Here is a 227719-nt window from a genome sequence, read left to right as displayed (position 1 = left end):
GGCGCCAGGCCCGCCTGTCGCAGGCCCAGGTGTTTGGTAAGCCTGTATTACGGTAACGCTTCGCGCCAGAATCGCCGTTGACTGCGCGCAACAACCGGTGCTCTAAAACTGCCCAGTTGCACACGCACGGCACCTTGCTCGGCGCTGTCGTAGACCCGGCTGCCCAGCGCCTGGTAACGCGCCATCACCTGCGGATGGGGATGCCCGAATGCGTTGCCACGGCCGCGGGAAATCAGCACCGACTTGGGCGCAAGCCGCTGTAAAAACGCCCAGGACGAGGAACTGCGACTGCCATGGTGCGGCGCTTGCAGCCAATCGGTCGGCACCGCCAAGGGCGAAGCGAGAAAGGCTGTTTCAGCCGCCTCATCAATATCACCCGTCAGTAGCAACCGCTCGCCACGGGCCTGTACCTGCAAGACGCAGGATTTCGGATTGCTGCTAGTGGCGCCAGGCCATTGCCACACCTCGAATGACACGCCATCCCACTCCCAGCGCTCGCCATTGTTACAGGGCTGGGCGGCGAGAAAAGCCGGCAGCCCTTCGGTCTCTCCGCCGATAACCCTCCCGACGGGCAGCACACGGGCAACCGCTGCGGCACCGCCGGCATGGTCAGCGTGAGCGTGGCTGATCACCATCGCGTCCAACGCCGCCACCCCAACCTTTTGCAGGGATGGCAGCACCACGCGCGCGCCCAGGTCAACCACCCCCGAGCGCGGGCCTGCGTCGTAGAGCATGGCGTGATGGCGCGTGCGCAGGATCACCGCCTGCCCCTGGCCGACATCCAATTGCACCACCTCCACCTGCCCGTGCGGCACCAATGGTTTAGGGGCAAAGACGGCCAACAGCAGCATCGGCCAGCCCAGCAGCCGCAATGGCACGCCTTTGGGCAAGAGTAATAGCACCGCGCCCGCGACGCTGATCAACCAATAACCCAACGGCACGTCGGCGGGCACCCACGCTGCGCGCAGCCCGGCCAGCAGCGCCAAGCCTGTGAACAGGCCATCCAACGCGCCACCGGCCAGCCACAACAAGCCCTCTCCCACCCACGGTACCGCCAACAGTACAGTGCCCAGCAGTGCCAACGGCAGCACCACCAGGCTGATCCACGGCACGGCAAACAGATTGGCCACCGGCGCACTGAGGCTGATGGGCAACCCCAGCACCAGCAACACCGGAAACAAACCGATGGCGATCAACCATTGGGGGTGGGTCCAGGCCTGCCAGATACTCCACGCGCCCAAACGCCCGCTGAACGCCAGCACCAGCACGGCCACGGCGGCAAACGACAACCAGAACCCCGGCTGCAAACTGGCCAGCGGCTCCAGCACCAGCACGGCATTGAACGCCAGTAATAACGGCCACCACACACCCAGGTGGCGAAACCGCAAACGCCACAGCAGCACTAACCCGACCATCACGCAGGCCCGTTGCACCGGCACACCGAACCCCGCCAGCAGGCCATACCCCAGCGCAGCAGTAAATGCCAGGCCGCAGGCCCACGGCAGCCAGGGCAAGGCGCGGGGCCAGCAACCGTAGCGCGCCAGCCCGGCCACCAGCGCGTAGATCAAACCGGCCAGCAAGCCAATGTGCTGGCCGGAAATCACCAGCAGGTGCACCGTGCCGGTGTCCTGCAACACCCGCCAATCCTCGGTTGCCAACCCCGAGCCGTCGCCCAGCACCAAGGCCGCCAGCCCCGCCTCGCGGCCCTGAGCATCCACCGCCAGCAGGCGCTGGCGGACGCTGTCACGCCAGGCATGGCGAGCCGGCGCCAGGCGTTGGCCATCTTTCACCGAGCCGGTGGCGCCGATGCGCTGGGCCAGCAGCCAGGCCTCGTAGTCAAACCCCTGAAAATTGAGCAGGCCCGCCGGCCGCTTGAGCGTGACCGCCAGCCGCCAGCGCTCGCCGCTGTTAACCTGCGGGCCGTTATGCCAGGACAGGCGGATACGCTTGGGCAGCCGGCCCTTGCGTGACCGGCTGTCGGTCAGTTCGAAGCGCACGCCGGTGCTGGTGTTTTGCGGCAACCCGATGACGCGCCCCTCAACCCAGCGAGTCTGACCGTCCAGAGCCGGCCTTAATCGGTCGTCCAACGCCCATTGTGCGCTCATGCACGCCCAGCTCACGCCCAACAGCAAAAACGCCAGCGGATAGGTACGAAACGGCAGCAACATCAAGGCCACTACCAACATGGCCAGCAGCCAAGCGGTGGGCGGCAATGCGGGTAAAAATCGCAGCGACAATAAGCCCATTCCGAACGTGAACATCCCTGTTCTCATGAAGCATCCTTTTCCAGTGATCCACTAGTCTTAGTCGGATACCCCGCGCGGCCTCTGATGTTTTGTCACAAAGTCTGAATTTTCTGTTTATAGAATGCGGGCATACTTGCCCCTCGAACTGACCTGGACCCCTTATGCCCCGGCGCTTATTCAAACGGTACATGCCCGACCCCACGAGTATCCGGGAACACAAGTCCTTACGATTTCTCGGCACGTTGTTGCATGACCCCAACCTCTGGCACCTGAACCGCCATTCCGTCGCCCGCGCCATGGCAGTGGGCCTGTTCGCGGCGTTTATCCCGATTCCGTTGCAGATGTTATTGGCGGCGGTGCTAGCGATCGCTGTGCGCGGGAATATGCCGATTGCCGTGAGCCTGGTGTGGCTGACCAACCCGATCACCATGCCGGTGGTGTTCTTCTGCACCTACCTGACCGGCGCCTGGCTGATGAACACGCCGCCGCGCAGCCTGCCCGACAACCTGACCTGGGAGTGGATCAGCAGCCAACTGGGCACACTGTGGCAGCCGTTCCTGTTGGGTTCCGTGGTGTGCGGGCTGGTGCTGGCCGCGCTGGCCTACTGCCTGACGATGGGTTACTGGCGCTGGTGGGTCGCGCACCAGTGGAAGAAGCGCAAACAACGACGCACCTGACAGCTAGCGCGCTGGCAGCCGCAGGTGCACGCACAAACCTTGCGCGCTGTTCTGCGCCCACAACGTCCCACCCTGGCGCTGTACCGCATTGCGGGCGATGCTCAAGCCCAGACCAAAACCGCCATCACCCGGCCGTGAGCCTTCGAGGCGGGTGAACGGCGCAAAAATACGTTCCAAGTCCTGCTCATCAATACCGCCGCCCTGGTCTTGCAGCCAAATATGCCAATCATCGCCCTCGCGACAGCCGTCCAGCGTCACCTGCCCCTGAGCGGGGGAATGTCGGATGGCATTGCGCAGGATATTTTCCAGGGCCTGGGCCAGCGCATTCAGGTTGCCGCGCACCCAGCAGTCGACGGGCAACAGACACGGCAAACGCGCTGCTGGCCAGTCACTTTCATAACAAGCGTTTTCCCGCAGCATGTCCCACAAGGCCGGAAGCTGGATGGCTTCCTCGGGTAACCGCGTTCGCTCGCTGTCCAGCCAGGCCAGTTGCAGGCTGTCTTCCACCAGGCGCTGCATGGCGTCAATCTCCCGGCCCAGGCGCTCGCGCAACTGCGCCAGATCCTGCTCACTGTCACAGGCCACGCGCAAACGGCTCAACGGCGTGCGCAGCTCATGGGACATGTCCCGCAATAACTGTTGCTGCAACTCCACCGTGCCCTGCAAACGCTCGGACATGTGGTCAAAGGCGCGGCCCAACTCACCCAATTCATCCTGGCGGCTGGTGGCCTCGCGGGACATGCGCGTATTCAATTGATCGGCGCGCCAGGCGTTGGCCTGCTCGCGCAACTGGTTCAGAGGCATGATCAGCAGCCGATAAAGCCCCACACACAGCAGCAAGGTAAACAAGCCGGGAATCACGCCGTTGGTCACCACGCGCCAGAACACCTGATAGCGCCCCGGCATAAAGCGCTTGGGTAATTCGATCACCAGCGAGCCGGCGCCAGGGTTGACCGGGAATGGGATTTTCACCCAGGGCAGGCCTTTGACGTGTCGGCTGACCGGCCACTCCAGCCCGCGCAGAAAAGTCAGGCGCTGGCTTTCCTTGTCGCTCAGCGGCAGGCTGCTCAGCGACTGCAAGTCGTGGCCGATCACCCCGATCCAGGTCGATTCGCGCGTGGCCATCAGCTGCAACCAGGCGTCCACGCCAGCACTGCCCTGGGTACTCCAGGCCAATTCCGCGCCCGCGGCATAGCCGCGCAAAATCGCGCGGGACTCCTCGGCCACATAGGCGTTCTGCTCTTCCATATAGCGGCCCCAGGACCAACTGAGCCAGATCATCAGCAAACAGAAGGCGATCAGCAGGCAGGCGAGCTTCCAGAATAACGAGTGCCGGCCGGGCAGCCGCTCAAAGCCCTTCATCATGGCCGCTCAGTACATAACCCTTGCCCCACACCGTGCGCACTTCGCGCTCGCTGTAGCCGATGGCCTTGAGCTTGCGGCGAATCTGGCTGATATGCATGTCCAGGCTGCGATCGTGAGGCGCGTAACCGCGCTGCAACACATGCTGGTAAAGGAAGGCTTTGCTGAGCACTTCATCGGCGCTACGGTGCAAGGTCTCGAGCAAGCGATACTCGCTGCGCGTCAGCCCGGCCCAGTGTTCTTGAAAGAACACGTCGTACAGTTCATCGTCAAAACGCAGGCTGCGTGCATCGTCGCGTGCCGGTAAACGCAGCGGCAACGGCCGCCGGTCCAGGGCCACGCGGCGCAGGATGGCTTCGATGCGTACGCGCAGTTCAACCATGCTGAACGGCTTGGGCAGGTAGTCGTCCGCACCCAGGCGAAAACCGCTGATGCGATCGGCCTCGGCGCCCAGCGCAGACATGAGGATCACCGGCGTCGCATGGTGCTGGCGCAAACGGGTAAGAATCGACAAACCGTCCATGCCCGGCAGCAGGATGTCCATCAACACCACGTCGAACACCTGGTCACGTGCCATCTGCAGGCCCTGTTGGCCGTTCTGGCACCAGGTGACCTGGAAGCCACAGCGGCCCAGCTGCTCATGCACATAGGCGCCCAATACAGGGTCGTCTTCAATTGCCAGGATACTGGGTAGGCCAACTGCGGGATTCATTAGCGTCTGCAAGTCATTCTCAATCACTGATTATTCAAGATTAAACGGTGACAGGCAATCGCCACCCGGCTGCCGATGGCTCGAAGATTGCGCTCGGCGATTGACGTCGATCATTAATTTGCGAGGTTCCACACCGCGCAAATGGCTACACTGCGCAGGTGGCGTGGGCCGGATGCCCGCGCAGATAAACGAAAACAGTGTGGTAGCAGGAGAGTGGCGTGCTTAGAAGAATGGGGATAAAAGGCCGCGTACTGTTGCTGACCTTATTACCGACCAGCCTGATGGCCCTGTTGTTGGGGGGCTATTTCACCTGGATGCAGCTGTCGGAGTTGCAGACCCAATTGCTGCAACGCGGCGAAATGATCGCCGAGCAATTGGCGCCGCTGGTGGCCCCGGCGTTGAGCAGCAAGAACACCGACCTGCTTGAACGCATCGCCACCCAGTCGCTGGAGCAACCGGACGTGCGCGCGGTGTCGTTCCTGGCACCGGACCGCTCGTCCCTGGCCCACGCCGGCCCGACCATGCTCAACCTCGCGCCGGTCGGCAACAGTTCGCACCTGCTGCAGCGCAGTGGCAATGACGCCACGCGCTACCTGCTGCCGGTGTTCGGTCGCCATCGCAACCTCGCGGGCGAATTGATCCCCGATGAAGCCGATCGCCTGCTGGGTTGGGTCGAAGTGGAGCTGTCGCACAATGGCATGTTGCTGCGCGGTTATCGCAGCCTGTTTGCCAGCCTGCTGCTGATCGCCATCGGCCTGATCTGCACGGCCGCCCTGGCGTTGCGCATCAGCCGCACGATCAACTCGCCCATCGGCCAGATCAAGCAAGCTGTGGCCCAACTCAAGGACGGCAACCTCGAAACCCGCCTGCCACCGTTGGGCAGCCAGGAATTGGACCAATTGGCCTCGGGCATCAACCGCATGGCCGAAACCCTGCAAAATGCCCAGGAAGAACTGCAACACAGTATCGATCAGGCCACCGAAGATGTGCGTCAGAACCTGGAAACCATCGAGATCCAGAACATCGAGCTGGACCTGGCGCGCAAGGAGGCCCTGGAGGCCAGCCGGATCAAGTCGGAGTTCCTGGCCAACATGAGCCATGAAATCCGCACGCCGCTCAACGGCATCCTGGGTTTTACTCATCTGCTGCAAAAAAGCGAGCTGTCGCCGCGTCAGCTGGATTACCTGGGCACCATCGAAAAATCCGCCGACAACCTGCTGGGTATCATCAACGAGATCCTCGACTTCTCGAAAATCGAAGCCGGCAAGCTGGTGCTCGACAGTGTGCCCTTCAACCTGCGCGACTTGCTGCAAGACACCCTCACCATCCTCGCCCCCGCCGCCCATGCCAAACAGCTTGAGCTGGTCAGCCTGGTGTACCGCGACACGCCGCTGGCGCTGGTGGGCGACCCGTTGCGCCTCAAGCAGATCCTCACCAACCTGATCAGCAACGCGATCAAGTTCACCCGCGAAGGCACTATCGTTGCCCGCGCGATGGTCGAAGACGAACAGGAAGACAGCGTGCAACTGCGCATCAGTGTGCAAGACACCGGCATCGGCCTGTCGAACCAGGACGTGCGTGCGTTGTTCCAGGCCTTCAGCCAGGCCGACAACTCGCTGTCGCGCCAACCCGGCGGCACCGGCCTGGGCCTGGTGATTTCCAAGCGGCTGATCGAGCAAATGGGCGGTGAGATCGGCGTCGACAGCACACCGGGCGAAGGCTCGGAGTTCTGGATCAGCCTGAGCCTGCCCAAAACCCGCGACGACGCCGAAGACCTGCCCTCCCCGCCGCTGCTCGGCCGTCGTGTGGCCGTGCTGGAAAACCACGAGCTCGCGCGCCAGGCGTTGCAGCACCAACTGGAAGATTGCGGCCTGCAAGTCACACCGTTCAATACCCTGGAAAGCCTGACCAACGGCATCACCAGCGCACACCAGACTGAACAGGCAATCGACCTGGCAGTGCTCGGTGTCACCGCCAATGACATTCCGCCCGAACGCCTCAACCAGCATCTATGGGACCTGGAACACCTGGGCTGCAAGGTGCTGGTGCTGTGCCCGACCACCGAACAGATGTTGTTCAACCAGTCAGTGCCCAACCCCAACAGCCAGTTGCAGGCCAAACCTGCGTGTACGCGCAAACTGCGCCGTGCACTGGCCGATCTGATCAGCCCGCGGCCATTGCGCAGCGAACCCGGCGAACCGCTCTCCAGCCGAGCTCCGCGCGTACTCTGCGTGGACGACAACCCGGCCAACCTGTTGCTGGTGCAAACGTTGCTCGAAGACATGGGCGCCAAGGTGCACGCGGTCGAAAGCGGTTATGCGGCCATTGACGCGGTGAAGCAGGAAACCTTCGACCTGGTGCTGATGGACGTACAAATGCCCGGCATGGACGGGCGCCAAAGCACCGAGGCGATCCGCCAATGGGAGAGCGAACGCCACGGTACGCCGCTGCCGGTGGTCGCCCTCACCGCCCACGCCATGGCCAACGAAAAACGCGCGCTGCTGCAAAGCGGTATGGACGATTACCTGACCAAACCCATCAGCGAGCGGCAGTTGGCCCAAGTAGTGTTGAAGTGGACCGGCCTGGCCCTGCGCAATCAAGGGCCGGAGCGCGCGACTGACGGCTTGGCACCCGGCGTGCAACTGCTGGTGCTGGATCATGAGGAAGGCCTGCGCCTGGCGGCCAACAAGGCCGACCTGGCCGCCGACATGCTCGCCATGCTGCTGGCCTCGCTGGAAGCCGATCGCCTGGCGATCACCGCCGCCCGTGAAGCCAAAGACAACAATGCGCTGATTGAACGCGTGCATCGCCTGCATGGCGCCACCCGCTACTGCGGCGTGCCGCAATTGCGCGCCGCCTGCCAGCGCGCGGAAACCTTGCTCAAACAAGACGACGCCAAGGCCATCGACGCGCTGGATGAACTGGACATGGCGATTGCGCGGTTGGCCAGTGAGGCACGGGTCAGCGCCTGAGGCTTCTCCAGGCCTGTGTTGAGCGGGCTTGTGTGGGAGCCAGCTCCCACAAAAAAGCCCGGTGCCCACATCGGCCTTCCTAAAACTCAGTGACTGCAGGGAGCATTTTTAATGCGCGTCATTCTTTTCAGCAGCCAGACCTACGACCGCGACAGCTTTCTCGGCGAGCCGCTGCCGGCAGGTGTAGAGCTGCAATTCCAACCGGCCCGCCTGAACCTCGACACCGTGGCCCTGGCCGAACACCACGAAGTGGTCTGCGCCTTTATCAACGATGACCTCAGCGCACCAGTGCTGGAACACCTGGCCGCCGGCGGCACGCGCCTGATTGCCCTGCGCTCGGCCGGTTACAACCATGTCGACCTGGCCGCCGCCCAGCGCCTGGGCCTGAGTATCGTGCGCGTACCGGCCTACTCGCCCCACGCGGTGGCAGAGCATGCGGTTGCGCTGATCCTGGCCCTCAACCGCCGCTTGCACCGCGCCTATAACCGCACCCGCGATGGCGATTTCAGCCTGCACGGGCTCACCGGGTTCGATTTGGTCGGCAAAACCGTCGGCGTGGTCGGCACCGGGCAGATCGGCGCCACCTTTGCCAAGATCATGGCCGGGTTCGGCTGCCAGTTACTCGCCTACGACCCATTCCCCAATCCGCAGGTCCAGGCCCTTGGCGCCCGCTATGTAAACCTGCCAGAGCTATTGGCCCAGACACAGATCATCAGCCTGCACTGCCCGCTGACCGCCGACAGCAAACACCTGATCAACGCACGTTCCCTGGCACAGATGCAGCCTGGCGCCATGCTGATCAACACCGGACGCGGTGGCCTGGTGGACACGCCAGCCCTGATCGAGGCCCTCAAGAACGGCCAACTCGGCTACCTGGGCCTGGATGTGTATGAGGAAGAGGCCCAGTTGTTTTTCGAGGATCGCTCCGACCTGCCGCTGCAGGACGACGTACTCGCACGCCTGCTGACCTTTCCCAACGTGATCATCACTGCCCACCAGGCATTCCTGACCCGTGAAGCGCTGGCGGCAATCGCAGCCACCACGCTGGCCAACATTGCCGCGTGGGCCGATGGCCAGCCGCAGAACCTTGTGCAAGGTTGATCAGCGGTCATATACCAGGCTCATGATAGGCCGGCACCCGTGATAGGATGCCGCGCCTATTTGGAGGATCCATGGCCGAACACGATTTCCGCTTCAGCTTGCTGAGCCCGCAACACACCCTGATCGAATGCCGCGCCCTGGTGCCGGGCCGTTACCAGGTCACCGGCAACGGTGGTTCGATCAAGCATGGCGACGTCTTGATCGTCACCCTGCGCGGCAGTAAAACCCTGTCGATGCGCCTGACCGTCGAAGGTGACGCGCGCTATTCCATTCGCCCGGCGGGCCAGTGGGTCGCCATGGCCCAGGGGCCGAAATTCGGCGAGCTGGAAATTCACACCTGGAAGGTCAACTGCGACAGCTGCGACAGCCTGCTGGAGTTTGAATTCGCCGTGGAAACCAAGCTGGCCAAAGAGCCGCTGCAACCGGCCGCCAATGCGCGCATCAAGGAACTGGGCTGGGCCAGCGAAGGCGACAAGCACCGCTGCCCGAAATGCCAGCAGGCTGCGCAATGAAAGGCGTGCTGCTCGCCGCCCTCGGTGTGGCCCTGACGGGCTGTGCCGGTGACGCGGTAAAGCTGCAGCAAGACCACAGCTACGTGGTGGAGTGGATTGGCGAACGGCCGTTGATGGATTACGCGCACCTGACCGTCACCCTCGGCGCCGATGGCCGCGCCTACGGCAATGGCGGCTGCAACCACTGGTTTGCGCCGTACACCGTCGAAGGCCGGACGCTCAGTTTCGGCAAGATCGGCAGCACCCGCAAACTCTGCGCCGAAGCCTTGATGGAGCAGGAGCACCGCTTCTTCCAGGCCCTGCAAGGTGTGCAGCGCTGGGATATCTCACCGATCGAGCAAACCCGGTTCTGGCCGGCTGAAGGCAAGCCGATTCGACTGTGGCTGGAAGAAGGCTGATCCAAAGTCAGACTGGATCGGCTTTTCTGTGGGAGCTGGCTTGCCTGCGATAGCATCACCGCGGTGTAGCTGATACACCGCGCCAACCGCATCGCAGGCAAGCCAGCTTTCACAGATTTAACCACGCAGGGCTTTGAGCTTGGCCAACACGCCTTCTGCCGTCTGCTCACCCATCAGCTGTTCACGCACCTTGCCTTTGTCATCAATGATGTAAGTCACCGGCAGCGCCTCGCTGCGTGGAATATCGAAAATCTCTTCCGGGTTCTGCGCCAGCACCGTGAACTTGATCCCCAACTTCTCGCTGGCGGCCTTGAGTTCTTCACCCTGCACGTTGTCGAAATTGACCCCGAACACGCCCACGTTCTGGCCTTTCAACTGTTCGGCCAAGGTATTCAGTTCCGGAATTTCCGTGCGGCACGGGCCACACCATTCGGCCCAGTAATTGACCACCACCCATTGTTTGTCCAGGCGTTCGGCCGCCACTTTCTTGCCATATTGGTCAACGCCGTAATCGTTACCGCAGCCGCTGAGCAGCAGGGTTGTGATGATCGCCAATGCACCGATCAGTCGCCTAGTCATGGGGAAATCCTTCGCAAAAAATGAACGTTGGCTGCGACCTATCGCCTCTTACGGTTTAAGGACGGGTCGCCGCGCAGGTAGAATACCCGCCACCTTACGCAAGATGCGACCCGCACATGACCGATCTGACGCTTTATCACAACCCGCGCTGCTCGAAATCGCGCGGTGCGCTTGAACTGCTCGAAGCCCGCGGCCTGACCCCTACCGTTGTGCGCTACCTCGAAACGCCGCTGGACGCCGCGCAACTCAAGGCCTTGCTCAGCAAACTGGGGATCAGCGCACGCCAACTGCTGCGCACCGGCGAAGACGAATACAAAACCCTCAACCTGGCCGACGCCAGCCTCAGCGAGGCGCAGTTGATTGCCGCGATTGCCGAGCACCCGAAGCTGATGGAACGCCCGATCCTGGCAACCGCCGACAAAGCCATCATCGGCCGCCCACCGGAAAACGTGCTGGAGTTGCTGCCGTGACCGCGCCCTATGTGCTGGTGCTGTATTACAGCCGCAATGGCTCGGTCAGCGAAATGGCTCGGCAGATTGCCCGCGGCATCGAGCAAGGCGGCCTCGAAGCCCGCCTGCGCACCGTACCGGCGATTTCCACGGAGTGCGAAGCCGTGGCGCCGAGCATCCCGGACGAAGGCGCGTTGTATGCAAGCCTGGATGATCTGAAGAATTGCTCGGGCCTGGCCCTGGGCAGCCCGACGCGCTTTGGCAACATGGCCGCGCCGCTCAAGTACTTCCTCGATGGCACCAGCAACCTGTGGCTCACCGGCGCACTCGTCGGCAAGCCAGCCGGCGTGTTCACCTCCACCGCCAGCCTGCACGGCGGCCAGGAAACCACACTGATGTCGATGCTGCTGCCGCTGCTGCACCACGGCATGCTGATCACCGGCCTGCCCTACAGCGAACAAGCCTTGCTCGACACCCAGGGCGGCGGCACGCCATATGGCGCCAGCCACCATTCCGGGCCGGACGGCAAACGCATGCTCGATCAGCACGAAATCACCCTGTGCCGGGCACTCGGCCTGCGTCTTGCCACCACCGCCACGCTGCTGGAGAACGGCCGTGGCCAGAAAGCCTAAGGTCCTGCCGCCCCAGGCGTGGCTGGAACCACGGGTCAAGGTGGCACGCGTACTGAGCCTGGTGGCTTTTTTAGGGCTGGTGGGCTTGCTGTGCGTGAATTACCTGTTCATCGCCGACCTGCACGGTGCGCGCCCATGGGTGATCCTGCTGATCGAGCTGGTGCCACTGCTGGTGCTGGCGCCGGGCATGCTGCTGGGCAGCGCGCGCGGGCATTCGTGGATGTGTTTTGTGGTGAACCTGTATTTCATCAAGGGCGCACTGGCAGCGTATGACCCGAACCGCCAGTGGTTCGGGGTGCTGGAGATGCTGGCGAGTCTGGCGGTGTTTTGTTCCGCGCTGTTGTATGTGCGGTGGCGGCATCAGTTGAATCGGCGGTTGGCGGCAGATTTGCAGCCTGCCTGAAGACCGCTATCGCAGCGATGCGGCGACCCGACAAGCCAGCTCCCACACTTGGAATGCATTCCCCTGTGGGAGCTGGCTTGCCTGCGATCGGATCAACTCAGTCTCAATGATTCACCGTGTAAGCCAGCATCATCGACAACTGGCACATCGGCCGCCCACTCTCGGCATGCCATTGGTTAAACGCACCCTGCACCGTCGCCAAATCCCGCAGGCTGGTCGGCGCCTTGTCGACGATCTTCTGTGCATTCAAGGCCGCCACCACGTCATCACTCGGCACAAACGTGTCCTTGCCGACCATGCGCAAAAAGCGCGGCGCCGACAGCCCGCCCAACTGGTGGCCGTGCTTGCTCAGGTACTTCCACAAGCTGACGATATCAGTCACCGGCCAGTCGGCGATAAACGCGCCAAAGCTGCCTTTTTCCTGCTCGATGTCCAGCATCATTTGCGCATTGCGCGGCACACTCTTGAGCTTGCCCAGGTGGCGGATGATGCGCGTGTCCTGCATCAAGCGTTCCAGGTGCTCGGCGCCCATCAGCACGACTTTTTCCGGATCGAAGCCGAAGAACACCTGCTCGAACGCCGGCCATTTTGCATCCACCACGCTGTGCTTCAAGCCCGCGCGAAATACGCGCAGCGCCAGGGTCGACAGGTAGCGATCATCACTGATCTTGCGCAATTGCGCCGGGGTCTTGGGTACAGGCAGGTGGGCTTCCAGCTCGGCCGCTGAACCAAAGCGGTTCAGACAATATTCGTGCAGCCACTTGTAATCGCGCATGCCCTCTCCTGGCAGTTGAATTGAAAACGGCGCCCGTGAGCGCCGTCTTTCAGAGCGTTGAAACGTCTTAGAGGTTCACCACATTGACGAAGCGCGAAGCGGCGGTTTCGTCAATTTTAAGGCTGCTGAAATCGAACAGGTTGCGGTCGGCCAGTTGCGACGGCTGCACATTCTGCAAGCTGCGGAAGATGCTTTCGGTGCGGCCTGGGGTTTTGCGCTCCCATTCCACCAGCATCTCCTTGACCACCTGGCGCTGCAGGTTTTCCTGGGAGCCACACAGGTTGCACGGGATGATCGGGAATTGCTTGAAGTCGGAGTAAGCCTGGATGTCTTTCTCGTTGCAATACGCCAGCGGGCGGATCACTACGTTACGCCCGTCATCGGCGCGCAGCTTGGGCGGCATGGCCTTGAGCGAGCCGTTGAAGAACATATTGAGAAAGAAGGTCTCAACGATGTCGTCACGGTGGTGCCCCAAGGCCATCTTGGTCGCGCCGATCTCATCGGCAAAGGTGTAAAGCGTGCCACGGCGCAGGCGTGAGCACAGCGAGCAGGTGGTTTTGCCCTCGGGGATCAGCTCCTTGACCACCGAATAGGTGTCTTTTTCGACAATGTGGTACTCCACGCCCAGGTCTTTCAAGTAGGCCGGCAGCACGTGCTCCGGGAAGCCCGGTTGTTTCTGGTCCATGTTGACGGCAACGATCTGAAACTGGATCGGCGCGACCTTTTGCAGGTGCAGCAGCACGTCGAGCAGGGTGTAGCTGTCTTTGCCGCCGGAGAGGCAGACCATGACCTTGTCGCCGTCCTCGATCATGTTGAAATCGGCGACCGCTTCCCCGGCCAGGCGACGCAGGCGTTTTTGCAGTTTGTTCTGGTTGACCGTAAGAGTGCCCATGGCGCTTGGATCCGCTAGAGGTGTGTGACGAAAAGCGCAGCATTTTACGCAAAAATACTTCAATGGGCGACGCCGATCCAATGTGGGAGCTGGCTTGCCTGCGATGGCGGTGTGTCAGCAACTAATACATCACTGATCCACCGCTATCGCAGCGATGCGGCGACCCGACAAGCCAGCTCCCACAGTAGAACCCGTTATCCCTGACAGACCTCACCGCGATTAGCGCCCATGTTTACAGCGCAATTTGCTCTAAAGCCCTACAGTTTTTCCGGTCATCACTTCCTATACTGCGACGTAAGGTCGCACAACTATCCAGGACCTTATGTGGCCATTTGGCCCGTGGGCGCTCCGATGGGGGGCGATGGTAATAACGACAGGAGTGACTGGCATGATCCATCACGTCGTGGGGCTGTTTACCCATCCCGACCAGGAATGGCGGGAAATTCGTGGCGATAAGGAAGAAAGTATCGGCCACATGTACCTCACTCACACTTTGATTCTCGCGGCGATCCCCGCCGTATCGGCTTTTATCGGCACCACCCGGGTCGGCTGGGTGATCGGCAGCCGCGCCCCGGTCATGTTGACCCAGGAAAGTGCGTTGTGGATGACCCTCATGTCCTACGCGGCGATGCTCGGCGGCGTGGCGGTGATGGGCGCATTCATCCATTGGATGGCCCGCACCTACGACGCCAGCCCCAGCATGGCGCGCTGCGTAGCGTTTGCCACCTACACCGCGACCCCGCTGTTTATCGGCGGGCTCGCGGCGCTCTATCCGCATATGTGGCTGGGCATGGTCGTGGGCACGGCGGCTATCTGTTACACGGTGTACTTGCTGTATGTGGGGCTGCCGACGTTTATGAACATCGACCCGGACGAGGGCTTTCTGTTTTCCAGCTCGGTTTTGGCCGTGGGCCTGGTGGTACTGGTGGCAATCATGGCGTTTACCGTGATCGTCTGGGGGCTGGGCGTAGGCCCGATCTACACCAACTAAGCTGATCAACCGCAGGCAAAGCCACCGCAAGGTGGCTTTGTGCGTCATGCATGACCATTCGGCGCCTGACAGATTCGGAAACACCTGCTTTTGCGGCATACTGGACGTCTCTGGAGATATGGTCAGCATGCCCGAGCAACTCAATACCCGCGTCGAAGATTGTTTCCTACAAGCCGAATCCTTTTTTAAACGAAGCTTCAAACGCCCCCAGGTCAGCCTCAAGCTACGGGGCCAGAAGGCCGGTGTCGCGCATTTGCACGAGAACCTGCTGCGCTTCAACCCACAGTTGTACCGCGAAAACAGCCAGCACTTCCTCAAACAGACCGTGGCCCATGAGGTCGCGCATCTGATCGCCCACCAGTTGTTTGGCGAGCGCATCCAGCCCCATGGCGAGGAATGGCAGCTGATCATGCGCGGGGTTTACGAACTGCCGCCGGATCGTTGCCACACCTATGCGATCAAGCGCCGCCAGGTGACCCGGTATATCTACCGTTGCCCCTGTGCCGACAGCGATTTCCCGTTTTCGGCCCAGAGGCATGGGCTGGTGAATCAGGGGCGGCGGTATTTGTGTCGGCGGTGTCGGCATACCCTGGTGTACACAGGGGAAACTCGGGTGGAGTGAGGGCCTCATCGCGGGCAAGCCAGCTCCCACATTTGACCGCGCCGCCTATCTAATGTGGGAGCTGGCTTGCCTGCGATGGCGTCAGATCAGGCACTAACCAACAACCTTGGCCCGCCGCAACTCGTCTATCCGCTGAGCACTAAACCCCAACTCAGCCAGCACTTCATCACTGTGCACCCCCACCGCCACACCGATATGCCGAGGCTGCGGCAAACCCTCGGAAAACTTCAACGGGCAGGCCAGTTGCGCCTGGGTCGAGCCATCACCCCGTGGCACCTGGCTGACCAACTCCCGCGCCTGCAACTGGGGATGTGCCAGCGCTTCACTCAGGCTCAGCACCGGTTCGACACACGCATCCACCCCGGCGAACAACTCACACAGCTCGTCAAAGCTGCGCTTCTCAAACTCGACCTGTAACGCCAGCTTCAGGGCTTTTTGCTGCTCGGGTTTCAAGCTTTGCATGGCCAGCTCCGGCCTTCCCAACGTTTCGCACAATTGCCGCATAAACGCCGGTTCCAGGCTACCCACCGACATCCAGCGCCCATCACGCGTGCGATAGTAATCGTAGAAGCTGCCGCCGTTGAGCACATGGCTCTCCCAATCCGGCTCGACCCCACAGGCCAGGTAGCCCGCACCGGCCATGGCATTCAGGCTGAACGAGCAGTCGGTCATGCTCACATCCAGGTATTGGCCGACGCCACTGTGTTGGCGGGCTATCACGGCGGCGAGCAACCCCACCACAGCGTGCAACGAACCACCGCCGACATCCGCCAATTGCACGCCCAGCGGCAACGGCCCGCTGTCCTGGCGGCCGGTGTAACTGGCCACGCCAGCCAACGCGAGGTAGTTGATATCGTGCCCGGCGCGGTCTTTATAAGGCCCGGTTTGACCGTAGCCGGTGATCGACACATAAATCAGCCGGGGGTTGAGCGCCTTCAGCGCCTCATAACCCAGGCCCAGACGCTCCATTACCCCAGGCCGGAATTGCTCAAGGACAATGTCATAGTCCTTGACCAGCTCACGCACGATCTGCAGCGCTTCGGCCTGCTTGAGGTCCAGTGCCAGGCTGCGCTTGTTGCGATTGAGGTACGCGTGGCTCGCCGAGGTGCCCTGATCATGGGGCGGCAGCACGCGCAGCAGGTCCATGCGCGTGGCCGATTCGATACGCAGCACCTCGGCGCCCATGTCCGCCAGCATCAGGGACGCGAACGGGCCAGGCAGCAAGGTAGAAAAATCCAGCACTTTGAGGGACGCCAAGGGACCTGACATGAAGACTCCATTTCGTTTGCGTATGCCCATAGCCTAGGCAGCCTTGCGCCTGGCGGCAATCGTCAGAACAATCACCGAGAGTGACCGTTTTGATCACGGCGGGCTTTTTCGCGGCGGCGGCTTTATCATTGGCTCAGGTTTGCTTGCAGAGTGTTCCATGAAGTTTGCGATTGCAGTATTTTCCGCCGCCCATGCGCCCTCCTCGCGCCGCGCCTTGCTGTTCGCCCAGGCAGCGCTGGCCGGTGGGCATGAGATTGTGCGGCTGTTTTTTTATCAGGACGGCGTGTACAGCGCTGCCAATAACATCGTTGCGCCCCAGGATGAGCAGGACATTGCCCGCAAGTGGCGTGAGTTTGTCAGCCAGCATCAGCTCGACGGCGTGGTGTGCATCGCCGCCGCCTTGCGCCGTGGCGTACTCAATACTGAGGAAGCCACGCGTTATCAACGCAGCGCGGTGAACCTCGACGCGCCGTGGGCGTTGTCGGGCCTGGGGCAATTGCATGACGCCATCCAGGCTGCCGACCGCCTGATCTGTTTTGGAGGGCCGTGAGATGGCCAAGTCTTTATTGGTGATCAGCCGCCAGGCACCGTGGTCCGGGCCAAGTGCGCGCGAGGCGCTGGATATCGTATTGGCCGGTGGCGCTTTTGACCTGCCGATCGGCCTGCTGTTTATGGACGATGGCGTGTTCCAGCTGGCAACCCATCAGGATGCCAAGGCCGTGCAGCAAAAAGACCTCAGCGCCAACCTGCAGGCGTTGGGCCTGTTCGGCATTGATGAGGTGTTTGCTTGCAGCCACAGCCTTGCCGAGCGCAGCCTCGCGACACCTGCCAGCGCACAGGCACTGGACAGCGCCGCGATCGCCCACTTGATTGACCGTTATGACCAGGTGATGACCCTCTGATGTCGACTTTGCATGTGGTATCTCACTCCCCGTTTACCGATAGCCGCCTGGCCAGTTGCCTGCGCGTGTGCGGCGCCGAGGACGCTATCCTGCTGTGTGGCGATGGCGCCTACGGCCTGCACAACGCAGCCCTGCAAACCCGGGGCGTGAAGGTCTTTGTCCTGGCCGAAGACATGCAGGCACGCAACCTGCCCCTGCCGGACTGGGCCGACAGCGTCGACTACCCAGGTTTTGTGCAGCTGTCGATCGACTACGACAAGGTCAACACCTGGTTATGAACACCCTGACCGTAGGCGAACGCACGCTGGAACTGGACAAGGACGGCTACCTCGTCGACCTGGATGACTGGTCCATCGACGTGGCCAATGCCCTGGCCGCCGCTGAACCCCTGGAATTGACCGCCGAACATTGGGAAATCCTCGAACTGCTGCGCGGGTTTTACGCAGAATTTCAGCTGTCCCCGGCCACACGCCCGCTGATCAAGTACACCGCTTTAAAGCTCGGCACGGACAAGGGCAACAGCCTGCACCTCAACAAACTCTTCAATGGCACCCCCGCCAAACTTGCCGCCAAGCTGGCGGGCCTGCCCAGGCCGACGAATTGCTTATGACCGACTTTGCCCCGCTGACCCTTGAACCCCCCGCCGAGCACCCGTTTGCGCAGTTCGTGCGCATCCTGGGCAAAGGCAAGCGCGGCGCGCGCAACCTCACCCGTGAGGAAGCCCGCGAAGCCATGGGCATGTTGCTCGACGAAAAAGTCGAAGACACCCAGCTCGGCGCCTTCCTGATGCTGCTGCGCCATAAGGAAGAAAGCCCGGAAGAACTCGCCGGTTTCACCGAAGCCGTGCGCGAACGCCTGAAGGCGCCGGCGCTGAATGTGGACATCGATTGGCCGACCTACGCCGGTAAAAAACGCCACCTGCCGTGGTATCTATTGGCGGCCAAGTGCCTGGCGCAAAACGGTGTGCGCATCCTGATGCACGGCGGCGGCGCCCATACGGCGGGCCGCTTGTACACCGAGCAATTGTTGCAAGGCCTGCAAATCCCGCTGTGTCGCAACTGGCAACAGGTCGAGACGGCCTTCGAGCAAGGCAACCTGGCGTTTATCCCACTGGGTGACTGGGCGCCACAACTGCAACGCATGATCGACTTGCGCAACACCCTGGGCCTGCGCTCACCGATACACTCCCTGGCGCGCCTGCTCAACCCGCTGAATGCGCGTTGCGGCTTGCAAAGCATTTTCCACCCCGGTTACCAGGGCGTGCACCGCGATGCCAGCGGCCTGCTGGGCGATAACGTGATTGTGGTGAAAGGCGATGGCGGCGAAGTCGAGATCAACCCCGACACGATCAGCCACTTGTATGGCACCACCGGCGGTCAGAGTTGGGACGAAGAATGGCCCGCCCTCTCCGCCCAGCGCCACGTCAAACCGGCCAGCCTGGAACCCGAGCATTTAAAAGCCTTGTGGCGCGGTGATGTCGAGGACAGTTACCCACAACTCGCGCTGATCGCAACCATGGCCCTGGCCCTGCGCGGCCTCGGCCACGCTCGGGAACAGGCGTTCGAATTGGCCCGGCAATTCTGGGATGCGCGGGATAAATCGATTTAATCGATGATTACCGCCCGGTCTTTGCGCTTTTAGTTCGAACTCATCCCTTTAGACTGGGCTCCAACGCTTATTAGCCAAGGAGCCAGTCATGGGTTTGCTGATCGAAGGACACTGGAAAGACCAGTGGTACGAAAGTAGCGCAGACGGCGCGTTCCAGCGCGAGCAGGCGCAACGGCGCAATTGGGTGACCGCCGATGGCGAGCCCGGCCCCAGCGGCGACGGCGGTTTCAAAGCCGAGGCCGATCGCTATCACCTGTATGTTTCCCTGGCCTGCCCGTGGGCCCATCGCACGCTGATCCTGCGCAAACTCAAGGGTTTGGAAAGCTTGATCGACGTGTCTGTGGTCAGTTGGCTGATGTTGGAAAATGGCTGGACCTTCGACAAGGCTCACGGCTCGACGGGCGATAAGCTCGACGGCTTCGACTTCATGCACCAGCGCTACACCACAGACACCGCCGATTACACCGGGCGTGTCACCGTACCAGTGCTGTGGGACAAGAAGCTCAAGCGCATCGTCAGCAATGAGTCGGCGGAGATCATCCGCATGTTCAACAGCGCGTTTAACGGGCTGACCGGCAATACTCTGGATTTCTACCCCGAAGCCCTGCGCTCAACGATCGATACGTTGAACGAGCGCATCTACCCCGCCGTGAACAATGGCGTGTACCGCGCAGGTTTTGCGACCTCGCAGCAGGCATATGAAAGTGCATTTGATGATGTGTTTGCCGAGCTGGATCGCCTGGACCAGCACTTGGCTGAGCAGCGCTACCTGGCCGGTGAATACCTGACCGAAGCCGATGTGCGGCTGTTCACCACTCTGATTCGCTTTGATGCGGTGTATTACAGCCACTTCAAATGCAACCTGCGGCGGATTGCCGATTATCCGAACTTGTCGAACTGGCTAAGGGATCTGTATCAGTGGCCGGGCGTGGCCGAGACGGTGGATTTTGCGCATATCAAGGGGCATTACTATGCGAGCCATCGGACGATCAACCCGACCGGGATTGTGCCGAAGGGGCCGTTGCTGAGGTTTGATGCCGAGCATGATCGGGTGCGGTTGAGCGGTAAAGGTGTCTGGAACTGAAAACACCTTGTGGCGAGGGAGCTTGCTCCCGCTGGGCTGCGCAGCGGCCCCCAATAAAAACACCGCGATTTGCCAGGCAAAACGCGGTGTTTGGTTTTAGGGCTGCTTCGCAGCCCAGCGGGAGCAAGCTCCCTCGCCACAGGATCAGCGTTAAACCTGGGATTGCGCGCCTTCAAACCACTTGAGTTTCTCGCGCAACACCACCACCTCACCGACAATCACCAGTGTCGGCGCATGCACTTCATGCTCCGCCACCATGCGCGGCAAATCCGCCAATGTGCCGGTAAACACGCGCTGGTTGGACGTGGTGCCCTGCTGGATCAACGCCGCCGGTGTATCTGCCGCGCGCCCGTGCTTGATCAGTTGCTCACAGATGATCGGCAAGCCAATCAGGCCCATGTAGAACACCAACGTTTGCGACGGCCCTACCAGGTCATGCCAAGGCAGGTCCGACGTCCCGTTCTTCAAATGCCCGGTGATAAAACGCACCGACTGCGCATAGTCACGGTGCGTCAGCGGAATCCCGGCATACGCCGCGCAACCACTGGCCGCCGTAATCCCCGGCACTACCTGGAACGGGATGCCATGGGCCGCCAGTTCCTCGATTTCTTCGCCGCCACGACCGAAGATGAACGGATCGCCACCTTTGAGTCGCAGCACACGCTTGCCCTGCTTGGCCAGGTCCACCAGTTGCTGGTTGATCTGGTCCTGCGGCACGGCATGGTCGGCGCGACGCTTGCCGACGTAGATACGCTCGGCGTCACGTCGGCACAGCTCAAGAATCGCCGGGGCCACCAGGCGGTCATACAGCACCACATCGGCCTGCTGCATCAGGCGCAAGGCGCGGAACGTCAGCAGGTCCGGATCACCCGGGCCTGCACCCACCAGATAGACTTCGCCCGGCGCATACGGCGGCGCGCCATTGACCTTTTCGATCAACAGACGCTCAGCTTCATCGCCCTGCCCGGCCAATTGACGGTCGGCGATCGGGCCTTGGAACACTTCTTCCCAAAAGGCCCGACGCTGCTGCACATCCGGGTACAAACCTTTGACCTGGGCGCGAAAACGCGCCGCCAAACCGGCCAATTGGCCATAGGTCGACGGAATCCAGGTTTCCAGCTTGGCGCGGATCAAGCGCGCCAGCACCGGCGCATCGCCGCCGCTGGACACCGCAATCACCAACGGTGAACGGTCGACAATCGCCGGGAAGATCACGCTGCACAAGGCGGGCGCGTCCACCACATTGACCGGCACACAGCGGCGCTTGGCATCGCTGGACACTTGCGCATTCAGCGGTTCGTCGTCCGTGGCCGCGATGATCAGCACGCAGCCGTCAAGGTCGGCCTCCTGATAACCGCGCAAAATCAGGTCCCCGCCACTGCCCAGCACCAGTTCTCGCAACTGGTCTTCGATCTGGGGAGCAACCACCCGCAGCAACGCACCGGCGTCGGCCAGCAGCCGGGATTTGCGCAAGGCAATCTCCCCGCCACCGACGACCAACACACGACTGCCGCGCAGGTTATGAAACAGCGGCAGAAATTCCATTTAGCCGATGACCTCAACGCCGCCCATATACGGCTTGAGCACTTCCGGCACGCGGATGGAACCGTCGGCCTGCTGGTAGTTTTCCAGCACGGCCACCAGGGTACGGCCTACGGCCAGGCCCGAGCCGTTGAGGGTGTGCACCAGTTCCGGCTTGCCGGTTTCCGGGTTACGGAAACGCGCCTGCATGCGACGGGCCTGGAAATCACCGCAGTTGGAGCACGACGAAATCTCGCGGTACTTGTCCTGGCTCGGCACCCACACTTCGAGGTCGTAGGTTTTCACGGCACTGAAACCCATGTCGCCGGTGCACAGCGCCAGTACGCGGTACGGCAGCTCCAGCAGTTGCAGGACGCGCTCGGCGTTGGCGGTCAGGCCTTCCAGGGCTTCCATGGAGGTCGACGGTTCAACAACCTGCACCATTTCAACTTTGTCGAACTGGTGCTGGCGGATCATGCCGCGCGTGTCACGCCCCGAAGCGCCGGCTTCGCTACGGAAGCACGGGCTGTGGGCCACGAACTTGATCGGCAGCTGCTTGGCGTCGAGGATTTCGCCGGCGACGATGTTGGTCAGCGACACTTCGGCGGTCGGGATCAGGTACAGGTCGGCTTCGCCGTCGCGGCTGATCTTGAACAGATCCTCCTCGAACTTAGGCAATTGGCTGGTGCCCATCAGCGCCGGCGCCTGCACCAGATATGGCGTGTAGGCTTCTTCGTAGCCGTGTTCAGCGGTGTGCAGGTTGATCATGAACTGCGCCAGGGCACGGTGCATGCGCGCGATCGGGCCGCGCAGCAGAGCAAAGCGTGCGCCGGACATTTTGGCGGCCGTTTCGAAATCCAGGCCGCCGGTCAGTTCGCCCAACGCAACGTGATCCTTGATCTCGAAATCAAAGGCTTTTGGCGTGCCCCAACGGCGCACTTCGACGTTGCCGTCTTCGTCTTCACCAATGGGCACGGATTCGTGCGGAATATTCGGGATGCCCAGCAGGATCGAATCCAGCTCGGTCTGAATGCCTTCCAGCTCGACTTTGCCGTCGGACAGCTCGGTGCCCATGCGCTCGACGTCCGCCATCAACGGCGCGATGTCTTCGCCACGCTGCTTGGCCTGACCGATGGATTTGGAACGCGCATTCCGCTCAGCCTGCAGTGCTTCGGTGCGGGTCTGGACGGTCTTGCGCTGTTCTTCCAGCGCTTCGATGCGCGCAACATCCAAGGCAAAGCCACGGGATGCCAGGCGGTCCGCTACGTCCTGAAGGTTGCTACGTAACAGTTTGGAATCGAGCATGTCGGTCTCTCGTTTATCAAAGTTTGGTCAAGGACAGGCCAGCCCAGGTGGCGAGCAGCCCGCCGAACACGCTGATGCCCAGGTAACCGAAAGCTACCAAAGCTTGCCCGCTTTCCAGCAGGCGCACCGTATCCAGTGAAAAGGATGAAAAGGTCGTAAGACCGCCTACAAAACCGACAATCAAGCCGGCGCGAACCTCAATCGGCACTTCGGGGCGCAACAGGAACCAGCCGTACAACAGGCCGATAATCAGGCAACCCACCAGGTTGACCGCCAGAGTGGCCGCATAAAAATGCTTCGGCCAATTGGCGCTGACCCAAGTGCCAGTGGCGAAACGCAATAATGTACCAGCGATGCCCGCGGCGGACACGGCAAGAATGGTCTTGAGCACTACTTTCTCCGCTGTTTTGGGCTGAGACGGTCGAGTTGGGCCAGGTGATTGAGCTTTTCACCGATTTTCAGCTCCAGGCCACGCGGCACCGGCTGATACAGCGGCAAGGGCTCAAGCTCATCGGGGAAGTAGTCTTCGCCGGCCGCGTAGGCGTCCGGCTCATCGTGGGCATAGCGGTATTCGTCGCCATAACCCAACTGCTTCATAAGCTTGGTTGGCGCATTGCGCAGGTGCATCGGCACCTCAAGAGAGCCGTATTCGGCAGCGGCGCGCAGGGCGGATTTGAAGCCCATGTACACCGCGTTGCTTTTTGGCGCGCAGGCCAGATAGGTGATGGCCTGGGCCACGGCCAACTCGCCTTCCGGGCTACCCAGGCGCTCCTGCACATCCCAGGCGGCCAGGCACAGGCTCAAGGCGCGCGGGTCGGCGTTGCCGATGTCTTCGCTGGCCATGCGTACCACGCGGCGCGCCAGGTACAGCGGGTCGCAGCCGCCGTCGATCATGCGTGCAAACCAGTACAACGCGCCGTCGGGGTTGGAGCCGCGCACAGACTTGTGCAGTGCCGAGATCTGATCGTAAAAGGCTTCGCCGCCCTTGTCGAAACGGCGGCGCGTGTCGCCGAGCAGGCTTTGCAACAGGTCGACGCCAATCTCACTGCCGTCTTCGGCCAAATCCGAGGCATTCTCCAGCAGGTTCAGAAAGCGGCGACCATCGCCATCGGCGGCGGCCAGCAGAATTTTGAAGCCTTCTTCGCTGACACTCAGCTGGCGCTTGCCCAAGCCCTTGTCTTCGCTTAGGGCACGATGCAGCAGCTTTTGCATCGCCGCTTCGTCCAGGCTCTTGAGCACATAGACACGCGCTCGCGAGAGCAAGGCATTGTTGAGTTCAAACGAAGGGTTTTCGGTGGTAGCGCCAATAAAGATTAACGTACCGTCTTCGACATACGGCAAAAACGCGTCTTGCTGCGACTTGTTGAAACGATGCACTTCGTCGACAAACAGGATGGTGCGCTTGCCGTATTGCCCAGCCTGTTGCTTGGCAACTTCTACCGCCTGGCGAATCTCTTTGACCCCGGCCAGTACCGCCGAAACCGTTTCGAAGTGTGCATCCGAGACTTTCGCCAGCAGCCGCGCCAGGGTGGTTTTACCCACGCCCGGCGGCCCCCAGAAAATCATCGAGTGCAGCGCACCCTGCTCCAGGGCTTCACGCAAAGGCTTGCCGCGAGCGAGCAGGTGTTCCTGCCCGACGTACTCATCCAGGTTGGTCGAGCGCAAACGCGCCGCCAAAGGCTGAGCAATCGGGTCACTTCGAAACAAATCCATGGGCAGCGTTTGAAACCTCTAGACAGGTTATTCCTGGATCACGTCGGCACCCTTGGGGATGACGAACTTGAACTTGGATGCGTCCACTGGCTGGTTAGCCTTGACGCCGGAGAACAGGATGTCGGTCCGCTGGCCCACGCTGTCGATCAGGCGCATGTTGTTGATCACACCATTGCCGAACGACAGGTTCAGGCTGTCAAACAGCGTGTCCTTGGATTTGGGCTTGAGGGTGAACTCGATCACGTTGCTGGTTTGCTTGGAGGTGATATCGAAGCTGTCGTTGATCTTTGATACATCGCCCGACAGCAGCAGCGCCGGCGTCTGGTTCAAACGAGGGTCGAGCTTCTTGATGGTCGCCTGTTCCAGGTCCGGGTCCCACAGGGTGACCTTCTGGCCATCGGAAACAATCGTCTGCTCGGCCTTGCCTTCGGTGTGCCAGTAGAACAGACCAGGACGCTGTACGGCCATTTCGCCTTCGGTTTGCTGCAACTGGGTGCCGCCGGCATCCAGGGTCAACTGGGAGAAGCGTGCGGTCAGGGTCTTGGACTTGTCCAGCAGGTTAGTCAGGCTGGCCACCGAGGCCGGATCAGCGTGGGCCGAAACAGCAGTCAGGGCCAGTGCCGGCAACAACAGCATGCGGATAAAGCGCATGGGAATCCTCATTGAGTCGTCAGGGCGCGCTGCGTGTTGTCACGCAGCGCGGAATCAGTCGCGCATCTGCCCGGGAGCGATGACTTCACGCGAACCGTTGGTGTTCATGGCGGTTACGACGCCAGCGTTTTCCATGGATTCGATCATGCGGGCGGCGCGGTTGTAACCGATTTTGAGCTTGCGCTGCACCGCAGAGATCGAGGCGCGACGGCTTTCGAGTACGAATGCCACGGCTTCGTCGTAGAGCGCGTCGGTTTCGGCATCGTCATCACCGCTGCTACCGCCGTCGAAGCCGCTGCCGGCCTCTTCGACGCCTGCGAGGATGTCGTCGTTGTATTCCGGCGCGCCGCGCAGCTTCCAGGCTTCCACCACGCGGTGAACTTCATCATCGGAGACGAAGGCGCCGTGAACCCGGATTGGCAGGCTGGTGCCCGGCGGCATATAGAGCATGTCACCGTGACCCAGCAGTTGTTCGGCGCCGCCCTGGTCGATGATAGTGCGCGAGTCGATCTTGCTGGAAACCTGGAACGCCATCCGCGTTGGAATGTTGGCCTTGATCAAGCCGGTGATCACATCCACCGACGGCCGCTGGGTGGCGAGGATCAAGTGAATACCGGCCGCACGGGCCTTTTGGGCGATACGCGCGATCAGTTCTTCCACCTTCTTGCCGACGATCATCATCATGTCGGCAAATTCATCGACCACCACCACGATGGTCGGCAGCTTGGTCAGCAGCGGCGCTTCGTCGTGAATGCTTTCGCGCTTGTACAGTGGGTCGGTCAGCGGTGTACCGGCGTCCTGGGCTTCCTTGACCTTGGCATTGAAGCCCGACAGGTTACGCACGCCCATCTTCGCCATCAGCTTGTAGCGACGCTCCATCTCGGCGACGCTCCAGCGCAAGGCGTTGGCGGCGTCCTTCATATCGGTCACCACCGGGCACAGCAGGTGCGGGATGCCTTCGTAGATCGACAATTCGAGCATCTTCGGGTCGATCATGATCAGCTTGGCGTCATCCGGGCCGGACTTGAACAGGATCGACAGAATCATCGCGTTCACGCCCACCGACTTACCGGAACCGGTGGTACCGGCCACCAGCAAGTGCGGCATTTTCGCCAGGTCGGTGATCACCGGCTTGCCGCCGATGTCGTGGCCGAGGGCCAGGGTGACCGGTGACTTGAAGTTGTCGTATTCCGGCGTCGACAGCACCTCGGAGAACCGCACGATCTGACGGTCTTCGTTGGGAATCTCGATGCCGACGGTGGTCTTGCCGGGTATCACTTCCACCACACGCACACTGGTCACGGCCAGGGAGCGGGCCAAGTCTTTGGCCAGGTTGGAGATACGGCTGACCTTGACGCCCGCTGCCGGCTGGATTTCGTAACGGGTAATCACCGGGCCTGGGTGGATCGAATCCACCGAGACTTCGACGCCGAATTCCTTGAGCTTGATTTCCAGCAGGTGGCCGACGGCCGCCAGGGATTCCGGAGAATAATTGAGTTGTTTCTTTTCGGCCGGGTCGAGAATCGAGATCGGCGGCAAGGTGCCCTCTACGGCGCTGTCGACGAACAACGGCGCCTGCTTCTCTTTCTGCACACGATGGCTCGGCTCCGGCGCTTTGGGCGGTGCCGGGGCAATCACCGGCGGCACCTGCTTCTCGCGGTCCGACATGTGCTTGCTCAGGGCTTGCTCGCGCTCGATAAGGCGTTCCTTGACCTTGGCTTGCTCGCGGCGGTCCGGCGTACTCGGGGCCACCACTTCGTTAACGCGGGTGTCCACCTCACGCAGTTGCGCGACCATGCGTTTGCGATCGACCCGGGCCGACCACCAGCGGTTGGCTGCGCCCTGGAACAATTCGAGCAGGTCCAGGGTGATCTTGCCGGTCACGTCCATCACCTTGAACCACGACAGGTCGGTGAACACAGTGAGGCCGAACAGGAACAGCGCGATAAACATCAAGGTGCTGCCCTGGATATTCAGGGTCTTGCGCGCCAGGTCGCCGAGGCTTTCGCCCAACGCCCCGCCCGCGCCCGCCGGCAAGCCGGTAGGTGCATGAAAATGAATGTGCGCCAGCGCCGCGCCGGACAACACCAGGAACACCAGGCCGATCAGGCGCCAGGAGAACAGCCAGCCGCTCCACTGCCACGGTTCGTGACGCTGGCGGAAGATCTGCCAGGTCTTGATCGCCAGCAACAGTGGGAAGATATACGCAAAGTAGCCCAGCACCATAAACAGGATATCGGCGCTGTAGGAACCGGCGGGGCCGCCGAAGTTCTGCACGTCTTCGATCTTGCTGTTGTGGCTCCAGCCCGGATCGTCCTTGCCATAGGTAAGCAAGGCCATCATCAGGAACAGGCACAGGGCGCCGATAGCGATCAGCGCGCCTTCCTTGAGTCGGTAATGCAGGTGCTGGCGCCAGGCCGGCACGACTGCTGCTTTAGGTGTTGCGGCGGATTTCTTCAAAACGGGTCTATTCCTGCGCCTTTAGCGCGTCCATCTGTTGAATGACTGCACACTGCTCAATCCGAGCAGCTGAAAAATGAACGAATGTCGCTGAAACTACTTTTAACATTGGGTGATGAACAGGTGAAAGGGCGAAAACGCCACAATGCCCGCATTGTACGGGTTTGCGTCGACGATGCCACGTACTTGCCCTCACCCGGTGGCCTGCACAGATGATGTGTCATAGCCTGTTCAATTTGAGCACGCATTGTCTTTGCTGACAAAGGCTTATGCGCTGTTTTTATCAAAGCAGGCAAGCTTGGCAATTGGCCTGCATGGCCCAGACCCGATTACGACCGCGCCCAAAGGGTAGAGTTGCAGAAACACCTATTAACGCTATTGCGCGCGGATGCCCGATTCGGGCTGGCCCCACAGCGCCATGTCGACAATAATCATCCCACATGCGGCAGGCGTCATACCTGCCACTCCCCTCCCCTACCGTAAGCCTGGATACCATGCTGACCTGGTTGCAACGCGATTCCCTGACTTTCCCGCCGCTGGCCAAAGCCATGCGCGAACCCAATGGCTTGCTGGCCGCCGGTGGCGACCTGTCGGCCGAGCGACTGATCCAGGCCTACCGCCATGGCTGTTTCCCGTGGTTCTCCGACGGCCAGCCGATCCTCTGGTGGTCTCCAGACCCGCGCACGGTGATATTCCCCGACGAGCTGCACGTGTCACGCAGCCTCGGCAAACTGTTGCGTCAGCAGCGCTACAGCGTGACCTTTGATCAGGACTTCGCCGCCGTCATCCAGGCCTGCGCCGCGCCCCGCGCTTATGCAGACGGCACCTGGATCACCGAAGGTATCCAAAGCGCCTACCTGGAGCTGCACCGGCGCGGCTACGCGCATTCCGTCGAAGTATGGGATGAAGGCAAGCTGGTCGGCGGTCTGTATGGCCTGGCAATGGGCCAGTTATTTTTTGGCGAATCGATGTTCAGCCGCGCCGACAATGCCTCCAAGTTCGGCTTTGCCACGCTGACCCGCCAGTTGCAGGCCTGGGGTTTTGTACTGATCGACTGCCAGATGCCCAATGATCACCTGCACAGCCTCGGCGCCCGCGCCATACCGCGCAGTGAATTTGCCGGCTTCCTGCGTAACCATTTAGACCAGCCCAGCTCTGGCCCGTGGGTTTCCTAGGCGACTTCCTCGTACCTGGCTTACACTTATTTCAAAGCTTATCCCGAGGGTTGATCATGACCGAGCTGGCACGCTTGAAGTTCTATGCCACTCAAGCTCACTCTTGCAGCTATCTGCCTGACGAGCAGGCCACCACACTGTTCCTCGACCCCAGCCAGCCGATGGACGTGCATGTGTATGCCGACCTCTCAGAGATGGGTTTTCGGCGCAGCGGCGATCATCTGTACCGGCCCCATTGCCAGAACTGCAATGCGTGCGTGCCTGCACGCATCCCGGTTGCGCAGTTTTTGCCGGACCGCAACCAGAAACGCATCCTCAAACGTAACGCCGACCTGACGGTCACGGCCACCAAGCCGCAGTACAGCGAAGAATATTTCGATCTTTACCAACGCTACATCGAACAACGCCATGCGGACGGCGATATGTTCCCGCCCAGCCGCGATCAGTTTTCGACCTTCCTGGTGCGCGACCTGCCCTTCTCGCGCTTCTATGAGTTCCGCCTGGACGGCCGCTTGCTGGCGGTGGCGGTGACCGACCTGCTGCCCAACGGCCTGTCGGCGGTCTACACCTTCTATGAGCCGGCCGAAGAACGCCGCAGCCTTGGGCGCTTTGCGATTTTGTGGCAAATCGGTGAAGCCGCGCGCCTGGAACTGGAGGCGGTGTACCTCGGATACTGGATCAAGAACTGCAAAAAGATGAACTACAAGACCCAATATCGGCCCATTGAGCTACTGATTAATCAAAGATGGGTAACGCTTAACTAGAACCCCTTGGCTTAAACACCCTTTTTCGGGCACAATGCACGCCGCTTTTGCCTGGCGCAGTTGCACCGGGCCATTCACTGGATACCGAGGGCTTTACTGCATGTCGAAAGAAGACAGCTTCGAAATGGAAGGCACTGTCGTCGACACCCTGCCCAACACCATGTTTCGTGTGGAGTTGGAAAATGGGCACGTCGTAACCGCGCATATCTCCGGCAAGATGCGCAAGAACTACATTCGTATTCTTACCGGTGACAAAGTGCGCGTCGAGCTGACGCCCTATGACTTGAGCAAAGGGCGCATCACTTACCGCGCTCGTTAAGCAAGTCAATACAAAACGCCCGGTTATACCGGGCGTTTTTGTGTGTGCGCAATTTTGTTCAACACCACAAATCCCTGTGGGAGCTGGCTTGCCTGCGATGGCGGTCTATCAGGAAAATATTCTTCAGCTGACCCACCGCTATCGCAGGCAAGCCAGCTCCCACAGTAGATCTCCAACGTATTCAAGACAGCAAAAAGGCGCCCTTGGGCGCCTTTTTACTGTGTTGCGATCAGCTATCAGGCCATTTCGGCGGTGGTTTCGAACTCGAAGGTCAGCTCGCCATCCTTCAGGTCGATGTGCACCACGCCACCATGGTCGGAAAGCTCGCCAAACAGGATCTCTTCGGCCAGTGGCCGCTTGATCTTGTCCTGGATCAGACGCGCCATTGGACGAGCGCCCATTGCCGAGTCGTAGCCACCCTGGGCCAGCCAGTTGCGCGCCGCGTCCGTTACGTCAAGCTGCACGCGCTTGTCTTCCAACTGCGCTTGAAGCTCGGTAAGGAACTTGTCCACCACGCTTTTGATGACCTCATGGCTGAGGCGACCAAACTGGATAATGGTGTCCAGACGGTTGCGGAACTCCGGCGTGAAGCTCTTCTTGATCACTTCCATCGCATCGGACGAGTGATCCTGATGCGTAAAGCCAATAGAGGCTCGCGCAGCAGTCTCGGCACCGGCGTTGGTGGTCATGATCACGATGACGTTGCGGAAGTCCGCCTTGCGCCCGTTGTTGTCGGTCAGGGTACCGTGGTCCATGACCTGCAGCAGCAGGTTGAAGACTTCCGGGTGAGCCTTCTCGATTTCATCGAGCAACAGCACGCAGTGTGGCTGCTTGGTGATGGCTTCGGTCAGCAGGCCGCCCTGGTCGAACCCGACATAGCCCGGAGGCGCGCCGATCAGGCGCGACACGGTGTGGCGCTCCATGTATTCGGACATGTCGAAACGCACCAGTTCAATACCCATGGCCTTGGCCAATTGCCGCGCAGCTTCGGTCTTGCCGACGCCGGTCGGGCCTGCGAACAGGAACGAACCGACCGGCTTGTCCGGCGACTTGAGGCCCGCACGCGACAACTTGATCGCCGTGGACAGCGCGTCGATGGCCGCATCCTGACCGAACACGGTCAGCTTGAGGTCACGCTCCAGATTACGCAGCAGCTCCTTGTCGGAACTGTTGACGTGCTTGGGCGGAATCCGCGCGATCTTCGCCACGATGTCCTCGACTTGAGGCACGTCGATGCGCTTCACGCGTTTCTCGACCGGCTGCAGGCGCTGGTAGGCCCCCGCTTCATCGATCACGTCGATCGCCTTGTCCGGCATGTGGCGATCATTGATGTAGCGCGACGCCAGTTCAGCGGCCGCGCGCAACGCTTCATCGGTGTACTCGATGCCATGGTGCGCTTCAAAACGCCCCTTGAGCCCGCGCAGGATGCCGATGGTGTCTTCAACCGAAGGCTCGGAGACGTCGACTTTCTGGAAACGACGCGCCAGGGCACGGTCTTTTTCGAAGATGCCGCGAAATTCCTGGAACGTGGTCGAGCCAATGCAGCGGATATCACCCGACGACAACAACGGCTTGAGCAGGTTGGAGGCGTCCATCACCCCACCCGACGCCGCACCGGCGCCAATGATGGTGTGGATTTCATCGATAAACAGGATCGCCTGCGGGCGTTTTTTAAGCTCGCCGAGCAGCGCCTTGAAGCGCTTCTCGAAATCGCCACGGTACTTGGTCCCGGCGAGCAACGCGCCCAGGTCAAGGGAATAGACGACGCTGTTGGCCAGCAGGTCCGGCACCTGGTTATCCACGATGCGCTTGGCCAGGCCTTCGGCAATCGCGGTTTTACCCACGCCCGCCTCGCCCACCAGCAATGGGTTGTTCTTGCGACGACGCGCGAGGATCTGCGCTACACGCTCAACCTCAAGCTCACGCCCCACCAGCGGATCAATCCGCCCCTGGCGCGCCAGTTCGTTAAGGTTGCTGGCATAGGCATCCAGTGGATTGCCCGAAGAAGAAGACTCACCGCCCTCGTCGTCCTGCATATCCTGCTCACCCTCGGAATGATCGCCGTGCCCTGGCACTTTGGAGATACCGTGGGCGATGTAGTTGACGACATCAATACGGGCAACGCTCTGCTGCTTGAGCAGGAACACTGCCTGGCTTTCCTGTTCGCTGAAAATCGCCACAAGCACATTGGCGCCCGTGACCTCACGCTTACCGGAGCTCTGTACGTGGAAGACAGCACGCTGCAATACCCGCTGGAAGCCCAGGGTTGGCTGGGTCTCACGGTCCTCGTCATGCACGGGGATCAGTGGCGTGGTGGAGTCGATGAACTCCTGCAGGTCATGCTTGAGTTTGTCGAGGTTGGCGCCGCACGCACGCAGAACGGTGGCGGCAGCTTCGTTATCCAAAAGTGCCAGCAGCAGGTGCTCGACGGTCATGAATTCATGACGCTTCGAACGAGCCTCCTTGAAGGCAAGATTGAGGGTGACTTCGAGCTCGCGGTTTAACATAGCTTCACCTCATACCCAAGTGGTCGGCGTTAACCGTCCTTCTCGATTTCACAGAGTAGCGGATGCTGGCTTTCCCTGGCGTACTGGTTGACCTGCATGGCCTTTGTCTCGGCGATGTCACGGGTAAACACTCCACATACTGCCCGTCCTTCTGTGTGAACGGCCAGCATTACCTTGGTCGCCAGCTCGCGGTTCAGGTTAAAAAACACCTCGAGCACTTCGACGACGAAATCCATCGGTGTGTAGTCATCATTAAACAAAACCACCTTGTACATCGGCGGCGCCTGAAGAGCAGGCTTCGCCTCCTGGACAGCAATGCCTGCAGAACCGTCGTCATCGTGTTCCTGATCCGGGCGATCCTGATTGAATGTTAGTCGAATCTGGCTGTTTGCATGCATGGAAAGAAAGGTTCGTCAGTGGTTCAAATACAGTGGTGGGGGCGACCTGTCAGATTTTCAACTACTGACCGGTTGGTCGCCTTGACTATCGGCGAAACGGTGTTACAACCAATAGAACCCACAGTGGGTAAAAAAGGTCCGCGCAGTCAACCTTATTTATTCGGGTTAGGACGGATAAACTGGATGATACTCCAGTGATGGAGTCTGGTGCAGAGGGATATGGTATGTCTGGCGTCAAGATCAATGGCAAGGTCAAATGGTTCAATAATGCCAAAGGGTACGGGTTCATTAACGCGGAAGGGAAACCCGACGAAGATCTTTTTGCGCATTACTCGGCAATCAACATGGATGCATACAAGACGCTGAAAGCAGGCCAAGCAGTCAGTTTTGAAACGATTGAAGGACCGAAAGGACTGCACGCAGTGAACATCGATGCAGTGAACGCCGAAGTACACGAAAAACCCGCAACCCCAGCTGCTAAAAAAGAAAAGAAAGTCGTGGCCTGATCCGCCACTGAACCAGCAGGTTGCAATAAAAAACCGGCCATCTCAAACCATTAGAGACGGCCGGTTTTTTCTTGCCCGCTGTTTACATGTGCGAGATCAGCGCATCACCGAAGCCCGAAGACGACACCAGCTTGGCGCCCTCCATCAAGCGCTCGAAGTCATAGGTCACGGTCTTGGCCGAAATAGCGCCATTGGTGCCCTTGATAATCAAGTCAGCCGCCTCCGTCCACCCCATGTGCCGCAGCATCATTTCCGCCGACAGAATCAATGAGCCCGGGTTGACCTGGTCTTTGCCTGCGTATTTTGGCGCCGTGCCGTGGGTGGCTTCGAACATCGCCACGGTGTCCGAGAGGTTGGCCCCCGGGGCAATCCCGATGCCGCCCACTTCCGCCGCCAAGGCGTCGGAGAGGTAGTCGCCGTTCAGGTTGAGGGTCGCGATTACATCGTATTCGGCCGGACGCAACAGGATCTGCTGGAGCATTGCATCGGCAATGGCATCCTTGACCACCACATTCTTGCCGGTTTTCGGGTTTTTGAACTGCATCCACGGGCCGCCGTCGAGCAGGGTCGCCCCGAACTCTTCAGCCGCCACCTCGTAGGCCCACTCCTTGAAGGCACCTTCGGTGAACTTCATGATGTTGCCTTTGTGCACGATCGTCAGCGAGTCGCGGTCGTTATCCACGACATACTGCAGGGCTTTGCGCGCCAGACGCTTGGTACCTTCCAGGGACACTGGCTTGATGCCAATGCCGCAATCCTGATCGAAACGAATCTTGGTGACGCCCATCTCTTCCTTCAGGAATTTGATCACCTTGATCGCTTCCGGCGAACCGGCCTTCCACTCAATACCGGCGTAAATATCCTCGGAGTTCTCACGAAAGATGGTCATGTCGACATCGCCAGGCTTCTTGACCGGGCTGGGCACGCCTTCAAACCAGCGCACCGGGCGCAGGCACACATATAAATCGAGCTGCTGACGCAGGGCCACGTTCAACGAACGGATGCCGCCGCCAACCGGCGTGGTCAGCGGGCCTTTGATGGAAACCACGTAATCCTTGACCGCATCCAGGGTTTCCTGGGGCAGCCAGGTGTCCTGGTCGTAGACTTGAGTCGCCTTCTCGCCGGCATACACCTCCATCCAGGAGATTTTGCGTTTTCCGCCGTAGGCCTTTTCAACAGCCGCGTCGACCACCTTGATCATCACCGGGCTGATGTCGACGCCAATACCGTCGCCTTCTATATAAGGGATGATCGGTTGGTCAGGAACATTGAGAGAATGGTCTGCATTGACGGTGATTTTGTCGCCGACTGCCGGAACCTGAATCTTCTTGTATCCCATGCTGAACTCCATCTATGGATTGAACATCTGGCTGCGTTCGAGCCTACTCCAGATAAATGGCGACTGAAACCTCACGCCATGCTCATTTGCATCGAAAACAGCATAATTTGTCGCCTACAAGCCTGAAAGCAAAGACAAAATCGCCAATCTTGAGCACATCGTGCGACTTTGGTCGCAGTCTGGGCCCTGCGACCTTTAGACCAATGGACGACACACCTTTTGTATGAAGGCTCGGCGTAAGCATAGCGACCTATGTATAATGCCGCCGCTGACCAAAGAGTCACGACGGCGGACCGCTCTAGAACAAAGCCTTCCGCTACAAAGCAGGACTAATACAATAGTCCACCCGCTTGACGCTCGACTGATGCAACCCAACATCACCGCGAAGAAACCTCGACATTTCGCTCATGGATGACTTTGAACGAACGCGCTCCACCCGGCGCATCTCGAGTTTCTGCGCACGCTTTCAGCAAAGAAGAGAGTTAATCCGAATATGCCCACCCGCTCGAAGATCATCTACACCTTCACCGACGAAGCCCCAGCCCTCGCCACCTATTCACTGCTGCCTATCGTAGAGGCCTTCACCGCTTCCGCTGATATTGCCGTGGAAACCCGCGACATTTCCCTGGCCGCGCGCATCCTCGCAAGCTTCCCCGAGCAACTGGGCACCAAGGCTATCCCGGACCACCTCGCCGAACTGGGCGACCTGGCCGTTACGCCTGAAGCCAACATCATCAAGCTGCCTAACATCAGTGCTTCGACCCCGCAGCTGCAAGCGGCGATCAAGGAACTGCAGGCCCAGGGCTACGCCCTGCCGGACTACCCGGAAACCGTAACCACCGACGCGGAAAAAGAAACCCGCGCACGTTACGACAAGGTCAAGGGCAGCGCCGTGAACCCGGTACTGCGCGAAGGCAACTCCGACCGCCGCGCACCGCTGTCGGTCAAGAACTACGCGCGCAAGCACCCGCATAAAATGGGCGCCTGGGCTGCGGACTCCAAGTCCCACGTGGCCCACATGAGCAACGGCGACTTCTACGGCAGCGAGAAAGCCGTACAGATCGAAGCGGCTGACGCCGTCAAGATCGAACTGATCGCCAAGGACGGTACCGCTACCGTCCTGAAAGAAAAAACCAGCTTGCAGGCTGGCGAGATCATCGACACCGCCGTGCTGAGCAAGAATGCCCTGCGCAGCTTCATCGCCGCTGAAATCGAAGACGCCAAGAAACAAGGCGTACTGCTGTCGGTCCACTTGAAAGCCACCATGATGAAGGTCTCCGACCCGATCATGTTCGGCCAGATCGTTGCCGAGTTCTATAAAGACGCACTGGCCAAGCACGCTGTCGTGCTGGAGCAGATCGGCTTTAACCTGAACAACGGCATCGGCGACCTGTACGCCCGCATCAAGGCCCTGCCGGCCGATCAGCAAGCGCAGATCGAAGCCGACATCCAGGCGGTGTACGCCGCTCGTCCGTCCCTGGCCATGGTCAACTCGGACAAAGGCATTACCAACCTGCACGTGCCGAGCGACGTCATCGTCGACGCCTCGATGCCAGCCATGATCCGTGACTCCGGCAAAATGTGGGGCACCGACGGCCAATTGCACGACACCAAGGCGGTGATCCCGGATCGCTGCTACGCCACCATCTACCAAGCCGTCATCGAAGACTGCAAGGCCAATGGCGCTTTCGACCCAACCACCATGGGCAGCGTGCCAAACGTTGGCTTGATGGCCAAGAAAGCCGAAGAGTACGGCTCCCACGACAAGACCTTCCAGATCAAGGCTGACGGCGTAGTCCGCGTCACCGACAGCAAGGGCAACCTGCTGATGGAACAGGCTGTCGAAGCCGGCGACATCTTCCGCATGTGCCAGACCAAAGACGCGCCGATCCAGGACTGGGTCAAACTGGCCGTCAACCGTGCTCGCGCCAGCAACACCCCGGCCATTTTCTGGCTGGACCCTAAGCGTGCCCACGATGGCGTGGTGGTCGAGAAAGTTCAGGCTTACCTGAAAGACCACAACACCGAAGGCCTGGACATCCGCATCATGTCGCCGGTCGACGCGATGAAGTTCACCCTGGAGCGCACCCGCAAGGGCCTGGACACCATCTCGGTGACCGGTAACGTTCTGCGTGACTACCTGACCGACCTGTTCCCGATCATGGAACTGGGCACCAGTGCCAAGATGCTGTCGATCGTGCCGCTGATGAACGGCGGCGGCCTGTTCGAAACCGGCGCCGGCGGTTCGGCTCCAAAGCACGTGCAGCAACTGGTTGAAGAGAACTTCCTGCGCTGGGATTCCCTGGGCGAGTTCCTGGCCCTGGCCGCGTCCCTTGAGCATTTGGGTGTCACCTACAACAACCCGAAAGCCCTGGTGCTGTCCAAGACCCTGGACCAGGCCACTGGCCAGTTCCTGGACAACAACAAGTCGCCATCGCGCAAAGTCGGCAACATCGACAACCGCGGCAGCCACTTCTACCTGGCGCTGTACTGGGCTCAAGCCCTGGCCGCACAGACTGAAGATGCTGCACTGCAAGCGCAGTTTGGCGAACTGGCCAAAACCCTGGCCGACAACGAGGCAACCATCGTTGCCGAGCTGAACGCCGTACAGGGCAAGCCAGTGGACATCGGCGGCTACTACGCGCCGAACCCGGAGCTGACCAGCAAAGCCATGCGCCCAAGCAACACCCTCAACGCGGCCATTGCCAAGTTGAAGTAAGGTTGTAAGGATGCAAAGAAGCCCCGGCCCCGTGCCGGGGTTTCTGTTTGTGCCCCCGATTTCATTGAACAACCCCGATCAAATGTGGGAGCTGGCTTGCCTGCGATAGCGGTGGTTCAGCTGCATCTGGGTCAACTGACAGACTGCTATCGCAGGCAAGCCAGCTCCCACACTGAACGAGTTTCTTTAGTCACTACACATTGAGGCACCTATGACCTGGCAACCCCACATCACCGTCGCCACCCTCGTCGAAGACAACGGCCGCTTCCTGATGGTCGAGGAACTCAAGGGCGGCCGCGCCGTGCTCAACCAGCCGGCCGGCCATCTGGACCCGCATGAAACCCTCATCGAAGCTGCCGTGCGTGAAACCCTCGAAGAAACCGGCTGGGACGTCGAGGCCACCGGCATTGTCGGCATCTACCTGTACACCGCTCCCAGCAATGGCGTGACTTATCAGCGCGTGTGTTTTACCGCCAAGGCCTTGAAACATCACCCCGACTACCAGCTCGATGAAGGCATCGTCCGCGCCCGCTGGCTGACCCGTGAGGAGCTGATGGCCCTGCGCGACGACTGGCGCAGTGAGCTGATCATCCGCTGTATCGATGATTATCTGGCCGGCCAGCGCCATAGCCTCGAATTGATCCGCCCTTCTCTTTAGCCTTGCGGGCGTGAGCCTGTTAGAATCGCGTCCTTTTTCAAGACACCCGTTGAAACCCTATGCGTGATCCAGCCCCTTCTGACACACAAAAGAAGCGCGTCATCGTCGGCATGTCCGGCGGCGTGGATTCTTCCGTTTCCGCCGTTCTGCTCATGGAGCAGGGTTATGAGGTGGAAGGCCTGTTCATGAAGAACTGGGAAGAAGACGATGGAACGGAATATTGCACCGCCATGGACGACCTGGCCGACGCCCAGGCCGTGTGCGACAAGATCGGCATCAAGCTGCACACCGCCAACTTCGCCGCCGAGTACTGGGACAACGTGTTCGAGCACTTCCTGGCCGAATACAAGGCCGGCCGTACGCCGAACCCGGACATCCTGTGTAACCGCGAAATCAAGTTCAAGGCGTTCCTCGACTACGCCATGATCCTTGGCGCCGACCTGATTGCCACTGGCCATTACGTGCGCCGTCGCGATATCGATGGCCGTACCGAACTGCTCAAAGGCCTGGACCCGAACAAGGACCAGAGCTACTTCCTGCACGCCGTGGGCGGTGAACAGATCGCCAAGACCCTGTTCCCGGTCGGCGAGCTGGAAAAACCCGAAGTGCGCAAGATCGCCGAAAAACACGGCCTGGCTACCGCCAAGAAGAAGGATTCCACCGGGATCTGCTTTATCGGCGAGCGCCGCTTCAGCGACTTCCTCAAGCAATACCTGCCGGCACAACCTGGCGAGATCAAAACCACCGACGGTGAAGTGATCGGCCGTCACCATGGCTTGATGTACCACACCATTGGCCAGCGTCAGGGGCTGGGCATCGGCGGCCTTAAAGACGCCGGTGAAGAACCCTGGTACGTGCTGGTCAAGGACCTGGAAAACAACGTGCTGGTCGTCGGCCAGGGCAACGAGCACCCGCTGCTGTTCTCGGGCGCGCTGCTGGCCTCGGAAATCTATTGGGTCAACCCGATCGACCTGAGCACGCCACGCCGCCTGACCGCCAAAGTGCGCTATCGCCAAAGCGACCAGCCCTGCACCCTGGAAAAAACCGCCAGCGGCTACCGCGCCACGTTCGATGACCCGCAACGCGCGGTCACGCCCGGCCAATCGGTGGTGTTCTATGACGGTGAAATCTGCCTGGGTGGCGGCGTGATTGAAGTCGCCGAAGCCTGGAGCAACCCGGCATGAGCCCGACCCAGGAGCAATTGACGGCGCTCGGCGGAGTTTTCCTCGCCGCAGTGCTGGTCGACAAGATTGCCAAGACCGGCCAGGTGACCGAGGCAGGCCTGACCTGCATGCTCGGCAGCCTGCTGATTCGCGACCCCAAGGACACACTGGAAGTCTACGGCGGTGATGATCTGGCGCTACGCGAAGGCTACCGCGCGCTGATCGGCGCCCTGGAGCGCGACCCAAGCACCTTGCAACGTGAGCCGTTGCGCTATGCGCTGTCGATGCTCGGCCTTGAACGGCAACTGGCCAAGCGTGACGACCTGCTCGAAACCATCGGCAAACGCCTGCCGCAGATTCAGTCCCAGGTGGAGCACTTCGGCCCGGCCCACGAAAACGTGATTGCTGCCTGTGGCGCGCTGTACCAGGACACGTTGAGCACTTTGCGCCAACGCATCCAGGTGCACGGCGACATGCGCAACCTGCAACAACCGAACAACGCCTCGAAAATCCGCGCCCTGCTCCTGGCCGGCATTCGTTCGGCGCGGTTGTGGCGCCAGTTGGGCGGTCATCGCTGGCAGTTGGTGATCAGCCGACGCAAATTGCTCAAAGAGCTTTACCCGTTGATGCGCAACGAATAAGTCGCAGCGACCCGTTTTTTTTATAGCCTCACGCGTAATACGCCGGTCAGTTGGCGACGGACCGGCGGATTTTTTCATGTATGATACGCGCCCCATTTCGTTGCCCGACTGTCCGAGAACACCCCATGCAGCTCTCTTCGCTCACTGCGGTTTCCCCTGTTGACGGCCGCTACGCCGGCAAAACCCAGGCCCTGCGCCCTATTTTCAGCGAATACGGTCTGATCCGTGCTCGTGTTCTGGTTGAAGTGCGCTGGCTCCAGCGCCTGGCCGCTCACCCTGCCATCAGCGAAGTGCCGGCGTTTTCCGCCGAAGCCAACGCTGTATTGAACACCCTGGCGGAAAACTTCTCCCTGGAGCACGCCGAGCGTGTGAAAGAGATCGAGCGCACCACCAACCACGACGTTAAAGCCATCGAATACCTGCTCAAAGAGCAAGCGGCCAAGCTGCCGGAACTGGCCCAGGTCAGCGAGTTCATCCACTTTGCCTGCACCAGCGAGGACATCAACAACCTGTCCCACGCCCTGATGCTGCGCGAAGGCCGTGATGACGTGATGCTGCCGCTGATGCGCCAGACCGCTGACGCCATCCGCGAACTGGCCATCCGTTTCGCCGACGTGCCGATGCTGTCGCGCACCCACGGCCAACCAGCTTCGCCGACCACTTTGGGCAAAGAACTGGCCAACGTGGTGTATCGCCTGGAGCGCCAGATCGCTCAAGTCGCCGCCGTGCCGCTGCTGGGCAAGATCAACGGCGCCGTGGGCAACTACAACGCCCACCTGTCGGCCTACCCGGAAATCGACTGGGAAGAAAATGCCCGCGCCTTCATCGAAGACGAGCTGGGCCTGGGCTTCAACCCCTACACCACGCAGATCGAACCGCACGACTACATCGCCGAACTGTTCGACGCCATTGCGCGCTTCAACACCATCCTGATCGACTTCGATCGCGATATCTGGGGCTACATCTCCCTGGGCTACTTCAAGCAGCGCACCATCGCAGGCGAGATCGGTTCGTCGACCATGCCGCACAAGGTCAACCCGATCGACTTCGAAAACTCCGAAGGCAACCTCGGCATCGCCAACGCCCTGTTCCAGCACTTGGCCAGCAAGTTGCCGATCTCGCGCTGGCAGCGCGACCTGACCGACTCCACCGTACTGCGTAACCTCGGCGTGGGCTTTGCCCACAGCGTGATCGCCTACGAAGCCAGCCTCAAAGGCATCAGCAAGCTTGAGCTCAACGCGCAGAAGATCGCCGCTGACCTGGATGCGTGCTGGGAAGTATTGGCCGAGCCGATCCAGACCGTAATGCGCCGCTACAACATCGAAAACCCCTACGAGAAGCTGAAAGAGTTGACGCGCGGCAAGGGCATCAGCCCTGAGGCGCTGCAAACTTTCATCGACGGCCTGGACATGCCAGCCGCCGCCAAGGCCGAGCTGAAATTGCTCACCCCGGCCAACTACATCGGCAATGCGGTGGCCCAAGCCAAGCGCATCTGATTTAGCGCAAGCCCTCTTGAGACGCCCGGCCGCGCCGGGCGTTTTTATTCCTGTCTTAAAAGTGCTTTTTTTCAATAGGTTACACATGAATCCTGATATTCCTCTTCAACTTCTGGGCGGCATCACGGCACGCGAATTCCTGCGCGACTACTGGCAGAAAAAACCGCTGCTGATCCGTCAGGCCATCCCTGATTTCGAAAGCCCGATCGACGCCGACGAACTGGCCGGCCTGGCCCTGGAAGAAGAAGTTGAATCGCGCCTGGTAATCGAACACGGCGAGCGCCCATGGGAACTGCGCCGCGGCCCGTTCGCCGAAGATGCGTTCAGCACATTGCCAGAGCGTGAGTGGACCCTGCTGGTGCAGGCAGTCGACCAGTTCGTACCCGAAGTTGCCGAATTGCTCGGGCACTTCCGCTTTTTGCCCAGCTGGCGCATCGATGATGTGATGATCAGCTTCGCCGCACCCGGCGGCAGTGTTGGCCCGCACTTCGACAACTACGACGTGTTCCTGCTGCAGGCCCAAGGCAAGCGCAACTGGAAAATCGGCCAGATGTGCAATTCCGAAAGCCCGCTGCTGCAACACGCCGACCTGCGCATCCTCGCAGAATTCGAACAGAGCGAAGAATGGGTGCTGGAACCGGGCGACATGCTTTACCTGCCGCCGCGTCTGGCGCACTTCGGCATCGCCGAAGATGACTGCATGACCTATTCGGTGGGCTTCCGCGCACCGAGCGCCGCCGAAGTGCTGACCCACTTCACCGACTTCCTCAGCCAGTACCTGACCGATGAAGAGCGCTACACGGACGCCGACGCCCAACCAGTCAGCGACCCGCACCAGATTCAGGCGGATGCACTCGACCGCCTCAAAGGTCTGTTGGCCGAGCACATGAGCGACGAGCGCATGCTGCTGACCTGGTTCGGCCAGTTCATGACCGAGCCGCGCTACCCGGAACTGGTCGCCGGTGAAGAATTGGGCGAAGAAGACTTTATCAGCAGCCTGGAAAACGGCGCGATTCTGGTGCGCAACCCGAGCGCGCGCATGGCGTGGTCGGAAGTGGACGATGACGTACTGCTGTTTGCCAGCGGCCAGAGCCGTTATCTGCCAGGCAAACTGCGCGAACTGTTGAAACTGGTCTGCTCGGCCGACGCCCTGCACAGCGAAAACCTCGGCACCTGGCTGGCCGACGAAGACGGTCGTGACCTGCTGTGCGAACTGGTCAAGCAAGGAAGCCTGGGATTTGCCGATGAATAAGATTCACGTAAGTGTCGCGGACTGGCAAAAGGATATCGCTGAGATTCGGCGCATTCGTGAGGCGGTGTTTATCGCTGAACAATCGGTTCCACCAGAGTTGGAATGGGATGCGGATGACGCCGACGCAATGCATTTTCTTGCATTCGAAGGCGATTTTCCGATTGGCACCGCTCGCCTGCTGCCCAGCGGCGAGATTGGTCGCGTGTCGGTACTCAAGGACTGGCGCGGACTGAAGGTCGGCGACAAGCTGATGGAAACGGTGATCGGCGAGGCCGAAAAACGTGGCCAGACCAGGCAGTTCCTGAGTGCGCAGGTGTATGCGGCGCCGTTTTATGAGCGGCTGGGTTTCAAGATCGTCAGTGACGAATTCCTTGAAGTCGGGATTCCGCACGTTGATATGGTGCGCGAGGGCTGATTCGAGATCGAGTCGCCCTTATCGCAGGCAAGCCAGCTCCCACAGGGGAATGCATTCCAAATGTGGGAGCTGGCTTGCCTGCGATAGCGCCATCAGCAACACCCAAAATGCCCTGCCTGCCAGGGCATTTTGCCGTCTACGATTCAACTTGCGACCCGCCAGGCCGACAAACTGGCACTATCAAGCCTAATTGACTCGCAGAGATAACGGACATGTCCCTACGCACCCTGCTCACCGCCCTGCTCCTCACTGCCAGCGCCTGCGCCATGGCCGACACCGAAGTCGTTAATCTGAGCAACCGCACCAGCGCCGACCTGCTGCCCGTCGCGCAGAACTTTATCGGCAAGGACGGCACCGTCAGCGCCTATGGCAACCAGCTTATTGTTAAAGCGGACCCCGGCAAGATCCAGGACCTGCGCGCCCTGCTCACGCAACTGGACACACCCGCCAAGCGCCTGTTGATCACCGTCGACAGCAACGAAAACAACCAGCAGAACAGCGGTGACAGCCAAACCCGCATCATCAGCTACGGCACTGCCAGCCGCGACGGCGGCATCCAGCAGATCCAGGCCAGTGAAGGCGTGCCCGCACTGATTCAGGTCGGCCAGAGCGTGCCACTGACCACCACGCAGCCTGACGCCTACGGCCGCCCGCAGAACCAGACCCAGTACCGCAACGTCACCCAGGGCTTTTACGTGACTGCCAGTGTCACTGGCGAGACCGTACACCTGGCTATCAGTACCAACCGTGACCGCATGAGCCAGGAACGTCCCGATGTAGTGAATATTCAAAGTACCGACACAACGGTCAGTGGCCGCCTGGGCGAATGGATCCCGCTGGCGGGTATCAATCGCGAGACCCAGGCCGATAAATCCTCTACAACCCGCAGCTACTCTACCCAGGGCCGTGACGACCTGACTTTGCGGGTCAAGGTCGACACCCTGAACTAAAGCACCAAAAACTGACTGGCGAGTCGCATTAGACTAAAGATGTAGTGCCTGAAAAATAGCACTACAAAACATTTGACGAGCCAAAAAAGCCTGTGCATGATGGCCTCGCTCCCGCTAATCAGAGGCCCTGGCAAGGGCCTTCGAATCGCCGCTCTAAGCTACCCACCTGAGCCGATTCGTGTCTGTACCGCCCACAAGGTGTGTTTGACGTTGGTTGCGACTGGAACGAAGTTGTCCCGAGGGACGGAAGCTAACCAGGTAACCCGGCGACACACTGATGGATCGTACCAAGGCCCACGATGCCCGAAGACTGTTCGCAGTTTGCCCTTACCTGCTCAACTCGCCCTCTCGCACTGCGTTTACCCCGTCGCCTTCCCCCGCCAAACCCGACTTGACCGCCTAAGCTTCTGGTCAGCGAGCAGCCCTGCCCACGCATTGAATGCACGGCTGGCAAAACGGATGTTTTTCCAAACAAGACGCGACGAGGTTTTTCCCCATGGCACTGACACGCGAACAGCAAATTGCAGCCCTTGAAAAAGATTGGGCTGAAAACCCACGCTGGAAAGGCGTAACCCGCGCTTATTCCGCTGCTGACGTCGTCCGCCTGCGTGGCTCGGTTCAACCTGAGCACACCTTTGCAAAACTCGGCGCCGAGAAGCTGTGGAAGCTGGTCACCCAGGGTGCCAAGCCGTCCTTCCGCCCCGAAAAAGATTTCGTCAACTGCATGGGCGCCCTCACTGGCGGCCAGGCAGTTCAACAGGTAAAAGCCGGTATCCAGGCGATTTACCTGTCCGGCTGGCAAGTGGCAGCGGACAACAACTCCGCTGAATCCATGTACCCCGACCAATCGCTGTACCCGGTGGACTCCGTGCCGACCGTGGTCAAGCGCATCAACAACTCGTTCCGCCGCGCCGACCAGATCCAGTGGAAAGCCGGTAAAGGTCCGGGCGACGAAGGCTACATCGACTACTTCGCACCCATCGTGGCTGACGCCGAAGCGGGTTTCGGCGGCGTACTCAACGCCTACGAACTGATGAAGAGCATGATCGAGGCAGGCGCTGCCGGCGTGCACTTCGAAGACCAACTGGCGTCGGTGAAAAAATGCGGCCACATGGGCGGCAAGGTACTGGTTCCAACCCAGGAAGCGGTACAAAAGCTGACCGCAGCACGCTTGGCCGCTGACGTTGCCGGCACGCCGACCATCATCCTGGCGCGTACCGACGCTAACGCGGCAGACTTGCTGACCTCCGACTGCGACCCATACGACCAGCCGTTCGTGACCGGCGAACGCACCCAGGAAGGCTTCTATAAAGTGCGCGCCGGTCTCGACCAGGCGATCGCCCGTGGCCTGGCCTACGCGCCTTACGCCGACCTGATCTGGTGCGAAACCGCCAAGCCGGACCTGGACGAAGCGCGTCGCTTCGCCGAAGCGATCAAGAAGGAATACCCGGACCAACTGCTGTCCTACAACTGCTCGCCTTCTTTCAACTGGAAGAAGAACCTGGACGACGCGACCATCGCCAAGTTCCAGCGCGAACTGTCGGCCATGGGCTACAAGCACCAGTTCATCACCCTGGCTGGCATTCACAACATGTGGCACAGCATGTTCAACCTGGCGCACGACTATGCCCGTAACGACATGACCGCCTACGTGAAACTGCAGGAGCAAGAGTTCGCTGACGCCGCCAAGGGTTACACCTTTGTGGCGCACCAGCAGGAAGTGGGCACCGGCTACTTCGACGACATGACCACCGTGATCCAGGGCGGCACCTCGTCCGTGACCGCGCTGACCGGCTCGACCGAAGAAGAGCAGTTCCACTAAGTCGCGAGTAAACGGCCAGTGCGGCCCCACGGAAGACCTAACCGCACTGCCGCTTGATCTGACGCCCCGACTGGTTCGGGGCGTTTTTTTGCCCGCTTGAAAACACCACACCTCACCTGTGGGAGCTGGCTTGCCTGCGATGGCGGTGGGTCAGTGACAGATTTTCAACTGACCCACCGCCATCGCAGGCAAGCCAGCTCCCACATCGACCGTGTCGATCCTGAAGGTTTTGCGCAAAACATTGACCCAGGGCGCTATTTGCCTGAATCAAATCGGTTAAAAGATCCCCTCCAGCAACTAGCAGCAATCACGCAAGTAACAACAACTTCCCGCGCCACACGAGAAACATTCGCTTAAATCCTGCGCAAACAATATTCATTATCATTTAGCCGATGAAAACTTCTTTACCGCTTAAACAAAACACATTTGATTAAATGCCCGCTAATCCCCGCCCCACAAGGGCTACAGCCCCAAGAAGGTGCACTATGTGCTTATTCCATCGAATAATTTCGCTATAGGAATTTTACTTGCCCGGTGTTTAGCCATAAAATCACCGCGATTGATTGCAGTGCGACATATCGTCACTGCATCGTTACTTTTTCGAGCTCAGAGACCTTTGCTCTCTGTTAAGGATTTCCAGCATGACCGAAGCGACAGGACTCATGGCCCACAACTGGGGCTTTGCCATTTTCCTCCTCGGTGTTGTCGGCCTTTGTGCCTTCATGCTCGGCGTCTCCAGCCTCCTCGGGTCAAAAGCCTGGGGCCGCAGCAAAAATGAACCGTTCGAGTCCGGCATGCTGCCTACAGGTGGCGCCCGCTTGCGGCTCTCAGCCAAATTCTATCTGGTCGCGATGCTGTTCGTGATCTTCGATATCGAAGCCCTCTTTCTCTTTGCCTGGTCTGTGTCCGTCCGCGAAAGCGGCTGGACCGGATTCGTCGAAGCCCTCGTTTTCATAGCAATTCTGTTGGCAGGCCTTGTCTACCTATTCCGAGTGGGCGCCCTTGACTGGGCTCCGGAAGCTCGTCGTAAGCGGCAAGCGAAGCTGAAACAATGAGGCTTTGGCGATGCAATACAATCTCACCAGGATCGACCCGGATGCTCCTAACGATCAGTACCCTATCGGCGAACGGGAAACCGTCTCCGATCCGTTAGAAGATCAAGTCCACAAAAACATCTACATGGGCAAACTCGAAGACGTGCTGAGTGGCGCGGTCAACTGGGGGCGTAAAAACTCCCTGTGGCCGTACAACTTCGGCCTTTCGTGCTGCTACGTGGAAATGACCACCGCCTTCACGGCGCCCCACGACATCGCGCGCTTTGGCGCCGAAGTTATCCGGGCATCACCGCGCCAGGCGGATTTCATGGTTATCGCCGGCACCTGCTTTATCAAAATGGCGCCGATCATTCAGCGTCTCTACGAGCAAATGCTCGAACCGAAGTGGGTTATCTCCATGGGTTCGTGCGCCAACTCCGGTGGCATGTACGACATCTACTCCGTCGTTCAAGGGGTGGACAAGTTCCTGCCCGTGGACGTCTACGTGCCTGGCTGCCCGCCCCGCCCTGAAGCTTTTCTGCAAGGCTTGATGCTGTTGCAGGAGTCGATTGGCAAGGAGCGTCGTCCGCTTTCCTGGGTGGTCGGTGATCAAGGCGTTTATCGCGCCGAGATGCCGTCACAAAAGGAACAGCGCCGCGAACAGCGAATCGCAGTCACCAACCTGCGCAGCCCCGACGAAGTCTGATCCAGCCCCGCTTCTTTTATAGAACGAAAACCTGGCTTCATTCTTTACGTTGACCGAAAGCGATAAAAAACCATGACTACAGGCAGTGCTCTGTACATCCCGCCTTACAAGGCAGACGACCAGGATGTGGTTGTCGAACTCAATAACCGTTTTGGCCCTGACGCCTTCACCGCCCAGGCCACACGCACCGGTATGCCGGTGCTGTGGGTGGCGCGCGCCAAGCTCGTCGAAGTCCTGAGCTTCCTGCGCAACCTGCCCAAGCCGTACGTCATGCTTTATGACCTGCATGGCGTGGACGAGCGTCTGCGCACCAAGCGTCAAGGTTTGCCGAGCGGTGCCGATTTCACCGTGTTCTACCACTTGATGTCGCTGGAACGTAACAGCGACGTGATGATCAAGGTCGCGCTGTCCGAAAGCGACTTGAGCATCCCGACCGTCACCGGTATCTGGCCGAATGCCAGCTGGTACGAGCGCGAAGTTTGGGACATGTTCGGTATCGACTTCCCGGGCCACCCGCACCTGACGCGCATCATGATGCCGCCGACCTGGGAAGGTCACCCGCTGCGCAAGGACTTCCCTGCCCGCGCAACCGAATTCGACCCGTTCAGCCTCAACCTCGCCAAGCAGCAGCTTGAAGAAGAAGCTGCACGCTTCCGTCCGGAAGACTGGGGCATGAAACGCTCCGGCACCAACGAGGACTACATGTTCCTCAACCTGGGCCCGAACCACCCTTCAGCTCACGGTGCCTTCCGTATCATCCTGCAACTGGACGGCGAAGAAATCGTCGACTGTGTGCCGGACATCGGCTACCACCACCGTGGTGCCGAGAAGATGGCCGAGCGCCAGTCCTGGCACAGCTTCATCCCGTACACCGACCGTATCGACTACCTCGGCGGCGTGATGAACAACCTGCCGTACGTGCTGTCGGTCGAGAAGCTGGCCGGTATCAAGGTGCCGGACCGCGTCGACACCATCCGCATCATGATGGCCGAGTTCTTCCGCATCACCAGCCACCTGCTGTTCCTGGGTACCTATATCCAGGACGTTGGCGCCATGACCCCGGTGTTCTTCACCTTCACCGACCGTCAGCGCGCCTACAAGGTCATCGAAGCCATCACCGGTTTCCGCCTGCACCCGGCCTGGTATCGCATCGGCGGCGTGGCGCACGACCTGCCGAACGGCTGGGAGCGCCTGGTCAAGGAATTCATCGACTGGATGCCCAAGCGTCTGGACGAGTACCAAAAGGCTGCGCTGGACAACAGCATCCTCAAGGGTCGTACCATCGGCGTCGCGCAGTACAACACCAAAGAAGCCCTGGAATGGGGCGTCACTGGTGCCGGCCTGCGTTCGACCGGCTGCGACTTCGACCTGCGTAAAGCACGGCCGTACTCGGGCTACGAGAACTTCGAGTTCGAAGTGCCGCTGGCCGCCAATGGCGATGCCTACGACCGGTGCATCGTGCGCGTTGAAGAAATGCGCCAGAGCCTGAAGATCATCGAGCAGTGCATGCGCAACATGCCGGCTGGCCCGTACAAGGCGGATCATCCGCTGACCACACCGCCGCCGAAAGAGCGCACGCTGCAGCACATCGAAACCCTGATCACGCACTTCCTGCAAGTTTCGTGGGGCCCGGTGATGCCGGCCAACGAATCCTTCCAGATGATCGAAGCGACCAAGGGTATCAACAGTTATTACCTGACGAGCGATGGCGGCACCATGAGCTACCGCACCCGGATTCGTACCCCAAGCTTTGCCCACTTGCAGCAGATCCCTTCGGTGATCAAAGGCGAGATGGTCGCGGACTTGATTGCGTACCTGGGTAGTATCGATTTCGTTATGGCCGACGTGGACCGCTAAGCATGAACAGCACGCTTATCCAGACAGACCGTTTCACCTTGAGTGAAACCGAGCGCTCGGCCATCGAGCACGAGCTGCATCATTACGAAGACCCGCGCGCGGCGTCTATCGAAGCCTTGAAGATCGTCCAGAAGGAACGTGGCTGGGTGCCGGACGGCGCCCTCTACGCCATCGGCGAGATCCTCGGCATCCCCGCCAGCGACGTTGAAGGTGTGGCCACGTTCTACAGCCAGATCTTCCGCCAGCCGGTCGGCCGCCACATCATTCGCGTGTGCGACAGCATGGTCTGCTACATCGGTGGCCATGAATCAGTGGTCAGCGAAATCCAGAACAAGCTGGGCATTGGCCTCGGCCAAACCACTCCGGACGGCCGCTTCACGCTGCTGCCGGTGTGCTGCCTGGGCAACTGCGACAAGGCGCCGGCGTTGATGATCGACGACGACACATTCGGTGACGTGCAGCCTGCTGGCGTGACCCAATTGCTCGAGGGCTACCCATGACCCTTACATCTTTCGGCCCGGCCAACCTGATCAAGCGTTCGCCTGAAACCCACCCGCTGACCTGGCGCCTGCGTGACGACGGCGAGCCGGTATGGCTCGACGAGTACCAGGCCAAGAACGGTTACGCGGCGGCGCGCAAAGCCTTCGCCGACATGGCCCAGGACGATATCGTCCAGACCGTGAAAGACGCCGGCCTTAAAGGCCGCGGCGGTGCAGGCTTCCCCACCGGTGTTAAGTGGGGCCTGATGCCCAAAGACGAATCCATCAACATCCGTTACCTGCTGTGCAACGCGGACGAGATGGAGCCGAACACCTGGAAAGACCGCATGCTGATGGAGCAACTGCCCCATCTGCTGATCGAAGGCATGCTGATCAGCGCCCGCGCGCTGAAAACCTACCGGGGCTATATCTTCCTGCGTGGCGAATACACCACCGCCGCCAAGCACCTCAACCGTGCCGTGGAAGAAGCCAAGGCCGCAGGCCTGTTGGGCAAGAACATCCTCGGCTCGGGTTTTGACTTCGAGCTGTTTGTGCACACCGGCGCCGGGCGTTACATCTGCGGTGAAGAAACCGCACTGATCAACTCCCTCGAAGGTCGCCGCGCCAACCCGCGCTCCAAGCCGCCCTTCCCTGCCGCCGTGGGCGTGTGGGGCAAGCCTACCTGCGTGAACAACGTTGAAACCCTGTGCAACGTGCCGGCGATCATCGCCGACGGCGTCGACTGGTACAAATCGTTGGCCCGCGCAGGCAGCGAAGACATGGGCACCAAGCTCATGGGCTTCTCCGGCAAGGTCAAGAACCCTGGCCTGTGGGAGCTGCCGTTCGGCGTCACCGCACGCGAGCTGTTCGAGGACTACGCCGGCGGCATGCGCGACGGCTACACCTTGAAAGCCTGGCAGCCAGGCGGCGCCGGTACCGGCTTCCTGCTCCCCGAGCACCTCGACGCACAAATGTATGCCGGCGGCATCGGCAAGGTCGGCACCCGTATGGGCACTGGCCTGGCGATGGCGGTGGACAACACCGTGAACATGGTTTCGTTGCTGCGCAACATGGAGCAGTTCTTTGCCCGTGAATCGTGCGGCTTCTGCACCCCGTGCCGTGACGGCTTGCCATGGAGCGTCAAGCTCTTGATGGCGATCGAGAACGGTGAAGGCCAGCCAGGCGACATCGAGACCCTGCTGGGTCTGGTCGGGTTCCTCGGCCCAGGCAAGACCTTCTGTGCTCACGCACCGGGCGCCGTGGAGCCATTGGGCAGCGCAATCAAATACTTCCGCTCGGAGTTCGAAGCCGGCATCGCGCCTGTCAGCGCCGCCGTCCCGCCTCTGGCAAGGCCGATCGTAGTCGGCGCGTAACGCTTTAAAGGCGAAGGGTCCGTGCCCTTCGTCTTCTCATGGGCTGACGCCGTAAAGGCTGTGTTGATGCCCATGAATAACAAGATTCCATTAGCCACGCCCGCTGACAACGGGCCAACGAAGAACTTTGAACCATGGCCACTATCCACGTAGACGGCAAAGCGCTCGAAGTCGATGGGGCAGACAACCTGTTACAGGCATGTCTCTCACTAGGCCTCGACATCCCGTATTTCTGCTGGCACCCCGCGCTTGGTAGCGTTGGTGCCTGTCGCCAGTGCGCGGTCAAGCAGTACACCGACGAGAACGACACCCGTGGTCGTATCGTCATGTCCTGCATGACCCCAGCCACCGACAACACCTGGATCTCCATCGAAGATGAAGAATCCAAGGCGTTCCGCGCCAGTGTCGTCGAATGGCTGATGACCAACCACCCGCATGACTGCCCGGTCTGTGAGGAAGGCGGTCACTGCCACCTGCAAGACATGACGGTGATGACCGGCCACAACGAGCGCCGTTATCGCTTCACCAAGCGCACCCACCAGAACCAGGACCTCGGCCCGTTCATTTCCCACGAAATGAACCGCTGCATTGCCTGCTACCGTTGCGTGCGTTTCTATAAAGACTACGCCGGCGGCACCGACCTGGGCGTCTTCGGCGCCCACGACAACGTGTACTTCGGTCGCGTTGAAGACGGCGTGCTCGAAAGCGAGTTCTCCGGCAACCTCACCGAGGTCTGCCCGACCGGTGTGTTCACCGACAAGACTCACTCCGAGCGCTACAACCGTAAGTGGGACATGCAGTTCTCGCCGAGCATCTGCCATGGCTGCTCCAGCGGTTGCAACATCTCCCCGGGCGAGCGCTACGGCGAACTGCGTCGCATCGAAAACCGCTTTAACGGTTCGGTCAACCAGTACTTCCTGTGCGACCGTGGCCGTTTCGGCTATGGCTACGTCAACCGCGAAGACCGCCCACGCCAGCCGCTGTTGGCCGGTGGCGCCAAGCTGAGCCTGGACGACGCGCTGGATAAAGCCGCCGACCTGCTGCGCGGCCGCAACATCGTCGGTATCGGTTCCCCGCGTGCCAGCCTCGAAAGCAACTACGCGTTGCGCGAGCTGGTGGGTGCCGAGCACTTCTACTCCGGTATCGAAGCCGGTGAGTTGGAGCGCATCCGCCTGGTCCTGCAAGTGCTGAACGACAGCCCGCTGCCAGTCCCGAACATGCGCGACATCGAAGACCACGATGCGATCTTCGTCCTCGGCGAAGACCTGACCCAGACTGCCGCGCGTATTGCGCTGTCGCTGCGTCAGTCGGTCAAAGGCAAGGCCGAAGACATGGCCGACGCCATGCGCGTACAGCCTTGGCTCGACGCCGCGGTGAAAAACATCGGCCAGCACGCGCTGAACCCGCTGTTTATCGCAAGCCTGGCTGAAACCAAGCTCGACGACATCGCCGAAGAATGCGTTCACGCAGCGCCGGACGACCTGGCCCGCATCGGTTTCGCCGTAGCCCACGCCCTCGACGCCAGCGCGCCTGCCGTCGAAGGCCTGGACGCTGAAGCCGCTGAACTGGCCCAGCGCATCGCCGACGCCCTGCTCGCGGCCAAGCGCCCATTGATCATTGCCGGCACCTCGTTGGGTTCCAAGGCACTGATTGAGGCTGCTGCGAATATCGCGAAGGCCTTGAAGCTGCGCGACAAGAACGGTTCCATCAGCCTGGTCGTGCCGGAAGCCAACAGCCTCGGCCTGGCGATGCTCGGTGGCGAGTCCCTGGACGCGGCCCTGCAAGCGGTGACCGACGGCAACGCCGACGCCATCGTGGTACTGGAAAACGACCTGTACACCCGCACCGATGCCGCGAAGGTTGACGCTGCACTGGACGCCGCCAAAGTACTGATCGTGGCCGACCACCAGAAGACCGCCACCAGCGAGCGTGCCGACCTGGTACTGCCAGCTGCCACCTTCGCCGAAGGCGACGGTACCCTGGTCAGCCAGGAAGGCCGCGCCCAGCGCTTCTTCCAGGTGTTCGATCCGAAGTACATGGACGCCAGCATCCTGGTTCACGAAGGCTGGCGCTGGTTGCATGCCCTGCGTGCGACCTTGCTGAACCAGCCGATCGACTGGACCCAGCTCGACCACGTGACCGCTGCTGCCGCCGCAAGCGCCCCGCAGCTGGCCCGTATCGTCGACGCTGCTCCGTCCGCCTCGTTCCGCATCAAGGGCATGAAACTCGCCCGTGAACCGCTGCGTTACTCCGGCCGTACGGCCATGCGCGCCGACATCAGCGTGCACGAGCCGCGTACCCCGCAAGACCCGGATACCGCGTTTGCCTTCTCCATGGAAGGTTACTCGGGCTCGGTCGAGCCACGCCAGCAGGTGCCATTTGCCTGGTCGCCGGGCTGGAACTCGCCGCAAGCCTGGAACAAGTTCCAGGACGAAGTCGGTGGTCACATCCGCGCTGGCGACCCAGGCACCCGCCTGATCGAAAGCACCGGTGACTCGCTGAACTGGTTCGCTGCGGTACCGCGTCCATTCAACCCGGCCCAGGGCACCTGGCAGGTTGTGCCGTTCTTCCACCTGTTCGGCAGCGAAGAGACCTCTTCCAAAGCCGCGCCGGTGCAAAGTCGCATTCCTGAAGCCTACGTGTCCGTGGCCAAGTCCGAAGCCGACCGCCTGGGCGTCAACGACGGTGCCCTGCTCAGCCTGAACGTGGCCGGCAAGACCCTGCGTCTGCCGCTGCGTATCAACGATGAGTTGGGTGCTGGCCTGGTTGCACTGCCTAAAGGCCTTGCCGGTATTCCGCCTGCGATCTTTGGCAAAACCGTTGACGGTCTGCAGGAGGCAGCGCAATGACCTGGTTCACCCCTGAAGTGATCGACGTGATCATCTCGGTCGTAAAGGCCATCGTGATCCTGTTGGCCGTGGTCGTTGCGGGCGCCCTGCTCAGCTTCGTCGAACGTCGCCTGCTGGGCTGGTGGCAGGACCGTTACGGTCCGAACCGCGTTGGCCCGTTCGGTATGTTCCAGATCGCCGCCGACATGCTGAAAATGTTCTTCAAGGAAGATTGGACCCCGCCGTTTGCCGACAAGGTGATCTTCACCCTGGCACCGATCGTGGCCATGAGCGCCTTGCTGATCGCCTTCGCGATCATCCCGATCACCCCGACCTGGGGCGTGGCGGACTTGAACATCGGCTTGCTGTTCTTCTTCGCCATGGCCGGTTTGTCGGTCTACGCGGTGCTGTTCGCCGGTTGGTCGAGCAACAACAAGTTCGCCCTGTTGGGCAGCTTGCGGGCCTCGGCCCAGACCGTGTCCTACGAAGTGTTCATGGGCCTGGCGCTGATGGGCATCGTGGTGCAGGTCGGCTCGTTCAACATGCGCGACATCGTCGAGTACCAGGCGCAGAACCTGTGGTTCATCATTCCGCAGTTCTTTGGCTTCTGCACCTTCTTCATCGCTGGCGTCGCCGTGACTCACCGTCACCCGTTCGACCAGCCGGAAGCGGAACAGGAACTGGCTGACGGTTACCACATTGAATACGCCGGCATGAAATGGGGCATGTTCTTCGTTGGCGAATACATCGGCATCATCTTGATCTCGGCCCTGTTGGTCACGCTGTTCTTCGGCGGCTGGCACGGTCCGTTCGGCATCCTGCCGCAGTTGGCGTTCTTCTGGTTCTTCCTGAAGACCGCGTTCTTCATCATGTTGTTTATCCTGCTGCGCGCTTCCATTCCGCGTCCACGATACGACCAGGTGATGGATTTCAGCTGGCGCTTCTGCCTGCCGCTGACCCTGATCAATTTGCTGGTGACGGCTGCCGTTGTGTTGTTGAACACGCCAGCCGGCGCGGTTCAGTGAGGATTTGACCCATGTTCAAATATATTGGCGACATCGTTAAGGGTACCGGTACCCAGTTGCGAAGCCTGGTGATGGTGTTCGGTCACGGCTTTCGCAAACGCGACACCCTGCAATACCCGGAAGAAGCGGTGTACCTGCCGCCGCGCTATCGCGGCCGCATCGTACTGACCCGCGACCCCGATGGCGAAGAGCGTTGTGTAGCCTGCAACCTGTGCGCCGTGGCGTGCCCGGTGGGTTGCATCTCCCTGCAGAAAGCTGAAACCGAAGACGGTCGCTGGTACCCGGACTTCTTCCGCATCAACTTCTCGCGCTGCATTTTCTGTGGCCTCTGCGAGGAAGCTTGCCCGACCACCGCGATCCAGCTGACACCGGATTTCGAGATGGCCGAGTTCAAACGTCAGGACCTGGTGTACGAGAAAGAAGATCTGCTGATCTCTGGTCCCGGTAAAAACCCTGATTACAACTTCTATCGTGTTGCAGGTATGGCCGTTGCCGGTAAGCCGAAGGGCGCCGCACAAAACGAAGCCGAGCCGATCAACGTGAAGAGCTTGCTGCCTTAAGGAAGAAAGATGGAATTCGCTTTCTATTTCGCGTCCGGCATTGCAGTGGTGTCCACGCTTCGCGTGATCACCAACACCAATCCTGTGCACGCCCTGCTCTACCTGATCATTTCGTTGATCGCCGTGGCCATGACCTTTTTCAGCCTCGGCGCACCGTTCGCCGGTGTGCTGGAAGTGATCGCCTACGCCGGCGCCATCATGGTGCTGTTCGTGTTTGTGGTGATGATGCTCAACCTGGGGCCGGCCTCGGTCGCCCAGGAACGCGTCTGGCTCAAGCCCGGCATCTGGCTCGGCCCGGTCATCCTGGCAGCGCTGCTGCTGGGTGAACTGCTATATGTGCTGTTCGCTCACCAGAGCGGCCAGGCCATCGGCCACACCACCGTAGACGCGAAAGCCGTGGGCGTCAGCCTGTTCGGCCCGTACCTGCTAGTGGTCGAACTGGCTTCGATGCTGCTGCTCGCGGCAGCCATCACCGCCTTCCACTTGGGCCGCAACGAAGCCAAGGAGCAATGACGATGCCTGCTATCCCTTTGGAGCATGGTCTGGCGGTCGCCGGCATCCTGTTCTGCCTTGGCCTGGTCGGCCTGATGGTTCGCCGTAACATTCTGTTCGTGTTGATGAGCCTGGAAATCATGATGAACGCCGCCGCACTGGCGTTCGTTGTTGCAGGTAGCCGATGGGCGCAGCCGGATGGGCAAGTCATGTTCATCCTGGTGATCAGCCTGGCAGCCGCCGAGGCCAGTATTGGCCTGGCGATCCTGCTGCAACTGTATCGTCGCTTCCACACGCTTGATATCGACGCTGCCAGTGAGATGCGCGGATGAACATGATCTTTCTGACTTTCGTATTTCCCCTGATCGGTTTCCTGCTGCTGTCGTTCTCCCGTGGACGCTGGTCGGAAAACCTTTCTGCCTTGATCGGCGTGGGTTCCATTGGCTTGTCGGCGATCGTCGCCGCCTACGTCATCTGGCAATTCAACGTGGCGCCGCCGGAAGGCGGCCACTACACCCTGGTGCTGTGGCAATGGATGTCGGTGGACGGCTTCAAGCCCAACTTCGCCCTCTACGTCGACGGCCTGTCGATCACCATGCTCGGCGTGGTGGTGGGTGTAGGCTTCCTGATCCACCTGTTCGCGTCCTGGTACATGCGTGGTGAAGCCGGCTACTCGCGCTTCTTCTCGTACACCAACCTGTTTATCGCCAGCATGCTGTTCCTGGTACTCGGCGATAACCTGTTGTTCCTGTACTTCGGCTGGGAAGGCGTGGGCCTGTGCTCGTACCTGTTGATCGGTTTCTACTACAGCAACCGCAACAACGGTAACGCGGCACTCAAGGCCTTTATCGTCACCCGCATCGGCGACGTGTTCATGGCCATCGGCCTGTTCATCCTGTTCCAACAAGTGGGCACGCTGAACATCCAGGAACTGCTGGTGCTGGCACCGCAGAAATTCCAGGTTGGTGACTTCTGGATCACCCTGGCGACCCTGATGCTGCTGGGCGGCGCTGTGGGTAAATCCGCACAACTGCCGCTGCAAACCTGGCTGGCGGACGCGATGGCCGGTCCTACGCCGGTGTCGGCGCTGATCCACGCGGCAACCATGGTGACTGCGGGTGTCTACCTGATCGCGCGTACCCACGGCCTGTTCACCCTGGCGCCGGAAATCCTGCATCTTGTAGGACTGGTCGGTGGTGTGACCCTGGTTCTGGCGGGTTTTGCCGCGCTGGTACAGACCGACATCAAGCGTATCCTCGCCTACTCGACCATGAGCCAGATTGGCTACATGTTCCTGGCCCTGGGCGTTGGCGCCTGGGACGCGGCGATTTTCCACCTGATGACCCACGCCTTCTTCAAGGCCCTGCTGTTCCTTGCCTCCGGTGCAGTGATCGTTGCCTGCCACCACGAGCAGAACATCTTCAAGATGGGCGGCCTGTGGAAGAAACTGCCATTGGCCTACGCCAGCTTCATCGTCGGGGGTGCCGCCCTGGCCGCCCTGCCGTTGGTGACCGCAGGTTTCTACTCCAAGGACGAAATCCTCTGGGAAGCGTTCGCCAGCGGTAACCAGAACCTGCTGTATGCAGGCCTGGTCGGTGCGTTCATGACCTCGCTGTACACCTTCCGCCTGATCTTCATCACCTTCCACGGTGAAGCCAAGACCGAAGCGCACGCAGGCCACGGCATCTCCCACTGGTTGCCACTGTCGGTGCTGATCATCCTGTCGACCTTCATCGGCGCCATGATCACCCCGCCTCTGGCCGGTGTACTGCCGGAAAGCGCCGGGCATGCCGGTGGCGCCGCCAAGCACAGCCTGGAAATCGCCTCGGGCGCCATCGCCATCGCCGGTATCCTGCTGGCCGCGCTGCTGTTCCTGGGCAAGCGTCGCTTCGTCACCGCGGTGGCCAACAGTGGCATTGGCCGCTTCCTCTCGGCTTGGTGGTTCGCTGCATGGGGCTTCGACTGGATCTACGACAAACTGTTCGTCAAACCTTACCTGGCCATCAGCCACGTACTGCGCAAAGACCCGCTCGACCAGACCATCGGTTTGATCCCGCGAGCCGCCAAGGCCGGTCACACCGCCCTGAGCCGCAGCGAGACCGGTCAACTGCGTTGGTATGCAGCCTCCATGGCCATCGGTGCCGTGCTGGTGATCGGCGCCATCGTTGTGGTAGCGGTCTGACTATGAACCTTTTGAACTTTGCGAACCTGCGAAAGGAAACGAGCCTGTCATGATTCTGCCCTGGCTAATCCTGATCCCCTTTATCGGCGGCCTGCTCTGCTGGATGGGTGAACGCTTCGGCGCCACCCTGCCCCGCTGGATTGCGTTGCTGACCATGTCCCTGGAACTCGCGCTCGGCCTCTGGCTGTGGGCGCACGGTGACTATTCATTCGCTCCGGCACCGGGTGTCGATCCAACCTTCGCGCTTGAATTCAAGCACGTGTGGATCCAGCGCTTCGGCATCAACGTGCACCTGGCCCTCGACGGCCTGTCGCTGTTGATGATTTTGCTGACCGGCTTGCTGGGTATCCTCTCGGTACTCTGCTCCTGGAAAGAAATTCAGCGTCACGTGGGCTTCTTCCACCTGAACCTGATGTGGATTTTGGGCGGCGTTGTCGGCGTGTTCCTGGCGCTGGACCTGTTCATGTTCTTCTTCTTCTGGGAAATGATGCTGGTGCCGATGTACTTCCTCATCGCGCTCTGGGGTCACAGTTCTTCGGACGGCAAGAAAACCCGGATCTACGCGGCGACCAAGTTCTTCATCTTCACCCAGGCTTCCGGCCTGATCATGTTGGTGGCGATCCTGGGTCTGGTACTGGTCAACTTCAACAACACTGGCGTGATTACCTTCAACTACGCCGACCTGTTGAAGACCAAGATGTCGCTGACCACCGAGTACATCCTGATGCTGGGCTTCTTCATCGCCTTCGCGGTGAAGCTGCCGGTGGTGCCGTTCCACTCCTGGTTGCCTGACGCTCACGCCCAGGCACCGACCGCAGGTTCCGTCGACCTCGCCGGTATCCTGCTTAAGACTGCTGCTTATGGTCTGCTGCGTTTCGCCCTGCCGCTGTTCCCGAATGCCTCGGCCGAGTTCGCGCCGATCGCCATGACCCTGGGTCTGATCGGGATCTTCTACGGTGCGTTCCTGGCTTTTGCGCAAACCGACATCAAGCGTCTGATTGCCTTCTCGTCCGTTTCCCACATGGGTTTCGTACTGATCGGCATCTACTCCGGCAGCCAACTGGCGCTGCAAGGCGCGGTGATCCAGATGTTGGCCCACGGTGTTTCGGCCGCGGCACTGTTTATCCTCAGTGGTCAGCTGTACGAGCGCCTGCACACCCGTGACATGCGTGAAATGGGTGGCGTGTGGTCGCGCATCGCGTACCTGCCGGCCATCAGCCTGTTCTTTGCCGCCGCATCCCTGGGCTTGCCGGGCACCGGTAACTTCATCGGCGAGTTCCTGATCCTGATGGGTTCGTTCGTACATACGCCGTGGATCAGCGCCATTGCTACCTCGGGCCTGGTGTTTGGTTCGGTCTACTCGCTGATCATGATCCACCGCGCCTACTTCGGCCCGGCCAAGTCCGACACCGTCCTGCAAGGGATGGATGCTCGCGAACTGATCATGGTGCTCGGCCTTGCGGTGCTGCTGATCTACATCGGTGTGTACCCGCAACCGTTCCTGGACACTTCTGCCGCGACGATGCATGGCGTGCAGCAGTGGATCGGCACCGCCTTCTCTCAACTCGCTTCGGCCCGGTAAGAGCGCTATGGAATTCACGATCCAACACTTTATCGCGCTTGCGCCGCTGCTGATTACCAGCCTCACCGTTGTGGCGGTGATGCTGGCAATCGCCTGGCGCCGCAATCACTCGCAAACGTTCCTGCTGTCGTGTGCCGGTCTTAACCTGGCCCTGCTGTCGATCATTCCGGCACTCAAGGTCGCGCCATTGGCCGTGACCCCGCTGATGATGGTCGATGACTTCGCGCTGCTGTACATCGCGTTGATCCTGGTTGCCACCCTGGCCTGCGTCACCCTTGCCCACGCCTACCTCGGCGAAGGCGGCACTGGCTACCCAGGCAACAAGGAAGAGCTGTACCTGCTGATTCTGCTGGCTGCGGCCGGTGGCATCGTGCTGGTCAGCGCTCAGCACCTGGCCGGCTTGTTCATCGGCCTGGAACTGCTGTCGATCCCGACTTACGGCCTGGTGGCCTACGCCTTCTTCAACAAGCGCTCGCTGGAAGCCGGCATCAAGTACATGGTGCTGTCGGCTGCCGGTTCCGCGTTCCTGTTGTTCGGTATGGCCTTGCTCTACGCAGAGGCTGGCAACCTGAGCTTCACCGGTATCGGTCACGCCCTGGCGGCCACCAACATGCCTGCGCCGATTGCCCAACTGGGCCTGGCGATGATGCTGATCGGCCTGGCGTTCAAGCTGTCCCTGGTGCCGTTCCACTTGTGGACCCCGGACGTCTACGAAGGCGCCCCGGCGCCAGTGGCGGCGTTCCTGGCCACCGCGTCCAAGGTTGCCGTGTTTGCTGTGATGGTGCGTCTGTTCCAGATCTCGCCTGCGGCCAACACCGGCGTGCTGAGCACCGTGCTGACCGTGATCGCCATTGCGTCGATCCTGTTCGGTAACCTGCTGGCCCTGACCCAGAACAACCTCAAGCGTCTGCTCGGTTACTCCTCCATCGCGCACTTCGGCTACCTGCTGATCGCCCTGGTGGCGAGCAAAGGCCTGGCCGTGGAAGCCATGGGCGTGTACCTGGTCACCTACGTGATCACCAGCCTGGGCGCATTTGGCGTGATCACGCTGATGTCCTCGCCGTTCAAAGGCCGTGACGCCGACGCCCTGTACGAATACCGTGGCCTGTTCTGGCGCCGTCCGTACCTGACCGCCGTGCTTACCGTGATGATGCTGTCCCTGGCCGGTATCCCGCTGACCGCAGGCTTTATCGGCAAGTTCTACATCGTGGCTACCGGTGTTGAAGCCCACGAATGGTGGCTGGTTGCCTCGTTGGTACTGGGCAGCGCCATCGGCGTGTTCTACTACCTGCGCGTGATGGTCACCCTGTACCTGATCGAGCCAAACCTGCGCCGTGTGGATGCCGAGTTGCACTGGGAACAGAAGGCAGGCGGCGTGATGCTGCTGGCCATCGCCCTGCTCGCGTTCTTCCTGGGCGTTTACCCACAACCGTTGCTCACCCTGGTGCAGCACGCGGTACTGGGCGTTTGATCGCTTAGCTTGATGCAGTAAACGAAACGGCGCCTTCGGGCGCCGTTTTGCGTTTCTGGACTTTCAATTCTTTTGCCCTCCCCTGTGCGCTGAAATTTCCTTCCTCCTCTACCTCTTTGTCTGGCATCCAGCCGCTGAACCTAGCCGTATGGTGATTGCGTTTTAGGAAAGTTCCCACAGCCCGGTCACTTGACCCAAGGCGCGTGGGCCACCAAACTATACGCAGGCTACGTACAGAACATGGATGCTCTATTTATCGAGTTGCCGGCCTTTGAACGGCATCGCAGGGACTATCTGAGTGACGAGCTATTCCAAGGCTTTCAACAGGAGTTGATGAAGAATCCGCAAGCGGGCGACGTCATCGAGGGAACCGGCGCGCTGCGCAAGGTCCGTTTCGTCGATGAGCGACGCAACAAAGGCAAACGCGGAGGCTTGCGGGTCATTTACTACTGGTGGTCGGGCGGCACGCAGTTCTGGTTATTCACCCTGTACGGCAAACACGAACAGGATGACCTTACCCCCAACCACAAGAAAGCCTTAAAACACATGCTGGACAGGGAAATCAAAGCGAGAACACATCATGAAACGTGAAATCTTTTCCGAACTGGTCGAAGGCTTCGACGCCCTGGCCGAAGAACGCCAAGGCAAAGTCACCCTGCGGACCCACAAGGTCCATCTCAACAACCTGGCCCCCCTGAGCGCCGACGAAGTGGTGGCCGTGCGCCAACAGCTCAACCTCTCGCGCTCGGTGTTCGCCATGTACCTGCGTACCAACGTGCGCACCCTGGAAAACTGGGAACAAGGCCGGGCCAAGCCCAACGCCCAGGCCACCACCTTGATTCGGCTGGTGGCGCGCTTTCCGGAAACCGTGGCGCAGCTCGCGGCCTTGGGTTGATGGACAAAGCCCCGACAGGTTCGGGGCTTCTTCATGCAGGCTTATCGGCTCCCCCGAGGACTAGGCCCCTCCTCCTTCGCCACGAAACGCACTCGGGCTCACCCCTGTCCAGCGCTTGAAGGCCCGCCGAAAACTGCGCACATCGCTATAACCGACTTCCTCGGTAATACGTTCGATCGACAGCCCCGGATTCCCCAGCAACCCCATGGTACGTGCACGTCGCACTTGCTCCTGCAACGCTTCGAACGTCAGCCCGTGTTCGGTCAGGCGCCTGCGCAGGGTGCGCCCACTCATGTTCAAGTCGCCGGCGACCTTCTCCAGCTGGCTGCCCTGCAAATCCCGCGAAATAGCGCGTTCAACGGCCTGGATCAGGTCCATCTTCTGGTGCAACTGCGCGCTCTCCAACTCCAGCAACTCCAGGGCCTGGCGCAACGCCAAGGCGTGGTGATTAGGCAGGCGTTTATCCAGCCAATGCGGGGCCAGCACCATGCGATTGTGCAGGCAGCCAAAGCGCACATCCGCGCCAAACAGGCGTTGGTACTCAGCCTGGTAAGGCGGCACAGCGTGCACGAACTCCATGCGCAGGGGCATAAACGTCTCCCCCACGAGCGCGCGGCCATACACCATCAGGCTGGCGAAGAACTCTTCGGCCGCAAACACCTGCACCTCGGCAAACGGCAGCAGGCATTCGACGTCGACGTGTACTTCTTCCAAGGTCTCATGGGTACGGGTGGTGGCGATGCCGCCTGAGGTGTGCTGATGGCGCTCGCCAATGGCAAATGCATCGCGCAGGGTTTTGCACAGGGAGATCACATGGCCGAGCAGGCCGAGGGTGCCCAGCACGTTCTGATGCCCCACCCACAGGCCCAGCCCCTGATCGGGCAGCACCTTGAGTGCGCGCTGGATCATCGCCACAGCCTGGCGATAGGAAATACGCTGGGCCGGGTCATCCAGGTCGGCCAGGGTAAACCCCAGGCCTCGGCACAACGCTTCGGCACTCGCGCCCTTTTGCGCTACCACGTGCCCGAGGGTCTGCAACAGGAAGGGCGACACCAGCGCCAATTCAAATTGCGGGTCAATGGCTTTCCTTTGCATGGCTCACGGGTTCCCGACTGAGTACTTCAGTTCTTGTTTTAGAAACATCCTGTTAATCATAGGCGCTTGCAAGAGCCGCTGCATCCTGAGTGAAACCTGTCCGGCAAAGTCCCCCTATCTGGCCGCCAAAACCCTGCCCCGCCGGGCGCTGAAGGCATATTTCTAACGTCAGCGGTGCCCTAACAATAATAAAGAGGCCAGACATGAACCCCACCCGTGCACTTCCCCCCCTGCAACTGGCGTTGTTGAGCCTGCTCAGCCTGCCGGCCCTGGCCACCGAAGGCGGCGTCGACAACATCGGCCCCGGCACCGATGGCTTCTACATCCTGCCGCTGGACGTGAACAACCTGCCCGACCATATGTTCGCGTTCAACCTGTATTACAACCACTACCAGGCACGCAAACTGGACATCAGCTCCCTCGGCGGCAAGGTCTCGCAAGTGCGGATCAAGTCCGACGCGATCATCCCACGCCTGGACTACCTGAGCCCCGTGCGTGTGTTCGGCGGGCGCCTGGGCGGCTACATCGCCCAGCCGTATATCAAGCAACAGGTGTCGCTGTTCGGTATGTCCGACACCCGCGAAAGCATGGGCGATACCACCCTGGCGCCGATCATCCTGTGGGACATGGGCAAAAACCTGACCCTGGCCGCCGCCGTGGAAATCACCCTGCCCACCGGCGAATACGACGCCACGCGCCTGGCCAACACCAGCAACAACTTCTACACCTACAAGCCGCTGGTCTCGGCGACCTGGATGCCCAATGAACGCACCGAACTGTCGATCAAGACCACCTACAGCTTCAACGAAGAAAACCACGACACCGACTACCGCTCCGGCCAGATTTTCCATTTCGACTACTCGGCCAGCTACAAGGTGACCGACAACCTGAGCCTGGGGGTCAACGGCTATTACCTCAAGCAGACCACCGACGATAAGCAGCACGGGCGCACGGTGGTAAACATCTATGGTGATGAAGTGAATGATGGGGTCAAGGGACAAGTGTTTGCCATTGGCCCGGCGGTGTATTTCACCTTCTTGAAATACGCCAGTGCAGAGGTGCGCTGGGCTAAAGAGTTCGATGTGAAGAACCGGCCGGAAGGCGATATGTTGTGGGCCAAGCTCACCATTCCCTTTGCCCTGTAAAAACCCGACTTGAAACAGGAACACTGGCTTGTGTGGGAGTGTGATTGTGTGGGAGCTGGCTTGCCTGCGATAGCATCACCGCGGTCTAACCTTGAGACCGAGGCGTCTGCATCGCAGGCAAGCCAGCTCCCACACAAGCCAGCCCCCCACAATCACACTCCCACATTTCGAGCGCTTTGCGTCAGGAATAAACGGGCCAGGTCTCGACGATTTTCCCGTCCCGCACCCCCAGCAAATCCCCAAACTGCAACAACACAAACTCACTCTGGGTCGGGCGCAAAAACACTTGATCCTCAATATTCAATCCCACCGCCGGCGAGCCGTTGACCATCTCCTGGTTAGAACTGCGCCCAAACAGCTCATTGCTTTGCAGCCCCTGCGGCGACTCGAATTGCGCCATCCAGTTGCCGCCATAAATAAAGAACGTCTCGCGCTGATTCGGATCCCACCACGAAAACACCCGCGACTTGCCATCCAGCGCCGGAATCTCCACCGACCCGGTGCTTTTCAACACTGGCGTGGCGATAAACGCTGCCGGCACATGCTCGCTCAACGACGGCAAATCGTAATGCGTGGGCTTGAGCAACGCGGTACCCACCGACACCTCGGTACTGAGTGTTTCCTGCTCGTGAATCCGATAGCTGGGGCTGCCAGCCGTGTTCAACGTCAGCCCCTCACGCCATAACCCGGCAAACTGTTGACGGGTGAAATCAACATGGCCGTTGTAGCGCTGCATCACCTGCTCAAACAGCGCGTGGGGCGAACCGAGAATACCCGGCACGCCCATGCCCACAAACGGGTCGTAGCCCATAAATCCGGCAAACTCCAAGTGCTGCGGATTGGCGCTGATCAGCGTGAGCATCCGCCCCAGCACCGCGTTATCGCTAATGCCGCCGCGATGCAGCCCCACATCCAGCTCGATGTTCACCCGCAACCGCGTGCCCAACCCTTGCGCCAACGCCAAGTAGTGCTGCAACCGCTCTGGCGTGTCCAGTAGCCACTGCAATTGCCTGGCCGGGTCAAACGGACCTTTATGGGTTTGATAAAACAGCTCGGCCGAGCGCACCGGCAACGGCTTGCCCATGAGGATGTCGGCCTCGGGAAACACCTGCGCATCGTGGTTCAGAAACGGTTGATGAAACGACATCAGCCGCGCAGTGCCCGCGCGCTTGGCGATATACGCCAGCAACCCCGGCGACGGCAGCGACTTCTCCACCAGGCGCAAATGCTTGCCACCACGCTGCACCGACTGCATCACCACGTCGATATTGTGATCAAGGCGGTCCAGGTCGATCAGCATCACCGGGCGCATCGGTCCATGGGCTTTGAGTTCATCATTAAGGCTGCGGAAATACTCGCTGTACGGGCCGCCGCGATCACTGGGGCGCAGCCACCAGCCACCCGCCACTGCCGCCACTGCGGCGCCCAGCACAAAATGTCGGCGTTTCATCAGGCCACTCCCAGGATGGATTGCAGGTGCGCATTGAGGAACTTGCCGCTCGGGTCCAGCTCGCGGCGCACGCGGGTGAATTCGTCCCAGCGCGGGTACAGCGGCTGCAAGGTGCGCGCGTTAAGGGTGTGCAATTTGCCCCAGTGCGGGCGGCCGGCGTACTTCCAGAAAATCGGCTCCACGGCGGCAAAGAAGTTGTGATGGTCCATGGCGTAATGCTGATGGACCGAAATCGAACAGCTGTCGCGGCCTTCGAACATGCTCAAAGGGATGTCATCGGCCTTGACGTAGCGATACTCGATAGGAAACCAGGTGCGCAGGTCCTTGTCGGTGATCAGCTTGAGGATTTCCCGCAGGCACGCCGGGCCATGTTCGGCAGGCACCGAATATTCCATCTCGTTGAAACGCACGTTGCGCACATTGGCATAGACCTGGAACGACTCGGCCACGCGGTCCTGAAAGCTGGCAAAAAAACGCAGGCTGTTGAGCAAGGTGCGGCGGGTGCCCGGGAAATCACTACCATACTTGTCGAGCTTTTCGATGATCGACACAAACTCATTGCCGCCCGCCTCCGCCGGGTCGACGGGAGGCGTTTCGGGGTCATCGGTTTCGTTGAGGGCGATGGACAGCGCGTAGTCGGAATGGGTGACCACGAGCATTTCCCAGTGCTGGTTTTCGCGGGTGTTCTTGTGCACATCCTCCAGCAACTCTTCGGTCTTGGCGATCCACTGACGCTCACGCAAGCGGTACGGTGCGCGATTCTGCGAGCGGATCTGGGTGGCCACGCCCAGCGCACCGAGGGACACGCGCGCGGCGCTGAACAGCTCGGGATGGCGTTGCGCATCGCAGTCCAGCACGTCGCCTTGGGCGGTGACCAGTTGCAGGCCGGTGACGCAACCGGAATACGAGGTAAAGCCCACGCCGGTGCCATGGGTGGAGGTGGAAATCGCCCCGGCCAGGGTCTGGTAATCAATGTCCGCCATGTTCGGCAGCGCCTGGCCGACGGCCTTGAGCGCCGGCCCCATGCGCGACATCGGCGTGCCGGCGGCAAAGGTCGCTTGCAAGGTGGCGGGGTCATGGTCCAACAGCCCATTGAAGTAACTCAGCGACAACAAGGTGCCGTCGGTGGGCACCAGGGCACTGAACGAATGTGCCGAGCCTACGGGCCGAATAGTGCTCGGTGCCTGGCGAATCATTTGCACCAATTCATCCAGGTCTTTGGGCGCCAGGCGCGCCAGCGGCAGGCAGGTCTGCGCGCCCGACCAGTTGCGCCACGGGATCAACCGCGGCGCGCGGGCCAACTGGGCCAGTACCGGGTTGCTCGACAGGGCCAGAAAAACCCCGGCCACTGCCGAGCGTTGCAAGAGTTGCCGCCGTGAAAGCGCCATCCACCACCTCTTTTTATTATTGGAGTTGAACACCGGCCATAAAGCTGATCAGCGCCAGAAACTGCGCTTCGGAACACTGCATACACAGCCCCATCGGCGGCATGCCGTTGTAGCCGTTGATGCTGTGGTCCAGCAGCGTGTCGGCGCCCTGGGCGACGCGCGGGCTCCAGGCGGCCTTGTCACCCGCCAACGGCGCGCCGGCCGCCGGGTTGGCGTGGCATAGCTTGCAGCTGGTGTCGTAGACCTGGGCCAGTGCCGGGTCGGTGGGCACGGTCGTGGTCGCAGCAGTGCGTTCGGGGGCAGGTTTGGGCGTGTCGTCACAGGCCGTCAACAGGCTGAGTACGAGCAACAGTAACGCGGTGCGGGGCATGGCCACCCTCTCTTATTGTGCTGTGGAAGCTGTTTGCACACTAAGGCAGCGAAGGCAGGGCGTTGAGGGTTTTGGGGGACACAAAGGGGGCTTGTGCGGACAGTCGAATGCTCGGCGTAAGGGTTGGTGCGGTCCTTGAGGTCTACCGTGTCGCTGCCCACCTTCGAGTTTGAAATCGTTATAGCTGCCCTGCAGGCCCAGGACGGAAATCGGGCCAGTCGGTGCTGCGGCGAACACCACAGCAGGCGCGGTGACCAGCGCCAGCAGTGAGGAACCCTTGAGGAATTTTCCGAATAGCTTGGACATCGTTTTACATCTCCTTGTCTGGTGAGCAAATTATTCAGGAACCGGTTCGAACCTCGGCTTTTGCCAAAGGCTCGAATTAATTTGCATTGACATGAAGGTAAAACGGTTCAGCGAAGGCTCTAGCTCAAGGCTCCCTGGAGTTTTCCATTACTAAGCCATCAAGGGTTTGGCGAAGCTGCGGATGACTTGGCAAACGAATACCGAAGGTGCCCTGCAGCAATTCCAGTAACTCATCAGCACTCTCGACTGCACGCTTTTCGCTGGGCTGGTCAAGGCAGTGAACCGCGTAATTGGCATTGGCCAAGGTATGGCGTTTACCCGGTGCCAACCGCGCCGCTTTCAGCTGACCGACAAAAACGGAAGCCGGGTGCGTCGACACGTACCAATTGCCGATGGTGTAGTCGATATCGGCCTGCACTTGCAGGTCGAACACATATAAGCCACGCCATTCCTCACCCACCTGCGCCCACAGGGTGTAATCGGCACCGTTGAAGGTCAGGCGATAAGGTTCATGGGCGGTGGCCTGGGGCACCTCGGTATCCAGCTGCAACGGACTGCTGGGCACCATGCCGCCGAAGCCGACATCGGTGACATAACGCACGCCGTCCAGGGTCACCAGGCTCAGGCGATGGGTGCGCCCGGTGCGCGCATCAGGCGGCCCGCCCATCACCACCCAGCCGGTAAGCCCGCGGGCGTCGAAGCCCAGCTCCTGCAACAGCGCCAGGAACAGGTAGTTAAGCTCGAAACAGTAACCACCACGACCATCCAGCAAGACCTTTTGCTCGATGCTGGGCAGGTCAATCGGCACCGGTGAATGCAGCAATGTCGACAGGCTCTCAAAGGCGAAAGTGCACACGTGACGCAGCTGCAGGTCTTGCAAGGTTTTTAGCGTGGGTGGCGGGGCTGAGTCGTAGCCCAGACGCTGCAGGTAGAGCTGGCTGTGAGTCAATCGGGACATGGCGCGATCCTTGGGCGCGTGGCGGATGCGTCACTATGCCGCGCCAGTGTGCGACTTGTCATTTTGAGTGAACCTTTTTGAACGCCCGCCTATCCATCTATAACAAGACAGGGAGGCAACATGAGTACCGCAAAAATCTACACCATTCACTATCAACTGCATGGTCAACCGAAGTCCTTTGTGGTGCGCGCCGAAGTGATGAATAACGCTGAAGCGTGGCACTGGGCGGCGGTCGATGCCGATATTGCGCATGTCAGCCGTATTGGGCGCGTGGGGCATGAGCAGGTAAAGAAAACCACCCGGCCTTGGGCGGAGAAGTTTGGGATAACCGAGGTTACCTGGGTGCCGCCCAAGTAGGTTCCGTTTGGATGTGATCAAGCCCCGCTATTGCGGGGCTTGGTTTGTGGGGGTGTTGGTGGTGTTGGTGGTGTACATATCCGTTATTTAGGTAACGGCGGCCTATGGTTCCGCTCTTACAGCGGGTCACTTTTGCAAGGACGCAAAAGTAACCAAAAGGTCCTCGCCCCAACACTCGGTGCCTCGCTATGGCTCGGCATGCCCGCAATCCGCCAGTGATTTGGGGGGTCGCCGCGATGGGCCATCCTTGGCCCAGCGCGGCTAAACCGGCATCCCTGCCGGTTTACCCCCCAAATCCCTGTCGAATTCCGGCCATCGTGTTTGACGGGGCGATTTCAGATCAAGATCACGATCAAAAGCGCAGATCAAAAGACCGCTGACTTCGTCATCGAAAAGGATGTAAGGGCCAGAGCAACAGCAACAGCAACAGCAACAGCAACAGCAGAGCCATACTCGGTCAAAGGTGGGAGCTGGCTTGCCTGCGATGGCATCAACTCGGTGTGCCTGATGTACCGAGGTGTCTGCATCGCAGGCAAGCCAGCTCCCACAGAAAAGCAGATCCCAGGTGTATGCAAATCCGCTTTTCGCTTTTGATTCAACCACTCAGGTCGGCTTTCAGGCCGCCGTGCTCTGCTTTTGATCTTGCTTTTGATCTGAGGCGCCCCGTCAACCACGATGGCCGAACGCAGGCTTGAATCCGTGGGTAACCCGGCAGGACGCCGGGTTAGCCGCGCTGGGCCAAGGATGGCCCATCGCGGCGGCCCACGGATTCAAGCCGGAGTGAGGGCATGCCGAGCCTAAGCGAGGCACCGAGTGGTGGGGCGAAGACCTTTTGGTTACTTTTGGGGCGTTTGCCAAAAGTGACCCGCTGTAAGAGCGGAACCATAAGCCGCCGTTACCGCAGCAACGGATATGTACACCAAAAGCGCCAACATCACCCAGGCTTCTTAAGATCCCCCAACGGATCATAATCCACCTTTTTCCGCTGCTCCTTGTCCTTATCCAACGGCGCAATCGCCGGCCCAACAGGATCAACCTGCGGGTCCGACACATCAGGCGAATCCGGATCAAACCCCAATTCATTCTCGCCGCTGGCATGCTCGCCCGAACCCGGGCCTTTCGGATGATTACTCACAGTCACCTCCTGAACCTATAGCGGGCGCGCCCTGTCATGCAGGTTTTCCAGGTCTTCCTCAACCCGCTCCACATCATCTTCGTCCTGACGCTCGGCCGGGTCATTGGGCCGCAACGCATCGTTGTCACGCTCCTCCTCTCCCGGCGTACGGTCAGGGTCAGGTGTACCCGGCGGCGGTTGCTTGTACTCAGACATGATGGCTTACCTCAAAAGGGCTACACAGATTTAGAGAAACCACCCCAAGCCATCGTTCAACTTGTTTGCCCAAAGCATGCGAAGATGCCACCCCGCCTTTCTTGAGACCTGACCCGGATGTTCGAGCTCAAACCCTGCGACCCCGCAACCTTCCGCCAACAAACCCGCCGCAGCACGCTGATCATCGCCGTGCTGTTCATGGCCCTGGCCATGCTGCTATCAACCCTGGCGGTGATGCTGTTCGGCGAACCCGGCGGCGATAATTTGCGTTTCAACATCGGCGGCGTATTCGCCGGGGTGCTGATCACCGTCGCCCTGGTGCGCGGCCCATTTTGGACCCAACCATGGCTGGCGCCTGCAGTGTACGGCTGGCAGCTCAAGCGCAACCTGATGCGCGTGACCAATGTGATGCACACCCTCAAAGACCGCGCACAGGCCAACGACCCCACTGCCCTCAAAGTGCTGCGTTTTTACCACTTGGGCCTGACGCAGATGCATGACCTGGACGCCAACTCCAGCGCCCAGGCGCAACTGGTCGGCGAGATGGAAGCGCATAGGGCGAAAATGCAGGCACTGGGCATCGACACCGACCAAACCCGCTTCGACCCCGCCTGGCTGGAAGGCTTCAAAAACCCATAATCAGTTGGAAACCTTCGCGCGCCAGCAGAACACGGCGCTGACGGCAATCGCCGCGCCTGCCAGACCGAACACCCACGGCGCCGACGCCACCGGTAGCAGCAACCCCGCCATCAGCGGCCCAAGGCCAGCGCCGACATCGCGCCACACCGCGTTGGAGGCCAGGGCCGAAACGCGCATCGAACCAGGGTTGCGCTCAGCCACCAAAGTGGTCACCAACGGCAATTGCAAGGCGCGCAGCACCAGCACCGCGGCCGCGCCGACGATCACCCAATAACTGCCAAATGCCGTCAACGCCAAGGCACTCAAGAACGAAAACAACAGCAGCATCGAGGTGGCACCAAAACGCTGCGCCGCACGCCCACCCAGCGGGCTCAGAAGCATCTCCGAGGCATAGCGCAGTGCCATCAGGCCGCCGGCGATCAGTACCGCATCGCCGCCAAGAATCTTCTGCGCCAGGATCGACAGGCCAAAGATAAACAGCCCGTCCAACGCCACGCCTTCGATAAACGACCACACCGCCACGCTGTCCGGCCACTTGAAGCGGCGCCCGGTGCTGTGCAAATCGTGCCCGGCGGTCGGCAAACCACGTGCCACCCACACGCCCGCCAGGCAGCAGCCGGCCAGAATCATGAAGATAGGTCGCGGCCCGGCCCACAGGGTCAGCCAGCCCCCCAGCGGCAGCGCCAGCATCGGCCCGAGGGCGATCACCGCCCTGGAGCGCCCTGCCCTGCGCGCCGCGCCCGCAGGCTCAGAGGTGGCCAACACTTGGGTCGACAGGTTCAGCGCGGCAAAACACAGGCCCCAGATCAGCCGCAGCCCCAACAAAGCGGCAAAACCTGACAGCATCGAGTTGCCCAAGGCGCACACCGTGGCGGCACCCGCGGCGATCATGCAGGTCAGCCGGTCGCCATTACGGGCGTAGAAATTCAACACATGGCGGTAGCCGAAAATCCGCACCAGGCGGTTGGCTGCGAGCAACACCCCGGCCTGGGCCAGGGTGATGCCAAAGGCCTGGGATTCCATGGGCAGCAGCAAGTAGAGCAACACATCACTGGGCAGGCATAACGCGAGGGTCAGTGCGGCACGTCGGGAGGTGGTATCAGCAGTGCGTAGAGCCAGGCTGGACATAAATCTGAAACATCCCGAAATATTCAGGCCGCCACGTTAGCGTTGCCGCCGCGTGTTTTACAAGGGCTAAACCTTGTGTTTATACGGCAACAAGCGCAGCCCACTGGCCACACTGCCCACCAGCGCAAACCCACAGCCCAGCCACAGCGCGTATTGCGGGCCGCTGCCCAGGGAGAGGTGAAAGCAGAACGCCACCAACGACGCCCCCAGCGTTTGCCCCAGTAAGCGTGAAATCGCGACGATGCCACTGGCCCCACCGCTGCGGGCCAACGGCGCGCTGGTCATGATCGCCTTGAGGTTGGGTGACTGGAAAAAACCGAAACCGGCGCCGCACAAGGCCATGCGCCAGCCAATATCGAAGGCGCTGGCGCCGCTGCCCAAGGTCGCCAACGCCGCCATGCCCGCGCTGAGCATCAGCAAACCGATGCCGCACAACAGGCCCAGCGACACACGATCCGCCAGCCGCCCCGCCACCAGGGCCATCACCGCCACCACTGCAGGCCACGGCGTCATCAAAAAACCGGTTGCCACCTGGCTGTGCCCCAGCACCGCCTGCAACAGAAACGGCAGCGATACAAAGGCCAGGCCCTGGGCGCTGAACGCACAGATGGCCGTGAGAGAAGACAGCGCAAACACCGGGCGCTTGAACAAGTCCACGGCCAGCATCGGCGCCGGGTGGCCGGCTTCACGGCGCAACAGCAATGCGCCGCACACCATCGCCAGCGCAATCAAACCGAGGGTCAGTGTGCCTTGGGCGCCATGCACCGCCGTGCCCAGGCCCAGCACCAACAGCGCGAACAGACCAGCACACAACAGCGCCGACAACCGATCAAACGCGTGACCGGTCAACGGCAGTGTCGGCAATGACCGCAGGCCCAGCCCCAGGGCCAGCAGCCCCAGCGGCACGTTGATCAGGTACAGCCAATGCCAGCTCGCCACCGACAGAATCGCCGACGCGGCGGTCGGCCCCAGCGTGAAGGCCAACCCCACCACCAGCGAGTTATAGCCCAGGCCGCGCCCGAGCATTTTTGACGGGTAGATATGTCGCAACAACGCCGTGTTGACACTCATCACCGCCGCCGCCCCGAGCCCTTGGGCCACCCGCGCGGCAGTCAGGGTGAGCAAAGAACCGGCCAACCCGCAAAACAGCGACGAGACAATAAACAGCAGCAAGCCGCCGAGGTACACGCGCCGGTGGCCGAGCACATCACTGAGCGACGCGAACGGCAGCACCGTGGCGATAATCGCCAACTGGTAGGCGTTCACCACCCAGATCACCGAGGCCGAATCAGTGCCGATACCTCGTGCCAGCGTCGGCAGCGCCGTATTGACGATGGCGGTGTCCAGGGTTGCCATGCCAATGCCCAAAGACAAGGCGATCACCGCCGGCAAGCGTTTATTGGAAGGCAGCCCATCGGCAACAGAAGACATGAACAATCCGCACAGGTGACAAAGGCCCTTAGATTAAGGGTTGCGCGAATTTTTTTCAGTGGCCGATTGCCTGGCTGTCCGAATTTTCATGTTTGGATGGCTAAGACTATCCAGACCTTCGCTGCGAACGGGGCTGTAGTGGAGAACTGGCTTGTTATGGCGAGCGGGCTTGCCCCGCGTTGGGCTGCGAAGCGGCCCCAAAACCTGGCTGACCAGGTCCGTCAGGAATACCCGAGGTGGCTTCACTGGGAGTGCTTCGCACTCCAACGCGGGGCAAGCCCGCTCGCCACAGGGTCAACGATCAACTCACTGCCTAACCACCCGGCCAGGTATTCACCGGCCTGGGCCACTCCCGCCTCTTCACCCAGGCGCGCCACCAGAAACTCGCACAGCCCGGCAAAGCTGCCGTCGGCCTGCAGGTGCAACACGGCCTCAAGCTCCAACGCACTGACCTGACGTAAACGTGAGGTGTACTGACGCCGCCACACTAACAATCCACCTGCCTGTTCCAGCATCATTGCCTGCGGCGCAAGCGCGTCTTGCCACAGTGCCGACCAGATAGCCTCAGCATTGGTAGTCAGCCCATGGCAGCGCAACGACGGCGTCAGGCGCAAAACGGCGCTGTCCCAATCCAGCTCGGCCAGGGCTTGCAACGGCAAGGGCGTCGCATCGGCGGCGACAAACGCCTCATTCAGCGCCGACTCGATCCAGGCCAGTTCATGCACATCCGGGTTATTCGGCAATACGGTCTTCAAGGTCGCGTAAAACCCTTCGGGATACGCATCCAGGGTCCAGGCATGCGGGGGTTGCTGGTCGATATGGGTAATGCTGGCCGCCAGAAACGCCTCCTCTCCCAGCCAACGTCGCACAATCGGAAACGCCTGTTCCAGGCAACCCACCAGCTGCGCGCGATAGTTGTTCTGGTACACCGCCAGGCCTGCGTGCCGGTCGCCCAGCAGTCGGGCCGAATCATCCGACGCACTCACCAGCCACGTGCGAAATGCCTGCTGCCACTGCGCCAGCTTCATTGCGCCAGCCCCAAAGCCCGCGCCATTGACAGCTCCTCAAGCAATTCGGCCAGCGGCGGGATGGCATCATCGCGCTCAATCATCGTGGCCACCGGCCCGAGCAACCCGACAGCCTTGGCATACAACGCCCAAACCCCGCTGCACACCGGGCTGTCGTGGCTGTCGATCAACAGCTCACGGCCCTGGCTATGGCCGGCCAAGTGAATCTGGCGCACGCGCTCAGCGGGAATGCCTTCGAGAAAGGCCAGGGCATCAAAGCCATGATTGCTGGCACTGACAAACACATTATTGATGTCCAGTAACAACTCGCACCCCGTGCGCTCGGCCATGGCGGCGATAAATGCGCATTCGCTCATGCTGGCACCGTCAAACGCCAGGTAGCTGGACGGGTTTTCCACCAGCAGCGTGCGGCCCAACACATCCTGGGCCTGGTGGATATTGGCGCAAACGCGGTCCAGAGCCTCGTCCGTATAGGGCACCGGCAACAAATCGTGGGCATTGAACCCCCCGCTGCGCGACCAACTCAGGTGGTCGGAGACAAACAGCGGCTCCACCTCATCCACCAGTGCTTTGAGACGCCGCAGGTACTCCGGGTCCAGCCCTTCGGCCGTGCCGATCGACATCGACACCCCGTGCAGCGCCACCGGGTAACGCTCGCGAATCCGGCGCAGGATGTGCCGTGGTTGCCCACCTGCGACCATAAAATTCTCAGAAATCACTTCGACAAAATCCACGGGCACCGAAGTTTCCAGGAAGTCGCAGTAATGCTCCTTGCGCAGCCCCAGGCCATAGCCGGAAAAGCGCGGGTTAAATGTCGGCATCATCGGTACTCCAGCAAAAAACTGTGGCGAGGGAGCTTGCTCCCGCTCGGCTGCGCAGCAGTCGCCCGTTTCTGGAAGCGCTGCACAAGCAAGCTTGCTCGCCACAGGAAGGCGTTATTTCGGCTCAGTCAACGTGCCACCGGCCTTGAGGCATTCAGACGGCGTCTTGACGATCACGCCCTCGCCCTTGCAGCTGTTAAGGCCCTTGCAGTCGTGCTTGGCGGTGGCGCACAGGCTTTCGCCCTTGCAACTGTTGACGCCGTAGCAGCGGCCGGGCTTTTCCTGCTGGTCGGCGGCGCTGGCGGCACTGGCGAATGACGCCGACGCCATGGCAATCAGGGCGGCGGCGGCGGCGAGGCTCAGACGGGATTTAAGTGCAGTGTTCATGGTTATTTCCTTTTGAGGTCTTGTGTGGGGTGAGAGGGATTATTTGATAACGGAAGCCGCGTCTTCGATGACCTTCGCCACAGCCTCAGGCTGGGAGATGTACACCAAGTGGCTAGCCTTGATTTCGGTGACCTTGGAACCCGCGCGCTGGTACATCCAGCGTTGCAGCGCGGGGCTCAGCGCACGGTCTTCGGTGGACACCACGGCATACGTCGGCTTTTTGTGCCACGCCGCCGCCCACACGGTGCCGCCGAACAAGGCGGTGGTAGCCGGCACTTGGGAGGCGGCCATGAAGTCAGTGCGGTTGGGGGTCAGGTCGGCGGCAAAATCGGCGTTGTATTTGCTGCGATCAAAGAACAGGTGGCCGTCGCGACTCTGCTTGATGTCATCGCTGGGCGCCGGCATCGAGCCGATCAACTGGGCCATGTTCTCGCCCACTTCCGGCTGCAGCGCCGAGACGTAGACCATCGACTTGACCTTGTCGCGGTCGCCGGCAATCGAGATCACCGCGCCACCGGAACTGTGGCCCACCAACACCACGGGGCCGACTTGTTGCTCCAGCACTTCACGTGCCTCGGCCACATCCGCCGCGAGGTTTTCGTGGCCCTGGTGCACCACGGTGACCTTGTAGCCCTTGTGAATCAGGATGTCGTGCACCACACGCCAGCCGGAACCGTCGACAAACGAGCCGGGCACGATCACCACACTTTTGCCGGTGCCGGGCTGCGGTGTATCGGCCGCCTGGGCCAGCACGGGGACAGTCAGGGCCATGGCCATGGCCAAAGAAGAAAGCATGCGCATCGGGTATCTCCATCAGGGTTGTTAAGGTTTGCCGAACAGGCGGCGATCCAGCGACCACGCCCCGCCGCCATAGGCCAGCAGCGGCAGCAACAGGCCCGCCCAAGTCAGGTGCGTCGGCCAGGCCTCGGGGTATACGAACACCTCGATCACCAGGGTCATGCCCAGCAGCGCGGCGGCCGCCGGGCGCGTCAGCAGGCCCACTAGCAGCAACAGCGGAAACAGGTGTTCGGCGTAGGTCGCCAGGTGCGCGGCCCAGTCCGACGGGATCAGCGGCAAGGCGTACTCCGAACGGAACAAGGTGTAGGTCGACGGTTTGAGGCTCATAAATCCGCTGACCTTGGTGCGTCCCGACAGGAAGAACACCGCTGCGATGCCCAGCCGGGCCACCAGCAACAGCAGCGCTTGGGGCAACAGGCGCTGGATCACGGCTGTTCCGTCAGGCTGCCGAAGCCTTTGGGCGTCTTGATCTGGGTGCAGGTGCCCTTGTCGACCAATACCCAGGCGTTGCCCTGGTAATCGGCGGTGGCGGTACCGGCGCACGAGGTGCCTTTACCGGCAGCGCAGTCGTTGGCACCGGCGAGGGCGACGCCGAAGCATTTATCCTGGGGCTTGGCGTCGTCGGCATGGGCCATCGCCGCAAAGGCGCTGAGGGACAGGGCGAAAGTGGCCGCAAGGGCCGCGTAGGGTCGCTTCATCGGTGTATCTCCTGGCTTGACTGAGTGTGGCCAGGGCGCGTGTGGCGGTGGGTGACCGCCTGCGCCAGCTGGTGAACAGAGTTAAAGCCAGGCGTGTATCCGGTCTGTGTCGCCAACACGCCAGAACGTCATGCCGATGTATCAAGGTGGTGCGGGGATACTTTGTAATACAAAGCCACTAAAGCACCGCCAAGCCATGCCGACGGCGCCAACCATTCGGACATGCCCAAGCTGCTGGGTGGTGGCGGTGAGCGCGGAGTGTGGGGCGTGATCCAGGCCCCCATACAAATCAAACGGTGGGAGCTGGCTTGCCTGCGATGCAGGCTCCTCGGTGTTTCATGCAGACCGAGTTGATGCTATCGCAGGCAAGCCAGCTCCCACCGTTTTAGAGAGTGGCGGCCTGGGAGAGTGCGCTCACGTCCAAATGCCCATCCTTCACCGGTGGGCACCAGTAGTAGCCACCGGTCAGCGGCGTACTGATCCGATACAACCCATCCACAATCCCGTCTTCCAACCCGCTCATACGCCGCAGTTGCGCTTCGAACGCATCGAAGGAATGCCCAAACGCCAGGAACATCAACCCCGCCTGGCCGTTCTCGGCCCACGGCATCGAGCGGCGCACCACAAAAGCTTGCGGGGTAAAACTCTCTTGGGCGGTGCGTTTGGTGTGAGCGGATTCGGGGGCGTCGTCCAGCTCTTCGTTATCGCCATGGCGGCGGCCGATGATGTGGTCACGCTCCTGGGCGGGCAACGCGGCAAAACCGTCGAGGTCGTGTTGCCATTGCTGGATCGCGGCAAAGCTGGCGCCGCTGTCGGTCAGGGCGGCTTCGACGGCGGCGGCGTCGTGGGGGTTTTCGGTGCCGTCTTCGTAATCGGTCAGATCGAAGCCGGTTTTGTAGCGGAAGCCTTCGGTCATCTGCACCAGCCGGAATGCCGGAGCCAGGGCCTTTTCAAATGCGCGGCTGCGCAGCAGCAGTTCACCGCGATCCACACCGTGCAGCCACACCCACAACGCCTGCTGGGTGGACGGGTTATGGGCGCCTGGGCCAGTAACGGCAGGGAATGCGCGCAGCCCTTCAATGTGCGCGCCGAGCGAAGTTACCAGCGGCTCGCCAACACCGACCACTGCGCCCGCGTCCGCCAACTGCACCAGCGCGTCTAACGCGGCGGGTACGGCTGCCAGTGCATCAACGGCAAAAAACAGATGGCGTGCCTGCAACGGCACCGGTGCGGCAAGAATGCCCGGCTGGTAGTGACTCATGTGAACTCCTTCTGAAAAGCCGCGCAGTTTAACCGGCCAGCGCGGGCTTTTGCTCAAGGTTTTCCAGATCACGCGGTTCCAGGCCCAATTGCGCCTTGAACTGCGCCCAGCCTTTGGGCGTGACCCGCACCGCACGCGAATCCCTGGCGCTGATCAATCAGGCGTGCGCCACGGCCTGCTGTATGGCCTGCTGTTTGTACTCAGCCTGTATTTCTGGGCGTCTCGCCGCTGCGCACCGGCGTGGCGTTCCTGCCACTGACAGTGTTGGTGAGCATCGGCAGCCTGACGGCCGGCGAGTGCGTGCGCGCCTTCGTAACGCGTCTGGCGCTTGCCACACTGCCCTTGGATGGGTGACTCTCTAGTCATGTTTTGCAACTATTCCAGGGGTAGCGACATGACCACCAGTAACCTGCTCGCCCAGCTGTTTCCCACCGCCGCCAGCGAAATTCCCGAGCAATTCCGCCTGCTCGCGTCCATCGAACAGCGTGATTACCTGGTCGACGGCCAGTTGCAGGTGTGGAACGGCCCGCTGGCCAAGGTGCAAAGCCCGGTGCAACTGGGCGATGAGCGCGTACACATCGGCAGCACGCCGCTGCTGGATGCCGACACCGCCCTCACCGCCCTGGACGCCGCCGTGCGCGCCTATGACCGCGGCCAGGGTGAATGGCCGACGATGCGCGTGGCCGAACGTATCCAGCATGTCGAAGCCTTTTTACGACGCATGCGCGAACAGCGCGACGCGGTGGTCAAGCTGCTGATGTGGGAAATCGGCAAGAACCTCAAGGACTCACAGAAAGAATTCGACCGCACCTGCGACTACATCACCGACACCATCAACGCCCTCAAGGAACTCGATCGCCGCAGCAGCCGCTTTGAGCTGGAACAGGACACCCTCGGCCAGATCCGCCGCGTGCCACTGGGCGTGGCGCTGTGCATGGGGCCTTACAACTACCCGCTCAACGAGACCTTCACCACGCTGATCCCCGCGTTGATCATGGGCAACACCGTGGTGTTCAAGCCGGCCAAGCTCGGCGTGCTGTTGATTCGCCCGCTGCTGGAGGCGTTCCGCGACAGCTTCCCGGCCGGCGTGATCAACGTGATCTATGGCAGCGGCCGCGAAACCGTCAGCGCGCTGATGGCCAGCGGCAAAATCGATATCTTTGCGTTTATCGGCACCAACAAGGCCGCCAGCGACCTGAAAAAGCTGCATCCAAAGCCACACCGCCTGCGCGCAGCCTTGGGCCTGGACGCAAAAAACCCCGGCATCGTGCTGCCCGAGGTCGACCTGGACAATGCCGTGAGCGAAGCGGTCACTGGCTCCCTGTCGTTCAACGGCCAACGCTGCACTGCGCTGAAGATCCTGTTCGTGCACGAAGCGGTAGTCGACAGCTTCATCCAGAAATTCAACAGCAAACTGGCGACGCTCAAACCCGGTATGCCCTGGGAAGACGGCGTATCGCTGACGCCGTTGCCGGAAGTCGGCAAGGTCGATTACCTCAACGCGTTGGTGGCCGACGCCGTGCAGCACGGCGCCAAGGTGGTGAACCCCAATGGCGGCGAAAGTCGCGGCTCGTTCTTCTACCCCGCCGTTTTGTACCCGGTGAACCCGCAGATGCGCGTTTACAACGAGGAACAGTTCGGCCCGGTTGTGCCGATCGTGCCGTACCGTGACCTGGAGACCGTGATCGAATACGTACTGGACTCGGACTTCGGCCAGCAGTTGAGCATCTTCGGCACCAACGCCGTGGAAGTCGGGCGGCTGGTGGACACCTTTGCCAACCAGGTCGGGCGTATCAACATCAACGCCCAGTGCCAGCGTGGGCCGGACACCTTCCCGTTCAACGGGCGCAAGAACTCGGCCGAGGGCACGTTGTCGGTGCATGACGCGCTGCGCGTGTTCTCGATCCGCACGTTGGTGGCGACCAAGTTCCAGGAGAGCAACAAGGCGTTGGTCAGCGATATTTTGCGTAATCGAGATTCGAGTTTCTTGACCACGGATTACATTTTCTGAAGACAGCGCCGCTCCCTGTATAAACAGGTCAGAGTGGGAGCTGGCTTGCCTGCGATAGCATCACTGCGGTCTGACTGAAAGACCGAAGTGCCTGCATCGCGGGCAAGCCCGGCTCCCACACGCGATCCGGTCCACCCTGCATAATGAGGCCACTTTAATACCGATGAACCTGCCCTTCTTCGCCCGGCGCCTGTTGCGCCCCTTGCTCGACCCCTACCGCCGCTACCGCCACGCCAAGCTGATCCACGCCGTGCGCGTGTCCATCGGCCTGCTGGCGACCATCCTGCTCACCACCGGCATCAACCTGCCCCACGGCGAGTGGGCCTCGGTGACCATGCTGATCGTTATCGGCGGCTTGCAGCACCACGGCAATATCGGCAAAAAAGCCGTGGAGCGCGCCTACGGCACCCTGATCGGTGCCAGCGTCGGCCTGCTGCTGGTGGTGCAACAGGCCTATTTCGGCATACCGCTGCTGACCTATCTGCTGATGTCGGTGGTGTGCGGGTTCTTTTCCTATCACGCCATCGGCAAAGGCGGTTACATCGCGCTGCTGTCGGCGATCACGGTGTTTATCGTCGCCGGCCACGGCGACAACCCGATCTCGGATGGCTTGTGGCGCACCGTCGATATCCTTATCGGCATCGTGTTGGCACTGGCGTTTTCCTTTGCCCTGCCGCTGTACGCGGTGTATTCGTGGCGCTACAACATGGCCAGCGCACTGCGCGACTGTGCGGCGATTTACAGCCGCATCATCAACGGCCAGTCAGTCACTGACGATGAACACTTCAAGCTGCTCAACCGCCTGAATGCCACCATACTGCAACTGCGCTCGCTGATGCCTTCGGTGTCCAAGGAAGTGCGTATCTCGATGACCGAGCTGGACATGATTCAACGGCACCTGCGCATGTGCATCAGCACTCTGGAGATTCTTGGCAATACCCGGCCCGATCCACGGGATGAACAGGCGATGGCGCGGATGCAGATGCTGTTGAAGGCCGAACATCGGCAGATTCGCGTGCAGTTGGTGGGGATGGCGCGGGCGTTGAAGTCGGGATTTACCGAACGGCTGGAGCGCTCGACCGTGCATGCCGCAGACGAAAGTGGGTTGGATGCACCGGTGCAAAGTGCATTGGATGGGTATCGGTTGTTGACGTTGCAGTTGGCGAGCAACGTGGAGGCCATGCGCCAGAAGCTCGCCAAGACATCGAGCTACTGGAAGATCTGAACCGGTAAAAAAAGGGGCAGTCCACCCCACGTGGAGCTGCCCCTTGCATTTACATCGGGTGACCCCTCTCCTTAAATCGAAAAGAACGACACGATACCCGTTGCCTGATTAACCAGAAGCGCAAGATTACCGTCAGAGGTGAAAGTGATGTCGGCAAGGTTGTCGAAACCCGTAAATCGATTAATGACTGTTTCCGTCACGGTATCGATAACGAACAGCGAATCGCGATAACTCGTCGTCCCCCCTGGGCCTACTGACCCCACATAGCATTGACGGGCAGTCGGATGCATCTTGACGCCCCAGGCGTAATGGAACCCCCCCAGCGATTTGATAAGGGCATTGTTCACAGGATTAATGATCCGCACAAAATCGTTATCCGCGACATAGATACGGGCGGATGGAATATTGTTGGGATTGAAGACGAGATCCTGAGGCCTGGAGAATCCCGCAACTTTGCCTACCACGCCACTCAATCCGTTGGCATTGACGGCCGCTACTTGCTGTTCTGCGGTGAAGTAAATCTGCGTTTTTTCCGGGTTGAGCGCCATCGCGACAGGGTTTGGCGTAGTGGGGATCCGACGCAGTTCACTGCCGGAGATTGCATCAAGAACGACGATCAGCGACGGCACATTCGTCGAGACAAACAGGCGTGAACCATCCCCGTTGAGTTCAACCCCCTGAACCACGTCAACACCCTTCACATCAAACCTCATCAGCACACCGTGGGTTGCAGGATTGATGACGGTGACGGTGCGCCCAAAGAAGTTGGCGACATAGAGTCGGGAGCCGTCCGGGCTCAGCACCATTTTGAACGGTGAATTAATTCCGGGGATGGTATCAATGACCTTGCGGGCAGTCACATCGATCACTGAAATCGAATTGCCGTGGTGGTTGGAGACAAACGCTTTGTCACCCGCCTTCGAAAGAACCACAAATTGCGGGCTCTGCCCTACCGCAACGTTGGCGATAACACCCGTCCGTTGTTTGACGGTGTAGGTCGTGACCGGAAATACCACGGACGTAGATACATCATCACTGCCATCAAACGTCACTCGGCACTCAATCACGATACTGCTACCGTTACGTACCCCCTGCAGCCAGGTTCTGGAAACCGCCACATTCTTCAAGCCACTCGCCGCTTCAACCCCATTAATCGGATAGCCCCTCAGCACGCTCAATGGCTCTACACCCTCAGCGCGCGCGGTGATCGACACCTTCTGCCCGGCAGCACTCAAACGCCAGGGGCTCAATGCCAAGAGCCCATCGCCATTGAACGCGGTCAGGTCCAACATGCCTTTATCGACAACCCCGTTAATCACTGCCTGCGGCAAGTCTGTCGCGCGGATAGCTTGTAACGTCAGTTGCTGGGCATCAGACGAGGTCACTCGGGTGCCTGACGTCACCTTGTAACGCAATGTGATGACCTTACCCACACTCGCCGTGATGATTGGCGCACTGATGGCGAAATCTACGCGCCCGCCGGCCACTCCGTTTTGTGCAGCGATCGTGGCCAGGGTGCCGTCCGGGTAGATCCACTCCAGGACAATCTTTTGCGTAGCCGTCATGGCTGGATACGCCACCGCTACTATTGCATTTTTCTCATAGTCCAACGGGTAAACGGTAATCGCGGCCCCAGGTTTGTTGGCAAAGCTCGGTGCCGGCAGGGTGGCTGCCAATGCTTGGACGATATACTCGGCGGTCCCAAACAAGAGCGCGGTGTCCTTGTCGGGTATCTGCGCAAAACTGACCCAAAAGCGAATGGTCAGGTGCGAGCCGTCCTTGAGTCGACGCAGTTGATCCACCGGCGTTGGCGCCGAAATGCCCTTGACGACGCCGTCAGCCGTCACCTCACTGGCTGTGTAGGTATCTTCGATATAGGACGTGCCGTCGGCAAAAGTGCCTTCGTTGGTCATCCACATCAATTGGTCTTTATTGATTAAATCCCATGCTGGGATACGGGTGTGGGCCGTGTTCGGCAGGCTAAAGAGCGGCAGCAGGGTCTCGCCAGCCCCGTCGATGATCGGCGTCGGCAGCTTCGCGAGCGGCTGCAGGACAAGCGTCAATATCTCGGACTTGTAGGTGAATTGCCCACGGGTAAAGCTGTACCGCACGGTGATTTTATTGCCGTTGGGGCGCACGCCCTTGGAAATCACCTCAGGCGGGATGGTGGCATTGACCTTGTTGGTCTTCGGGTCACCCGCCACTTGCACCACAATACTGCTGACCCCATACGCTCCCAACCACTCGACGAAAATCTGGTCATCGGCGCGCATCTGTTTGAACGCGACCTCCACGGTGGCGCCCTTGACCACCGCTTTGGGGTCAAGTTGGTCCTGCAGACTACCGGCCTCCAGCACTTTGGGCAGTTCCAGTTTCACGTCCGCACCGACGGTAAGATCAAGCACACTGGAGCGCAAGACTTGTCGAGGCGGCCCCGCACGTTCAATGCTGTAGCTGACACGGATGCTGGCGTTGACGTTGTTATCCAGCACTTTACGGTCAAACGGGAAAAACACCAACGGCAAGGCGGCCCCCGCGTATGCACTGTTAATCAGGATTTTGCCACTGGCAGAGCCGTTCGCGTCCTTGCCGACCACACTCCAATACAGCACGTCGCCGGCAATCGTATTCCCGTAGGGAAAGAGCAGTAGAATTTCAGGGTCTTTTACATCGGCAGGGTCGATGTTGTTACGGCGGGAGCCTTGAATGATCGGAGCTTCCAACACCGACACACGCTCACCCACCTGAGCCTGCAGCTTCACTGATTCACGCAGGGACGCCGATGTGCCCTCACCGTCATCGGTGGTGTAATAAATCTGGAACGGGCCTAGGCCTTCAAACGCCTTGAGTGCCTCCTTGGTCACACGGCGCTTGCCGCCCTGGATGCCTGCCGGTTGCGGCAGGGTAAGGCTTACGCTGCCGTCGAGGGCTTCGAGCACCAGGGTTTCCAACAGAAACACATTGTGCGGCTGGTAGGTAGGTAGTATTACGTCAATGTCGGTATTCGAAGGGATCAGCCCCGCTTCAAACGGGCTGACGGTCACCGCCGGCATTGATACCGGCAAGCCCGTCACACTGACCGTGTAACTGCCCGACTCGCCCAGCAGTACGCCAGCGCTGGTTCTCGATTCGTACTTCACTTGAAAACGCTCCTTGGCCAGCTCCGTGAAAAGGTCGTAGCTGACGGGGATCTCCTCGTAAGACTTGTTGGTATCGGGGAAGGGCCCCAGTGTCACTGTCTTGCTTTGCCCTTTTTTTCCCGGGAAAAGCTCGAAGACCACCATGATCTGATTTTGCGGGCTAGGTTTGGGCGACTTGCGCGGCGGATAGACCGCCACCTTCAACTTGGACCGGTTATTGAGGTTAAGGTCCAGTTGATCAGACTCAACGTCATCGACAAGAAAGATCGGGTATTGCAGAAACTTCGAGTCAAGTTCCGACACCAGTTTGTAGGCTTTGCAATACTGCCATTCCCCCTCGGGAACGTTGCCCACCACGTCTTTAACCGTAAAGGCGACCTCTACCGGCCCACTCTGCCTGCCCTTCTTGATAATATCCCAGCTGATAAATACCCGGATCGGCCCAGGCCCGTCAGCCTCTTCCGGGCTCACCACATGCTCCACCGCCAGCCCGTCATAGCGCACGGTGATAATGTCGTTTTTACGGAGATACAGGTATTTGGTGATCAGGCACCACAGACCATCTTCGGTGTTGCTCTTGTTCAGGACCGAGCCAGTGGGCTTGCCTTCTATCGACATATTCAAACCACTGTGCCACTTCTTCGTGACCTCCTGATCACGGCCGCCGGGGTTGGTCAATTTGATCAGGATGGTTTGGGTGATCGACCGGCTCTCCTGCAAACTGATGGCTCGCACGAGCCGCCCGAACATAGCGACTTCGCCCTGGGGCAGCTTGTTCACCGTCAGGTGGTAAGCGCTGGCACCCAAGTCACTGATGGCATTTGAACCAGCAGGGTTGATCAGGTCCTGAATGCGGATTGCGTAATAGTCGCCGAGCACACGCCCAGTCCACGGAGAAAAGGTGAACATTGCAGGCGATCCATGACGGATGCCCATGCCCCATACGGCAGTCTCGGGATACAGGGGAGGCGTACTGGTAAATTGCGGCTGTAACTGCACAGCGGGGAAATACGAAGTGGGCGGTTCAAGATCGAGATCATAAGAATCAGTAGGCCGGCTGGACATGACTATTACCTTACTGGTTGAACGCGCGCCACACTGACGCACGAGGCAAGGTGAATAAGACGTCGGGAAGAAGAGCCGAATCTACTGTCAGAATTGACAGTGGCGACGAGTGGCTGGGGCCCAGCAAAAAACAACGGTTTCTGAGGGTATTCGTGAATCTCTCTGCCCCCAGCCTTTTACTTACATTTTTTTCACGATTTATTCACATCCGCAGCCGTAGGGTGAAGCCTCATCCGTTACAAACGCTGCACATCAAAACCCGCCGCCCCAGCGGGTTTTTTTTGTCTTGGATTTGGGGTTCAACGGGCCGCTTTGGAAGCAGGCACAGCAGCTTGTTCACGAATCGCACGCTGGGTATCCAGCACCTTGGCCAGCGCGGTTTCGGCCTCAGGACTTTGCTGCGGCACACGAATCGCGGCCGAGACCAGCGTGATCAACTTAGCCATCACTTCGGCGTCCGTGGCCGGGCGGCCCAGGCTCATGGAGTTCATCAGCAGGCGCAGTTCAGTGCCGGCCATTACTCCGGAAATCGCCTTGAGGGCAAATTGCAGGCGCACGCCCAGCTCATTGCGTGGCAGATCCGGCAGGGCCAGGGCGAAGGCTTCGAAGAAGCGCTGGAACACCGGCTGGTAATGCACCTTGAGGTATTCCTGGATAAACGGCGAGGTGTCGCTGTACACCCGGCCCAGGAAACGGATAAATGATCGCCCTTCCCCGCTGGCCGGATCACTGCGCTCCAGGCCCATGGCCGGGGCGAACAGCACGCCGAGCAAGGTGTCGCAGTCGAGCGGGCCATCGGCCTCGGCTTCGCAGCGCGCGAGCAGCTCCAGGCGCTGCTCGTTGAGCGGCTCCAGGCGTTGCATCAGCAGGGTTTTCATCAGGGAGTCCTTGTCCCCGAAGTGGTAGTTCACGGCGGCCAGGTTCACCTGGGCGCGCTCGGTAATCTGCCGGAGCAACACGGCGTCATAGCCGTATTTGATGAAAAGAGCCTCTGTCGCATCCAGCAGTCGAGTCTTGGTAACGTTTGGAGCGCTGAGTTTCTTCGCGACCATGAAAGGTTCCACGTGGGAAATATTGTTTTAAAAAATAATTTGATTTTTTATACCGGGGCAGCCCTTCGAAAGCAAGTAGTGACACTGCGCCATGCTACGAAAGGCCTGTATAAACAGGCCTGTCGAGGGTAGCCGAAGGGATTTTCAGGCGCCGCAGCCGAACGACCGGCAAATCGTCACAAGAGGTGAAACCGCTCTACATCCATGGCTGGCGAAGCGCGTTGATCGCGGTTACTATTCAAACAATATTTTAAAAACAAGAAATAAAACCAGTCCGTGGCGCGTATCAGGCAGTTCCCGAACTTGTTACAAGGCTTTGCCGGGGGCGTGGCGATAGCGTCGAGACTGCAGGCGTAGTCATGATGACAGATACCCCCGCGCACCCTGGCTTGATCTCCCTGCAAGGCATCGGCAAGAGCTATCAGCTCGCCGGGCAACACCTGTCGATTCTCAATGACGTGTGCCTGTCCATCGCCCGCGGCGACAGCTGCGGCATTCTCGGCGCCTCAGGCTCCGGCAAAAGTACCCTGCTCAATATTCTTGGCCTGCTGGACTTGCCCGACGGCGGCCAGTACCACTTTGCCGGCCACGATATCTTCAGCGCCACGCCCGATGAGCTGGCGGCGATCCGCAACCAGCAGATCGGCTTTGTGTTCCAGAGTTTCAACCTGCTGCCCCGCCTCAGTGCCCTGGACAACGTCGCCCTGCCCCTCAGTTACCGTGGCGTGTCGCGCCATGAGTCGGTGGAACAGGCGCTGCGCATGCTCGCGCAAGTCGGCCTGGCCGAGCGCGCCCACCACCGCCCGGCCGATCTTTCCGGTGGCCAGCGCCAACGCGTAGCGATCGCCCGCGCGCTGGTCGGCAAGCCGTCGGTGATCCTCGCCGACGAACCCACCGGCAACCTCGACAGCACCACGGCCCAGGAGATCATGGACCTGCTCCTGGCCCTGAACCGCGAGCAGCAGGTGACGCTGATTATCGTCACCCACGATGCACACATCGCCGAGCGCCTGGAGCGCAAGATCCTGGTACGCAATGGCGTGGTGCATGAGGCTGGGCGCCTATGAGCCAGCGGGTCGAACAGAGCCTGAGCCAACTGCTGCATGAAGCCTTTGTGAGCCTGCGCACCCTGGGCAAACGTTCGATCCTGGCGTTGCTGGGCATCGTGATCGGCAGCTCATCGGTGGTGGCCCTGATCAATATCGGCCATAACGCGGCGGTGGACGCGGCGATGATTTTCAAGGACATGGGCACCGACACCCTGATCGCCCAGTTCCCGCCCAAAGGCAACAGCAATGCACCGATGCGCGCCAGCCTCGACCTGGACGCGGTGCGCCTGGCGGTGCCAGGCATTGCCCATATCGGCGCGCTCAGCCTGTTCAGCGGGCCGCTGGTGTTCCAAGGCCGCACGGCCAACGCCAACTTCGTCGGCAGCACCGCGGATATCAAGGACGCCATGCGCCTGGCCCTGCGCGAGGGGCGATTTCTGTCCGCCTTCGATGCCAACGAAACCTACGGAGTGATCGGCGATCAAGTCGCCCAGGCCTTGGGCACGCCGGGCAACCCGCTGAAGCTGGGCGACCGTGTGCGTATCAACGATTACCTGTTCCTGGTGGTGGGCATCCTGCACAACCAACCCCGCGCGATGCTGATGCCGGTGCAGGCCAACGAATCGCTGTTTATCCCCGCCGAAGGCATGCGGCGCATCTACCCGACGCCGCAGATCGGCAATGTGATCATTCGCGCCGCACCCGGCCAGGACATGGAGCGCATCGCCCGTGAGGCCGCGATTGCCCTGAAAAGCCAGCTCACCGACCACGATGTCGACATTCAGGTGCCCCAGCAAATGATCGATGGCATGACCCGGCAAAGCCGCACGTTCGCCTACTTGCTGCTGGCGCTGGGCGCGATTTCCCTGGTCGGTGGCGGTGTCGGCGTGATGAACGTGATGCTGATGAATGTCTCGGAGCGCCGCCGCGAAATCGGCATCCGCATGGCCCTGGGCGCACGCCAGCGTGACATCCGCAACCTGTTCCTGCTCGAAGCGGTCACCCTGACGGCGGTGGGTGCGCTGTGCGGTGCGGTGCTGGGCATGACCGCCGCGTGGCTCTACGCCTGGCTGTCGGGCTGGGAATTTGCCCTGGCCGCCGCCGCCCTGCCGCTGGGGGTGGGCAGCACCTTGCTGGTGGGCTTGTTCTTTGGCATCTACCCGGCGGTCTCGGCCTCGCGGCTGCAGCCGGTGGAGGCCCTGCGCGATGAATAAATGGCTGTGGTTACTCGCCCTGGCAAGCCTGCCCGCCATGGCCGCCGATGTGGTAATCAACCCGTCAGCGCCGAGCACCACCCGCAGTGGGTATGACCGCAGTGTGTCGCTCAATAACCAGGTCACGACGCTGACCCTGGGTGATGCGGTGTACCTGGGCCTGCGCAAAAACCCGGCGATCCGCAGCGCGTACCTGCAACGCGTGGCGCAAAAGTTCGACCTGCGGGTGGCCGAAGACACCTTCAACCCCAAGCTCTCCCTCAACAGTTACTACCGCCAAAGTCGCGGCTCGGCCGACAACGCGCGCAATGCCAACCTCGCGCCGAGAGCGACCTTGCTCAGTGAGTACGGCACCCAGTTGAGCATGGCCTGGACCCAACAACTGAACAACGCCGACCGCGCCGGCCGCTACCGCAGCGACGGCCTCGACCTCACGCTGATCCAACCGCTGATGCGCGGCGGCGGCTGGGACGCCACCACCGCGCCGCTGCGCCTGTCGCGCCTGTCGGAGCAGGCCAACCGCCTGAACCTCAAGGCCACCGTGGCGCAGACCATCAGCCAGATCATCGCCACCTACCGCGAACTGCTGCGCGCCCAAGAGCAGTTGAGCATCGTCCAGGACGCACTCAAACGCTCCAACACCTTGCTGGACGTGAACAAGGCGCTGATCAGCGCGGGGCGCATGGCTGAGTTCGAAATCGTGCAGACCGAAGCCGATATCGCCACCCAGCAATTGGGCGTGGAAGAGGCCCAGAACCAACTCGACACCAGCCGCCTGGCCCTGCTGCGCCTGCTGGCGCTGGACCTGTCGACGCCGATCCGCGCCAGCGAAGCCCTGGAAGCCAAGCCGATGACCATCGACAAACGCCAGGCCTTCAGCCTGGCGCAGACCCAGCAGCCGGAGTACCTCGCCGCCCTGCTCGGCAGCCAACAGGCCGACCTCAACCTGGTGATCGCCAAAGACTCCGGGCGCTGGCAGGTGGACCTGGTGGCGGGCGCCAACCAGCTGCGCGATGCCTACAGCAACAATGACAGCGGCAACAACAATAACCGCACCTGGAACAGCTACGCCGGGGTGCAGGTGCAGATTCCCATCGGCGACATCAGCACCCGCCAGGCCGAGGTGCGCGCGCGGGTCAATGTGGAAGACCAGGAGATCCGTATCACCGATGCGCGCCAGGAACTGGAACGCAGTGTCAACGATGTGGTGCGCGACCTGGGCACGCGTTGGCGCCAATATGAAATTTCCCAGCGCGCCGTTGAGCTGTCGCGGCGCAAGATCGAAATCGAGCGGGAAAAACTCAGTGCCGGGCGCTCCACCAACTTCCAGGTGTTGAGTTACGAAACTGACCTGCGCAACGCCGAAAACGCGCGGCTCAATGCACTGATCGCTTATCTGAACGCCCAGACCCAGCTCGACTTGACCCTGGGCATGACGCTGGAAAGTTGGGAAATCGCCCTCAATGACTACTGATAAAAAATACCTGCTGGGTGCCGTGATCGTCGTGCTGTTGGCGGGCGCAGGCATTGCCCTGCGCAGCCCGGCTACCGATCAGCCGGCCGCAACCGAGCAATGGCTGGCAGTCAAGCCCGACCCGTTGGTGCACCAGATAGGCCTGGTGGGCAAGATCGAACCCGACACCACCATCACCCTCACCGCGCCGTTCGACGGCAATGTGCTGGTCAACCTGGTTGAACAAGGCCAACGCGTCGAGGCCGGCCAGGTACTGTTGCGCATGGACCCCTCCACCCTCGAAGTGCAACTGCGCGACGCGCTCTCCGCCCAGCTCAAAGCCCGGCGCACCGTGCAAGAGATGCAAGACTGGGACAGCAGCCCCGCCGTCAGCCGCGCACGCCGCAGCCTGCGCACCGCAGAAATGACCGCCGGCAACACCCAGCGCAAACTCACCGAGAGTGAAAATCTGTTCAAGCGCGGCATCATCCCGCGCAACGAGCTGGACGATCTCAAGCAGCAGACCCAACAGCAACAACTGGACCTGGCCTCGGCCCGCAGCGAGCTGCAGCAGGCGCAAGATCAGGGCAAAGGCGAATACCGACAAATCGCCGAGATGGAGCTGACCAACGCCACGGTGAAATACGACGCCCTGCACAAGCTGCTCGACGGCCAAGAGGTCAAGGCGCCCTTCTCCGGCATCGTGGTGCCGGCGCCGGGCAGCAATAACTCCTCGCCAGGGGGAGCCAATAACAACGCACCGGTGCAGGCCGGCAGCAAGGTCAGCCAGGGGCAGGTGCTGTTCGGGCTGGCCAATATCGAGCGGCTGAAAATCGTCGCCAAGGTATCGGAACTGGACATCAACCAGTTGCATCAGGGCCAGGCCGTGGAAGTGATGGGTGATGGTTTTGACGGCGAGCGCCTGACCGGCTCCGTCAGCGTGGTCAGCGGCCTGGCGATTGCCAGCGATAGCCAGGGCAGCGCGCAGTTTCCCATCACCTTGTCGATCCCCACGCTCACTGCGCAGCAATTGCAGCGGGTGCGGCTGGGGATGAGTGCGCGGTTGACCATCGTCACCTACAACAATGCGCAGGCGATTGTGGTGCCGAGCCAGGCGATCCAGCCGGACATGAGCGTGGAATATCGGGCCGCGATGGATAAGCCGGTTGAGCGGGTGAAAGTCACCACAGGACAGTCAACCGCCGAAGGTGTCGAGGTGTTTGGGCTCAAGCCGGGGTTTGTAAAAACATCAAAATAGCTGGAGATCCAAAGGTGGGAGCTGGCTTGCCTGCGATGGCGGACTGTCAGTTTAGAACAGCTGTGCCTGACCCACCGCTATCGCAGGCAAGCCAGCTCCCACATTCATGCTGAGGTGAGTTTGGCGGCCAGGGCCTTGGCTTGAATCGCCACGTCGGTGACTGCCGTGCTCTCCCACCACATCCCCCGCAAGGGCGGGCCCATGGCAAACAGGCGTTGGCTGACCTGGCCTTGAGCATCCAGCACTGCACCTGATGTATCCGCCGCAATTCCCAACGCCAACGGTCCTGGCTTGATGAGCCCTCGTTTGAGCAACTGCTGCGGCAGCGGTTTGGCCACTCGCCGCCAGTCGTACTCAATACCGCTGGAGTTAATCAACGCAGCACCCGACACCTGGGTGACAGCTTGTTCGCCACGCCGCCGCAGCTTGATCGTCACGCCGCTGTCCGACGCCACCAGCCCCTTGAACGACGCCGCCTGAATCCGCAGCCGTCCTTCTGCATGCAACTGTGCCACCAACTGCGCGCTCAATGGCGGCGAGCGATGGTGATGGCTCTCCCACCACGGCCTTACATGGCGCACGAACTGGCGTTTCTCGCGCTCACTGGCCTGGCTCCACAAGCGGCCGATATGCGCTCGCACCGTGTCCAGCGGCGCTTGCCAATCAATGCCCTGTTCCACCGCCAGTTGGCATTGGCGCCGCACCTCGCGCAGCAACTGTCGAGGGCTGCGCAGGTTGTGGTCGTCGGCGAGGAAGTCCACCCAGCTCGGCGGTTGCCGGCGCACATGGGGTAGCAGGCCATGGCGCGAAAATATCTCGATCGGCCCGCGATGACCGGCCTGTTCCAGGGACACCACGGCATCCACCATGGTCAACCCGGAACCGATGATCAGCACGGTTGACTGCGGCTCGATCTGGCGCATGGCCTTGACGTCCCACGGGTCCACTGCCGCTGCATTCAAGCCGCTGGATTCGGTCTGCGGCGTGCGTGCCGCCGGGAACATGCCAGTGGCCAATACGGCCTGGACACCGCGCAATTGTTGGCCGTTATCCAGCGTCAGCCGAGTTGAGTCGGCATCCACTTGCAGGTCGACCACCTCGGCACGAATATGCTCGACCGTGGAAGCCGAGAGCGCCTTGGCCTCAGCCAGACGCTGTTGCGCATACACGCCAAAAATCCCGCGTGGCGGGAACAACTCACTGATGGGTACAGGCTGCTGATTCGACTCCGGCCAGCCCCCAGCGCCGATGTAGTCAGTGAGCCATTGGGTCAAGTCATCGGCGTTGTCCGGGTCGACACTCATGCGCGCCGCATTGCCGTTCAGGGTGTGCCCCAGTTCGACGGCACTGTAGGCCTCGCCACGGCCAAGTTCCTTGCTCGGCTCAATCACCAGGATCTGCCGCTTGCCTGGCTGGCGCAGCAGTTGCACCGCCAGCATCGTGCCGCTCAAGCCGCCGCCGATGATCAGCACATCAGCGTTGCGGATGGATTCAGTCATGCACATTCGCCCTTACTGTTTGCCCAGATAAATATCATGCAAATCACCCCGCACCAGCAGTTCAGCCGCACTGCCGCTCAAAACCACGCGCCCAGTATCCAGCACATAGCCGTGGGAGGCATAGTTGAGCGCGACATTGATGTTCTGCTCGGCGATCAGGAAGCTCACCTGTTGCTCGCGGTTAAGCTGGGCGATGATTGCGAAAATCTCCTGCACGATCATCGGCGCCAAGCCCATGGAAGGCTCGTCGAGCAAGACTAAAGTCGGCCGAGTCATCAACGCGCGGCCAATGGCGACCATTTGCTGCTCGCCGCCGGAGGTCAGCCCGGCGCGGGTGTGGCGCTTGGTCTTGAGCCGTGGGAACCAGGCGTAGATACGCTCCAGGTCGTGCTCCATGTCTTGGCGGCTCAGGCGCCGCACAAAGCCGCCGCTGCGCAGGTTGTCTTCCACGCTCAGTTGGCCGAACACATGGCGGCCTTCCAATACGTGGACCATGCCCTGGCGCACCCGTTGGCTGGGGTCGATGCCGGCCAGGTCGCGGCCGGCATACTCGATCACGCCACGGCTGACTTCGGCGCGCTCGGCGCGTACCAGCCCCGAAATGGCCTTGAGCGTGGTGCTTTTGCCGGCGCCGTTGGCACCCAGCAACGCCACGATGGCGCCCTTGGGCACGTGCAGCGAGACCCCGGCCACCGCCAGTATGGCGCCGTCGTAGATCACTTCGATGTCATTGACGTTTAACAGTGACGGGCTCGCAGGTTCAGCGGCGGGCTGGCTCATGGCTTATTCATCCCCGGTGCAGGTACGCGGCGTCAGGCCTTTTTCCTTGGCGAACGCGGCGGACTTTTCATCGATCAGCGGGCGCAGCAGTGCACGGTCGGCGGCGATCCAGTCGCTGATCAGCGTCCAGTTGGCGCCATCCCACTGCTGCACACGCGCCGAGCCGCCGCCTTCGTGGTCGCGGCACGACAGCTTGAGGTTCTGCATCAGGCCCAGATAGCCCATGTCTTTAAGGCGCGTGTCATCGATATTCAGATGCTCCAGGCCCCAACGGCCTTCTTCGCCATTGAGTGGGCGCTTGCCGAACTTGGCCTGGGCGGTACGGATCGCTTCCACCGCCACGGCGGCATTCACCAGGCCGGAGTTGTAGTAGACGCTGCCGAAGTTTTTCAGGTCCTTGAGGTCGCTGTGGCCTTTGTCGAGGATGGACTGTTTGAGGCGTTTATGGATCTCGAAATCGACGCCTGCCGGGTAAGGCGTGAGCGCCAGGTAACCTTTGGCGGCGGCGCCCGCGGGCAACACGTCTTCGCTGGAACTGGCCCAGATATCGCCAATGATGTGGTCAACCGGGAAGCCAAAGCGCGCAGCGGTCTTCACCGCCACCGGCGTGGACACGCCCCAGGTGCGCAAAAACACCCAGTCCGGGTTGGCTTGGCGCACCTGACGCCATTGCGCTGATTGCTCGTTGCCCGGGTCGGCCACCGGGATCTGAATGTTTTCAAAGCCGTACTTCTCAGCCAGCAACTTTAACGGGCCGAGGGTTTCGCGGCCGTAAGCCGAATCGTGATAGACCGTGGCGATCTTCTTGCCCTTGAGTTTGTCGAAGCCGCCTTCGCGCTGGGCAATGTAATTCACCAGCGTGGACGCTTCGCTGTAGAACGTCAGCATCACCGGGAAGTTATACGGAAACACCGTGCCGTCGGTGGCTTCGGTGCGGCCATAACCGAGGGTAATCAACGGGATCTTGTCGACTTCCGCGCGCTCGCTCAGCGCATACGCCGCCGGTGCGCCGTTAGGCTGGTAGACCGCGACCGGCGCGCCATCCAGGCCATTCTTGAAGCGCTCGTAGCACTCGATGCCCTTCTCCGCCGTCCATTCGGTCTCGCATTCCTGCCACACCAGTTTGACGCCGTTGATACCGCCTTCGACCTCATTGATATAACGCAGGTAGTCGATCATCCCGGCCCACACCTGCACGCCGCTGGAGGCATAGGCGCCGACGCGGTAGGTGGCCAGTGGGATAAATTGCTGGTCGGGCGAGGCGATTGCCTGGGGCACAGCACCGGCCAAAGCTGCCAACGCAAAAGCAGCGCCGACAAGGGAACGTTTCAAGGATGTACGCATAGGAGTTCTCATCAAGGTCAGAAACGCAGCGGCCATTGCCGCAGACGGTCACGCAGGTTGTGCAAGAGGCGAATCAAGCCTTCGGGTTCCTTGATCAGGAACACGATGATCAACACGCCAAAGATGATTTTCTGCAGGTTCTGCAACTGCCCCGCATCCACCGAGCCACCGAACAGCGCCTGCCCGGCGTGGCTGAGAAAAATCGGCAGCAAACTGATAAATGCCGCACCGACAAAGTTGCCGGCAATGCTGCCCATGCCGCCGATAATGATGATGAACAGGATCTGGAACGAGCGGTTGATATCAAAACTGCTGGCGCTGGCCGTGCCCAGGTAGGCGAAGGCCCACAACGCGCCGGCGATGCCTAAGTAGAACGAGCTGACCGCGAAGGCCAGGCGTTTGTAGCGCACCACCGGGATGCCGACCACAGCGGCGGCGGTGTCCATGTCGCGGATTGCCATCCAGTTACGCCCTACCTGGCTGCGCACCAGGTTGATGGCAGTCCAGGTCAACAGCAGCACCGTGACCAACGTCAGCCAGTAACGGCCCAGCGGCGTATTGAGGTCATGGCCGAACAGCGAAAGCTTCGGCGCGGAAATGGTCCCGGAGGAACCGTAGTTGTAGAACCAGGGGAATTTGACGAACAGCCACTCCAAAAAGAACTGCGCCGCCAGCGTGGTGACCATCAAGTAGAAGCCTTTGATCCGCGAGCTGGGCAAACCAAACAGCAGCCCAACCAGCGCGCTGATCACCCCACCGCCGAGCAGCGCCACCGGCAGGCCCAGCTCGGGCAGACGCAGCAGAAAACCGTAGGTGGCAAACGCGCCAACGGCCATGAAACCCGCCGCGCCCACTGAGGTTTGCCCGGTATAGCCGGTGAGCAGATTCAGGCCCAGTCCGGCCAGCGACAGCACCAGAAACGGGATCAGGATCGCATTGAGCCAATAGTCATTGCCCCACAGCGGCACCCCGATAAAGGCCACGGCCAATAAGCCGATCAGGCCCCAGGGCAAACGCCGCTGAATCAGTAATAACGGCGCGGTTTCTTGAACAACGGGTATCGACATGGTTTCAGACTCGCTCGATGGCGCGCTCGCCGAACAGGCCGGCGGGACGGATATACAGGAAGGCCAGGGCCAATACATAAGCGAACCACGGCGTGATACCGCCACCGATCAGGGGGCCGACATACACCTCGGCGAGGTTCTCCGCCGCGCCGACAATCAGCCCGCCGACAATCGCCCCGCCAATCGAGGTAAAGCCGCCGATGATCAACACCGGCAAGGCCTTGAGCACCACCAGCGAAAGGGAAAACTGTACGCCCTGGCGTGCGCCCCACAGCAACCCCGCCACCAACCCGACAATGCCGGCCACGGCCCAGACGATCTGCCAGATACGGTTGAGGTTGATGCCGATGGACAGCGCCGCCGTGGTGTCATCCGCCACGGCGCGCAACGACACACCGATGCGAGTCTTGTTGAACAGCAACGCCAGCACGGTTACCAGCACCACGGCAGCCGCCGCGGCGATCAAATCAAACTGGCTGAGCATCAGCGGCCCGACAAACAGCGGCACGTCGTCGATGCCCAAGTCCAGCGCACGCACCTGCGAGCCCATCAGCCCTTGGGCCAGGCCTTCGATGATGAACGAAAGGCCCAAGGTGGCCATAAACAGGGTGATCTGCGAGCGGTTTACCAACGGCCGCAACACCAGTCGCTCGATGAGCAAGGCGCCGATGATCATCACGATTACCGTCAGCAGCAACGCCAGGGCAAAGGGCACGCCCTGGTCATGCAGGCTGACAAAGGTCAGCGCGGCAAACAGCAGCATCGAGCCCTGGGCGAAATTGAACACGCCGCTGGCCTTGTAGATCAGCACGAAACCGATGGCGACCAGCGAGTACATGGTGCCGGCGAGCAGGCCGCCGAGCAGGGTTTCAAAGAAGAACGTCATCAGTGTGCGACTCCCAGGTACGCCGCGATCACCTCGGGGTCGGCCTGCACCTGCGCAGGTGTGCCGTCGCCGACTTTGCGTCCGTAGTCGAGCACCACCACATGGTCGGACAGGCCCATCACCACGCCGATGTCGTGTTCGATCAACACCACGGTGGTGCCGAGGTCGCGGTTGACGTCGGCGACAAAGCGCGCCATTTCCTGTTTTTCCTCGGCGTTCATCCCGGCCATGGGCTCGTCCAGCAGCAACAGGCTGGGGCTGGCGATCAGCGCGCGGCCCAGCTCTACGCGCTTTTGCAAGCCGTAGGAGAGGTTGCCCACCAGCACATCGCGGTGCGCTTGCAGTTCGAGAAACTCGAGGATGCCTTGGCCGCGCAGGCGAAAGGCTTCGGCCTCACGGCGGGCGCGGGGCAAGCCCAGGGCTTGCTCGATAAAGCTGGTACGCATATGCCGCGACAGGCCGGTAAGGATGTTGTCGAGCACGCTCATTTTCTTGAACAGTGCGTTGTTCTGAAAAGTACGCCCGATACCTCGACGCGCCGCACCCAAAGGGTCGATGCGGTGCAAGTGTTGTTGCTCAAACACAATCTCACCGGCATCGAAGCGGTACACGCCGTTAAGCACATTGAGCAGCGAACTTTTACCGGCGCCGTTGGGGCCGATCAGCGCACAGATTTCGCCGCGCTGCACCTCAAAGGACAAGGCATTGATGGCCTTGACGCCTTTGAACGACAGCGAGATCTCGCGCACCTGGAGAATGGTCTGGCTCATGCGATGTCCCGTTTGAATTCAGCCAGCCATGCTGGATCGCGGCTGGTTTTTTGCGCGCTGGCTGGCTGCCAGATATAGGTCAACCGTTGGAAGCCCAGCAGCCTGCGTACACGATTTTTCAACAGGCGCCGCAGGCCACTTTGCGGGTGAGCGATGGCCCACTCACACACGCGTCGGCGCCAGGTGCCGTGGGGCGCCAGGCGGCTTTCGATATCGTCGGCCAGGTGCTGTAAACGCTCGGGGGACAGCAGCAGGCCGGTCGGCGCGACCTCACCGCGATCACGTCGGGCCGAGGCCGGGCTTTCCGGAAAAGCCAGGCCGTGGCCGCTGTTCAACCATTGCTCCAGGACTACCGCCAGGCCGCCTTGCCAGTGGGTGCCCTCCTCGCTCCACAACACGGTTTCACCGCTCGGTTGCCACCAGCGCTGCAGGTGTTGCGCCGGGTCTGCCGGGCCGAGCAATTGGGTGAAATCCAACAGATTGGCGGACTGCCAGTGCCGCACCTGCTGCCGCCCCTGGGCATACGAATGGCTGGGGTGAATGCGCCATAGCTGTTGGTACAGGGCTTCTGGCTCCAGGTCATCGGCCAGGGTCAGCACCTGCCCGCCGGCAGACTGCGCGGCCAGCGCCAACAGCAGCAGGTCAGGCTCGAACGTGCCGCTTAAGGCCAAGCGTGATTGCGCGCTGAAACCTTGCTGGCGCAAACCATCGGCCAGGCGCTCGACGTCGCGCAACACGTCGATCCAGCGCCAGGCATACCACTGCCCCTGGCGCTTGTGACGCAGGGCGATGTGCAGCGGGGTGAGCTGCGCCCAGTGCTGCAAATGCTCCAGGGCTTTGGGCAGGTTGCCGAGCAGTTCGGCAGGCCATTCCAGCGCCTGCGGACGTTTGAGTTCGTGCACGCTCATAGGGGTAACGCTCCTATTCAAGTAGTGTGCGTGCGGTGGTCCGCTGGCCAGGTCAGGTGGTTCAACAGCGATCAACTGTGGCAAGCCAGCTCCCACATGGACCGAGGTGCTTCAGTTAGATTGCGCTGGTTTTGAGGTCGCGGTAGCCCGCTGGCCTAGTCAGGTGGATCAACACCAATCAACTGTGGGAGCTGGCTTGCCTGCAATGGCGGCGTGTCAGCTGGCTCATTTCTGGCTGACCCACCGCTATCGCAGGCAAGCCAGCTCCCACATTGACCGAGGTGCTTCAGTTAGATTGCAGTGGCTTTGAGGTCGCGGTGGTCCGCTGGCCTAGTCAGGTGGATCAACACCAATCAACTGTGGGAGCTGGCTTGCCTGCGATGGCGGCGTGTCAGCTGGCTCATTTCTGGCTGACCCACCGCTATCGCAGGCAAGCCAGCTCCCACATGGACCGAGGTGCTTCAGTTAGATTGCGCTGGCTTTGAGGTCGCGGTAGCCCGCTGGCCTAGTCAGGTGGATCAACACCAATCAACTGTGGGAGCTGGCTTGCCTGCGATGGCGGCGTGTCAGCTGGCTCATTTCTGGCTGACCCACCGCTTTCGCAGGCAAGCCAGCTCCCACATGGACCGAGGTGCTTCAGTTAGATTGCGCTGGCTTTGAGGTCGCGGTAGCCCGCTGGCCTAGTCAGGTGGATCAACACCAATCAACTGTGGGAGCTGGCTTGCCTGCGATGGCGGCGTGTCAGCTGGCTCATTTCTGGCTGACCCACCGCTATCGCAGGCAAGCCAGCTCCCACATGGACCGAGGTGCTTCAGTTAGATTGCAGTGGCTTTGAGGTCGCGGTAGCTTGCACCCGGATGGTTTGGGGCCAGCCGCGCACCGTCGCCGAATAGCTTTTCGCGCAGGGTGCCCTGGGCGTACTCGGTCTTGTATACGCCGCGCTTTTGCAACTCCGGCACGAGCAGGTCCACGGCGTCGATGAAGGTTTCATGGGTCAGCGCGTAGGCCAGGTTAAAACCGTCCACGTCGGTCTCTTCGACCCACTCCTGCAACAGGTCGGCCACGGTTTCCGGGCCGCCCACGAACAACGGGCCAAAGCCGCCGATGCCAACCCAGTCGGCCAGTTCATTCGGCGTCCAGACCTTGTTCGGGTCCGCCGTGGAGAAGGCTTCCACCGCCGATTGAATCGCGTTGGTGTGTACATGCTTGAGCGGTTCATCGGGCTTGAACTGGCTGAAGTCGATGCCGGTCCAGCCGGAGATCAGCGCCATTGCGCCCTCGTAGCTGACGTAGGATTTGTATTCGTCAAACTTGGCTTTGGCCTTGGCATCGGTCTCGCCGACGATCACCGTTTGCAAGTTGAAGATCAGGATTTTCTTCGGATCTCGCCCGGCCTCAGCGGCTCGGCGGCGGATGTCGGCCACGGTTTTTTTCAGCAGCACCTTGGACGGTGCAGCCACGAACACGCACTCGGCCTGTTCGGCGGCAAACTGCTTGCCACGGCTGGAGGCCCCGGCCTGGTACAGCACCGGCGTGCGTTGCGGCGACGGTTCGCAAAGGTGAATGCCGGGCACCTGGAAGTGTTTGCCGACGTGGCGGATCTCGTGGATTTTGCTCGGGTCGCTGAAAATACGACGCTCGCGATCACGCAGCACGGCGCCCTCTTCCCAACTGCCTTCCCAGAGTTTGTAGCAAACCTCCAGGTATTCCTCGGCATAGTCGTAGCGCGCATCGTGTTCGGTCTGGGCTTTCTGACCGAGGTTTTTGGCGCCGCTTTCCAGGTAGGACGTGACGATGTTCCAGCCGACACGCCCTTTGGTCAGGTGGTCGAGGGTCGAGAGCCTGCGGGCGAACGGATACGGATGTTCAAATGACAAAGAAGCGGTCAGGCCAAACCCCAGGTGTTCGGTGACCAACGCCATCGGCGCAATCAGCGACAGCGGGTCGTTGACCGGCACTTGTGCGGCCTGGCGAATCGCCGCGTCGCCGTTGCCGTTGTACACGTCGTAGATGCCCAGCACGTCGGCGATAAACAGGCCGTCGAACTTGCCACGCTCAAGAATTTTGGCGAGGTCCGTCCAGTACTCCAGGTCCTTGTACTGCCACGAGCGGTCACGCGGGTGCGCCCACAAGCCGGGAGATTGATGGCCGACACAGTTCATGTCGAAGGCATTCAAGCGGATTTCACGGGACATCAAAGCACTCCGTTGAGGTGGTAGTTGCCGACGATCTGGTATTTGCGCCGCAGTGGGTCGTCGAGGGTCGACGCCAGCGCGGTGCGTTGGCCGGTGAGTTCAAATTCGGCATTACTGGCGGCAATCAGGGCTTCAGCGGCGGCGATTTGCGCTTCGGTCAACGCCACCGGGCTTGGGTGGGTTTCAGCGCGTTCAAACAAGGCGGCGGCTACGTCGACGCGGCTCTGCAAATCGCCAAAGCGGCTGATCACGTAAGGGTCATCGCTGGTCTGCACATAGCGCCGAGTACTTTCCAGCAGTTGACGCGCTTGATTCAGGGCGGTCATGAATAAATATCCTCAGTTCCAGGCGTGGCGCGCAGGCTTCACGCCGTTGAGCACGAAGTTGCCGATCAGGTGGTATTTCCAGCGGGCCGGGTCATGCAGGGTGTGGGTGCGTGCGTTGCGCCAGAAGCGGTCGAGGTTGTGCTTGCCGGTGACCGAGCGGGTGCCGGCCAGTTCGAAGAGTTTGCTGCTGGCGAGCAAGGCGGTTTCGGCCGACAGCACTTTGGCCTGGGCGACCACCAGCGAGGCGTTGGCGACTGTGTCTTCGTTGGGCTCGGCCAGGGCCAGGTCGACAGCCTTGCCGGCCCTGGCAAGGATCGCTTCGGTGCCGTGCACGCGCCATTGCAGATCGCCAATGGCCGCGATGGTGAACGGGTCTTGCCAGCCGTGATCCTGCTGGCTGTCGATCCATGGGCGCGCCTGGCGGGCGTAGATTTTTGCCTGTTCGAGGGCACCCAGGGCGATGCCGGTGTCGACGGCAGCCTGGATAATCTGCGAGATCGGGCCGTTGGCGGTGGGCTGGTCGAAGGCTTGGTGCGCAGGAATGATCGCGCTAAGGGGCACGCTGACGCCGTCGAGGGTCACGCCGCCACTGGCGGTGGTACGCTGGCCGAAGCCGTCCCAGCTATCAATCACGGTTAGGCCCGGCGCATCGCGTTCGACAAAGGCAATAAACGCCTGGCCGTTCTCGTTGTTGCCGACCGTGGGCACGAGGTGGGCAAACAGCGCGCCGGTGCAGTAGAACTTCTCGCCATTGATAGAGGCCGTGTCGCCGTCAAAACGAATCTGAGTGTCGAAGGTGCCGGCGTTTTTGCTCTTGGCTTCAGAAAAGGCATTACCGAAACGATAGCCGGCCAGGACCTTGCCGAAATAGTGACGCTTTTGTTCCTCGCTGGCGGTTTGCAGCAGGATGTCCACCACGCCCAGGTGGTTTTGCGGGATTTGCCCCAACGACGGGTCGGCGGCGGAGATCAACTTGATCACCTCGGCCACCGTTACATAAGACACCTCGGCGCCGCCGTAGGCCTTGGGAACAGTGATGCCCCACAAGCCGCTGGCAGAAAACTCATCAAGCTCGGCCACTGGCAGGCGTCGCTCGCGGTCGCGCACACTGGCGTCGACGGCAAAGCGCGCGGCCAGCCGCGTGGCGACCTCAATGGCTTCGGCATCCGAGCGGATGATATGGGCAGGTTGTTGAGGGTGGGCTGACATGGGCCGACTCCAGGCTCCGATGGGATAACGGAGCAATTGCAGGAGTCGTGCCTGAATTTAATCGTCAGAAAAATCAGGCGGTTGCTGGCTTTAAGAGGCTGTTGAGCGCGTTTCAAACCAACAAAGTGTGCATCCACTGTTGCCGGGCCAACAGTTAGATCACCACGTTACGCACAAACCGCACGGCCACGTCGCCGTCATTGCGATAGCCGTGCACGTTGCGGCTGGCGAACATGTAGAACTCACCGGCCGCCACGTGTTTTTGTTCCTCGCCCACCAGCAAGGTCAGGCAGCCTTCGAACACGAACAGCTGCACGCTCCAGCCGTCCGGATCGGGGTCGGGGCTGTAGCGATCACCCGGTTCCAGGTGCATCTCCCACAACTCGACTTCACGCCGCGCCGTGGCCTTGGCCAGCAACACGGCTTTACTGCCGGGGATATCGCCGGCCCAGGCCAGCTCGTTGATGCGGCTGTGATCACCGGCATCCGGGGCCTGGATAAGGTCGCTGAAGGCCACGTCCAAGGCTTCGGCGACGCGGTCCAGCGTGGACAGGCTGACATTCTTCTCGCCCGCTTCAATGGCCACCAGCATGCGCCGGCTGACCCCGGACTTTTCCGAGAGTGCGGTCTGGCTCAGATCCGCAGCATGGCGCAGCCGGCGGACGTTCTGGCTGACGTGTTGCAGGACCGAAGCCCGTTGAGGATTTTCTTTGTGCACTATATTGCTCAATAGGTGGGTGTGCGCAGTATACTGCCCAGCGTGCGGCGCATTGTGCGGTCCGTGCCTTTCCCTTGCAAGACCGAGCCGCCATGACTGCCCCGAACGCCGCCCCACGTTTCAACCGTTTCAGCAAAGCCGAATGCATCCTGGTGGTTATCACCATGATCTGGGGCGGCACGTTTTTGCTCGTGCAACACGCCATGACCGTCAGCGGGCCGATGTTTTTCGTGGGCCTGCGGTTTGCGGCGGCGGCGATTGTGGTGGGGTTCTTTTCGTTGCGCACGTTGCGTGGCCTGACCTTGTTCGAGTTGAAAGCCGGCGCATTCATCGGCACCTCGATCATGTTCGGCTACGGCATGCAGACCATTGGCCTGCAGACCATTCCAAGCAGCCAGTCGGCGTTCATTACAGCGCTTTATGTACCTTGCGTACCGCTGTTGCAGTGGCTGGTGCTGGGGCGTCGCCCAGGCCTGATGCCGAGCATTGGCATCATGTTGGCGTTTACCGGGTTGATGCTGCTTACAGGCCCGACGGGTGCCTCTCTGAACTTCAGCCCCGGTGAAATTGCCACACTGATCTGCGCAATCGCGGTGGCCGCCGAAATTATCCTCATTGGCGCCTATGCCGGGCAGGTGGATGTGCGGCGAGTGACCGTGGTGCAACTGGCCACGGCCTCGTTGCTGTCGTTCCTGATGGTGGTGCCGATGGGCGAGGCGCTGCCGGGCTTCTCCTGGTTACTGTTGTTCAGTGCAGTGGGCCTGGGTTTGACCAGTGCGGTGATTCAGGTGGCGATGAACTGGGCGCAGCAGAGTGTTTCGCCAACCCGTGCCACGTTGATCTATGCCGGCGAACCGGTATGGGCCGGCGTGATCGGGCGGATTGCCGGAGAGCGTTTTCCGCCGATTGCGATGGTCGGTGCGGCGTTGATTGTGGCGGCGGTGATTGTGAGTGAGATGAAAACACGCAATCAGCGAGAAGCTGAAAAATCAATCGAACTGGAACAGGAAGCCCCCTGACCCGTCAGGTCCGATCGTTCCCACGCTCTGCGTGGGCATGCATCCTGTGACGCTGCGCGTCACTCTTGCGCAAGGCTCACGGCTGCATAGGCAGTTTGGACGCGGAGCGTCCGGGGTGGCATTCCCACGCAGAGCGTGGGAACGATCCGGTTCGAAACAATGCCAAACGGGAGGTTTCGGCCTACCTTGTAGGATCCTGCCACATCTTGCCGTTTGGTGATCGAGAAAGCGGCACGTATGATGCATCCCAAACTCCCGCAGATTAGAAGCCTATGTCCCTGATAGTTCTACTGCTTCTGCCTTTTATCGGCAGCTGTCTGGCGGCCTTGCTGCCGCATAATGCACGTAACACCGAATCACTGTTGGCCGGCCTTGTGGCCCTGGTCGGCACCATTCAAGTCGCTTTGCTCTACCCTCAGATCGCCCACGGTGGCGTGATCCGCGAAGAATTCATGTGGTTGCCCAGCCTCGGGCTCAACTTCGTGCTGCGCATGGACGGGTTTGCCTGGTTGTTCTCGATGCTGGTGCTGGGCATCGGCACACTGGTGGCGCTGTATGCGCGCTATTACATGTCGCCGGATGACCCGGTGCCGCGCTTCTTTGCGTTTTTCCTGGCGTTTATGGGCGCCATGCTCGGGCTGGTGATCTCCGGCAACCTGATCCAGATCGTGTTCTTCTGGGAACTGACCAGCCTCTTCTCGTTCCTGCTGATCGGCTATTGGCACCACCGCGCCGATGCCAGGCGCGGCGCCTATATGGCGCTGATGGTCACCGGCGCCGGCGGCTTGTGCCTGCTGGCAGGTGTGATGCTGCTGGGGCATATCGTCGGCAGCTATGACCTGGACCTGGTGCTGGCGGCGGGCGATCAGATTCGCGCGCATTCGCTGTACCCGGTGATGCTCGCGTTGGTGCTGATCGGCGCCTTGAGCAAGAGCGCGCAGTTCCCTTTCCACTTCTGGCTGCCCCACGCCATGGCGGCACCCACGCCGGTTTCGGCCTACCTGCACTCGGCGACGATGGTGAAGGCCGGCGTGTTCCTGCTGGCCCGCCTGTGGCCGTCGCTGTCCGGCAGCGAAGAATGGTTCTGGATCGTCGGCGGTGCCGGCGCACTCACCCTCCTCCTCGGCGCTTACTGCGCCATGTTTCAGAATGATCTCAAAGGCCTGCTGGCCTATTCCACCATCAGCCACCTCGGGCTGATCACCCTGCTGCTGGGCCTCAACAGCCCGCTGGCCGCCGTCGCTGCGGTGTTCCATATCCTCAACCACGCCACGTTCAAGGCCTCGCTGTTCATGGCCGCCGGCATCATCGACCACGAAAGCGGCACGCGGGATATCCGCAAGCTCAGTGGCCTGGTGCGGCTGATCCCGTTTACTGCGACCCTGGCGATGGTGGCCAGTGCGTCCATGGCCGGCGTGCCGTTGCTCAATGGTTTCCTGTCCAAAGAGATGTTCTTCGCCGAAACGGTATTTATCTCGGCGACAAAGTGGGTAGAAATCGCCCTGCCGGTGATCGCGACCATCGCCGGTACGTTCAGCGTTGCCTATGCCCTGCGCTTTACCGTCGACGTGTTCTTCGGCCCGCCCGCGACCGACCTGCCCCACACACCCCACGAGCCACCGCGCTGGATGCGCGCGCCGGTCGAGCTGCTGGTGTTTACCTGCCTGCTGGTGGGCATCTTCCCGGCCCAGGTGGTCGGTTCGATCCTCGCCGCCGCCGCACTGCCGGTGGTCGGCGGGGTACTGCCCGAATACAGCCTGGCCATCTGGCACGGCTGGAACGCGCCGATGATCATGAGCCTGGTGGCCATGTCCGGCGGCATCGTGCTGTACCTGCTGCTGCGCAAACAGCTCAAGCGTGGCCGTTTCAAATACCCGCCGATCATCAGTTACTTCAACGGCAAGCGCATGTTCGAGCGCAGCCTGGTGGTAATGATGCGCGGCGTGCGCCGTATCGAAAAACGCATCAGCACCAAACGCCTGCAAACCCAATTGTTCCTGCTGGTGCTGGCAGCGGTGGTTGCCGGGTTGATCCCGATGCTCAACAGCGGCCTCAGTTGGGGCGACCGGCCGAAGATCCCCGGCTCCATCGTGTTCGTGACCCTGTGGTTGCTGGCCATCGCCTGTGCGCTGGGCGCCGCCTGGCAAGCCAAGTACCACCGGCTGGCAGCCCTGACCATGGTCAGTGTGTGCGGCATGGTCACCTGCGTGACCTTCGTGTGGTTCTCGGCGCCGGACCTGGCCCTGACGCAACTGGTGGTCGAAGTGGTCACCACCGTGCTGATTTTGCTGGGCCTGCGCTGGTTGCCACGACGGATCGAAGAAGTCTCGCCACTGCCGAGCTCGTTGCGCAAGGCGCGCATCCGTCGCCTGCGCGACTTCCTGCTGTCCAGCGTGGTGGGTGGCGGCATGGCGCTGCTCTCCTACGCAATGCTGACCCGCCAGACGCCCAACGATATCTCCTCGTTTTACCTGAGCCGCGCGCTGCCCGAAGGCGGCGGCAGCAATGTGGTGAACGTGATGCTGGTGGACTTCCGGGGCTTTGATACCTTGGGCGAAATCACCGTGCTCGGCGCCGTGGCGCTGACCGTCTACGCCCTGCTGCGCCGCTTCCGTCCGTCCAAGGAAAGCATGGAGTTGCCGCCACAACAGCGCCAATTGGCGCCAGACGTGGCCACCGATCTGGTCAACCCGCGCCAGGCCAGCGATACCGCCCTGGGCTTTATGATGGTGCCGGCGGTACTGGTGCGCCTGCTGCTGCCGATTGCGCTGGTGGTGTCGTTCTACCTGTTCATGCGCGGCCACAACCAGCCGGGCGGCGGTTTCGTCGCGGGGTTGGTGATGTCGGTGGCGTTTATCCTGCAATACATGGTCGCCGGCACCCAATGGGTCGAAGCGCAGATGAGCCTGCGGCCCATGCGCTGGATGGGTTTCGGCCTGCTTTCGGCCACCTTGACCGGGCTCGGCGCGCTGTTCGTCGGTTACCCGTTCCTCACCACCCACACCTGGCACTTCAGCCTGCCGCTGCTGGGCGACATCCACATTGCCAGCGCGTTGTTCTTCGACGTTGGCGTGTACGCCATGGTCGTCGGCTCCACGCTGTTGATGCTCACCGCCCTCGGTCACCAGTCGGTGCGAGCGCATAAACCGAGCAACCAGCCCAAGGCCGTTGCCGTAACCGAAGGAGCCGCCTGATGGAAGAAGTCATCGCAATTGCCATTGGAGTGCTGGCGGCCTCCGGCGTCTGGCTGATCCTGCGCCCACGGACGTTCCAGGTCGTCATGGGCCTGTGCCTGCTGTCGTATGGAGTCAACCTGTTCATTTTCAGCATGGGCAGCCTGTTCATCGGTAAAGAGCCGATCATCAAGGACGGCGTGCCGCAAGACCTGCTCAACTACACCGATCCGCTGCCCCAGGCCCTGGTACTCACGGCCATCGTGATCAGCTTCGCCATGACGGCCTTGTTTCTGGTGGTGCTGCTGGCCTCCCGTGGGCTGACCGGCACTGACCATGTGGACGGTCGGGAGCCAAAGGAATGACGTGGATGAATCAAATGATCGTCGCGCCGATCCTGCTGCCGTTGCTGACCGCCGCGCTGATGCTGATGCTCGGCGAAAAACGCCGCCCGTTGAAAGCCAGGATCAACCTGTTCTCCAGCATCATCGGCCTGGGTGTCGCCATTTTGCTGCTGTACTGGACGCAACAAGGCGGCCCCGGCTCGATTGGCGTGTACCTGCCGGGCAACTGGCAAGTGCCCTTCGGCATTGTGCTGGTGGTCGACCAACTGTCGGCGATGATGCTGGTGCTCACCGGCATTATCGGTGTAAGCGCGCTGCTGTTCGCCATGGCCCGCTGGGACCGCGCCGGCACCAGTTTCCATGCGCTGTTCCAGATCCAGCTGATGGGTTTGTACGGGGCATTCCTGACGGCGGACCTGTTCAACCTGTTCGTGTTCTTCGAGGTGCTGCTGGCGGCGTCCTACGGCTTGATGCTGCACGGCTCCGGCCGCGCGCGGGTGTCGTCGGGGCTGCATTACATTGCGATAAACCTGTTGGCGTCGTCGCTGTTCCTGATTGGCGCGGCGATGATTTACGGGGTCACCGGCACGCTGAACTTTGCTGACCTGGCGCTGAAAATCCCGCTGGTACCGCAAGCCGATCGCGGCCTGTTGCATGCTGGCGCGGCGATCCTCGCCACTGCATTCCTGGCCAAGGCCGGCATGTGGCCACTGAACTTCTGGCTGGCACCCGCCTACTCCTCGGCCAGCGCACCGGTGGCGGCGATGTTTGCGATCATGACCAAGGTCGGCGTGTACACCGTGCTGCGTCTGTGGACCTTGCTGTTCTCCGGGCAAGCCGGTGCATCGGCGCTGTTTGGCGGCGACTGGCTGGTGTACGGCGGCATGGCGACCATCGTCTGCGCGGCGCTGGCCATGGTGGCTGCGCAGCGCCTGGAGCGGATGGCCAGCCTGAGCATCCTGGTGTCGGCCGGGATCCTGCTGTCGTCGGTGGGCTTTGCCCAGCCAAGCCTGACCGCCGGGGCGCTGTTCTATCTGGTCAGCTCGACCCTGGCGCTGAGCGCGCTGTTCCTGCTGGCCGAGCTGATCGAGCGTTCGCGCTCGGCCAATGATCTGCCGCTGGATGAAGAAATCGACGCGCTGCCCAAAGCCATGGAGTCGTTGCACCCACGCCCCGGCGTCAACCTGGACGACGAGCAGAAAGCCGTGGTCGGCCAGGTGATCCCCTGGACCATGGCCTTCCTGGGCTTGAGCTTTATCGCCTGCGCACTGTTGATTATCGGCATGCCGCCGTTGTCCGGGTTTATCGGCAAGCTCAGCCTGTTGAGCGCGCTGGTCAACCCAATGGGCCTGGGTAACGCAGTGGATGAGCCGATCCGCCCGGCGGCCTGGGGTTTAGTGGCGCTGTTGATCTTGTCGGGCCTGGCTTCGCTGATCGCCTTCGCCCGCCTGGGCATCCAGCGCTTCTGGACACCGGAGGAGCGCCCATCGCCGCTGCTGCGCCGCTACGAGTGTGTGCCGATCTTCTTCCTGCTGGGCCTGAGCATTCTCCTGACCTTCAAGGCCGAACCGCTGATGCGCTACACCCAGGCCACGGCCGAGAGCCTGAATAACCCGGAGCATTACGTGATGGCGGTGATGGCCACGCGCCCGGTGCTGAGCCCCGAGTCCAGAGCCGCCGCCCTGGAGGTGCAGCCATGAAGCGCCTGTTCCCTGCCCCGTGGCTATCGCTGGCATTGTGGGTGCTGTGGCTGGTGTTGAACCTGTCGGTCAGCCCCGGCAACCTGTTGCTGGGCGCGGTGCTGGGCTTTCTCGCGCCGCTGCTGATGGCGCCGCTGCGCCCGCTGCCGGTGCGCATTCGTCGCCCCGGCATCATCATTCGCTTGTTCTTCGTGGTGGGTCGCGACGTGATCGTGTCCAACCTGCACGTGGCCTGGGGCGTACTGACGTGCGGATCCCGCCCGCCGCGTTCACGTTTTATCAAAATCCCGCTCGACCTGCGTGACCCCAACGGCCTGGCCGTCCTGTCGATGATCACCAGCGTGACGCCTGGCACAGTGTGGTCGGAACTGGCCCTGGACCGCAGCATCCTGCTGCTGCACGTGTTCGACCTGGACGATGAAGCACCGTTTATCGAGCACTTCAAACGCGCCTACGAGCGGCCCCTGATGGAGATCTTCGAATGAGCCCCCTGCTCTCCAATGCAATCCTGGTCAGCCTGTTCCTGTTCTCGCTGGCGATGGTGCTGACGCTGGTGCGCCTGTTCAAAGGCCCGTCCGCGCAAGACCGGGTTCTGGCGCTGGACTACCTGTACATCCTGGCGATGCTGATGATGCTGGTGCTCGGCATTCGTTATGCCAGTGACACCTACTTTGAAGCGGCGCTGCTGATTGCGCTGTTTGGCTTTGTCGGGTCGTTCGCCCTGGCGAAATTCCTGCTGCGTGGCGAGGTGATTGAATGATGCCGTTATGGGTTGAAGTGATCGTGGCCGTGTTGCTGGTGCTCAGCAGCCTGTTTGCGCTGATTGGCGCGATCGGGTTGTTGCGCATGAAGGACTTCTTCCAGCGCATGCACCCACCGGCACTGGCCTCCACACTGGGCGCGTGGTGCGTGGCGCTGGCGTCGATTATCTACTTTTCGGTGCTCAAGTCCGGGCCGGTGCTGCACGGTTGGTTGATTCCGATTTTGTTGGCGATCACGGTGCCTGTTACCACACTGCTGTTGGCGCGCACGGCGCTGTTTCGCAAGCGCATGGCCGGTGATGATGTGCCTGCCGAGGTCAGCAGCCGCCGCTGATTGATTAAGCGAATACGATCAAACTGTGGGAGCTGGCTTGCCTGCGATAGCGGTGTATCAGTCAATGTTGCTGTGACTGATAGGCCCCCATCGCAGGCAAGCCAGCTCCCACATTGGTTTTTGCGTCAGGCGAACGAGCGGATGTGCGTCGCCAACGCTGCCAGTTCCCCATCATCGGCCCGCACAAAATCGTGGGATGAGATGTAACCCTCATACGCCGCAAAAAACTTGTCGACTTTGGAGCTGATGGGCTTGAACGCGCTGTCCTGCCCCGTGCCGTGCATGGGAAACAGCTTCGCATGCAGATGGTCCACGCCGTAGCCTTCGAGCATCATCCCCGTGCGCGCCACGTCGGGAAACGCCCGATCAATCAGCAGTGCGGTTTTCTTGGTCGCCACAATCAGCGCGGACAACACCGCATCCGACTGCGCGAACGCGTAGCTGCCGTAATGCTGCTTGGGGATCACCACGCTGAAACCAGGCGTATTGGGGAAGATCGACAGGAACGCCATATGCTGGTCGTCTTCCCAGAGGATATGGGCCGGGGACGTCTTGCGGACAATGCTGCAGAAAATACAATCCATTCAATTCACCGTCAGTTTCAGTGTGCGAGCCGAGCCTCCAAAGGTAAGGCAAAAATGTCGCGTCTCAGTTAAAGATTAAATAATCCATAAATAGCTTGGCGCATTGGAGTTGGCCTGATACGGTTTAGTGGATTTATTAATCCACTAAAAACAGGCACACCCATGACCGCTCATCTCGCACGTTTTACTGACAAAGTCGCCCTGGTAACCGGCGGCTCCCGTGGCATCGGCGAAGCCATCGTGCGGCGCCTGGCGGCTGAAGGCGCGGCAGTGGCCTTCACCTATTCCGCGTCGGCTGACAAGGCGCAGGCACTGGTCGGCCAGATTCAAAGCCAAGGCGGCACAGCCCTGGCCATTCAGGCGGACAGCGCCGATGTGGTGGCGATTGCCCGAGCCGTGACCACCACCGTTGCACATTTCGGCACGCTGAATATCCTGGTTAACAATGCCGGGATCTTGCAGCTCGGCAGCGTGGACGAATTCAGCCTGGAAGACTTCGACCGCATGTTCGCCGTGAATGTACGCGCGACATTCGCCGCCGCGAAAGCCGCGTCAGCAGTGATGCGCAGTGGTGACAGGATCATCAGCGTGGGCAGCGTCGTAGCGCAGCGCTCAGCCTTTCCGGGCTCCAGCGTCTATAGCATGACGAAGGCGGCGATCGCCGGTATGATCCGCGGCCTGGCGATTGATTTTGCCCCGCGCGGCATCACCGTCAATAACGTCCAGCCCGGCCCGACCAGCACTGACATGAACCCGGCAGACGCGCCGCATGCCGACCTGATCAAAAGCCTGGTGCCCTTGGGCCGTACAGGCACGGCTGACGAAATCGCCGGCATGGTCGCCTACCTCGCGTCTGAAGAAGCTGCCTTTGTGACCGGCGCCAGCCTGAGCATCGACGGTGGCTACCTGGCCTGACCCTTCACTTTCCAGAGGTACCCCATGGCAAGACCCCGAGCCTTCGACCGCGACCAGGTGCTGCAACACGCCATCCGCGTATTTTGCGACAAGGGTTTTGCCGCCGCCTCAACCGAAGAACTGATGCAGGCCATGGGGCTGAGCCGCCAGAGCATGTACAACACCTTTGGCGACAAACGCCAGTTGTACCTGCAGGCCATGGCCGAGTATCAGCGCACGGGCGTCGACGACCTGATCGAGCGTCTGGGCCAAGGCCCGACACCGCTGCAAGGCCTGCACGACACCCTGAACTCCTTCGCCACCCGCGCCCTTCGCGAAGGCACGGCCGGGTGCATGGGCGTCAATGCGATCTGTGAGTTTGGCCAGGAAGATGAGGAAATCAATCAGCTCACCGCACACAGCGCCGAGCGTTTGCGCTGTGCATTTGAGCAGACTCTGAGATGTGCGCAGGAACAGGGTGAACTCGTGCCGGGCACCGATTTGCCGGCCGCCTGCGACTTTCTGATGGCCACCCTTAGCGGCATGAAGATTGCCGGTAAGGGCGGCGCTAGCGTCGAGCAGTTGGCTAACATCGCAGGGTTTGCAATTCGCGCACTGGGCGCCAACGCGTAATTACAGGATCGGCGCGCCGAAGCGGTTCAAGCGCGGCATCCAATGATCGAGGATTTGCGCAGATGCCAGCACATGATGCGCGTGCCCGATCAACAAGCGGCGTGGCACAAAGCCGATGTAGCGCGAGTCATCGCTGTTGTCGCGGTTGTCACCCAGCATGAAATAACTGTCGGCAGGCACCGTGACCGGGCCGAAATTTCGCAATGCCCGAACCGTGGGCATGAACTGAATGGTGCGCTGACTGTTGCTCGCATGCTCGATCAGCTTGATACCAGGCACTGTCTGGCCCGGCACGATCGGTTCGCTGATGTCCTGGCCATCACTGTAGGTAGCCGGCGTACCGTTGACCCACAGCACTTCATCTTTCATTTCCAGGGTATCGCCGGGAATGCCGACGATGCGCTTGATCAAACGCATGCCGTCCTTGGGTGACGAGAAGGTCACCACATCACCGCGTTTTGGATCATCCAGCTTGGCCAGGGATATATCCGTAAGCGGCAACTTGAGGTCATACGCCACGCGGTTGACCAGCACCACATCACCCTCCAGCAACGTCGGGCGCATCGACCCGGACGGGATGGGGTTCCAGTCGGCCAGGGAGGTGCGGAACACGCCGAAGCACAGCCAGAAAAGGATGACGTAACGGTAGCGGCTCAACCAACTTCGCATACAGCCTCGCACTAAAAAAGCGGCGCAGACAGCCGCCGGAAAACCCAGGGTAACATTTGGCAATACTCGCTTATTACACCGGAGGATTAAATTAACATTAGCGCTATGGGCAGCCGAGTTTGATGTTGCTGTCTACCGCAAAAATCCTAGTGCCTATACACGGAATTTTCCGACAGCGTTTTAGGGTTGCCCCTCGGAAGATGGCTACCTAATCTTCCGGGGTCGCTGCAAATTCAGCAACCGGGTTTCGCAGCCCGATTAGACTCTAGGTGACTCCAATACTCTGGGAGCTTCGCCATGATTAAAGACAGTTCAAACCTGCCGTCACACGCTGCTGCTCATCGAGCAATTAACCATTATCTGAACCCATCCGAGAAACCAGAGGCGTCTGCTGAAAGCCATGGTGTGTTTACCGTGCGCGAAGGATTAGACGTCGAGACGCTGCTGGTGAACGCGTCGGAGGATCTTGCGTCAGTTCAAGCGCTGGCAAGCCATTTGGCCTTTGAGGTAGACGGCAATCCGCGCAGCGTGGTGCTTGGAATTTGCCGGATGCTGGAGGGAATCCAGTTGATGGTGGAAAAAACACTAAGCCTCAATTCCAGCCAAACCCAGGGATAAATCCAACAACAGCGGGCATGCAGGGCGGGCACGGTAATGTGGGAGCTGGCTTGCCTGCGATGCAGGCGCCTCGGTGTTTCAGATGTACCGAGGTGTCTGCATCGCGGGCAAGCCCGGCTCCCACACTGGATTGAGTGAGCCGCTAAAACGGCGTCCAAAAAAAACGCCCCGAACCAGTCGGGGCGTTTTTTTATTCAGGGTTTACCGATCAAGCCTGATCAGCCAACCGCCACGTCGTGCCGCCCTTGCCGTCTTCCAACACCACACCCATCGCGGTCAGTTGGTCACGGATACGGTCGGACTCCGCCCAGTCTTTGCCTGCACGGGCAGCCAGGCGCGCTTGAATCAACGCGTCTACTTCAGCGGCATCTACACGCCCTTCGGCGCCGGCTTGCAGGAAGTCATCGGCTTCCATCTGCAGTACACCCAACACGCTGGCCAGCTCTTTCAAGCGCGCAGCAAGCCCTGCGGCTGCATCAAGATCACTCTCACGCAGACGGTTGATCTCACGCACCATCTCGAACAGCACCGCGCAGGCTTCCGGCGTGCCGAAGTCGTCGTTCATGACCTCGGTAAAGCGTGCCACGAAGGCTTCGCCGCCGGCCGGCGCCACGGCAGGCAGGCCTTTCAACGCATGGTAGAAACGCTCCAGGGCGCCTTTGGCGTCCTTGAGGTTGTCTTCCGAGTAGTTGATGGCGCTGCGGTAGTGGCTCGACACCAGCAGGTAGCGCACCACTTCCGGGTGGTACTTTTCCAGCACATCGCGGATGGTGAAGAAGTTGTTCAAGGACTTGGACATCTTCTCGCCATTGATGCGGATCATGCCGCAATGCATCCAGGCGTTGGCGTAGGTCTTGCCGGTGGCGGCTTCGCTTTGGGCGATTTCGTTTTCGTGGTGCGGGAACTCAAGGTCGCTGCCGCCGCCATGAATGTCGAAGGTCTCGCCCAGGCAGCAGGTGGACATCACCGAGCATTCGATGTGCCAGCCCGGACGGCCCGCGCCCCATGGCGACTCCCAGCTCGGCTCGCCGGGCTTGGTGCCTTTCCACAGCACGAAGTCCAGTGGATCCTGCTTGGCTTCGTCGACTTCGATACGTGCGCCGATGCGCAGGTCTTCGATTTTCTTGCGCGACAACTTGCCATAACCCATGAACTTGGCGACGCGGTAGTACACGTCGCCATTGCCTGGGGCGTAGGCGTAACCCTTGTCGATCAGGGTCTGGATCATGCTCAGCATGCCCGGAATGTGATCCGTGGCGCGCGGCTCCATGTCCGGTTTGAGGATGTTCAGACGCGCTTCATCCTCGTGCATCGCGGTGATCATGCGCTCGGTCAGCACATCGAACGGTTCGCCGTTCTCGCGCGCCCGATTGATGATCTTGTCTTCGATGTCGGTGATGTTGCGCACATAGGTCAAGTCATAGCCGCTGAAACGCAACCAGCGGGTCACCAGGTCGAAGGCAACCATGCTGCGGCCGTGACCGATGTGGCAGTAGTCGTACACGGTCATGCCGCACACGTACATGCGCACCTTGTTGCCGTCCAGCGGCTTGAAAACTTCTTTGGTCTTGCTGAGTGTGTTGTAGATCGTTAGCACAACGGCTTCCTTAGAGAATCACTGGCCCCACGAATCACGCAAGGTCACGGTACGGTTGAATACCGGTGCACCAGGTTTCGAGTCCTTGATATCCGCGCAGAAGTAACCTTCGCGCTCGAACTGGAAACGGTCTTCCGGCTGTGCGTCGCCAAGCGATGGCTCGGCACGACAACCCGTGAGAACTTGCAGGGAGTCAGGGTTGATGTTGTCCAGGAAGCTGGCGCTGTCTTCAGCCTTCTCAGGGTTCGGCGAACGGAACAGACGATCGTACAGGCGCACTTCGCACTCGATGCTGGCAGCAGCCGGCACCCAGTGAACGACGCCTTTGACCTTGCGGCCTTCAGGGTTCTTGCCCAGGGTTTCCGGGTCGTAGGAGCATCGCAGTTCGACGATGTTGCCATCGGCGTCCTTGATCGCTTCATCGGCACGGATCACGTAGCTGCCGCGCAGGCGCACTTCGCCGTTAGGCTCCAGGCGCTTGTAGCCTTTCGGCGGCTCCTCCATGAAGTCATCACGGTCGATGTAGATTTCACGCGCGAACGGCAGCTTGCGCACGCCGAGTTCTTCTTTTTGCGGGTGACGCGGCAGTTCGAGGTTATCGACCTTGTCTTCCGGATAGTTGGTGATCACGACTTTCAACGGGCGCAATACGCACATGGCGCGCGGCGCGTTGGCGTCCAGGTCCTGACGGATGCTGAACTCGAGCATGCCGTAATCGACCACGCCGTCGGAGCGGTTGGTGCCAACCATGTCGCAGAAGCTGCGGATCGACGCCGGGGTGTAGCCGCGACGGCGGAAACCCGACAGGGTGGACATGCGCGGGTCATCCCAGCCATGCACGTGCTTTTCGTCCACCAACTGCTTGAGCTTGCGCTTGCTGGTGATGGTGTAGTTCAGGTTCAGGCGGCTGAATTCGTACTGACGCGGGTGCGCCGGTACCGGCAGGCTGTCGAGGAACCATTCATACAGCGGGCGATGGCTTTCGAACTCCAGGGTGCAGATGGAGTGGGTGATGCCTTCGATGGCATCCGACTGACCGTGGGTGAAGTCGTAGTTCGGGTAGATGCACCACTTGTCACCGGTCTGGTGGTGATGGGCGTGGCGGATGCGGTACATGATCGGGTCGCGCAGGTTCATGTTCGGCGAGGCCATGTCGATCTTGGCGCGCAGCACGCGGGCGCCGTCCGGGAACTCACCGGCGCGCATGCGGTTGAACCAGTCGAGGTTCTCTTCTACCGAACGGTCACGGAACGGGCTGTTCTTGCCCGGCTCGGTCAGCGTGCCACGGTACTCCTTGGCCTGCTCCGGGGTCAGGTCGTCGACGTAGGCCTTGCCGGCCTTGATCAGCTCGACGGCCCAGTCGAACAGCTGGTCGAAATACTTGGACGCATAGCGCACTTCACCGGACCATTCGAAGCCCAGCCACTTGATGTCGCTTTCGATGGCGTCGATGTATTCCTGGTCTTCCTTGGCCGGGTTGGTGTCGTCGAAACGCAGGTGCGTGACGCCACCGAACTCCTGGGCCAGGCCGAAGTTCACACAGATCGACTTGGCGTGACCGATGTGTAGGTAGCCGTTGGGCTCTGGCGGGAAGCGGGTGACGATCTGCGTGTGCTTGCCCGAATCCAGGTCCGCCTGGATGATCGGGCGCAGGAAATTGACCGGGACGGCAGGTCCGGCCTTGGAATTCGAGGTAGGGTCGACAGTGGGCTTGCTCATAGGATCCTTGAACAGACAGGTTCGTGGCCGGTTGGGGCCAGATAAAACAAAGGCGATATCATAGCCGATGCTGTCAAGTACCTGACAGAGCAGCACCGAAAACTGCTGCATTTAATGCACCGGCGGTAAAAAACCACCTCGAAATTCCTGCCGGGCACGCTAAACTGCGCGCCTTGGCACACATTTAGCCAAACCGGTAGCGGCGCCTTGGCGTCCAAACCCACGAATTCCCTGAAAAGAGTAGTGAACATGACTCAAGTCAAACTGACCACCAACCACGGTGACATCGTCATCGAGCTGAACGCCGAGAAAGCGCCGATCACCGTCGCCAACTTCATCGAGTACGTGAACGCCGGCCACTACGAAAACACCGTTTTCCACCGTGTCATCGGCAACTTCATGATCCAGGGCGGCGGTTTCGAGCCAGGCATGAAAGAAAAGAAAGACAAGCGTCCAAGCATCCAGAACGAAGCGGACAACGGCCTTTCCAACGACAAGTACACCGTCGCCATGGCCCGTACCATGGAGCCGCATTCGGCCTCCGCGCAGTTCTTCATCAACGTCGCCGACAACGCCTTTCTCAACCACAGCGGCAAAAACGTGCAGGGCTGGGGCTACGCGGTATTCGGTAAAGTCACCGAAGGCCAGGACGTGGTCGACAAGATCAAAGGCGTGTCCACCACCTCCAAGGCCGGTCACCAGGACGTTCCAGCAGAAGACGTGATCGTCCAGAAAGCCGAGATCGTTGGGTGATATTGCTGATTTCAGACTTGCATCTGGAAGAGGAGCGCCCGGATATCACCCGGGCGTTTCTGGATCTGCTCCACGGCCGCGCCCGTGGCGCCCAGGCGTTGTACATTCTGGGGGACTTCTTTGAAGCCTGGATTGGCGACGATGGGATGACCGCCTTCCAGCGTTCCATCTGCGAAGCTTTACGCGAGCTGAGCGACAGCGGCACCCCGATTTTTATCATGCATGGCAACCGCGATTTCCTGATCGGTAAAGCGTTCTGCAAAGCCGCAGGCGCTACCTTGCTCAAGGACCCGAGTGTCGTGCAGTTACATGGCGAGCCCGTGCTGTTGATGCACGGCGACAGCCTCTGCACCCGCGACATCGGCTACATGAAGCTGCGGCGCATCCTGCGTAACCCGATTGTCTTGTTCATCCTGCGGCACCTGCCCTTGCGCACCCGCCACAAGCTGGCGCGCAAGCTGCGCAGCGAGAGCCGTGCGCAAACGCGTATGAAAACCAACGATATTGTCGATGTGACGCCCGAGGAAGTGCCACGGGTGATGCAGCAGTTCGGTGTACGCACCCTGGTCCACGGCCATACGCACCGCCCGGCCATTCATAAACTGCAGATTGGTGACCAGGCGGCCAAGCGCATTGTGCTGGGGGATTGGGACAAGCAGGGTTGGGCATTGCAGGTGGATGAGCAAGGGTTTGCGCTGGCGGCGTTTGACTTCGTCAACCCACAGTTGGCGTTGCCCGGCGCATAACCCTGAGACACAGAACGCTGGCTTGTGTGGGGTTTGGCTTGTGTGGGAGCTGGCTTGTGTGGGAGCTGGCTTGCCTGCGATGCAGGCACCTCGGTACATCAGGCATACCCAGGTGATGCTATCGCAGGCAAGCCAGCTCCCACATTGACTGAGTCCAGTCGGTCAGTGCCCCGAAGCCTCCGGCCCGGCCTTCGCGCCAAACGGCGGCTTGGCCAGCCACACCAGCAACATCAAGCCCATGAACATCCACCCCAGCAATGTGAAGTAATCCACGGTGGACATCATGTACGCCTGGCTGGTGAGGATCTGGTCCAACTGCGCATAGGCCTTGTGCCCTGCCCCGCCTAGCGCCTGCAACGCATCGCGGGTGGCCGAGTCATAGGTGGTCATGTTCTCGCTCATGTACGCGTGGTGCTGGTCGGCGCGGCGAATCCAGATCCAGGTGGTCAGCGAGGCCGCAAAGCTACCGCCCAGGGTCCGCAGGAAGGTCGCAAGACCCGCGCCGTCGGCGATTTGCGCCGGCGGCAAGTCGGACATCAGGATGCTCAAGGTCGGCATAAAGAACAACGCCACGCCGATCCCCATGAACAACTGCACCAAAGCGATATGGGTGAAATCCACCTGATTGGTAAAGCCTGCGCGCATAAAGCAGCTCAAGCCAATCGCCAGGAACGCCAGGCCGGCCAGCAAACGCAAATCGAACTTGTGCGCATACTTGCCTACAAAGGGTGACATCAGCACCGGCAAAATACCGATCGGCGCGACCGCCAGGCCGGCCCAGGTGGCGGTGTAGCCCATCTGGGTTTGCAGCCATTGCGGCAGGATCAGGTTGATCCCGAAGAAACCCGCATAACCCAAAATCAACACGATGGTGCCGATACGGAAGTTGCGGTAGGCAAACAACCGCAGGTTGACCACCGGGTGCTTGTCGGTCAGCTCCCAGATGATGAACACCGCCAGGGCAATCACCGAAATCGCCGCACCGATGATGATGAAGTTGGATTCGAACCAGTCCAGGTCATTGCCCTTGTCGAGGATGATCTGCAAAGCGCCGACACCAACGATCAGGCTCAACAACCCGACGTAATCCATCGGCTGGTAACTGGTGACCACCGGGCGTTTCTTCAATTGCGAACGCACCACCATCACCGCAAAGATGCCGATGGGCACGTTGATAAAGAAGATCCACGGCCAGCTGTAGCTGTCGGTGATCCAGCCGCCGAGGATGGGGCCGGCAATCGGCGCCACCACTGTAACCATCGCCAGTAACGCCAGGGCCATGCCGCGCCTGGCCGGTGGGTAAACCGCGATCAGCAACGTCTGGGTCATCGGGTACAACGGCCCGGCGACCAGGCCTTGCAGCACCCGAAAGCCAATCAGCTCGGGCATCGAGGTGGAAATACCACAGAGGAACGACGCCAATACAAACAGGATGGTCGCCCACAAAAACAGCTTCACCTCACCAAACCGGCGGCTCAGCCAGCCGGTGAGCGGCAAGGCAATGGCGTTGCTCACCGCAAACGAGGTGATCACCCAGGTGCCCTGCTCCGAACTCACGCCCAGGTTGCCGGAAATGGTCGGCAACGCCACGTTGGCGATGGTGGTGTCGAGCACCTGCATAAAGGTCGCCAGCGACAGGCCAATAGTGGCCATCAGCAAGCTTGGCGGCGTAAAGGACGCGGGGGCGTTAGCGCTCATCAGCGTTGCACAGCCTTGGGTGCGGCGAGGCTGTTGTCATGGATCAACTGCGTGATCATGGCATCGGCTTCGGCCAGTTGGCGGTCATACACGTTGGTGGTGAACGAGGCCTTTTGCGGTGCCTGTTGCGCCAGCACCGGGCCGCTTTGGTCGTGCAGGTCGACGTTGACCACAGTGCTCAAGCCCACCCGCAGCGGGTTCTTGGCCAACTCGTCGGCGTTGATGTGGATGCGCACTGGCACCCGTTGCACGATCTTGATCCAGTTGCCGGTGGCATTCTGCGCAGGCAGCAGGGCAAACGCGCTGCCGGTGCCGGCGCCGAGGCTGTCGACGGTGCCGCTGAATTTCACGTCACTGCCGTAGATGTCCGCTTCGATGTCCACCGGCTGCCCAATGCGCATATCGCGCAGCTGGGTTTCCTTGAAGTTGGCGTCGATCCACAACTGGTCCAGCGGGATCACCGCCATCAACGCGGTGCCGGGTTGCACGCGCTGGCCCAGTTGCACGGTGCGCTTGGCCACGTAGCCGGTGACCGGTGCGATCAAGGTGCTGCGCGCGTTGGTCAGGTAGGCTTGACGCAGTTGCGCGGCGGCGGCTTGCACATCCGGGTGGGACGAAATCACCGTGTCATCCACCAAGGCATTGGTGGTTTTCAGTTGCTGCTCAAGGTTGGTCAGGGCGTTCTTGGCGGCGGTCAGGTTGTCACGGGCATGGGACAGTTCCTCCTGGGAGATCGCACCGCCCTGGGCCAGCGTCTTACGGCGGTTGAAGTTGTCCTGGGCGGTTTGCACGTCAGCTTTCTGTGCGTTGACCTGGGCTTTCATGCCATCGACATTGCTGTACAAACCACGCACCTGGCGCACGGTGCGGGCCAGGTTGGCCTGGGCACTTTGCAGGCCGACGGCGGCGTCATTCGGGTCGAAGTTGATCAGAACCTGGCCTTCATGGACCAGGTCGCCGTCGTCGGCGCCGATGCTGACCACGGTGCCGGTGACCAGCGGGGTGATTTCCACCACGTTGCCGTTCACATAGGCGTCGTCGGTGCTTTCATTGAAGCGCCCGTAGAACTCATACCAGCCCCACACGCCGACCACGCCAAGAATGACGATCAGCGCCAGGCCGATCAGCATGACTTTGCGTTTGCGCGGGTTGTTATCGGGCTTTTCAGTTGCGTTGCTGTTTTCGGCAGTGGCCATGACAAATACCTCAAATTATTCCGTACGGGTGGCAGGGCTGGTCGTGGTCGCGGCCACGTTATCGGCGTTGAATCCGCCACCCAAGGCTTGCATCAATTGAATCGACAGGTCGATCTGCGCCGCATTCAAGGTCGCCAGCTGGCGCTGGGCCTGCAGCAATTGCTGCTCGATGCTGAGCACATCCAGGTAGTTACCGATGCCGGAGCTGTAACGCTGTACGCCGGTGTCGTAAGACTGCTGGGCGATGTCCGCAGCGTGTTGCTGCGCCTGGATCTGCCGCCCGGTTTCGCGCAGTTGCATCAGGGTGTTGCCGATATCGCCCAAGGCTTGCACCAGGGTTTTGTTGTACTGGGCCACGGCCAGGTCGTAATCGGCGTCGCGAGCATCGAGGTCGGCACGCAAGCGGCCACCGTCGAAGATCGGCAACGAGATCGTCGGCGCAATGCTGAAGAACCGGCTGGCCGAGCCAAACATCGCATCACCGAGCAACGACTCGGCCCCGGCGCTCGCACTGAGGTTGAGGTTGGGGTAGAAGCGGGTTTTGCTCGCGGCCACGTTTTTACTCGCGGCCTCCACGCGCCAGCGTGCGGCGATCAGGTCCGGGCGACGGCCCAGCAATTCGGCCGGCAAGACTGAAGGCACAGCGACGGCACTGGGTTTCAACACGTTCGGGCGCGTCAGCTCGCCGCCACGGTCCGGGCCTTTGCCGAGTAATACCGCCAGGGCGATCTTGGCGCTTTGCAGTTGTTTTTCAGCGTCGATCAACTGCGACTGGGAGCTGGCTTCCAGGCTTTCGGTCTGTTGGTACTGGTATTCGCTGTCGATGCCGGAGCTGAGGCGGCGTTTGCTCAGGTCGAGCATCTGGCGGGTGCGCTTGAGGTCGTCATTGGCCAGGTCACGCACGATATGCGCTTGGCCCAAATCGCTGTAAGCCTTGGCGACGTTGGCGGCCAGGGTCAGGCGTGCGGCTTGCTGGTCGACTTCGGCTGCACGCGCCTGGCCCAACGCGGCTTCCCAGGCAGCGCGCTGGCCACCCCAAAGGTCGAAGTTGTAGTTGAAGCTGGCGCCGATGTTACGCACCGTGGCATAGGCATCGCCCTGCCCGCGCGGGTCCTGGTCCTTGGCCAGGCGCGAACGGCTCACACCGGCGCTGGCATCCAGGGTTGGCATGCGCGCCGCATCGGCGGCATAAGCGGCGGCTTCGGCCTGGTGCGCACGGGCGCTGGCCACTTGCATATCAGGGCTGTTTTGCAGGGCTTCGTGAATCAGACCGTCGAGTTGCGGGTCGCCGAGGCTTTTCCACCAGTCGGTGGTGGGCCAGGCGGCCGTGGACAGGGTCACGCCGCTCAAGGATTTGCCGGTTTGCAACGTGTTGGCGTCGAGACGTTGGCCCTGGGTGTCGAGGCCGCTGAAGTTGGCACAACCGGCCATGCTCATCGCCACCAACACCAGGCTGAGTGCACGCGTTTTCATTGATTACCTACCCGCTGGAGGACGATGGCGTCACCGGCAGCTACCAGAATTTTCTTGAGGATTCTTTCCAGGGTTTCCAACTCACCAGGCTCGAGGGCACCGGCCAGTTCATTCATCGACTGCGCGCCGATATGCGGCAACATGTCGGCCAGGCGCTGGCCGTCTTCGGTGAGCACTAACTGCACCTGGCGCCGGTCCTGCTCGGAGCGCTTGCGCGCCAGCAGGCCCTTTTGCTCCAGACGGTCGAGCATGCGGGTCATGGAGCCGCTGTCCAGGGACAGGTGGCGGCACAGCTCCGCCGGGGTATCGACGTCGAACTGGGCAATGATGATCAACACCTTGAACTGCGCGGCGGTGACGCCGTGGGGTTCCATATGGGTGTCGATAATGCGGTCCTTGAGCAGCGCCGCCCGGCCCAGCAACAGGCCGAGGTGGCAGTTGCGAAAGCTGTCAGGGGTGTAGTGGGTCATCGAAAGTCACCTTATTACTGCCTAGGCAGTGAATGTATGACAAGATGTTACTGCTTAGGCAGCGAATGTCAAATGGAATTATTAGCTTGCTTGGTAATTCGCGAGAGGTGGGCTTGAAACACAAATAACTGTGGGAGCTGGGTTGCCTGCTGTGGCGGTCTTTTGGTGGTGTACATATCCATTGCTGCGGTAACGGCGGCCTATGGTTTCGCTCTTACAGCGACTCACTTTTCGAAGGACCGAAAAGTAAGCAAAAGGTCCTTGGCCCAGCGCGGCTAAACCGGCATCCCTGCCGGTTTACCCCCCAAATCCCTGTCAGATTCCGGCCATCGTGTTTGACGGGGCGATTTCAGATCAAGATCAAAAGCGCAGATCAAAAGACCGCTGACTTCGTCATCGAAAAGGATGTAAGGGCCGGAGCAACAGCAACAGCAACAGCAACAGCAACAGCAACAGCAACAGCAACAGCAACAGCAACAGCAGAGCCATACTCGGTCAAAGGTGGGAGCTGGCTTGCCTGCGATAGCATCAACTCGGTGTGCCTGATGTACCGAGGTGTCTGCATCGCAGGCAAGCCAGCTCCCACAGAAAAGCAGATCCCAAGTGTATGCAAATCCGCTTTTCGCTTTTGATCTAACCACTCAGGTCGGCTTTCAGGCCGCCGTGCTGTAGATCTTGATCTTGATCTGCTTTTGATCTGAGGCGCCCCGTCAACCACGATGGCCGAACGCAGGCTTGAATCCGTGGGTAACCCGGCAGGACGCCGGGTTAGCCGCGCTGGGCCAAGGATGGCCCATCGCGGCGGCCCACGGATTCAAGCCGGAGTGAGGGCATGCCGAGCCCCAGCGAGGCACCGAGTGGTGGGGCGAAGACCTTTTGGTTACTTTTGGGGCGTTTGCCAAAAGTGACCCGCTGTAAGAGCCATGCCTTTCAAGGTCTTGGTTTAAAATCCCCTAATCAATTCAGTCAGGACGACGAAGCTATGTGGGAAAAGGTTTTAGAACGGTTTGAAAAACAAGCACCAGCCAGTGTCATGACCAAGCTGGTCTTGGAGCAGGCCGTAGATGCCAAGTGGGTAGACAAGGTGTTCGATGATCATCGCCAGCGTCAGTACTCCCGTGAGCTTTTGTTTTCAACCGTTGTTGAGCTGATGTCCCTTGTTTCATTGGGCTTGAGGCCGTCATTACACGCGGCGGCGCGCAAGATGGAGGGCCTTTCGGTCAGCCTTGCAGCCCTCTATGACAAGATCAAGCGAACCGAACCCGAGCTTCTGCGCGCCCTCATTTCGGGCAGTGCCGAGCGTTTGATACCGACCGTAGAAACGCTTGGCCATTCATCGATCCTTCCCGGTTGGCAGTTGCGTATTGTTGATGGCAACCATCTGCCGGCCACTGAAAAACGTCTAGGTGCTCTGCGCAATGAGCGCGGCGCAGCACGCCCAGGATTTTCAGTAGTTGCCTACGATCCGGATCTGGATTTAGTCGTTGATCTTCAGCCGTGGGAAGATGCCTACGCCAGTGAGCGAGTCAGTGTTTTACCGCTACTGGCCCGCGCATGCGCGGGCCAGTTGTGGATGGCTGACCGGCTCTATTGCACGCTGCCCGTCTTGCAAGCCTGCGAGGACACGGGGGCTTCGTTCATCGTTCGCCAACCCAGCAAACATCCACGACTCGTCCAAGAAAGTGAGTGGCAAGATTCAGGAGCAGTCGATAGCGGCACCGTTCGCGAACAAATCATCGAAGTGACCAGTGGCCGCCGCTGGAGACGCGTTGAATTGAGCCTGCAAACAGCGAATGACTCAGGTGATGTGGTGATGTGGTTCTGGAGCAATTTGCCCGACACCATCAGTGCTCAACAGATAGCTGATTTGTACCGTCGTCGCTGGAGTATTGAAGGCATGTTCCAACGCCTTGAATCGGTACTGGAGAGTGAAATCACAAGCTTTGGCAGCCCGAAAGCCGCGCTGCTGGGCTTTGCCTCGGCGGTGCTGGCTTACAACGTTTTATCGGTTCTCAAACGTAGTGTTGAGCAGGCGCACCGGGAAACACAGCCAGAGGGTTGGGAAGCTTCGATTTTCCACTTGGCGGTGCATGTTCGCGGTGATTATCAGGGTTTGCAGATCGCATTGCCTGCGGAAAATTTCCCCCTTGAAAAGACCTCGCAAGGGCTGGCAGAGCGATTACTGGCCCTGGCGAGGTTGATCAAACCCAAGTCCGTCGCAAAGAGCCCTCGCGGCGCCAAAGTCGCTAAACCCAAGGAGTGGCTGGAAGGTAAGGCGGCACGGGCGCATGTCTCAACAGCTCGGGTGCTTAAGGCTGCCAAGGCGGATAAACAGGCCTAAACATGACGTTAAACGGACTCTTAAACATAGACCTTGAAAGGCATGGCTCTTACAGCGGCTCACTTTTGGAAAGACCCAAAAGTAAGCAAAAGGTCTTCGCCCCAACACTCGGTGCCTCGCTTAGGCTCGGCATGCCCGCAATCCGACAGTGATTTGGGGGGCCGCCGCGATGGGCCATCCTTGGCCCAGCGCGGCTAAACCGGCATCCCTGCCGGTTTACCCCCCAAATCCCTGTCAGATTCCGGCCATCGTGTTTAACGGGGCGATTTCAGATCAAGATCACGATCAAAAGCGCAGATCAAAAGACCGCTGACTTCGTCATCGGAAAGGATGTAAGAGCCGGAGCAACAGCAACAGCAACAGCAACAGCAACAGCAACAGCAACAGCAACAGCAACAGCAACAGCAACAGCAACAGCAGAGCCATACTCGGTCAAAGGTGGGAGCTGGCTTGCCTGCGATAGCATCAACTCGGTGTGCCTGATGTACCGAGGTGTCTGCATCGCAGGCAAGCCAGCTCCCACAGAAAAGCAGATCCCAAGTGTATGCAAATCCGCTTTTCGCTTTTGATCTAACCACTCAGGTCGGCTTTCAGGCCGCCGTGCTGTAGATCTTGATCTTGATCTGCTTTTGATCTGAGGCGCCCCGTCAACCACGATGGCCGAACGCAGGCTTGAATCCGTGGGTAACCCGGCAGGACGCCGGGTTAGCCGCGCTGGGCCAAGGATGGCCCATCGCGGCGGCCCACGGATTCAAGCCGGAGTGAGGGCATGCCGAGCCTAAGCGAGGCACCGAGTGGTGGGGCGAAGACCTTTTGGTTACTTTTGGGGCGTTTGCCAAAAGTGACCCGCTGTAAGAGCGGAACCATAAGCCGCCGTTACCGCAGCAACGGATATACACACCGACAAACCGCTATCGCAGGCAAGCCAGCTCCCACAGTTTTAACGAGTACGGGGTTTAGAAATCCCGCTTGTAGAAGATGTCCAACGAACTCGCCACGCCACTGGCCACTTCCAGGTACACCTTCTTGCTCAGCAAGTAACGCAAGGCAATGGTATTGGCCGGCTCAAACACCCCCACCCCATAGCGCAAGCTGAGCTTCTCGGTAATCTTGCCACTGGCCACCACTGCGGTCTTGTTCCCGGAGCCTTGGGTATCAAGGTCGAAATCCTGAATCCCCAGCTTGTTGGCGATATCCGAAGTCACCCCCGCACTGCCCATCAAACCCAGGCCCAGAGCGGCCTCAGCAAGCATATTGTTATCTTCGCCCGTGTTGTTACGCGAACGCCCCAGCACCAGGTACGACAACGCGTCTTCCTGAGGCATCGACGGCTCGGAGAAGATCTGCGTCGTCGGCTGCTCGGCGCTGCCACTCAAGCGAATACCGGCAGTCACAGTCCTTGAGTCTTCCACGACCACCCGTGTCGCTTCGATATCCAGGAACGGCTGATCCAAGGGACCGGCAAACAACAGCCGCGCACGCCGCACATTGAGGCGCTGCCCGTAGGCGCGGTAACGCCCGTCGTTGAGCCACAACTCACCACGGGTGTCCATGTTGTCGCCAATATGCACATGGCCCTGAACCTTGGCAGTCAAGCCAAAGCCGGCAAAGTTAAGCTGGTCTTCACCCACCTCGACGTCGATGTCCATGGCCATCGCCATCGGCGGCTTGCCCTCCTCGGTCTGGCTGCCGACGATCACCGTGTCATCCGAGACCTTGACCGTCGACGGCGGCAGTTCGCGCACGGTGATATCACCGCGCGGGATGTGCACCTTGCCGGCAATCGCCAGCTTGTCGTCCTTGAGGCTGATCTTAAGGTCCGGCGCCACTTCCAGCTTGGCATAGGGCTCAACCGTGACCGGCAATTTCGAGCCTTGCAGGCTCAGGTCCACCGCCAGGGCCTGGCCCCAGCCGACGCGGCCCTTGAGGCTGCCCTGCCCGTCTTTGCCGCTGCGCCAGCCACCGTTGAGCTGCACACTTTCACCGGCGATCAGCGCCTGCACATTCAAGCCCTCGAGGCTCATCGGCAGCTCAGGCCCGGAAATTTCGCCGTCCACCAGGTTCACATTGCCGTTGACCTGCGGCGCCAACAGCCCACCTGAGATGCGGCCGTTACCGTTGAGCTTGCCATTGAGGGTTTCCACCATCGGCACAAACGGGCGCGCCACAGCGAGGTCCAGGCCGGTGAGGCTGAACGTGCCGGTAATCGGCTTGTCCTTGGGCAACGGGTTGATCTGCGCCTGCAACAGCAACTCGCCGAGCTTGCCACCGCGAAAATTCAGCTGTGTGTCGATGCGCTTGGGGTTGAGGGTGGTTTCCAGCTTCAAGGTGTCGTAGGGGAAATCCACCCACTGATTTTTGTCCTTCACGCGCAAGGTGCCGCCGCTGGCATCCACCGCGACCACGCCTTTAGGGCCACTGCTGGGCAGGTCGAGTTGCACATCGGCGTTGAGCTTGCCCTGCCAGGCGAAATCCTTGGGCAGGAACGCCGCCAGGCTGTCGATCGGGAATTGCTTGAGGTGGTAGCGCAGCTTGGGTTCAGGCATCAGACGCTGGTCTTCACCGCACAAGCTGGAACCGCCAGACACCCAGCAATGCGCGGCAAAGGTCAGCTTGCCGTCGGCCAGGCGTTCGATTTTCGCCGGGGCTTGCAGCTTCCAATCCTGGCCGCCGGCCTGCACATCACCACTGGCCAGGCGCCCACGCCAGTTGCCTTTGTCGAGGTTGCCATCCAGGGCCAGGGCGAGTTTGACCAGCGGCCCGGCCAGATCGAGTTGCACCTTCTGGCTCTTGATGTCGCCCTGGGCGCTGGCGGTCAGGGTGCCGACCTGGGTTTCACCGGCTTGAATGCCGCTGCCCTTGAGGTCGATCTTCGCACGCTGGGCGTTGTCGAGGGCCGCATCGAGGGTGAGGCTTTGCAGTTTATTATCCGCAAACGCCAGTTGCTGGCCTTTGAGGTCGAGCTTGCCTTGCGGCGCCTTCAGCGTACCGGCTACATCCACGCGACCGTTGATTTGCCCGCGCAACTGCGGCCACAGTTGGGCCAGGCGCGCCAGTTTAATGTCAATCTGCCCGGCCAGGCGTTGCTGCAGACTGCCACTGCCATTGATGCGGTTGTCGCCCAGGCGGATATCCAGGTTGGCCAGGGTCCACTGCTCGCCCGCGCCTTCGGCCTTGGCCGCCAGCACGGCGGTCTGGCCGCGCAAATGGCCCTTGAGGTCGAGGTCGGCATTCAGTTTAAGCTGCTCGTTTTTGAACTCGCCTTTGCTGCGCAATGGCCCGGCCAAGGTGCCCGGCAATTCTGCGACCCAGTACGCCGGGTTGAGTGCCGACAAGTCCAGCGCAGTGTCCCAGGCGATGCCGTCGGCAAATTGCAGGTTCAGGTGCCCTTCGGCCTTGCCTTGACCGGCAGTCAGTTTCAGCTCGGGCAGGAAGACTTGCTTGAGGTCGCCACTGAATGGCGTGACCAGATTGAATTTACCCGCTGGGCCGTCAAGGTCAGCGTTGAGATTGCCGAGGTAGTTGCCGTCTTTATAGGAAACTTCACCGTTGAACGTACGCAAGGCGACCTGCGGCTCGTCGATTAACGGATAGAGACGATGCCAGGGGAAATCCAGCCAGTTGATCTTGGCGTCGGCGCTAAAACCTTGTTGCCAGTCCAGATTGGCGCTGAGCTTGAGGCTTTGCTTGTCGTCGCCATACAGGTCCAGTTTTGAAATCTGCGCACCCTTGGTATCAACGCGCCCCAACAGCAGCAACGTCACCGGTTTTTTTTCGGCGGGCAGTGATGCGTTGCCCGATACCGCAAACCCGTTTTTCAGGTCGCCCTTGGCCATGAGCACCAGCTCATTGAATTGCAGGGTATCGGGCAAGTCAGCAGCCGGTTTGAACGCATCGGACTTGATCAGCACTTGCCCCGACAGGTTTTCTGCCAGCGGTTGCAGCTCAGCGAAAATTTTCCCAGGCAGGTAGCCGCTGCTGTCGGCATCAAGCTTGAGGGTCTTGAGCAGGTCGCCGTCAACCTTGAGCGCAATCTGCCACGGCGCGCCGCCCGGAGCATACGGCAGGCTCAGATTGCCGGTGGCGCTCAGCGGCCAGTTGCCGGTGGGTTGCAGCAGGCCGTTGAGGTCCAGCACCAGGTCATCGCGTTGCAGGTGCACCGAATCAATCTGCAGACCGGCGGCCGTCCAGTGCGCCGCCAGTTGCAGGCCCTTAAGTTCTTCACTGCCATTAAACAGCAGGCTGCCGACGCGAACGTCGCCCAACTGGATGGCAACCGGCAACTTCAGATCCGGTAACGTTATCGGACCGCTGCTCGGTTCATTGCTCGGCGGAAATTGCAGGTTGACCTGTTCCACGTCCAATTGGTTGATGCACAGGGTCATGCGCAACAGGCAGCCTGGTGACCAATCAAACTTCGGAGCATTGAGTTCTACCCGACTCGCGTCCTGCTGCCATAGCAGATGGTCGGCGCTCCATTGGCCACCCAGGTGGCCCTGGTAATTTTCCACGCTCAAGCCCGGCACCTGGCTCAAGGCCCAACGGCTGCCTGCTTGAGTACCGAGCACTGTCCACAGCGCCAACAGCAGCAGCATGAGGACCGCCACAAGGGCCAGCCCTGCTATTTTCAAACCACGCATCACAGCTCAGGCCCCATGGAAAAGTGCAAACGAATGCCGCCCGGATCTTCGAGGGCATGGGCCAAGTCAAGGCGAATCGGCCCCACTGGCGACACCCAGCGCACACCGACACCCACGCCGGTTTTCAGGCTGGGCATTTCCAGGGTGTTGAAGGAGTTGCCTTGGTCGATAAAGGTCGCGATGCGCCATTTTTCGGCGATGGAATATTGGTACTCGGCGCTCAGGGCCACCATATAGCGCCCGCCGATGCGGTCACCGCGATCGTTTTCGGGTGACAGCGTCTGGTACTCGTAGCCGCGCACGCTCTGGTCACCACCGGCAAAGAAGCGCAGCGACGGCGGCACCGACTTGTAGCCGTTGGTGGCACTGCCGCCGAACTGCGCACGGCCGAGGAAACGGTGGTTGTCCCACAAAGTGGTCAAGCCCTTGATGGTGGCGGTGCCGTACAGCAAGTTGGTGTCGGAGCCGAGCCCTTCCTTGGCGACCTTGGCGTCGAACATCAGGCGATAGCCATTGTGCGGGTCGATGCGGTTATCGCTGCGCAGGTAGGAATAGTTGATGCCCGGCATCACGAGGTTGCTCAAGCCCGAGTCATTGCCCAGGCGATATTCTTCACGCTGGTATTTGAGCGAGATCACCCGCGTCCAGCCGCTGGGCAGCTTGCTGTGCCATTCAGGGCCGAGGGTGAGCAATTTACTCAGGGTGTCGGTGTTGGCGATTTCTTCGTTCTGGTAACCGCCGGCGAAGCGCAACTTGTCGGTCAACGGCGGGTCGAGCGGGATGTCATACCACAGGCCGACGTTCTGGCGTGGCGCCGACAGTTCGGCCTCCCAGCCATAGCTGTGGCCTTGCGGGTTGACCCAATGGCGGGTCCAGTTGGCTTTGCCGCGCGGGCCGACGTCGGTCGAGTAACCGAGGCCCAGGCCCATGGTGCGTGGCTTGCGGGTATCGAGCTGGACCGCCACCGGGATCACATCGTTGGTCGAGGCGGTTGGGCTGGCGTCCACGCGTACGCCTTCGAAGAAGCCGCTCGATTGCAGGTTCTGGTTGAGTTCGGCGATCAGTTCGGAGTCGTAAGGGGCGCCGCTTTTGAACGGCACCATGCGTTGCAGCAGGTCTTCATCGAACGGCGTATCGCCGGTAAACCCGACTTTGCCCAAGGTGTAGCGCGGGCCGCTGTCGTAGATGAGTTCGATATCGGCGACACCGGCTTGCGGGTCCACCAGCAGCTTCTGGCTGCTGAAACGCCCATTGAAAAAACCGTAGCGCGAAGCCTGATTCTGAATCAGCCGCTTGGCGTCTTCGTAGTTGCCGTGGTTGAGCACGGCGCCCGATTTGAGGTCGTCGCTGGCAGGCACGCGAAAGGCTTTGAGGCTCGCGGCCGGGCCGTCGACCCGAATGGTCACGTTGCGCAGATGCACCGGCTCGCCGGGGTCGATAGTGAGGGTCAGGCGCGGGTTCTTGCCGCCCTTCACATCACTGGAAATCTGCGGCTGATAGAAGCCCAGAGCCTGGGCCGCCTTGCGGGCCTGCTCCTCGGCGCCACGGCTGAACCGCAGCAAGGCTTCTTCATCACGATCGCCAACCCCGCCGATATAGCCTTCGATGTTGGCTTTCAACGCGTCGTTTGATGGCTTGATGCGCACGTCCAATTCGCTTTGCGCAAATACGCCGCAGCTTGTGAACAGCAGAACCAAGCCGCTGGTAAATCTTCCTGGAAGCTTCATAGGCGCGGATGCTACACAGCTGGGGAGACTCTTTGAACCCGGAATTGTCTGAATAATTCTGTCTCAAGCCGTTGCAGCATGTAACGCCTGGGGATTGGGATGAAAAAACACATGCTCCAGGACAGGTCCTACCGCCACTTCGCCGATTTCCTCATAGCCCTGGCGCTTGTAAAAATCCAGATAGCGCGAGTTGCCGGTATCGAGCACCACACCCGATGAATGCGGGTCCTCGGCGCACCAGTTGTGCACCGCCTGCAACAGTTGCTCGCCGTAGTGTTTGCCCTGAAATTGCGGGTGAATACCCAGCAGCGGCAACACATGAACCGACTCGTTCGGCAGGCACGCCAGCACCGCGTAATGGTAATCCAAGTAACGCCGGGTGCCGCGTACGCCGGTGCTCAGCCACATACGCAACTGCCAGGCCCAGCTCTCGGTGATGCCCAGGCGCCGTTGCGGTGGCGCAATCAAAGCGATGCCGATCAGCCGGTCGTTGACGAACAGGCCGATGGCAGGAAGCTTCTGGAAAAAATGCTGCTTGACCAGCTCACGCACGGTGGCGCGCACCCGCTGTTCGTACCCCGACCGCTCAGCCTCGAAGATGTAAGCGAAGGTCGGTTCATGCCGATAGGCCTGATACAACAAGGAACGGGCCTCGCGGGAATAGTCGCTGTTGAGCAGGCGAATTTCAGCAATGGCAGTGGAAGTGTCAGGCATACAGTCAATCTCCCTGGGCGCCACTCAAAAGATGGCGTTCTTATGGGTACGAACCTGTGCAGCACCAGTCGTTCCCAGACATTAGCAGTGCATGCGCCCTACCGCCACGCTGGCCCCCGTCCGACTTGTCGGCTAGCATCGGCCTTTTGCCAGACTGGACTGCCGACCATGAAAATCGTCTCCTTCAATATCAACGGGCTGCGCGCCCGCCCCCATCAGCTGGCGGCGCTGATTGAAAAGCATCAACCCGACGTGATCGGCCTGCAGGAAACCAAGGTGCACGATGACCAGTTCCCGCTGGCCGAAGTGCAGGCCCTTGGCTATCACGTGTACTACCACGGGCAAAAAGGCCATTACGGCGTGGCCCTGCTGTCGCGCAAGCCGGCGTTGAGCCTGCACAAAGGGTTTGCCAGCGACGAAGAAGACGCCCAGCGTCGCTTTATCTGGGGCACTTTCGCCGACGAGCATGGCCAGTCGATCACCGTGATGAACGGCTACTTCCCCCAGGGCGAAAGCCGCGACCATCCGACCAAGTTCCCGGCCAAACAACGCTTCTACGAAGATTTGCAGCAACTGCTGGAAAGCCAGTTCAGCAATGACCAGCCGCTGGTAGTGATGGGCGACATCAATATTTCGCCGGAAGATATCGACATCGGCATCGGCGCCGACAATGCCAAGCGCTGGCTCAAAACCGGCAAGTGCAGCTTCCTGCCGGAAGAGCGCGAGTGGATGGCCCGCCTTAAAAACTGGGGCCTGGTCGACAGCTTCCGCCACTTGAACCCGGACGTGGCCGACCGCTTCAGCTGGTTCGACTACCGCAGCCGTGGGTTTGAAGATGAGCCCAAGCGTGGGCTGCGCATTGACGTGATCCTGGCGTCCAACGGCCTAGTGTCGCGGGTCAAGGATGCTGGGGTGGATTACGACTTGCGTGGGCTGGAAAAACCGTCGGACCATGCGCCGATCTGGCTTGAGTTGAGCTGATTTCAAGGTTTGTGTACTTCAATGTGGGAGCTGGCTTGCCTGCGATTGCAGTGGGCCAGTCATCAAATGGTTGGCTGACACACCGTTATCGCAGGCAAGCCAGCTCCCACATTTTGACTTGCTGTGCGTCAGTCATATTTTTGAAACCCCACTGACTTAATCTGGCGGCACTCCCTTTGGCTTAAGAAGGTGCCGGCATGATGCTGCGCGTTCTGTTCCTGTTGATACTGCCGCTCTACGCTGCCGCCGCTGCCCTCCCCGTTCCCGACCAAGGCCCCGCCCTGCGTATCCAGGGTTCCAATACCATTGGTGCGGCGCTGGGACCTGCGTTGGTCAAGGGCATGCTGGAGCACCAGGGCTTGCAGGCGGTGCACAGCGAGCCCGGCGATGGCGCCAATGAACAACGGGTGATCGGCAAGACGCGTCAGGGCAAAACCGTCACGGTGGAGGTCGCAGCCCACGGTTCAAGTACCGGGTTCAGCGCACTGAAAAAATCCAACGCTGACCTTGCGGCTGCTTCGCGCCCGATCAAGGACAGCGAACTGGTGGACCTTGAGCCCCTGGGCGACCTGAAAAGCCCAGAGGCCGAGCACGTGATTGCCATCGACGGCCTGGCCATTATCCTCAACCCGCAAAACCCGTTGAATACCTTGAACACCGAGCAGCTGGCGCAGATTTTCAATGGTGAAGTCAGCCACTGGGAGGATGTGGGCGGCGTCGGCGGCGCCATTCATCTGTATGCCCGGGATGATCAGTCCGGCACCTATGACACCTTTAAAGAACTGGTGCTGAACCGGCGCGGCAAACCGCTGGCCGTGGCCGCCAAGCGCTTCGAATCCAGCGAGGCATTGTCCGATGCGGTGAGCCATGACCCGCAAGGCATTGGTTTTATCGGCCTGCCGTATGTGCGCCAGGCCAAGGCGCTGGCGATTGTCGACGGTGACTCACAGCCGATGTTACCGGTGATCAGCCTGATCGCCACCGAGGATTACCCGCTGTCACGCCGCTTGTATTTTTACCTGCCGCCGTCGAACCGCAACCCGTGGGCCAAAGCCCTGGTGGACTTTACCCAAAGTGGCAAAGGCCAGGCGATCGTCGCCGCCAATGGCTTTATCGCCCAGCAGGTGCAGGCGATTGCCGTGGAGCCACGGGCGTCGATGCCCGAGGACTATCAAAGCATCGTCCGTGACGCCCAGCGCTTGAGTGTGAATTTTCGTTTCGAAGAAGGCAGCGCCAGCCTGGACAACAAGGCGCGCCAGGACTTGCAGCGGGTGGTGGCGTATATAAAAAGCCACGGCAAGCTCGACAAGCAGGTGACGCTGGTGGGGTTTGGCGATGCCAAGAATGACCCGCAGCGGGCGGCGCTGTTGTCGAAGTTGCGGGCGATGGCGGTGCGCCGGGAATTGGTCAAGAGCGGCGTGGTGCTCAGGGATATTCGCGGTTTTGGCGCGCAGATGCCGGTGGCGGCGAATACGGCGGATGAGGGGCGGATCAAGAATCGGCGGGTGGAGGTTTGGGTGTACTGACCCCTCGGGTTTTGTCTTGTAAACACTGGCCTCATCGCGGCATAGGTATCTACACAACCGGTTAACACGAAGCCTGTTGTAAGTGGGCTGTTGTGGCGAGCAGGCTTGCCCTGCGTTGGGCTGCGAAGCAGCCCCAAAAACAGACGCTGAGTACTTTCAGCAAAATTGCCGTGCCTTTACTGGGGCCGCTTCGCAGCCCAACGCAGGGCAAGCCTGCTCGCCACAGGAGAAATTGGCTGCCTTCAAAAGTTGTGTAGATACCTATGCTCATCGCGGGCAAGCCCGGCTCCCACCTTTGGAATGCATTCCAGTGTGGGAGCTGGCTTGCCTGCGATGCAGGCGCCTCGGTGTTACTGCCCGCTGCGCATCAGCTCTTTAGGCACATACTTGCCAATCTCAAACTTGCCAATCGCCGCACGGTGCACTTCATCCGGGCCGTCGGCCAGGCGCAGGGTGCGTTGCATGGCGTACATGTAGGCCAGCGGGAAGTCGTTGGAAACACCGGCGCCACCATGGATCTGAATCGCCCGGTCAATCACCTTCAAGGCCACGTTCGGCGCCACGACCTTGATCTGCGCGATTTCGCTTTTCGCGACTTTGTTACCGACGGTGTCCATCATGTACGCCGCTTTCAGGGTCAGCAGGCGCGCCATGTCGATTTCCATCCGCGAGTCGGCGATCTTGTCGATATTGCCGCCCAGGCGCGCCAATGGCTTGCCGAACGCGGTGCGGCTGACGGAGCGTTTGCACATCAGTTCCAGCGCACGCTCGGCCATGCCGACGGAGCGCATGCAGTGGTGTATGCGGCCTGGGCCAAGGCGGCCCTGGGCGATTTCGAAGCCACGGCCTTCACCCAGCAGTACGTTTTCATACGGCACACGCACGTTGTCGAACAGTACTTCAGCGTGGCCGTGGGGTGCGTCGTCGTAGCCGAACACCGGCAGTGGTCGTACGATTTTTACCCCTGGCGTGTCTACCGGCACCAGGATCATCGAGTGCTGCTGGTGGCGCGGTGCATCCGGGTTGCTCAGGCCCATGAAGATCAGGATCTTGCAGCGCGGGTCGCAGGCGCCGGAGGTCCACCACTTCTTGCCATTAATCACCCACTCATCGCCTTGACGCTCGGCGCGGGCGGCCATGTTGGTGGCGTCGGATGAGGCCACGTCCGGTTCGGTCATGGCGAACGCCGAGCGAATCTCGCCGCGCAGCAGCGGTTCGAGCCAGCGTTGCTTCTGTTCTTCATTGGCGTAACGCACCAGCACTTCCATGTTGCCAGTGTCGGGGGCGGAACAGTTGAACGGCTCCGGGCCTAACAGCGAGCGGCCCATGATTTCCGCGAGCGGCGCATATTCGAGGTTGGTCAGGCCGGCGCCCAGCTCGGATTCGGGCAGGAACAGGTTCCATAGGCCTTCGGCTTTGGCACGGGCTTTGAGCTCTTCCATGATCGCGGTGGGCTGCCAGCGGTCACCTTCGCTGACCTGGCGTTCGAACACCGGCTCGGCCGGGTAAACGTAAGCGTCCATGAACGCAGTGACGCGTTCACGCAGTTCCTGAACCTTGGGCGAATAGGCGAAATCCATGAGCAGCTCCCTTCTCTGAGAGGTTGTTTAGGTCATGCAATCGATGCTAGAACAGCGCTGATAATTTACCTAGCCTATTCTCGGCGTGTATTAACATTCATCACCGATATATGATCGGCGTATGAGCACCTGATAAATCGCCACCTGAAAATAAGAGCGCAACGAAATGAATCTGAGCAAGGTCGACCTCAACCTGTTTATCGTCTTCGACGCGATCTACACCGAAGCCAACCTGACCCGCGCCGGGCAGATCGTTGGAATCACCCAGCCAGCTGTTTCCAACGCCTTGGCACGCTTGCGCGAAACCTTCAACGACCCGCTGTTCGTGCGCACCGCGCAAGGCATGGTGCCCACGCCCATGGCGCAGAACATCATCGGCCCGGTGCGCAACGCGTTGTCGTTGCTGCGGGTGTCGGTGCAGGAAAGCCGAATTTTCAACCCGCAACAGGCGGCCAAGACTTATCGCATCAGCATGACCGACCTCACCGAGGCGGTGATTCTGCCGCTGCTGTTCCAGCGCCTGCGCCGCCTGGCGCCGACCGTGGTGATCGAGAGTTTCTTGTCCAAACGCCGCGAAACCACCAAGGAACTGGCCGCCGGGCGCCTGGACTTTGCCGTGGACGCACCGCTCAACACCGACCCGCAAGTGCGCCACGTCAAACTGATGGAAGATCGCTATGTATGCGCCATGCGCAAGGGCCATCCGATGGCGGGCAAGGACAAGTTCACGCTGGATGACTACCTGTCGCTGACTCACATTCATATCTCCAGCCGCCGCAACGGCCTGGGCCACGTTGACCTGGCGCTGGGCAAGATGGGCATCCAGCGCAAGATCGCCCTGCGTTCCCAGCATTACCTGATGGCTTCGCAAGTGTTGCAGCAGACCGACATGGTGATGACCGTGCCCGAACGCTTTGCCCGCCGCCATGAGCTGCATTGGTTCAACCTGCCGGTCAACGATGTGCCGCCGGTGGAAACCCACCTGTACTGGCACGAAAGCACCGACCAGGACCCGGCCAACCGCTGGATGCGTGAGCAGATGATCGAGTTGTGCCAGCAAGTCACCGCGCACGAAAAGAAACTGGATGGCAAGCAAGCCTAAGCTCTGGTGAACGGGCTTGGTGTAGTGAGCAGGTATGTTGTAGTGGGCAGGCTTGTTGTAGTGGGCAGGCTTGTTGTAGTGAACAGGCTTGTTGTATTGAACAGGCTTGTTGTGGCGAGCAGGCTTGCCCTGCGTTGGGCTGCGCAGCAGCCCCAATCAAGACAACTCATTTTTCCAGACAGAAACGCGGTGCCTGATTTTGGGGCCGCTTCGCAGCCCAACGCAGGGCAAGCCTGCTCGCCACAGCAAGCTCCCTCGCCACAGGGTGTGAGTCAATCCAGGCTATTTGCTTGACGTAAACGTCAACCTGCCTTTAGCTTAGCGCCAAGACCTTCTTGAGCGCCACCATGAGCACGACCTACAGCATCTCTGACCTCGCCCGCGAGCTCGACATCACCACCCGCGCCATTCGTTTCTACGAAGAACAAGGCCTGCTGGCCCCGGAGCGCCGGGGCCAGGAGCGCATCTACTCGGCGCGCGACAAGGTCAGCCTCAAGTTGATCCTGCGCGGCAAGCGCATCGGTTTTTCCCTGGCCGAATGCCGTGAGCTGATCGAACTCTACGACCCCACCAGCGGCAACCACATCCAGCTCAACAGCATGCTGGCGAAAATCGCCGAGCGCCGTGAGCAGCTCGAGCAACAGATGCTTGATATCGAACAGATGAAGCTGGAACTGGACACCGCCGAAGAGCGCTGCACCCAGGCGCTGGCGCAGACCATGAACCCGGTTGGTCCATAAACACAAGGTAGCTGCCCATGTCTCTCCCCTCTTATGTGCGCCTGGTGGAAGTCGGCCCGCGCGACGGTTTGCAGAACGAAGCCCAGCCGATCAGCGTGGCCGACAAGGTTCAACTGGTGGACGCACTCAGCTCAGCCGGCTTGAGTTATATCGAAGTCGGCAGTTTTGTCTCGCCCAAATGGGTGCCGCAGATGGCCGGCTCCGCCGAGGTGTTTGCGCAGATCCAGCGCACGCCCGGCGTCACCTACGGTGCGCTGGCGCCAAACCTGCGCGGCTTTGAAGATGCGCTGGCGGCTGGCGTAAAGGAAGTCGCGGTATTTGCGGCGGCGTCCGAGGCGTTTTCGCAGCGCAATATCAACTGCTCCATCAGCGACAGCCTGGAGCGCTTTGCGCCGATCATGGCGGCCGCCAAGCAACACGGCATCAGCGTGCGCGGCTATGTGTCGTGTGTGTTGGGTTGCCCTTACGAAGGCCAGATTGCGCCGGAACAAGTCGCCGCAGTAGCACGTGAGTTGTATGCCATGGGCTGTTATGAAGTGTCGCTGGGCGACACCATCGGCACCGGTACCGCAGGCGCCACACGACGGTTGTTCGAAGTGGTCGGCGCGCAGGTGCCACGGGACAAGCTGGCCGGGCATTTCCATAACACCTATGGCCAGGCAATCGCGAATATCTACGCCAGCCTGCTCGAAGGCATCACGGTGTTCGACAGCTCTATTGCGGGCCTGGGCGGCTGCCCTTACGCCAAGGGCGCCAGCGGTAACGTTGCCACCGAAGATGTGGTGTACCTGCTCAATGGTCTGGGTATCGACACCGGTATCGATCTGGAGGCATTGATTCGTGCAGGCCTGCAGATCAGTAACGTGCTGGGTCGGCCGACGGGTTCGCGAGTCGCCAAGGCACGTAACGCCGGTTGAGTAGCTTAGCCGTGACAATGTGTTACCGCACGCATACACATCGAGTAACACGGGAACATATTTTGTCGAATTTGCAGTAGGCAAAACCCTACACAAAAATTAAACCATTGATTTTAAATGACTTTTAAAAGTTGGCACGGCTCCTGCTATCTCTATGGCATAACAAGAATAAAAAGCGCCAAACCTAATAAAAATAAGACGAAACGACTCTGACATAACAAAAACAACACGGCAGAGACGCAGCTAACAGATTTTTTTGAAGAAGATGTGCTTCGCAGGGTACGGCGTGCCGACACCCGCAACCGGTTAGAGAAAAATAAAACTACCTCAGGTAGCTGCCACTGGTTGGATCGTTAACGAAGAAGCAGATCAGCGTTCAAAAAAATACGTTTGCTCTTGATCCCGGATGGGGGTCGCAAAAAACAGCGGTAAAGGGTAACGGTTGCCAAAAACAACAATAAACCGCCCCTCAATAATAAAAAAAGAGCACGCAACGACAAATTAAAGGGGACCTTCGGGTCCCCTTTGTGCTTTCTGTGGAAGCTGGCTTGCCAGCTCCCACATAAGCCTGTGCTGTCAGTTGGATTGGGTTCGCAGCTCCTCGATCGAAATTTCGCGCATGCGAAACTTCTGGATCTTGCCCGTCACCGTCATCGGAAACTCATCCACGAACTTGAAGTGCTTGGGCGTCTTGAAGTGCGCAATGCGGCCCTTGCACCAGGTTTGCAGCTCCAGTTCGTTGGCCACATGGCCGGGATGGAATTTGACCCAGGCAACGATCTCTTCGCCGTAACGCTCATCCGGAATGCCAATGATCTGCACATCGGCCACCGCCGGGTGAGTGAAGAAAAACTCCTCCAGCTCGCGCGGGTACACGTTCTCACCGCCACGAATGATCATGTCCTTGTTGCGCCCGGCGATGCACACGTAGCCGTGTTCATCCATGCTCGCCAGGTCGCCGGTATGCATCCAGCCTGCGTCATCAATCGCGTCGCGGGTGCCTTCGGGGTTGTTCCAGTAGCCGAGCATCACGCTGTAGCCACGGGTGCAGAGTTCACCGATCTGGCCACGGGGCACGGTGTTACCGGCCTCGTCGATAATTTTGTTTTCGAGCTGGGGCTGGGTGCGGCCAACGGTGGTGACGCGCCGCTCCAGGTCGTCATCGGCGCCGGTCTGCAATGACACCGGGCTGGTTTCGGTCATGCCATAGGCAATCTGCACTTCGCCCATGTGCAACTCGCTGATGACCCGACGCATCACTTCGATGGGGCACGTGGCGCCGGCCATGATGCCGGTGCGCAAGGTGGCCAGGTCGAATTCGCTGCGACGTGGGTGATCCAGCAGCGCAATAAACATGGTCGGCACGCCGTACAGGCCGGTGGCGCGTTCCTGCGCGACGGCGGTGAGCGTCAGCAGCGGGTCGAAACCGTCATTGGGGTAAATCATGGTGGTGCCGTGGGTGATACAGCCGAGGTTGCCCATGACCATGCCAAAGCAGTGGTACAGCGGCACCGGGATCACCAGGCGGTCCTGCGCGGTGAGGCCCAGGCTTTCGCCGACCATGTAACCGTTATTGAGGATGTTGTGGTGACTGAGGGTGGCGCCCTTGGGGAAGCCCGTAGTGCCGGAGGTGTACTGGATGTTGACGGCTTGATCGAAGTGCAGGCTGGCTTGGCGACTATAAAGCTGCTCGGGCGGGATGCCAGCACCGAGGGCCGCCAACTGCGACCAGGGCATAAATCCCGCTGGCGGGCTGGGGTCCAGGCTGATGAGGCCGCGCACGTCGGGGTGCAGTTCCTGCAACATCGCGTGGTAATCGGAGCTCTTGAACGAGCCGGCACACACCAGCCATGCGCAGCCGGACTGTTTGAGTACGTAGTCCAACTCGCTGCTGCGGTAGGCCGGGTTGATATTCACCAGGATCACCCCGAGCTTGGCGCTGGCGATTTGGGTGATGCACCACTCGGCACAGTTGGGCGCCCAGATGCCCAGGCGATCGCCGGTTTGCATGCCCAAAGCCATGAAGGCGCGGGCATGCAAATCCACCGTCTCGGCCAACTCCCGCCAGGTGTAACGGCGTTGCTGATGGCGCACCACCAAGGCTTCGCCATCGGGGTAGTGCGCAACGGTGCGATCGAAAGCCTGACCGATGGTCATGGCCAGCAAGGTCTTGTCCTGGGAGCCACGGCTGTAGCTCGGGTGCGGTTGATCCATAACGACCCCTGTTGTCTTTTTTGTAGGTTGACGTAAACGTAAACTACGATTGACAGCGCCGTAACGCAAGCTTACGTTAACGTAAAGGTGAGCGCCCTCCCCCGCGCCCCACCCACACAACAACAAAGCTCACATTAAGGTGCCTGTCCATGAGTTACCCGTCCCTGAACTTCGCCCTCGGTGAAACCATCGACATGCTGCGCGACCAGGTGCAGTCGTTCGTGGCGAAGGAGATCGCGCCCCGCGCGGCGCAGATCGACATCGACAACCTGTTCCCTGCCGACCTGTGGCGCAAGTTCGGGGACATGGGCCTCTTGGGCATCACCGTGCCGGAAGAGTACGGCGGCGCCGGCCTGGGTTACCTGGCGCACGTGGTGAGCATGGAAGAAATCAGCCGTGGTTCGGCGTCAGTGGCGCTGTCCTACGGCGCGCACTCCAACCTGTGCGTCAACCAGATCAACCGCAACGGTAATCACGAACAAAAACTCAAGTACCTGCCCAAGTTGATCAGCGGCGAGCACATCGGCGCCCTGGCCATGAGCGAACCGAATGCTGGCTCCGACGTGGTCTCGATGAAGCTGCGCGCCGACAAACGTGGTGACCACTACGTGCTCAACGGCAGCAAGACCTGGATCACCAATGGCCCCGACGCCAACACCTACGTGATCTACGCCAAGACCGACCTGGAAAAAGGCCCTCACGGCATCACCGCGTTTATCGTCGAGCGCGACTACAAAGGCTTCAGCCGCAGCAATAAGTTCGACAAGCTGGGCATGCGCGGCTCCAACACCTGCGAACTGTTTTTCGATGACGTCGAGGTGCCCGAAGAAAACATCCTTGGCGTGCTCAATGGCGGCGTCAAAGTGCTGATGAGCGGCCTGGACTACGAGCGCGTGGTGCTCTCGGGCGGCCCGACCGGGATCATGCAAGCGTGCATGGACCTGATCGTGCCCTACATCCATGACCGCAAGCAGTTCGGCCAGAGCATCGGCGAATTCCAGCTGATCCAGGGCAAGGTCGCCGACATGTACACCCAACTCAACGCCAGCCGCGCCTATCTCTACGCGGTGGCCCAGGCCTGCGAACGTGGCGAAACCACGCGCAAGGACGCCGCCGGGGTGATCCTCTACAGTGCCGAGCGCGCCACGCAAATGGCCCTGGACGCGATCCAGATTCTCGGCGGCAATGGCTACATCAATGAATTCCCCGCCGGGCGCCTGTTGCGTGATGCCAAGCTGTACGAAATCGGTGCTGGCACCAGTGAGATTCGGCGGATGCTGATCGGTCGCGAACTCTTCAACGAAACCCGCTGAAGGAGCGCCCCATGGCCACCTTGCATACCCAGCTCAACCCGCGTTCAGCGGAGTTCGCCGCCAACAGCACGGCGATGCGCCAACAGGTCGACGCCCTGCACAGCCTGCTCGCCCATGTGCAGCAAGGCGGCGGCGCCAAGGCCCAGGAACGGCACACCTCGCGCGGCAAACTGCTGCCCCGTGAGCGTATCAACCGCTTGCTCGACCCTGGCTCACCGTTCCTGGAACTCAGCCAACTGGCGGCTCACCAGGTGTACGGCGAGGACGTGCCCGCCGCTGGCGTGATCGCCGGAATCGGCCGTGTGGAAGGCATCGAATGCATGATCGTCGCCAACGACGCGACGGTCAAAGGCGGCTCGTACTACCCGCTCACGGTAAAAAAACACCTGCGTGCCCAGACCATCGCCGAGCAGAACCGCCTGCCGTGCATTTACCTGGTGGACTCCGGCGGTGCCAACCTGCCGCGGCAGGATGAGGTATTCCCTGATCGCGAACACTTCGGGCGGATCTTCTTCAACCAGGCCAACATGAGCGCCCAGGGCATTCCGCAAATCGCCGTGGTGATGGGTTCGTGCACCGCTGGTGGCGCCTATGTGCCGGCCATGGCAGACGAAGCGATCATGGTGCGCCAGCAAGCCACGATCTTCCTCGCCGGGCCGCCGCTGGTAAAAGCCGCGACCGGCGAAGTGGTCAGCGCCGAAGACCTGGGCGGTGCCGATGTGCACTGCAAGATCTCCGGCGTAGCCGACCACTATGCCGACAGCGATGAACATGCGCTGGCCCTGGCCCGACGCAGTGTGGCCAACCTCAACTGGCGCAAGCAGGGTGAGTTAGTGCAACGCCCGCCGGTGGCGCCGTTGTACAGCAGCGAAGAACTTTATGGCGTGATCCCGGCCGATGCCAAGCAGCCATTTGATGTGCGCGAAGTGATCGCGCGGCTGGTGGATGGCTCGGTATTCGATGAGTTCAAGGCGCTGTTTGGCACCACGCTGGTGTGTGGTTTTGCGCACCTGCACGGCTACCCGATTGCGATCCTGGCCAACAACGGGATTCTGTTCGCCGAGGCCGCGCAAAAAGGCGCGCACTTTATCGAACTGGCCTGCCAGCGCGGGATTCCGTTGCTGTTCTTGCAGAACATCACCGGGTTTATGGTCGGCCAGAAATACGAAGCCGGCGGCATTGCCAAGCACGGCGCCAAGCTGGTCACAGCGGTGGCTTGCGCCAAGGTACCCAAGTTCACGGTGATCATCGGTGGCAGCTTTGGTGCCGGTAACTACGGCATGTGCGGTCGCGCCTATGACCCGCGCTTTTTGTGGATGTGGCCGAACGCACGCATCGGTGTGATGGGCGCCGAACAGGCCGCCGGCGTGCTGGTGCAGGTCAAGCGTGAACAGGCCGAGCGCGCGGGCAATGCGTTCAGTGCCGAAGAAGAAGCCGCGATCAAGCAGCCGATTCTCGACCAGTACGAAACCCAGGGCCATCCCTACTACTCCAGCGCACGTTTGTGGGATGACGGTGTGATTGACCCGCAGCAGACCCGTGACGTGCTGGCGCTGGCGTTGTCCGCCGCGCTGAATGCCCCCATCGAGCCGAGCCGCTTCGGCGTGTTCCGCATGTAAATGGAGCTGTACCCCATGAGCGATTTCAACACCCTCGAACTGGTCACCGACAGCCGTGGTTTTGCCACGCTGTGGCTCAGTCGTGAAGCCAAGAACAACGCGTTCAATGCGCAGATGATCCGCGAGTTGATCATCGCCCTCGACCAGGTGCAGGCCGATGCGTCCCTGCGTTTTTTAGTGTTGCGCGCACGTGGCAAGCACTTCAGCGCCGGCGCAGACCTGGCCTGGATGCAGCAATCGGCCGAGCTGGATTACCACACCAACCTGGACGACGCGCGCGAGCTGGCCGAGTTGATGTACAACCTGGCCAAGCTGAAAATCCCGACCCTGGCAGTGGTGCAAGGCGCAGCCTACGGGGGCGCGCTGGGCTTGATCAGTTGCTGCGACATGGCGATTGGCGCCGATGACGCGCAGTTCTGCCTGTCGGAAGTGCGCATCGGCCTGGCCCCGGCGGTGATCAGCCCGTTCGTGGTACAGGCCATCGGCGAGCGGGCCGCGCGGCGCTATGCGCTGACGGCCGAGCGTTTTGGCGGCCAGCGTGCGCGCGACATTGGCCTGCTGGCGGAAAGTTACCCGGCCACCGAGCTGGATGCGCAAGTGGAACTGTGGATCGCCAACCTGTTGCAAAACAGCCCGGCTGCCATGCGCGCCAGCAAGGATTTGCTGCGCGAAGTCGGCAACGGCGCCCTCACCCCGGCGCTGCGTCGGTATTGCGAAAATGCTATCGCGCGGATTCGCGTCAGCGCCGAGGGCCAGGAAGGCTTGCGCGCGTTCCTGCAAAAACGCCCGCCCAGCTGGCAAGCGCAGGAGCCACGTTCATGAGCACACTGACCACTGTGCTGGTGGCCAACCGTGGCGAAATCGCCTGCCGGGTAATGCGCACCGCCAAGGCGATGGGGTTGACCACCGTGGCGGTCCACAGCGCCACCGACCGCGATGCGCGCCATAGCCGCGAGGCCGACATTCGGGTTGACCTGGGTGGCAGCAAGGCCACCGACAGTTACCTGCAGATCGACAAACTGATCGCCGCCGCCCAAGCCAGTGGCGCCCAGGCGATCCATCCGGGTTACGGCTTTCTGTCGGAGAACGCCGGCTTTGCTCGTGCGATTGAAGCCGCCGGTCTTGTTTTCCTGGGTCCGCCCGCCTCGGCCATCGATGCCATGGGCAGCAAATCGGCGGCCAAGGCGCTGATGGAAACTGCCGGGGTGCCGTTGGTGCCGGGTTATCACGGCGCGGACCAGGACCTGGAAACCTTCCGCGATGCCTGCGAACGTATCGGTTACCCGGTACTGCTCAAGGCCACGGCAGGTGGCGGCGGCAAGGGCATGAAGGTGGTCGAGGACGTCAGCCAGTTGGCCGAAGCCCTGGCCTCGGCCCAGCGTGAGGCGCTGTCGTCCTTCGGCAATGGGCAAATGCTGGTGGAGAAGTACCTGCTCAAGCCACGCCACGTGGAGATTCAGGTGTTTGCCGACCAACACGGCCATTGCCTGTACCTCAATGAGCGCGACTGTTCTATTCAACGTCGCCATCAAAAGGTGGTGGAAGAAGCACCCGCACCGGGCTTGAGTGCCGAGCAGCGTAAAGCCATGGGTGAGGCGGCCGTGCGTGCGGCCCAGGCAATCGGCTATGTGGGCGCCGGCACCGTGGAGTTTTTGCTGGACGCGCGTGGCGAGTTCTTCTTCATGGAGATGAACACGCGGCTGCAAGTGGAGCATCCAGTGACCGAGGCGATTACCGGCCTTGATTTGGTAGCCTGGCAGATTCGTGTAGCTCAGGGTGAACCGCTGCCGATCACTCAGGATCAGGTGCCGTTGGTGGGCCATGCGATTGAAGTGCGCTTGTATGCCGAAGACCCGGCCAATGATTTCCTGCCAGCCACCGGGCACCTGGCGCTGTACCGCGAATCTACTCCAGGCCCGGGGCGCCGCGTGGACAGCGGCGTAGCACAAGGCGACAACGTTTCGCCCTTCTACGACCCGATGCTAGGCAAATTGATTGCCTGGGGTGAAGACCGCGAACAGGCGCGCCTGCGGTTGTTGAGCATGCTCGATGAGTTTGCGGTCGGCGGAGTCAAGACCAACCTCGGCTTTTTGCGGCGCATCATCGGCCATCCGGCGTTTGCGGCGGCTGAACTCGATACCGGGTTTATTCCGCGCTATCAGGATGAACTGCTGCCAGCACCTGGTGCTTTGAGCGATGAGTTCTGGCAGGCGGCAGGGGCGGCGTTTATGCAGAGCCAGCCCGCCGGTGAAGGACCGTGGGCGGATAACCGAGGCTTTCGTGCCGGGTTGCCGAGCGACGTGTCGTTGCACTTGAGTTGCGCCGGGCAGGACCGGCTGGTGAAGCTGGTAGCGGGCACTGCGCAATTGCGCGGCGAGCAACTACTGATCGAACGCCATGGCGTGCGCCGCGCTTATCTGGCGGTACGCAGCGAAGGCATCCTGTATCTGCGCTGGGACGGCCAGATGCAGGCCGTCAGCTTGTATGACCCGATTGCTGCAGTCGAGGCCAACCAGACTCATCAAGGCGGCCTCACAGCGCCGATGAACGGCAGCATCGTGCGGGTGCTGGTAGAAGTCGGTCAACACGTGGAGGCTGGCACTCAGCTGGTGGTGCTCGAGGCCATGAAGATGGAGCACAGTATCCGCGCGCCTCACGCCGGGGCGGTCAAGGCAGTGTTTTGCCAGGAAGGCGAAATGGTCGCCGAAGGCAGCGCCCTGGTGGAACTTGAGACCACGGACTAGAACTTCGCCGTGGCTTGCACCACGACCCCGAGGATTCGGCACGCATCGGTGAACAGCTGCTTGGGATAAGTCGGATTGAGCGGCACCAGGTAAAGCTGGCCGCTCTCTTCCATCAATTGGCGAAAGGTCGCCTGGGCGCTGTCGGCCCATTGCGCAACCACCAGCTTGCCGGGTTCGGGCTCGATGGCCGGGTCCACCAGAATCATCATGCCCGCACCGACGCTCAGGCCGCTGGGCGCGGTCATGGCATCGCCCGTTACGGGCAGCCAGAAGGCTTCGCCCTGGGCATGGTAATCGCTCAGTTCGAAACGGGCCGCGCCGTAGGTCGGGCGCTCTTCGCGGATTTCGCAGACGCCTTTCCAGTCGCTGACCGGGTAGCGGAAATACGGGTTGTAGTGTTTTTCCAGCGCGGGTGTTGGGTCGGCCTTTTCGCGAATCTCCAGCGCGACTTCCAGATAGCCGAGCCCCAGCTCGTCCAGCACCCGGTTCATGTCCGCAAGACTGGGCACGCGGCGCTTATTGAGCCAATGACCGACGCCGCCCTGGGACATGCCCAAGCGTTCGGCCAGTTCATCCTGCGTGACCTTGCGGTCTTTCATGTTGGCTTTGACCAACGCTATCCAGTTGTCCATGGAGCCTGACCATACGTTGCGCAATTGCCACGACAATAAACAGTTTGTAGTAATCCATCAAATGACATAAATACGATTCGTATTACTATCAGGTGCAGGTTTTCAACGTCCAGCCAGAGTAATCGCCCTCATGATGACCCTCCCGAATCACCTGCCTTGCACGCCCGAAACCGACGAACTGCTGACCCTGCGCAGCAGTGGCGCCGCGCAACGGGCACTCGACTATTACCTGAAAGAAGATGTGTCGGCGCCCACGCCTGACGCCGCGTTTTTCGACATCAGGCCCGGCATCAGCCAGGAAGACGCCCTGGTGCACGCATCGGACCTGCTACGCAGTGCGGCGGCAGCCGCCTATGAATCGGCAAGCAACCGGCAGGGCAACCAGCGGGACCTGGCCTTTTCGGTGGTGTATTTGATTGATATGGCCAAAGCGATGGTGGAACAGGCAGTGCAGGTGCCTGCTGCCCAGGCGAACGCCTGACAGGCACGTAAGAAAAATATTTCTATCACACGGATAAAAACATTTGACTTGCAAATGATAATGATTATTATTGGGCTCAGCTGATCGCGAGATCAGTCGATAGACCAAGGGACCTTAGGTCGGACTCTTGGAATATCTCCTCATCAGGCTAATCACGGTTTTTGACCCGGCTCTTTGGCCGGGTCTTTTTTTTGCCAGTTTTTCTGGCGTGGCTTCAGGCTAATGAAGACTGTGTGTTGCTTGATGGCGCGCATGGTAGCAAAAGAGCATCGCCAAAAGAAAGCCGATCGAACGCTCTAGCCCGGATCTTTGCGAAATAGCGCTTGAGAATCAATCTCATAGAATCTAAGCTGCCTCGGCGTCAAGGACGACGCCCCCTTCCCCGTGCAACAATTTTGCACCAAGATTTTGCCTCACTCCTGTGTAAGATATCTGCCACAACAATCCTACGCAGGCAGCCAGCCCATGACAGTGGCCTTGACCTCCATCAAGATCAGCACCGACTTCGACAGCGGCAACATCCAGGTCCTGGATGCCAGCGACGCTTATCAGTTGTTGCTGGCGATCAAACCCGATACTCGCAGCGCACATTTCCAATGGTTCCACTTCAAGGCCGAAGGCATGCATGTGGGCCATACCCACACCTTCCGCCTGAGCAACGCCAGCCATTCGTCATATAAAAATGCCTGGAGTGGTTACAACGCCGTGGCGTCCTACGACCACGTCAACTGGTTCCGCGTGCCCACGCGTTTTGATGGCGATACATTGCACATCAGCCTGCAAACCCGCGAGAAGCAAGCCTGGTTCGCCTACTTCGAACCGTATAGCCGTGAGCGTCACGACTGGCTGATCGAACAGGCCTTGAACCGCGCCGGTACCCAACTGCTCGCCACCGGCAAAAGCGTCGAGGGCCGTGATATCCAGCTGCTACGCCGCGGCAAAGGTGGCGAAGGCCAGCGCAAGGTGTGGATCATCGCCCAGCAGCATCCCGGCGAACACATGGCTGAATGGTTTATGGAAGGCGTCATCGAGCGCCTGCAACAGGACGGTGATGCCGAGCTGAAAAAACTCCTGGCAGTCGCCGACCTGTACCTGATCCCCAACATGAACCCCGATGGCGCCTTTCACGGGCACCTGCGCACCAACGCCATGGGCCAGGACCTCAACCGTGCCTGGCAGAACGCCAGCGAGGCGCTCAGCCCGGAAGTGCTGTTCGCCCAGCAGCAGATGGAGAAATACGGCGTCGACCTGTTCCTCGATATCCATGGCGATGAAGAAATCCCCTACGTCTTCACCGCAGGCTGCGAAGGCAACCCCGGTTACACCCCGCGTATCGAAGCGCTGGAAAAACACTTCCGCAGGCACTTGAGCGCCCTGACCCGCGATTTCCAGACCACCCACGGCTACACCCGCGACCTGCCGGGCGAAGCCAACATGACCCTGGCCTGCAATGCCGTTGGCCAGCAATACGACTGCCTGTCGCTGACCCTCGAGATGCCCTTCAAGGACAACGACGACGCCCCCAACCCGAAAACCGGTTGGTCCGGTGAGCGCTCCAGGCAACTGGGCAAGGACGTGTTGAGCACCGTGGCCGATATCGTCACCACCCTGCGCTGACCCGCCCTGCCCCCCGGCATCAGCCTTTGGTGCCGGTCATGCTTTGCAGCACACCGTCGCGACGAATCAACCCGTGAAACAGCGCCGCCGCCAGGTGTAACAGTACTGTCAGGAACAACAGGTAGGCCAGGTAGCCATGGGCCTTGCGCAGCAGCGCAAATAACGGTGCATTGGCCGCTAACAACGCCGGCAATTGCACCGAACTGCTGAGCATCACCGGGTCACCGGCCGCCGAAATCATCGCCCAGCCCAGCAGCGGCAGCACCAGCATCAACGCATATAACACGACATGGGACGCTTTGGCGGCCAGCACTTGCCACAGTGGCAGGTCAGCCGGCAACGGCGGCTGACGGGTGGAAAAGCGCACCACCAGCCGCACGATCACCAACGCCAGAATCGCGATACCCAGTGGCTTGTGCAGATGAATCAGCCACTCGTGACGCTCCGACACCGACGCCGCCATGCCCGCGCCGATAAACAACATGGCAATGACCATCAACGCCATCAGCCAATGCAGCAGGCGAGCCAGAGGCGCGAAAAACCGTGGTTGGGCATTCATGGTTTCGACTCCTGAGGGGCACTGTGCAGCGGGCTGACTTCGCCAGCGCGGCGTACGTAGGAACTGGCATAAGCCGCCGAGCGTGCAGCCAGCAGCGGGTCATTGGAGGCTTGGATACCGCTGGGCAGAATCAGCGGGTCAAAGTTGATATCGCGGCAATCGCCGTCAGCCTGCGGTTGGCTGCTTTGCAGCACCAGGGTGCCGGCGTTGAGCACCTTGTGCTCGCCGGTCCAGGCTTTGCTGGCGTCGTCCAGCGGATCGCCGGGGTTGGCCAGGGTCAGGTTCAGCTGCCAACGCAGCGGCCCGGAAGCCAGACGCTGCACCAAATCCTTTTCGAGAAAGTCAGCGCCAGGCGGCGCGGTGTCACCCGTCGCATCCTGGCTCTGTGGCACTACGCCCCAACGCACCGCCTGGCGCTGGCCATCGGCGTTTACCAGGTAAAAGGCATTGATGCCGTTGTAGGTTTCGGTCGCGTAACTGGCCGAGGGCTTGGCGGTCTTGACCCACGCCAGGAACGGCGCCGTCTCGGGGTGCGCGGCAAAAAACGCCGGCATACTGGCCGGGTTCGGCTTGCCGGTGGCCGGCTCGGGTGCGCCGGCCTTGAGCATCTGGTAAAACGCCTCAGGCGTGCCCACCGGGAACACCGGCATGCTGTTCATCCCCGTACGCCATTGCTGGCCGTTGGCCTGGCTGAACTGCACCGCGAAACTGCGGATCGGCACACTGCTGTCCGGCGCGTAGGGGTTGCCGCTGGGCAAGGCGAATCGGCCGATCACCGGGGTTTTCGCCTCGCTGAACACCTGGGCACTGGAGTAAGCGCGCGCCTCGGGGCTGCTCTCGAAGTAACCGGCCACACACACGCCCTTGGCATGGTTACGCCGAAACCCAGGGTGTACACCGTTATTGGTTTCCAGGGCATTGACCAGGGTTTTGGGACGCAGGCGCTGTGGGTCAAGCGTGCCGTTGACGTAGGCGAATGCCCCGGCAACAACCGCAACCACGGCACCGATACCGGCGAGCCTTGCGATCAGGCTCGCAGTACTCAACGCAGGACGGGGCGGTGATGAGTGATCTACCATGAAGTGACTCCAAGGCCAGAGGCCTAAGCTTGAAACATAAGGTCGGAGCATTAAGACGAACGCCGATAAGCTCTATTCCCCTGCTGTGAATTTATTTTCAAAGCGTGGGAATAACCGTCAACGGCATACGTCTCTCAAGTCCCAGCGTAGCGACCAGCCAGATTCCCATGCACGAACTCGACGAACCGTTACGTGAACTCATCCCCAGGCTGCGACGTTTTGCCGTGTCCCTGACGCGTAACGCCAGCAGCGCCGACGACCTGGTGCAGTCCACGCTCGAGCGGGCGATCATCAGCTGGGCCGACAAACGCCTGGAAGGAGACCTGCGCGCCTGGCTGTTCTCGATCCTCTACCGCCAGTTCCTCGACGCCCACCGGCGCAGCCGCCGTTATGCACGCATGCTCGAATTCTTCACCGGCCGTGACGATGCACAACCCTCGGTGGAGCGCACAGTGATGGCCCAATCGACCCTGCACGCCTTCGACCAACTCAACACCGAGCAACGTGCACTGCTGCTGTGGGTGTCGGTCGAAGGGTTAAGTTACAAGGAAGTCGCCGAGATCCTGGCGGTACCGGTAGGCACCGTGATGTCGCGCCTGTCCCGTGCGCGCCAGACCTTGCGTCAACTCAGCGAAGGCGAAATTACCAGCCCTGCCCTGCGGATACTCAAATGATCAGCCTGCCCCCCAGCGAACGCGATTTGCATGCCTACGTCGATCACCAACTGCCCGAGAGCGACCGCCGTGTGCTTGAAACCTGGTTGGCTGCCCACCCTGAAAGGGCCGCCCAGGTACATGCCTGGCAACAGGATGCACAAGCCCTGCGCGCCGCCTTGAGCGGAACCTTGCAGCAACCGGCCAACCCCGACCTCGACCCGGCACTGATTCGCCAACGCATTCGGCATCAATCGCGCCGCCACCTGGCCAGCGCCGCCGTGCTGCTGATCGCAGTCTGCCTCGGCGGGCTTGGCGGTTGGCACGCGCGCGAAGCGACCCAACCATCGATGTTGCCGATGGCCGACGCCATGCAGGCGTTTCGCCTGTTTGCCCAGGACGGCATCATGCCCGCCGACTTCAGCACCGAAGATGGCGGCACTATGCAAGCCTGGCTGGATCGCTATTTCAACCAGGCCCATCGCCTGCCCGATTTGAGCCAGGCCGGTTTCAAGCCCGTGAGCGGGCGCCTGCTCACCACTGAGCAAGGTGCGGCGGCGATGGTGTTGTATGAGGATCAGCAAGGCCATCGCATCAGCTTTTACATCCGCCCACCGGGACCGGAAAACGGCTTTTTGCCGCGCGGCAGCCGCAGCGCCGATGGGTTGCAGGCCGATTACTGGTCCGGTGGCGGGTACAACTATGCGATGGTCAGCCCGGTGGATCAGGCGGCTACGCACTTGCTCAAGTTCTAGAGGATCAAGACCGGCTTTTGTGGGAGCGGGCAAGCCCACACATTTTGACCGCGTGGACCTTCAACGGACGCGGCGTTAAAAGCCCACATCCAGCACCACATTATCAATGTAGGTGCCGCCCGGCGGCGTGGCTTGGTCAGTGTAGATCTTGGCGTTGTAGTTGAACACTTGGCTGCCGGTGCCCAGGCCGTTGCCGGGGTTGATCTCGGCCGAGGAACTGGCCCGCCGTGCTGCGCCCACACTGCCCCAGCGCGTGGTGCCGGCACTCATGAAGATGTCGTAGGCCAGGAAGTTACCGCCGGAAATCATCCGCCGCCGTCCGCCCACGCTCACCGGGTTCTGCCCATCACTGAGGCCGACGGTGTAGGCACTGCCCTTGGTGCAGGCCACACTGGCCTGGCCGTTGACGGTGGCGAAGGCGCTGACCACCGGCGCACTGCCGAACGCAATCGGCGGCGTGGTGATCTGGCAGTCGTTGACCACCGTCATGCTGACGTTCAAGGTCGTGGTGCCGTTGTTGATCTCACGGCCCAGACAGGCCCCAGCAATACCAATGCCCGAGCAATAGTTCCAGTTCCAGAAAATACTCAGGGTTTCGCTGTACACCCCCGACGCCACGTTGCTGCCAAGGGTGGTGGCGAAGTACAGCGGCACGACTTTGGTGCCCGGCCCGAACACCAGGCCAAGGGAGGCGGCAATGCCGCCACTGCCGCCAAAATCGAACGCGGTGCCGCGTGTCATCGGGAACGCCGTGGTGTTGTTGGCATAGATCGTATAGTTGATGACATCACCGGTCGGCCCCACCAGGCCACCTTGGGGCGAACCACTGACGGTCGCGTAAAAATGGTCATTGGAGGCCAACACCGACAATAGCGCCGGCGTGCAGCTGAAGCCGGCATTGGTGGTCGAACTGGGCTGAGAGGTGGTGCGCACGGTCATCGAACTCACCGTCGTGCCAAAGCTGGCCGGTACGCTGGCCACCACCGAGCACACGGCCTGCACCTGCGCCGACACGCCCAGGTTTGCCAGCAACAGGCACCGCAACAGCCATTCCTTGACCCGCACACGCACACTCCCTATGTCATTGGCACACCAGTGGCCCGATCAGTGGCACCTGGGCCTGGGTGGTATCCAGCTCGAACATTGCCTGGCAGGTCTGGCCGTTACCCAAGGTGACTTGCAAGGTGTTATGGGCGGCCAGGTTCTCCAGGTACACCAGGCCGTCCCACCCCACCACCGCCTGCGCGCCGCTTTGCTCGTGTCGCACCTGGCTGCCCAGTGGCAAGTCCTGGTGCTGGGCGTCGACCAAGGTGATGCTCGCCGCGATCACCTGGCGCACCGGGAATTCCAGCAAGTAGCCACTGCCACGGCGCACGGCCACCCGTTGCTCGACGTTGGGCACCTGCACGTTCGATGGCAGGTTCAGTGGGTCGATCTCATATTTGGCGCGGTAGTAAGCACTGGTCCACGGCACCAGCAAGTGCCCGTTGCGGTCGGTTTCGCCCACCACCTGGTTCTCGTAGCGCACCGGTACACCACTGACCCCATCGGTGCTTACCACCACAAACGCATCGTTGACGCGGTTGGCGGCAAACATTTGATTGTCCATCCACACCAACGAGCCACTGGCGTCCGCCCACCGAGTTTCCGCGTCGCTGCTGCCGTACACGCCGGCCTGCAACTGCACCGACTGCAGGCGCCAGGTCAGGTCAGCCTGGCGATAAGCCGGCCCATCACCGCTGGCGTAACCCAGGTTGAAGCCCACGCCGCCTTCGGCCGGCACTGCTCGGCTGTAGTTGACGCGCTGCTGGCTCGCGCCGGTTTTACTGCGCTCGGTGCCCACGCTGAGGCTGCCGTAGACGTCGAACGGCACCACCACCTGCGCCTGCACCGCCCAACTGCTATCACCCACTTCATGGTTGGCCGACAGGTAAAAACTGCTGTTGCGCCACAACGGCTTGCTCCAGGTCAGGTTCACCAGGCGGGTGCGCGAATCATCCGCCGCCTGCACATCGAAATAGCCGACGCCCAGGCTGCCAAAATTGTTCAGGTTCAGGCTCAAGGTCGCCTGCTGGCTGCGCTTGCTGAGGCTGGCGTAAGGCGTGTCGATCAGGCTCAAGTCGGCGTATTGCTCACGGCGCTCGACCCGTTGATACGAGAGGCTGTAGCGCTGGTTGCTGTATTGGTAGCCCAGGCTCAGTTGCTGGCCGGTCCTGCCGTCGTACTGGCTTTGGCTGACGGCGGTATTGAGCACGCCGAAGTTACCGACCCGCAGGTTGCCGCCGACACCGCCCAGGGTCAGGTCACTGGAGGCTTCGGCATGGCTTTCGAGGGTAAATGCATCCGAGATGCCGTAGCGAAAGGTGCCGCTGGCCACGCCAGGGCCATAGCCAAAGTCCCGTATGGTGTAGTCGCGGCGCAAATTACCCGCCGCCACCGAGAAGTCCGACAAGCCCTTTTGCAGCAAGGTACTGGTGACATAGAACGGCACCGTGGTCGACACCTGCCGGCCCAGGGCATCGGTGGTGACCACCACCGCCTCGCCGGCGCCGTTGATAAACGGCACGTTGGTGAGGGTGTACGGCCCCGGCTGCAGATCAGCACTGCTGGATTTATAGCCATTGATAAACAGGTCCACCGACGACGGCACCGCCGCCTCCCCGGCAAACTGCGGCAGCGGGTAGGTGACCAGGTCCGGGCGCACGCCAAAGTCCCGCGACAGCTGCACACCGCCCAGGCGCACCGAGGTGCTCCAGGGCAAGGCGCCGCTGATCACATCGCCGGCTTCATAGGTCAACAGGCGCTCATCGTCGGAGAACCGCCAGGTGGTGTCATAGCGCCGATAGCCGTTGTCGAGCGAACTGCCAGCGGTTTCCCGGCCAATGGTGGTGCGGTATTGGCCGGTGTTGGACAACGTGCCCCAGGTATCGAATAGCCGCACTTCGTTGAAGATACCGAGGTAGGTGCCCGCATCGTCCGTGTTGTTCAGGTAGGCGTCATAGTTGAGCAACGCGCCGAAGCTGGTCAGCGCCTGAGTGCGTGGGTAGTTGTTGCGGCTGCCGATAAATTGCTCCGGCAGCCAGGCCGGCGGCACGCTCAGTACCAGGCGCTGGCCCTGGCTGTCGTAATCGGTGTGCAGGCCAGGAAAGCTTTCCAGCGCGACTTCGCCAGGCACGGCACCAGGCAGCTTCACACCGACTTCCTGCAACACCGACGCAGGCAAAAACAACTGCCCGGCACGCTGATCGACGGCGACCACACGGCCGGTGTCCATCTGGTTGACCACCAGTTCCAGGAACAACTGCGCATCGGCAACAGCCTCCATACTGCTGGGCGGGGGCGGCAACGGCGCAGCGAAGCCCGGCGGCGCCAGCACCCAGCCAGACAAGCCGCCCACCACCCACACCGATCGCCATAGACATCGAGCCCGATCCTGGCTCACCAAGGCTTTGTGCCCATCAATGGACATCTCCATCCGTTGTTAACACCAGGGCCTACTCCATGCCCTGCCACACTGAGTTAGCGTCCTGGCGCGAGATTCTCCACTTGCGTTGCCCCATTGATGCGCACCTGCAGCGGCTGATCGGCTGGCAAACCATCCGGCACCGGCCAGCGCATGGTCGCGCCCGGCAGCACATAGCCCATCAAGCCTTCTACCAATGGCCGCGGCTGGCCGCCCTGCTTGAACGTGGCATCGGTAAGGCGCGCATGCACAGCGCCCTGGTTGCGCATCTCGACGTAGTTGCGCCCGCCCACGGTGACTTTTTTCCAGCTTAAATCCGGCTTGCCGGCGGTTTTCGGGTCACGGTCACGGGTGCCGTCGACCTTGCTCCACAGGCCTGGACCGTAGGCAAACAATGGCACCGAATAACGCATCTGGAAGCGGATAGCAGCGGCGGTCTTGCCATCCGCCGGAGCCGGCGGTGGTGTGGCCGAAGGGATCTCATCGATGATGATGCGATAGGCCAGCTCCTGGCCGGGCGGCACTTCTTTGGTTCGGGTCAGGCGCACCAATTGCTTTTGCCCAGGCTCGATTTTCGCCACCGGCGGGCTGCCAATCACATCGCGCTGGTTCTGGTATTGCTCATCAAAACCGCTCTGGGTCCAGGCAAACACGCGGATCTGCAGGTTGGCGGTCTCGGTGCCGCGGTTCTCCAGCCACAGCGCGCTGGCCTGTTGATCGGCTTCCAGCACCGGGTCAATCGGCCAGATCAGCACCGAGCTGGCCGCCTGGGCCTGCCCCGCTGCCAACATCAACAACCCGCTCAAACCCGCTGCCCACCCGTGCCGGGAAGCTGCACACATAGATCTCACTCCTTATACCGATCGCCTTACCACGACAGCTGCACCTGCAACGTGTCGCTGTACGTCCCCCCAGGCTGGTTACCCGGTAATTGCACTCGCCCATAAATCGGCAAGGTGATGTTGTTGGCATCGCTGTAGGCCACGCTCACGCTTTGGCTGATCCCCAGGCTCTGGCTGAACGCCGCGTCCCGAAACAATTGATAAGCCACCTGGGCGGTGCCGCTATTGAGCTGCATCCGTCGTCCGCTGTTGTTATGCAACCCGCCATCGACACTCATGCTCAGCGCCACCCCCGGCGTGCATTGCAGGGTCACGCCGCCCGTCAGCGCGACAGACGCCGTGCTGGTGGCCAACGCCGAATAGGTGCCGAACGCCAGGCTGCCATAATTGGTACCGCCGCCGACCACCAGGCAACCTGGCGTGATCGTCGCGCTGACCTGGAACGACTGGCTGGTCACCGCCAACAGCGACAACGGCATTCCCCAGCCGATGCACACCGCCAACGCCGCACACCCTGCCCGGCCCATCGCCCTTAGAACGTCAGGGTCACGTTAACCGTGTCGGTGTAAGTACCGGCCGGTAAGCCCGCCTTGCCATTGGCCTTGCCGTAGATATTCACGGCCTGGGCCACGCCAGTGCTCGGCGCCAGGTTGATCACCCCGCCGATGGCCAGCAGCGTCGAGTGGCCGCTGTCGGTGTAGAGGTCATACGGCACGTAATTGGCCACCCCGTCATACAGCGCGCGACCACCGCCCACGGACTGGCCGTCGTGGGCACCGGCAGACACCGTCAACGTCGGTGAAGTACCCGCCGAACACAGGATCGACAACGCCCCGCCACCGCCGCCCAGCACCTGGCCGTCGGCTTCGGTGAACAGGCTGTTGGCGGTACCGAAGTTCAAGTTACCGAAGCTCATCCCGCCGGTGGCTGCAGCGCCGTTGACCTGGCAGCTGCTGGTGAGCACCAGGGTGGCGCTGACCGTACCGGCCACCGTCGCCGCCTGTGCGCCCGACACCCACGCCAACGCCATCAATGGAAAAACCGCCTTTGCTATAAGTGCATGCATGATGTCCATCCTCATCGTTTACCAATCCAGAGTCACCGTCAGGGTGTCTGTGTAGATGCCGGCCGGTAAGGCCCTGGTATTCGCCACCACCGAGCCGAATACCGGGATCGGTACTTGTGTGCCCTTGGTCACGACGAAATTGCGTTGCTCGCCAATGCTGTAGCTGCGCCGGCCAAGCGGGTCAGCCGACAGTTGATAGGGAATGGTCTGGCGCCCGTTACTCAGGCGCCTTGTGGTGCCATCACCATGGGCGCCGCCGTCGATGGTCACGGTGAAGCTGCTGACCACCGAGGGGTTGCAGGACACCGACAGCGGCGCCTTGCTGCCATCGGTAACACCCGCACCCAACGGGTGGCTCCATGTAGGCCCCTGGGTGCCGAAATCCAGCAGCGCACTACCGCCAGCGGGGCTCACCGGCGCGCTCTCGATGTCTTTGCTCACCTGGCAACTGGCGGTGATGACCAGCCGAGCGTGGATCTGCCCGGCGACCGCCGCTTGGGCGTCATCGGCCAGCAGCAACAGGCCGCCCATGGCCGCCAGGGCCAAGCTGCGGCTTACCATGTGACGGTGACCTTGAGCAGGTCGGTGTAGCGACCGACCGCCGGGATGTCCTTGAGCGGCTCAATGCGCCCATACAGCGGCAGGTCGACACTGCCGGAGTCGGGCACACGCCCGCTCAGCGGTTCATTGACCGGCAAGGCGATACGCCGCGCGGCATCGGCATAGATACGATAGGGAATCGGTTTGCTCGAGGGCGTCGCAGCACTCAGGTAGCGCACTTCGCCGCTGCCGCCATGCAGGCCGCCGTCAACGCGCAGTTGGTAAGGGGTGTCGGGGTTGCACTCCAGGCGCGGTTGGCGCTGGCTGATAAGCGCCGCACTCAGAGGCCCGGCCGGGTCATCCAGACGCGGGCCGCTGCCAAAATCCAATACGCCAAGTTGCTCGATGCCCGCACTGCGGGTAGTGCCCACCAACTGGCAGCCCCGTTGCACGTCGATGCGCACCTCCACCTGGAGTTGCGCAGCGTAAACCGTGCTGCAGAGCATCGTGCCCATGACTGCCAAAACGCCTCGTCCCTTCACGGCCCCAAATCCTTGTACAGGGGTGATTGCTCTGTAAGAGGTTAGCCTCAAAGGGCGAAACTGCCAGTCTGGGCCGGGTGGCGGGCGTTACATGCCTTTTCGAGATAGCGGGGGGCGCCGTTCTGTATTGGTCAAATCGACGCGAGCGCCCTAAAGTGGGCAACCACCGACATACAGAGTGACGTGCATTGGTTGTGTTTTCCCTGATTCAGCGTCTGCTGGGTAAAAAAACCGCGCTGACAGGCGCCTCGCCTATCCCGGCGTTCTTTGAAAACAAGGCCCGAGACCAGGGCTATACCCTCAGCGCCGGCCAAACCCAGGCGATTACCGCCCTCGCCCGCGAAACCCGGCACCTGCTCGCCGGCCAGCCGACGCGCAGCCTGTACCTGCACGGCCCGGTGGGGCGTGGCAAAAGCTGGCTGCTCGATGGGTTTTTCCAGGCGCTGCCGATTGCACAAAAGCAACGCGTGCACTTCCATGCATTTTTCACCCGCCTGCACCAAGGCATGTTCCAGCACCGCGAACAGGACGACGCCCTGGGCGTGACGTTGGACGAGCTGCTGGCCGATTGCCGGGTGCTGTGTTTCGACGAATTCCACGTCCACGATATCGGCGATGCCATGCTCATCAGCCGCCTGTTCCAGGCCTTGTTCCAGCGTGGCGTGCTGGTGCTGGTGACCTCAAACTACGCCCCCGACGGCCTGCTGCCCAACCCGCTGTACCACCAGCGCTTCAAGCCGGTGATCGACTTGATCGCCACGCGCATGCAGGTGCTGGAAGTCAGCTCGCCCGAGGATTTTCGCAGCTTGCCCCAGGCCCATGCCGAACAGCGTTTCACCGGCGGCCAGTATGTATGGCCCGGTAGCGCCGCCCAGCGCGAAGTCCTCGGGCTGCCCGCCACACCTGGCGCGGCGCAAACCCTGAAGGTCGGCAACCGCCGATTGCTCTGCCGCAGCCATCAGGCGCGCAGCATCGTGTTCACCTTCAACGACCTGTGTGAACAGCTCACCGCCGTGATGGATTACCTGTTGCTGTGCGAGGATTTCGACCACTGGGTCATCGACGGCCTGCCCTCCCTGGCTGACTGCCCGATCGCCGTGCAACAGCGTTTTATCAACCTGGTGGACGTACTCTACGACCAGGACAAACGCCTGACCCTGATCGGCCAGCAACCCCTGGCGCGAGCCCTGGAAGGCCAGGCCATCGACCTTGCCCGCACCGCCAGCCGGCTGAACCAATTACACACGGTGTGCCCGCAACCCGCGCCCGACCCGGTATCATGAGCGCCTTTCACGCCCACCTTGCCGAGTGACCGCGCCGTTCATGAATACCCTCGCCCAACTCAAGGCTGGCCAATTGGCCGGTATCAAACGCCTGGACCTGTCTTGCGGGCTGACCGAATTTCCGCCGGAAATCTTCGAGCTGGCCGACAGCCTGGAAATCCTCAACCTCACCGGCAACGCCCTGAGCAGCCTGCCCGACGACCTGTATCGGCTGGCGCACCTGCGCGTGCTGTTCTGCTCGGATAACGCCTTCACTGAGCTGCCCGCCTGCCTGGGCCAGTGCGCCAACCTGAGCATGATCGGCTTCAAGGCCAACCAGATCAGCCATGTACCCGCCGCCGCGTTGCCGCCACAGTTACGCTGGCTGATCCTCACCGACAACTGCATCAGCCAGTTACCCGGCGAGCTGGGCGAGCGCCCACTGCTGCAAAAGCTGATGCTGGCCGGCAACCACCTGACGGACCTGCCGCATAGCCTGCTCAACTGCAAAAACCTCGAGCTGCTGCGTATCGCCTCCAACCGCTTCAGCCAACTGCCGCCATGGCTGCTGACGCTGCCGAGCCTGACCTGGCTGGCCTATGCCGGTAACCCGGTGGAAATCGCCGTCGAAGTGGCGAGCGATGATGCAACGCCGAATATCCCTTGGGCTGAACTGGAACTGGGCGAGGTGTTGGGCGAAGGCGCTTCGGGGATCATCCGCAAGGCGTTGTGGAAGCCGCCAGCGTTGCCGGTCGCGGTCAAACTCTACAAAGGCACGATCACCAGCGACGGCTCGCCGCTGCATGAAATGCAGGCCTGCATCGCCGCCGGGCTGCACCCGAATCTGATCAAGGTGGAGGGGCGCGTGGTCGGCCACCCGGAGGACCAGGCAGCCCTGGTGATGGACCTGATCGACCCGAGTTACCGCAACCTCGCGGCCTTGCCGAGCCTGGCGTCATGCACCCGCGATATCTACTCACCGGGTACGCGCTTCAGTGCCGAAGTGGCTTTGCGCATGGCACGCGGCATCGCCTCGGTGGCGGCGCATCTGCACCGGCATGACATTACCCATGGCGACCTGTACGGCCACAATATTCTGTGGAATACGGCGGGTGATTGTTTGCTTGGGGATTTTGGCGCGGCGTCGTTCCATGTCACGGCAGACACGCAGGAAACCAGGGCGTTGCAACGCATTGAAGTGCGTGCATTCGGGGTGTTGCTGGGGGAGTTGTTGGAGCGGGTAGAAGAAGGCTTCAATAATGAAGCACTGGTGGCGCTGCAACAAAGCTGCTGCCAGCCCGATGTATTGGCGCGCCCGAGCTTCGAAGAAATCGAAGCGCTGCTGCACGCTCTGCCACACCACTAAACCAATGTGGGAGCTGGCTTGCCTGCGATAGCCATAGGTATCTACACAACTTTTGAAGGCAGCCAGTTTCTCCTGTGGCGAGCAGGCTTGTCGAATCGTCGCACCGCCTGCGTTGGGCTGCGAAGCAGCCCCAAAAACAGACGCTGAGTACTTTCAGCAAAATTGCCGTGCCTTTACTGGGGCCGCTTCGCAGCCCAACGCAGGGCAAGCCTGCTCGCCACAACAGCCCACCTGCCACAGACTTCGTGTTAACCGGTTGTGTAGAGACCTATGCTGCGAGAGCGGTGGATCAGTCACTGAGTAGATGAATGTTCCTCCGCTATTGCAGCATAGGTCTCTACACAACTTTTGAAGGCAGCCAATTTCTCCTGTGGCGAGCAGGCTTGTCCTGCGTTGGGCTGCGAAGCAGCCCCAAACCCAGTCGCTGAGTTCTTTCAGGAGAATTGCAGTGCCTTTACTGGGGCCGCTTCGCAGCCCAACGCAGGCGGTGCGACGATTCGACAAGCCTGCTCGCCACAACAGCCCACCTGCCACAGACTTCGTGTTAACCGGTTGTGTAGAGACCTATGCTGCGAGAGCGGTGGATCAGTCACTGAGTAGGTGAATGTTCCACCGCTATCATAGGTATCTACACAACTTTTAAAAGCAGCCTATTTCTCCTGTGGCGAGCAGGCTTGTCCTGCGTTGGGCTGCGAAGCAGCCCCAAACCCAGTCGCTGAGTTCTTTCAGCAAAATTGCCGTGCCTGTACTGGGGCCGCTTCGCAGCCCAACGCAGGCGGTGCGACGATTCGACAAGCCTGCTCGCCACAACAGCCCACCTGCCACAGACTTCGTGTTAACCGGTTGTGTAGATGCCTATGGCTATCGCAGGCAAGCCAGCTCCCACATTTTTTGCCAGCATTTATTCAGCGATAAATCAGCCAGCCAACCCGACAAACATATCCTGCACGTCATCATGGTTGTCCAAGCCTTCCAGGAAGGCTTCGACTTCAGCCATCTGCTCATCGGTCAAACCGCTGACCGGGTTCTTCGAGATGTAGCCCAGCTTGGCCGACAACACGGTGAAACCCTGCTCTGGCAGTGCTTTTTGCACCGCATCAAGATCGGTGGTTTCGGTGATGAACAAGGTGCTGCCTTCTTCTTCGCCGTCTTCAAAGTCCTGCGCGCCGGCTTCAATGGCGGCCATTTCCGGGTCGGCGTCCGGGCTGTCCGGCGAGGCTTCGATCAGGCCGACGTGGTTGAAGTCCCACGCCACGGAACCCGAAGCGCCCAGTTGGCCCTTACGGAAGGCCACGCGGATTTCTGCCACGGTACGGTTGATGTTGTCGGTCACGCATTCAACGATCAGCGGCACCTGGTGCGGGGCAAAACCTTCGTAGGTCACGCGGTGGTACTGCACGGTTTCGCCGAGCAGACCGGCGCCCTTCTTGATCGCGCGTTCCAGGGTTTCCTTGGGCATCGAGGCCTTTTTAGCCTGTTCTACCACCAAACGCAGGTGGGCGTTGGTCGCGGTGTCCGCGCCGTTGCGGGCGGCGATGGTGATTTCTTTCACCAGCTTGCCGAAGATCTTGCCCTTGGCATTGGATGCCGCTTCTTTATGTTTGACTTTCCACTGTGCGCCCATGACTCACTCTCTTTTCGTCCATCGCGCCGAAACGTCTACTGGCCGGCGCTTTGGGGGCAGAGTTTATAGCGCAAAAACACTCTAATCCACCAAAAAACCGGCCAAGTGCCTCAGGTGCGCAAGGGTTTGATCGTGACGTTGCGGTCGGGCACAAAGTCGCCAACCTGCGCCAGCGCGGCGGGCCTGGCGTTCCAGTAAGGCATCAGCACCAGTGAAGAAAACAACGCCGCGCCGGCAAATACGATAAACACCGTGACCGTATCGAAGTAGCCCGGCAGCAGGCCGCCAAGGATCGCCCCCACCGAACCGCAACCGTTCACAAAGCCTGCGGCCGTGGCGCCGGCCTTGGCGGTGCCGAAGTCGATGGCCGCCGTGCTGCTGATCATCGAGTCAGGCCCATACAGCGTCAGGCCCATCACAAACAGCAGGGCCATCACCAGCATCACGCTACCGGTGTGCAGCGCGCCCATGAACAACGCCAGGGCCACGGTCAGCGCCAGCAGGCTGAGCACACAGGCCGGCATGCGCCGGGCGCCGAAGAGTTTGTCGGACGCCAGCCCGATCAAAATCGGCCCCAGCAACCCGGCCAGCTCGAACGCCGTGGGCACGATGGCCGCACCCACCTTGCCCACCGAGGGCATTTGCTCATAAACGATCACCGGCCCCCACAACAGGATCGCGTAACGCGCCGGTTTCAACAGAAAGTACGCCAGGCCCAAGACCAGCACCGTACGGTTACGCAGGATCGCGCGCAGCGGTTCCAGCACGCTGACTCGCTGTGTTTCGGCCGCCACGACCGGCTCCGGCTCAACAGCCGGCAAGCCGACATCCTGCGGTGTATTGCGCTGGAAGATAAAGAACAGCACAGCCACCACCGCCACCACCGCCGCGCTGGAAATAAACGCCGCATGCCACGTGCCGATCAGCGTGTAAGCCCACCAGCCGGCAAAGGGCGATGCCACCAGGCCACCAAAGGCGTAGCACGAACTCCACAACCCCAACACCCGCCCGCGTTGCTGCGCCGGGAAGAAACTGCCGAGGTTTTTGCACAGCCCCGACCAGCCGGTGGACTGCGCCAGCCCCTGGATCAACATGCAACTGATAAAAATCGGCAAGGTGGCAAAGGTGCCCATCACCAACGCCGCTGCGGCAGAAATCAACAATCCGCCCAGCACCACCACCCGTGGCCCGAAGCGGTCGGCCAGCATGCCCCAGGTGAATTGCCCCACGGCATAGGCCGCCAGGTACAGGCCATCAAGGTTGGCCATCATCATTTTGTCGAGGGGGAAACTGGGGTCATCGACGATGCCCAGCTTGGCCACCGAAAACGCTTTGCGAGTGAAATAGAACGCGGCGTACGCCAGCCAGGTGATGGCGAAAATCTGCACGCGCCAACGCTTGATGCTACCCGTTTGGATATTCATTGTGGTTCTGACCTCAGGTGAGTGTGCCGGCAGGATCTAGAAGCAAATGCCTGTTGTTTTTATGGTTGAGCACTGCAATGCCAAGCCCTGGAGGGCGCGGCATTGGTCAGATGGGTCCGGTTTGCCAGAACCCATGGCCGCCGCGGCTGTAGGACTCAGCCGTCGGCGGTTGGCGTATCAAAGCAATGGCTGACTAATAGGTAAAATCGATTTATCGTATTTCACCTATAAGCTCAGCTTGTAAGAGGATCTGCGATGTCGGTTTCCCACGCCCAGCTCAAAGCCTTCCACGCCGTGGCCGTACACGGCAGTTTCACTCAGGCCGCTGAACGCCTGTTCCTGACGCAACCGGCGATTTCCGACCAGGTGCGCAAGCTCGAAGAACGCTTCGGCGTGCTGCTGTTTCACCGCAACAAACGCGCCGTGCGCCTCACCGACCTGGGCGAGCGTCTGCTCGGCATCACCCAGCGCCTGTTTGTGATCGAGGCCGAAGCCGAAGAGCTGTTGCAAGACTCCCGCGCCCTGCTCACCGGCACCCTCACCCTGGCAGTGGACGCGCCCGTGCACGTGTTGCCGCAGATCGCACGCTTCTGCCAGTTGTATCCGGGGATCAGCGTGAAGATCGAAACCGGCAACACGGATGAATCGCTGTTTCGCCTGTACAACTACCAGGCCGACCTGGCCCTGCTGGGGCGCGATGTCGACGATGAACGCCTGCTGTCGTTGCCGCTGCCCGATGAGCAGCTACTCGCCTTTGTGGCGCGCAACCACCCGTGGGCCGGGCGTGAATCCATCTGCCTCGCCGACCTGGATGACACGCCGCTGGTACTGCGGGAAATCGGCTCGGTCACCCGTCAGACCCTGGAGCAGGAAATGCGTCAGGCCGGGCTGCGCATCCGCCCGGCGATCCAGGTGGAAGGCCGCGAAGCCGCGCGGGAGGCGGTGGTGGTGGGGATTGGTGTGGGTGTGGTGTCGGCAGCGGAACTCGGCGCCGACTCGCGGGTGTATGCCCTGCCGATCCGCGATTGCAGCCAGCGCATGAAGGAAACGCTGGTGTGCCTCAAGGAGCAGAGTTCGCGGCGGGTGGTGGCGACGTTTCTCGATATTGTGCGGGACAGTTTGCGCTGAATTTTAGGGCCTCATCGCGGGCAAGCCCGGCTCCCACAGTTGACCGAGTAGTACCTGAGTAACCGGACCAATGTGGGAGCCGGGCTTGCCCGCGATGGCCTCGACTCGGTCGTCAACTCAAGACGCCAACTCAAAGAACGCCTGAATCAGCCGCAACGAGCGGCGCCGCTCCATACAGCCGAGCATATGCCGGTTCAACAACCCATCGCCCTGAATCGTCACGGCCTGCACGCGCGGGTCCTGGCTGACTTCCATTGACGACACCACGCCCACGCCCAACTCGGCCGCCACGGCTTCGGTCACCGCCTCGCGGCTGTCCAGTTCCAGCAGCACCTTGGGCTGCACACCCGCAGCTCCACACGCATCATCGAAGGTTCGCCGCGTGATGGAGCTGGGCTCGCGCAATACCATGATCACCTCGTTGAGCTGTTCCAGGCGAATGCCCTTGGGCATTGCCGCCCACGGGTGGCTGGCCGGGACAAGCGCGCAAATCCGCGACTCACTCAACGGCTGCAGGTGCAGGCCATTGCGCGGCTCCACCTCCGTCAGCACCGCCACATCCGCATGCTCGGAGAGCAGCGCCGCCAGGGTTTCCTGGGCATTGCCCAGACGCAGGTTCACGGTGATGCCGGGATAACGGGCACGCAGGCTGGCGATCATCGGCATCACCAGATGCGGGCCGTCCGCGGCCACTTCCAGGCGTCCGCTGAGCAACTGCCGATTGGCTTCGAGCAACGCCTGCGCTTCATCCACCAGACCGAAAATTGCCCGAGTGATCGCGGCCAGACGCGTGCCCTCCTCGGTCAATTCCACCCGCCGGGCGGTACGGCGCAACAGCGCGATCTGGTAGTGCTCTTCCAGGGCCTTGATGTGCCCGGTCACCGCCGGCTGGCTGATGAACAGCCGTGCGGCGGCACGGGTAAAGCTGCCCTCGCGGGCCACGGCATCGAATGCACGCAGTTGAAACAAATTCATAGCTATCGGCCTCACTGATAGCTCGCATAACAACAAACAATTTGATTGATGACAAGCCAAACTGCAATTTAGGCGCCGTAGCTTCACCCCCCAATGACCTTGCGAGGACTTGAGATGAGCACTGCCGCGCCGATCCTGCTGACCCCTGGCCCCTTGACCACTTCGAACCGCACCCGTCAGGCAATGATGGTGGATTGGGGGTCATGGGATGACCGCTTCAACCAACTGACCGCCAGCGTCTGCACACAATTGCTGGCGATCCTGCACGCCACCGACAGCCACCACTGCGTGCCCCTGCAAGGCAGCGGCACCTTTGCCGTCGAAGCGGCCATTGGCACCCTGGTGCCGCGCAACGGCAAGGTGCTGGTGCTGATCAACGGCGCCTACGGCAAGCGCCTGGCGAAGATCTGCGAAGTGCTCGGCCGCGATTTCAGCACCTTCGAAACCGCTGAAGACGAGCCCACCACCGCCGCCGACGTCGACCGCCTGCTGCACGCCGACCCAGCCATCACTCACGTCGCGTTGATCCACTGCGAAACCAGCACCGGCATTCTCAACCCGCTGCCGGACATCGCGCAGGTGGTTAAACAGCACGATAAACGCCTGATCATCGACGCCATGAGTTCCTTCGGCGCGCTGCCGATCGACGCCCGCGAAGTGCCGTTTGACGCGCTGATCGCCGCCTCGGGCAAATGCCTGGAAGGCGTGCCGGGCATGGGCTTTGTCTTCGCCGACAAACAGGCACTGGCGGGCGCCCAAGGCAACTGCCATTCCCTGGCGATGGACTTGTTCGACCAGCACAACTACATGGCCAAGACCGGCCAATGGCGCTTCACCCCGCCGACCCACGTGGTCGCCGCGCTGCACGAAGCCTTGCTGCAATACCAGGAAGAAGGCGGCCTGCCCGCACGCCATCAACGCTACGCCGACAACTGCCAGGCACTACTCGACGGCATGGCCGCACTGGGCCTGCGCAGCTTCCTGCCAGCCGCCATCCAGGCGCCGATCATCGTCACCTTCCATGCGCCAAAAGACCCGCGCTACCAGTTCAAGGACTTCTACGAGCGGGTCAAGGCCAAGGGTTTCATTCTCTACCCCGGCAAATTGACCCAAGTAGAAACCTTCCGCGTCGGCTGCATCGGCCACGTTGACGCGCAGGGCATGCAGGCGGCGGTCGAGGCGATCGGCCAGGTGATGCAAGAAATGGAAGTGCTGGACATCTGATTGCCCCCATTACCCAAGGATTTGAACCATGAACTATCAAAACCCCAACACCCTCCAGGCCGTGATCCTCGACTGGGCCGGCACCGTGGTCGACTTCGGCTCTTTCGCGCCCACGCAGATCTTTGTCGAGGCGTTTGCCGAGTTCGACGTGCAAGTCTCCATCGAAGAAGCCCGTGGCCCGATGGGCATGGGCAAGTGGGACCATATCCGCACGCTCTGCGACCAACCGCAGGTCGCCGAACGCTACCGCAAAGCCTTTGGCCGCACGCCGACCGATGACGACGTGACCTCGATCTACCAGCGTTTCATGCCCTTGCAGATCGAGAAAATCGCCGAGCACTCGGCCTTGATCCCCGGTGCCCTCGACACCATCGCCCGCCTGCGTGTGCAAGGCATCAAGATCGGTTCCTGCTCCGGCTACCCCAAACAGGTGATGGACAAGGTGGTCGCCCTGGCCGCCACCAACGGCTACATCGCCGACCACGTGGTCGCCACCGACGAAGTGCCCAACGGCCGCCCGTGGCCCGCCCAGGCACTGGCCAACGTGATCGCGCTGGGCATTGACGATGTGGCGGCGTGCGTGAAGGTCGACGATACCGTACCGGGCATCCTCGAAGGCCGTCGCGCCGGCATGTGGACCGTGGCACTGACCTGCTCCGGCAATGCGCTGGGCCTGACCTACGAGCAATTTCGTGATCTGGACGCCACCGCCCTGGCCAGCGAGCGCACACGCATCGAGAAGTTGTTCGAGGGTTCGCGACCGCACTACCTGATCGACACCATCAACGACCTGCCTGCGGTGATCACCGATATCAACCAGCGCCTGGCCCGCGGTGAAATGCCGCAAAGCGACTGATTGAGATCAAAACAACAGCATTTACGTCAGGCGCACCGCTCAAAACCGGCATACAGTTATAGGATTCCGTCGCGAAAGAACGGAAGTATGCCCTGATGAGTGAGGAACCAAGCGATGCCGTGGAAAAACTCCGATACCCGCTACAGCACCATGTCGATTGCGCTGCACTGGTTGATGGTGGTGCTGCTGGCGGTGGTTTACGCCTGCATTGAGTTTCGCGGGATCTTTCCCAAAGGCAGTGGCGGGCGGGCCCTGATTGTAGAAATGCACTACATGTTCGGCCTGACAGTGTTTGTGCTGGTATGGCTGCGCCTGTTTGCCCGCACCTTGGGCGTTGCACCAAAGATCGTGCCGGCACCGCCGCAATGGCAATCGGCACTGGCAACACTGATGCATCTGGCGCTGTACCTGTTCATGATCGGCATGCCGATTTTCGGCTGGCTGATCGTCAGTGCCCAGGGCCATTCCGTGATGTTTTACGGGATCGAGTTGCCGCCCTTGATTGGCGAAAACAAAGACCTGTCCAAACAGATCAAAGAATGGCACGAGCTGGGCGGCACCGTCGGTTATTGGCTGATCGGCCTGCATGCCGTGGCCGGCCTGTATCACCATTACTTCATGCGCGATAACACCGTGTTACGCATGATGCCCAAGCGCTAGCTCTCCATGCGCCGGCGGCCTTGCAGGCCGCCGGTGTGCACGAAGATCAAGCGAGTGCCTGGGGCGAAGCGTCCGGCCTCGATCTGTTGCTTCAACGCCAGCAAGGCCTTGCCAGTATAGAGCGGCTCCAACGGTAAGCCGCCTGCCTGTTCCGTCGCCTGGATAAAATCGAGCAATAACGGGTCGACCTTGGCGAAGCCGCCTCGGCTCGCGTCCAGTAATTCATAGCCGTGCTGCACGATGGCCTGCACGTTCTGGGCAACCCCGTGATCATCTGGCACCGCCAAGGCGCCGAACACCGGATGCACGCCCGCCTCTGCCAGCGCCAACCCGGCCAGTGTGGTGCCGGTGCCCGCCGCCAACCACCACGCGTCGTAATCAGCCCAGCCGAGCCTGTTCAGTTGAGCGCGCACCTGCTCAACCAACACCCCGCAACCCATTGCCCCGGCCCTTCCACCGCCGCCCTCGGGCACGGGATAAAGATGGGGATACTGTTCGCGCCATGGCCGCCAGAAACCGGCGTCGTGACGCGCACGATAACCGCCATACCCCAGCCAATGCAGGTGCATGCCGAAGGCTTTCAGATCAAGGATGGTGGGCGTGTCTTGAGGGTGGCCGCGCAACAGGCCGACGGTGGGGAAATCAAAATGTTTGCCGGCCGCCGCCAACGCGTGCAGATGGTTGGAGTGAGCGCCGCCCAGGCTGATGATCCCATCGGCACCGGCCTGTTGCGCATTGGCCAGGTGCTGGGTGAGCTTGAACCACTTGTTGCCGCTGATCAGTGGATCGATGCAGTCCAGGCGCAGCACGGCCAACTCGACCCCGTTCAGCCAGTCGAGCTGCAAAGGTTCAAGCGGTGCCTGGGGAAACCAGTCGAAGGGACCCATCGGGGGATATCTGAATGAAAAAGGGGCGGTAGTCTAACACCGCCCCCTGGGTCGTTTTACAGCGCGGCAGCCAGACGTGAACCCTGGTTGATGGCGCGCTTGGCATCCAGTTCGGCTGCCACATCGGCGCCGCCGATCAGGTGCACATTCTGGCCGGCTGCGACCAGCCCATCCTGCAGTTCGCGCAGTGGGTCTTGCCCGGCGCAGATGACGATATTGTCCACTGCCAGCACCTGCGGTTCGCCCTCGGCGCCGATGCGGATATGCAGGCCATCGTCATCAATCTTCAGGTACTCAACGCTGTTGAGCATCTGCACCTGCTTGTTCTTCAAGCCTGTGCGATGGATCCAGCCGGTGGTTTTGCCCAGGCCGTCGCCGACCTTGGAGGTCTTGCGTTGCAGCAGGAACACTTCACGTGCCGGTGCGTGGGGTTGCGGCTTGATGCCGGCCACACCGCCACGGGCTTGCAGTTGGGTGTCGATGCCCCACTCTTTCCAGAACGCCTCGCGGTCCAGGCTGGTGGACACGCCCTCGTGCACGAGGAACTCGCAGACGTCGAAGCCGATGCCGCCGGCGCCGATCACCGCCACGCGCTTGCCCACCGGCTTGCGCTCCAGAATCACGTCCAGGTAGCTCAGCACCTTGGCGTTGTCGACGCCCGGAATCGCCGGCGTGCGCGGCGCAATGCCGGTGGCCAGGATGATCTCGTCGTAACCGCCCGCCGCCAGTTGCGCCACATCCACGCGGGTGTTGAGGCACAGCTCGACGTGGGTGGTCTGCAATTTGCGCTTGAAGTAGCGCAGGGTTTCGAAGAACTCTTCTTTGCCTGGCACGCGCTTGGCGATATTGAACTGGCCGCCGATCTCGCTGGCCGAATCGAACAGGGTCACCTGGTGGCCGCGCTCAGCCGCCACGGTGGCCGCCGCCAGCCCCGCAGGCCCGGCACCGACCACCGCAATTTTCTTGATCTGCTTGACCGGCAGGTAGTTCAGCTCGGTCTCGTAGCAGGCACGCGGGTTGACCAGGCAGGTGGTCAGCTTGCCGCCAAAGGTGTGATCCAGGCAGGCCTGGTTGCAGCCGATGCAGGTGTTGATTTCATCCGCGCGGCCGGCAGCGGCCTTGTTGACGAACTCCGGGTCGGCCAGGAACGGGCGCGCCATCGAGACCATGTCCGCATCGCCTTCAGCCAGAATCTGCTCGGCTATTTCCGGGGTGTTGATGCGGTTGGTGGTGATCAACGGAATCTGCACCGCGCCACGCAGCTTGGCGGTGACCTTGCTGAACGCACCACGCGGCACCTTGGTGGCGATGGTGGGGATACGCGCTTCGTGCCAGCCGATACCGGTGTTGATGATGCTCGCACCGGCGCCTTCGATGGCCTTGGCCAGCTGCACGATCTCTTCCCAGGTGCTGCCGCCTTCCACCAGGTCGAGCATCGACAGGCGGAAGATAATGATGAAGTTCGGACCTACTGCTTCGCGTACCCGGCGCACGATGTCCACGGCCAGGCGCATGCGGTTTTCGTAGCTGCCACCCCAACGGTCGGTGCGATGGTTGGTGTGGGCGGCGAGGAACTGGTTAATGAAGTAGCCTTCGGACCCCATGATTTCCACGCCGTCGTACTCGGCCACCTGGGCCAGCAGCGAGCAGGTGACGAAATCCTGGATCTGCTTCTCGATGCCCTCCTCGTCCAGCTCCTTGGGCTTGAACGGGTTGATCGGCGCCTGGATCGCGCTCGGCGCCACCTGCTTGGGGCTGTAGGCATAACGACCGGCGTGGAGGATCTGCATGCAGATCTTGCCGCCCGCTGCGTGCACGGCCTGGGTCACAATCTTGTGCTTTTGCGCTTCTTCGTCGGTGGTCAGTTTGGCGGCACCGGCATATACGCCGCCTTCATCGTTCGGGCCGATGCCGCCAGTGACCATCAGGCCAACGCCGCCACGGGCGCGCTCGGCAAAATAGGCGGCCATGCGTTCGAAGCCGCCGGGCTTTTCTTCCAGGCCGGTGTGCATCGAGCCCATCAGGGTGCGGTTGCGCAAGGTGGTAAAACCCAGGTCCAACGGGGCCAGCAGGTGCGGGTAGGCAGCAGCGGTCATGGTACAGCTCCACAACGGATCATCACGGGACGTGGCAGGCTCGAACGGCTTGCCATCGGTTTATGTCCCACAGACTAAGAGGCGATGGACGACCGCTCAATGACCGTAACTGACAAGTTATTGATCCAAATGCACAGTGCCCCTTGGCAAGCCGGTGCATCAGCCCTACCCTAGTCGGCGAACCCTGCACACGGTCTGTTGTCTGTTGCCCCATGCGTAAACTTCTAGCGTTAACCGTCTCCATGGCCCTGGTTGCCGCCATCGCCGCGTATCTGGTCTGGACCCAGGAGCGCCCCGTGGCGCATTACCTGTCGGACCTGCGTATCACCCTGGCCGTCAATGAAGGCGAGCCCGCCGACCGTGGCAACCTGCTGGGCATCCAACCCGAGCTGTTCCCTGCTGATTACCAGAGCCTGGAACGCTTGCACCTGAAACTCTCGGCCTACCTGCAAAAGGCCCGCGACCAAGGTTTGATCAACGCCAAGACCGTCGTCGTGCTGCCGGAACATATCGGCACCTGGCTGATGCTCAGCGGCGAAAAGAATGAGCTGTACCAGGCCACTCACCTCAAGGACGCCATGAATTGGCTGTCCGCCAGCAACCCGTTGCAGTTTGCCCGTGCCTGGATCAGCGCCAAAGGCGATAACCGCATGGACGACGCCTACCTGCGTATGAAGGCACCGGCCATGGCCCGCGACTATCAAGTGCTGTTCGGCGGCCTGGCCAAAGAATTCGGCGTGACCCTGGTGGCCGGCTCCATCGCGCTGCCCAACCCCAGTGTCAGCCAGGGCCAACTGCACATTGGCCATGGCGCGCTGTACAACGCCAGCGTGGTGTTTGCGGCCGATGGCCTGCCCATCGGCGAGCCACAGCGCCAGCTTTACCCGATTTACGATGAGCGCGGGTTTATCGCCCCGGGTGACGAAAATATCGTCAGCGTGGTCGACACGCCGGCCGGGCGCCTGGGCATCCTGATCGGGAGCGACAGCTGGTACCCGGACAATTACCGCAAGCTCAACGAGCAAGGTGCGCAACTGGTGGCCGTGCCGGCCTTCGTGACCGGCCGCGACACCTGGGACCGCCCATGGCGCGGCTTTAAAAGCGTGTCCACGCCGCCGGAAATCAGCCTCAAGCCCGAAGAACTCAGTGAAGGCGAAGCCTGGCGCCGCCTCACCCTGATCAGCCAGCAGCCCATCAGCCAGGCCAGCGCCGGCATGAGTGTGTTCCTGCGTGGGCAGTTCTGGGACTTGGGCACCGCCGGGCACAGCTTCCTCAGCAACGACGGGCACGTCACGGCGGGCAACGACGCCCGTGGCGCGCGCCTGCTGAATATCTGGCTGTAACGCCGTGAAGCCGGTGCGCCTTGGGGACTTGTCGGTGGGCTTTGTTCAGTCCTTGGCCGACGCCGTCCACAGCCACGGCCTGGACCCGCAACCGCTGCTGCTGCAATACGGCCTGGACCCGGCGCGCCTTGCCGAAGCCGGGGCGCGCCTGTCGATCCCGCGCTATATGCGCCTGGGCCACGCCGCCATCCAACTGACCGGCGACCCCGGCCTGGGCTTGCGCATGGGTCAATTGAGCCGTCTGAGCCAGGCGGGATTGGCCGGCGTCACCGCCGCACAGGCGCCGAACGTACGCGAAGCGGCGCGCGCACTGACGCGGTTTGAAGCGCTGTACGGCTCCAACTATCGTGGCCAGTCGAGCTTTCATGAGGACGCCGAAGGCGCTTGGCTGCGCTTCTATTCCATCAGCCCATACAACGCCTACAACCGCTTTGTGGTGGACTCGATCATCGCCGGCTGGCTGCAGCAATTGTCGAGCCTGGCCCAACAACCGGTGCAGGCCCAGCGCATCGACATCGAGTTTGAAGCCCCTGAGTACAGCGACCAGTACCGCGTGCTGGGTGACAGCCCCGTGCATTTCGGTGCCGAGGCCAACCAACTGCGCCTCAACCAGCCAACCCTGAGTCTGCGTAACCCGCAGCATTGCCCCAGCACCTGGCAGCTGTTGCTGAAGTTATGTGAACAGGAGTTGGAGCAGCTCACCCGCACCCGCAGCCTGCGCGAGCGCATCACAAGGTTGCTTGGGCCGATGCTCAATGGTGGCCGGGAACCCGACCTGGAAGAAGTGGCGGCACGCTTGAAGCTGCCTACCTGGACGCTGCGCCGCAAACTGGCCGACGAAGGCACGCAGTTTCGCGCAATTCTCAACGATACCCGCCGCGATCTGGCCATGACCTACATTCGCGACACGGAACTGGCGTTCGGCGAGATCGCCTACTTGCTCGGTTTTGCCTCAGCCCAAGCCTTTCAACGGGCATTCAGGCGGTGGAACAACCAGACCCCAGGGGAATTTCGCCGCAGTCAGCGGCATTCCGCCTGAAGTCGGTGTTACAGCTCGGTGGCGTCATCGGCCGGATCCAGCGGATCCAGTTCAAACGCGTGGTACTCCAGCAGTTCTTCCTGGTATTCGTCCATGGCGGACTCCTTCTTGGTTAAAAGCGCTTGCAAATAAATGACCTGCACACCCAGCCTAAAGTGCCGTGATGACGAAAAAATGTCGGCGCCATGACGTTCCTGCACTTCAAGATAAAACGTAGCAGGGTTGGATCGATTTAGCGTCGGAATCTTGAGGTGCTATTGCAATCATTGCATTTGCAATCAATAACAGATTTCCATTAGGGTACGAGACTTCGTAGCAAGGAGCCTCGACCATGCCTGTCTCTACCGCCCAAGCCGCGCAGCGTTGTATCGATGCGCTGAGCAGTGCCGCCCCGCCGCCCGGCTCGCCGCTGTACACGGTCATGAACATGGCCAATACCCTGGAATTCAGCCGACAGGCCTGGGTGATTCGTGGCCAGTCACGCAGCCGCCGTGTGGGCAACTGGCCCAGTTGGTTTGCGCGCAATACCGGCGAAAAACCCATGCTGTACCTGCACCGTGCAGCGTCGTCGGCGCAGTTATGTGGGCTGTCGCAGGCCGCCACGCAGCGCGGCATCCTCTGCAACGACGTCGAGAACCAGCCCTCTGCCTGGCCCAGGGGCGCGCAACCGTCGCTGCCGTTGTGGCTGGCGACCAACCCGCACTGCACGCCGTATGACCCGGCGTCCGGCGAAGAAGCCCGGGCGATTGTGCTGGCCGGGATTCGCGCGCTGTATGTCGACGGCAAGCCGGGGTTTTATTACCTCGCGCTGCATGATCAACAGCGCACAGCGAGGCTGGATAAGCAGGATCGTGAAAACGCGCTCAAGGGCATGTACCCGCTCCAGCGTACTCACACTGGGGAGGTGCGCTTGCTGGGTGCGGGCCGAGCGCTCGAGGACGTGACCCACGCGGCGCAATTGCTTGAACAGGATTGGGGCGTGACGGCGCAGGTATGGAGCTGCCCAAGCTACACGCGGCTGGCCCGTGAGGCAGCGGCGGCCGAGCGCTGGAATCGCCTGCACCCGATGGCTGCCCGGCAAAGCTGCCATCTGCATGAGTGCCTGGCCGGGAGCCGCGCGCCGGTGATTGCCGTGACCGGCTATCCGCAGGTGATTGTCGATCAGTTGGCGGCGTATGTGCAGGCGCGGTTTGTCGGGTTGGGTGCGGGGTCGGTGCAGGCGTCTGCGCCCAGTTGCTACTGGATAGTGGTGTGTGCGCTGCGGGCATTGGCGGATGAGGGCCGTATTGGTCCTGAGCAGGTCGAAGCGGCGATGCGTCGGTATCCACTGTGATGCATGGGAACACGGTCAAAAATGTGGGAGCTGGCTTGCCTGCGATGCAGTCACCTCAAGGTGTCAGGTACACCGCGGTGAGGCTATCGCAGCGGTGCGACGATTCGACAAGCCAGCTCCCACACAAGCTCGCATTGCACCTCAGGCCTTGCGTCGGCTTCGGGTTTGCACGCCCGCCTCCACCGCCAACCCCGCAGTACGCTCCAAGGTATCGGCAAACAGCTGGCGCTGCTCAGGCTCGATTTGCGACAGGAACAGCTCATCCACCGTGCTTTCGTAGATTTTCCACATCTTTTTACGCAACACCCGGCCGGCCTCGGTGATCGAGGCAAACGCTGCGCGGCCATCGCCGTCGGAGCGTGAACGCACTACCAGGCCGTCCTTTTCCAGGCGGTCTACCAGGCGTGTGAGGTTGTAGCGCTCAATCGCCAGCACATCGGCCAATTCGTGCATGCGCCGTGTGCCGTCGGGGCCGCTTTCCAGGCCCCATAACGCGTCATACCAGGCATAGGGCGGCAGGTCTGCTGCAGCCAGGCGGCGTTCGATTTCTCGGATGACTGTCCTGTGGGCCCTGACAAAACGGAACCATACATCTGGCTCTTTCGACGACATGCAACACCATCCGGGGAATTTCAAGAAGGTTGCAATAGTAGCTCATCCCGCGCTAGATTCAGTCATGTAGTTGCAATTGCAATTACATTTGCGCAACTCCCACAAGGAGCCCGCAGCTTGAAATCCGCCTACCCTGGAGCCTCACATGACCCCCAATAACGCAGTAAGACTGGACGACGATCCACAGGAAACCCGCGAGTGGCTGGAGTCCATCGAATCGGTGCTGTCCACCGAAGGCCGCCCGCGTGCCCACTACCTGATTGATCAGTTGCTGGATTTCGACGTTGCGCGCCATGGTGACTTCTACGGGCGGGTGACCACGCCTTACGTCAACACCATCGCGGTTGACCGCCAATTGCCCTACCCCGGCAACCTGGCCATCGAGCGGCGCACCAATGCGTTTATTCGCTGGAATGCCATGGCGATGGTGCTGCGTGCGGGTAAACACTCGGGTGTTGGTGGGCATATTGCGACCTACGCGTCGGCCGCCGTCCTGTACGACGTAGGCTTCGACCACTTCTTCCGTGGCCGAACCGATACCTTCGACGGCGACCTGGTGTACATCCAGGGCCACTCCTCCCCGGGCATTTACGGCCGCGCCTACTTCGAAGGCCGCATCAGCGAAGCGCAGCTGGACAACTTCCGCCGCGAGGCCGGTGGCGAGGGCTTGTCCTCTTACCCGCACCCACGGCTGATGCCGGACTTCTGGCAGTTCCCGACAGTATCGATGGGCCTGGGCCCGATTACCGCCGCCTACCAGGCGCGCTTTATGCGCTACCTGGAGTTCCGTGACCTCAAGCAACACCAAGGCCGCAAGGTGTGGGCGTTTCTGGGCGACGGCGAAATGGACCAGCCGGAATCCCTGGCGGCCATCTCCCTGGCCGGCCGCGAGAAGCTCGACAACCTGATCTTTGTGGTCAACTGCAACCTGCAGCGCCTGGATGGCCCGGTGCGTGGCAATGCCAAGGTGATCCAGGAGTTCGAAAGCCTGTACCGCGCCGCCGGCTGGAATGTGATCAAGGTGATCTGGGGCGGCGGCTGGGATGCGCTGCTGGAAAAGGACCAGAGCGGCCTGTTGCGACAACGCATGATGGAGTGCGTGGACGGCGACTACCAGAACTACAAATCCCAGAACGGCGCCTATGTGCGTGAACATTTCTTCGGCAAATACCCGCAATTACTGGCGCTGGTTGCCGACATGTCCGACGACGATATCTGGAAACTCTCACGCGGTGGCCACGACCCGGACAAGGTCTACAATGCCTACGCCGCTGCCGTGCGCCACAAAGGCCAACCGACGGTGATCCTGGCCAAAACCGTCAAGGGCTTTGGCATGGGCGAAGCGGGCGAAGGCCAGAACATCAATCACCAGTTGAAGAAGATGGGCGCTGATGCAGTAAAAGCCTTTCGCGACCGCTTCGGCCTGGAAGTGGCCGATGACCAGCTCGACGAAATCCCTTACCTCAAGCCCGCCGCCGACAGCGAAGAAGCCCGCTACTTCGCTGCCCGTCGCCAGGCGTTGGGCGGCTATGTGCCAGCACGACACACTGCAGTCGAGGCCTTGCAGATTCCCGAACTGAGCGCCTTTGCCACCCAACTCAAAGACACCGGCGAGCGTGCCATCTCCACCACCATGGCGTTTGTGCGCATCCTCGGCACGCTGTTGAAAGACCCGCACCTGGGCAAGCTGATCGTACCCATCGTGCCGGACGAGTCGCGCACCTTCGGCATGGAGAGCCTGTTCCGCCAGATCGGCATTCATTCCGCCGTCGGCCAGCTCTACACCCCACAAGACGCCGGGCAATTGAGCTACTACAAAGAGAGCAAAGACGGACAGATCATGCAGGAAGGCCTGAATGAATCCGGGGCTATTTCTTCGTGGATTGCGGCGAGTACGTCCTACAGCAATCACGGCTTGATGACCGTGCCGTTCTACATTTTCTATTCGATGTTCGGTTTCCAGCGCGTCGGCGACCTGGCCTGGGCCGCCGGCGATGCCCGCGCTCGCGGCTTTCTGCTGGGCGCCACGGCCGGCCGCACCACGCTGATGGGCGAAGGCTTGCAGCATGACGACGGCCACAGCCACATCCTGGCGTCGGTGATCCCCTGCTGCGTCGCCTATGACCCGACTTTTGCCTACGAGCTGGCGGTGATCATTCGCGAAGGCATGCGGCGCATGTACGTCGAACAAGAGGACATTTACTACTACATCACCCTGCTCAACGAGAACTACCCGCACCCGGCCATGCCCGAAGGCGTGGAGGACGGGATTCTCAAAGGCTTGTATCCGCTGAGCACGTCCCCCCAGGCGCAGGTGCAATTGATGGGCAGCGGCTCGATCCTGCGCGAAGTAATTGGCGCAGCGCAACTGCTCGACAAGGACTTTGGCGTAGCCAGTAATGTCTGGAGCGCCACCAGCCTGACCGAATTGCGCCGCGACGGGCACGCGGTGGAGCGCTGGAACCTGCTGCATCCGCAGGACGAACCGCGTGCGAGTTACGTGGAAACCAGCCTGGCCGGACACAGCGGGCCGGTGGTGGTGGCGACGGACTATATGAAGCTATTCGCCGACCAGATCCGCCCCTTTGTACACGGCCGCCGTTTTGTGGCGCTGGGCACCGATGGCTTTGGGCAATCGGACACCCGCGAAACCCTGCGCGAATTCTTTGAGGTGGACCGCCACTTCATCGTGCTGGCGGCGCTGAAGGCGCTGGCCGATGACGGCGTGATCGGGCGTGACAAGGTGAGCGAGGCCATCAGCCGCTACGGGATCAACGTCGACAAGACGAACCCCGTAGCGGTCTGAGTTACCGCCCAGGCGTTGGCAGCGGTGGGATCGCCTCTGTCGGCGCCGGCAGGTTCGGGTTGGTCGGCGCAGGCGCTGGTTCCGCAGCCGGTGCAGGTGTTGGCGCAGTGGTCGGCACCGGCTCGGCCTGTGGCGCAATCGGTGCCGCCTCTGGCGGCGGTGCCAGCGGTTCCGACACGGCGGGCGCTACCGGAGCGTCTTTGGGCGCGTCTATCTTATCGGCAGGCGCTACCTTATCGGCGGGCGCAGGCTTATCGGCAGGCGCAGCCGCTTTCGGCTCCGGCATGCCCAGCTCAGCCTTGGGCTTCTCTGGAATATGCTCGGCCGCCTTCACGTCCTGGGGCAGGAACACATCCACCAGCGAGAAGTAGCGATCGTAAAACTTCGGTGCCGTCACTGTCTCGCTGGCCACCTTGACCATCGAATCATCGGTTGAGCCGATCGGCATCGACACCGACCCCAACACACCCACGCCGAGGCTGGCGGAGTTGTTGACCTTCTTCAGCGCGTAGCGGTCCTGCAAGGCGTTGGCGAACATGGTTGAGTGCTTGGCGCCTTTGCCATCATCGGCACACACTACGTTGAAGCTGATTTGCAGATGGGTTTCGCCGGTTTGCTGGAAACTCTTGTTACCCACCACCAGCTTGGGGTCGCTGCTGGTGATGATGTAACCCTGGCTCAACAGCGCACGTCGCGCCGCTTCACAGGCCGCCACATCGCTGACCGGGTAATCACGGGAGAACGTACCGGAGTCGTCGAAATTCTCATGTTCATAAATAGCGGTCTTGGGTGACGAGCAGCCCGCAGCGCCCGCCAGCACCAGCGCCAACCCGAGGCTACGCAAGTGAAATGATGTCGACATCGAAAATCCTGAGGAAAACAGTCAGGGCGCTATTGTGCAACAGAACGCAGGGTTGGCGCGCACATTCCTGTCGGTAAAACGTCACAGCGTTATTACACCGCCTGCGCAGGGAAAAGCCCGGCAGACATATGGTCGATAAACACCCGCAGCTTGGCCGAGGCAAAGCGACTCGAGGGCCACAGCATCCAGAAACTGCCACGGTGGACCAGGTGCTCATCCAGCACCCGTTGCAGACGCCCCTGGCGCACCGCCTCCTTGACCATGAAGTCCGGCAGGCAGGCGATGCCCAAACCTTCGTGCACCACATAGTTGAGGGACTCGATGGTGGTGCTGATCAGCGGCGCACGTAACACCGGCTCCGCCACGCCGGGCACATGGCGCAGTGGCCAGGGTTCCAGCTTGCCGGTGGCGCAGAATTTGTGGCGCAGGCAGGCATGGTCGCTCAAGTCCTGCGGGTGTTGCGGGGTGCCGTATTGCGCCAGGTAGCCTGGCGAGGCCACCAACACCAGTTGGTAATGCCCCAGATGACGCGCCATCAAGCGCGAATCTTCCGGCTTGCCAGTACGAATCACCGCATCAAAACCTTCCTCGATCACGTCCACCATGCGGTCAGAAAAATCCACATCCAGCTCGATGTCCGGGTAGGCGCGCATAAAGTCGCTGAGCACCGGCATCAACAGCCCACGCACCTGCGGCAAGCTGATGCGCAGCGTGCCTCGGGGCGTGGCGCCGGCCTCAGTCAGCTCCTGCTCGGCCGCCTCCACCTCGGCCAGAATCCGCCGCGAGCGCTCGAGGAACAACGCGCCTTCGCCGGTCAGGGTGACGCTGCGTGTGCTGCGATGAAACAGCCGCACGCCCAGGCGTTCTTCCATGCGCGCGATGCTTTTGCCCACCGCCGAAGATGACACCCCCAAAACGCGGCCAGCTGCGGTGAAGCTGCGGGTTTCCGCAACCTGCACGAACACCGAAAGGCCGCTCAGACTGTCCATTGCCCTACCCTTTTTGATTGCGGACGTTGACGTCCGATAAGTTCGGAACCTTAGCCTGTTTTTCCGCAACCCGCAGCCCCCTACTCTGCCTCCCTGACCTTTTGCATGGAGACACAACATGAGCGACTGCCCTTCGATTACCGGCCCGGCCGCCACGGCCGTAAAGGACGCACTGCCTCTCGCCGGCTTACTGGCGTTGGCGTGCGCAGGGTTTATCACGATTCTCACCGAGGCCATGCCGGCCGGGCTGCTGCCTCAGATGGGCGAAGGGCTGCAGGTTTCACAGGCGTTAGTCGGCCAACTGGTGACCCTGTATGCCCTTGGCTCGTTACTCGCGGCCATCCCCCTCACCCTACTGACCCGAGGCTGGCGGCGGCGCCCCTTGCTGCTGATTGCCATCGGCGGCTTTGCCTTGGTCAACAGCGTGACGGCACTGTCCACCCATTACGGGCTGACCCTGGTCGCACGCTTTTTTGCCGGGGTGTTCGCCGGGTTGCTCTGGGCACTGCTGGCCGGGTATGCCAGCCGAATGGTGGCCCCGCACCTGCAAGGCCGGGCGATTGCTGTGGCCATGCTCGGCGCACCGCTGGCCTTGTCACTGGGTGTACCTGCCGGCACGTTCCTCGGCGCTGCGGTGGGCTGGCGCCTGAGCTTTGCAATCATGACCGGGCTGACGCTGTTGCTGTTGGTGTGGGCGCGCTGGCAACTGCCGGACTTCGCCGGCCAGCCGGAACAAAAGCGCCTGGGCTTGCGCCAGGTGCTGAGCCTGCGAGGCATTCGTCCAGTGTTGTGGGTGACCTTTACCTACGTGCTGGCGCACAACATTCTCTACACCTACATCGCGCCGTTACTGGTGCCTGCCGGAATAGTCGCCGACATCGACCGGATACTGCTGGTATTCGGCTTGGCGGCCCTGTTGAGTATCTGGCTGACGGGCATGCTGATTGATCAACACTTGCGTCGCCTGCTGATCATCAGTTGCGTGATGTTCGCTGTATCGGCCCTGGCACTGGGCGTGTGGATGACCTCCACCCGTGCGGTGTATGCCAGCGTGGCGCTGTGGGGCCTGGCCTTTGGTGGCTTGCCGGCGCTGTTGCAAACGGCGCTGGCCAAGTCTGCCGGCGACTCGGCTGACGCAGCGCAGTCAATGCTGGTGACGGTGTGGAACCTGGGAATTGCCGGCGGCGGGCTAGCAGGCGGTATGTTGCTACAAACATCGGGGGTGGCGTTGTTCCCGTGGGCGGTTGCCGGGTTGGTGCTTTTGGCATTGGCCGCGACACGGCGCATCGCGAGGACAAGCACTTGATATACGGTTAATCTTGAAACACTCTGAAACTTATTCGGAATTCACCTGGGTGATCAAACCGTTCATTTCACTGCGCCGCCGCTTTACCTCACTGCGTTGGCGCACCCGGATCACCCTGTGGGCCGGCGCCACCATCGCCGGGCTGATGGTGGTGATGTTTGCGCGCCTGGCTGACGTGGCGCTCACTCAGTTCGCCGAGCAATCCAGCGCCCATCCGTGGCTGCCCTTCCTCTACACACCGCTGGTGGGCATGCTGGTGGTGTGGCTGACCACACGTTTTTTTGCCGGAGCCCAAGGCAGTGGCATTCCCCAGGTCATCGCCGCTACTCGCCTGGCCAACAAAGGACAGGACGTCAGCAAGCTGGTGTCCTTGCGCATCGCATTGGCCAAGATAGGCCTCGGAACACTGGCGTTGACCGGCGGTTTCTCTGCCGGGCGCGAAGGGCCGTCCGTGCAAGTGGCGGCATCGATCATGCATTTCTTCCATCGCTACCTGCCCAATGCACGCATCATCCGCAGCGAAGACTTGATCCTGGCCGGCGGCGCCGCCGGTATCGCCGCCGCGTTCAATACGCCGCTGGCCGGCGTCGCCTTCGCAGTAGAAGAGTTGGGGCGCAAGCTAGAAACCCGCACCAGCGGGGTGTTGCTCAGCACCATTATCTTGTCGGGGATGGTCGCCATCGCCCTGCAGGGCAATTACAACTATTTTGGCCACCTGGACGTTGAAGGGATCAAGCTCGACATCATTGTTCCGGTATTGGCGGCAGGCATCGGCTGTGGCGTGCTCGGCGGGCTGTTCAGTAGCATGCTGCTGTGGCCCCAGCGCTACCACAGGTTTGTGGTCTGGGAATGGCGGCGCGCCCACCCGGTTTGGTTCGCCGGGGCGTGTGGGCTGGTGGTCGCAATCCTGGGCTGGCTCAGCGGCGGGATGTCCTTCGGCAGCGGCTACGGGATTACTTCGCAGATCATTGCCGCCGATGTCGGCCTGCCGTGGCATGCGCCTGTCACGCGTTTTCTGGCGACGGTCGTGACGTATTTTTCCGGAATTCCGGGCGGCATTTTTGCCCCGTCGCTGGCCGTCGGCGCGGCCGTGGGCGCCAACGCAGCCGAGTTTTTCGCGCTGGCAGCGCAACCGATCATTGCGCTGTGCATGGCGGGCTTCCTGGCTGCCGTGACGCAATCGCCGATCACCTCGGCGATCATCGTAATGGAGATGATCGACAGCCACGGGATGGTGATCAGCCTGATGGCGGTGGCGCTGATTGCCAAAGCCGTCAGTTCGCGGATGGGGCCGGAGTTGTACCAGCAATTGGCGCGCGGTTTTCTGCACCCACCGACAAAAAGCCCTTAACCCTGACAACATTGTTTACAACTTATTCATCAACTTCCTATCATCACCCTGGGTGCGTGACTGCATAGGGCACAACGCAGGTTAAAGCAAAGCATTGGTCGGGCCGCCAATGGAGACTTGTCGTGCCCAAAAAACACCCTGCCATCCCTCGCCCCCAGGCATTGACCGAGGGCGCACTGTCGGCCCTTGAGCGGTTTTCACGCATCGAAGCCGTCAGCGGCATCGTCCTGTTGCTGGCGGCCATTGCAGCGTTGATCTGGGCCAACAGCCCGGCCGCCGCGTCCTACGAACACTTCTGGAACACCCCGATTACCCTCGGGCTGGGCGATTTCAGTGTGTCGCGCTCCCTGCACTTTCTGGTCAATGACGGCCTGATGACCATTTTCTTCCTGGTGGTAGGTGCGGAGATACGTCAGGAAATAAAGGACGGCGCACTCGCCAACCTGAAACTCGCGACCCTGCCGCTGGGCGCCGCACTGGGTGGCGTAGTGATGCCGGCCATTATCTACACCGCGCTCAACCATGGCACCGCCGCCGCGAGTGGCTGGGCCGTGCCCACCGCCACCGACATTGCCTTTGCCGTCGGCGTGCTGGCGCTGTTGGGAAAATCCATCCCCAGCGGTGTACGCGTCCTGCTGCTGGCACTGGCCATCATCGACGACATCGTGGCGATCCTGATCATTGCGGTGTTTTTCACTGCAAGCCTGGACTACATGGGCCTGGTGGTTGCCGCAGGTGGGTTAGCCCTGGTGTTGGTGTTCCAACGAATGGGCATCAGCAAGGCGGCGATCTATCTGCTGCCGGGGGCGATTGTCTGGTTCGGCCTGCTCAAGACCGGCGTGCACCCGACCCTCGCCGGGGTGATCCTGGGCCTGATGACGCCGGTCAGCTCCAAACCGACCACCGAACGCCCACTGGACACCATCGGCCGCACCTTCAACGAGCTGATGGATCGCCTCTCGCGACCGGCCGAAGACTCGCACCAGGTCGCCAAGCCGCTCAAGCAACTGCGCGAAGCCCAGCGCGAACTGATGCCGCCGGTGCAGCGCGTGCAGTCGGCGTTGCATCCGTGGGTCGCATTCGGTGTGATGCCGTTGTTCGCCCTGGCCAATGCCGGTGTCAGCTTGCAAGGCTTGAACCTTGAGCATCCGCTGCCCCATGGCGTGTTCATGGGCGTGATCTTCGCCCTGGTGATCGGCAAGCCGTTGGGCGTGATGCTGGCGAGCATCACGCTGGTCAAACTCAATATCTGCAAGCTGCCCGACGGAGTCACCTGGAGCGGTGTCGGCCTGGTCGGCCTGCTGGCGGGGATTGGTTTTACCATGTCGATCTTTATCTCGTCCCTGGCCTTCTCCGACCCGGAACTGTTGGCAGCGGCCAAACTGAGTGTGCTGACGGCCTCGACCGTGGCAGCGGTGATTGGGTTGAGCTGGGGCAAACTGAAGTTCTGAGCCCGTCTGCGCGTCCCGCTTTCTGCACTTGCGTACGGGTGACGCAGAGCGTCACGGGATGCATTACCACGCAGAGCGTGGGAACGATCAGTTCTGAGCCGATCATTGCGCAAAAAAAAGCCCCCGGTCCTTTCAGACCGGGGGCTTTTCTATTCAAACCAACATCAGAATTTCTTGATGTCAGCCTTGGTTTCCAACTGCTTGCGGTAGGCAGCAAAGTCCTGCTGGCCAATACGCGAGGCGAGGAAGCGGCGGTATTGCGCCTTTTCTTCGTCGGTAGGGGCTGCGGCTTCGTTGACGCCGTTCAAGCGCACGATCACCAGGCTACCGTCAGCCAGGGTCACGGTGGTGAAGGTCGGCTTGTCCTTGGCCGCAGGCTTAGGCATGCGGAACAGGGCTTGCAGCACGGCCGGCTCGATCGCTTCAGCGTTACGGGTCGCCGCTTCAGTCACCTTCCAGGCCTGGCCGTCGATCGGCTGGTTCAACGGGGTTTTGCCGTCACGCAGGCTGGCGATCAACTCGTCGGCATGGGTTTTGGCAGCCGCGATGGCGCGCTCTTTGGTCATCTGGGTGCGGATCGCAGCCGACACGCTTTCCAGCGGCAGTTGCGCAGGCTTCAGATGCTCTTTGGCACGCAGCACGATGATGGTTTCCGGGTCCAGCTCGATAGCGCTGCTGTTGGCACCTTCATCCAGCACTTCCGGGCTGAACGCTGCGGTGACCACGGCACGGTTGGCCGCAACACCTTCGCCACCTTCACGGCCAAACGGCGCGGACGTGTGCACGGTCAGCTTCAGGTCGGACGCCGGCTGAGCCAGGTCGGAGGCTTCGAATGCCGCGTCTTCCAATTGCTTGGTCGCTTCGACATAACGCTGCTCGACCTGCTGGGTCTTGAGCTCGCGGGTCAGCTTGTCTTTCAGGCTGGCAAACGATGGCACTTCAGGTGCTTCAACGCCCAACAGCTTGATCAAGTGCCAACCGAAAGTGGTGCGCACCGGCGCCGACACCTGGTCCTTGTTCAAGGCATACAGGGCGGTTTCGAAGTCCGGGTCGTAGACGCCAGGGCCGGCAAAGCCCAAGTCACCGCCATTGTTGGCCGAACCTGGATCCTGGGAGAACTCCTTGGCCAGGGCGTCGAACTTCTCACCCTTGGCCAGGCGTGCCTGGATGTCTTCGATCTTGGCCTTGGCTTGCGCGTCGGTGGTCTTGTCGTTGACTTCGATCAGAATGTGCGCGGCACGACGCTGTTCAGCGAGGTTGGCGGTTTCTTTCTGATAGGCCGCCTGCAGCTCTTCGTCCTTGACGGTGACCTGGTCGAAGAAGGAAGACTTCTTCAGTTCCAGGTAATCGATGACCACTTGGTCCGGGGTCATGAACTCTTTGGCGTGCTTGTCGTAGTAAGCCTTGACCTCATCGTCGGTGAGCTTCACCGCCGCAGGGTCAGTCTTGATGTTGACGGTGGCAAAATCGCGGGTCTGTTTTTCCAGACGGGCGAAAGCCAGCACTTCGGCGTCGGTGACGAAACCGCTGCCGGCGATGCCTGCGCGAACCTGGCCGATCAGCATTTCCTGGGTCAGCATCTGACGGAATTGCATACGGGTGTAGCCCAGCTGACGGATCACCTGGTCAAAGCGTTCGGCACTGAACTTGCCGTCCACCTGGAATTCCGGCGTCTGCAGGATCACTTGGTCCAGCGCAGCTTCAGAGAAGCCGAACTTGGAGTCCGCGGCGCCTTGCAGCAACAGCTTGCGATCGATCAGGCCCTTCAGAGCCGCTTCGCGCAGCAGTTTTTCGTCCAGCAGCGAAGCATCGAAATCCTTGCCCAGCTGTTGCATCAGCTGGCGACGTTGCATGTCAACGGCCTGGCCCAGTTCGGTCTGGGTGATTTCTTCACCGTTGACCTTGGCCACGTCCTGCTTGTTGTTACCCGAAGCCTGGAAAATGGCCTCGATACCGGTGAACGCCATCAATGCGACGATGATCCCGATAATGGTCTTGGCAATCCAGCCTTGTGAATTGTCCCTGATATTTTGCAGCATGCGTCCCCCAGAAACGGTTGATCTTCAAAAATTAGGCAACCGTGGAGCGTGGGTAGAGTCCGGATAGAAGAAAGGCGCATCCGAGGATGCGCCTTCTCGTAACTGGCGGAGCGGACGGGGTTTTGAACCAACACCCCAGGTCCTGGCGACCCGATGGATACGTGGGTCAGCTGCCGCTCCGCTGCCAGGCCAGACCTGCGTCTGACCCGGGTAGGCAAGGCTTGAACGAAGCTTAGTTAACCGCTTCTTTCAGGGCTTTACCGGCTTTGAAACCTGGTTTTTTGGCAGCAGCGATTTGCAGTGCTTTGCCAGTCTGTGGGTTACGGCCAGTGCGAGCTGGGCGGTCAGTCACAGAGAAAGTACCGAAGCCTACCAGTACCACGGAGTCGCCGGCCTTCAGAGCGCCAGTGACGGATTCGATTACTGCGTCCAGCGCACGGCCAGCAGCAGCTTTCGGGATATCAGCGGATGCGGCGATAGCATCAATCAGTTCCGACTTGTTCACTCTAAGTCCCCTTATATATCTATTGAGTATGATTCTAAGTTTTTTGGTGAAAGCAAAAACCAGTGCTGAATGGCCTACAGACACTTAAGAGCCGCTTTATAACAAGGGCTCTAAAAAGCTGTCAAGGAAGCCCCCAGGCTCATTCGCATTAATGCGTGCTAATTCTTTCCTTGGAATCGGACTCGCGTTTTTCGTCCTTCGCGACAATCTCCGGAGCCACATCCGGCAAGGGCTCCGGCGCGTATTGCAACGCAATTTGCAGGACCTCGTCAATCCATTTAACCGGTTTAATCTGAAGATCCTGCTTGATATTGTCAGGAATTTCCTTCAAGTCGCGAACATTCTCTTCCGGAATGATCACGGTCTTGATACCGCCTCGGTGTGCAGCGAGCAATTTCTCTTTCAGACCACCGATGGCCAATACCTGACCCCGCAGGGTAATTTCCCCGGTCATCGCCACATCGGCACGCACAGGAATGCCAGTCAGTGCCGACACCAGTGCCGTGCACATGCCTACACCGGCGCTAGGGCCGTCTTTGGGGGTCGCCCCTTCCGGCATGTGGATGTGGGTGTCGTGCTTCTCGTGGAAGTCCAGGGGGATCCCCAGGCTCTTGGCGCGGCTGCGCACCACGGTCTGCGCGGCGGTGATCGATTCGACCATCACATCACCCAGCGAACCGGTCTTGATAAGCTGGCCTTTGCCCGGGATCACCGCAGCTTCGATGGTCAGCAGTTCGCCGCCCACCTGGGTCCACGCCAGGCCAGTCACCTGCCCTACCTGATCCTGCTGCTCAGCCAGGCCGTAACGGAATTTCTTCACGCCCAGGAAGTGCTCCAGGGAATCGGCAACCACCTTCACCGAGAAGCGTTTTTCCAGCGAGTGCTCCTTGACCGCTTTGCGGCAGATCTTCGCAATCTGACGCTCAAGGCCACGCACGCCGGCTTCGCGGGTGTAGTAACGCACGATGTCGCGGATCGCTTCGACGTCAAATTCGATCTCGCCTTTTTTCAGGCCATTGGCCGAAATCTGCTTGGGCGCGAGGTATTTGACGGCGATGTTGATCTTCTCGTCTTCGGTGTAACCCGGCAGACGAATCACCTCCATCCGGTCCAGCAGGGCTGGCGGGATGTTCATGGAGTTGGAGGTGCACAGGAACATTACGTCGGACAAGTCGTAGTCGACTTCCAGGTAATGGTCGTTGAAATTGTGGTTCTGCTCGGGGTCGAGCACTTCGAGCAACGCCGAGGCCGGATCGCCACGCATGTCGCTGCCCATTTTGTCGATTTCATCGAGCAGGAACAGCGGGTTGCGCACACCCACCTTCGTCATCTTTTGAATCAATCTTCCTGGCATCGAACCGATGTACGTACGGCGATGGCCACGAATTTCCGCTTCATCACGCACACCGCCAAGGGCCATGCGCACAAACTTACGGTTGGTGGCACTGGCAATCGACTCGGCCAGGGAAGTTTTACCTACACCCGGAGGCCCGACCAGGCACAACACCGGGCCACGAATTTTCTTCACGCGCTTTTGCACGGCGAGGTATTCGAGGATGCGTTCTTTGACTTCTTCGAGGCCGTAGTGGTCGGCGTCAAGGATCTCTTCGGCACGGGCCAGGTCCAGGCGCACTTTGGTCTGAGCTTTCCACGGCACCTGCACCAGCCAGTCGATGTAGGAACGCACCACGGTGGCTTCGGCCGACATTGGCGACATTTGCTTGAGCTTGTTCAGCTCAGCCATGGCCTTGGTCAGCGCGTCTTTAGGCAGGCCGGCGGCGTCGATGCGCTTTTTCAGCTCTTCGACTTCGTTGTGGCCTTCTTCGCTGTCGCCGAGTTCTTTCTGAATGGCCTTCATCTGCTCATTCAGGTAGTACTCGCGCTGGCTGCGCTCCATTTGTTTCTTCACGCGACCACGGATGCGCTTCTCAACCTGCAGCAGGTCGATTTCACCATCCAGCAGCGCCAGCACGTGTTCAACACGGGCCGGCAGGTCGATGATTTCGAGGATGTCCTGCTTCTGCTCGATCTTGAGCGCCATGTGCGCGGCCATGGTGTCGACCAGGCGGCTTGGCTCATCGATGCTGTTGAGGGACGACAGCACTTCAGCCGGGACTTTCTTGCCCAGTTGCACATACTGCTCGAACTGCGAGAGCAGGCTGCGCACAAACACTTCGGATTCGCGCTCAGGGGCTTCGACTTCGTCGATCAGCGCCACTTCGGCGCGCAGGTGACCGTCCACCTCCATGAAGCGCTCGACCGCACCACGCTGCTCGCCTTCGACCAGCACCTTGACGGTGCCATCGGGCAACTTGAGCAATTGCAGAACAGTCGCAACGGTACCGACCCGATACAGGGCATCTTCGCCTGGATCATCATCAGCAGGATTCTTCTGGGCCAACAGCAGGATCTGCTTGTCGCCCGTCATCGCAGCCTCGAGGGCTTCGATAGACTTCTCGCGCCCCACGAACAGCGGGATAACCATGTGCGGATAGACGACGACATCACGCAACGGCAGGAGAGGCAATTCAATGGTTGTCTTCATGATTTCGCCTCTATGACAGTTGAAAAATTAGCTTGAAACCAAGATGGGGGCTGTACGCAAAAAAAACAAGCTCAATGCCAGCAGTTAAACGCATGAATAAACGCGAATTTAACCGCAAAACACAAACCGCCCCGAAAAACCGCCACATAAAAAGAAAGGGCCTCGAAAGGCCCTTGCTTGTACTGCGACGGCTTGACGCTTACGCGTCAGGTGCAGCCTTGGCAGCCGGCTCACTGTTTTCGTAGATATACAGTGGCTTGGATTTGCCTTCGATAACGCTTTCGTCGATCACCACCTTGCTCACCTCGGATTGCGAGGGGATTTCGTACATGGTGTCGAGCAACACGCCTTCGAGGATCGAACGCAGGCCACGTGCACCGGTCTTGCGCTCCAGTGCCCGCTTGGCCACTGATTTGAGCGCGTCGGTACGGAACTCGAGGTCTACACCTTCCATCTCGAACAGCTTGGCGTATTGCTTGGTCAGGGCGTTTTTCGGCTCGGTGAGGATCTGAATCAGAGCAGCCTCATCCAGCTCGTCCAACGTGGCCAGGACCGGCAGACGGCCAACGAATTCCGGGATCAGACCGAACTTGACCAGATCGTCAGGCTCGACTTCACGCAGGGACTCGCCCACCTTCTTGCCTTCTTCCTTGCTGCGCACTTCTGCACCGAAACCAATGCCGCCACGGGTGGAACGTTGCTGAATAACCTTTTCCAGCCCCGAGAATGCACCGCCACAGATGAACAGGATGTTGCGCGTATCAACCTGAAGGAATTCCTGCTGCGGGTGCTTGCGGCCGCCTTGTGGCGGTACGGAAGCAACCGTGCCTTCGATCAGTTTCAACAGGGCTTGCTGCACGCCTTCACCGGAAACGTCCCGAGTGATCGACGGGTTGTCGGACTTGCGCGAAATCTTGTCGATTTCGTCGATGTAGACAATACCCATCTGGGCCTTCTCTACGTCGTAGTCGCACTTTTGCAGCAGCTTCTGAATGATGTTCTCGACATCTTCACCCACGTAGCCAGCCTCGGTGAGGGTGGTGGCGTCGGCGATGGTGAATGGAACGTTCAGCAGACGAGCGAGGGTTTCTGCAAGCAGGGTTTTACCCGAGCCTGTAGGACCAATCAGCAAGATGTTGCTCTTGCCGAGTTCGACTTCGTCGCCTTTCTTGTCACGCTGGTTCAAGCGCTTGTAGTGGTTGTACACCGCTACCGCCAAAACCTTTTTTGCACGCTCTTGACCAATCACATACTGATCAAGGATGCCGCTGATTTCTTTAGGCGAAGGCAATTTATGCGCGCTGCTCTCGGCCTGGGCTTCCTGCACCTCCTCGCGGATGATGTCATTGCACAGGTCGACGCACTCGTCGCAGATAAACACCGAGGGGCCGGCAATCAATTTGCGTACTTCATGCTGGCTTTTGCCGCAGAAGGAGCAATAGAGCAGCTTGCCGTTGTCCTCGCCGTTGCGGGTGTCAGTCATTCGTTCGATCCAAATCCGATAGGCTTGCAACACAAGATGAAGGCTTATGCGGGCTTTTTCAAGCCCGCCGGTGGTCGGACATGCCGACCAGCCTTATTTTGAGGTGCTTATATTAAGCGGGGCGCTTTTCGATCACTGCGTCGATCAACCCGTATTCACGAGCAGCTTCAGCGCTCATGAAATTGTCGCGGTTGGTATCACGCTCGATTTCTTCCAGGGTGTGCCCGCTGTGTTTGGCCATCAGCGTGTTCAGACGCTCACGAATAAACAGGATTTCCTTGGCGTGGATTTCGATGTCCGATGCCTGGCCCTGGAAACCGCCCAACGGCTGGTGAATCATCACGCGCGAGTTCGGCAGGCAGTAACGCTTGCCCTCGGCACCTGCGGTCAGCAGGAAAGCGCCCATGCTGCAGGCCTGGCCGATGCACGTGGTCGACACGTTTGGCTTGATGAACTGCATGGTGTCGTAGATCGACATGCCTGCAGTAACCGAGCCGCCCGGGGAGTTGATGTAAAGATGGATGTCCTTGTCCGGGTTTTCCGCTTCAAGGAACAGCAGTTGCGCGCAGATCAGGTTGGCCATGTAGTCCTCTACCGGGCCGACCAGAAAAATCACTCGCTCCTTGAGCAGGCGCGAGTAGATGTCATAGGCGCGTTCGCCACGAGCAGATTGCTCGACAACCATCGGGACCAAGCCGCCAGCGGCCTGGATATCAGAGTTCTGCTGAATATAGGAATTACGGAACATGCTCTGCAGTTACTCCCAAATAGTCATGTCTTGAAAACGCATAAGCCAGCGCGAGGCTGGCTTATGGTTATATTTCGAACGAGTTGGACAATCAGTCGGCTTGTGCTGCTTCCGCCGGTTTGACTGCTTCTTCGTAAGAGACCGCTTTGTCGGTCACCTTAGCCTTCTGCAGAACAGTATCCACAACTTGTTCTTCCAGCACAACCGAACGTACTTCGTTCAGTTGCTGGTCGTTCTTGTAGTACCAAGCCACGACCTGCTCAGGCTCCTGGTAGGCCGAAGCCATTTCCTGGATCATTTCGCGAACGCGATCTTCGTCAGGCTTGAGGTCGAATTGCTTGACCACTTCAGCCACGACCAGACCCAGCACAACGCGGCGCTTGGCTTGCTCTTCGAACAGCTCGGCCGGCAGCTGGTCAGGCTTGATGTTGCCACCGAACTGCTGAACCGCTTGAACGCGCAGGCGATCCACTTCGTTGGACAGCAGGGCCTTCGGCACTTCGATCGGGTTGGCGGCCAGCAGACCATCCATCACCTGGTTCTTGACCTTGGACTTGATGGCCTGACGCAGCTCACGCTCCATGTTCTTGCGAACTTCGGTACGGAAGCCGTCGATGCCGGTTTCCTTGATACCGAACTGGGCGAAGAATTCTTCGTTCAGCTCAGGCAGCTTAGGCTCGGAAACACTGTTGACGGTCACGGTGAACTCGGCGGCTTTGCCGGCCAGGTCCAGGTTCTGGTAGTCAGCAGGGAAAGTCAGGTTCAGAACGCGCTCTTCACCGGCCTTGGCGCCAACCAGGCCGTCTTCGAAGCCCGGGATCATGCGGTTGGAACCCAGCACCAGCTGGGTGCCCTTGGCGGAGCCGCCAGCGAATGCTTCGCCGTCAACCTTGCCAACGAAATCGATGTTCAGCTGGTCTTCGTTCTGGGCGGCACGGTCGGCCACTTCAAAACGGGTGTTCTGCTTGCGCAGGATTTCCAGCATGTTGTCCAGGTCGGCATCTGCCACGTCAGCGCTCAGGCGCTCAACGGCGATGTCTTCGAAACCGGCAACGGTGAATTCCGGGAACACTTCGAATACGGCAACGTATTCCAGGTCTTTACCGGCTTCCAGGGACTTAGGCTCGATCGAAGGCGAACCCGCTGGGTTCAGCTTGTGCTCGACAACGGCTTCGTAGAAGGAAGCCTGGATCACGTCACCAACAGCTTCCTGACGCGCATCGGCACCAAAACGACGCTTGATTTCGCTCATTGGCACTTTGCCTGGACGGAAACCAGCGATCTTGGCCTTTTGGGCAGTCTGCTGCAGACGCTTGTTGACCGCAGTCTCAATACGCTCTGCCGGCACGGTGATGCTCAGGCGGCGCTCGATGGCAGTAGTATTTTCAACAGAAACTTGCATGGATATTCCTCGTTGCACAGACGTTAGCCGGCCGTTTCCGACCCCAGAATCAAGGGCATGCATTCTAGTGGGTCAAACTCAAGAAGTCACCCTACTGAAAACGGGTGGAAAAACAGCAGGCCATTTATAGGTTCAAGTGCACGCATGCACCTCATCCCGTTAGCAAATACAGCGCATCACGCCAGGGCTCTAGCGCCAGCCCTTCTATATATAGAAGAGGCTGGATGCATACCCCGGCGAGCGACCCTGCAAGCAAGGTCGAAGGGTGTGGCAGCAGCATCGAGAAACACAAATACGATGAAACGCCCTACCCTGGAAACTCAAAACACTCAAACAAAAACGGCACAGCCCTTTTTCAGGTACTGCGCCGTTATTCGCTATTAAATAGCTGTACCGACCCTTACATAGCCGCGGATCAGTTCTACACGCTCAAAACCGGCAACGATTCTAACGCCAAGGCATTGAGAATGCTTGTTTTTTCTTGACGTCATTCAACGCCACAGGCCTGATGCCGGTCGATGGCGGCAAAAACCCGACTGCGCGCCCGGTGCAGCAGCACCCGCGCATTGCACAGACTGACGCCCAGCAACTCGGCAATCTCCTCAAGCTCAAGCCCTACCCGCTCACGCAGCACAAGCGCAGCGCTCTGAAGCGTCGACAGTTCCTGCAACGCGCGCTCGATACAGGCGCGCAGTTCGTCTTCACTGACCAGCGCCTCGGGCGTATCTTCATGCCAGCCCGCCGGTGCCGACAGCCACTGGCCACTGGCGGCGCAAAAGCGCTCCTGACCCTGCGAGTCATCGAAAAACACTTCGCGCCGACTCCGGCCATAGCGGCCCTTGGCTTTATTGGCCGTAATCGTCAGCACCCAGGTCTTGAGGCTGGAGCGCCCCTGAAAACCACTCAGCCCGCGCACAATCGCCAACCAGGCATCCTGCACCACATCATCGACATGCCGATGCCCGGCGATCGCCGAAGCCACCGCACGCATGGCGCCCTGATGGGTTTTAACCAGGTCGCAATAGGCCGATTGCTCCCCCAACAGCAGGCGCCCGAGCAAATGCGCCTCGCCAACCGCCATTCCCTGACTTTGATCCTGCTGTTGTGCCAACATTTTTCAGACCCTCCACGTAGCAGCGGATGAGGATCCAGGCCCATCCACGGCCATCCTCGTCAGTACATACGCGGCAGGGCATTTTTTGGATGCAAAAAAAAGCGCCAGATCATTGATCTGGCGCTTTTTAAAATATGGGGTGGACGAAGGGGATCGAACCCTCGACAACGGGAGTCACAATCCCGTGCTCTACCAACTGAGCTACGCCCACCATATTGCTTCAACAAGGAACTCGAACACCTTCCTTGCCTGGCCTCACCCTGCCTGATGGCTGGGTGACGCTTAATTGGTGCGGATGAAGAGACTCGAACTCTTACGCCTCGCGGCGCTGGAACCTAAATCCAGTGTGTCTACCAATTCCACCACATCCGCGCTTGAAACTCTTAAAGCAAAGGCGCCAGATGATTAATCTGGCGCCTTTCTAAATATGGGGTGGACGAAGGGGATCGAACCCTCGACAACGGGAGTCACAATCCCGTGCTCTACCAACTGAGCTACGCCCACCATATAGCGCTACTTGTGCCAAAGCTGCCTAATGGCGCACCCGGCAGGACTCGAACCTGCGACCATCCGCTTAGAAGGCGGATGCTCTATCCAGCTGAGCTACGGGCGCCTTATTAATCTGTACTCGTTGAAGATTACAAACTAAGTGCTTCCAGCCTTGCAGAACAGCTCTATCTGCTCGACCTTCTTAACCAGTGCTAGGCTGTGCCCGACAAGTGCGACGAATAGTATAGACGGCCTTGATACCCGTCAAATCTTTTTTGAAAAAAACTGATTTTATTTAAGGGGTTAGGGCAATTTGCAGACCAAGCGCCTTTGCCCTCACGTCATGGCGTGCGAGAATGCGCGCACTTTTCTTCCCCCTCTCGATGGTTAATCACGCGTAATGACTGCACAACTTATCGACGGCAAATCAATCGCCGCCAGCCTGCGCCAGCAGATCGCCAAACGAGTCACCGAGCGCCGCCTGCAAGGTCTGCGCACGCCTGGCCTCGCGGTGATCCTGGTCGGCAGCGATCCTGCCTCTCAGGTTTATGTCTCGCACAAGCGTAAAGACTGTGAAGAGGTCGGCTTTATTTCCAAGGCCTACGACTTGCCTTGCGAGACCACCCAGCAGGCGCTTACCGACCTGATCGACGGCCTCAACGACGACCCGGCCATTGACGGTATCCTGCTGCAACTGCCACTGCCCGAACACCTGGACGCCTCCAAACTGTTGGAGCGCATCCGCCCGGACAAAGACGTCGACGGCTTCCACCCCTATAACGTCGGCCGCCTGGCCCAACGCATCCCGCTGCTGCGCCCCTGCACCCCGAAGGGCATCATGACCCTGCTGGAGAGCACCGGCGTCGATCTGTACGGTCTGGATGCCGTAGTCGTTGGCGCCTCCAACATTGTTGGCCGCCCGATGGCCATGGAGCTGCTGCTGGCCGGCTGCACCGTGACTGTCACCCACCGTTTCACCAAAGACCTCGCCGGCCACGTTGGCCGTGCCGACCTGGTGGTGGTTGCCGCGGGCAAGCCGGGACTGGTCAAGGGCGAGTGGATCAAGGAAGGCGCGATCGTGATCGATGTGGGCATCAACCGTCAGGACGACGGCAAGCTGGTCGGCGACGTGGTGTACGAAACCGCCCTGCCCCGTGCCGGCTGGATCACCCCGGTACCCGGCGGTGTCGGCCCGATGACCCGTGCGTGCCTGCTGGAAAACACCCTGTATGCCGCAGAAAGCCTGCACGGCTAATAACCTGCCGTACTGAAAAAGCCCTGCCTTATCGCAGGGCTTTTTATTGAACGGCTAAAAACCCTTTTTTCTTAGTTTTTAAGCACTTTCGTCTGGATCTAGAAGAACATTCGACAGTTCTTCGTCCATACTCCTAATATTAATTCTGAGTATTCCAAGGTTTTCTAAAGTGGCAAACCCCAACAAATACGGGGGTTTGCCTACCTTGGGATACCCACCATTCGATAGCGAAACGCGGTCAGTGGTACAAGAATTGGTACGAGATCCAAATCGCCCCCGGCGTCCTGCCGACGAACACCACTCCCAAATCTGCAATGCCTCAATTACTGTATGCACATACAGCGCTCGGATTTACCCACCATGCATATCGACGAAGACACCTCGGCGTGGCTTGGCTGCCCTACGCCCCTGGAAATGTACAAGCACCAATGCTCTTTACTCGAGGACGAACTCAGCGGGACTCAGGCGCTGCTGCGAAAGGCCCGGAAGAACATAGCCGGGCTGGTACAGATGAATGATGTACTGGCCACCGGCAAGGCCGAGGCGCAGGCAGTCCTCAAGAAGGCGCTGGCCGAGATCGGAGAGCTCAAGGAGCGATGTTCCGAGCCCGCCATCCTGAGCATGAAGCTCGTCGCCGAACAGCGCGACTACCTGCTCAGGGAGAATCAGAGGCTTCACGATGAACTCAGTAAAGTTACCGAGCAATAGCCCTGAAGTATGCCGCGCACGCCCTAAACCCAGCCAGTTCTCGGCGGCAGCCTTGGATAATGCAGCAGCATGGGCTGGAGGAGTGCATAAGCCACGTACTACGTGGCTTTCAGCGGTCCACTGTCTAAAACCCAACCGTTATTTGGGAGGTTTTAAGGTCAATAAAACCGGCTTAGCGGCAGACAGTATTAGTCAGCCCCCCTTCCCCGGCGTCCTGCCGACGAACACAGCCCACCAAAAATATCAAGGATCCAGTGTTTCAAACCGGAACCTCAGCGCTGTTGAGCAGTGTTTTTCGACGCCAGCGTTCAAACCACAGATAGACCACCGGCGTAGTGTACAGCGTCAGAATTTGCGACACCGCCAAGCCACCGACAATCGCAATGCCCAATGGCTGGCGCAACTCGGAGCCGGCGCCGTGCCCGAACGCCAGAGGCAACGCGCCGAGCAAAGCCGCCAGGGATGTCATCAGTATCGGCCGCAAGCGCATTAGGCAACCTTCGCGCACCGCTTGCCGGGGCGACAGACCCCGCTGCTGGGCCTGCAACGTGAAATCGACGATCATAATTGCGTTCTTCTTGACGATACCGATCAGCAAAATGATGCCGATCATCCCCAGCACCGACAGATCCTGACCGCAGAGCATCAATGCCAGCAGTGCGCCGAAACCGGCGGAAGGCAAAGTCGAAAGGATGGTCAGGGGGTGAATCGCATTCTCGTACAGCACACCCAGTACGATGTAGACCGTGAGGATCGCCGCTAGAATCAGCCAGGGTTGTGACTTCAATGAGTCCTGGAAGGCCTGGGCGGTGCCCTGGAAACTGCCCAGCACGGTGTCGGGCATTGCTACGGCCAGGGACGCCTGATTGATCGCGGTGACCGCTTCACTCAGGGCATGGCCGGGCGCGAGGTCGAACGACAGGGTAATGGCTGGGAACACACCCTGGTGGTTGATGATGATCGGCACTTGTTCGGTCTTGACGCTGGCCAGCAGGTTCAGCGGCACCAGGGCGCCGGAACTTGCGCGGACAAATAAATGCTCAAGGGTGGCGGTGGACGTTTGCCAGCTCGGGTCGAGTTCAAGAATCACGTGGTTCTGATCGAGCTGCGTGAACATCGTCGCAATCTGTCGCTGACCGAAGGCGTCGTACAGCACGTCGTCGATGGCCTGCACCGTTACACCCAGCCGTGCAGCGGTGGAACGGTCGATCACCAGGGTCGATTGGGCGATGGCCTGTTGCTGGTCCGACGTTACGTGCTGCAACTGCGGCAAACTCTTGAGCTTCTCCAGCAGCACACCGCTCCAGTGATCCAGTTCGACACTGTCCGGATCTTGCAGGGTGTACTGGTATTGGGTCTTGCTGGCACGACCACCAATCTGGATGTCCTGGTTGGCCTGCATGAACACTTTGACTCCGGATAACCGGTCGAGCGCCGGTTGCAGGCGACGGATAACTTCGGCGGCGCTGGCGGTGCGCTCGCTGAACGGCTTCAGGTTGATCATCACCTTGCCCTGGCTCACAGTCGGATTCGGGCCGATCCAGAAATACACCCGGGCCACCGCCGGGTCCTGGCCGATGATGGCGGCAGCGCGGTTGACCTGTGCACGCATCGCGATGGGTGAAATATCAGCCGCTGCTTCGGCCACACCTTGGATCAAGCCGTTGTCCTGTTGCGGGAAGAAGCCCTTGGGGATGCCGACATACAGCACCGCCGTCGCCACCATTGTTGCGATGGCCACCGCCATGGTGATGCGCTGATGGTCCAGCACCCAATCCAGGCTACGGCGATAACCGTTGTGCAGGCCTTCGAACACCCGCTCGCAAGCCTGGGCAAAGTGCCCCTCTTCATGATAGGCATGGGGTTTGAGCAGCCACGCACAGAGCATGGGTGTGATGGTCAGGGAAACGATGCCGGACATGATAATCGCGACGCTGACGGTCACCGCAAACTCACGCATCAAGCGCCCGACAATGCCGGACATCAACAGGATCGGAAGGAACACCGCGATCAACGACACCGTCATCGAGACAATGGTAAACGCCACCTCGCGCAAACCATCGACCGCCGATTGCAGGCGCGACTTGCCCATTTCCAGATGCCGGACAATGTTTTCCATGACCACGATGGCATCGTCCACCACAAACCCTACGGCAATCGCCAGGCCCATGATCGACAGGTTGTCGAGGCTATAGCCCAACAAGTACATCACCCCGAACGTGGCCACCAGGGACAGCGGGATGGTCAGGCTGGGAATCAGCGTTGCCGTGGCTTTGCGCAGAAACACAAAGATCACCACGACCACCAGCGCAATCGACAGCAGCAAGGTGAACTGCATGTCGTTGACCGAGGCTTCGATGGTCTGGGTGCGGTCACCAACCACCTGTACCTGTGCGTCTCGCGGCAACGAGGCGGTCAGTTCGGGCAGCTTGGCCTTGATGGTGGCGATGGTCGACAACAGGTTGAAACCCGGCTGTTTGTGGATGTCGACGATAACCGTTGGCTCGGCACCCAATTGCGCAGCTTGTTGCGTGTCCTCGGCGCCGGCAATCACCTGCCCCAGGTCACCGAGCTTGATCGGCATGCCGTTCTTATAGGCGATAACCTGATCACGATAGTGCTGAGGGTCCAGCAATTGATCGGTCGCACCAAGGGTGATCGAACGGCTTTGGCCATCGAGGGTGCCCTTGGGCTGATCAAGGGTGCTGACGCCGATCACACTGCGCACATCCTCCAGGGTCAGGCCGCGAGCGGCCAGCGCATCGGGATCGATCTGTACCCGCACCGCCGGTTTCTGTTCTCCGTGAAAATCCACAAGGCCGACACCGGGCATTTGCGACAAGCGCTGGGCAATGTAGTTGTCGGCGTAGCGGTCCAGCTCTGGCAACGTGCGCACGGGTGACGTCACGGCCAGCGACATCACTGTACCTTCGGCCGGATTGACCTTGTTAAAGGTCGGTGCGCTGGACATGGTCTTGGGCAGATTCGGCGTGGCTGTGTTGATCGCTGTTTGCACATCCTGCGCTGCCCCATCGATGTCTCGCGACAGATCGAATTGCAGTACCACCTGGGTTTTACCCGCCGCACTCGACGAGGTCATCGACGTCACTTGCGGCACGGCCGCAAAAGCGCGTTCCAAGGGCGTCGCCACCGAAGACGCCATGGTTTCGGCGCTTGCCCCGGAGAGTTTGGCGGTGACCTGAATGGTCGGAAAATCCACCGTCGGCAGCGGCGCCACAGGCAGATGAAAGTAAGCAAAGGTACCGAGCAGCAAGACCCCGATGGCCAGCAGACTCAGCCCCACGCGCCGTTGAATCAATCCGGCCAGCGCATTCATCGGGCGGCCTCCGCCAAATCGGCGGTGGTGTTGGCCTTGACCGGCGTGACCTTCAGCCCCGGCGCGACGCGGGACTGGCCCTGCACCACCACGGTTTCACCGGCCGTCAGACCCTGGCGAATCCACTGCTTGCCATCGACGACCGTGGCGGCATCGACCAGACGCGGTTGCACCCGTTGATCAGCATCCACCACATAGACGAAGTTACCATGACGTCCCAACTGCACCGCTTCAGCCGGGACCACGGCCACGTCCTTATGCGTCTGCACCAGCAACCGCGCGCTCACCAACTCGCCCGGCCAGAGTTTCGCAGCGCCATTGTCGAATTGCGCCTTGAGCTGAATCTGACCACTGGCGGCGGTGACCTGACTGTCGATAAAACTCAAATGGCCGCGGGCGATTTCCTGTTTTCCATCGCGGGTCATCGCCACCACCTGCAATGCGCCTTTGGCGTTTTCTTCGAGAATTTCCGCCAGTTCGTCCTGAGATACGGCGAAGGCCACGGAAATCGGGTTCATCTGGGTAATGGTCACCAACCCGGTGGCTTCGGCGCCGTGGGCAATCGCTCCGACGTCCAGCAGGCGCTGGCCGGTACGACCGGCCAACGGTGCCTTAACCTGGGTGAACTCCAGTTGCAGGCGCGCCACATCCAATCCCGCTTGATCGGCCTGTAAGGTGGCCTGCTGGGCGGCCAGTTGGGCGCGGTAGGTGTCGACGTCCTGGGTCGGCCCGGCCTTGGCGGCGGCCAGTTTGCCGGCCCGGTCCAGGTTGACCTTCAGGTTAGCCAGTTGCGCTTGATCCTTGGCCACCAAGGCCTGTGCCTGGGCTACCTGTGCCTGAAAAACCCGCGGGTCGATGACCGCCAGCAAGCTGCCAGCGGTGACAGTCTGCCCTTCGTTGAACAGGACTTTTTGCAGCTCACCGTCCACCCTCACCCGCACATTCACGCTGTTGAGCGGCTGTACGTTACCGATGGCGCTGATCCAGACGGGCAGGTCCTGGCGGCTGACCTGGCTCATCTGCACCGGCACGGCGCCGGCATCGACCTGCACCGGTGCGGCATGGGCTTGACGGGTCCATTGAAAGACGCCGATGAGAGCGGCCAGCGAGAGCACCACTCCCCCTGCGAACATAACGCGACGACGTGGGTTCAAGGCATTCATGGGTGAGCAACCTGAGCAGAAGAACTGGAAGTAAGGGTGTTCGGCGAGAAATCCCCGCCCAAGGCGCGGAACAGGCCGACAGCGGCCTGCAAATGCTGGAGGCGTACCTGTAACAGCGTGTCTTCGGCCTGGTATTGGGTGCGTTCGACGATCAGCAGTGTCTGGAAATCGGTCGAGCCGAGTCGGTAGCGAACCTGCGCCAGACGTGCGGCTTCGCGGGCAGAGTCCACGGCGGACTGGTTCAGGACGTAGCTTTTATCGAGTTCGCGGGCCGCACTAAGCTGGGTTTCAACATCTTGCAGCGCTTCGATGATCGACTCGCGATAACTCGATGCCAGCTCCTGGACATGGGCCTGATCGAAATGCAGTTGACCCTTGAGCTGACCGCCGGCAAACACCGGTTGGCTGAGCGTGCCGATGACGCTCCAGATCTGGCCGCCGGCGAGCGTATCGATGCCATCCAGCAGGTCCAGGGACAGGTTCGGTAAAAACGCGGCGCGGGCAACGCCCACGTCGAAATTGGCGGATTTCAGCCGTGCTTCGGCGGCCTGGATGTCTGGGCGCTGACGCAACAAACCAATCGGCAGGCCAGTCGAAGGCTGCGGCACTTGCAGGGTTTTCAGCCCGTTTCCTTGCAGATGAAAGCCCTCGGGCTGTGCCCCCACCAAAACGGCCAGTTGGTAGAGCGCCAGGTCCCGTTGTTGCCGCAGGGGCGGCATCGCCGCTTCAAAGGTCTGCATGGCATTGCGCTGCTGGGCGACTTCCAAATTCGACACGGCGCCCTGACTGGCCTGGACTTCCACCAAATCCAGCACCTGTCGCGCATCGTCGGCAATGGATTGGGCCAGACGCAGCCGGTCCTCCAGAGACAGCACCTCAAAGTAGCGGTCGGCAATGCTCGCACTCAGGCTCATGCGCAGGGTTTGCGCATCAAATACTGTGGCATTGGCCAACGCATCGGCGGAGTCAGCGGCAGCGCGCTGTTTGCCCCAGAAATCCACTTCATAGGTGGCTTCGGCAAATACGCTACGTTTTTCCGTGGAGCCGTAATTGTTCTGTCGCTGGTAATTGCCTCCCAGATTCAGCGCCGGATATTGCGCCGCCCCGGCCACGTGCGCCGAAGCACGGGCTTCATCGATGCGGCTGACCGCCGCCTTGAGGGTGTAGTTGGAGGCCTGCCCCCGGGCGATCAATGAGTCGAGTTCGGCGCAGCGAAACTCGCGCCACCACTGGCCGCCCTCAGCCGCCGAGCTGTCTGTCGGACCATTGAACTGTTGCGCCAAGGGCAACTCGGGTTGCTGGTACTGCGGGACCATCGAGCAGCCGTCAAGCATGAGCATGCCGAACAACGTCAACGCCACGGATGAAAGACACGTAAACCGCCTGCGGCGTGCCACCAAAGTTGTTACCGACATGGGCAAGCCATCCCCCGCTAAATCCTGTGTGGAGCAATCCACGAATGGGCAGAAGATAGCGAGGAGTGCCTGCCAGAGCGTTCGTCGGCAGATAAATTTTTGTTTAGCCTTGCTCCGGCGTCTCCTGAAAGCTGTAGCCGGCACCGGGAATGGTCTTGATCAGCGAATAGTCGAAACCTTCATCGAGTTTGCGCCGCAAGCGATGGATATGTTTATCGATGACGTTGTCGTTGGGGTCGAAAGAGTAGTCCCAGGCGCTGTCGAGCAGCATGTCGCGGGTCACCACCTGACCACTGTGGCGCATGAGCTTCTCCAGCAAAAGCGCCTCGCGATGCTGCAAGGCAATGACTCGGCCCTGACGTACCGCGGTGCGCGTGGCGCAGTCGAGTTGCAGCTCACCGACTTGCAACTGACGCGCGGGCCTCGTCGTCTGTTCGCGCCCGCGCAGCAAAGCATCGAGCCGCGCCAGTACTTCGGCGAACGCGTAAGGCTTGGCCAGATAATCATCGCAACCGGCCTGCAGGCCTTCAACCTTGTCGGTGGTGGACGCCTGCGCACTGAGCATCAGGATCGGCACCCGCAACTGTTGCGCTCGCAGAGCCTTGACCAGGCCAACACCGTCGAGGCCGGGCAAGCGGCGGTCGACGATCAGCGCATCATGGATTTGCTCCAGGGCCATGCCCAGCCCACTATTGCCATCGCTGGCGATATCGACGATGTGACCACTTTCGCTCAACCCACGTAACAGGTAAGCCGCGGTCTGGGCGTCATCTTCAACCACAAGAATGCGCAAGGTACCGCCTCCAGAAATCCAACCTAAACTTTTATTTACCTGGCGGGAACGTGGCATAGCCGCAGGCTTTGTCACACTATGCCATCTCTGCCCGATTATGTGAGCGGTTCATCTGCCATGACCCATGTTCTAGTCGTCGAAGACGACTTGCTTACCTGCCGCGAAATCGAAGCGGCGCTGTGTGACCACGGCTTCACCGTGAGCTGCGTCCACAATGGTCGCGAAGGTCTGCTCAAGGCCCTGAGTGAACCGTTCGATCTGATCGTCCTGGATCGCATGCTACCCGGCGGCCTCGATGGACTTGGCGTACTGACCGCATTACGGGCGGCAAGCGTGAGCACCCCGGTGCTGATCCTCAGCGCCTTGAGTGCGCTGGACGAAAGGGTTCGCGGCCTGCGCGCAGGCGGTGATGATTACCTGACCAAACCCTTCGAATTCATCGAGCTCACCGCACGGCTGGATGCGTTGAACCGTCGCCGCGCCGAACCGGTCTCCGAAGCTCGGGAAACGCGCTTGCGGGTCGGTAATCTGGAGGTCGACCTGTTGAGCCGGGTGGTCCGGCGTGGCGACCGGGTCATTGATCTGGTGCCCCGTGAGTACGCGTTGCTGGAACACTTGATGCGCCATGCAGGACAAGTGGTCACCCGCACCATGCTGTTCGAAGCGGTCTGGAACTACGCCTACGATGAGCGCACCAACGTCATAGAAGTCCACATGGGCCGTCTGCGACGCAAGATCGACGACGAAAACGAACCGTCGATGATCCATACTATTCGTGGAGCCGGTTATGTCCTCCGTTCGCCTGAGTGAGATCCCGCGCACCATCAGTTTTCGCACCGGCCTGCTGTTTCTCGGACTGTTCGGCTGTTCGTTTCTGGCGCTGTTCGGCTATGTCTATTGGCAAACGGCGTTCTACCTGAAAACCGAAGCGGATACCGCGCTGTATCGCCAGGTGGAAACCCGCAGTGCACAGGATCCCGAGTTACAACTCAGGGAAATCCGCAATCACGCCGAGCAGGATACCGAAGCGCGCGTTCCCCAGAGCCTGTTCGACGCACAAGGCCAGTTCATTGCCGGGGCCATCCAGCAATTGCCGCCCTTCTCCGCCTACGACAAACCTCAGGAGTTCGATTGGCGCAAGCCCAGCGGTCATCAGCGCCCGATACGCTTCATTGTCCATCACCTGGCCGACGGCAAAACCTTGCTGGTGGCCCAGGACATCCACGACATACGCGAATTTGACGAACTGCTGATCAAGGCACTGGTTTCCGGCGGCGTGTTGTTGCTGGTGGTCGGCCTGTTTGGCGCGGTGGTACTGGGTTACTCGGCCCACCGGCGCCTAGACAAGGTCAGTCGCTCGATCAAGGGGATCATCGAAGGCGATTTGACCGGCCGCTTGCCCACCCAGGGCAACAACGACGACATCGACCGCCTCGCCTCTGTGGTCAACGGCATGCTCGATGAGCTGGAACGCTTGATGAACGAGGTCAAAGGCGTGTGCGACGACATCGCTCACGACCTGCGCACCCCTCTGACTCGGTTGATCGCCGGGCTGGAGCGCACCCAGCGCCGTGGTCTCGATGAAGCGCAATATGCCGCCAGCATCGACGCGGCACTGGTCGAAGCCAAGGCACTGCTTCTGACCTTCAAAGCGTTGCTGCGTATCTCGGAAATCGAAAACAGCGCCCGCCGCAGTCACTTCGCGCCGCTGGATCTGAACCTGATCAGTGCCGACGCCACCGAACTCTATGAGCCGTTGGCAGAAGAACGTGGCATCAGCCTCACGCTCAATAAAAGTCAGGGTCCTGCCGTCATCGCCGGAGACGCACAGTTATTATTTGATGCACTCTGCAATCTGCTGGATAACGCCATCAAGTTCTGTCCCGACGATAGCCAAGTCAACCTGACCGTAATCGCCAATCTTGGGTCGGTCGGAATTTGTGTCACAGACAATGGACCGGGCATTGCCGAAGGAGAGCGCGAAGCCGTGTTTCGTCGGTTGTATCGTGCCGAAGCGAGCCGAAACACACCGGGTAATGGCCTGGGGTTAAGCATGGTCACCGCCGTTGCGCGCCTACACGACCTCAAGCTGACAGTCAGTGATGCAGCGCCTGGCTGTCGCATCGAACTGCTTGGCAAGACGGGGTCGACGGGCCCATCCGCGTCACTCGGCATTGTCTGATCATGTTCCTGGGGGGTTGGCTGAGCGTGGGCCGAAACACGCAACGCGACAAAACTTCCCGTCGTATTTATCTCCCCCTAGCCCTCAAAAAATCCAGCTTCGCCGCCAACCTGTCGAGAAATTCATTTTGCGGAGAACTGGGCGAAAGGCCGTGAGCGTCAAGATGAGTTCAAGCCAACAAACATTGTGTTGGCTCAACTCACTACTGGAAAACACTCATGAACAGCCTTAAAGCCCTTTTGATCGTGACCTTGATGACCGCTTCCGTCGCCGCAATGGCAGAAGGCGGTGGCGATACCGTGATGGGCAAAATGGAAGCGGCAAGGGCAACCGCAATGGCCTCGTTTCAACAGTCAGAGTCTGCCACGGCTGCAGCCACTGCCAGCAACCAGAACGCCTCCACCAGTGACGCCTCGCGTTCGAACTGACCGCGTGAACGTCCGTCACCGTTAAGAACGGTGTTGCGCGATATCGGTGAAATCATCGAGGTACCACAAACTATGACTCGTCCAATTCCAGCGACCGCCAACTACAGCATTGTGTTGGTTAACTACAAAACACTTGATCTGACCAAAACCTGTCTGATGCTTCTGCAGGAGGCTCTGCGAGGGACAAATGTTCCGGTGATTGTGGTGGATAACCACTCCGACGATGCAAGCAGCGAGTACTTGCGCTCGCTGGACTGGATTGAGCTGATCGAACGCAAGCACACAGGCCCCGAAGCCGGAAACATTGCCCATGGACGTGCTCTGGATCTCGCTTTGGCACAGGTTGAAACCGACTATCTGTTTCTGTTGCACACCGATACCTTCATTTACGATCCGGCAGTGTTCGCCATAATGCTCGACCAATGCACGGAACAACGCGACGTGGCTGCCGTCGGATGCCTGGAGCAACTAGATCGGGGGAGCGTTCGCTCGGCCTGGCGCCTGGCCTCACGTTTTTGCAAGCACTACGCCCGACGGAGTTTGCTGGCACTCGGCGTTCAGGCGAGAGAGCCCAAGCCGTATCGAGAAGTACACCTGAAGAGCTTTTGCACACTGTGGAATGTGGCGTTCATCAAGCAACACGGCTTTCACTTTCAAATGGATGAACGTAATCCGGGTTATGAACTGCAGGATCGAATGACTTCTTTGGGCTATCAGGTGCGTTCTATTTCACCGCGAAAGATGTTCCGTTACCTGGATCACATTCAAAGCGGCACCGTTTCGGCTATGGGCGGTTACGCGTGCAATCACCGCAGGGTCCGGATGTACGAGCAGATTACCCAAGGCAAAAAATCTGAGGGTCTGGTGAATGGATAAAACCGCATGAAGACATTTTGACCTTTGGCGGCGTCTTGCGCCGTTGCCTACTAGGCGCAGTCCGGTCTACTGACTTGCCCGATCCGCCAAATCCATATCCGACAGATAGCGATTCAAACAGCCACAACCGTGACTACCCAGCAGAGGGTTAGCAGAAACGAAAGACCTGCGAGCCGCTTATCCATGGTGCCCTATCAAAACCGAATGATCGCAATACGAACGCCCACGAGAAGAGTAGTTCAGTGCGATCAGTTCGCAATTGCTCGCACATATGCCTGGCACGCCCTCAAGGAGATCACTCCTCGTTTGCTGCGATATGGGATGCGTGGATGTCCATCACCCACCATTAGAAGTAATACGGACAAACAAAGTTTTCACCTAGACATCACATAGCCACTACAGAGACGCGCCTAATCTGAAATCTCGCTCAGATACACATCAACGAGGACAAACTGAAAATCCTGAAGCACAGAAATGAAAAAAATAGCGCTGAACCAAAATGAATAATTACGCTTGCGCAACTCATTCAGTAGGGAGTCACCTATGTCTATCGGAGCAGTATCCGCGCCAAACCCAGTAATCCTTAATGGGCAAAAACCCGCCCAAACCCCTCCTCCCGCTACGAGCAATCAACCCACCAACGTATCCACCGCCACGGCAGCTCCCACCGCCAGCAACGTGACAGCAGTGCTAAAAGAGGCAACCGAAACCGCCGCGCAGACTGCTCAAGAAGCAGTACACGGTGATCATCAGGCTCAGCGGTTGATCCAACAGCATCAACATCATAAAACTGATGCAGCAGCGCCTGTTTCTGGGGTCGTTAACGGTAACGGGCAGATAACTGGTGAACGCATAAACACCAAAGCTTAGAGCTCTAGCGCAACACTCAAAGCTTGCAAGCCCTGCTTATGCAGGACTTGTAAGCTGCATTAGAGGCGCACCAGCACTGACTGGCTATTCTAGAATGCTGGCATTATCTAATTCTAGTTGTGCAGTTCACGCATATACGCCTTGCAAGCCCGTAGCGTGACCAATCCTTGGCACCCACCGCCGGTAATGGCGATAATTCGTTGACCATGTGCCAGATCAAGTTGGGGCCAACGGGCCGAATGAAGCACGCCAACAGCGCCGTTGGCATGGTGGATATTGACGACTGCTGGGCCTTTGCGTCGACACCCTAACTGGCTCCGGAATTGTAAGATCACGCTAATGCTCAAGGAAAGTGCCGAGCATATCTGCCAATCGTATACCCGAACAAGGCTGTCGTTTTTGGGGTACCGATTTTTTGTTTAGACACTCACTTGCAGCATGAAGTAACCCAAGACAACTGCGCGCTCATGCTAGGAATGCACCTGCACCACCAACCTGAAGCTTGTACAAAAAGTCAATGATTTACTAGCCTCAGCCCGGAATTTGGCTATACCTAGATAGCTATCATTAAGGTGATCATCATGCTGTGGCTTAAGCTCTTCCCCCCTCACCCGAATAAATTTCGGAGCTTCGCCAAAATCGATCAAAACGGCGTCTGCTCACTCTTCATCCGATGCCAACTATCGCCTGGCGAATCATGGGTGGAAGTAGATGAGTTTTGCTTGAGTTGGCTCGGCAAACCGTTACCAAGCTATGCCTGCCGAACTAGAGTCGCTGGGGCGGAACCATCACAAAAACGGCATTCCCATTTCTAGGCCATAGGAAGAAGGTCGGCAGATAAAATCACCCGACAATCCACCTGACAGACACATACCCCATGTGCTGGAAATATCAGGTTCTTATGAAGGGTTTTACTATTAGAAGCGCCAAAAATAGCGCCCAACAAATGAATAAAAGCACCGTAATCGCTGTCCATCGCAACCCCATGAGCAAACCCTCCTTTTTTGAATAAGTTTGTACCACGCAAAACAAATCGAAAATGTAGGAGATTTGCTATTTTATTGCCTGAGATTTAACCGTCCTGATGTACGCCTGGCATGCCCATAACGCGATCAGTCCTTTGTCGCCGTCGTCGGTGATGCCGATAATTCTTTGAGCATGCGCTGGCTCAAGTTGGGCTCGACGGGCTGTATGAACCACGCTGCTGGCGCCGGTGGCATGCTCGTCATTTCCGACCGCCTACAGGTAGTCCTGACGCCGGAGCTCGCAAGGGAATGGCTGGACTCAGCTATACCCAATTAACGCGTCAAGCAAATGGCGCTCCGACAGGGCGAGCCAGCCGAGGGGTTCGTGTGGTTAAGGTCGACGCAGCCGTACGGAACTTACCAATCAGATGCCCCGGACGGATCCAGCCAGTAGGCTAGTTTTTGGAAAACTACCCCATCACAAGAATCACGGCCGGCACCCCAAAAGGTCAGCAAAAACAAAAGGCCAGCTAATCACTTATCGATTAGATTCCGGTAACCATAAAGAGTGAGAAAGGACGCGGAAAAGCAAGCATGCTTCCTCACCCAGCACTGCCGGACAATCGTATGAAGCGTGCCTAAAACTGTTCATTAGATTAGCTCCTCCCCTAGTCCAAACGCTCAGTCGCACCTTCTAGCGCCCAAGCCACGCTCAACGAATCCCGCCCCTGTTCCATATTTGCTTTCCAGTGCTCCCAGAGTATGTAAATGCGATCTCACTACCGAGCGCAGCAATCAACGAGAAGTCGAGAGAGGCACCTTAAAGGCAATGCGCCAATCTCCAACGAGATCAACAAATAAAAATCATCAGCAAAATAGTAACAACTGGGCTAAGCTAAATCTCTCTACAGGAAGCCTACATGCCCATGACTACGAGTTTAGGCACAAGGACAGAAAGTAATGCCAGCGAATAAAAAATCATTTTTTCCAACCAAATGGAACAATGCAAAACTCAAAGTTAGCCATGTAGCCTTATTCGTATCAGCTGTATGCATTTCCTTAATAGCAATCAGCGCCTGGGATTTATTAAGTTCGCTGGAATACCATATCCACGACAAAAAAATCGAAATGTCAAACCTCTCTAAGACACTATCATCTAATATAGAGGCAACGCTAACTGAGGCTGACTCAGTACTTTTAGGGATTAAGGAGCGCCTAGAGACCGAAAGCAGCAATGAGAATTCTTTAAAAAACCTACGCAATTTACTTAAGTCCCAACAGAAACGTTTACCTCAAGTACATGGATTTTTCGTCTATGATGAACAGGGACGCTGGCTTCTGAACTCAAATGATATAATACCAGCTGGCGCAAACAACTCAGATCGCGACTATTTTATTTATCATCGGGACCACATCAGTCTAGAGCCTTATCTTGGTCCTTCGATTCGCAGCAGATCGACAAACGAATGGATTATGACTATTTCGCGCAGGATTAACCATCCTGACGGAAGCTTTGCTGGAGTCACCATAGCCACTATATATCTTAAATATCTGCTAAGTCTTTACGACGGTGTTGACGTCGGAAAAAACGGAATCATTAACTTAACTTCATCAAGTGGAGATATAATCGTACGCAAACCATTTAGAGATTCTGACATTGGTCTAAACATATCAAACGGAGAAGTATTCTCCCTACTTACGCCTAACACTAACACAGGCACATCAACTACAAAGTCCGTAATAGATAAAATTGAGCGAGTTATAAGTTTTCGTCGTGTTACGGGGTATCCCCTTATAATAATAGCCGCCTTTGACAAAAGCGAAATACTTACGGATTGGTGGAGCGAGTCTATTGTAAGCATAGTCACATCAATAATATTGGTAGTAGTCCTAGCCTTCATAGGATTTCGACTATTGAGACTTATGAGTCAGCAGATCGAAGCACAGGAGGAACTGCAAGCTTCTGAAAAAAGATATATTGACGCGAATAAAAAGCTTGGCCTAATGGCCCTTGAAGACGGGCTTACAGGCCTTGCGAATCGCCGCCAGTTTGATTTCTTCATAGAGAACGAAATCACTCGCATGAAACGCAAGCTTGACAAAACCGCATTAATCATGATGGACGTCGACCTCTTCAAAAACTATAACGACCGTTATGGCCATGTACAAGGTGACGAATGTCTAAAGATAGTTAGCACAATAATTCAAAAGCATGTCAATCGCATTGGTGAGCTTGCCGCAAGATATGGCGGAGAGGAATTCGCGATTGTGCTTCCAAACACGGACTACGTTGGTGCTTTCTTGCTAGCCGAAAAAATCCGACTAAACTTAGAGAATAATAAAATACAACACGAAAAGTCTCCATTAGGGATAGTCACTATTAGCGTAGGAATTGGCGCTCTTTCTGGGTCGGATGCTGACACTCCAGAAAAATTAATAAACATCGCTGACAAAGCGCTATACATCGCAAAGTCCAATGGAAGAAACAGAACAGTTATTTCTGACTAATATTAATCACACTCAAGTTTAGATCGAGAGAACCTCAGCCATCTCCCTAGTACGAGCTAGGGAGGTTAGTTTTCGATATGAGCTTTCGAAAGTATGTCTGACGTACTTAGAACGTAAGCATCACTGCGATCGTGTCGGTGTAGGTTCCAGCGGGCAATCCTACCTTTCCGGGTGATTTACCATAAATATTTACCGTTTGAGCTGCTCCGGTACTGAGTGCGAGGTTGATAGTGCCATTGTTGGCAAGAATCTGGGTGTGGGCGGCGTCTGTATAAATATCATACGGGGCAAAGTGCCCAGCACCATCTGCTAGCGCCCGCGTTCCACCGGTAGATCTACCATCGTTGGTTCCGGACGTGATGGAAAGCACTGGTGAAGTACCCGCCGAGCATTGGATAGATAGTGCGCCACCGCCACCACCCAACACCTGCGCATCAGCCTCGGTGTATAAGCTATTGTTGGTTCCGAAATTTAACGTACCGAAGTTCAATCCCGATGAGCCCCCTACACCATTGACTAAGCAGCTATTGGTCAAAATCAGAGTTGCGCTAATTTGACCAGTCACAGTGGTGGCTGCCGGTGAACAGGACACCCAAGCAAGGGTCATCAAAGGTAAAATGAGTTTTGATACAAATCCATGCATGACGCTCTCCTTATGCCTTCCAATCGTACCCAATATCATGGTTCAGAACGCTGTCGACACCTCCTCAATCTCTTCTACTCAGGTGGTTGCTGCATAAAGATTAGTTAGAAAAGCGAAAATCGCCAGCACGAAACAACAAACCAGCGTAAGCGACGATCCGTTATGCATGAGTCAATCATCTCACTACAGCCCTGACATATGCCTGGCAAGCCCGCAGCGCGATTACGGCGTTATCCCCGTCGTCGGTGATGGCGATAATTCGTTGCGCATGCGCTGGGTCAAGTTGGGCTCGACGGGCTGCATGAACCACCTCGGCGGCGCCGGTGGCGGTAGGTACTTCGCAGCCACTGGCTGAATCCGTGGCGTCGAGAAGGACTGACAACCGCACATCAGCAGTAGCAAGGCGGTCACGCAGCAGAGCCTGGTTGCGCTGGGCATCGGATAATTCCTTTGTGTGTTGTTGGTCCTGGGTGGCGAGCTGATGCTCGGTGGCCAAGCGCTTGTCTTGCTCGGCCTGCTGCTGACGCCAGGCCTCACCGGTGATTGCGTCGAGGTCTTTCTGGTGCGCGTCACCTTGCTCGGCGAGTTGCTTGCCAAGTCGCCAATCCTGAACCTGCCAGGTGCCGGCCGCGCTAACGGCCATGGACAGCAGGATCGCCACCAGGATCTGCACCGGCGTCATGCCAGCACCTTCAGCGCCCTGTCGTACAGCTCCTGGCGATCGGCCTGGCCGGTGAGCCCGCCATTGATGCGCTTGGTGATCTTCGCGAAGTCCTTCTGATCCGCCAGGGTGTTCAGCCCCCGCGTCGACCAGAACCAGGCAGCCGACATCGCGGCGTGCTGTGGCAGTTCGAGCAGCGTAGGCTGATTGATTAGGTCGAGGCCCAGCGCCTCGCCGCACGCGGCATAGTTCGCCCGGCCGGTAATCTGGATCAGGCCACGGCCACGGAACTTGAAGCCGTCACCCTTCACGGTGTTGCCCAGGTCAGCACGGCCTTCGTATCTGGCCTGCTGCGCGGTTGGCCCCCAGATCTCGCGCACATAGCGCAGCTGGCCGGACTCATGCCCGACCTGGGCGATGAACGCCGACACACGCAGCGTGCCGACAATGCCGTAACGCCCCATAGCCGTATTCAGCACAGGAACAAAAACGCCGGCTTGGCGGCCGGCGTTCGGGAGGATCTGTAGTAACTGCTGATCGGTGATCGGCATGCTTTTCTCCAGGTGAAAAAAAGCCCGCAACTTGGCGGGCGATTCTCTTTCGATATACTGCGGTGAATTATCGGAGCGAACAGGAATGGATCCCATGAAATACGGAATACTTCTCTTAACCGTCTTTACTCTTGGCGGCTGTGAAACGTACAACGGCGGACAAGACGGCCCCGACATTAAGGCAGGAGGACTCCAGATCAGTTGCAATGCAACCCCTGCCAATCAGCCCGGCTGTTATACCCCGCCACCTTCTTGGTGGACCAAGCTTCCTGGCCATTTCTTCATTCGTGGTAGCGGCCTTTAACGCTTGCAGCGGTGCGAATCCTATCTACAGGCGAAAAAAACCGCTCAAGGCGGGCATTGGTATTCGGGTTGCGATCAGGTCAGGGCAACAGGCTCAGCAGTCACAACGTCGAGAGCGGCCTTGCGCTTTGCCTGGACTTCGTCAGGGATCGGCCGCTTGCGCTCGTACTTGGCGATCACCTGCCAGTCGGTGGAGCTCAGGTACTGAATGCATTGGTCATATGCTTCTTGGTGCCATTGGTCATACGGCTTCTGGATCGGCTCCAACTTGTCGATGTTAATCATTCGCTAGTGGCTCCACGTCAGGAAATCGAACCTTGCCGCTCTTTACGTCAAGGATAATGGGAGTGTCAGGAGCGCGCACTTCGTGTGGACTGTCCCACTTGACTGGGAACCTTAACGAGAACTCGAACACACCATTGACTCGTTGGATGTAGTCGCCATTGACGAACCATGGATTATTCGCGGCGCTGGCCGGTAACTTGTATCCGTCAGAGATAACCGATAGGTCGACAGCCCCACCATTGATGGTGATCACGTCACCGTTCACTGATGCTTCGATCTTTTCGTCAGATAGCACTTGGTACAGTGTGATTTTCATTACTTCCAGTACCCCGTTACAGCAATCCGGATTGCCCAGAACTCCTGAGATGTTGCGCCATTGCGAATAGTGAATTGACCAACTGTAGGCGATGTCATTAGCGCTGATATGACCCCGTAATGATCACCTGAGGACGTTGGTGAAACGTGAACATTTATCAAGGTCTTACCCCAATCCGGCGTAGCAACCGGAGTTGTAAAGCTATAGTCAGCCGCCTGATTGGAGCCTACAGTTTTGTTTGCAAGTGACGAAGACATAACCATCAACCCATTTGCAAATCGGCTTACTCTCCAGCTGCCAATGCTTCGGTCATCCATTGCGCCGACTCGCCCGTTTGAGTTGTCGACCGGGTTAAGCATGTTCAGGATGTTCAGTTGAAGTAGCCATCCAGAATAAGATCCGCCCGTAATGGTTCTTGCGAATATGCCGCCTTGCGATCCGCCTGTGCCACCTGTGCCGCCGGAAAGTTTCTGATATCCCCAGTCGCTGCTCCACTTTGTTATCTCAAGTACCGAACCATTGAATGCGTCCGACCCGGTAAAACCCGGAGGGTTTACACCTGTCGCTTGCGGGCCAAGCTGATACGTTGAGAATCCGACGGGAGCGGCAGCAAATAGTACGTCTACGTTGCCGTTATACAGGTTAGCCCCTGCAATCCCGTTGCCCATGTTTCCGCCGACTTGCGCCACTCTCGCCCATACTGACCATCCGCCGCCCTGTTGACCGCCACGCTCCCACGTCACGTTGGCCCCCATCTGCCGGAATGTCTGCCGGACAAAGATGTCTGCGCACTGAACCATGATATGGCCGTTCTGCGTGCCTTCGGGCACGTTGGTGTTGTTGGTACCAGTGAGCGTGTAGATAGCGTTGATGTACGGCAGGTTGTTCATGTTGGTGCCGTCTGGTAAACGGACGGCGTCACTCTTACCCCAGCCAGTTTTGTTTGTGATGTCAAAGCCCTGGTAGAGCTCCTGGGTCATGGCATTAATCTTCATGCTCGCTGTGCGCGGAGGATCACCACCAAAGCCATTTGGTGCTGCGCCCAGGATGATCTCTTGTCTTGCCATTTAATAACCCCCTAATTAATATCACATAACCATTTTGCCAATCATTAAGGGAATACCTAAATACGTTGTATTCCCTACCCCTAACGTAATTGCAATAATTTGATTATTTGGATAATCCCAAACAAAATATAGCTGCCTTGGTCGAAATTCCGAACCGCAAAGAGGCATCTCGAGGTTATTTATTAATACATATTCGCCGCTACCCAAAACAAATGGCGCCTTAAAATAACACCGAGTAACTCCTTGAGCGTCATAGTCCCAGCCAGTATAAGTCCAAGCATTAGTACTTCTTACAAAAAGAGCACTTGGTGTACCACTATCAAACAATGTCACCCCTGAGGATGAAGAAAGCCTTAAGCCATATTCGCTTATAGGCTTTGCACCGAATCCAGCAACATACCACTTTCCAGCAGGATTTATATTATACAAACTGTACTTACCAATACCAAAACCAGTCCAATTTCCGGGGGAGCCAAACAGGGCTGGAAGCATGCTAATCGGACCATTAGCCGGATCTGGCCTTATGAAAACAAACGGCTGTTCTTGTGTCGTTATTGGACTAGGAAAATAGACTTGAGCTGTACCATTCGCACCGTTAGGTGCATAGCTTCCAGAGTATAGAATAGATAACCGTACAAACTCAGAGTCTAGAATCACCCGATTATCATCAGCGTTTTGAAACATCAGCCCATACGAATCTGTCATTTTATTTAAATCTCACCACGACCAATCGCATCCCGGTAATAGAATATGAAGATGTGCCATATGGATCACCCCGTATAGTACGCCACACTCTGACGCCACCATTTATAACTTCTGGCTCAAGTTGCTTATCAGAGTTTCTATCTATTGATTTATTCGGAATGCAAAAAGCAGCGGAGTTACTCGAGCTAACCCCCTCAATAGAAATATCAAAGTATTTTCCAGCTGGGTAGGTGCTTGGGTTTATGTCAGCAGTGTATGCCACCCTCATAGTAAATGCGGTTGGGGAGAGTTGCGATTCTCCGGACGCCCCCCATGTCCAAAGCCCGTATTCGTCCATTATGAAAGCCTCCCGACCATAGTCCTCTTAACGCCGCCAGCGTCGAATACAGACAGACCGTCGTTATTGAGAAGTGATGCCCCGCCAGCTCCAGAACTGCGCAGCGTGAATGTCCCCGCCTTGACATTGATTTCCAACAGCGGGCGACCTTTTGAGTCGACTGATTCAGAGCGCAACGTCATACCCAGGATGATCTCCTGAATAAATGCTTTGTTGATGATCGCTTGATTGATGAACACCTGATTGTTCTGGACAACGAACATCGGTACGACAGCATCACTTACTTCATCGACCACGGCAAATCGCTGAGCAAAGATCAGAAACTCTGCCTGCTCACCATCCGATCCAAACGCAAACCCGGAAGTTACCGTCTTACCATCAACGATGGTCTGAGCCTTGAGAGTGACCATTGCCGACACCTTGTCACCGGTTGCGGCGACAACCTTATTGGTCTCCTGAATTGCAGCCGTGTTTTCGCCCGAAGTGGCACGGACAGTTCTAATCTGCTCGCCCAGGGCTTTACGGGTGGAAAGCGCGCTCGAACGTCGCTGTCACTTTGAATACGCCGCCAGGCCCAGCCCGTTTGCTGCACGGGATCCAGCCGCTTCCAGTGCGGCGCGCTGACGCTCAAGCTGATTGACGTACGCCTCCGAGGCGGCCGTCAGTTGCTCAAGGCGACCCTTCTCGCTTGTGGCGATGATCGTTAGCTGGCTATCGGCGTCCTTTTGCGCTTTGACCATTCCAGTGCGAGCATCGGCGATCTTCTGGTCGAGCTGGATGCTCTGGGCCGCCGTCGTGCCTTTCTTGGCCTTGGCCGCTTCCAGTGCATCGATCTCAGCCTGGTAAGCAGCCGTCACATCGTCCTTTTCCTGATTAATCAGGGCCGATCGTTGCTTGGCATAGTCCGACAGAGAAACCACGCCGGCCTTCTGCTGCGCCTCCAGTTCCTTCTGGGCGTTCCGGAAGTCCGTGACAATGTCGGACAGGTTGTTTTTGGCGTTGTTGAAGCCGGTTAGGTCGACCTGAGGGCTGGCGGCCTTCGGGTCTTTGTACTTGTCGTTGACCGACTTAAGCGATACCGCGTACTCACGATTAATGCGATCCGCATCGACATTGCTGCCAGCAAGAGCCTTGGCCCTTTTCCGGTCCAGCTCTTCGATTTCTAGCTTTTTCTTCTGCTCTTTATCAAGCCCGGCCAGATAGCTGGTACCGGGTCAATCCCGTTGACGGTACGCTTCAGCGCCTCAATCTGACGATTTTCCGCTTCGATCAGCTTCTGCTTCTGCGCCAGCTCTTTGGCTTCGGCCTTCTCGATCTTGTCATAAGCTCGGCCCAGTTGATCTTGGTACTTCGCCTGCTCTTCAATGGTGACAAGGCCGCCTTTGCGCGCGCGCTCAAGCAAGCCTTCCGCCTGAATCAGCGACTCCATGCTGGTAATGTTGCCGGTCATAGCTCGATCGAGCTGGCCGATTACATTTATCTCAGCAACAGCGCTGTCGGCCGCCTTGCGGCTTGCTCCGGACCGCCGATCTATTGCGGCAGTCGACTTTTCAACACCCTGAGCCACTTCGCTCTCTGCTTGGGTGATCTTCTTCCCGGTGTTGGCCAAGCCTTCTCCGGACTTTCCTAGTTCGTCAATTGCCTTCTGTGCGCCCTCGGCCGAGTCGACGAGCTTGTCCAGGTCGTCAGCAGCCTTCGCTGCCTGTGAGGACTCAACGGAAATGCCGAGGGAGGCGAAGTTAGTGCTCATCAGTTTTCTCCGGGCAATAAAAAACCCGCTCGATGGCGGGCTTGTTTGAGCATTGGTTCGGCGGCTATTTCTTCAAGCTGGCGTTCTTCTCAGCAAGCTGACAGGTGGTGTTGATATCTGCCTGGCTCTCAGCGGTGAATTTTGCGACCGGGTACAGGCCAATACCCTCAACGACATACATTGCGAATCCCCCATATCCCCCGACGCGGTTCTTTGCGTTCACCTCGCCGCAGACCACAACCTCATCGCCAGCTCGATAGACCTTCTCATTCCTGAACTGCGCGGAAGCCGCATCAAAAAGGTTACGCTTGACCTCTTCTCTTGCCTGATTCACATCGCTATTGCCACACCCCGCCAGCGCTACGAGCGCCAAAGCCCCCACGAACATTTTCATATCGTTCCCTCGTTGAGATATCGCGGGACTTTATCATCAACGAGAGAGCAACACGAAAGCCCCGCATGGGCGGGGTTCTTCGGGTTTGTATCGGTCAGCAGCTGTCCAGGCATCCAGCGTGGATGGAATGTCAGGGACAGCGACCGACAGGTTTGAACCGGCAGGCGCCGCGCTTAAAAAGTTATTTTTTGAAAAGGTGCATCCACTTTGATCGTTGGCTCGTAGATTCAATACCCTCACTCGGAGGGCATAAGAGCCTAGGAGATACATCATGCACGCTTTTTACAAAAAATTTGCTGCTGCAGCCTGCTTCGCGATTCTCTCCGTCACTACCACGCTCAGCTTTGCCGCCGATACAGTGATGGTCGGAGGCGCAGCGATGTACCCAAGCAAAACCATTGTCGAGAACGCGGTCAATTCGAAGGACCACACGACGCTGGTAGCTGCAGTCAAAGCTGCCGGACTGGTCGATACGCTTAACAGCAAAGGCCCTTTCACTGTATTCGCCCCAACGAACGAAGCCTTTGCCAAGCTGCCAGCAGGGACCGTCGATACACTGGTCAAGCCTGAACACAAAGCCGATCTGACTAAAATTCTGACCTACCACGTCGTGCCTGGCACTCACACATCGGCGCAACTGATGGCAGATGCCAAAAAGAACGGCGGCACAGTGGTGTTGAAAACAGTTCAAGGTGAATCGCTAAATATCAAACTGCATGACGGCAAGCTGTGGGTCGTAGATGCGAAAGGCGGTAAGGCCGCCATCAGCATCGCAGACGTGATGCAGTCCAACGGCGTGATACACGTTGTAGATTCGGTCTTAATGCCTTAATAGCTCGTCAGTCCCGGCAGACTCCCAGTTTGCCGGGTGTTTAAACACACAGGCACCTCATTAGCTGAAACTTCATGGTTCAGAAATGTCGTAGCACTGTTTTGCATGAATGCGAAACCAGCTGTACGAATCCTCAGTAACGCCAACAATCCCTCCGATAGTAGCCTCCTGCCTTCATGCAAGGATTTCCCAGTCCTTGGCCTGCAAGCCCAAGGACTGGGGTTGCGCCAATATCGGCGCGTTTATGACCTAGAGGTCAATGTGAGCAACCCTGAAATGAACCCGCTGGACGCTGCGCTGAATCAGATCAATAACACTCTGCTAGCGCTCAGTCACTTCGCTGCACAGCTTGATTCGAAAATACTTGAGGCCTATCTGGGGGCGGCTGTGCTTGCTTCTCGAGAGCAGGGCAGCGGTGACAATATCGTTTATGAAATCTACAAAAAAGCGCTTCCAGGAAGACCATTGCCAACAACGCTTTCTTCCGAAGAGTTCGCTAAGAAAGTGAAAGAATCTAAGTCTTAATCTCGGTTTGATTGATTGTCGCCTTTTCTACCGTGGCAACGGATAGAAAAAGGCGGCCATCTTTACTGAGTATCCACAATGGCTTGCCATTCTTATCTTTTGCAGCACTTGCAACATAATCGGTCATCGATGACTCCAGCGGCTGAGCCGCGTCAGATGGTAGGTTGTGCATCTTTGTGCCTGAGGATCAGGCGCCCCTCGCGCTCTCCCGCTGTTCCGCCATGACCTGCAGGGCTTCAGCCTCCATCCGCCGGAAGTCGCTGAAAATGGTTTGTCGCTGGCCGATCGGTACGCCACACATCCGAATAACCCCGGAGAGAACGCTGTAGTCCATTCCTGTTGCGCCGCACGCGCCTGTGCGCCACTGGGTGCTCATGGCCTCGAAGACTTTGAAGGCGTCCCAGTTGTCCGGCCAGATGCCGACTTCCTTGTCGGGGATGTCCTGGCGCGATAAACCGAAGGCCATCAGATCTGCATCTGACGGCCCTGGCTCATACAGCGCGCGGGAGGCGCTTAGGAGTTTCCCAGGCGGGCCTCGCTAAAGGCTTCGGCGTACGCGTTCAGCACTGCCTTCGGAGCCGAGTTGATCGAGTTGACGAGGATGCGCACGTTTTCAGGCGTGAACTCCTCTTCGATATCCCAGCCCACCACCACATCCAGCAGTTGATCAGCTTGCAGTGCGATCTGGGCGGCAGTGAAAGCTTTGAGGTCCATGTCGCCGAGCTGCTTGCTCAATTCGTCGTGCCGCTCGTTCCAGCCGGTGTATAACTCGGCCAGCGCGGTACGGTCTAGGTACTTGAACTCGAACTCCACCTTCTCGGCGTTGTAGCCGGCGCGCTGGATCATCACCGGCGCCTTGAAGGTCGGTTTCTGGATCAATTTGAACTTGGCCATGGGTTACACCGCAGCTGCGTAACGGGCTGGGCGACCGGTCAGCGCCAGGCTGATCACACGGGTCATCAGGTTGTTGCGGGACATGGTCGGGGTCGACGTGATCGACACATAGCCGTTGTAGATGATGCTGCTGCCGCCCGGCAGGTTCAGGCGAAGCAAACGAGCCTGCTTGTCGTCGTCAGCAGCTTCACACAGCCCTCGCCAAGATCGGCATGTAGCACTAACCCACCTTCCGCCGCCCAGCGCGGCAAGGACACCCCATGTTCGCAACAAAACTCACCCTGATCATGCTGGGCCTGGTGCTGTACGTGTCAGCCAGCGCCTGCTGGTTCTTCTGGATCGGCCCCGGCCTGCTCATGGATGGCGAAACGGCCGACCTCATCGGCGTCTTTGCCGGCACCTGCACCTGGTTGCTGATCACCTTCGGCCTGGTCATTCACATCATCAAGACAGCGCGGCCCACTATGGGCAGCGGGAGGTAGCTATGGCTGAGGCCAAGGAAAAGTCAGAAACATTTCAGCTCGACAAGGTGCCAGAGGCACGCATGGCCGAGATCATCGGCACCACCAAGCGCGCTCTGGAAGGTAAGCGCGACCGGGGCGTTATCCCTGAAGGTGTCTGGAACAAGATAGATGGCCGCATTTTTTATAGCGTAAGGAGATATGAAGCATAGCTAGAAAGCCAATGGGCCTGCCCACAGGAGTTGAATTCGCTGGTCAGTCCGTTCGCATTCGGTTCACTTGGCGAGGCGAACGGCGCTGCGAAACTCTCACACACCCACAAACACCAAAAGGGATCAAAGCGGCAGCCGATTTACGCGATCAAGTAATTAGCCTGGCTAAGCATGGGGTTCTGGATGATCAGCGGTACGCCGAGCTGTTCCCGAACTCCAGCTACATGCCTGTTTCGCTGGTAATGACATTTGGCGAGTATGCCCAGGCCTGGATCAATAGCTTGGAGATCGTGCCCGGCACCCGCAGGAACTATCGTGCAACGATCAACACCTACTGGATGCCCTGGCTTGGTCAGCTTCCAATCACCTCAATCACCACGATGGTATTACGTAGGATCATCAGCGAAACAGCTTGGGAAACCCAATCAATCAAGCGCGAGTCCATAGCGCGGGTGACTTCACTGCTGAAGGCAGCCGTGCAAGATGAGTTGATTGATCGCAATCCGGCGACACCGATCAAACTGCCGAAGAAAGCAAAAAAGCAGGTGGACCCGTTCTCCGGTGACGAAGCGGCCGCAATCATCGAATGGATGTACGCGAACTTTAAAAAGCCTGGCGTACGAATATTTGCTGCCTACTTTGAATTTGCTTTTTTTAGCGGGATGAGGACGGGAGAGATAGCGGCATTGCGCTGGGATGAGATCGACATGGATGCGCGTACTGCACACGTCTGCCGGATCGTTGTAGATGGGGAAGTAGAGGAGCGCACCAAGACCAAGTACGCGAGGACGGTGATGCTTAATAGTCGAGCGTTGAATGCCTTGCGGCAGGCCAAGCAGATCGCCGATGATCGATTGCTACAGCGGAGGAGAATCAAAACGGAATCGCAGTATGTGTTTCCGCCATCGGGTGAATCAGAGTTCATCTGCCGGCCGTCTCAGACTGGCGACCAGTTCAGCAAGGCGTTAAAGGCACTTGAACTACGACACCGACCGCAGTACAACTGCCGACACACCTATGCCACCATGTGCCTGATGGCGGGCATGAACCCTGCCTTTATCGCCGGCCAGCTTGGCCACAGCATTCAGGTATTGCTGACGACTTACGCAAAATGGCTATCGTCAACTACTGACTGGTCAGAGGTCGGAAAGCTTGAGCAAGCGATGATTGGTACAAAATCGGTACACGCCTGACCAATCATCGGCTTAGAGCCTTTATTTAAAGGCTCTCTATCACTTTCTGATCCATACTCCTAAAATGTAACGGCATTTATCAAAAAACCGTTCTCGAACGGCATTTTCCCTACTTTTTTAGCGAGTTCACCCGCGTGAAAATTCGTCTCTCTCTTGTCAGCCTATTTTTTGCATTTACAGGCACCTTCGCGCACGCCAGCGAAACCACCCTCGCCCCGCGTGATACTTCAAAACTGCAGATTGCTTCCGGCAGCGCCATCCTGGTCGACCTGCAGACCAACAAAGTCATCTATTCCAGCAACCCCGACGTGGTGGTGCCGATTGCCTCCGTCAGCAAGCTGATGACCGGCCTGATCGTGCTCGAAGCCAAACAGAACATGGATGAGTACATCGACATCAACATCAAGGACACGCCAGAAATGAAAGGCGTGTTCTCCCGGGTGAAAATCGGCAGCGAAATGCCGCGCAAGGAAATGCTGCTGATCGCCCTGATGTCCTCGGAAAACCGCGCCGCCGCCAGCCTGGCCCACCACTACCCGGGCGGCTACCCGGCGTTTATTGCAGCGATGAACGCCAAGGCCAAGGCACTGGGCATGACCAGCACGCACTACGTGGAGCCCACCGGCCTGTCGATTCACAACGTGTCCACCGCCCGCGACCTGAGCAAGCTGCTGGCCGCCGCGCGTAAATACCCGATGCTGAGCCAACTGAGCACCACCAAGGAAAAGACCGTGGCGTTCCGCAAGCCCAACTACACCTTGGGTTTCTCCAACACCGATCACCTGATCAACCGCGCCAACTGGGATATCAAGCTGACCAAGACCGGCTTCACCAACCAGGCCGGCCACTGCCTGGTGCTGGTGACCAGCATGGGCAACCGCCCGGTGTCGCTGGTGATCCTTGATGCGTTCGGCAAGTTCACCCACTTTGCCGATGCCACGCGTATCCGCAACTGGGTCGAAACCGGGCGCGGCGGTTCGGTGCCGGACGTGGCCTTGCGCTACAAGGCCGACAAGAACCTGAAGAATCGCCCGAACGCGGCTGAAGTACGCCGCTGAATAATGTGGGAGCTGGCTTGCCTGCGATAGCATCAACGCGGTGCAACAGATAAACCGAGTTGCCTGCATCGCAGGCAAGCCAGCTCCCACAGGCTATAGCCTTCAGCGTTTTTACTTTCTTTCCGCCAGCACCTTGAGCGCCTGCGCAGCCGCCTGCTCCTGCCCGGCCTGCGCCGTGGCATTGGCAGAATCGCGCCAGCGCTGCACATCCACATTCGCCGGCAACTGGCTCGGGCGCTGGGTCAAAATCGCCCAGTGCCCTGCGCTCTTCCACGCCGACTCAAAATTACTGAAGCTCATCAACAGCCGTCGGTCCATGCCCGAGCGCAGCAGCACGGTGCTTTTCTGCTGATTGAACCCCACCACCACGACATAACGCGTGCCCGACCACATGCTCGGGTTGATCCGCGCCATCACCGGGTAACCCGCCGCCACTTGCGCCAGCACGGCCGTCAGCTTGCTGTCCAGCGGGTACACCATCAGCCCGTATTCACGCGCCAGCACCTGCATATTGCGCTCAAGGTTCGCCTCGCCACCCGGTAAGTGCAGCGGTTTGTCCAGCAAGCCGGGTGTCATGACAATGCCTTGTTGCGACAGCATGCTGGCTAAAGCTGAAGGACCGCTCTGATAGGCCTCGCTGCGATAAGCCGGCACTCCCGTGAGTTCAACGCGCTCCGGCAACCCCGCCAGTTTCGACGGGTGCCCGGAACACGCCGCCAGCCCGAGGGCGCACGCCAGCAGCAAGGAGGTTTTAACGTTCGAGCGTAAGCGCAATTTTTTACTCTCTTGATCAACGGCCGGTAAGGGCCCAGATCATAGCCCAATCGCGTTTAGGGAGTAGCGACAGGCTGCTGATATAGCCAACAAGTTGGACCGATTCGACCATTGGTCAATAGCACGCAACCGTCAGCTGGCTAGACTGTCCATTGAGAAGACTGTGTGTGCCCCCAGCGGGGCGAAAGGAGGCCAGAATGAGCCTTGCAACAACGATTTTCCTGTTGGTCTGCGGTTGGCTGTCAGTAGCCGCCGCCATGCTGTGGGGCGTGATGCGCGTAACGCGTCGGCATCACCACCCCCATGTCACACCGGCTGCACCCGCCAAGCCGCACAAGGCCGCGGTGCATCACGCCTAGCCAGGCATG

Annotated in this window: 211 protein-coding genes, 4 tRNA genes and 3 pseudogenes (1 of these 218 running past the window's edge); 108 read left to right on the top strand and 110 right to left on the bottom strand. The window is 60.0% G+C overall.

Translation table 11 applies throughout. The annotated features are described in order from the left end of the window. Positions 1-47 precede the first annotated feature (47 nt). On the bottom strand, positions 48-2273 hold the full coding sequence (locus tag ACQY47_RS26940) for a DNA internalization-related competence protein ComEC/Rec2 (protein WP_428553377.1): 2226 nt from the start codon (positions 2271-2273) through the stop codon (positions 48-50). Between the two features lie 134 nt (positions 2274-2407). On the opposite strand from ACQY47_RS26940, the gene ACQY47_RS26935 reads away from it, so the two are divergent. Beyond that, complete coding sequence (locus ACQY47_RS26935; RefSeq protein WP_017136567.1) at positions 2408-2923, top strand: DUF2062 domain-containing protein; 516 nt, start codon at positions 2408-2410, stop codon at positions 2921-2923. A 3-nt stretch (positions 2924-2926) separates the two neighbouring features. Here ACQY47_RS26935 and ACQY47_RS26930 read toward each other — a convergent pair whose 3' ends face one another. Next, positions 2927-4285 (bottom strand): histidine kinase sensor domain-containing protein, encoded by a 1359-nt coding sequence (locus ACQY47_RS26930; protein ID WP_428557397.1) that lies wholly within the window; start codon positions 4283-4285, stop codon positions 2927-2929. Next, on the bottom strand, positions 4272-4997 hold the full coding sequence (locus ACQY47_RS26925; protein ID WP_428553373.1) for a response regulator transcription factor: 726 nt from the start codon (positions 4995-4997) through the stop codon (positions 4272-4274). Before ACQY47_RS26925 ends, ACQY47_RS26930 begins: the two co-directional genes overlap by 14 nt. 218 nt (positions 4998-5215) lie before the next feature. On the opposite strand from ACQY47_RS26925, the gene ACQY47_RS26920 reads away from it, so the two are divergent. The 4 genes from ACQY47_RS26920 (at position 5216) to ACQY47_RS26905 (ending at position 9980) form a co-directional block, all read left to right on the top strand. After that, on the top strand, positions 5216-7969 hold the full coding sequence (locus ACQY47_RS26920) for a response regulator (protein ID WP_428553370.1): 2754 nt from the start codon (positions 5216-5218) through the stop codon (positions 7967-7969). Positions 7970-8080: 111 nt separating this feature from the next. Next, on the top strand, positions 8081-9070 hold the full coding sequence (locus ACQY47_RS26915; RefSeq protein WP_428553367.1) for a 2-hydroxyacid dehydrogenase: 990 nt from the start codon (positions 8081-8083) through the stop codon (positions 9068-9070). A gap of 71 nt (positions 9071-9141) precedes the next feature. Continuing rightward, on the top strand, positions 9142-9582 hold the full coding sequence (locus ACQY47_RS26910) for a hypothetical protein (RefSeq protein WP_017136572.1): 441 nt from the start codon (positions 9142-9144) through the stop codon (positions 9580-9582). Then, on the top strand, positions 9579-9980 hold the full coding sequence (locus ACQY47_RS26905) for an META domain-containing protein (protein ID WP_017136573.1): 402 nt from the start codon (positions 9579-9581) through the stop codon (positions 9978-9980). Before ACQY47_RS26910 ends, ACQY47_RS26905 begins: the two co-directional genes overlap by 4 nt. A gap of 117 nt (positions 9981-10097) precedes the next feature. Here the strand turns inward: ACQY47_RS26905 and ACQY47_RS26900 are convergent, their stop codons facing one another. Continuing rightward, positions 10098-10559, bottom strand: a complete 462-nt coding sequence (locus ACQY47_RS26900; protein ID WP_017136574.1) for a TlpA family protein disulfide reductase — start codon at positions 10557-10559, stop codon at positions 10098-10100. A gap of 116 nt (positions 10560-10675) precedes the next feature. Here ACQY47_RS26900 and arsC point away from each other — a divergent pair, with 116 nt between their 5' ends. The 3 genes from arsC to ACQY47_RS26885 are packed head-to-tail and all read left to right on the top strand — an operon-like array spanning position 10676 to position 12043. After that, positions 10676-11029 carry an arsenate reductase (glutaredoxin) gene (arsC, locus tag ACQY47_RS26895; protein WP_169988278.1) on the top strand — a complete coding sequence of 118 codons (354 nt, stop codon included), beginning with the start codon at positions 10676-10678 and terminating at the stop codon, positions 11027-11029. Then, the gene (gene wrbA / locus ACQY47_RS26890; protein WP_017136576.1) at positions 11026-11640 is read left to right on the top strand and encodes an NAD(P)H:quinone oxidoreductase; all 615 of its coding nucleotides are present in this window, start codon (positions 11026-11028) and stop codon (positions 11638-11640) included. Before arsC ends, wrbA begins: the two co-directional genes overlap by 4 nt. Continuing rightward, positions 11624-12043 carry a DUF2069 domain-containing protein gene (locus ACQY47_RS26885; protein ID WP_428553361.1) on the top strand — a complete coding sequence of 140 codons (420 nt, stop codon included), beginning with the start codon at positions 11624-11626 and terminating at the stop codon, positions 12041-12043. The genes wrbA and ACQY47_RS26885 overlap by 17 nt, the downstream gene beginning before the upstream one ends. A gap of 103 nt (positions 12044-12146) precedes the next feature. Here the strand turns inward: ACQY47_RS26885 and ACQY47_RS26880 are convergent, their stop codons facing one another. Together ACQY47_RS26880 and ttcA are read right to left on the bottom strand one after the other, a co-directional pair. Next, the gene (locus ACQY47_RS26880) at positions 12147-12818 is read right to left on the bottom strand and encodes a DNA-3-methyladenine glycosylase I (protein ID WP_099548017.1); all 672 of its coding nucleotides are present in this window, start codon (positions 12816-12818) and stop codon (positions 12147-12149) included. Positions 12819-12885: 67 nt separating this feature from the next. Continuing rightward, positions 12886-13710, bottom strand: coding sequence for a tRNA 2-thiocytidine(32) synthetase TtcA (gene ttcA / locus ACQY47_RS26875; protein ID WP_428553358.1), 825 nt, complete (start codon positions 13708-13710; stop codon positions 12886-12888). A 388-nt stretch (positions 13711-14098) separates the two neighbouring features. Here ttcA and ACQY47_RS26870 point away from each other — a divergent pair, with 388 nt between their 5' ends. Both ACQY47_RS26870 and ACQY47_RS26865 read left to right on the top strand, forming a co-directional pair. Beyond that, positions 14099-14701: a Yip1 family protein gene (locus tag ACQY47_RS26870; protein WP_099548019.1), complete on the top strand. Its 603-nt coding sequence runs from the start codon at positions 14099-14101 to the stop codon at positions 14699-14701. Between the two features lie 127 nt (positions 14702-14828). Beyond that, positions 14829-15323, top strand: coding sequence for a SprT family zinc-dependent metalloprotease (locus ACQY47_RS26865; protein WP_064454959.1), 495 nt, complete (start codon positions 14829-14831; stop codon positions 15321-15323). Between the two features lie 93 nt (positions 15324-15416). On the opposite strand, the gene ACQY47_RS26860 is transcribed toward ACQY47_RS26865, so the two are convergent. Beyond that, entirely contained in the window at positions 15417-16592 is a 1176-nt protein-coding gene (locus tag ACQY47_RS26860) for a CaiB/BaiF CoA transferase family protein (RefSeq protein ID WP_428553354.1), read from the bottom strand. Between the two features lie 157 nt (positions 16593-16749). Between ACQY47_RS26860 and tusD the strand changes: the two genes are divergently transcribed. From tusD to ACQY47_RS26830, 6 genes are all read left to right on the top strand, one after another. Continuing rightward, positions 16750-17142: a sulfurtransferase complex subunit TusD gene (gene tusD / locus ACQY47_RS26855; RefSeq protein WP_056861885.1), complete on the top strand. Its 393-nt coding sequence runs from the start codon at positions 16750-16752 to the stop codon at positions 17140-17142. Position 17143: 1 nt separating this feature from the next. Further along, positions 17144-17494: a sulfurtransferase complex subunit TusC gene (tusC, locus tag ACQY47_RS26850; protein WP_428553350.1), complete on the top strand. Its 351-nt coding sequence runs from the start codon at positions 17144-17146 to the stop codon at positions 17492-17494. Then, positions 17494-17772 carry a sulfurtransferase complex subunit TusB gene (tusB, locus tag ACQY47_RS26845; RefSeq protein WP_065931003.1) on the top strand — a complete coding sequence of 93 codons (279 nt, stop codon included), beginning with the start codon at positions 17494-17496 and terminating at the stop codon, positions 17770-17772. The genes tusC and tusB overlap by 1 nt, the downstream gene beginning before the upstream one ends. Then, on the top strand, positions 17769-18104 hold the full coding sequence (locus ACQY47_RS26840) for a TusE/DsrC/DsvC family sulfur relay protein (protein ID WP_428553347.1): 336 nt from the start codon (positions 17769-17771) through the stop codon (positions 18102-18104). The genes tusB and ACQY47_RS26840 overlap by 4 nt, the downstream gene beginning before the upstream one ends. Then, entirely contained in the window at positions 18101-19102 is a 1002-nt protein-coding gene (locus ACQY47_RS26835) for a glycosyl transferase family protein (protein WP_428553344.1), read from the top strand. Before ACQY47_RS26840 ends, ACQY47_RS26835 begins: the two co-directional genes overlap by 4 nt. Positions 19103-19190: 88 nt before the next feature. Continuing rightward, positions 19191-20186, top strand: coding sequence for a glutathione S-transferase family protein (locus tag ACQY47_RS26830; protein WP_428553341.1), 996 nt, complete (start codon positions 19191-19193; stop codon positions 20184-20186). 150 nt (positions 20187-20336) lie between these two features. Here the strand turns inward: ACQY47_RS26830 and cysG are convergent, their stop codons facing one another. Genes cysG through ACQY47_RS26800 form a run of 6 tightly spaced genes read right to left on the bottom strand, consistent with a single transcriptional unit; the run spans position 20337 to position 27836 of the window. Then, positions 20337-21731 (bottom strand): siroheme synthase CysG, encoded by a 1395-nt coding sequence (gene cysG / locus ACQY47_RS26825; RefSeq protein WP_017137497.1) that lies wholly within the window; start codon positions 21729-21731, stop codon positions 20337-20339. After that, on the bottom strand, positions 21732-23012 hold the full coding sequence (gene serS / locus ACQY47_RS26820) for a serine--tRNA ligase (protein WP_017137498.1): 1281 nt from the start codon (positions 23010-23012) through the stop codon (positions 21732-21734). Between the two features lie 16 nt (positions 23013-23028). Next, positions 23029-23403, bottom strand: a complete 375-nt coding sequence (crcB, locus tag ACQY47_RS26815; protein WP_017137499.1) for a fluoride efflux transporter CrcB — start codon at positions 23401-23403, stop codon at positions 23029-23031. Further along, entirely contained in the window at positions 23403-24725 is a 1323-nt protein-coding gene (locus tag ACQY47_RS26810) for a replication-associated recombination protein A (protein ID WP_099548025.1), read from the bottom strand. Before ACQY47_RS26810 ends, crcB begins: the two co-directional genes overlap by 1 nt. A gap of 27 nt (positions 24726-24752) precedes the next feature. Continuing rightward, positions 24753-25376, bottom strand: a complete 624-nt coding sequence (gene lolA / locus ACQY47_RS26805; protein ID WP_017137501.1) for an outer membrane lipoprotein chaperone LolA — start codon at positions 25374-25376, stop codon at positions 24753-24755. 54 nt (positions 25377-25430) lie between these two features. Beyond that, on the bottom strand, positions 25431-27836 hold the full coding sequence (locus tag ACQY47_RS26800) for a DNA translocase FtsK (protein WP_069788233.1): 2406 nt from the start codon (positions 27834-27836) through the stop codon (positions 25431-25433). Positions 27837-28330: 494 nt separating this feature from the next. On the opposite strand from ACQY47_RS26800, the gene aat reads away from it, so the two are divergent. The 3 genes from aat to infA all read left to right on the top strand — a co-directional run bounded on the left by aat (position 28331) and on the right by infA (position 30094). Beyond that, on the top strand, positions 28331-29011 hold the full coding sequence (gene aat / locus ACQY47_RS26795) for a leucyl/phenylalanyl-tRNA--protein transferase (protein WP_017137503.1): 681 nt from the start codon (positions 28331-28333) through the stop codon (positions 29009-29011). Positions 29012-29067: 56 nt separating this feature from the next. Continuing rightward, on the top strand, positions 29068-29775 hold the full coding sequence (locus ACQY47_RS26790; protein WP_017137504.1) for an arginyltransferase: 708 nt from the start codon (positions 29068-29070) through the stop codon (positions 29773-29775). A gap of 100 nt (positions 29776-29875) precedes the next feature. Next, positions 29876-30094 carry a translation initiation factor IF-1 gene (gene infA, locus ACQY47_RS26785; protein ID WP_002553999.1) on the top strand — a complete coding sequence of 73 codons (219 nt, stop codon included), beginning with the start codon at positions 29876-29878 and terminating at the stop codon, positions 30092-30094. Positions 30095-30330: 236 nt separating this feature from the next. Here the strand turns inward: infA and clpA are convergent, their stop codons facing one another. Together clpA and clpS are read right to left on the bottom strand one after the other, a co-directional pair. After that, positions 30331-32601 carry an ATP-dependent Clp protease ATP-binding subunit ClpA gene (gene clpA, locus ACQY47_RS26780; RefSeq protein ID WP_053256828.1) on the bottom strand — a complete coding sequence of 757 codons (2271 nt, stop codon included), beginning with the start codon at positions 32599-32601 and terminating at the stop codon, positions 30331-30333. Positions 32602-32630: 29 nt separating this feature from the next. Continuing rightward, a complete protein-coding gene (clpS, locus tag ACQY47_RS26775; protein ID WP_005789091.1) occupies positions 32631-32999 on the bottom strand; it encodes an ATP-dependent Clp protease adapter ClpS in 369 nt (122 codons plus the stop codon). 224 nt (positions 33000-33223) lie between these two features. Here clpS and ACQY47_RS26770 point away from each other — a divergent pair, with 224 nt between their 5' ends. Beyond that, positions 33224-33505, top strand: a complete 282-nt coding sequence (locus ACQY47_RS26770; RefSeq protein ID WP_428553331.1) for a cold shock domain-containing protein — start codon at positions 33224-33226, stop codon at positions 33503-33505. Positions 33506-33587: 82 nt separating this feature from the next. On the opposite strand, the gene icd is transcribed toward ACQY47_RS26770, so the two are convergent. Next, positions 33588-34844: an NADP-dependent isocitrate dehydrogenase gene (gene icd / locus ACQY47_RS26765; protein ID WP_428553328.1), complete on the bottom strand. Its 1257-nt coding sequence runs from the start codon at positions 34842-34844 to the stop codon at positions 33588-33590. A 493-nt stretch (positions 34845-35337) separates the two neighbouring features. Between icd and ACQY47_RS26760 the strand changes: the two genes are divergently transcribed. The 24 genes from ACQY47_RS26760 to ACQY47_RS26645 all read left to right on the top strand — a co-directional run bounded on the left by ACQY47_RS26760 (position 35338) and on the right by ACQY47_RS26645 (position 62444). Continuing rightward, positions 35338-37563, top strand: a complete 2226-nt coding sequence (locus ACQY47_RS26760; protein ID WP_169988260.1) for an NADP-dependent isocitrate dehydrogenase — start codon at positions 35338-35340, stop codon at positions 37561-37563. Between the two features lie 211 nt (positions 37564-37774). Beyond that, complete coding sequence (locus ACQY47_RS26755; RefSeq protein ID WP_138453860.1) at positions 37775-38221, top strand: NUDIX hydrolase; 447 nt, start codon at positions 37775-37777, stop codon at positions 38219-38221. 59 nt (positions 38222-38280) lie between these two features. Then, positions 38281-39405, top strand: coding sequence for a tRNA 2-thiouridine(34) synthase MnmA (mnmA, locus tag ACQY47_RS26750; protein ID WP_017137509.1), 1125 nt, complete (start codon positions 38281-38283; stop codon positions 39403-39405). Then, positions 39402-40025 carry a high frequency lysogenization protein HflD gene (gene hflD, locus ACQY47_RS26745; RefSeq protein ID WP_017137510.1) on the top strand — a complete coding sequence of 208 codons (624 nt, stop codon included), beginning with the start codon at positions 39402-39404 and terminating at the stop codon, positions 40023-40025. The genes mnmA and hflD overlap by 4 nt, the downstream gene beginning before the upstream one ends. A gap of 125 nt (positions 40026-40150) precedes the next feature. Beyond that, on the top strand, positions 40151-41521 hold the full coding sequence (gene purB / locus ACQY47_RS26740) for an adenylosuccinate lyase (protein ID WP_017137511.1): 1371 nt from the start codon (positions 40151-40153) through the stop codon (positions 41519-41521). Positions 41522-41606: 85 nt separating this feature from the next. After that, the gene (locus ACQY47_RS26735; RefSeq protein WP_017137512.1) at positions 41607-42773 is read left to right on the top strand and encodes a cupin domain-containing protein; all 1167 of its coding nucleotides are present in this window, start codon (positions 41607-41609) and stop codon (positions 42771-42773) included. Then, the gene (locus ACQY47_RS26730; protein WP_017137513.1) at positions 42766-43188 is read left to right on the top strand and encodes a GNAT family N-acetyltransferase; all 423 of its coding nucleotides are present in this window, start codon (positions 42766-42768) and stop codon (positions 43186-43188) included. Before ACQY47_RS26735 ends, ACQY47_RS26730 begins: the two co-directional genes overlap by 8 nt. 212 nt (positions 43189-43400) lie before the next feature. After that, complete coding sequence (locus ACQY47_RS26725; RefSeq protein WP_138453639.1) at positions 43401-44138, top strand: secretin N-terminal domain-containing protein; 738 nt, start codon at positions 43401-43403, stop codon at positions 44136-44138. A 496-nt stretch (positions 44139-44634) separates the two neighbouring features. Beyond that, positions 44635-45960, top strand: a complete 1326-nt coding sequence (gene aceA / locus ACQY47_RS26720; protein ID WP_003219577.1) for an isocitrate lyase — start codon at positions 44635-44637, stop codon at positions 45958-45960. Positions 45961-46601: 641 nt separating this feature from the next. After that, a complete protein-coding gene (locus tag ACQY47_RS26715) occupies positions 46602-47015 on the top strand; it encodes an NADH-quinone oxidoreductase subunit A (protein ID WP_003219575.1) in 414 nt (137 codons plus the stop codon). A 10-nt stretch (positions 47016-47025) separates the two neighbouring features. Further along, entirely contained in the window at positions 47026-47700 is a 675-nt protein-coding gene (locus ACQY47_RS26710; protein ID WP_012724951.1) for a NuoB/complex I 20 kDa subunit family protein, read from the top strand. A gap of 72 nt (positions 47701-47772) precedes the next feature. After that, a complete protein-coding gene (nuoC, locus tag ACQY47_RS26705) occupies positions 47773-49557 on the top strand; it encodes an NADH-quinone oxidoreductase subunit C/D (RefSeq protein WP_017137515.1) in 1785 nt (594 codons plus the stop codon). 2 nt (positions 49558-49559) lie between these two features. Further along, positions 49560-50057 (top strand): NADH-quinone oxidoreductase subunit NuoE, encoded by a 498-nt coding sequence (gene nuoE / locus ACQY47_RS26700; protein ID WP_003174721.1) that lies wholly within the window; start codon positions 49560-49562, stop codon positions 50055-50057. Continuing rightward, a complete protein-coding gene (gene nuoF, locus ACQY47_RS26695; protein WP_099489865.1) occupies positions 50054-51409 on the top strand; it encodes an NADH-quinone oxidoreductase subunit NuoF in 1356 nt (451 codons plus the stop codon). The genes nuoE and nuoF overlap by 4 nt, the downstream gene beginning before the upstream one ends. Before the next feature lie 134 nt (positions 51410-51543). Continuing rightward, a complete protein-coding gene (gene nuoG, locus ACQY47_RS26690; RefSeq protein ID WP_428553314.1) occupies positions 51544-54258 on the top strand; it encodes an NADH-quinone oxidoreductase subunit NuoG in 2715 nt (904 codons plus the stop codon). Further along, complete coding sequence (nuoH, locus tag ACQY47_RS26685; RefSeq protein WP_428553311.1) at positions 54255-55262, top strand: NADH-quinone oxidoreductase subunit NuoH; 1008 nt, start codon at positions 54255-54257, stop codon at positions 55260-55262. Before nuoG ends, nuoH begins: the two co-directional genes overlap by 4 nt. A gap of 11 nt (positions 55263-55273) precedes the next feature. Further along, on the top strand, positions 55274-55822 hold the full coding sequence (gene nuoI, locus ACQY47_RS26680) for an NADH-quinone oxidoreductase subunit NuoI (RefSeq protein WP_003174725.1): 549 nt from the start codon (positions 55274-55276) through the stop codon (positions 55820-55822). Positions 55823-55831: 9 nt separating this feature from the next. Further along, on the top strand, positions 55832-56335 hold the full coding sequence (nuoJ, locus tag ACQY47_RS26675; protein WP_017137519.1) for an NADH-quinone oxidoreductase subunit J: 504 nt from the start codon (positions 55832-55834) through the stop codon (positions 56333-56335). A gap of 2 nt (positions 56336-56337) precedes the next feature. Continuing rightward, a complete protein-coding gene (gene nuoK, locus ACQY47_RS26670) occupies positions 56338-56646 on the top strand; it encodes an NADH-quinone oxidoreductase subunit NuoK (protein WP_017137520.1) in 309 nt (102 codons plus the stop codon). Continuing rightward, positions 56643-58496 carry an NADH-quinone oxidoreductase subunit L gene (gene nuoL, locus ACQY47_RS26665; RefSeq protein WP_017137521.1) on the top strand — a complete coding sequence of 618 codons (1854 nt, stop codon included), beginning with the start codon at positions 56643-56645 and terminating at the stop codon, positions 58494-58496. The genes nuoK and nuoL overlap by 4 nt, the downstream gene beginning before the upstream one ends. Positions 58497-58545: 49 nt before the next feature. After that, positions 58546-60078, top strand: coding sequence for an NADH-quinone oxidoreductase subunit M (gene nuoM / locus ACQY47_RS26660; RefSeq protein WP_017137522.1), 1533 nt, complete (start codon positions 58546-58548; stop codon positions 60076-60078). Between the two features lie 7 nt (positions 60079-60085). Next, the gene (nuoN, locus tag ACQY47_RS26655; protein WP_017137523.1) at positions 60086-61549 is read left to right on the top strand and encodes an NADH-quinone oxidoreductase subunit NuoN; all 1464 of its coding nucleotides are present in this window, start codon (positions 60086-60088) and stop codon (positions 61547-61549) included. Positions 61550-61789: 240 nt separating this feature from the next. Beyond that, on the top strand, positions 61790-62140 hold the full coding sequence (locus ACQY47_RS26650) for a toxin (protein ID WP_428553303.1): 351 nt from the start codon (positions 61790-61792) through the stop codon (positions 62138-62140). Continuing rightward, complete coding sequence (locus ACQY47_RS26645; RefSeq protein ID WP_065931182.1) at positions 62130-62444, top strand: helix-turn-helix domain-containing protein; 315 nt, start codon at positions 62130-62132, stop codon at positions 62442-62444. Before ACQY47_RS26650 ends, ACQY47_RS26645 begins: the two co-directional genes overlap by 11 nt. A gap of 60 nt (positions 62445-62504) precedes the next feature. On the opposite strand, the gene ACQY47_RS26640 is transcribed toward ACQY47_RS26645, so the two are convergent. After that, positions 62505-63539 carry an AraC family transcriptional regulator ligand-binding domain-containing protein gene (locus tag ACQY47_RS26640; protein ID WP_428553300.1) on the bottom strand — a complete coding sequence of 345 codons (1035 nt, stop codon included), beginning with the start codon at positions 63537-63539 and terminating at the stop codon, positions 62505-62507. Between the two features lie 203 nt (positions 63540-63742). Here ACQY47_RS26640 and ACQY47_RS26635 point away from each other — a divergent pair, with 203 nt between their 5' ends. Beyond that, the gene (locus ACQY47_RS26635) at positions 63743-64684 is read left to right on the top strand and encodes a SphA family protein (RefSeq protein ID WP_428553297.1); all 942 of its coding nucleotides are present in this window, start codon (positions 63743-63745) and stop codon (positions 64682-64684) included. Between the two features lie 181 nt (positions 64685-64865). Here the strand turns inward: ACQY47_RS26635 and ACQY47_RS26630 are convergent, their stop codons facing one another. The 4 genes from ACQY47_RS26630 to ACQY47_RS26615 form a co-directional block, all read right to left on the bottom strand. After that, positions 64866-66074 (bottom strand): DSD1 family PLP-dependent enzyme, encoded by a 1209-nt coding sequence (locus ACQY47_RS26630; RefSeq protein WP_428557396.1) that lies wholly within the window; start codon positions 66072-66074, stop codon positions 64866-64868. A gap of 59 nt (positions 66075-66133) precedes the next feature. Beyond that, a complete protein-coding gene (locus ACQY47_RS26625; RefSeq protein ID WP_177035056.1) occupies positions 66134-67462 on the bottom strand; it encodes a D-arabinono-1,4-lactone oxidase in 1329 nt (442 codons plus the stop codon). Positions 67463-67538: 76 nt separating this feature from the next. Then, a complete protein-coding gene (locus ACQY47_RS26620) occupies positions 67539-67892 on the bottom strand; it encodes a c-type cytochrome (protein WP_099548032.1) in 354 nt (117 codons plus the stop codon). 430 nt (positions 67893-68322) lie between these two features. Then, the gene (locus ACQY47_RS26615; RefSeq protein WP_017137531.1) at positions 68323-69156 is read right to left on the bottom strand and encodes an arylamine N-acetyltransferase family protein; all 834 of its coding nucleotides are present in this window, start codon (positions 69154-69156) and stop codon (positions 68323-68325) included. 120 nt (positions 69157-69276) lie between these two features. Between ACQY47_RS26615 and ACQY47_RS26610 the strand changes: the two genes are divergently transcribed. Continuing rightward, on the top strand, positions 69277-69513 hold the full coding sequence (locus ACQY47_RS26610; RefSeq protein ID WP_200431862.1) for a DUF6555 family protein: 237 nt from the start codon (positions 69277-69279) through the stop codon (positions 69511-69513). Positions 69514-70447: 934 nt separating this feature from the next. On the opposite strand, the gene ACQY47_RS26605 is transcribed toward ACQY47_RS26610, so the two are convergent. Then, positions 70448-70648 carry a DUF6021 family protein gene (locus ACQY47_RS26605; RefSeq protein ID WP_017137593.1) on the bottom strand — a complete coding sequence of 67 codons (201 nt, stop codon included), beginning with the start codon at positions 70646-70648 and terminating at the stop codon, positions 70448-70450. 15 nt (positions 70649-70663) lie between these two features. Then, on the bottom strand, positions 70664-70843 hold the full coding sequence (locus ACQY47_RS26600) for a hypothetical protein (RefSeq protein WP_099550507.1): 180 nt from the start codon (positions 70841-70843) through the stop codon (positions 70664-70666). A gap of 117 nt (positions 70844-70960) precedes the next feature. Here ACQY47_RS26600 and ACQY47_RS26595 point away from each other — a divergent pair, with 117 nt between their 5' ends. Beyond that, positions 70961-71482, top strand: coding sequence for a DUF3087 domain-containing protein (locus ACQY47_RS26595; protein ID WP_138454153.1), 522 nt, complete (start codon positions 70961-70963; stop codon positions 71480-71482). Here the strand turns inward: ACQY47_RS26595 and ACQY47_RS26590 are convergent, their stop codons facing one another. From ACQY47_RS26590 to ACQY47_RS26545, 10 genes are all read right to left on the bottom strand, one after another. Beyond that, a complete protein-coding gene (locus ACQY47_RS26590) occupies positions 71483-72610 on the bottom strand; it encodes an MFS transporter (RefSeq protein ID WP_428553289.1) in 1128 nt (375 codons plus the stop codon). Positions 72611-72676: 66 nt separating this feature from the next. Next, on the bottom strand, positions 72677-74041 hold the full coding sequence (locus tag ACQY47_RS26585) for an MFS transporter (RefSeq protein WP_428553286.1): 1365 nt from the start codon (positions 74039-74041) through the stop codon (positions 72677-72679). A gap of 242 nt (positions 74042-74283) precedes the next feature. Then, entirely contained in the window at positions 74284-75069 is a 786-nt protein-coding gene (locus tag ACQY47_RS26580; protein WP_428553283.1) for a putative DNA-binding domain-containing protein, read from the bottom strand. Next, positions 75066-75890 carry a DUF692 domain-containing protein gene (locus ACQY47_RS26575; RefSeq protein WP_428557395.1) on the bottom strand — a complete coding sequence of 275 codons (825 nt, stop codon included), beginning with the start codon at positions 75888-75890 and terminating at the stop codon, positions 75066-75068. Before ACQY47_RS26575 ends, ACQY47_RS26580 begins: the two co-directional genes overlap by 4 nt. A gap of 114 nt (positions 75891-76004) precedes the next feature. Further along, on the bottom strand, positions 76005-76277 hold the full coding sequence (locus ACQY47_RS26570; protein WP_017137586.1) for a BufA2 family periplasmic bufferin-type metallophore: 273 nt from the start codon (positions 76275-76277) through the stop codon (positions 76005-76007). 39 nt (positions 76278-76316) lie between these two features. After that, positions 76317-77078, bottom strand: coding sequence for an alpha/beta fold hydrolase (locus ACQY47_RS26565; RefSeq protein WP_017137585.1), 762 nt, complete (start codon positions 77076-77078; stop codon positions 76317-76319). A 21-nt stretch (positions 77079-77099) separates the two neighbouring features. Next, a complete protein-coding gene (locus tag ACQY47_RS26560) occupies positions 77100-77504 on the bottom strand; it encodes a DoxX family protein (protein ID WP_017137584.1) in 405 nt (134 codons plus the stop codon). After that, positions 77501-77773 carry a DUF2282 domain-containing protein gene (locus ACQY47_RS26555; RefSeq protein WP_428553278.1) on the bottom strand — a complete coding sequence of 91 codons (273 nt, stop codon included), beginning with the start codon at positions 77771-77773 and terminating at the stop codon, positions 77501-77503. The genes ACQY47_RS26560 and ACQY47_RS26555 overlap by 4 nt, the downstream gene beginning before the upstream one ends. Before the next feature lie 385 nt (positions 77774-78158). Further along, positions 78159-79034, bottom strand: coding sequence for a Dyp-type peroxidase (locus ACQY47_RS26550; protein WP_428553275.1), 876 nt, complete (start codon positions 79032-79034; stop codon positions 78159-78161). Between the two features lie 28 nt (positions 79035-79062). Continuing rightward, entirely contained in the window at positions 79063-79191 is a 129-nt protein-coding gene (locus ACQY47_RS26545; RefSeq protein ID WP_017137560.1) for a hypothetical protein, read from the bottom strand. Between the two features lie 237 nt (positions 79192-79428). Between ACQY47_RS26545 and ACQY47_RS26540 the strand changes: the two genes are divergently transcribed. Both ACQY47_RS26540 and ACQY47_RS26535 read left to right on the top strand, forming a co-directional pair. Beyond that, positions 79429-81045, top strand: coding sequence for an NADP-dependent glyceraldehyde-3-phosphate dehydrogenase (locus ACQY47_RS26540; protein WP_428553271.1), 1617 nt, complete (start codon positions 79429-79431; stop codon positions 81043-81045). A 163-nt stretch (positions 81046-81208) separates the two neighbouring features. Beyond that, on the top strand, positions 81209-82270 hold the full coding sequence (locus ACQY47_RS26535) for an FUSC family protein (RefSeq protein ID WP_428553268.1): 1062 nt from the start codon (positions 81209-81211) through the stop codon (positions 82268-82270). Positions 82271-82341: 71 nt separating this feature from the next. Here the strand turns inward: ACQY47_RS26535 and ACQY47_RS26530 are convergent, their stop codons facing one another. Beyond that, complete coding sequence (locus ACQY47_RS26530) at positions 82342-86475, bottom strand: YncE family protein (protein ID WP_428553265.1); 4134 nt, start codon at positions 86473-86475, stop codon at positions 82342-82344. A 299-nt stretch (positions 86476-86774) separates the two neighbouring features. After that, complete coding sequence (locus tag ACQY47_RS26525; RefSeq protein WP_428553262.1) at positions 86775-87527, bottom strand: TetR/AcrR family transcriptional regulator; 753 nt, start codon at positions 87525-87527, stop codon at positions 86775-86777. Between the two features lie 359 nt (positions 87528-87886). On the opposite strand from ACQY47_RS26525, the gene ACQY47_RS26520 reads away from it, so the two are divergent. The 4 genes from ACQY47_RS26520 to ACQY47_RS26505 are packed head-to-tail and all read left to right on the top strand — an operon-like array spanning position 87887 to position 92501. Continuing rightward, on the top strand, positions 87887-88594 hold the full coding sequence (locus tag ACQY47_RS26520; protein WP_138449196.1) for an ABC transporter ATP-binding protein: 708 nt from the start codon (positions 87887-87889) through the stop codon (positions 88592-88594). Next, positions 88591-89790 carry an ABC transporter permease gene (locus ACQY47_RS26515; RefSeq protein WP_428553258.1) on the top strand — a complete coding sequence of 400 codons (1200 nt, stop codon included), beginning with the start codon at positions 88591-88593 and terminating at the stop codon, positions 89788-89790. Before ACQY47_RS26520 ends, ACQY47_RS26515 begins: the two co-directional genes overlap by 4 nt. Continuing rightward, positions 89783-91264: a TolC family protein gene (locus tag ACQY47_RS26510; RefSeq protein ID WP_099550528.1), complete on the top strand. Its 1482-nt coding sequence runs from the start codon at positions 89783-89785 to the stop codon at positions 91262-91264. Before ACQY47_RS26515 ends, ACQY47_RS26510 begins: the two co-directional genes overlap by 8 nt. Then, on the top strand, positions 91254-92501 hold the full coding sequence (locus ACQY47_RS26505) for an efflux RND transporter periplasmic adaptor subunit (RefSeq protein WP_428553254.1): 1248 nt from the start codon (positions 91254-91256) through the stop codon (positions 92499-92501). The genes ACQY47_RS26510 and ACQY47_RS26505 overlap by 11 nt, the downstream gene beginning before the upstream one ends. Before the next feature lie 104 nt (positions 92502-92605). On the opposite strand, the gene ACQY47_RS26500 is transcribed toward ACQY47_RS26505, so the two are convergent. The 11 genes from ACQY47_RS26500 to ACQY47_RS26450 form a co-directional block, all read right to left on the bottom strand. Then, positions 92606-94000: an FAD/NAD(P)-binding protein gene (locus ACQY47_RS26500; protein ID WP_428553251.1), complete on the bottom strand. Its 1395-nt coding sequence runs from the start codon at positions 93998-94000 to the stop codon at positions 92606-92608. 12 nt (positions 94001-94012) lie between these two features. After that, complete coding sequence (locus ACQY47_RS26495; RefSeq protein ID WP_428553248.1) at positions 94013-94780, bottom strand: ABC transporter ATP-binding protein; 768 nt, start codon at positions 94778-94780, stop codon at positions 94013-94015. 3 nt (positions 94781-94783) lie between these two features. Beyond that, positions 94784-96124, bottom strand: coding sequence for an ABC transporter substrate-binding protein (locus tag ACQY47_RS26490; RefSeq protein WP_428553245.1), 1341 nt, complete (start codon positions 96122-96124; stop codon positions 94784-94786). Between the two features lie 17 nt (positions 96125-96141). Further along, on the bottom strand, positions 96142-97191 hold the full coding sequence (locus tag ACQY47_RS26485) for a branched-chain amino acid ABC transporter permease (RefSeq protein WP_099550531.1): 1050 nt from the start codon (positions 97189-97191) through the stop codon (positions 96142-96144). Between the two features lie 4 nt (positions 97192-97195). Beyond that, entirely contained in the window at positions 97196-98077 is an 882-nt protein-coding gene (locus ACQY47_RS26480) for a branched-chain amino acid ABC transporter permease (protein ID WP_017137547.1), read from the bottom strand. After that, entirely contained in the window at positions 98077-98847 is a 771-nt protein-coding gene (locus ACQY47_RS26475; RefSeq protein WP_177035094.1) for an ABC transporter ATP-binding protein, read from the bottom strand. Before ACQY47_RS26475 ends, ACQY47_RS26480 begins: the two co-directional genes overlap by 1 nt. Next, positions 98844-99755: an AMP-binding protein gene (locus ACQY47_RS26470; protein ID WP_017137545.1), complete on the bottom strand. Its 912-nt coding sequence runs from the start codon at positions 99753-99755 to the stop codon at positions 98844-98846. Before ACQY47_RS26470 ends, ACQY47_RS26475 begins: the two co-directional genes overlap by 4 nt. Before the next feature lie 815 nt (positions 99756-100570). After that, positions 100571-101950, bottom strand: a complete 1380-nt coding sequence (locus tag ACQY47_RS26465) for an LLM class flavin-dependent oxidoreductase (protein WP_099550535.1) — start codon at positions 101948-101950, stop codon at positions 100571-100573. Further along, a complete protein-coding gene (locus tag ACQY47_RS26460; RefSeq protein ID WP_428553241.1) occupies positions 101950-102276 on the bottom strand; it encodes an acyl-CoA dehydrogenase in 327 nt (108 codons plus the stop codon). Before ACQY47_RS26460 ends, ACQY47_RS26465 begins: the two co-directional genes overlap by 1 nt. 12 nt (positions 102277-102288) lie before the next feature. Beyond that, positions 102289-103485, bottom strand: coding sequence for an SfnB family sulfur acquisition oxidoreductase (locus ACQY47_RS26455; RefSeq protein ID WP_428553238.1), 1197 nt, complete (start codon positions 103483-103485; stop codon positions 102289-102291). 154 nt (positions 103486-103639) lie between these two features. After that, positions 103640-104203 (bottom strand): helix-turn-helix domain-containing protein, encoded by a 564-nt coding sequence (locus ACQY47_RS26450; RefSeq protein ID WP_099550538.1) that lies wholly within the window; start codon positions 104201-104203, stop codon positions 103640-103642. 92 nt (positions 104204-104295) lie between these two features. Between ACQY47_RS26450 and ACQY47_RS26445 the strand changes: the two genes are divergently transcribed. The 7 genes from ACQY47_RS26445 to ACQY47_RS26415 all read left to right on the top strand — a co-directional run bounded on the left by ACQY47_RS26445 (position 104296) and on the right by ACQY47_RS26415 (position 111534). Further along, a complete protein-coding gene (locus ACQY47_RS26445) occupies positions 104296-105222 on the top strand; it encodes a DMT family transporter (RefSeq protein ID WP_017137541.1) in 927 nt (308 codons plus the stop codon). Positions 105223-105494: 272 nt separating this feature from the next. Further along, positions 105495-108416 (top strand): monovalent cation/H+ antiporter subunit A, encoded by a 2922-nt coding sequence (locus ACQY47_RS26440; protein WP_428553234.1) that lies wholly within the window; start codon positions 105495-105497, stop codon positions 108414-108416. Then, positions 108416-108760 (top strand): Na+/H+ antiporter subunit C, encoded by a 345-nt coding sequence (locus ACQY47_RS26435; protein WP_003192163.1) that lies wholly within the window; start codon positions 108416-108418, stop codon positions 108758-108760. The genes ACQY47_RS26440 and ACQY47_RS26435 overlap by 1 nt, the downstream gene beginning before the upstream one ends. Beyond that, the gene (locus ACQY47_RS26430) at positions 108757-110439 is read left to right on the top strand and encodes a monovalent cation/H+ antiporter subunit D (RefSeq protein ID WP_017137539.1); all 1683 of its coding nucleotides are present in this window, start codon (positions 108757-108759) and stop codon (positions 110437-110439) included. Before ACQY47_RS26435 ends, ACQY47_RS26430 begins: the two co-directional genes overlap by 4 nt. After that, positions 110436-110924, top strand: a complete 489-nt coding sequence (locus tag ACQY47_RS26425; protein ID WP_099550542.1) for a Na+/H+ antiporter subunit E — start codon at positions 110436-110438, stop codon at positions 110922-110924. Before ACQY47_RS26430 ends, ACQY47_RS26425 begins: the two co-directional genes overlap by 4 nt. Next, on the top strand, positions 110921-111199 hold the full coding sequence (locus ACQY47_RS26420) for a K+/H+ antiporter subunit F (protein WP_017137537.1): 279 nt from the start codon (positions 110921-110923) through the stop codon (positions 111197-111199). The genes ACQY47_RS26425 and ACQY47_RS26420 overlap by 4 nt, the downstream gene beginning before the upstream one ends. Further along, complete coding sequence (locus ACQY47_RS26415; RefSeq protein WP_017137536.1) at positions 111196-111534, top strand: Na+/H+ antiporter subunit G; 339 nt, start codon at positions 111196-111198, stop codon at positions 111532-111534. The genes ACQY47_RS26420 and ACQY47_RS26415 overlap by 4 nt, the downstream gene beginning before the upstream one ends. Before the next feature lie 125 nt (positions 111535-111659). Here the strand turns inward: ACQY47_RS26415 and ACQY47_RS26410 are convergent, their stop codons facing one another. Beyond that, positions 111660-112118 carry an HIT family protein gene (locus tag ACQY47_RS26410; RefSeq protein ID WP_017134689.1) on the bottom strand — a complete coding sequence of 153 codons (459 nt, stop codon included), beginning with the start codon at positions 112116-112118 and terminating at the stop codon, positions 111660-111662. Positions 112119-112280: 162 nt separating this feature from the next. Between ACQY47_RS26410 and ACQY47_RS26405 the strand changes: the two genes are divergently transcribed. After that, positions 112281-113033 carry a 3-oxoacyl-ACP reductase family protein gene (locus ACQY47_RS26405; protein WP_017134690.1) on the top strand — a complete coding sequence of 251 codons (753 nt, stop codon included), beginning with the start codon at positions 112281-112283 and terminating at the stop codon, positions 113031-113033. 24 nt (positions 113034-113057) lie between these two features. After that, a complete protein-coding gene (locus ACQY47_RS26400) occupies positions 113058-113645 on the top strand; it encodes a TetR/AcrR family transcriptional regulator (RefSeq protein ID WP_428553225.1) in 588 nt (195 codons plus the stop codon). Here the strand turns inward: ACQY47_RS26400 and lepB are convergent, their stop codons facing one another. Then, positions 113646-114314, bottom strand: a complete 669-nt coding sequence (gene lepB / locus ACQY47_RS26395) for a signal peptidase I (RefSeq protein ID WP_428553222.1) — start codon at positions 114312-114314, stop codon at positions 113646-113648. Positions 114315-114611: 297 nt separating this feature from the next. On the opposite strand from lepB, the gene ACQY47_RS26390 reads away from it, so the two are divergent. After that, complete coding sequence (locus ACQY47_RS26390; RefSeq protein WP_428553219.1) at positions 114612-114932, top strand: DUF6124 family protein; 321 nt, start codon at positions 114612-114614, stop codon at positions 114930-114932. 208 nt (positions 114933-115140) lie between these two features. On the opposite strand, the gene cysS is transcribed toward ACQY47_RS26390, so the two are convergent. After that, positions 115141-116529 carry a cysteine--tRNA ligase gene (gene cysS / locus ACQY47_RS26385; RefSeq protein WP_017134693.1) on the bottom strand — a complete coding sequence of 463 codons (1389 nt, stop codon included), beginning with the start codon at positions 116527-116529 and terminating at the stop codon, positions 115141-115143. An 18-nt stretch (positions 116530-116547) separates the two neighbouring features. After that, positions 116548-118248, bottom strand: a complete 1701-nt coding sequence (locus ACQY47_RS26380) for a glutamine--tRNA ligase/YqeY domain fusion protein (protein WP_058421795.1) — start codon at positions 118246-118248, stop codon at positions 116548-116550. Between the two features lie 249 nt (positions 118249-118497). Here ACQY47_RS26380 and ACQY47_RS26375 point away from each other — a divergent pair, with 249 nt between their 5' ends. Then, positions 118498-119001 carry a peptidylprolyl isomerase gene (locus ACQY47_RS26375; RefSeq protein ID WP_017134695.1) on the top strand — a complete coding sequence of 168 codons (504 nt, stop codon included), beginning with the start codon at positions 118498-118500 and terminating at the stop codon, positions 118999-119001. Continuing rightward, positions 118998-119747 carry a UDP-2,3-diacylglucosamine diphosphatase gene (lpxH, locus tag ACQY47_RS26370; RefSeq protein WP_017134696.1) on the top strand — a complete coding sequence of 250 codons (750 nt, stop codon included), beginning with the start codon at positions 118998-119000 and terminating at the stop codon, positions 119745-119747. Before ACQY47_RS26375 ends, lpxH begins: the two co-directional genes overlap by 4 nt. A gap of 162 nt (positions 119748-119909) precedes the next feature. On the opposite strand, the gene ACQY47_RS26365 is transcribed toward lpxH, so the two are convergent. Genes ACQY47_RS26365 through ACQY47_RS26350 form a run of 4 tightly spaced genes read right to left on the bottom strand, consistent with a single transcriptional unit; the run spans position 119910 to position 124584 of the window. After that, the gene (locus ACQY47_RS26365; RefSeq protein ID WP_017134697.1) at positions 119910-121445 is read right to left on the bottom strand and encodes a DHA2 family efflux MFS transporter permease subunit; all 1536 of its coding nucleotides are present in this window, start codon (positions 121443-121445) and stop codon (positions 119910-119912) included. After that, positions 121445-122641, bottom strand: coding sequence for an efflux RND transporter periplasmic adaptor subunit (locus ACQY47_RS26360; protein WP_017134698.1), 1197 nt, complete (start codon positions 122639-122641; stop codon positions 121445-121447). Before ACQY47_RS26360 ends, ACQY47_RS26365 begins: the two co-directional genes overlap by 1 nt. Positions 122642-122656: 15 nt before the next feature. Further along, positions 122657-124114, bottom strand: coding sequence for an efflux transporter outer membrane subunit (locus tag ACQY47_RS26355; RefSeq protein WP_428553212.1), 1458 nt, complete (start codon positions 124112-124114; stop codon positions 122657-122659). Continuing rightward, positions 124111-124584, bottom strand: a complete 474-nt coding sequence (locus ACQY47_RS26350) for a MarR family winged helix-turn-helix transcriptional regulator (protein WP_017134700.1) — start codon at positions 124582-124584, stop codon at positions 124111-124113. Before ACQY47_RS26350 ends, ACQY47_RS26355 begins: the two co-directional genes overlap by 4 nt. Positions 124585-125617: 1033 nt before the next feature. Between ACQY47_RS26350 and ACQY47_RS26345 the strand changes: the two genes are divergently transcribed. Beyond that, on the top strand, positions 125618-126925 hold the full coding sequence (locus ACQY47_RS26345; protein ID WP_428557341.1) for an IS4 family transposase: 1308 nt from the start codon (positions 125618-125620) through the stop codon (positions 126923-126925). A 956-nt stretch (positions 126926-127881) separates the two neighbouring features. Here ACQY47_RS26345 and ACQY47_RS26340 read toward each other — a convergent pair. The 3 genes from ACQY47_RS26340 to ACQY47_RS26330 all read right to left on the bottom strand — a co-directional run bounded on the left by ACQY47_RS26340 (position 127882) and on the right by ACQY47_RS26330 (position 134006). Continuing rightward, entirely contained in the window at positions 127882-131565 is a 3684-nt protein-coding gene (locus tag ACQY47_RS26340; RefSeq protein WP_428553208.1) for a translocation/assembly module TamB domain-containing protein, read from the bottom strand. Next, a complete protein-coding gene (locus ACQY47_RS26335) occupies positions 131565-133292 on the bottom strand; it encodes an autotransporter assembly complex protein TamA (protein ID WP_170040869.1) in 1728 nt (575 codons plus the stop codon). Before ACQY47_RS26335 ends, ACQY47_RS26340 begins: the two co-directional genes overlap by 1 nt. Before the next feature lie 63 nt (positions 133293-133355). After that, positions 133356-134006: a GNAT family N-acetyltransferase gene (locus ACQY47_RS26330; RefSeq protein WP_170040868.1), complete on the bottom strand. Its 651-nt coding sequence runs from the start codon at positions 134004-134006 to the stop codon at positions 133356-133358. Between the two features lie 168 nt (positions 134007-134174). Here ACQY47_RS26330 and xthA point away from each other — a divergent pair, with 168 nt between their 5' ends. Both xthA and ACQY47_RS26320 read left to right on the top strand, forming a co-directional pair. Next, positions 134175-134987: an exodeoxyribonuclease III gene (gene xthA / locus ACQY47_RS26325; protein ID WP_017134623.1), complete on the top strand. Its 813-nt coding sequence runs from the start codon at positions 134175-134177 to the stop codon at positions 134985-134987. 197 nt (positions 134988-135184) lie between these two features. Beyond that, a complete protein-coding gene (locus tag ACQY47_RS26320; RefSeq protein WP_428553203.1) occupies positions 135185-136513 on the top strand; it encodes a substrate-binding domain-containing protein in 1329 nt (442 codons plus the stop codon). A 350-nt stretch (positions 136514-136863) separates the two neighbouring features. Here ACQY47_RS26320 and ACQY47_RS26315 read toward each other — a convergent pair whose 3' ends face one another. Further along, positions 136864-138093 (bottom strand): acyl-CoA dehydrogenase, encoded by a 1230-nt coding sequence (locus ACQY47_RS26315; protein WP_058420935.1) that lies wholly within the window; start codon positions 138091-138093, stop codon positions 136864-136866. Positions 138094-138259: 166 nt separating this feature from the next. Between ACQY47_RS26315 and ACQY47_RS26310 the strand changes: the two genes are divergently transcribed. From ACQY47_RS26310 to ACQY47_RS26300, 3 genes are all read left to right on the top strand, one after another. After that, on the top strand, positions 138260-139195 hold the full coding sequence (locus tag ACQY47_RS26310) for a LysR family transcriptional regulator (protein WP_017136514.1): 936 nt from the start codon (positions 138260-138262) through the stop codon (positions 139193-139195). Positions 139196-139542: 347 nt separating this feature from the next. After that, entirely contained in the window at positions 139543-139935 is a 393-nt protein-coding gene (locus ACQY47_RS26305; RefSeq protein WP_017136513.1) for a MerR family transcriptional regulator, read from the top strand. Positions 139936-139952: 17 nt separating this feature from the next. After that, on the top strand, positions 139953-140852 hold the full coding sequence (locus ACQY47_RS26300; RefSeq protein ID WP_428553198.1) for a hydroxymethylglutaryl-CoA lyase: 900 nt from the start codon (positions 139953-139955) through the stop codon (positions 140850-140852). 576 nt (positions 140853-141428) lie between these two features. Here ACQY47_RS26300 and ACQY47_RS26295 read toward each other — a convergent pair. Next, the gene (locus ACQY47_RS26295; RefSeq protein ID WP_169988199.1) at positions 141429-143066 is read right to left on the bottom strand and encodes an AMP-binding protein; all 1638 of its coding nucleotides are present in this window, start codon (positions 143064-143066) and stop codon (positions 141429-141431) included. Positions 143067-143215: 149 nt separating this feature from the next. On the opposite strand from ACQY47_RS26295, the gene ACQY47_RS26290 reads away from it, so the two are divergent. From ACQY47_RS26290 to ACQY47_RS26275, 4 genes are read left to right on the top strand one after another with little or no spacing between them, the layout of a single operon-like run. Further along, positions 143216-144379: an isovaleryl-CoA dehydrogenase gene (locus ACQY47_RS26290; RefSeq protein WP_017136510.1), complete on the top strand. Its 1164-nt coding sequence runs from the start codon at positions 143216-143218 to the stop codon at positions 144377-144379. A gap of 11 nt (positions 144380-144390) precedes the next feature. Continuing rightward, the gene (locus ACQY47_RS26285) at positions 144391-145998 is read left to right on the top strand and encodes a carboxyl transferase domain-containing protein (RefSeq protein ID WP_428553194.1); all 1608 of its coding nucleotides are present in this window, start codon (positions 144391-144393) and stop codon (positions 145996-145998) included. Positions 145999-146013: 15 nt separating this feature from the next. Continuing rightward, on the top strand, positions 146014-146820 hold the full coding sequence (locus ACQY47_RS26280; RefSeq protein WP_017136508.1) for a gamma-carboxygeranoyl-CoA hydratase: 807 nt from the start codon (positions 146014-146016) through the stop codon (positions 146818-146820). After that, positions 146817-148742 (top strand): acetyl/propionyl/methylcrotonyl-CoA carboxylase subunit alpha, encoded by a 1926-nt coding sequence (locus tag ACQY47_RS26275; RefSeq protein WP_177034339.1) that lies wholly within the window; start codon positions 146817-146819, stop codon positions 148740-148742. The genes ACQY47_RS26280 and ACQY47_RS26275 overlap by 4 nt, the downstream gene beginning before the upstream one ends. Here the strand turns inward: ACQY47_RS26275 and ACQY47_RS26270 are convergent. Then, positions 148739-149374, bottom strand: a complete 636-nt coding sequence (locus ACQY47_RS26270; RefSeq protein ID WP_428553190.1) for a LexA family protein — start codon at positions 149372-149374, stop codon at positions 148739-148741. The two genes, ACQY47_RS26275 and ACQY47_RS26270, sit on opposite strands and share 4 nt — an antisense overlap. Before the next feature lie 130 nt (positions 149375-149504). Here ACQY47_RS26270 and ACQY47_RS26265 point away from each other — a divergent pair, with 130 nt between their 5' ends. Beyond that, positions 149505-149855, top strand: a complete 351-nt coding sequence (locus ACQY47_RS26265; RefSeq protein WP_138454113.1) for a DUF6124 family protein — start codon at positions 149505-149507, stop codon at positions 149853-149855. Between the two features lie 465 nt (positions 149856-150320). After that, complete coding sequence (locus ACQY47_RS26260; RefSeq protein ID WP_099550041.1) at positions 150321-151472, top strand: M14 family metallopeptidase; 1152 nt, start codon at positions 150321-150323, stop codon at positions 151470-151472. Positions 151473-151491: 19 nt separating this feature from the next. Here the strand turns inward: ACQY47_RS26260 and ACQY47_RS26255 are convergent, their stop codons facing one another. Then, positions 151492-152031 (bottom strand): cytochrome b, encoded by a 540-nt coding sequence (locus ACQY47_RS26255; protein ID WP_170040865.1) that lies wholly within the window; start codon positions 152029-152031, stop codon positions 151492-151494. Further along, a complete protein-coding gene (locus tag ACQY47_RS26250) occupies positions 152028-153110 on the bottom strand; it encodes a catalase family peroxidase (RefSeq protein WP_428553185.1) in 1083 nt (360 codons plus the stop codon). Before ACQY47_RS26250 ends, ACQY47_RS26255 begins: the two co-directional genes overlap by 4 nt. Positions 153111-153277: 167 nt before the next feature. Here ACQY47_RS26250 and ACQY47_RS26245 point away from each other — a divergent pair, with 167 nt between their 5' ends. Together ACQY47_RS26245 and ACQY47_RS26240 are read left to right on the top strand one after the other, a co-directional pair. After that, on the top strand, positions 153278-153784 hold the full coding sequence (locus ACQY47_RS26245) for a sigma-70 family RNA polymerase sigma factor (RefSeq protein ID WP_428553182.1): 507 nt from the start codon (positions 153278-153280) through the stop codon (positions 153782-153784). Then, positions 153781-154518 (top strand): anti-sigma factor family protein, encoded by a 738-nt coding sequence (locus tag ACQY47_RS26240; protein ID WP_236462594.1) that lies wholly within the window; start codon positions 153781-153783, stop codon positions 154516-154518. The genes ACQY47_RS26245 and ACQY47_RS26240 overlap by 4 nt, the downstream gene beginning before the upstream one ends. A 75-nt stretch (positions 154519-154593) precedes the next feature. On the opposite strand, the gene ACQY47_RS26235 is transcribed toward ACQY47_RS26240, so the two are convergent. From ACQY47_RS26235 to ACQY47_RS26205, 7 genes are read right to left on the bottom strand one after another with little or no spacing between them, the layout of a single operon-like run. Further along, positions 154594-155583, bottom strand: a complete 990-nt coding sequence (locus ACQY47_RS26235; RefSeq protein ID WP_428553179.1) for a Csu type fimbrial protein — start codon at positions 155581-155583, stop codon at positions 154594-154596. 16 nt (positions 155584-155599) lie between these two features. Further along, positions 155600-157993, bottom strand: coding sequence for a fimbria/pilus outer membrane usher protein (locus ACQY47_RS26230; protein WP_428553176.1), 2394 nt, complete (start codon positions 157991-157993; stop codon positions 155600-155602). A gap of 44 nt (positions 157994-158037) precedes the next feature. Continuing rightward, positions 158038-158823: a fimbrial biogenesis chaperone gene (locus ACQY47_RS26225; protein WP_026013650.1), complete on the bottom strand. Its 786-nt coding sequence runs from the start codon at positions 158821-158823 to the stop codon at positions 158038-158040. Between the two features lie 26 nt (positions 158824-158849). Further along, entirely contained in the window at positions 158850-159350 is a 501-nt protein-coding gene (locus tag ACQY47_RS26220; protein WP_428553172.1) for a Csu type fimbrial protein, read from the bottom strand. Between the two features lie 5 nt (positions 159351-159355). Further along, positions 159356-159889: a Csu type fimbrial protein gene (locus ACQY47_RS26215; protein WP_026013648.1), complete on the bottom strand. Its 534-nt coding sequence runs from the start codon at positions 159887-159889 to the stop codon at positions 159356-159358. Positions 159890-159907: 18 nt separating this feature from the next. Beyond that, positions 159908-160450 (bottom strand): spore coat protein U domain-containing protein, encoded by a 543-nt coding sequence (locus tag ACQY47_RS26210; RefSeq protein WP_428553168.1) that lies wholly within the window; start codon positions 160448-160450, stop codon positions 159908-159910. Further along, positions 160444-160944 carry a spore coat protein U domain-containing protein gene (locus ACQY47_RS26205; protein WP_017136489.1) on the bottom strand — a complete coding sequence of 167 codons (501 nt, stop codon included), beginning with the start codon at positions 160942-160944 and terminating at the stop codon, positions 160444-160446. Before ACQY47_RS26205 ends, ACQY47_RS26210 begins: the two co-directional genes overlap by 7 nt. Before the next feature lie 215 nt (positions 160945-161159). Between ACQY47_RS26205 and zapE the strand changes: the two genes are divergently transcribed. Together zapE and ACQY47_RS26195 are read left to right on the top strand one after the other, a co-directional pair. Beyond that, on the top strand, positions 161160-162254 hold the full coding sequence (gene zapE / locus ACQY47_RS26200; RefSeq protein WP_428553164.1) for a cell division protein ZapE: 1095 nt from the start codon (positions 161160-161162) through the stop codon (positions 162252-162254). A gap of 40 nt (positions 162255-162294) precedes the next feature. After that, positions 162295-163599, top strand: coding sequence for a protein kinase (locus tag ACQY47_RS26195; RefSeq protein ID WP_428553161.1), 1305 nt, complete (start codon positions 162295-162297; stop codon positions 163597-163599). A gap of 916 nt (positions 163600-164515) precedes the next feature. Here ACQY47_RS26195 and ACQY47_RS26190 read toward each other — a convergent pair. Beyond that, positions 164516-165223, bottom strand: a complete 708-nt coding sequence (locus ACQY47_RS26190) for a YebC/PmpR family DNA-binding transcriptional regulator (RefSeq protein WP_056858461.1) — start codon at positions 165221-165223, stop codon at positions 164516-164518. A gap of 110 nt (positions 165224-165333) precedes the next feature. Beyond that, a complete protein-coding gene (locus tag ACQY47_RS26185) occupies positions 165334-166647 on the bottom strand; it encodes an MFS transporter (protein WP_428553157.1) in 1314 nt (437 codons plus the stop codon). Positions 166648-166902: 255 nt separating this feature from the next. Between ACQY47_RS26185 and ACQY47_RS26180 the strand changes: the two genes are divergently transcribed. Continuing rightward, entirely contained in the window at positions 166903-167775 is an 873-nt protein-coding gene (locus tag ACQY47_RS26180; RefSeq protein ID WP_017136484.1) for a LysR substrate-binding domain-containing protein, read from the top strand. 117 nt (positions 167776-167892) lie between these two features. Here ACQY47_RS26180 and ACQY47_RS26175 read toward each other — a convergent pair whose 3' ends face one another. Continuing rightward, the gene (locus tag ACQY47_RS26175; protein ID WP_428553154.1) at positions 167893-168750 is read right to left on the bottom strand and encodes a LysR substrate-binding domain-containing protein; all 858 of its coding nucleotides are present in this window, start codon (positions 168748-168750) and stop codon (positions 167893-167895) included. A 114-nt stretch (positions 168751-168864) separates the two neighbouring features. Between ACQY47_RS26175 and ACQY47_RS26170 the strand changes: the two genes are divergently transcribed. The 3 genes from ACQY47_RS26170 (at position 168865) to ACQY47_RS26160 (ending at position 171490) form a co-directional block, all read left to right on the top strand. Further along, a complete protein-coding gene (locus tag ACQY47_RS26170; protein ID WP_428553151.1) occupies positions 168865-169974 on the top strand; it encodes a 2-aminoethylphosphonate--pyruvate transaminase in 1110 nt (369 codons plus the stop codon). Positions 169975-170002: 28 nt separating this feature from the next. After that, positions 170003-170830: a phosphonoacetaldehyde hydrolase gene (phnX, locus tag ACQY47_RS26165; RefSeq protein WP_099550031.1), complete on the top strand. Its 828-nt coding sequence runs from the start codon at positions 170003-170005 to the stop codon at positions 170828-170830. Between the two features lie 114 nt (positions 170831-170944). Beyond that, the gene (locus ACQY47_RS26160) at positions 170945-171490 is read left to right on the top strand and encodes a cytochrome b (protein ID WP_017136480.1); all 546 of its coding nucleotides are present in this window, start codon (positions 170945-170947) and stop codon (positions 171488-171490) included. On the opposite strand, the gene ACQY47_RS26155 is transcribed toward ACQY47_RS26160, so the two are convergent. Together ACQY47_RS26155 and ACQY47_RS26150 are read right to left on the bottom strand one after the other, a co-directional pair. After that, positions 171487-172377, bottom strand: coding sequence for a 1-aminocyclopropane-1-carboxylate deaminase/D-cysteine desulfhydrase (locus tag ACQY47_RS26155; protein WP_428553147.1), 891 nt, complete (start codon positions 172375-172377; stop codon positions 171487-171489). The two genes, ACQY47_RS26160 and ACQY47_RS26155, sit on opposite strands and share 4 nt — an antisense overlap. 56 nt (positions 172378-172433) lie before the next feature. Further along, positions 172434-174473, bottom strand: a complete 2040-nt coding sequence (locus ACQY47_RS26150) for an NADPH-dependent 2,4-dienoyl-CoA reductase (protein WP_138450696.1) — start codon at positions 174471-174473, stop codon at positions 172434-172436. 212 nt (positions 174474-174685) lie between these two features. Here ACQY47_RS26150 and ACQY47_RS26145 point away from each other — a divergent pair, with 212 nt between their 5' ends. The 3 genes from ACQY47_RS26145 (at position 174686) to ACQY47_RS26135 (ending at position 178188) form a co-directional block, all read left to right on the top strand. Further along, positions 174686-175816 carry a carbon-nitrogen hydrolase family protein gene (locus ACQY47_RS26145; RefSeq protein ID WP_099550028.1) on the top strand — a complete coding sequence of 377 codons (1131 nt, stop codon included), beginning with the start codon at positions 174686-174688 and terminating at the stop codon, positions 175814-175816. A gap of 4 nt (positions 175817-175820) precedes the next feature. Further along, a complete protein-coding gene (locus ACQY47_RS26140; RefSeq protein ID WP_099550027.1) occupies positions 175821-176855 on the top strand; it encodes an AraC family transcriptional regulator in 1035 nt (344 codons plus the stop codon). 331 nt (positions 176856-177186) lie between these two features. Then, positions 177187-178188, top strand: coding sequence for a transketolase-like TK C-terminal-containing protein (locus tag ACQY47_RS26135; RefSeq protein ID WP_428553142.1), 1002 nt, complete (start codon positions 177187-177189; stop codon positions 178186-178188). Positions 178189-178329: 141 nt separating this feature from the next. Here ACQY47_RS26135 and ACQY47_RS26130 read toward each other — a convergent pair whose 3' ends face one another. Next, positions 178330-178800, bottom strand: a complete 471-nt coding sequence (locus ACQY47_RS26130; RefSeq protein ID WP_017136473.1) for a MarR family winged helix-turn-helix transcriptional regulator — start codon at positions 178798-178800, stop codon at positions 178330-178332. A gap of 145 nt (positions 178801-178945) precedes the next feature. Between ACQY47_RS26130 and aceE the strand changes: the two genes are divergently transcribed. Next, entirely contained in the window at positions 178946-181606 is a 2661-nt protein-coding gene (aceE, locus tag ACQY47_RS26125) for a pyruvate dehydrogenase (acetyl-transferring), homodimeric type (RefSeq protein ID WP_428553137.1), read from the top strand. A gap of 1 nt (position 181607) precedes the next feature. On the opposite strand, the gene ACQY47_RS26120 is transcribed toward aceE, so the two are convergent. Together ACQY47_RS26120 and ACQY47_RS26115 are read right to left on the bottom strand one after the other, a co-directional pair. Further along, on the bottom strand, positions 181608-182468 hold the full coding sequence (locus ACQY47_RS26120; protein WP_428553134.1) for a DUF2242 domain-containing protein: 861 nt from the start codon (positions 182466-182468) through the stop codon (positions 181608-181610). 92 nt (positions 182469-182560) lie between these two features. Continuing rightward, on the bottom strand, positions 182561-183457 hold the full coding sequence (locus tag ACQY47_RS26115) for a LysR family transcriptional regulator (protein ID WP_099550022.1): 897 nt from the start codon (positions 183455-183457) through the stop codon (positions 182561-182563). Between the two features lie 118 nt (positions 183458-183575). Here ACQY47_RS26115 and ACQY47_RS26110 point away from each other — a divergent pair, with 118 nt between their 5' ends. The 3 genes from ACQY47_RS26110 to nhaA all read left to right on the top strand — a co-directional run bounded on the left by ACQY47_RS26110 (position 183576) and on the right by nhaA (position 187565). After that, the gene (locus ACQY47_RS26110; RefSeq protein WP_428553130.1) at positions 183576-184763 is read left to right on the top strand and encodes an MFS transporter; all 1188 of its coding nucleotides are present in this window, start codon (positions 183576-183578) and stop codon (positions 184761-184763) included. Between the two features lie 49 nt (positions 184764-184812). Continuing rightward, positions 184813-186114: a chloride channel protein gene (locus tag ACQY47_RS26105; protein WP_428557394.1), complete on the top strand. Its 1302-nt coding sequence runs from the start codon at positions 184813-184815 to the stop codon at positions 186112-186114. Positions 186115-186236: 122 nt separating this feature from the next. After that, positions 186237-187565, top strand: a complete 1329-nt coding sequence (gene nhaA / locus ACQY47_RS26100; protein WP_099550020.1) for a Na+/H+ antiporter NhaA — start codon at positions 186237-186239, stop codon at positions 187563-187565. Positions 187566-187729: 164 nt separating this feature from the next. Here the strand turns inward: nhaA and ACQY47_RS26095 are convergent, their stop codons facing one another. The 6 genes from ACQY47_RS26095 to tig all read right to left on the bottom strand — a co-directional run bounded on the left by ACQY47_RS26095 (position 187730) and on the right by tig (position 196287). Beyond that, positions 187730-189604, bottom strand: a complete 1875-nt coding sequence (locus ACQY47_RS26095) for a SurA N-terminal domain-containing protein (protein ID WP_017136466.1) — start codon at positions 189602-189604, stop codon at positions 187730-187732. 232 nt (positions 189605-189836) lie between these two features. Further along, on the bottom strand, positions 189837-190109 hold the full coding sequence (locus tag ACQY47_RS26090; protein ID WP_003174819.1) for an HU family DNA-binding protein: 273 nt from the start codon (positions 190107-190109) through the stop codon (positions 189837-189839). Between the two features lie 148 nt (positions 190110-190257). After that, entirely contained in the window at positions 190258-192654 is a 2397-nt protein-coding gene (gene lon, locus ACQY47_RS26085) for an endopeptidase La (RefSeq protein WP_017136465.1), read from the bottom strand. Positions 192655-192853: 199 nt separating this feature from the next. After that, positions 192854-194137 (bottom strand): ATP-dependent Clp protease ATP-binding subunit ClpX, encoded by a 1284-nt coding sequence (gene clpX / locus ACQY47_RS26080; protein WP_017136464.1) that lies wholly within the window; start codon positions 194135-194137, stop codon positions 192854-192856. A gap of 112 nt (positions 194138-194249) precedes the next feature. Further along, positions 194250-194885 (bottom strand): ATP-dependent Clp endopeptidase proteolytic subunit ClpP, encoded by a 636-nt coding sequence (gene clpP, locus ACQY47_RS26075; RefSeq protein WP_003174822.1) that lies wholly within the window; start codon positions 194883-194885, stop codon positions 194250-194252. Positions 194886-194976: 91 nt separating this feature from the next. Further along, positions 194977-196287, bottom strand: a complete 1311-nt coding sequence (gene tig / locus ACQY47_RS26070) for a trigger factor (RefSeq protein WP_017136463.1) — start codon at positions 196285-196287, stop codon at positions 194977-194979. A gap of 224 nt (positions 196288-196511) precedes the next feature. Here tig and ACQY47_RS26065 point away from each other — a divergent pair, with 224 nt between their 5' ends. Then, on the top strand, positions 196512-196772 hold the full coding sequence (locus tag ACQY47_RS26065; RefSeq protein ID WP_032865532.1) for a hypothetical protein: 261 nt from the start codon (positions 196512-196514) through the stop codon (positions 196770-196772). Between the two features lie 2 nt (positions 196773-196774). Here ACQY47_RS26065 and ACQY47_RS26060 read toward each other — a convergent pair whose 3' ends face one another. From ACQY47_RS26060 to ACQY47_RS26040, 5 genes are all read right to left on the bottom strand, one after another. Next, a complete protein-coding gene (locus ACQY47_RS26060; RefSeq protein ID WP_428557393.1) occupies positions 196775-197368 on the bottom strand; it encodes an RNA polymerase sigma factor in 594 nt (197 codons plus the stop codon). A 168-nt stretch (positions 197369-197536) separates the two neighbouring features. Continuing rightward, positions 197537-197612: transfer RNA gene (locus tag ACQY47_RS26055), tRNA-His, on the bottom strand. Between the two features lie 76 nt (positions 197613-197688). Then, positions 197689-197773: transfer RNA gene (locus ACQY47_RS26050), tRNA-Leu, on the bottom strand. A gap of 56 nt (positions 197774-197829) precedes the next feature. Beyond that, positions 197830-197905 (bottom strand) — tRNA-His (locus ACQY47_RS26045). A gap of 32 nt (positions 197906-197937) precedes the next feature. Beyond that, positions 197938-198014, bottom strand: a tRNA-Arg gene (locus ACQY47_RS26040). Between the two features lie 276 nt (positions 198015-198290). Between ACQY47_RS26040 and folD the strand changes: the two genes are divergently transcribed. Both folD and ACQY47_RS26030 read left to right on the top strand, forming a co-directional pair. Continuing rightward, positions 198291-199145: a bifunctional methylenetetrahydrofolate dehydrogenase/methenyltetrahydrofolate cyclohydrolase FolD gene (gene folD, locus ACQY47_RS26035; protein WP_169988164.1), complete on the top strand. Its 855-nt coding sequence runs from the start codon at positions 198291-198293 to the stop codon at positions 199143-199145. Positions 199146-199505: 360 nt separating this feature from the next. Beyond that, a complete protein-coding gene (locus tag ACQY47_RS26030) occupies positions 199506-199853 on the top strand; it encodes a hypothetical protein (RefSeq protein WP_428553121.1) in 348 nt (115 codons plus the stop codon). Positions 199854-200112: 259 nt separating this feature from the next. Here the strand turns inward: ACQY47_RS26030 and ACQY47_RS26025 are convergent, their stop codons facing one another. The 4 genes from ACQY47_RS26025 to ACQY47_RS26010 all read right to left on the bottom strand — a co-directional run bounded on the left by ACQY47_RS26025 (position 200113) and on the right by ACQY47_RS26010 (position 206561). Beyond that, positions 200113-203190 (bottom strand): efflux RND transporter permease subunit, encoded by a 3078-nt coding sequence (locus ACQY47_RS26025; RefSeq protein ID WP_428553118.1) that lies wholly within the window; start codon positions 203188-203190, stop codon positions 200113-200115. Then, on the bottom strand, positions 203187-204353 hold the full coding sequence (locus tag ACQY47_RS26020; protein WP_428553115.1) for an efflux RND transporter periplasmic adaptor subunit: 1167 nt from the start codon (positions 204351-204353) through the stop codon (positions 203187-203189). The genes ACQY47_RS26025 and ACQY47_RS26020 overlap by 4 nt, the downstream gene beginning before the upstream one ends. Next, complete coding sequence (locus tag ACQY47_RS26015; RefSeq protein WP_428553112.1) at positions 204350-205768, bottom strand: efflux transporter outer membrane subunit; 1419 nt, start codon at positions 205766-205768, stop codon at positions 204350-204352. The genes ACQY47_RS26020 and ACQY47_RS26015 overlap by 4 nt, the downstream gene beginning before the upstream one ends. A 103-nt stretch (positions 205769-205871) precedes the next feature. Then, positions 205872-206561 (bottom strand): response regulator transcription factor, encoded by a 690-nt coding sequence (locus tag ACQY47_RS26010; RefSeq protein ID WP_428553109.1) that lies wholly within the window; start codon positions 206559-206561, stop codon positions 205872-205874. A gap of 117 nt (positions 206562-206678) precedes the next feature. Here ACQY47_RS26010 and ACQY47_RS26005 point away from each other — a divergent pair, with 117 nt between their 5' ends. The 5 genes from ACQY47_RS26005 (at position 206679) to ACQY47_RS25985 (ending at position 210917) form a co-directional block, all read left to right on the top strand. Next, positions 206679-207371 carry a response regulator transcription factor gene (locus ACQY47_RS26005; RefSeq protein ID WP_428553106.1) on the top strand — a complete coding sequence of 231 codons (693 nt, stop codon included), beginning with the start codon at positions 206679-206681 and terminating at the stop codon, positions 207369-207371. Next, complete coding sequence (locus ACQY47_RS26000; RefSeq protein ID WP_428553103.1) at positions 207349-208743, top strand: sensor histidine kinase; 1395 nt, start codon at positions 207349-207351, stop codon at positions 208741-208743. Before ACQY47_RS26005 ends, ACQY47_RS26000 begins: the two co-directional genes overlap by 23 nt. Positions 208744-208961: 218 nt before the next feature. Beyond that, positions 208962-209171 (top strand): co-regulatory protein PtrA N-terminal domain-containing protein, encoded by a 210-nt coding sequence (locus tag ACQY47_RS25995; RefSeq protein ID WP_428553100.1) that lies wholly within the window; start codon positions 208962-208964, stop codon positions 209169-209171. Between the two features lie 72 nt (positions 209172-209243). Next, the gene (locus tag ACQY47_RS25990; protein WP_428553097.1) at positions 209244-210047 is read left to right on the top strand and encodes a glycosyltransferase; all 804 of its coding nucleotides are present in this window, start codon (positions 209244-209246) and stop codon (positions 210045-210047) included. Positions 210048-210590: 543 nt separating this feature from the next. Continuing rightward, positions 210591-210917, top strand: a complete 327-nt coding sequence (locus ACQY47_RS25985) for a hypothetical protein (RefSeq protein WP_428553094.1) — start codon at positions 210591-210593, stop codon at positions 210915-210917. A 1053-nt stretch (positions 210918-211970) separates the two neighbouring features. Here ACQY47_RS25985 and ACQY47_RS25980 read toward each other — a convergent pair. Further along, positions 211971-212135 (bottom strand): annotated as a pseudogene (locus ACQY47_RS25980) (lysis protein); the annotation flags it as partial. Between the two features lie 707 nt (positions 212136-212842). Between ACQY47_RS25980 and ACQY47_RS25975 the strand changes: the two are divergent. Further along, positions 212843-214390 (top strand): sensor domain-containing diguanylate cyclase, encoded by a 1548-nt coding sequence (locus ACQY47_RS25975; protein WP_428553091.1) that lies wholly within the window; start codon positions 212843-212845, stop codon positions 214388-214390. A 106-nt stretch (positions 214391-214496) separates the two neighbouring features. Here the strand turns inward: ACQY47_RS25975 and ACQY47_RS25970 are convergent, their stop codons facing one another. From ACQY47_RS25970 to ACQY47_RS25920, 11 genes and pseudogenes are all read right to left on the bottom strand, one after another. Continuing rightward, a complete protein-coding gene (locus ACQY47_RS25970) occupies positions 214497-215033 on the bottom strand; it encodes a Csu type fimbrial protein (protein WP_428553088.1) in 537 nt (178 codons plus the stop codon). A 175-nt stretch (positions 215034-215208) separates the two neighbouring features. Continuing rightward, on the bottom strand, positions 215209-215715 hold the full coding sequence (locus ACQY47_RS25965) for a lysis system i-spanin subunit Rz (protein ID WP_428553085.1): 507 nt from the start codon (positions 215713-215715) through the stop codon (positions 215209-215211). Beyond that, positions 215712-216245 carry a glycoside hydrolase family 19 protein gene (locus ACQY47_RS25960; protein WP_428553082.1) on the bottom strand — a complete coding sequence of 178 codons (534 nt, stop codon included), beginning with the start codon at positions 216243-216245 and terminating at the stop codon, positions 215712-215714. Before ACQY47_RS25960 ends, ACQY47_RS25965 begins: the two co-directional genes overlap by 4 nt. 378 nt (positions 216246-216623) lie before the next feature. Next, positions 216624-216833: a hypothetical protein gene (locus ACQY47_RS25955; RefSeq protein ID WP_428553079.1), complete on the bottom strand. Its 210-nt coding sequence runs from the start codon at positions 216831-216833 to the stop codon at positions 216624-216626. Further along, positions 216826-217149: a hypothetical protein gene (locus ACQY47_RS25950; protein WP_428553076.1), complete on the bottom strand. Its 324-nt coding sequence runs from the start codon at positions 217147-217149 to the stop codon at positions 216826-216828. Before ACQY47_RS25950 ends, ACQY47_RS25955 begins: the two co-directional genes overlap by 8 nt. After that, positions 217149-218216, bottom strand: a complete 1068-nt coding sequence (locus tag ACQY47_RS25945; protein WP_428553073.1) for a hypothetical protein — start codon at positions 218214-218216, stop codon at positions 217149-217151. Before ACQY47_RS25945 ends, ACQY47_RS25950 begins: the two co-directional genes overlap by 1 nt. Positions 218217-218237: 21 nt before the next feature. Beyond that, positions 218238-218708, bottom strand: coding sequence for a hypothetical protein (locus tag ACQY47_RS25940; protein ID WP_428553070.1), 471 nt, complete (start codon positions 218706-218708; stop codon positions 218238-218240). 549 nt (positions 218709-219257) lie between these two features. Beyond that, positions 219258-219719, bottom strand: coding sequence for a phage tail tip fiber protein (locus ACQY47_RS25935; RefSeq protein ID WP_428557392.1), 462 nt, complete (start codon positions 219717-219719; stop codon positions 219258-219260). A gap of 90 nt (positions 219720-219809) precedes the next feature. Next, positions 219810-220178: a hypothetical protein gene (locus tag ACQY47_RS25930; protein WP_428553067.1), complete on the bottom strand. Its 369-nt coding sequence runs from the start codon at positions 220176-220178 to the stop codon at positions 219810-219812. A gap of 281 nt (positions 220179-220459) precedes the next feature. Next, positions 220460-221008 (bottom strand): annotated as a pseudogene (locus ACQY47_RS25925) (phage tail tape measure protein); the annotation flags it as partial. A 64-nt stretch (positions 221009-221072) separates the two neighbouring features. Beyond that, entirely contained in the window at positions 221073-221402 is a 330-nt protein-coding gene (locus tag ACQY47_RS25920; protein ID WP_428553064.1) for a hypothetical protein, read from the bottom strand. A gap of 271 nt (positions 221403-221673) precedes the next feature. On the opposite strand from ACQY47_RS25920, the gene ACQY47_RS25915 reads away from it, so the two are divergent. Then, positions 221674-222234, top strand: a complete 561-nt coding sequence (locus ACQY47_RS25915; RefSeq protein ID WP_428553061.1) for a fasciclin domain-containing protein — start codon at positions 221674-221676, stop codon at positions 222232-222234. A 261-nt stretch (positions 222235-222495) separates the two neighbouring features. After that, positions 222496-222759: a hypothetical protein gene (locus ACQY47_RS25910; RefSeq protein WP_428553058.1), complete on the top strand. Its 264-nt coding sequence runs from the start codon at positions 222496-222498 to the stop codon at positions 222757-222759. On the opposite strand, the gene ACQY47_RS25905 is transcribed toward ACQY47_RS25910, so the two are convergent. The 4 genes and pseudogenes from ACQY47_RS25905 to ACQY47_RS25890 all read right to left on the bottom strand — a co-directional run. Continuing rightward, positions 222749-222886 carry a hypothetical protein gene (locus tag ACQY47_RS25905; protein WP_179608824.1) on the bottom strand — a complete coding sequence of 46 codons (138 nt, stop codon included), beginning with the start codon at positions 222884-222886 and terminating at the stop codon, positions 222749-222751. The genes ACQY47_RS25910 and ACQY47_RS25905 overlap by 11 nt on opposite strands. A 60-nt stretch (positions 222887-222946) precedes the next feature. Further along, positions 222947-223225 (bottom strand): DUF1799 domain-containing protein, encoded by a 279-nt coding sequence (locus tag ACQY47_RS25900; protein ID WP_428553055.1) that lies wholly within the window; start codon positions 223223-223225, stop codon positions 222947-222949. 47 nt (positions 223226-223272) lie between these two features. Then, complete coding sequence (locus tag ACQY47_RS25895; RefSeq protein WP_428553052.1) at positions 223273-223653, bottom strand: phage tail assembly chaperone; 381 nt, start codon at positions 223651-223653, stop codon at positions 223273-223275. A 3-nt stretch (positions 223654-223656) separates the two neighbouring features. Beyond that, positions 223657-223848 (bottom strand): annotated as a pseudogene (locus ACQY47_RS25890) (phage tail tube protein); the annotation flags it as partial. Positions 223849-223913: 65 nt separating this feature from the next. Between ACQY47_RS25890 and ACQY47_RS25885 the strand changes: the two are divergent. The 4 genes from ACQY47_RS25885 to pbpG all read left to right on the top strand — a co-directional run bounded on the left by ACQY47_RS25885 (position 223914) and on the right by pbpG (position 226577). Then, positions 223914-224135 (top strand): hypothetical protein, encoded by a 222-nt coding sequence (locus ACQY47_RS25885; RefSeq protein ID WP_428553049.1) that lies wholly within the window; start codon positions 223914-223916, stop codon positions 224133-224135. Between the two features lie 2 nt (positions 224136-224137). Further along, positions 224138-224326: a hypothetical protein gene (locus ACQY47_RS25880; protein WP_428553046.1), complete on the top strand. Its 189-nt coding sequence runs from the start codon at positions 224138-224140 to the stop codon at positions 224324-224326. After that, positions 224323-225519 (top strand): tyrosine-type recombinase/integrase, encoded by a 1197-nt coding sequence (locus ACQY47_RS25875; RefSeq protein WP_428557391.1) that lies wholly within the window; start codon positions 224323-224325, stop codon positions 225517-225519. The genes ACQY47_RS25880 and ACQY47_RS25875 overlap by 4 nt, the downstream gene beginning before the upstream one ends. Positions 225520-225653: 134 nt before the next feature. Beyond that, positions 225654-226577 (top strand): D-alanyl-D-alanine endopeptidase, encoded by a 924-nt coding sequence (pbpG, locus tag ACQY47_RS25870; protein ID WP_017136460.1) that lies wholly within the window; start codon positions 225654-225656, stop codon positions 226575-226577. A 111-nt stretch (positions 226578-226688) separates the two neighbouring features. Here pbpG and ACQY47_RS25865 read toward each other — a convergent pair whose 3' ends face one another. Then, the gene (locus ACQY47_RS25865) at positions 226689-227351 is read right to left on the bottom strand and encodes a peptidase C39 family protein (RefSeq protein WP_428553043.1); all 663 of its coding nucleotides are present in this window, start codon (positions 227349-227351) and stop codon (positions 226689-226691) included. Between the two features lie 197 nt (positions 227352-227548). Here ACQY47_RS25865 and ACQY47_RS25860 point away from each other — a divergent pair, with 197 nt between their 5' ends. Continuing rightward, on the top strand, positions 227549-227710 hold the full coding sequence (locus tag ACQY47_RS25860; RefSeq protein WP_017136458.1) for a hypothetical protein: 162 nt from the start codon (positions 227549-227551) through the stop codon (positions 227708-227710). Here ACQY47_RS25860 and ACQY47_RS25855 read toward each other — a convergent pair. Then, positions 227707-227719, bottom strand: partial view of a hypothetical protein gene (locus ACQY47_RS25855; RefSeq protein WP_099550017.1) — the end only. 398 nt of this gene lie beyond the right edge of the window; the window shows 13 of its 411 coding nt (coding positions 399-411); the start codon falls outside the window, past its right edge; the stop codon is at positions 227707-227709. The genes ACQY47_RS25860 and ACQY47_RS25855 overlap by 4 nt on opposite strands.

The sequence above is a fragment of the Pseudomonas edaphica genome, assembly GCF_965277385.1.
Lineage (GTDB): Bacteria > Pseudomonadota > Gammaproteobacteria > Pseudomonadales > Pseudomonadaceae > Aquipseudomonas > Aquipseudomonas edaphica.
This window is presented reverse-complemented; position numbering and strand designations above follow the sequence as displayed.

What these genes read in the sequence shown, in the direction of transcription:
- ACQY47_RS26480 (WP_017137547.1), bottom strand. Translation starts at nt 98,077, where the DNA reads ATGACGTTCTTCTTTGAAACCCTGCTCGGCGGCCTGCTCGCCGGCACC.
- ACQY47_RS26615 (WP_017137531.1), bottom strand. Translation starts at nt 69,156, where the DNA reads ATGTCCCGATTGACTCACAGCCAGCTCTACCTGCAGCGTCTGGGCTAC.
- ACQY47_RS26435 (WP_003192163.1), top strand. Translation starts at nt 108,416, where the DNA reads ATGGAAGAAGTCATCGCAATTGCCATTGGAGTGCTGGCGGCCTCCGGC.
- ACQY47_RS26810 (WP_099548025.1), bottom strand. Translation starts at nt 24,725, where the DNA reads ATGGATTTGTTTCGAAGTGACCCGATTGCTCAGCCTTTGGCGGCGCGT.
- ACQY47_RS26170 (WP_428553151.1), top strand. Translation starts at nt 168,865, where the DNA reads ATGAGCACTGCCGCGCCGATCCTGCTGACCCCTGGCCCCTTGACCACT.
- nuoK (WP_017137520.1), top strand. Translation starts at nt 56,338, where the DNA reads ATGCCTGCTATCCCTTTGGAGCATGGTCTGGCGGTCGCCGGCATCCTG.
- nuoN (WP_017137523.1), top strand. Translation starts at nt 60,086, where the DNA reads ATGGAATTCACGATCCAACACTTTATCGCGCTTGCGCCGCTGCTGATT.
- ACQY47_RS26230 (WP_428553176.1), bottom strand. Translation starts at nt 157,993, where the DNA reads ATGGAGATGTCCATTGATGGGCACAAAGCCTTGGTGAGCCAGGATCGG.
- ACQY47_RS26495 (WP_428553248.1), bottom strand. Translation starts at nt 94,780, where the DNA reads ATGAGCCAGCCCGCCGCTGAACCTGCGAGCCCGTCACTGTTAAACGTC.
- ACQY47_RS25955 (WP_428553079.1), bottom strand. Translation starts at nt 216,833, where the DNA reads ATGATTAACATCGACAAGTTGGAGCCGATCCAGAAGCCGTATGACCAA.
- ACQY47_RS26360 (WP_017134698.1), bottom strand. Translation starts at nt 122,641, where the DNA reads ATGGCCACTGCCGAAAACAGCAACGCAACTGAAAAGCCCGATAACAAC.
- ACQY47_RS26635 (WP_428553297.1), top strand. Translation starts at nt 63,743, where the DNA reads ATGAACCCCACCCGTGCACTTCCCCCCCTGCAACTGGCGTTGTTGAGC.
- lepB (WP_428553222.1), bottom strand. Translation starts at nt 114,314, where the DNA reads ATGCGAAGTTGGTTGAGCCGCTACCGTTACGTCATCCTTTTCTGGCTG.
- tig (WP_017136463.1), bottom strand. Translation starts at nt 196,287, where the DNA reads ATGCAAGTTTCTGTTGAAAATACTACTGCCATCGAGCGCCGCCTGAGC.
- ACQY47_RS26295 (WP_169988199.1), bottom strand. Translation starts at nt 143,066, where the DNA reads ATGGATCAACCGCACCCGAGCTACAGCCGTGGCTCCCAGGACAAGACC.
- clpP (WP_003174822.1), bottom strand. Translation starts at nt 194,885, where the DNA reads ATGTTCCGTAATTCCTATATTCAGCAGAACTCTGATATCCAGGCCGCT.
- ACQY47_RS26915 (WP_428553367.1), top strand. Translation starts at nt 8,081, where the DNA reads ATGCGCGTCATTCTTTTCAGCAGCCAGACCTACGACCGCGACAGCTTT.
- ACQY47_RS26490 (WP_428553245.1), bottom strand. Translation starts at nt 96,124, where the DNA reads ATGCGTACATCCTTGAAACGTTCCCTTGTCGGCGCTGCTTTTGCGTTG.
- ACQY47_RS26520 (WP_138449196.1), top strand. Translation starts at nt 87,887, where the DNA reads ATGATGACAGATACCCCCGCGCACCCTGGCTTGATCTCCCTGCAAGGC.
- nuoG (WP_428553314.1), top strand. Translation starts at nt 51,544, where the DNA reads ATGGCCACTATCCACGTAGACGGCAAAGCGCTCGAAGTCGATGGGGCA.
- ACQY47_RS26030 (WP_428553121.1), top strand. Translation starts at nt 199,506, where the DNA reads ATGCATATCGACGAAGACACCTCGGCGTGGCTTGGCTGCCCTACGCCC.
- nuoF (WP_099489865.1), top strand. Translation starts at nt 50,054, where the DNA reads ATGACCCTTACATCTTTCGGCCCGGCCAACCTGATCAAGCGTTCGCCT.
- ACQY47_RS26725 (WP_138453639.1), top strand. Translation starts at nt 43,401, where the DNA reads ATGTCCCTACGCACCCTGCTCACCGCCCTGCTCCTCACTGCCAGCGCC.
- ACQY47_RS25965 (WP_428553085.1), bottom strand. Translation starts at nt 215,715, where the DNA reads ATGACGCCGGTGCAGATCCTGGTGGCGATCCTGCTGTCCATGGCCGTT.
- ACQY47_RS26575 (WP_428557395.1), bottom strand. Translation starts at nt 75,890, where the DNA reads ATGCCGACATTTAACCCGCGCTTTTCCGGCTATGGCCTGGGGCTGCGC.
- ACQY47_RS26905 (WP_017136573.1), top strand. Translation starts at nt 9,579, where the DNA reads ATGAAAGGCGTGCTGCTCGCCGCCCTCGGTGTGGCCCTGACGGGCTGT.
- ACQY47_RS26280 (WP_017136508.1), top strand. Translation starts at nt 146,014, where the DNA reads ATGAGCGATTTCAACACCCTCGAACTGGTCACCGACAGCCGTGGTTTT.
- ACQY47_RS26650 (WP_428553303.1), top strand. Translation starts at nt 61,790, where the DNA reads ATGGATGCTCTATTTATCGAGTTGCCGGCCTTTGAACGGCATCGCAGG.
- ACQY47_RS26380 (WP_058421795.1), bottom strand. Translation starts at nt 118,248, where the DNA reads ATGAGCAAGCCCACTGTCGACCCTACCTCGAATTCCAAGGCCGGACCT.
- ACQY47_RS26860 (WP_428553354.1), bottom strand. Translation starts at nt 16,592, where the DNA reads ATGTCAGGTCCCTTGGCGTCCCTCAAAGTGCTGGATTTTTCTACCTTG.
- ACQY47_RS26000 (WP_428553103.1), top strand. Translation starts at nt 207,349, where the DNA reads ATGTCCTCCGTTCGCCTGAGTGAGATCCCGCGCACCATCAGTTTTCGC.
- ACQY47_RS26375 (WP_017134695.1), top strand. Translation starts at nt 118,498, where the DNA reads ATGACTCAAGTCAAACTGACCACCAACCACGGTGACATCGTCATCGAG.
- nuoJ (WP_017137519.1), top strand. Translation starts at nt 55,832, where the DNA reads ATGGAATTCGCTTTCTATTTCGCGTCCGGCATTGCAGTGGTGTCCACG.
- ACQY47_RS26640 (WP_428553300.1), bottom strand. Translation starts at nt 63,539, where the DNA reads ATGCAAAGGAAAGCCATTGACCCGCAATTTGAATTGGCGCTGGTGTCG.
- ACQY47_RS26175 (WP_428553154.1), bottom strand. Translation starts at nt 168,750, where the DNA reads ATGAATTTGTTTCAACTGCGTGCATTCGATGCCGTGGCCCGCGAGGGC.
- ACQY47_RS26455 (WP_428553238.1), bottom strand. Translation starts at nt 103,485, where the DNA reads ATGTCAGCCCACCCTCAACAACCTGCCCATATCATCCGCTCGGATGCC.
- ACQY47_RS26205 (WP_017136489.1), bottom strand. Translation starts at nt 160,944, where the DNA reads ATGGGCACGATGCTCTGCAGCACGGTTTACGCTGCGCAACTCCAGGTG.
- ACQY47_RS26900 (WP_017136574.1), bottom strand. Translation starts at nt 10,559, where the DNA reads ATGACTAGGCGACTGATCGGTGCATTGGCGATCATCACAACCCTGCTG.
- ACQY47_RS26350 (WP_017134700.1), bottom strand. Translation starts at nt 124,584, where the DNA reads ATGACCCACTACACCCCTGACAGCTTTCGCAACTGCCACCTCGGCCTG.
- ACQY47_RS26355 (WP_428553212.1), bottom strand. Translation starts at nt 124,114, where the DNA reads ATGAAAACGCGTGCACTCAGCCTGGTGTTGGTGGCGATGAGCATGGCC.
- ACQY47_RS25900 (WP_428553055.1), bottom strand. Translation starts at nt 223,225, where the DNA reads ATGGCCTTCGGTTTATCGCGCCAGGACATCCCCGACAAGGAAGTCGGC.
- ACQY47_RS26715 (WP_003219575.1), top strand. Translation starts at nt 46,602, where the DNA reads ATGACCGAAGCGACAGGACTCATGGCCCACAACTGGGGCTTTGCCATT.
- ACQY47_RS26835 (WP_428553344.1), top strand. Translation starts at nt 18,101, where the DNA reads ATGACCGACTTTGCCCCGCTGACCCTTGAACCCCCCGCCGAGCACCCG.
- ACQY47_RS25860 (WP_017136458.1), top strand. Translation starts at nt 227,549, where the DNA reads ATGAGCCTTGCAACAACGATTTTCCTGTTGGTCTGCGGTTGGCTGTCA.
- aceA (WP_003219577.1), top strand. Translation starts at nt 44,635, where the DNA reads ATGGCACTGACACGCGAACAGCAAATTGCAGCCCTTGAAAAAGATTGG.
- ACQY47_RS26420 (WP_017137537.1), top strand. Translation starts at nt 110,921, where the DNA reads ATGAGCCCCCTGCTCTCCAATGCAATCCTGGTCAGCCTGTTCCTGTTC.
- ACQY47_RS26595 (WP_138454153.1), top strand. Translation starts at nt 70,961, where the DNA reads ATGTTCGAGCTCAAACCCTGCGACCCCGCAACCTTCCGCCAACAAACC.
- ACQY47_RS26365 (WP_017134697.1), bottom strand. Translation starts at nt 121,445, where the DNA reads ATGAGCGCTAACGCCCCCGCGTCCTTTACGCCGCCAAGCTTGCTGATG.
- purB (WP_017137511.1), top strand. Translation starts at nt 40,151, where the DNA reads ATGCAGCTCTCTTCGCTCACTGCGGTTTCCCCTGTTGACGGCCGCTAC.
- ACQY47_RS26550 (WP_428553275.1), bottom strand. Translation starts at nt 79,034, where the DNA reads ATGAGTCACTACCAGCCGGGCATTCTTGCCGCACCGGTGCCGTTGCAG.
- clpS (WP_005789091.1), bottom strand. Translation starts at nt 32,999, where the DNA reads ATGCATGCAAACAGCCAGATTCGACTAACATTCAATCAGGATCGCCCG.
- ACQY47_RS26110 (WP_428553130.1), top strand. Translation starts at nt 183,576, where the DNA reads ATGAGCGACTGCCCTTCGATTACCGGCCCGGCCGCCACGGCCGTAAAG.
- ACQY47_RS26160 (WP_017136480.1), top strand. Translation starts at nt 170,945, where the DNA reads ATGCCGTGGAAAAACTCCGATACCCGCTACAGCACCATGTCGATTGCG.
- ACQY47_RS26590 (WP_428553289.1), bottom strand. Translation starts at nt 72,610, where the DNA reads ATGTCCAGCCTGGCTCTACGCACTGCTGATACCACCTCCCGACGTGCC.
- ACQY47_RS25995 (WP_428553100.1), top strand. Translation starts at nt 208,962, where the DNA reads ATGAACAGCCTTAAAGCCCTTTTGATCGTGACCTTGATGACCGCTTCC.
- clpA (WP_053256828.1), bottom strand. Translation starts at nt 32,601, where the DNA reads ATGTTAAACCGCGAGCTCGAAGTCACCCTCAATCTTGCCTTCAAGGAG.
- ttcA (WP_428553358.1), bottom strand. Translation starts at nt 13,710, where the DNA reads ATGGGCACTCTTACGGTCAACCAGAACAAACTGCAAAAACGCCTGCGT.
- phnX (WP_099550031.1), top strand. Translation starts at nt 170,003, where the DNA reads ATGAACTATCAAAACCCCAACACCCTCCAGGCCGTGATCCTCGACTGG.
- ACQY47_RS26265 (WP_138454113.1), top strand. Translation starts at nt 149,505, where the DNA reads ATGATGACCCTCCCGAATCACCTGCCTTGCACGCCCGAAACCGACGAA.
- ACQY47_RS26155 (WP_428553147.1), bottom strand. Translation starts at nt 172,377, where the DNA reads ATGGGTCCCTTCGACTGGTTTCCCCAGGCACCGCTTGAACCTTTGCAG.
- ACQY47_RS25970 (WP_428553088.1), bottom strand. Translation starts at nt 215,033, where the DNA reads ATGCATGGATTTGTATCAAAACTCATTTTACCTTTGATGACCCTTGCT.
- ACQY47_RS26500 (WP_428553251.1), bottom strand. Translation starts at nt 94,000, where the DNA reads ATGACTGAATCCATCCGCAACGCTGATGTGCTGATCATCGGCGGCGGC.
- ACQY47_RS25985 (WP_428553094.1), top strand. Translation starts at nt 210,591, where the DNA reads ATGTCTATCGGAGCAGTATCCGCGCCAAACCCAGTAATCCTTAATGGG.
- ACQY47_RS26790 (WP_017137504.1), top strand. Translation starts at nt 29,068, where the DNA reads ATGACCGAGCTGGCACGCTTGAAGTTCTATGCCACTCAAGCTCACTCT.
- ACQY47_RS26475 (WP_177035094.1), bottom strand. Translation starts at nt 98,847, where the DNA reads ATGAGCCAGACCATTCTCCAGGTGCGCGAGATCTCGCTGTCGTTCAAA.
- ACQY47_RS26250 (WP_428553185.1), bottom strand. Translation starts at nt 153,110, where the DNA reads ATGGTAGATCACTCATCACCGCCCCGTCCTGCGTTGAGTACTGCGAGC.
- ACQY47_RS26390 (WP_428553219.1), top strand. Translation starts at nt 114,612, where the DNA reads ATGATTAAAGACAGTTCAAACCTGCCGTCACACGCTGCTGCTCATCGA.
- ACQY47_RS26570 (WP_017137586.1), bottom strand. Translation starts at nt 76,277, where the DNA reads ATGAACACTGCACTTAAATCCCGTCTGAGCCTCGCCGCCGCCGCCGCC.
- ACQY47_RS26565 (WP_017137585.1), bottom strand. Translation starts at nt 77,078, where the DNA reads ATGCGCATGCTTTCTTCTTTGGCCATGGCCATGGCCCTGACTGTCCCC.
- ACQY47_RS25940 (WP_428553070.1), bottom strand. Translation starts at nt 218,708, where the DNA reads ATGCTTCCAGCCCTGTTTGGCTCCCCCGGAAATTGGACTGGTTTTGGT.
- hflD (WP_017137510.1), top strand. Translation starts at nt 39,402, where the DNA reads ATGAGCCCGACCCAGGAGCAATTGACGGCGCTCGGCGGAGTTTTCCTC.
- ACQY47_RS26335 (WP_170040869.1), bottom strand. Translation starts at nt 133,292, where the DNA reads ATGAAGCTTCCAGGAAGATTTACCAGCGGCTTGGTTCTGCTGTTCACA.
- ACQY47_RS26025 (WP_428553118.1), bottom strand. Translation starts at nt 203,190, where the DNA reads ATGAATGCGCTGGCCGGATTGATTCAACGGCGCGTGGGGCTGAGTCTG.
- ACQY47_RS26935 (WP_017136567.1), top strand. Translation starts at nt 2,408, where the DNA reads ATGCCCCGGCGCTTATTCAAACGGTACATGCCCGACCCCACGAGTATC.
- ACQY47_RS26735 (WP_017137512.1), top strand. Translation starts at nt 41,607, where the DNA reads ATGAATCCTGATATTCCTCTTCAACTTCTGGGCGGCATCACGGCACGC.
- ACQY47_RS26405 (WP_017134690.1), top strand. Translation starts at nt 112,281, where the DNA reads ATGACCGCTCATCTCGCACGTTTTACTGACAAAGTCGCCCTGGTAACC.
- ACQY47_RS26245 (WP_428553182.1), top strand. Translation starts at nt 153,278, where the DNA reads ATGCACGAACTCGACGAACCGTTACGTGAACTCATCCCCAGGCTGCGA.
- cysG (WP_017137497.1), bottom strand. Translation starts at nt 21,731, where the DNA reads ATGGAATTTCTGCCGCTGTTTCATAACCTGCGCGGCAGTCGTGTGTTG.
- ACQY47_RS26730 (WP_017137513.1), top strand. Translation starts at nt 42,766, where the DNA reads ATGAATAAGATTCACGTAAGTGTCGCGGACTGGCAAAAGGATATCGCT.
- nuoM (WP_017137522.1), top strand. Translation starts at nt 58,546, where the DNA reads ATGATTCTGCCCTGGCTAATCCTGATCCCCTTTATCGGCGGCCTGCTC.
- ACQY47_RS26430 (WP_017137539.1), top strand. Translation starts at nt 108,757, where the DNA reads ATGACGTGGATGAATCAAATGATCGTCGCGCCGATCCTGCTGCCGTTG.
- serS (WP_017137498.1), bottom strand. Translation starts at nt 23,012, where the DNA reads ATGCTCGATTCCAAACTGTTACGTAGCAACCTTCAGGACGTAGCGGAC.
- ACQY47_RS26830 (WP_428553341.1), top strand. Translation starts at nt 19,191, where the DNA reads ATGGGTTTGCTGATCGAAGGACACTGGAAAGACCAGTGGTACGAAAGT.
- ACQY47_RS26840 (WP_428553347.1), top strand. Translation starts at nt 17,769, where the DNA reads ATGAACACCCTGACCGTAGGCGAACGCACGCTGGAACTGGACAAGGAC.
- ACQY47_RS26345 (WP_428557341.1), top strand. Translation starts at nt 125,618, where the DNA reads ATGACCAAGCTGGTCTTGGAGCAGGCCGTAGATGCCAAGTGGGTAGAC.
- ACQY47_RS26400 (WP_428553225.1), top strand. Translation starts at nt 113,058, where the DNA reads ATGGCAAGACCCCGAGCCTTCGACCGCGACCAGGTGCTGCAACACGCC.
- ACQY47_RS26095 (WP_017136466.1), bottom strand. Translation starts at nt 189,604, where the DNA reads ATGCTGCAAAATATCAGGGACAATTCACAAGGCTGGATTGCCAAGACC.
- ACQY47_RS25920 (WP_428553064.1), bottom strand. Translation starts at nt 221,402, where the DNA reads ATGAAAATGTTCGTGGGGGCTTTGGCGCTCGTAGCGCTGGCGGGGTGT.
- ACQY47_RS26145 (WP_099550028.1), top strand. Translation starts at nt 174,686, where the DNA reads ATGCGTAAACTTCTAGCGTTAACCGTCTCCATGGCCCTGGTTGCCGCC.
- mnmA (WP_017137509.1), top strand. Translation starts at nt 38,281, where the DNA reads ATGCGTGATCCAGCCCCTTCTGACACACAAAAGAAGCGCGTCATCGTC.
- clpX (WP_017136464.1), bottom strand. Translation starts at nt 194,137, where the DNA reads ATGACTGACACCCGCAACGGCGAGGACAACGGCAAGCTGCTCTATTGC.
- ACQY47_RS26015 (WP_428553112.1), bottom strand. Translation starts at nt 205,768, where the DNA reads ATGTCGGTAACAACTTTGGTGGCACGCCGCAGGCGGTTTACGTGTCTT.
- ACQY47_RS26610 (WP_200431862.1), top strand. Translation starts at nt 69,277, where the DNA reads ATGAGTACCGCAAAAATCTACACCATTCACTATCAACTGCATGGTCAA.
- ACQY47_RS26865 (WP_064454959.1), top strand. Translation starts at nt 14,829, where the DNA reads ATGCCCGAGCAACTCAATACCCGCGTCGAAGATTGTTTCCTACAAGCC.
- nuoL (WP_017137521.1), top strand. Translation starts at nt 56,643, where the DNA reads ATGAACATGATCTTTCTGACTTTCGTATTTCCCCTGATCGGTTTCCTG.
- ACQY47_RS26315 (WP_058420935.1), bottom strand. Translation starts at nt 138,093, where the DNA reads ATGGATTTCGCCTATTCGCCCAAGGTTCAGGAACTGCGTGAACGCGTC.
- ACQY47_RS26910 (WP_017136572.1), top strand. Translation starts at nt 9,142, where the DNA reads ATGGCCGAACACGATTTCCGCTTCAGCTTGCTGAGCCCGCAACACACC.
- ACQY47_RS26505 (WP_428553254.1), top strand. Translation starts at nt 91,254, where the DNA reads ATGACTACTGATAAAAAATACCTGCTGGGTGCCGTGATCGTCGTGCTG.
- lon (WP_017136465.1), bottom strand. Translation starts at nt 192,654, where the DNA reads ATGAAGACAACCATTGAATTGCCTCTCCTGCCGTTGCGTGATGTCGTC.
- ACQY47_RS26195 (WP_428553161.1), top strand. Translation starts at nt 162,295, where the DNA reads ATGAATACCCTCGCCCAACTCAAGGCTGGCCAATTGGCCGGTATCAAA.
- ACQY47_RS26005 (WP_428553106.1), top strand. Translation starts at nt 206,679, where the DNA reads ATGACCCATGTTCTAGTCGTCGAAGACGACTTGCTTACCTGCCGCGAA.
- ACQY47_RS26580 (WP_428553283.1), bottom strand. Translation starts at nt 75,069, where the DNA reads ATGAAGCTGGCGCAGTGGCAGCAGGCATTTCGCACGTGGCTGGTGAGT.
- ACQY47_RS25895 (WP_428553052.1), bottom strand. Translation starts at nt 223,653, where the DNA reads ATGGCCAAGTTCAAATTGATCCAGAAACCGACCTTCAAGGCGCCGGTG.
- ACQY47_RS25885 (WP_428553049.1), top strand. Translation starts at nt 223,914, where the DNA reads ATGTTCGCAACAAAACTCACCCTGATCATGCTGGGCCTGGTGCTGTAC.
- ACQY47_RS26620 (WP_099548032.1), bottom strand. Translation starts at nt 67,892, where the DNA reads ATGCCCCGCACCGCGTTACTGTTGCTCGTACTCAGCCTGTTGACGGCC.
- ACQY47_RS26645 (WP_065931182.1), top strand. Translation starts at nt 62,130, where the DNA reads ATGAAACGTGAAATCTTTTCCGAACTGGTCGAAGGCTTCGACGCCCTG.
- nuoE (WP_003174721.1), top strand. Translation starts at nt 49,560, where the DNA reads ATGAACAGCACGCTTATCCAGACAGACCGTTTCACCTTGAGTGAAACC.
- ACQY47_RS26065 (WP_032865532.1), top strand. Translation starts at nt 196,512, where the DNA reads ATGCATACCCCGGCGAGCGACCCTGCAAGCAAGGTCGAAGGGTGTGGC.
- folD (WP_169988164.1), top strand. Translation starts at nt 198,291, where the DNA reads ATGACTGCACAACTTATCGACGGCAAATCAATCGCCGCCAGCCTGCGC.
- ACQY47_RS26330 (WP_170040868.1), bottom strand. Translation starts at nt 134,006, where the DNA reads ATGCCTGACACTTCCACTGCCATTGCTGAAATTCGCCTGCTCAACAGC.
- ACQY47_RS26185 (WP_428553157.1), bottom strand. Translation starts at nt 166,647, where the DNA reads ATGAATATCCAAACGGGTAGCATCAAGCGTTGGCGCGTGCAGATTTTC.
- ACQY47_RS26485 (WP_099550531.1), bottom strand. Translation starts at nt 97,191, where the DNA reads ATGTCGATACCCGTTGTTCAAGAAACCGCGCCGTTATTACTGATTCAG.
- ACQY47_RS26115 (WP_099550022.1), bottom strand. Translation starts at nt 183,457, where the DNA reads ATGGACAGTCTGAGCGGCCTTTCGGTGTTCGTGCAGGTTGCGGAAACC.
- ACQY47_RS25915 (WP_428553061.1), top strand. Translation starts at nt 221,674, where the DNA reads ATGCACGCTTTTTACAAAAAATTTGCTGCTGCAGCCTGCTTCGCGATT.
- ACQY47_RS26190 (WP_056858461.1), bottom strand. Translation starts at nt 165,223, where the DNA reads ATGGGCGCACAGTGGAAAGTCAAACATAAAGAAGCGGCATCCAATGCC.
- ACQY47_RS26215 (WP_026013648.1), bottom strand. Translation starts at nt 159,889, where the DNA reads ATGCATGCACTTATAGCAAAGGCGGTTTTTCCATTGATGGCGTTGGCG.
- ACQY47_RS25945 (WP_428553073.1), bottom strand. Translation starts at nt 218,216, where the DNA reads ATGGCAAGACAAGAGATCATCCTGGGCGCAGCACCAAATGGCTTTGGT.
- ACQY47_RS26465 (WP_099550535.1), bottom strand. Translation starts at nt 101,950, where the DNA reads ATGTCCCGTGAAATCCGCTTGAATGCCTTCGACATGAACTGTGTCGGC.
- ACQY47_RS25990 (WP_428553097.1), top strand. Translation starts at nt 209,244, where the DNA reads ATGACTCGTCCAATTCCAGCGACCGCCAACTACAGCATTGTGTTGGTT.
- ACQY47_RS26870 (WP_099548019.1), top strand. Translation starts at nt 14,099, where the DNA reads ATGATCCATCACGTCGTGGGGCTGTTTACCCATCCCGACCAGGAATGG.
- aat (WP_017137503.1), top strand. Translation starts at nt 28,331, where the DNA reads ATGCTGACCTGGTTGCAACGCGATTCCCTGACTTTCCCGCCGCTGGCC.
- ACQY47_RS25905 (WP_179608824.1), bottom strand. Translation starts at nt 222,886, where the DNA reads ATGACCGATTATGTTGCAAGTGCTGCAAAAGATAAGAATGGCAAGCCA.
- ACQY47_RS26510 (WP_099550528.1), top strand. Translation starts at nt 89,783, where the DNA reads ATGAATAAATGGCTGTGGTTACTCGCCCTGGCAAGCCTGCCCGCCATG.
- nuoC (WP_017137515.1), top strand. Translation starts at nt 47,773, where the DNA reads ATGACTACAGGCAGTGCTCTGTACATCCCGCCTTACAAGGCAGACGAC.
- ACQY47_RS26880 (WP_099548017.1), bottom strand. Translation starts at nt 12,818, where the DNA reads ATGCGCGATTACAAGTGGCTGCACGAATATTGTCTGAACCGCTTTGGT.
- arsC (WP_169988278.1), top strand. Translation starts at nt 10,676, where the DNA reads ATGACCGATCTGACGCTTTATCACAACCCGCGCTGCTCGAAATCGCGC.
- ACQY47_RS26460 (WP_428553241.1), bottom strand. Translation starts at nt 102,276, where the DNA reads ATGACCGCCCTGAATCAAGCGCGTCAACTGCTGGAAAGTACTCGGCGC.
- ACQY47_RS26060 (WP_428557393.1), bottom strand. Translation starts at nt 197,368, where the DNA reads ATGGCGGTTGGCGAGGCGCATTTGCTCGGGCGCCTGCTGTTGGGGGAG.
- ACQY47_RS26755 (WP_138453860.1), top strand. Translation starts at nt 37,775, where the DNA reads ATGACCTGGCAACCCCACATCACCGTCGCCACCCTCGTCGAAGACAAC.
- ACQY47_RS26020 (WP_428553115.1), bottom strand. Translation starts at nt 204,353, where the DNA reads ATGAATGCCTTGAACCCACGTCGTCGCGTTATGTTCGCAGGGGGAGTG.
- ACQY47_RS26135 (WP_428553142.1), top strand. Translation starts at nt 177,187, where the DNA reads ATGCCTGTCTCTACCGCCCAAGCCGCGCAGCGTTGTATCGATGCGCTG.
- tusD (WP_056861885.1), top strand. Translation starts at nt 16,750, where the DNA reads ATGAAGTTTGCGATTGCAGTATTTTCCGCCGCCCATGCGCCCTCCTCG.
- ACQY47_RS26340 (WP_428553208.1), bottom strand. Translation starts at nt 131,565, where the DNA reads ATGCGTGGTTTGAAAATAGCAGGGCTGGCCCTTGTGGCGGTCCTCATG.
- lolA (WP_017137501.1), bottom strand. Translation starts at nt 25,376, where the DNA reads ATGCGCTTTATCCGCATGCTGTTGTTGCCGGCACTGGCCCTGACTGCT.
- ACQY47_RS26535 (WP_428553268.1), top strand. Translation starts at nt 81,209, where the DNA reads ATGAACCTGCCCTTCTTCGCCCGGCGCCTGTTGCGCCCCTTGCTCGAC.
- ACQY47_RS26310 (WP_017136514.1), top strand. Translation starts at nt 138,260, where the DNA reads ATGAATCTGAGCAAGGTCGACCTCAACCTGTTTATCGTCTTCGACGCG.
- ACQY47_RS26445 (WP_017137541.1), top strand. Translation starts at nt 104,296, where the DNA reads ATGACTGCCCCGAACGCCGCCCCACGTTTCAACCGTTTCAGCAAAGCC.
- ACQY47_RS26285 (WP_428553194.1), top strand. Translation starts at nt 144,391, where the DNA reads ATGGCCACCTTGCATACCCAGCTCAACCCGCGTTCAGCGGAGTTCGCC.
- ACQY47_RS26150 (WP_138450696.1), bottom strand. Translation starts at nt 174,473, where the DNA reads ATGACCGCTGCTGCCTACCCGCACCTGCTGGCCCCGTTGGACCTGGGT.
- xthA (WP_017134623.1), top strand. Translation starts at nt 134,175, where the DNA reads ATGAAAATCGTCTCCTTCAATATCAACGGGCTGCGCGCCCGCCCCCAT.
- ACQY47_RS26300 (WP_428553198.1), top strand. Translation starts at nt 139,953, where the DNA reads ATGTCTCTCCCCTCTTATGTGCGCCTGGTGGAAGTCGGCCCGCGCGAC.
- ACQY47_RS25880 (WP_428553046.1), top strand. Translation starts at nt 224,138, where the DNA reads ATGGCTGAGGCCAAGGAAAAGTCAGAAACATTTCAGCTCGACAAGGTG.
- ACQY47_RS26120 (WP_428553134.1), bottom strand. Translation starts at nt 182,468, where the DNA reads ATGTCGACATCATTTCACTTGCGTAGCCTCGGGTTGGCGCTGGTGCTG.
- ACQY47_RS26270 (WP_428553190.1), bottom strand. Translation starts at nt 149,374, where the DNA reads ATGGACAACTGGATAGCGTTGGTCAAAGCCAACATGAAAGACCGCAAG.
- ACQY47_RS26260 (WP_099550041.1), top strand. Translation starts at nt 150,321, where the DNA reads ATGACAGTGGCCTTGACCTCCATCAAGATCAGCACCGACTTCGACAGC.
- ACQY47_RS26525 (WP_428553262.1), bottom strand. Translation starts at nt 87,527, where the DNA reads ATGGTCGCGAAGAAACTCAGCGCTCCAAACGTTACCAAGACTCGACTG.
- ACQY47_RS26555 (WP_428553278.1), bottom strand. Translation starts at nt 77,773, where the DNA reads ATGAAGCGACCCTACGCGGCCCTTGCGGCCACTTTCGCCCTGTCCCTC.
- ACQY47_RS25975 (WP_428553091.1), top strand. Translation starts at nt 212,843, where the DNA reads ATGCCAGCGAATAAAAAATCATTTTTTCCAACCAAATGGAACAATGCA.
- tusC (WP_428553350.1), top strand. Translation starts at nt 17,144, where the DNA reads ATGGCCAAGTCTTTATTGGTGATCAGCCGCCAGGCACCGTGGTCCGGG.
- aceE (WP_428553137.1), top strand. Translation starts at nt 178,946, where the DNA reads ATGACCCCCAATAACGCAGTAAGACTGGACGACGATCCACAGGAAACC.
- ACQY47_RS26940 (WP_428553377.1), bottom strand. Translation starts at nt 2,273, where the DNA reads ATGAGAACAGGGATGTTCACGTTCGGAATGGGCTTATTGTCGCTGCGA.
- icd (WP_428553328.1), bottom strand. Translation starts at nt 34,844, where the DNA reads ATGGGATACAAGAAGATTCAGGTTCCGGCAGTCGGCGACAAAATCACC.
- tusB (WP_065931003.1), top strand. Translation starts at nt 17,494, where the DNA reads ATGTCGACTTTGCATGTGGTATCTCACTCCCCGTTTACCGATAGCCGC.
- ACQY47_RS26305 (WP_017136513.1), top strand. Translation starts at nt 139,543, where the DNA reads ATGAGCACGACCTACAGCATCTCTGACCTCGCCCGCGAGCTCGACATC.
- nuoH (WP_428553311.1), top strand. Translation starts at nt 54,255, where the DNA reads ATGACCTGGTTCACCCCTGAAGTGATCGACGTGATCATCTCGGTCGTA.
- ACQY47_RS25950 (WP_428553076.1), bottom strand. Translation starts at nt 217,149, where the DNA reads ATGAAAATCACACTGTACCAAGTGCTATCTGACGAAAAGATCGAAGCA.
- ACQY47_RS26180 (WP_017136484.1), top strand. Translation starts at nt 166,903, where the DNA reads ATGTCGGTTTCCCACGCCCAGCTCAAAGCCTTCCACGCCGTGGCCGTA.
- ACQY47_RS26255 (WP_170040865.1), bottom strand. Translation starts at nt 152,031, where the DNA reads ATGAATGCCCAACCACGGTTTTTCGCGCCTCTGGCTCGCCTGCTGCAT.
- ACQY47_RS26540 (WP_428553271.1), top strand. Translation starts at nt 79,429, where the DNA reads ATGACCACCAGTAACCTGCTCGCCCAGCTGTTTCCCACCGCCGCCAGC.
- ACQY47_RS26930 (WP_428557397.1), bottom strand. Translation starts at nt 4,285, where the DNA reads ATGAAGGGCTTTGAGCGGCTGCCCGGCCGGCACTCGTTATTCTGGAAG.
- ACQY47_RS26275 (WP_177034339.1), top strand. Translation starts at nt 146,817, where the DNA reads ATGAGCACACTGACCACTGTGCTGGTGGCCAACCGTGGCGAAATCGCC.
- ACQY47_RS26415 (WP_017137536.1), top strand. Translation starts at nt 111,196, where the DNA reads ATGATGCCGTTATGGGTTGAAGTGATCGTGGCCGTGTTGCTGGTGCTC.
- ACQY47_RS26130 (WP_017136473.1), bottom strand. Translation starts at nt 178,800, where the DNA reads ATGTCGTCGAAAGAGCCAGATGTATGGTTCCGTTTTGTCAGGGCCCAC.
- ACQY47_RS26220 (WP_428553172.1), bottom strand. Translation starts at nt 159,350, where the DNA reads ATGGGCCGGGCAGGGTGTGCGGCGTTGGCGGTGTGCATCGGCTGGGGA.
- ACQY47_RS26470 (WP_017137545.1), bottom strand. Translation starts at nt 99,755, where the DNA reads ATGAGCGTGCACGAACTCAAACGTCCGCAGGCGCTGGAATGGCCTGCC.
- ACQY47_RS25960 (WP_428553082.1), bottom strand. Translation starts at nt 216,245, where the DNA reads ATGCCGATCACCGATCAGCAGTTACTACAGATCCTCCCGAACGCCGGC.
- ACQY47_RS26225 (WP_026013650.1), bottom strand. Translation starts at nt 158,823, where the DNA reads ATGTGTGCAGCTTCCCGGCACGGGTGGGCAGCGGGTTTGAGCGGGTTG.
- ACQY47_RS26320 (WP_428553203.1), top strand. Translation starts at nt 135,185, where the DNA reads ATGATGCTGCGCGTTCTGTTCCTGTTGATACTGCCGCTCTACGCTGCC.
- ACQY47_RS26210 (WP_428553168.1), bottom strand. Translation starts at nt 160,450, where the DNA reads ATGGTAAGCCGCAGCTTGGCCCTGGCGGCCATGGGCGGCCTGTTGCTG.
- ACQY47_RS26410 (WP_017134689.1), bottom strand. Translation starts at nt 112,118, where the DNA reads ATGGATTGTATTTTCTGCAGCATTGTCCGCAAGACGTCCCCGGCCCAT.
- nuoI (WP_003174725.1), top strand. Translation starts at nt 55,274, where the DNA reads ATGTTCAAATATATTGGCGACATCGTTAAGGGTACCGGTACCCAGTTG.
- ACQY47_RS26290 (WP_017136510.1), top strand. Translation starts at nt 143,216, where the DNA reads ATGAGTTACCCGTCCCTGAACTTCGCCCTCGGTGAAACCATCGACATG.
- ACQY47_RS26925 (WP_428553373.1), bottom strand. Translation starts at nt 4,997, where the DNA reads ATGAATCCCGCAGTTGGCCTACCCAGTATCCTGGCAATTGAAGACGAC.
- ACQY47_RS26710 (WP_012724951.1), top strand. Translation starts at nt 47,026, where the DNA reads ATGCAATACAATCTCACCAGGATCGACCCGGATGCTCCTAACGATCAG.
- ACQY47_RS26530 (WP_428553265.1), bottom strand. Translation starts at nt 86,475, where the DNA reads ATGTCCAGCCGGCCTACTGATTCTTATGATCTCGATCTTGAACCGCCC.
- ACQY47_RS26600 (WP_099550507.1), bottom strand. Translation starts at nt 70,843, where the DNA reads ATGTCTGAGTACAAGCAACCGCCGCCGGGTACACCTGACCCTGACCGT.
- ACQY47_RS26760 (WP_169988260.1), top strand. Translation starts at nt 35,338, where the DNA reads ATGCCCACCCGCTCGAAGATCATCTACACCTTCACCGACGAAGCCCCA.
- ACQY47_RS26440 (WP_428553234.1), top strand. Translation starts at nt 105,495, where the DNA reads ATGTCCCTGATAGTTCTACTGCTTCTGCCTTTTATCGGCAGCTGTCTG.
- infA (WP_002553999.1), top strand. Translation starts at nt 29,876, where the DNA reads ATGTCGAAAGAAGACAGCTTCGAAATGGAAGGCACTGTCGTCGACACC.
- ACQY47_RS26770 (WP_428553331.1), top strand. Translation starts at nt 33,224, where the DNA reads ATGTCTGGCGTCAAGATCAATGGCAAGGTCAAATGGTTCAATAATGCC.
- ACQY47_RS26515 (WP_428553258.1), top strand. Translation starts at nt 88,591, where the DNA reads ATGAGCCAGCGGGTCGAACAGAGCCTGAGCCAACTGCTGCATGAAGCC.
- ACQY47_RS26585 (WP_428553286.1), bottom strand. Translation starts at nt 74,041, where the DNA reads ATGTCTTCTGTTGCCGATGGGCTGCCTTCCAATAAACGCTTGCCGGCG.
- ACQY47_RS26425 (WP_099550542.1), top strand. Translation starts at nt 110,436, where the DNA reads ATGAAGCGCCTGTTCCCTGCCCCGTGGCTATCGCTGGCATTGTGGGTG.
- ACQY47_RS26240 (WP_236462594.1), top strand. Translation starts at nt 153,781, where the DNA reads ATGATCAGCCTGCCCCCCAGCGAACGCGATTTGCATGCCTACGTCGAT.